Annotated in this window: 190 protein-coding genes, 6 tRNA genes and 1 other RNA gene (1 of these 197 running past the window's edge); 93 read left to right on the top strand and 104 right to left on the bottom strand. The window is 72.0% G+C overall.

Translation table 11 applies throughout. From position 1 onward, the window contains the following. Both ACI2LY_RS18185 and ACI2LY_RS18190 read right to left on the bottom strand, forming a co-directional pair. Window positions 1–386: the beginning of an acyl-CoA dehydrogenase family protein gene (locus ACI2LY_RS18185; RefSeq protein ID WP_404708001.1), read on the bottom strand. Its footprint begins 772 nt before the window's first position; the window shows 386 of its 1,158 coding nt (coding positions 1–386); it begins with the start codon at window positions 384–386; its stop codon lies off the left edge, out of view. A 112-nt stretch (window positions 387–498) separates the two neighbouring features. After that, window positions 499–1,101, bottom strand: a complete 603-nt coding sequence (locus tag ACI2LY_RS18190; RefSeq protein WP_404708002.1) for a TetR/AcrR family transcriptional regulator — start codon at window positions 1,099–1,101, stop codon at window positions 499–501. 86 nt (window positions 1,102–1,187) lie between these two features. On the opposite strand from ACI2LY_RS18190, the gene ACI2LY_RS18195 reads away from it, so the two are divergent. From ACI2LY_RS18195 to ACI2LY_RS18240, 10 genes are all read left to right on the top strand, one after another. Then, window positions 1,188–2,804: a carboxyl transferase domain-containing protein gene (locus ACI2LY_RS18195; protein ID WP_404708003.1), complete on the top strand. Its 1,617-nt coding sequence runs from the start codon at window positions 1,188–1,190 to the stop codon at window positions 2,802–2,804. Between the two features lie 17 nt (window positions 2,805–2,821). After that, window positions 2,822–4,753 carry a biotin carboxylase N-terminal domain-containing protein gene (locus tag ACI2LY_RS18200; protein WP_404708004.1) on the top strand — a complete coding sequence of 644 codons (1,932 nt, stop codon included), beginning with the start codon at window positions 2,822–2,824 and terminating at the stop codon, window positions 4,751–4,753. 11 nt (window positions 4,754–4,764) lie between these two features. Next, entirely contained in the window at window positions 4,765–5,700 is a 936-nt protein-coding gene (locus ACI2LY_RS18205; RefSeq protein ID WP_404708173.1) for a hydroxymethylglutaryl-CoA lyase, read from the top strand. Window positions 5,701–5,705: 5 nt separating this feature from the next. Beyond that, entirely contained in the window at window positions 5,706–6,866 is a 1,161-nt protein-coding gene (locus ACI2LY_RS18210; protein WP_404708005.1) for an acyl-CoA dehydrogenase family protein, read from the top strand. A gap of 118 nt (window positions 6,867–6,984) precedes the next feature. Beyond that, entirely contained in the window at window positions 6,985–8,031 is a 1,047-nt protein-coding gene (locus ACI2LY_RS18215; RefSeq protein WP_404708006.1) for an ABC transporter substrate-binding protein, read from the top strand. A gap of 42 nt (window positions 8,032–8,073) precedes the next feature. Further along, a complete protein-coding gene (locus tag ACI2LY_RS18220) occupies window positions 8,074–8,913 on the top strand; it encodes a siderophore-interacting protein (protein ID WP_404708007.1) in 840 nt (279 codons plus the stop codon). A gap of 131 nt (window positions 8,914–9,044) precedes the next feature. Then, window positions 9,045–10,487, top strand: a complete 1,443-nt coding sequence (desA, locus tag ACI2LY_RS18225) for a lysine decarboxylase DesA (protein ID WP_404708008.1) — start codon at window positions 9,045–9,047, stop codon at window positions 10,485–10,487. After that, the gene (locus tag ACI2LY_RS18230; protein WP_404708009.1) at window positions 10,471–11,745 is read left to right on the top strand and encodes a lysine N(6)-hydroxylase/L-ornithine N(5)-oxygenase family protein; all 1,275 of its coding nucleotides are present in this window, start codon (window positions 10,471–10,473) and stop codon (window positions 11,743–11,745) included. The genes desA and ACI2LY_RS18230 overlap by 17 nt, the downstream gene beginning before the upstream one ends. Beyond that, window positions 11,742–12,272: a GNAT family N-acetyltransferase gene (locus ACI2LY_RS18235; protein WP_404708010.1), complete on the top strand. Its 531-nt coding sequence runs from the start codon at window positions 11,742–11,744 to the stop codon at window positions 12,270–12,272. The genes ACI2LY_RS18230 and ACI2LY_RS18235 overlap by 4 nt, the downstream gene beginning before the upstream one ends. Then, window positions 12,269–14,038, top strand: coding sequence for an IucA/IucC family protein (locus tag ACI2LY_RS18240; RefSeq protein ID WP_404708011.1), 1,770 nt, complete (start codon window positions 12,269–12,271; stop codon window positions 14,036–14,038). Before ACI2LY_RS18235 ends, ACI2LY_RS18240 begins: the two co-directional genes overlap by 4 nt. 71 nt (window positions 14,039–14,109) lie before the next feature. Here the strand turns inward: ACI2LY_RS18240 and ACI2LY_RS18245 are convergent, their stop codons facing one another. Next, the gene (locus ACI2LY_RS18245; protein WP_404708012.1) at window positions 14,110–15,711 is read right to left on the bottom strand and encodes a beta-N-acetylhexosaminidase; all 1,602 of its coding nucleotides are present in this window, start codon (window positions 15,709–15,711) and stop codon (window positions 14,110–14,112) included. Between the two features lie 131 nt (window positions 15,712–15,842). Further along, window positions 15,843–17,414 carry a purple acid phosphatase family protein gene (locus tag ACI2LY_RS18250; protein ID WP_404708174.1) on the bottom strand — a complete coding sequence of 524 codons (1,572 nt, stop codon included), beginning with the start codon at window positions 17,412–17,414 and terminating at the stop codon, window positions 15,843–15,845. A gap of 164 nt (window positions 17,415–17,578) precedes the next feature. Between ACI2LY_RS18250 and ACI2LY_RS18255 the strand changes: the two genes are divergently transcribed. Together ACI2LY_RS18255 and glmS are read left to right on the top strand one after the other, a co-directional pair. Beyond that, window positions 17,579–17,836, top strand: coding sequence for a hypothetical protein (locus ACI2LY_RS18255; RefSeq protein WP_030816599.1), 258 nt, complete (start codon window positions 17,579–17,581; stop codon window positions 17,834–17,836). A 25-nt stretch (window positions 17,837–17,861) separates the two neighbouring features. Continuing rightward, the gene (gene glmS, locus ACI2LY_RS18260) at window positions 17,862–19,679 is read left to right on the top strand and encodes a glutamine--fructose-6-phosphate transaminase (isomerizing) (RefSeq protein ID WP_404708013.1); all 1,818 of its coding nucleotides are present in this window, start codon (window positions 17,862–17,864) and stop codon (window positions 19,677–19,679) included. A 217-nt stretch (window positions 19,680–19,896) separates the two neighbouring features. On the opposite strand, the gene ACI2LY_RS18265 is transcribed toward glmS, so the two are convergent. Beyond that, complete coding sequence (locus tag ACI2LY_RS18265; protein ID WP_388993983.1) at window positions 19,897–20,424, bottom strand: universal stress protein; 528 nt, start codon at window positions 20,422–20,424, stop codon at window positions 19,897–19,899. A gap of 312 nt (window positions 20,425–20,736) precedes the next feature. Between ACI2LY_RS18265 and ACI2LY_RS18270 the strand changes: the two genes are divergently transcribed. From ACI2LY_RS18270 to ACI2LY_RS18290, 5 genes are all read left to right on the top strand, one after another. Then, on the top strand, window positions 20,737–21,006 hold the full coding sequence (locus ACI2LY_RS18270; protein ID WP_404708014.1) for a hypothetical protein: 270 nt from the start codon (window positions 20,737–20,739) through the stop codon (window positions 21,004–21,006). A 387-nt stretch (window positions 21,007–21,393) separates the two neighbouring features. Continuing rightward, window positions 21,394–22,620 carry a GlxA family transcriptional regulator gene (locus ACI2LY_RS18275; RefSeq protein WP_388993989.1) on the top strand — a complete coding sequence of 409 codons (1,227 nt, stop codon included), beginning with the start codon at window positions 21,394–21,396 and terminating at the stop codon, window positions 22,618–22,620. A 105-nt stretch (window positions 22,621–22,725) separates the two neighbouring features. Then, a complete protein-coding gene (gene orn / locus ACI2LY_RS18280) occupies window positions 22,726–23,328 on the top strand; it encodes an oligoribonuclease (RefSeq protein WP_393913681.1) in 603 nt (200 codons plus the stop codon). A 106-nt stretch (window positions 23,329–23,434) separates the two neighbouring features. Next, a tRNA-His gene (locus ACI2LY_RS18285) sits at window positions 23,435–23,507 on the top strand. A gap of 87 nt (window positions 23,508–23,594) precedes the next feature. Continuing rightward, window positions 23,595–23,795, top strand: coding sequence for a hypothetical protein (locus ACI2LY_RS18290; RefSeq protein WP_404708015.1), 201 nt, complete (start codon window positions 23,595–23,597; stop codon window positions 23,793–23,795). Here ACI2LY_RS18290 and ACI2LY_RS18295 read toward each other — a convergent pair. The 3 genes from ACI2LY_RS18295 to ACI2LY_RS18305 are packed head-to-tail and all read right to left on the bottom strand — an operon-like array spanning window position 23,792 to window position 25,386. Continuing rightward, on the bottom strand, window positions 23,792–24,658 hold the full coding sequence (locus tag ACI2LY_RS18295; protein ID WP_404708016.1) for a helix-turn-helix domain-containing protein: 867 nt from the start codon (window positions 24,656–24,658) through the stop codon (window positions 23,792–23,794). The genes ACI2LY_RS18290 and ACI2LY_RS18295 overlap by 4 nt on opposite strands. 28 nt (window positions 24,659–24,686) lie before the next feature. Then, complete coding sequence (locus ACI2LY_RS18300; RefSeq protein WP_404708017.1) at window positions 24,687–25,145, bottom strand: DUF6879 family protein; 459 nt, start codon at window positions 25,143–25,145, stop codon at window positions 24,687–24,689. Between the two features lie 40 nt (window positions 25,146–25,185). Then, the gene (locus ACI2LY_RS18305; protein WP_404708018.1) at window positions 25,186–25,386 is read right to left on the bottom strand and encodes a hypothetical protein; all 201 of its coding nucleotides are present in this window, start codon (window positions 25,384–25,386) and stop codon (window positions 25,186–25,188) included. 188 nt (window positions 25,387–25,574) lie between these two features. Here ACI2LY_RS18305 and ACI2LY_RS18310 point away from each other — a divergent pair, with 188 nt between their 5' ends. The 3 genes from ACI2LY_RS18310 to ACI2LY_RS18320 all read left to right on the top strand — a co-directional run bounded on the left by ACI2LY_RS18310 (window position 25,575) and on the right by ACI2LY_RS18320 (window position 27,815). Then, on the top strand, window positions 25,575–26,303 hold the full coding sequence (locus ACI2LY_RS18310; RefSeq protein WP_404708019.1) for a hypothetical protein: 729 nt from the start codon (window positions 25,575–25,577) through the stop codon (window positions 26,301–26,303). Continuing rightward, window positions 26,300–26,476, top strand: coding sequence for a hypothetical protein (locus ACI2LY_RS18315; protein ID WP_404708020.1), 177 nt, complete (start codon window positions 26,300–26,302; stop codon window positions 26,474–26,476). The genes ACI2LY_RS18310 and ACI2LY_RS18315 overlap by 4 nt, the downstream gene beginning before the upstream one ends. Window positions 26,477–26,678: 202 nt before the next feature. Then, window positions 26,679–27,815, top strand: a complete 1,137-nt coding sequence (locus ACI2LY_RS18320; RefSeq protein WP_404708021.1) for a protein-L-isoaspartate(D-aspartate) O-methyltransferase — start codon at window positions 26,679–26,681, stop codon at window positions 27,813–27,815. Window positions 27,816–27,990: 175 nt separating this feature from the next. Here the strand turns inward: ACI2LY_RS18320 and ACI2LY_RS18325 are convergent, their stop codons facing one another. Next, window positions 27,991–29,049, bottom strand: coding sequence for a LacI family DNA-binding transcriptional regulator (locus ACI2LY_RS18325; protein ID WP_393913689.1), 1,059 nt, complete (start codon window positions 29,047–29,049; stop codon window positions 27,991–27,993). Between the two features lie 298 nt (window positions 29,050–29,347). On the opposite strand from ACI2LY_RS18325, the gene ACI2LY_RS18330 reads away from it, so the two are divergent. The 4 genes from ACI2LY_RS18330 (at window position 29,348) to ACI2LY_RS18345 (ending at window position 34,116) form a co-directional block, all read left to right on the top strand. Further along, entirely contained in the window at window positions 29,348–30,670 is a 1,323-nt protein-coding gene (locus ACI2LY_RS18330; RefSeq protein ID WP_404708022.1) for an ABC transporter substrate-binding protein, read from the top strand. Next, window positions 30,667–31,698, top strand: coding sequence for a carbohydrate ABC transporter permease (locus ACI2LY_RS18335; RefSeq protein WP_404708023.1), 1,032 nt, complete (start codon window positions 30,667–30,669; stop codon window positions 31,696–31,698). The genes ACI2LY_RS18330 and ACI2LY_RS18335 overlap by 4 nt, the downstream gene beginning before the upstream one ends. Continuing rightward, a complete protein-coding gene (locus ACI2LY_RS18340) occupies window positions 31,685–32,569 on the top strand; it encodes a carbohydrate ABC transporter permease (protein WP_404708024.1) in 885 nt (294 codons plus the stop codon). The genes ACI2LY_RS18335 and ACI2LY_RS18340 overlap by 14 nt, the downstream gene beginning before the upstream one ends. Window positions 32,570–32,664: 95 nt before the next feature. Then, on the top strand, window positions 32,665–34,116 hold the full coding sequence (locus ACI2LY_RS18345) for a GH1 family beta-glucosidase (RefSeq protein WP_404708025.1): 1,452 nt from the start codon (window positions 32,665–32,667) through the stop codon (window positions 34,114–34,116). Window positions 34,117–34,178: 62 nt separating this feature from the next. Here ACI2LY_RS18345 and ACI2LY_RS18350 read toward each other — a convergent pair whose 3' ends face one another. The 3 genes from ACI2LY_RS18350 to ACI2LY_RS18360 all read right to left on the bottom strand — a co-directional run bounded on the left by ACI2LY_RS18350 (window position 34,179) and on the right by ACI2LY_RS18360 (window position 37,845). After that, the gene (locus tag ACI2LY_RS18350; RefSeq protein WP_404708026.1) at window positions 34,179–35,618 is read right to left on the bottom strand and encodes a cellulose binding domain-containing protein; all 1,440 of its coding nucleotides are present in this window, start codon (window positions 35,616–35,618) and stop codon (window positions 34,179–34,181) included. Window positions 35,619–35,767: 149 nt separating this feature from the next. Then, window positions 35,768–37,144: a sensor histidine kinase gene (locus ACI2LY_RS18355; protein ID WP_393913695.1), complete on the bottom strand. Its 1,377-nt coding sequence runs from the start codon at window positions 37,142–37,144 to the stop codon at window positions 35,768–35,770. Beyond that, on the bottom strand, window positions 37,141–37,845 hold the full coding sequence (locus ACI2LY_RS18360; RefSeq protein ID WP_393913696.1) for a response regulator transcription factor: 705 nt from the start codon (window positions 37,843–37,845) through the stop codon (window positions 37,141–37,143). The genes ACI2LY_RS18355 and ACI2LY_RS18360 overlap by 4 nt, the downstream gene beginning before the upstream one ends. Window positions 37,846–37,956: 111 nt before the next feature. Between ACI2LY_RS18360 and ACI2LY_RS18365 the strand changes: the two genes are divergently transcribed. Beyond that, window positions 37,957–38,478 carry a hypothetical protein gene (locus ACI2LY_RS18365; protein ID WP_404708027.1) on the top strand — a complete coding sequence of 174 codons (522 nt, stop codon included), beginning with the start codon at window positions 37,957–37,959 and terminating at the stop codon, window positions 38,476–38,478. Next, the gene (locus ACI2LY_RS18370; protein WP_404708028.1) at window positions 38,462–39,187 is read left to right on the top strand and encodes an LLM class flavin-dependent oxidoreductase; all 726 of its coding nucleotides are present in this window, start codon (window positions 38,462–38,464) and stop codon (window positions 39,185–39,187) included. Before ACI2LY_RS18365 ends, ACI2LY_RS18370 begins: the two co-directional genes overlap by 17 nt. 18 nt (window positions 39,188–39,205) lie before the next feature. Here the strand turns inward: ACI2LY_RS18370 and ACI2LY_RS18375 are convergent, their stop codons facing one another. Together ACI2LY_RS18375 and ACI2LY_RS18380 are read right to left on the bottom strand one after the other, a co-directional pair. Next, the gene (locus ACI2LY_RS18375) at window positions 39,206–40,072 is read right to left on the bottom strand and encodes a spermidine synthase (protein ID WP_404708029.1); all 867 of its coding nucleotides are present in this window, start codon (window positions 40,070–40,072) and stop codon (window positions 39,206–39,208) included. A gap of 49 nt (window positions 40,073–40,121) precedes the next feature. Beyond that, a complete protein-coding gene (locus tag ACI2LY_RS18380) occupies window positions 40,122–40,529 on the bottom strand; it encodes a hypothetical protein (protein ID WP_404708030.1) in 408 nt (135 codons plus the stop codon). Window positions 40,530–40,794: 265 nt separating this feature from the next. Here ACI2LY_RS18380 and ACI2LY_RS18385 point away from each other — a divergent pair, with 265 nt between their 5' ends. After that, on the top strand, window positions 40,795–42,222 hold the full coding sequence (locus ACI2LY_RS18385) for a hypothetical protein (RefSeq protein ID WP_404708031.1): 1,428 nt from the start codon (window positions 40,795–40,797) through the stop codon (window positions 42,220–42,222). A gap of 5 nt (window positions 42,223–42,227) precedes the next feature. On the opposite strand, the gene ACI2LY_RS18390 is transcribed toward ACI2LY_RS18385, so the two are convergent. Next, entirely contained in the window at window positions 42,228–42,824 is a 597-nt protein-coding gene (locus ACI2LY_RS18390; protein WP_404708032.1) for a histidine phosphatase family protein, read from the bottom strand. Window positions 42,825–43,039: 215 nt separating this feature from the next. Here ACI2LY_RS18390 and ACI2LY_RS18395 point away from each other — a divergent pair, with 215 nt between their 5' ends. From ACI2LY_RS18395 to ACI2LY_RS18425, 7 genes are all read left to right on the top strand, one after another. After that, entirely contained in the window at window positions 43,040–43,993 is a 954-nt protein-coding gene (locus ACI2LY_RS18395) for a phosphatase PAP2 family protein (RefSeq protein WP_404708033.1), read from the top strand. Beyond that, window positions 43,890–45,083: a hypothetical protein gene (locus ACI2LY_RS18400; RefSeq protein ID WP_404708034.1), complete on the top strand. Its 1,194-nt coding sequence runs from the start codon at window positions 43,890–43,892 to the stop codon at window positions 45,081–45,083. The genes ACI2LY_RS18395 and ACI2LY_RS18400 overlap by 104 nt, the downstream gene beginning before the upstream one ends. Beyond that, entirely contained in the window at window positions 45,074–46,672 is a 1,599-nt protein-coding gene (locus ACI2LY_RS18405; RefSeq protein ID WP_404708035.1) for a hypothetical protein, read from the top strand. Before ACI2LY_RS18400 ends, ACI2LY_RS18405 begins: the two co-directional genes overlap by 10 nt. Beyond that, complete coding sequence (locus ACI2LY_RS18410) at window positions 46,669–48,006, top strand: AAA family ATPase (protein ID WP_404708036.1); 1,338 nt, start codon at window positions 46,669–46,671, stop codon at window positions 48,004–48,006. The genes ACI2LY_RS18405 and ACI2LY_RS18410 overlap by 4 nt, the downstream gene beginning before the upstream one ends. Before the next feature lie 128 nt (window positions 48,007–48,134). Next, window positions 48,135–48,506 (top strand): hypothetical protein, encoded by a 372-nt coding sequence (locus tag ACI2LY_RS18415; RefSeq protein WP_388994029.1) that lies wholly within the window; start codon window positions 48,135–48,137, stop codon window positions 48,504–48,506. A gap of 63 nt (window positions 48,507–48,569) precedes the next feature. Continuing rightward, window positions 48,570–49,202 carry a bifunctional DNA primase/polymerase gene (locus ACI2LY_RS18420; protein WP_404708037.1) on the top strand — a complete coding sequence of 211 codons (633 nt, stop codon included), beginning with the start codon at window positions 48,570–48,572 and terminating at the stop codon, window positions 49,200–49,202. Next, window positions 49,193–49,266, top strand: a tRNA-Lys gene (locus ACI2LY_RS18425). Before ACI2LY_RS18420 ends, ACI2LY_RS18425 begins: the two co-directional genes overlap by 10 nt. 54 nt (window positions 49,267–49,320) lie before the next feature. On the opposite strand, the gene ACI2LY_RS18430 is transcribed toward ACI2LY_RS18425, so the two are convergent. After that, a complete protein-coding gene (locus tag ACI2LY_RS18430) occupies window positions 49,321–50,535 on the bottom strand; it encodes a M6 family metalloprotease domain-containing protein (protein ID WP_404708175.1) in 1,215 nt (404 codons plus the stop codon). Window positions 50,536–50,904: 369 nt separating this feature from the next. Between ACI2LY_RS18430 and ACI2LY_RS18435 the strand changes: the two genes are divergently transcribed. After that, on the top strand, window positions 50,905–52,731 hold the full coding sequence (locus ACI2LY_RS18435) for a putative bifunctional diguanylate cyclase/phosphodiesterase (protein WP_404708038.1): 1,827 nt from the start codon (window positions 50,905–50,907) through the stop codon (window positions 52,729–52,731). Here ACI2LY_RS18435 and ACI2LY_RS18440 read toward each other — a convergent pair. After that, the gene (locus ACI2LY_RS18440; RefSeq protein WP_404708039.1) at window positions 52,710–53,798 is read right to left on the bottom strand and encodes an LLM class flavin-dependent oxidoreductase; all 1,089 of its coding nucleotides are present in this window, start codon (window positions 53,796–53,798) and stop codon (window positions 52,710–52,712) included. The genes ACI2LY_RS18435 and ACI2LY_RS18440 overlap by 22 nt on opposite strands. Window positions 53,799–53,890: 92 nt before the next feature. Then, window positions 53,891–54,622: a decarboxylase gene (locus ACI2LY_RS18445; RefSeq protein ID WP_404708040.1), complete on the bottom strand. Its 732-nt coding sequence runs from the start codon at window positions 54,620–54,622 to the stop codon at window positions 53,891–53,893. Window positions 54,623–54,840: 218 nt separating this feature from the next. Between ACI2LY_RS18445 and ACI2LY_RS18450 the strand changes: the two genes are divergently transcribed. The 7 genes from ACI2LY_RS18450 (at window position 54,841) to ACI2LY_RS18480 (ending at window position 59,967) form a co-directional block, all read left to right on the top strand. Then, window positions 54,841–55,788 carry a D-2-hydroxyacid dehydrogenase gene (locus ACI2LY_RS18450; RefSeq protein WP_404708041.1) on the top strand — a complete coding sequence of 316 codons (948 nt, stop codon included), beginning with the start codon at window positions 54,841–54,843 and terminating at the stop codon, window positions 55,786–55,788. A gap of 64 nt (window positions 55,789–55,852) precedes the next feature. After that, the gene (gene ehuB / locus ACI2LY_RS18455; protein ID WP_404708042.1) at window positions 55,853–56,782 is read left to right on the top strand and encodes an ectoine/hydroxyectoine ABC transporter substrate-binding protein EhuB; all 930 of its coding nucleotides are present in this window, start codon (window positions 55,853–55,855) and stop codon (window positions 56,780–56,782) included. Then, window positions 56,779–57,423, top strand: coding sequence for an ectoine/hydroxyectoine ABC transporter permease subunit EhuC (gene ehuC / locus ACI2LY_RS18460; RefSeq protein WP_404708043.1), 645 nt, complete (start codon window positions 56,779–56,781; stop codon window positions 57,421–57,423). Before ehuB ends, ehuC begins: the two co-directional genes overlap by 4 nt. Beyond that, window positions 57,420–58,070, top strand: a complete 651-nt coding sequence (gene ehuD, locus ACI2LY_RS18465; RefSeq protein ID WP_404708044.1) for an ectoine/hydroxyectoine ABC transporter permease subunit EhuD — start codon at window positions 57,420–57,422, stop codon at window positions 58,068–58,070. Before ehuC ends, ehuD begins: the two co-directional genes overlap by 4 nt. After that, entirely contained in the window at window positions 58,060–58,833 is a 774-nt protein-coding gene (gene ehuA, locus ACI2LY_RS18470) for an ectoine/hydroxyectoine ABC transporter ATP-binding protein EhuA (RefSeq protein ID WP_393596696.1), read from the top strand. Before ehuD ends, ehuA begins: the two co-directional genes overlap by 11 nt. A gap of 217 nt (window positions 58,834–59,050) precedes the next feature. Beyond that, window positions 59,051–59,809 carry an IclR family transcriptional regulator gene (locus ACI2LY_RS18475; RefSeq protein ID WP_404708045.1) on the top strand — a complete coding sequence of 253 codons (759 nt, stop codon included), beginning with the start codon at window positions 59,051–59,053 and terminating at the stop codon, window positions 59,807–59,809. Between the two features lie 84 nt (window positions 59,810–59,893). After that, a tRNA-Lys gene (locus ACI2LY_RS18480) sits at window positions 59,894–59,967 on the top strand. 61 nt (window positions 59,968–60,028) lie between these two features. On the opposite strand, the gene ACI2LY_RS18485 is transcribed toward ACI2LY_RS18480, so the two are convergent. From ACI2LY_RS18485 to ACI2LY_RS18495, 3 genes are all read right to left on the bottom strand, one after another. After that, entirely contained in the window at window positions 60,029–60,643 is a 615-nt protein-coding gene (locus ACI2LY_RS18485; protein WP_404708046.1) for a lytic polysaccharide monooxygenase, read from the bottom strand. A gap of 133 nt (window positions 60,644–60,776) precedes the next feature. Continuing rightward, window positions 60,777–61,901, bottom strand: coding sequence for an SPFH domain-containing protein (locus ACI2LY_RS18490; RefSeq protein ID WP_404708047.1), 1,125 nt, complete (start codon window positions 61,899–61,901; stop codon window positions 60,777–60,779). Window positions 61,902–61,988: 87 nt separating this feature from the next. Next, the gene (locus ACI2LY_RS18495) at window positions 61,989–63,281 is read right to left on the bottom strand and encodes a peptidoglycan-binding protein (RefSeq protein ID WP_404708048.1); all 1,293 of its coding nucleotides are present in this window, start codon (window positions 63,279–63,281) and stop codon (window positions 61,989–61,991) included. Between the two features lie 185 nt (window positions 63,282–63,466). On the opposite strand from ACI2LY_RS18495, the gene ACI2LY_RS18500 reads away from it, so the two are divergent. The 3 genes from ACI2LY_RS18500 to ACI2LY_RS18510 all read left to right on the top strand — a co-directional run bounded on the left by ACI2LY_RS18500 (window position 63,467) and on the right by ACI2LY_RS18510 (window position 67,742). After that, a tRNA-Lys gene (locus ACI2LY_RS18500) sits at window positions 63,467–63,540 on the top strand. A gap of 393 nt (window positions 63,541–63,933) precedes the next feature. Continuing rightward, entirely contained in the window at window positions 63,934–65,811 is a 1,878-nt protein-coding gene (locus tag ACI2LY_RS18505; protein ID WP_404708049.1) for a glycosyltransferase family 2 protein, read from the top strand. Next, complete coding sequence (locus tag ACI2LY_RS18510) at window positions 65,808–67,742, top strand: galactose oxidase-like domain-containing protein (protein ID WP_404708050.1); 1,935 nt, start codon at window positions 65,808–65,810, stop codon at window positions 67,740–67,742. Before ACI2LY_RS18505 ends, ACI2LY_RS18510 begins: the two co-directional genes overlap by 4 nt. Here the strand turns inward: ACI2LY_RS18510 and ACI2LY_RS18515 are convergent. The 6 genes from ACI2LY_RS18515 to ACI2LY_RS18540 form a co-directional block, all read right to left on the bottom strand. Then, window positions 67,739–68,743 carry a glycoside hydrolase family 6 protein gene (locus ACI2LY_RS18515; protein ID WP_404708051.1) on the bottom strand — a complete coding sequence of 335 codons (1,005 nt, stop codon included), beginning with the start codon at window positions 68,741–68,743 and terminating at the stop codon, window positions 67,739–67,741. The two genes, ACI2LY_RS18510 and ACI2LY_RS18515, sit on opposite strands and share 4 nt — an antisense overlap. A gap of 107 nt (window positions 68,744–68,850) precedes the next feature. Further along, complete coding sequence (locus ACI2LY_RS18520) at window positions 68,851–69,510, bottom strand: class F sortase (protein WP_404708052.1); 660 nt, start codon at window positions 69,508–69,510, stop codon at window positions 68,851–68,853. A 12-nt stretch (window positions 69,511–69,522) separates the two neighbouring features. Continuing rightward, window positions 69,523–70,146, bottom strand: a complete 624-nt coding sequence (locus tag ACI2LY_RS18525; RefSeq protein ID WP_404708053.1) for a hypothetical protein — start codon at window positions 70,144–70,146, stop codon at window positions 69,523–69,525. Window positions 70,147–70,263: 117 nt separating this feature from the next. Beyond that, window positions 70,264–71,043 (bottom strand): HAD-IIA family hydrolase, encoded by a 780-nt coding sequence (locus ACI2LY_RS18530; protein ID WP_388994084.1) that lies wholly within the window; start codon window positions 71,041–71,043, stop codon window positions 70,264–70,266. A 133-nt stretch (window positions 71,044–71,176) separates the two neighbouring features. Next, a complete protein-coding gene (locus tag ACI2LY_RS18535; RefSeq protein ID WP_404708054.1) occupies window positions 71,177–72,292 on the bottom strand; it encodes a hypothetical protein in 1,116 nt (371 codons plus the stop codon). Window positions 72,293–72,400: 108 nt separating this feature from the next. Then, a complete protein-coding gene (locus ACI2LY_RS18540; protein ID WP_404708055.1) occupies window positions 72,401–73,531 on the bottom strand; it encodes an ROK family protein in 1,131 nt (376 codons plus the stop codon). A 56-nt stretch (window positions 73,532–73,587) separates the two neighbouring features. Between ACI2LY_RS18540 and ACI2LY_RS18545 the strand changes: the two genes are divergently transcribed. The 3 genes from ACI2LY_RS18545 to ACI2LY_RS18555 all read left to right on the top strand — a co-directional run bounded on the left by ACI2LY_RS18545 (window position 73,588) and on the right by ACI2LY_RS18555 (window position 76,111). Beyond that, on the top strand, window positions 73,588–74,661 hold the full coding sequence (locus tag ACI2LY_RS18545) for a Gfo/Idh/MocA family oxidoreductase (RefSeq protein WP_404708056.1): 1,074 nt from the start codon (window positions 73,588–73,590) through the stop codon (window positions 74,659–74,661). Next, window positions 74,661–75,137, top strand: a complete 477-nt coding sequence (locus ACI2LY_RS18550) for a heme-degrading domain-containing protein (protein ID WP_404708057.1) — start codon at window positions 74,661–74,663, stop codon at window positions 75,135–75,137. The genes ACI2LY_RS18545 and ACI2LY_RS18550 overlap by 1 nt, the downstream gene beginning before the upstream one ends. Window positions 75,138–75,229: 92 nt before the next feature. After that, window positions 75,230–76,111 carry an LLM class F420-dependent oxidoreductase gene (locus tag ACI2LY_RS18555; RefSeq protein ID WP_404708058.1) on the top strand — a complete coding sequence of 294 codons (882 nt, stop codon included), beginning with the start codon at window positions 75,230–75,232 and terminating at the stop codon, window positions 76,109–76,111. A 6-nt stretch (window positions 76,112–76,117) separates the two neighbouring features. Here the strand turns inward: ACI2LY_RS18555 and ACI2LY_RS18560 are convergent, their stop codons facing one another. Next, window positions 76,118–76,816 carry a YidC/Oxa1 family membrane protein insertase gene (locus ACI2LY_RS18560; RefSeq protein ID WP_404708059.1) on the bottom strand — a complete coding sequence of 233 codons (699 nt, stop codon included), beginning with the start codon at window positions 76,814–76,816 and terminating at the stop codon, window positions 76,118–76,120. 118 nt (window positions 76,817–76,934) lie between these two features. After that, window positions 76,935–77,261 (bottom strand): DUF6412 domain-containing protein, encoded by a 327-nt coding sequence (locus ACI2LY_RS18565; protein WP_393913728.1) that lies wholly within the window; start codon window positions 77,259–77,261, stop codon window positions 76,935–76,937. Window positions 77,262–77,433: 172 nt separating this feature from the next. Here ACI2LY_RS18565 and ACI2LY_RS18570 point away from each other — a divergent pair, with 172 nt between their 5' ends. After that, window positions 77,434–78,465, top strand: a complete 1,032-nt coding sequence (locus tag ACI2LY_RS18570; protein ID WP_404708060.1) for an SEC-C domain-containing protein — start codon at window positions 77,434–77,436, stop codon at window positions 78,463–78,465. Between the two features lie 67 nt (window positions 78,466–78,532). Further along, on the top strand, window positions 78,533–79,003 hold the full coding sequence (locus ACI2LY_RS18575; protein ID WP_404708061.1) for a very short patch repair endonuclease: 471 nt from the start codon (window positions 78,533–78,535) through the stop codon (window positions 79,001–79,003). Between the two features lie 9 nt (window positions 79,004–79,012). Here ACI2LY_RS18575 and ACI2LY_RS18580 read toward each other — a convergent pair whose 3' ends face one another. The 3 genes from ACI2LY_RS18580 to ACI2LY_RS18590 all read right to left on the bottom strand — a co-directional run bounded on the left by ACI2LY_RS18580 (window position 79,013) and on the right by ACI2LY_RS18590 (window position 83,503). Continuing rightward, window positions 79,013–80,068 carry a DNA cytosine methyltransferase gene (locus ACI2LY_RS18580; RefSeq protein WP_404708062.1) on the bottom strand — a complete coding sequence of 352 codons (1,056 nt, stop codon included), beginning with the start codon at window positions 80,066–80,068 and terminating at the stop codon, window positions 79,013–79,015. A 476-nt stretch (window positions 80,069–80,544) separates the two neighbouring features. Continuing rightward, window positions 80,545–82,044 (bottom strand): MFS transporter, encoded by a 1,500-nt coding sequence (locus ACI2LY_RS18585; RefSeq protein WP_404708063.1) that lies wholly within the window; start codon window positions 82,042–82,044, stop codon window positions 80,545–80,547. A gap of 112 nt (window positions 82,045–82,156) precedes the next feature. Further along, window positions 82,157–83,503: a DUF445 domain-containing protein gene (locus ACI2LY_RS18590; RefSeq protein WP_404708064.1), complete on the bottom strand. Its 1,347-nt coding sequence runs from the start codon at window positions 83,501–83,503 to the stop codon at window positions 82,157–82,159. Between the two features lie 194 nt (window positions 83,504–83,697). Here ACI2LY_RS18590 and ACI2LY_RS18595 point away from each other — a divergent pair, with 194 nt between their 5' ends. Then, window positions 83,698–85,014 (top strand): SGNH/GDSL hydrolase family protein, encoded by a 1,317-nt coding sequence (locus tag ACI2LY_RS18595; RefSeq protein ID WP_404708065.1) that lies wholly within the window; start codon window positions 83,698–83,700, stop codon window positions 85,012–85,014. Window positions 85,015–85,059: 45 nt separating this feature from the next. Continuing rightward, window positions 85,060–85,662: an RdgB/HAM1 family non-canonical purine NTP pyrophosphatase gene (rdgB, locus tag ACI2LY_RS18600; RefSeq protein WP_404708066.1), complete on the top strand. Its 603-nt coding sequence runs from the start codon at window positions 85,060–85,062 to the stop codon at window positions 85,660–85,662. A 4-nt stretch (window positions 85,663–85,666) separates the two neighbouring features. Here rdgB and ACI2LY_RS18605 read toward each other — a convergent pair. After that, a tRNA-Leu gene (locus ACI2LY_RS18605) sits at window positions 85,667–85,753 on the bottom strand. A 39-nt stretch (window positions 85,754–85,792) separates the two neighbouring features. Further along, window positions 85,793–86,260: a thioredoxin-dependent thiol peroxidase gene (gene bcp, locus ACI2LY_RS18610; RefSeq protein ID WP_388994127.1), complete on the bottom strand. Its 468-nt coding sequence runs from the start codon at window positions 86,258–86,260 to the stop codon at window positions 85,793–85,795. Window positions 86,261–86,353: 93 nt separating this feature from the next. On the opposite strand from bcp, the gene ACI2LY_RS18615 reads away from it, so the two are divergent. Both ACI2LY_RS18615 and ACI2LY_RS18620 read left to right on the top strand, forming a co-directional pair. Continuing rightward, window positions 86,354–86,689 carry a DUF3618 domain-containing protein gene (locus ACI2LY_RS18615; protein WP_393596659.1) on the top strand — a complete coding sequence of 112 codons (336 nt, stop codon included), beginning with the start codon at window positions 86,354–86,356 and terminating at the stop codon, window positions 86,687–86,689. A 150-nt stretch (window positions 86,690–86,839) separates the two neighbouring features. Continuing rightward, window positions 86,840–87,142 carry a co-chaperone GroES gene (locus tag ACI2LY_RS18620; RefSeq protein ID WP_388994505.1) on the top strand — a complete coding sequence of 101 codons (303 nt, stop codon included), beginning with the start codon at window positions 86,840–86,842 and terminating at the stop codon, window positions 87,140–87,142. A gap of 82 nt (window positions 87,143–87,224) precedes the next feature. On the opposite strand, the gene ACI2LY_RS18625 is transcribed toward ACI2LY_RS18620, so the two are convergent. Further along, window positions 87,225–89,594, bottom strand: coding sequence for a transglycosylase domain-containing protein (locus ACI2LY_RS18625; protein ID WP_404708176.1), 2,370 nt, complete (start codon window positions 89,592–89,594; stop codon window positions 87,225–87,227). An 864-nt stretch (window positions 89,595–90,458) separates the two neighbouring features. Between ACI2LY_RS18625 and ACI2LY_RS18630 the strand changes: the two genes are divergently transcribed. Genes ACI2LY_RS18630 through ACI2LY_RS18645 form a run of 4 tightly spaced genes read left to right on the top strand, consistent with a single transcriptional unit; the run spans window position 90,459 to window position 93,797 of the window. Further along, on the top strand, window positions 90,459–91,259 hold the full coding sequence (locus ACI2LY_RS18630; RefSeq protein WP_404708067.1) for an ABC transporter permease: 801 nt from the start codon (window positions 90,459–90,461) through the stop codon (window positions 91,257–91,259). A gap of 49 nt (window positions 91,260–91,308) precedes the next feature. Next, the gene (locus tag ACI2LY_RS18635) at window positions 91,309–92,073 is read left to right on the top strand and encodes an ABC transporter permease (protein ID WP_404708177.1); all 765 of its coding nucleotides are present in this window, start codon (window positions 91,309–91,311) and stop codon (window positions 92,071–92,073) included. 5 nt (window positions 92,074–92,078) lie between these two features. Next, entirely contained in the window at window positions 92,079–93,047 is a 969-nt protein-coding gene (locus ACI2LY_RS18640) for an ATP-binding cassette domain-containing protein (RefSeq protein ID WP_393913739.1), read from the top strand. 9 nt (window positions 93,048–93,056) lie between these two features. Next, on the top strand, window positions 93,057–93,797 hold the full coding sequence (locus ACI2LY_RS18645) for a DUF1707 domain-containing protein (RefSeq protein WP_404708068.1): 741 nt from the start codon (window positions 93,057–93,059) through the stop codon (window positions 93,795–93,797). A gap of 5 nt (window positions 93,798–93,802) precedes the next feature. Here ACI2LY_RS18645 and ACI2LY_RS18650 read toward each other — a convergent pair whose 3' ends face one another. From ACI2LY_RS18650 to ACI2LY_RS18660, 3 genes are all read right to left on the bottom strand, one after another. After that, window positions 93,803–94,201, bottom strand: a complete 399-nt coding sequence (locus ACI2LY_RS18650; RefSeq protein WP_393913741.1) for a hypothetical protein — start codon at window positions 94,199–94,201, stop codon at window positions 93,803–93,805. A 137-nt stretch (window positions 94,202–94,338) separates the two neighbouring features. Beyond that, window positions 94,339–95,076 (bottom strand): ribonuclease PH, encoded by a 738-nt coding sequence (rph, locus tag ACI2LY_RS18655; RefSeq protein ID WP_393913742.1) that lies wholly within the window; start codon window positions 95,074–95,076, stop codon window positions 94,339–94,341. Between the two features lie 90 nt (window positions 95,077–95,166). Beyond that, on the bottom strand, window positions 95,167–95,400 hold the full coding sequence (locus ACI2LY_RS18660; protein ID WP_393596653.1) for a glucose PTS transporter subunit EIIB: 234 nt from the start codon (window positions 95,398–95,400) through the stop codon (window positions 95,167–95,169). Window positions 95,401–95,650: 250 nt separating this feature from the next. Between ACI2LY_RS18660 and ACI2LY_RS18665 the strand changes: the two genes are divergently transcribed. Next, window positions 95,651–96,916, top strand: a complete 1,266-nt coding sequence (locus tag ACI2LY_RS18665; RefSeq protein ID WP_404708069.1) for a PTS transporter subunit EIIC — start codon at window positions 95,651–95,653, stop codon at window positions 96,914–96,916. Between the two features lie 67 nt (window positions 96,917–96,983). Here ACI2LY_RS18665 and ACI2LY_RS18670 read toward each other — a convergent pair whose 3' ends face one another. Further along, a complete protein-coding gene (locus ACI2LY_RS18670; RefSeq protein WP_404708070.1) occupies window positions 96,984–97,736 on the bottom strand; it encodes an MBL fold metallo-hydrolase in 753 nt (250 codons plus the stop codon). 216 nt (window positions 97,737–97,952) lie between these two features. On the opposite strand from ACI2LY_RS18670, the gene ACI2LY_RS18675 reads away from it, so the two are divergent. After that, a complete protein-coding gene (locus ACI2LY_RS18675) occupies window positions 97,953–98,360 on the top strand; it encodes a type II toxin-antitoxin system PemK/MazF family toxin (protein ID WP_404708071.1) in 408 nt (135 codons plus the stop codon). Here ACI2LY_RS18675 and ACI2LY_RS18680 read toward each other — a convergent pair. The 7 genes from ACI2LY_RS18680 to clpS all read right to left on the bottom strand — a co-directional run bounded on the left by ACI2LY_RS18680 (window position 98,357) and on the right by clpS (window position 103,509). Further along, window positions 98,357–98,749, bottom strand: coding sequence for a hypothetical protein (locus ACI2LY_RS18680; protein WP_404708072.1), 393 nt, complete (start codon window positions 98,747–98,749; stop codon window positions 98,357–98,359). The two genes, ACI2LY_RS18675 and ACI2LY_RS18680, sit on opposite strands and share 4 nt — an antisense overlap. Before the next feature lie 95 nt (window positions 98,750–98,844). Beyond that, window positions 98,845–99,795: a PLP-dependent cysteine synthase family protein gene (locus ACI2LY_RS18685; protein ID WP_388994160.1), complete on the bottom strand. Its 951-nt coding sequence runs from the start codon at window positions 99,793–99,795 to the stop codon at window positions 98,845–98,847. Between the two features lie 4 nt (window positions 99,796–99,799). After that, on the bottom strand, window positions 99,800–100,078 hold the full coding sequence (locus ACI2LY_RS18690; protein ID WP_031182605.1) for a MoaD/ThiS family protein: 279 nt from the start codon (window positions 100,076–100,078) through the stop codon (window positions 99,800–99,802). Window positions 100,079–100,240: 162 nt separating this feature from the next. Continuing rightward, on the bottom strand, window positions 100,241–100,663 hold the full coding sequence (locus ACI2LY_RS18695) for a Mov34/MPN/PAD-1 family protein (protein WP_388994165.1): 423 nt from the start codon (window positions 100,661–100,663) through the stop codon (window positions 100,241–100,243). A gap of 144 nt (window positions 100,664–100,807) precedes the next feature. Continuing rightward, on the bottom strand, window positions 100,808–102,226 hold the full coding sequence (locus ACI2LY_RS18700) for an amino acid permease (protein ID WP_404708073.1): 1,419 nt from the start codon (window positions 102,224–102,226) through the stop codon (window positions 100,808–100,810). 346 nt (window positions 102,227–102,572) lie between these two features. Further along, window positions 102,573–103,181 carry a DUF2017 domain-containing protein gene (locus ACI2LY_RS18705; protein WP_388994171.1) on the bottom strand — a complete coding sequence of 203 codons (609 nt, stop codon included), beginning with the start codon at window positions 103,179–103,181 and terminating at the stop codon, window positions 102,573–102,575. 10 nt (window positions 103,182–103,191) lie between these two features. Further along, window positions 103,192–103,509, bottom strand: coding sequence for an ATP-dependent Clp protease adapter ClpS (clpS, locus tag ACI2LY_RS18710; protein ID WP_388994174.1), 318 nt, complete (start codon window positions 103,507–103,509; stop codon window positions 103,192–103,194). A gap of 57 nt (window positions 103,510–103,566) precedes the next feature. Between clpS and ACI2LY_RS18715 the strand changes: the two genes are divergently transcribed. Next, window positions 103,567–104,913: a nicotinate phosphoribosyltransferase gene (locus ACI2LY_RS18715; protein WP_393913749.1), complete on the top strand. Its 1,347-nt coding sequence runs from the start codon at window positions 103,567–103,569 to the stop codon at window positions 104,911–104,913. Window positions 104,914–105,008: 95 nt separating this feature from the next. Continuing rightward, a complete protein-coding gene (locus ACI2LY_RS18720; protein ID WP_404708074.1) occupies window positions 105,009–105,602 on the top strand; it encodes an isochorismatase family protein in 594 nt (197 codons plus the stop codon). Window positions 105,603–105,727: 125 nt separating this feature from the next. Here the strand turns inward: ACI2LY_RS18720 and ACI2LY_RS18725 are convergent, their stop codons facing one another. The 3 genes from ACI2LY_RS18725 to ACI2LY_RS18735 all read right to left on the bottom strand — a co-directional run bounded on the left by ACI2LY_RS18725 (window position 105,728) and on the right by ACI2LY_RS18735 (window position 108,918). Next, window positions 105,728–106,036, bottom strand: coding sequence for a hypothetical protein (locus tag ACI2LY_RS18725; protein WP_404708075.1), 309 nt, complete (start codon window positions 106,034–106,036; stop codon window positions 105,728–105,730). 97 nt (window positions 106,037–106,133) lie between these two features. Next, the gene (locus tag ACI2LY_RS18730) at window positions 106,134–106,439 is read right to left on the bottom strand and encodes a hypothetical protein (protein WP_404708076.1); all 306 of its coding nucleotides are present in this window, start codon (window positions 106,437–106,439) and stop codon (window positions 106,134–106,136) included. Between the two features lie 121 nt (window positions 106,440–106,560). Next, entirely contained in the window at window positions 106,561–108,918 is a 2,358-nt protein-coding gene (locus ACI2LY_RS18735; protein ID WP_404708077.1) for an immune inhibitor A domain-containing protein, read from the bottom strand. 372 nt (window positions 108,919–109,290) lie between these two features. On the opposite strand from ACI2LY_RS18735, the gene ACI2LY_RS18740 reads away from it, so the two are divergent. Further along, complete coding sequence (locus ACI2LY_RS18740) at window positions 109,291–109,581, top strand: hypothetical protein (RefSeq protein WP_404708078.1); 291 nt, start codon at window positions 109,291–109,293, stop codon at window positions 109,579–109,581. An 85-nt stretch (window positions 109,582–109,666) separates the two neighbouring features. On the opposite strand, the gene ACI2LY_RS18745 is transcribed toward ACI2LY_RS18740, so the two are convergent. Both ACI2LY_RS18745 and ACI2LY_RS18750 read right to left on the bottom strand, forming a co-directional pair. Beyond that, entirely contained in the window at window positions 109,667–110,398 is a 732-nt protein-coding gene (locus tag ACI2LY_RS18745; RefSeq protein WP_404708079.1) for an RDD family protein, read from the bottom strand. Window positions 110,399–110,459: 61 nt separating this feature from the next. Next, complete coding sequence (locus tag ACI2LY_RS18750) at window positions 110,460–111,704, bottom strand: RDD family protein (protein ID WP_404708080.1); 1,245 nt, start codon at window positions 111,702–111,704, stop codon at window positions 110,460–110,462. 234 nt (window positions 111,705–111,938) lie between these two features. On the opposite strand from ACI2LY_RS18750, the gene ACI2LY_RS18755 reads away from it, so the two are divergent. Beyond that, window positions 111,939–112,352 (top strand): SsgA family sporulation/cell division regulator, encoded by a 414-nt coding sequence (locus tag ACI2LY_RS18755; RefSeq protein WP_393596637.1) that lies wholly within the window; start codon window positions 111,939–111,941, stop codon window positions 112,350–112,352. An 11-nt stretch (window positions 112,353–112,363) separates the two neighbouring features. Here the strand turns inward: ACI2LY_RS18755 and ACI2LY_RS18760 are convergent, their stop codons facing one another. Continuing rightward, on the bottom strand, window positions 112,364–113,779 hold the full coding sequence (locus ACI2LY_RS18760) for an FAD-binding oxidoreductase (RefSeq protein ID WP_404708178.1): 1,416 nt from the start codon (window positions 113,777–113,779) through the stop codon (window positions 112,364–112,366). A gap of 92 nt (window positions 113,780–113,871) precedes the next feature. Here ACI2LY_RS18760 and ACI2LY_RS18765 point away from each other — a divergent pair, with 92 nt between their 5' ends. After that, window positions 113,872–115,350, top strand: coding sequence for a tetratricopeptide repeat protein (locus ACI2LY_RS18765; RefSeq protein ID WP_404708081.1), 1,479 nt, complete (start codon window positions 113,872–113,874; stop codon window positions 115,348–115,350). Window positions 115,351–115,403: 53 nt separating this feature from the next. Here the strand turns inward: ACI2LY_RS18765 and hppD are convergent, their stop codons facing one another. After that, window positions 115,404–116,549, bottom strand: a complete 1,146-nt coding sequence (hppD, locus tag ACI2LY_RS18770) for a 4-hydroxyphenylpyruvate dioxygenase (protein ID WP_404708082.1) — start codon at window positions 116,547–116,549, stop codon at window positions 115,404–115,406. 123 nt (window positions 116,550–116,672) lie between these two features. Here hppD and ACI2LY_RS18775 point away from each other — a divergent pair, with 123 nt between their 5' ends. After that, the gene (locus ACI2LY_RS18775) at window positions 116,673–117,152 is read left to right on the top strand and encodes an Lrp/AsnC family transcriptional regulator (RefSeq protein ID WP_404708083.1); all 480 of its coding nucleotides are present in this window, start codon (window positions 116,673–116,675) and stop codon (window positions 117,150–117,152) included. On the opposite strand, the gene ACI2LY_RS18780 is transcribed toward ACI2LY_RS18775, so the two are convergent. The 8 genes from ACI2LY_RS18780 to ACI2LY_RS18815 all read right to left on the bottom strand — a co-directional run bounded on the left by ACI2LY_RS18780 (window position 117,149) and on the right by ACI2LY_RS18815 (window position 124,165). Continuing rightward, complete coding sequence (locus ACI2LY_RS18780; RefSeq protein WP_404708084.1) at window positions 117,149–117,940, bottom strand: S16 family serine protease; 792 nt, start codon at window positions 117,938–117,940, stop codon at window positions 117,149–117,151. The two genes, ACI2LY_RS18775 and ACI2LY_RS18780, sit on opposite strands and share 4 nt — an antisense overlap. 48 nt (window positions 117,941–117,988) lie before the next feature. Continuing rightward, window positions 117,989–118,630: an IclR family transcriptional regulator gene (locus tag ACI2LY_RS18785; RefSeq protein ID WP_404708085.1), complete on the bottom strand. Its 642-nt coding sequence runs from the start codon at window positions 118,628–118,630 to the stop codon at window positions 117,989–117,991. Window positions 118,631–118,910: 280 nt separating this feature from the next. Then, complete coding sequence (locus ACI2LY_RS18790) at window positions 118,911–120,704, bottom strand: DEAD/DEAH box helicase (protein WP_404708086.1); 1,794 nt, start codon at window positions 120,702–120,704, stop codon at window positions 118,911–118,913. Window positions 120,705–120,853: 149 nt separating this feature from the next. Continuing rightward, the gene (locus tag ACI2LY_RS18795; RefSeq protein WP_404708087.1) at window positions 120,854–122,260 is read right to left on the bottom strand and encodes an MFS transporter; all 1,407 of its coding nucleotides are present in this window, start codon (window positions 122,258–122,260) and stop codon (window positions 120,854–120,856) included. A 93-nt stretch (window positions 122,261–122,353) separates the two neighbouring features. Continuing rightward, window positions 122,354–122,545: a hypothetical protein gene (locus ACI2LY_RS18800; RefSeq protein ID WP_404708088.1), complete on the bottom strand. Its 192-nt coding sequence runs from the start codon at window positions 122,543–122,545 to the stop codon at window positions 122,354–122,356. A gap of 82 nt (window positions 122,546–122,627) precedes the next feature. Next, a complete protein-coding gene (locus ACI2LY_RS18805; RefSeq protein WP_404708089.1) occupies window positions 122,628–123,458 on the bottom strand; it encodes a helix-turn-helix domain-containing protein in 831 nt (276 codons plus the stop codon). Beyond that, on the bottom strand, window positions 123,448–123,966 hold the full coding sequence (locus tag ACI2LY_RS18810; protein ID WP_404708090.1) for a DUF6879 family protein: 519 nt from the start codon (window positions 123,964–123,966) through the stop codon (window positions 123,448–123,450). Before ACI2LY_RS18810 ends, ACI2LY_RS18805 begins: the two co-directional genes overlap by 11 nt. Beyond that, on the bottom strand, window positions 123,947–124,165 hold the full coding sequence (locus ACI2LY_RS18815) for a hypothetical protein (protein ID WP_404708091.1): 219 nt from the start codon (window positions 124,163–124,165) through the stop codon (window positions 123,947–123,949). Before ACI2LY_RS18815 ends, ACI2LY_RS18810 begins: the two co-directional genes overlap by 20 nt. Before the next feature lie 208 nt (window positions 124,166–124,373). Between ACI2LY_RS18815 and ACI2LY_RS18820 the strand changes: the two genes are divergently transcribed. Next, a tRNA-Cys gene (locus ACI2LY_RS18820) sits at window positions 124,374–124,445 on the top strand. Window positions 124,446–124,953: 508 nt separating this feature from the next. Continuing rightward, on the top strand, window positions 124,954–125,355 hold the full coding sequence (locus ACI2LY_RS18825; protein WP_404708179.1) for a hypothetical protein: 402 nt from the start codon (window positions 124,954–124,956) through the stop codon (window positions 125,353–125,355). Between the two features lie 111 nt (window positions 125,356–125,466). Here the strand turns inward: ACI2LY_RS18825 and ACI2LY_RS18830 are convergent, their stop codons facing one another. The 9 genes from ACI2LY_RS18830 to ACI2LY_RS18870 form a co-directional block, all read right to left on the bottom strand. Beyond that, window positions 125,467–126,210 (bottom strand): hypothetical protein, encoded by a 744-nt coding sequence (locus tag ACI2LY_RS18830; protein WP_404708092.1) that lies wholly within the window; start codon window positions 126,208–126,210, stop codon window positions 125,467–125,469. Window positions 126,211–126,887: 677 nt separating this feature from the next. Continuing rightward, window positions 126,888–127,763 carry a glycosyltransferase family 2 protein gene (locus ACI2LY_RS18835; protein WP_404708093.1) on the bottom strand — a complete coding sequence of 292 codons (876 nt, stop codon included), beginning with the start codon at window positions 127,761–127,763 and terminating at the stop codon, window positions 126,888–126,890. Between the two features lie 50 nt (window positions 127,764–127,813). Beyond that, window positions 127,814–128,935 (bottom strand): SUKH-4 family immunity protein, encoded by a 1,122-nt coding sequence (locus ACI2LY_RS18840; RefSeq protein WP_404708094.1) that lies wholly within the window; start codon window positions 128,933–128,935, stop codon window positions 127,814–127,816. A gap of 204 nt (window positions 128,936–129,139) precedes the next feature. Next, window positions 129,140–131,446 (bottom strand): xanthine dehydrogenase family protein molybdopterin-binding subunit, encoded by a 2,307-nt coding sequence (locus ACI2LY_RS18845; protein ID WP_388994232.1) that lies wholly within the window; start codon window positions 131,444–131,446, stop codon window positions 129,140–129,142. Further along, complete coding sequence (locus ACI2LY_RS18850; RefSeq protein ID WP_404708095.1) at window positions 131,443–132,909, bottom strand: 2Fe-2S iron-sulfur cluster-binding protein; 1,467 nt, start codon at window positions 132,907–132,909, stop codon at window positions 131,443–131,445. Before ACI2LY_RS18850 ends, ACI2LY_RS18845 begins: the two co-directional genes overlap by 4 nt. After that, entirely contained in the window at window positions 132,906–133,799 is an 894-nt protein-coding gene (locus ACI2LY_RS18855; RefSeq protein ID WP_404708096.1) for an FAD binding domain-containing protein, read from the bottom strand. Before ACI2LY_RS18855 ends, ACI2LY_RS18850 begins: the two co-directional genes overlap by 4 nt. Window positions 133,800–134,024: 225 nt before the next feature. Beyond that, window positions 134,025–135,683 carry a beta-N-acetylhexosaminidase gene (locus ACI2LY_RS18860; protein WP_404708180.1) on the bottom strand — a complete coding sequence of 553 codons (1,659 nt, stop codon included), beginning with the start codon at window positions 135,681–135,683 and terminating at the stop codon, window positions 134,025–134,027. A gap of 142 nt (window positions 135,684–135,825) precedes the next feature. After that, window positions 135,826–136,110: a DUF3039 domain-containing protein gene (locus ACI2LY_RS18865; protein ID WP_030810948.1), complete on the bottom strand. Its 285-nt coding sequence runs from the start codon at window positions 136,108–136,110 to the stop codon at window positions 135,826–135,828. Between the two features lie 29 nt (window positions 136,111–136,139). Further along, window positions 136,140–136,715, bottom strand: coding sequence for a YqgE/AlgH family protein (locus ACI2LY_RS18870; RefSeq protein WP_388994241.1), 576 nt, complete (start codon window positions 136,713–136,715; stop codon window positions 136,140–136,142). 247 nt (window positions 136,716–136,962) lie between these two features. On the opposite strand from ACI2LY_RS18870, the gene murA reads away from it, so the two are divergent. After that, window positions 136,963–138,303: a UDP-N-acetylglucosamine 1-carboxyvinyltransferase gene (murA, locus tag ACI2LY_RS18875; RefSeq protein WP_031182632.1), complete on the top strand. Its 1,341-nt coding sequence runs from the start codon at window positions 136,963–136,965 to the stop codon at window positions 138,301–138,303. 65 nt (window positions 138,304–138,368) lie between these two features. Here murA and ACI2LY_RS18880 read toward each other — a convergent pair whose 3' ends face one another. From ACI2LY_RS18880 to ACI2LY_RS18925, 10 genes are all read right to left on the bottom strand, one after another. Further along, window positions 138,369–138,650, bottom strand: a complete 282-nt coding sequence (locus ACI2LY_RS18880) for an HU family DNA-binding protein (protein WP_018549700.1) — start codon at window positions 138,648–138,650, stop codon at window positions 138,369–138,371. A gap of 267 nt (window positions 138,651–138,917) precedes the next feature. Continuing rightward, the gene (locus tag ACI2LY_RS18885; protein WP_404708097.1) at window positions 138,918–140,342 is read right to left on the bottom strand and encodes an NAD-dependent malic enzyme; all 1,425 of its coding nucleotides are present in this window, start codon (window positions 140,340–140,342) and stop codon (window positions 138,918–138,920) included. A gap of 315 nt (window positions 140,343–140,657) precedes the next feature. After that, entirely contained in the window at window positions 140,658–142,973 is a 2,316-nt protein-coding gene (locus tag ACI2LY_RS18890; RefSeq protein WP_404708098.1) for a HelD family protein, read from the bottom strand. Window positions 142,974–143,060: 87 nt separating this feature from the next. Continuing rightward, window positions 143,061–143,882 carry an anti-sigma factor family protein gene (locus ACI2LY_RS18895; protein WP_404708099.1) on the bottom strand — a complete coding sequence of 274 codons (822 nt, stop codon included), beginning with the start codon at window positions 143,880–143,882 and terminating at the stop codon, window positions 143,061–143,063. Next, window positions 143,882–144,475 carry a sigma-70 family RNA polymerase sigma factor gene (locus ACI2LY_RS18900; protein WP_393596616.1) on the bottom strand — a complete coding sequence of 198 codons (594 nt, stop codon included), beginning with the start codon at window positions 144,473–144,475 and terminating at the stop codon, window positions 143,882–143,884. Before ACI2LY_RS18900 ends, ACI2LY_RS18895 begins: the two co-directional genes overlap by 1 nt. Window positions 144,476–144,745: 270 nt before the next feature. Then, window positions 144,746–145,312, bottom strand: coding sequence for a CGNR zinc finger domain-containing protein (locus ACI2LY_RS18905; protein WP_404708100.1), 567 nt, complete (start codon window positions 145,310–145,312; stop codon window positions 144,746–144,748). 97 nt (window positions 145,313–145,409) lie between these two features. Beyond that, window positions 145,410–146,594 carry an acyltransferase gene (locus ACI2LY_RS18910; RefSeq protein WP_404708101.1) on the bottom strand — a complete coding sequence of 395 codons (1,185 nt, stop codon included), beginning with the start codon at window positions 146,592–146,594 and terminating at the stop codon, window positions 145,410–145,412. After that, window positions 146,591–148,738, bottom strand: a complete 2,148-nt coding sequence (locus ACI2LY_RS18915) for a bifunctional polysaccharide deacetylase/glycosyltransferase family 2 protein (RefSeq protein ID WP_404708102.1) — start codon at window positions 148,736–148,738, stop codon at window positions 146,591–146,593. Before ACI2LY_RS18915 ends, ACI2LY_RS18910 begins: the two co-directional genes overlap by 4 nt. A 31-nt stretch (window positions 148,739–148,769) precedes the next feature. Beyond that, window positions 148,770–149,723: a hypothetical protein gene (locus tag ACI2LY_RS18920; RefSeq protein ID WP_404708103.1), complete on the bottom strand. Its 954-nt coding sequence runs from the start codon at window positions 149,721–149,723 to the stop codon at window positions 148,770–148,772. Between the two features lie 202 nt (window positions 149,724–149,925). Further along, complete coding sequence (locus ACI2LY_RS18925; protein ID WP_404708104.1) at window positions 149,926–150,909, bottom strand: LysR family transcriptional regulator; 984 nt, start codon at window positions 150,907–150,909, stop codon at window positions 149,926–149,928. 85 nt (window positions 150,910–150,994) lie between these two features. On the opposite strand from ACI2LY_RS18925, the gene ACI2LY_RS18930 reads away from it, so the two are divergent. Beyond that, a complete protein-coding gene (locus ACI2LY_RS18930) occupies window positions 150,995–152,179 on the top strand; it encodes an MFS transporter (RefSeq protein ID WP_404708105.1) in 1,185 nt (394 codons plus the stop codon). A gap of 74 nt (window positions 152,180–152,253) precedes the next feature. Here ACI2LY_RS18930 and ssrA read toward each other — a convergent pair. The 5 genes from ssrA to ftsE all read right to left on the bottom strand — a co-directional run bounded on the left by ssrA (window position 152,254) and on the right by ftsE (window position 156,242). Then, window positions 152,254–152,622, bottom strand: a transfer-messenger RNA (tmRNA) gene (gene ssrA, locus ACI2LY_RS18935). Window positions 152,623–152,713: 91 nt separating this feature from the next. Further along, the gene (gene smpB, locus ACI2LY_RS18940) at window positions 152,714–153,277 is read right to left on the bottom strand and encodes an SsrA-binding protein SmpB (protein ID WP_388994270.1); all 564 of its coding nucleotides are present in this window, start codon (window positions 153,275–153,277) and stop codon (window positions 152,714–152,716) included. A 76-nt stretch (window positions 153,278–153,353) separates the two neighbouring features. Beyond that, window positions 153,354–154,541: a S41 family peptidase gene (locus tag ACI2LY_RS18945; RefSeq protein ID WP_404708106.1), complete on the bottom strand. Its 1,188-nt coding sequence runs from the start codon at window positions 154,539–154,541 to the stop codon at window positions 153,354–153,356. A 67-nt stretch (window positions 154,542–154,608) separates the two neighbouring features. Continuing rightward, on the bottom strand, window positions 154,609–155,529 hold the full coding sequence (ftsX, locus tag ACI2LY_RS18950) for a permease-like cell division protein FtsX (RefSeq protein WP_030810990.1): 921 nt from the start codon (window positions 155,527–155,529) through the stop codon (window positions 154,609–154,611). A 23-nt stretch (window positions 155,530–155,552) separates the two neighbouring features. Further along, window positions 155,553–156,242: a cell division ATP-binding protein FtsE gene (gene ftsE / locus ACI2LY_RS18955; RefSeq protein ID WP_388994276.1), complete on the bottom strand. Its 690-nt coding sequence runs from the start codon at window positions 156,240–156,242 to the stop codon at window positions 155,553–155,555. Window positions 156,243–156,476: 234 nt separating this feature from the next. Between ftsE and ACI2LY_RS18960 the strand changes: the two genes are divergently transcribed. Next, window positions 156,477–156,671, top strand: coding sequence for a hypothetical protein (locus tag ACI2LY_RS18960; protein ID WP_388994279.1), 195 nt, complete (start codon window positions 156,477–156,479; stop codon window positions 156,669–156,671). 104 nt (window positions 156,672–156,775) lie between these two features. Here the strand turns inward: ACI2LY_RS18960 and ACI2LY_RS18965 are convergent, their stop codons facing one another. The 4 genes from ACI2LY_RS18965 to ACI2LY_RS18980 form a co-directional block, all read right to left on the bottom strand. Next, entirely contained in the window at window positions 156,776–157,621 is an 846-nt protein-coding gene (locus tag ACI2LY_RS18965) for a hypothetical protein (protein ID WP_404708181.1), read from the bottom strand. A gap of 298 nt (window positions 157,622–157,919) precedes the next feature. Further along, a complete protein-coding gene (gene prfB, locus ACI2LY_RS18970; protein ID WP_388994284.1) occupies window positions 157,920–159,026 on the bottom strand; it encodes a peptide chain release factor 2 in 1,107 nt (368 codons plus the stop codon). A 355-nt stretch (window positions 159,027–159,381) separates the two neighbouring features. Further along, a complete protein-coding gene (locus ACI2LY_RS18975) occupies window positions 159,382–160,596 on the bottom strand; it encodes a serine/threonine-protein kinase (RefSeq protein ID WP_404708107.1) in 1,215 nt (404 codons plus the stop codon). A 142-nt stretch (window positions 160,597–160,738) separates the two neighbouring features. Beyond that, complete coding sequence (locus ACI2LY_RS18980; RefSeq protein WP_404708108.1) at window positions 160,739–162,439, bottom strand: serine/threonine-protein kinase; 1,701 nt, start codon at window positions 162,437–162,439, stop codon at window positions 160,739–160,741. A gap of 363 nt (window positions 162,440–162,802) precedes the next feature. Here ACI2LY_RS18980 and ACI2LY_RS18985 point away from each other — a divergent pair, with 363 nt between their 5' ends. From ACI2LY_RS18985 to ACI2LY_RS19015, 7 genes are all read left to right on the top strand, one after another. Continuing rightward, on the top strand, window positions 162,803–165,961 hold the full coding sequence (locus tag ACI2LY_RS18985) for an FHA domain-containing protein (protein WP_404708109.1): 3,159 nt from the start codon (window positions 162,803–162,805) through the stop codon (window positions 165,959–165,961). A gap of 174 nt (window positions 165,962–166,135) precedes the next feature. Next, window positions 166,136–167,512, top strand: coding sequence for an ABC transporter substrate-binding protein (locus ACI2LY_RS18990; RefSeq protein WP_401446256.1), 1,377 nt, complete (start codon window positions 166,136–166,138; stop codon window positions 167,510–167,512). A 7-nt stretch (window positions 167,513–167,519) separates the two neighbouring features. After that, the gene (locus ACI2LY_RS18995; protein WP_404708110.1) at window positions 167,520–168,863 is read left to right on the top strand and encodes a carbohydrate ABC transporter permease; all 1,344 of its coding nucleotides are present in this window, start codon (window positions 167,520–167,522) and stop codon (window positions 168,861–168,863) included. Then, complete coding sequence (locus ACI2LY_RS19000; RefSeq protein ID WP_393913787.1) at window positions 168,860–169,777, top strand: carbohydrate ABC transporter permease; 918 nt, start codon at window positions 168,860–168,862, stop codon at window positions 169,775–169,777. The genes ACI2LY_RS18995 and ACI2LY_RS19000 overlap by 4 nt, the downstream gene beginning before the upstream one ends. 140 nt (window positions 169,778–169,917) lie before the next feature. Next, a complete protein-coding gene (locus tag ACI2LY_RS19005; protein ID WP_404708111.1) occupies window positions 169,918–172,110 on the top strand; it encodes a CDP-glycerol glycerophosphotransferase family protein in 2,193 nt (730 codons plus the stop codon). A gap of 125 nt (window positions 172,111–172,235) precedes the next feature. Further along, complete coding sequence (locus ACI2LY_RS19010) at window positions 172,236–174,437, top strand: CDP-glycerol glycerophosphotransferase family protein (RefSeq protein ID WP_404708112.1); 2,202 nt, start codon at window positions 172,236–172,238, stop codon at window positions 174,435–174,437. 6 nt (window positions 174,438–174,443) lie between these two features. Further along, the gene (locus tag ACI2LY_RS19015; RefSeq protein ID WP_404708113.1) at window positions 174,444–176,660 is read left to right on the top strand and encodes a CDP-glycerol glycerophosphotransferase family protein; all 2,217 of its coding nucleotides are present in this window, start codon (window positions 174,444–174,446) and stop codon (window positions 176,658–176,660) included. A gap of 9 nt (window positions 176,661–176,669) precedes the next feature. On the opposite strand, the gene ACI2LY_RS19020 is transcribed toward ACI2LY_RS19015, so the two are convergent. Then, window positions 176,670–177,083: an organic hydroperoxide resistance protein gene (locus ACI2LY_RS19020; protein WP_404708114.1), complete on the bottom strand. Its 414-nt coding sequence runs from the start codon at window positions 177,081–177,083 to the stop codon at window positions 176,670–176,672. Window positions 177,084–177,212: 129 nt separating this feature from the next. On the opposite strand from ACI2LY_RS19020, the gene ACI2LY_RS19025 reads away from it, so the two are divergent. Beyond that, the gene (locus ACI2LY_RS19025; RefSeq protein ID WP_404708115.1) at window positions 177,213–177,722 is read left to right on the top strand and encodes a MarR family winged helix-turn-helix transcriptional regulator; all 510 of its coding nucleotides are present in this window, start codon (window positions 177,213–177,215) and stop codon (window positions 177,720–177,722) included. On the opposite strand, the gene ACI2LY_RS19030 is transcribed toward ACI2LY_RS19025, so the two are convergent. Next, window positions 177,664–179,256: a hypothetical protein gene (locus ACI2LY_RS19030; protein ID WP_404708116.1), complete on the bottom strand. Its 1,593-nt coding sequence runs from the start codon at window positions 179,254–179,256 to the stop codon at window positions 177,664–177,666. The genes ACI2LY_RS19025 and ACI2LY_RS19030 overlap by 59 nt on opposite strands. Before the next feature lie 130 nt (window positions 179,257–179,386). Between ACI2LY_RS19030 and ACI2LY_RS19035 the strand changes: the two genes are divergently transcribed. Next, entirely contained in the window at window positions 179,387–180,652 is a 1,266-nt protein-coding gene (locus ACI2LY_RS19035; RefSeq protein ID WP_404708117.1) for a glycosyltransferase 87 family protein, read from the top strand. A 25-nt stretch (window positions 180,653–180,677) separates the two neighbouring features. Further along, complete coding sequence (locus ACI2LY_RS19040; protein ID WP_404708118.1) at window positions 180,678–182,270, top strand: glycosyltransferase family 2 protein; 1,593 nt, start codon at window positions 180,678–180,680, stop codon at window positions 182,268–182,270. A gap of 7 nt (window positions 182,271–182,277) precedes the next feature. Here the strand turns inward: ACI2LY_RS19040 and ACI2LY_RS19045 are convergent, their stop codons facing one another. Further along, a complete protein-coding gene (locus ACI2LY_RS19045) occupies window positions 182,278–182,901 on the bottom strand; it encodes a TetR/AcrR family transcriptional regulator (protein ID WP_404708119.1) in 624 nt (207 codons plus the stop codon). 177 nt (window positions 182,902–183,078) lie between these two features. Between ACI2LY_RS19045 and ACI2LY_RS19050 the strand changes: the two genes are divergently transcribed. The 4 genes from ACI2LY_RS19050 to ACI2LY_RS19065 all read left to right on the top strand — a co-directional run bounded on the left by ACI2LY_RS19050 (window position 183,079) and on the right by ACI2LY_RS19065 (window position 188,771). Beyond that, window positions 183,079–183,987 carry an ABC transporter permease gene (locus ACI2LY_RS19050; RefSeq protein WP_404708120.1) on the top strand — a complete coding sequence of 303 codons (909 nt, stop codon included), beginning with the start codon at window positions 183,079–183,081 and terminating at the stop codon, window positions 183,985–183,987. After that, window positions 183,980–184,813, top strand: coding sequence for an ABC transporter ATP-binding protein (locus ACI2LY_RS19055; RefSeq protein WP_404708121.1), 834 nt, complete (start codon window positions 183,980–183,982; stop codon window positions 184,811–184,813). The genes ACI2LY_RS19050 and ACI2LY_RS19055 overlap by 8 nt, the downstream gene beginning before the upstream one ends. A 104-nt stretch (window positions 184,814–184,917) precedes the next feature. Further along, the gene (locus ACI2LY_RS19060; protein ID WP_404708122.1) at window positions 184,918–187,116 is read left to right on the top strand and encodes a CDP-glycerol glycerophosphotransferase family protein; all 2,199 of its coding nucleotides are present in this window, start codon (window positions 184,918–184,920) and stop codon (window positions 187,114–187,116) included. Beyond that, entirely contained in the window at window positions 187,113–188,771 is a 1,659-nt protein-coding gene (locus ACI2LY_RS19065) for a glycosyltransferase family 2 protein (RefSeq protein ID WP_404708123.1), read from the top strand. Before ACI2LY_RS19060 ends, ACI2LY_RS19065 begins: the two co-directional genes overlap by 4 nt. Before the next feature lie 7 nt (window positions 188,772–188,778). Here ACI2LY_RS19065 and ACI2LY_RS19070 read toward each other — a convergent pair whose 3' ends face one another. The 4 genes from ACI2LY_RS19070 to ACI2LY_RS19085 form a co-directional block, all read right to left on the bottom strand. After that, window positions 188,779–190,176 (bottom strand): hypothetical protein, encoded by a 1,398-nt coding sequence (locus tag ACI2LY_RS19070; RefSeq protein WP_404708182.1) that lies wholly within the window; start codon window positions 190,174–190,176, stop codon window positions 188,779–188,781. 255 nt (window positions 190,177–190,431) lie between these two features. Beyond that, entirely contained in the window at window positions 190,432–195,372 is a 4,941-nt protein-coding gene (locus ACI2LY_RS19075; protein ID WP_404708124.1) for an NAD-glutamate dehydrogenase, read from the bottom strand. 459 nt (window positions 195,373–195,831) lie between these two features. Then, on the bottom strand, window positions 195,832–196,500 hold the full coding sequence (locus ACI2LY_RS19080; protein ID WP_393913801.1) for an HAD family hydrolase: 669 nt from the start codon (window positions 196,498–196,500) through the stop codon (window positions 195,832–195,834). A gap of 58 nt (window positions 196,501–196,558) precedes the next feature. Beyond that, entirely contained in the window at window positions 196,559–197,053 is a 495-nt protein-coding gene (locus ACI2LY_RS19085) for a DUF6912 family protein (protein WP_393913802.1), read from the bottom strand. Between the two features lie 300 nt (window positions 197,054–197,353). Between ACI2LY_RS19085 and ACI2LY_RS19090 the strand changes: the two genes are divergently transcribed. Beyond that, window positions 197,354–197,821: an Rv3235 family protein gene (locus ACI2LY_RS19090; RefSeq protein ID WP_404708125.1), complete on the top strand. Its 468-nt coding sequence runs from the start codon at window positions 197,354–197,356 to the stop codon at window positions 197,819–197,821. A gap of 102 nt (window positions 197,822–197,923) precedes the next feature. Here ACI2LY_RS19090 and secA read toward each other — a convergent pair whose 3' ends face one another. After that, the gene (secA, locus tag ACI2LY_RS19095) at window positions 197,924–200,773 is read right to left on the bottom strand and encodes a preprotein translocase subunit SecA (RefSeq protein ID WP_404708126.1); all 2,850 of its coding nucleotides are present in this window, start codon (window positions 200,771–200,773) and stop codon (window positions 197,924–197,926) included. Window positions 200,774–201,026: 253 nt separating this feature from the next. Between secA and ACI2LY_RS19100 the strand changes: the two genes are divergently transcribed. Both ACI2LY_RS19100 and ACI2LY_RS19105 read left to right on the top strand, forming a co-directional pair. Then, on the top strand, window positions 201,027–201,665 hold the full coding sequence (locus ACI2LY_RS19100; protein ID WP_404708127.1) for a GNAT family N-acetyltransferase: 639 nt from the start codon (window positions 201,027–201,029) through the stop codon (window positions 201,663–201,665). Further along, the gene (locus ACI2LY_RS19105; protein WP_404708128.1) at window positions 201,662–202,852 is read left to right on the top strand and encodes a winged helix-turn-helix domain-containing protein; all 1,191 of its coding nucleotides are present in this window, start codon (window positions 201,662–201,664) and stop codon (window positions 202,850–202,852) included. Before ACI2LY_RS19100 ends, ACI2LY_RS19105 begins: the two co-directional genes overlap by 4 nt. 28 nt (window positions 202,853–202,880) lie before the next feature. On the opposite strand, the gene ACI2LY_RS19110 is transcribed toward ACI2LY_RS19105, so the two are convergent. From ACI2LY_RS19110 to mtnA, 7 genes are all read right to left on the bottom strand, one after another. After that, the gene (locus ACI2LY_RS19110; protein ID WP_404708129.1) at window positions 202,881–203,627 is read right to left on the bottom strand and encodes a response regulator; all 747 of its coding nucleotides are present in this window, start codon (window positions 203,625–203,627) and stop codon (window positions 202,881–202,883) included. Window positions 203,628–203,830: 203 nt separating this feature from the next. After that, the gene (gene hpf, locus ACI2LY_RS19115) at window positions 203,831–204,523 is read right to left on the bottom strand and encodes a ribosome hibernation-promoting factor, HPF/YfiA family (RefSeq protein ID WP_388994523.1); all 693 of its coding nucleotides are present in this window, start codon (window positions 204,521–204,523) and stop codon (window positions 203,831–203,833) included. A gap of 326 nt (window positions 204,524–204,849) precedes the next feature. Then, window positions 204,850–205,734: a ComF family protein gene (locus ACI2LY_RS19120; protein WP_404708130.1), complete on the bottom strand. Its 885-nt coding sequence runs from the start codon at window positions 205,732–205,734 to the stop codon at window positions 204,850–204,852. 140 nt (window positions 205,735–205,874) lie between these two features. Next, the gene (locus ACI2LY_RS19125; protein WP_404708131.1) at window positions 205,875–207,764 is read right to left on the bottom strand and encodes an LpqB family beta-propeller domain-containing protein; all 1,890 of its coding nucleotides are present in this window, start codon (window positions 207,762–207,764) and stop codon (window positions 205,875–205,877) included. Continuing rightward, on the bottom strand, window positions 207,754–209,787 hold the full coding sequence (gene mtrB / locus ACI2LY_RS19130) for an MtrAB system histidine kinase MtrB (RefSeq protein ID WP_404708132.1): 2,034 nt from the start codon (window positions 209,785–209,787) through the stop codon (window positions 207,754–207,756). The genes ACI2LY_RS19125 and mtrB overlap by 11 nt, the downstream gene beginning before the upstream one ends. Before the next feature lie 58 nt (window positions 209,788–209,845). Next, entirely contained in the window at window positions 209,846–210,535 is a 690-nt protein-coding gene (gene mtrA / locus ACI2LY_RS19135; protein ID WP_202449105.1) for a two-component system response regulator MtrA, read from the bottom strand. A 153-nt stretch (window positions 210,536–210,688) separates the two neighbouring features. Beyond that, complete coding sequence (mtnA, locus tag ACI2LY_RS19140; RefSeq protein WP_404708133.1) at window positions 210,689–211,834, bottom strand: S-methyl-5-thioribose-1-phosphate isomerase; 1,146 nt, start codon at window positions 211,832–211,834, stop codon at window positions 210,689–210,691. A gap of 140 nt (window positions 211,835–211,974) precedes the next feature. Here mtnA and ACI2LY_RS19145 point away from each other — a divergent pair, with 140 nt between their 5' ends. The 5 genes from ACI2LY_RS19145 to ACI2LY_RS19165 are packed head-to-tail and all read left to right on the top strand — an operon-like array spanning window position 211,975 to window position 217,510. Beyond that, window positions 211,975–213,291 carry a hypothetical protein gene (locus ACI2LY_RS19145; RefSeq protein WP_404708134.1) on the top strand — a complete coding sequence of 439 codons (1,317 nt, stop codon included), beginning with the start codon at window positions 211,975–211,977 and terminating at the stop codon, window positions 213,289–213,291. A gap of 4 nt (window positions 213,292–213,295) precedes the next feature. Further along, window positions 213,296–214,036, top strand: coding sequence for a DUF4129 domain-containing protein (locus tag ACI2LY_RS19150; protein ID WP_404708135.1), 741 nt, complete (start codon window positions 213,296–213,298; stop codon window positions 214,034–214,036). After that, window positions 214,033–215,211, top strand: a complete 1,179-nt coding sequence (locus ACI2LY_RS19155) for a DUF4350 domain-containing protein (protein ID WP_404708136.1) — start codon at window positions 214,033–214,035, stop codon at window positions 215,209–215,211. The genes ACI2LY_RS19150 and ACI2LY_RS19155 overlap by 4 nt, the downstream gene beginning before the upstream one ends. After that, window positions 215,211–216,200 carry an AAA family ATPase gene (locus ACI2LY_RS19160; protein WP_393913830.1) on the top strand — a complete coding sequence of 330 codons (990 nt, stop codon included), beginning with the start codon at window positions 215,211–215,213 and terminating at the stop codon, window positions 216,198–216,200. The genes ACI2LY_RS19155 and ACI2LY_RS19160 overlap by 1 nt, the downstream gene beginning before the upstream one ends. Next, entirely contained in the window at window positions 216,200–217,510 is a 1,311-nt protein-coding gene (locus tag ACI2LY_RS19165) for a DUF58 domain-containing protein (RefSeq protein WP_404708137.1), read from the top strand. The genes ACI2LY_RS19160 and ACI2LY_RS19165 overlap by 1 nt, the downstream gene beginning before the upstream one ends. The last annotated feature ends 138 nt before the right edge of the window (window positions 217,511–217,648 follow it).

The raw sequence follows: 217,648 nt of genomic DNA on the forward strand, positions 1-217,648 counted from the left end.
GGCTCGGTCATCGCGATGGCCCACATCTCCTCACCGGTGACGAACTTCGGCAGGAAACGCTTCTTCTGCTCGTCCGTGGCCAGCATCTTGATGTAGGGGAGGGCGAGCAGCACGTGCACGCCGGAGCCGCCGAACTGGACGCCCGCGCGGGAGGTCTCCTCGTAGAGGACCGCCTCGAACTTGTGGCTGTCCATCCCCGCGCCGCCGAACTCCTCGGGCACGTTGATCCCGAAGATGCCCAGCTCGCCGAGCTTGTAGTAGAAGTCGCGCGGAGCCTGACCGGCGGCGAACCACTCGTCGTAGACCGGCACGACCTCGGACTCGATGAAGTCCCGGAGAGTCTCCCGGAACGCCTCGTGATCCTCGTTGAACACCGTACGGCGCACGCCGCCACCTCCACGTACCTCGGCATGACACAGGGCATGTCTAAGCGCTTGCTCAACCGAAGGTACCGGCGAGTACGGAAAGGAGTCCAGGGGGTGGGGACCGTAACGCTCGTCACGCCTGGGCGTCGGCCGCGGCGAACGCCCCCCGTGCCATCCGGTGCAGCAGTGTCGCCGTCGTCGCTCGGCCCGGGAGGGTGCCTGCTCGGCCGAGGTGGGGGGTGGAGTTGAGGAGGCCGAAGACGGAGTGGACGGCGGAGCGGGCGGCGGGTTCCGTCAGGGTGGGGTGGGCCTCGCGGACGACGCCGACCCAGAGTTCGACGTACTGGCGCTGGAGCTGGCGGACGAGCTTGCGGTCGCTGTCGCGCAGCCGGTCCAGCTCCCGGTCGTGGAGGGTGATCAGGGGGCGGTCGTCCAGGGCGAAGTCGATGTGGCCCTCGATGAGGGAGTCCAGCACGGCGGAGGCGCCCGCCCGGCCGTCCGTCTCCGCCAGGCGGCGCCGGGCGCCGGTGAGGAGCTGGCCGCTGATGCCCACCAGCAGCTCCGCGAGCATCGCGTCCTTGCCGGGGAAGTGCCGATAGAGGCCGGGGCCGCTGATGCCGACCGCCGCCCCTATCTCGTCCACGCCCACGCCGTGGAACCCGCGCTCGGCGAAGAGGCGGGCGGCCTCCTTGAGGATCTGCTGCCGCCGGGTCGGGGCGTCGGTTCTGCTGGCCATGCGGGTCATTGTAGACAGGGAGGTTAGCGGTCGTTAACCTGAAGGAAATGCGTTAACGCTCATTAACAAGGTGAGGGGTTCGCAGGATGCACGAGGCACCGGAGCTGACGAGCGCGGCAGACCCCGCGTCGGAGCCCTGGCGGGCCAATGAACAGGCCCATCTCGCCCTGGGCGAGGAACTGCGCGCCAAGCTGGCGGCCGCGGCCCTCGGCGGCGGCGAGAAGGCGCGCGCCCGGCACACCGCGCGCGGCAAGCTGCTGCCGAGGGACCGGGTGGACGCCCTGCTCGATCCCGGCTCCCCCTTCCTGGAGCTGGCCCCCCTGGCGGCCGACGGGATGTACGACGGACAGGCCCCGGCGGCGGGGGTGATCGCCGGGATCGGCCGGGTCAGCGGCCGCGAGTGCGTGATCGTCGCCAACGACGCGACCGTCAAGGGCGGCACGTACTACCCGATGACCGTGAAGAAGCACCTGCGCGCCCAGGAGGTGGCCCTCGACAACCGCCTGCCCTGCGTCTACCTGGTGGACTCCGGCGGCGCCTTCCTGCCCATGCAGGACGAGGTCTTCCCCGACCGCGACCACTTCGGCCGCATCTTCTACAACCAGGCCCGCATGTCCGCGGCAGGCATCCCGCAGATCGCCGCCGTCCTCGGCTCCTGCACGGCCGGAGGCGCGTACGTCCCGGCGATGAGCGACGAGGCGGTGATCGTCCGCGACCAGGGCACGATCTTCCTCGGCGGCCCCCCGCTGGTGAAGGCCGCCACCGGCGAGGTCGTCACGGCGGAGGAGCTGGGCGGCGGCGAGGTCCACTCCCGCGTCTCCGGCGTCACCGACCACCTCGCGGAGGACGACGCGCACGCGCTGAGGATCGTGCGGAACATCGTCGCCACCCTCCCCGCGCGCAAGGACGCCCCCTGGGAGGTGACCCAGGCCGTCGAGCCCAAGGTCGACCCCTTCGGGCTGTACGGCGCGGTCCCGGTCGACTCCCGCACCCCGTACGACGTCCGCGAGATCATCGCGCGCGTGGTGGACGGCTCGCGGTTCAGCGAGTTCAAGTCCGAGTTCGGCCAGACCCTGGTCACCGGCTTCGCGCGCATCCACGGCCACCCGGTCGGCATCGTCGCCAACAACGGCATCCTGTTCTCCGAGTCCGCCCAGAAGGGCGCCCACTTCATCGAGCTGTGCGACCAGCGCGGCATCCCGCTCGTCTTCCTGCAGAACATCTCCGGCTTCATGGTCGGCAAGGACTACGAGGCGGGCGGCATCGCCAAGCACGGCGCCAAGATGGTCACCGCCGTCGCGTGCACCCGCGTGCCGAAGCTGACGGTCGTCGTCGGCGGCTCGTACGGCGCGGGCAACTACTCGATGTGCGGCCGCGCCTACTCCCCCCGCTTCATGTGGATGTGGCCCGGCGCCAAGATCTCCGTCATGGGCGGCGAACAGGCCGCCTCGGTGCTCGCCACCGTCAAGCGGGACCAGCTGGAGGCGCGCGGCGAGGAGTGGCCCGCCGAGGACGAGGACGCCTTCAAGGCACCGATCCGCGCGCAGTACGAGGGCCAGGGCAGCGCCTACTACGCGACCGCCCGCCTCTGGGACGACGGCGTGATCGACCCGCTCCAGACCCGTCAGGTGCTCGGACTCGCCCTGACCGCCTGTGCCAACGCGCCGCTGGGAGAGCCCCGGTTCGGCGTCTTCCGGATGTGAGAGGGAGGGGAACTTCCGTGTTCGACACAGTGCTGGTCGCCAACCGGGGCGAGATCGCCGTACGGGTCATCCGTACGCTCCGCGCGCTCGGCGTGCGCTCCGTGGCGGTCTTCTCCGACGCCGACGCCGACGCGCGGCACGTCCGGGAGGCCGACACGGCCGTCCGGATCGGCCCGGCCCCGGCCGGGGAGAGCTATCTGTCGGTGGAGCGGCTGCTCGAGGCCGCCGCCCGCACCGGCGCCCAGGCCGTCCACCCCGGCTACGGCTTCCTCGCCGAGAACGCCGGTTTCGCGCGCGCCTGCGAGGAGGCGGGGCTCGTCTTCATCGGGCCCCCGGCGGACGCCATCGCCCTGATGGGCGACAAGATCCGCGCCAAGGAGACGGTGGCGGCGTACGGGGTACCGGTCGTGCCGGGCTCCAGTGGCAGCGGGCTGACGGATGCCGAACTGGCCGACGCGGCGCGGGAGATCGGCACCCCCGTGCTGCTCAAGCCCTCGGCGGGCGGCGGCGGCAAGGGGATGCGTCTGGTGCGGGACGTCTCCGCCCTGGAGGAGGAGATCGCGGCCGCCCGCCGCGAGGCCCGCGCCTCCTTCGGCGACGACACCCTGCTGGTGGAGCGGTGGATCGACCGCCCCCGGCACATCGAGATCCAGGTGCTGGCCGACGGCCACGGCAGCGTGGTCCACCTCGGCGAGCGCGAGTGCTCGCTCCAGCGCCGCCACCAGAAGATCATCGAGGAGGCGCCCAGCGTCCTGCTCGACGAGGCGACCCGCGCCGCGATGGGCGAGGCGGCCGTACAGGCGGCCCGCTCCTGCGGCTACCGGGGCGCGGGCACGGTGGAGTTCATCGTGCCGGGCAACGACCCGTCCTCGTACTACTTCATGGAGATGAACACCCGCCTCCAGGTCGAGCACCCCGTCACCGAGCTGATCACCGGCCTGGACCTGGTCGAGTGGCAGCTTCGGGTGGCGTCCGGCGAGCCGCTGGGCTTCGCGCAGGAGGACGTGACGCTGACCGGGCACGCGGTGGAGGCCCGTATCTGCGCCGAGGACCCCTCCCGCGGCTTCCTCCCTTCCGGCGGAACGGTCCTGCTGCTGGCCGAGCCCCAGGGCGACGGCGTCCGCACCGACTCCGGGCTCAGTGAGGGCACCGAGGTCGGCAGCCTGTACGACCCGATGCTGTCCAAGGTGATCGCCTACGGCCCCGACCGCGCGACCGCCCTGCGCAAGCTCCGCGCCGCCCTCGCGGAGACGGTCACCCTGGGCGTCCCGACCAACGCGGGCTTCCTGCGCCGCCTGCTCGCGCACCCCGCGGTGGTGGCGGGCGAACTGGACACCGGGCTGGTGGAGCGCGCGGTGGACGACCTGATCCCGTCCGGAGTGCCGGAGGAGGTCTACGAGGCTGCGGCCGCCGTACGCCTGGAGGAGCTGCGCCCCACGGGCGACGGCTGGGTGGACCCCTTCTCGGTGCCGGACGGGTGGCGGCTGAGCGGGACCCCGAAACCGGTGTCCTTCCCCCTGCGGGTCGCGGGACTCGAACCCGTCACTCGGGCCGCCCGTGCCGCCGAGGTCACCGATGACCGGGTGACCGTCACCCTGGACGGCGTCCGCCACACCTTCCACCGCGCCGCCGACTGGCTGGGCCGCGACGGCGACGCCTGGCAGGTGCGGGACCACGACCCGGTCGCCGCCTCGCTGAGCCGGTCCGCGCACGCGGGCGCCGACTCGCTGACCGCGCCCATGCCGGGCACGGTGACGGTGGTGAAGGTGGCCGTGGGCGACGTGGTCGAGGCCGGGCAGAGCCTGCTGGTGGTGGAGGCGATGAAGATGGAGCACGTCGTCTCCGCCCCGCACGCGGGCACGGTCGCCGAACTCGACGTGACCCCCGGCAGCACGGTCGCCATGGACCAGGTGCTGGCCGTCATCGCGCCGAAGGAGGAGTCCGAGTGAACGCGCTCCCCATGGTCGTCCCCGAACCCGGACTGCCCGCGCGGGTCCGCATCCACGAGGTGGGCGCGCGGGACGGGCTGCAGAACGAGAAGACGGCCGTACCGACCAAGGTGAAGGCGGAGTTCATCCGTCGGCTGCGCGAGGCGGGCCTGACCACGATCGAGGCGACGAGCTTCGTGCACCCCAAGTGGGTGCCCCAACTGGCCGACGCCGAGGAGCTGTTCCCGCAGCTGTCAGACGTGGACGCCGAACTGCCGGTGCTGGTGCCCAACCAGCGCGGCCTCGACCGGGCCCTCGCGCTCGGGGCGCGCCGGATCGCGGTGTTCGCCAGCGCGACGGAGTCCTTCGCCAAGGCCAACCTCAACCGCACGGTGGACGAGTCGCTGGCCGTGTTCGAGCCGGTGGTGCGGCAGGCCAAGGACGCGGGCGCCCATGTCCGCGGCTATGTGTCGATGTGCTTCGGCGACCCCTGGGAGGGCGCGGTACCGCTCCCTCAAGTGGTCCGGGTGTGTGCGGCCCTGAAGGACATGGGCTGCGACGAGCTGAGCCTCGGCGACACCATCGGCGTCGCCACCCCGGGCCAGGTCCGCGCCCTGCTCACCCTGCTGAACGAGGCGGGCCTGCCCACGGCCGAGCTGGGCGTCCACTTCCACGACACCTACGGCCAGGCGCTCGCCAACACCTACGCGGCGCTCCAGCACGGCGTCACCACGGTCGACGCCTCCGCGGGCGGCCTCGGCGGCTGCCCGTACGCCAAGTCCGCCACCGGCAACCTCGCCACCGAGGACCTGGTGTGGATGCTGCGCGGCCTCGGCATAGAGACCGGCGTCGACCTCGAAGCGCTGACCGCCACCAGCGTCTGGATGGCGGAACAGCTCGGCCGACCGAGCCCCTCCCGCACCGTCCGCGCCCTCGGCACCACGACCCAGCCCGACAAGGACCAGTGATCAGCATGGACCACCGCCTCAGCCCCGAGCTGGAGGAACTCCGCCGCACGGTGGAGGAGTTCGCGCACGACGTCGTGGCGCCGAAGATCGGCGACTTCTACGAGCGGCACGAGTTCCCGTACGAGATCGTCCGCGAGATGGGCCGGATGGGCCTGTTCGGGCTGCCGTTCCCCGAGGAGTACGGCGGGATGGGCGGCGACTATCTGGCGCTGGGCATCGCGCTGGAGGAGCTGGCCCGGGTCGACTCCTCGGTGGCCATCACCCTGGAGGCGGGCGTCTCGCTCGGCGCCATGCCGATCCACCTGTTCGGCACCGAGGAGCAGAAGGCCGAGTGGCTGCCCCGGCTGTGCGCGGGCGAGATCCTGGGCGCGTTCGGGCTGACCGAGCCGGACGGCGGCTCGGACGCGGGCGCGACCCGTACGACGGCCCGCCTCGACCCGGACACCGACGAATGGGTCATCAACGGCACCAAGTGCTTCATCACCAACTCCGGCACCGACATCACCGGCCTGGTGACGGTCACGGCGGTCACCGGCCGCAAGCCGGACGGCAAGCCGCTGATCTCCGCGATCATCGTGCCCTCGGGCACCCCCGGCTTCACGGTGGCCGCCCCCTACTCCAAGGTCGGCTGGAACGCCTCAGACACCCGTGAGCTGTCCTTCCAGGACGTGCGCGTCCCCGCCGCCAACCTGCTCGGCGAACAGGGCCGCGGTTACGCGCAGTTCCTCCGCATCCTGGACGAGGGCCGCATCGCCATCGCCGCGCTGGGCACCGGGCTCGCCCAGGGCTGCGTGGACGAGTCGGTGCGATACGCCAAGGAGCGGCACGCCTTCGGCCGGGCCATCGGCACCAACCAGGCCATCCAGTTCAAGCTGGCCGACATGGAGATGAAGGCGCACACCGCCCGCCTCGCCTGGCGCGACGCGGCGGCCCGCCTGGTGGCGGGCGAACCCTTCAAGAAGGAGGCCGCCATCGCCAAGCTCCACTCCTCCACGGTCGCCGTCGACAACGCCCGCGACGCCACCCAGATCCACGGCGGCTACGGCTTCATGAACGAGTACCCGGTGGCCCGCATGTGGCGCGACTCCAAGATCCTGGAAATCGGCGAGGGCACGAGCGAGGTCCAACGCATGTTGATCGCGCGGGAGTTGGGACTGACCGGCTGACCTCGGAGAACACCCCGACGGGGGCGGACGCCCCAGCCCTGGACAATGAGCAAGGTTAGGCTAACCTTGCTGCGAATTGGTCAGGCGGTGTCCGCCCCGGTCGAAAGCAGTCATATCCATGTCCCACACCCGTGCCACCCACCCCACTCGTCGCGGCATCCTCGCCGCGGGCGGCGTTCTCGGTCTCGGCGTCGCGCTTGCCGCGTGCGGTGACGACAAGGGGAAGAGCGGTGGCTCCGAGGGGCAGGCCAAGCCCGGCAAGTCCGGCGCGTGGAGCTTCAAGGACGACCGCGGCCAGACCGTGAAGCTGGACTCGGTCCCCACGAAGATCGTCGCGTTCACCGGTGTCGCCGCCGCGCTGTTCGACTACGGCGTCGAGGTCAAGGGCGTCTTCGGCCCGACCAAGACCAAGGACGGCAAGGCCGATGTGCAGGCCGGTGACATGGACGTCAGCAAGCTGACCGTCTTCGGCAACGTCTTCAACCAGTTCAACGTCGAGGAGTACGCGGCCTTCGCCCCGCAGGTCCTCATCACCACGACCTTCGACCCCCAGGGCACCCTCTGGTACGTGCCGCTGGAGTCCGCCGCGAAGATAGCCAAGCTGGCCCCCAGCGTCGCCGTCTCGGTCTACGACCGCCCGCTCACCGGCCCCCTCCAGCGCGTGTGGGAGCTGGCCGAGTCCCTCGGCGCCGACATGAAGGCCGCCAAGGTCACCGACGCCAAGAAGCGCTTCGAGGCGGCCGCGGCCCGGCTGCGCAAGGCGGCCAAGTCCCGCCCCGAGATCCGGGTGATGGCCGGTTCCGCCGCGCAGGACGCGTTCTACGTCTCCGGCACCAACCTCTCCGCGGACCTGGAGTACTTCAAGTCCCTCGGCGTGAACTTCATCGAGCCCTCCGAGGCGGCCAAGAAGCCCACCGGCGGCTGGTTCGAGACGCTGAGCTGGGAGAACGTCGACAAGTACCCGGCCGACGTCATCATCATGGACGACCGCTCGGTCGCCCTCCAGCCCGCCGACATCACCAAGGCCACCTGGAAGAAGCTGCCCGCCGTCAAGGCCGGCCAGGTCATCCCCCGCGCCGCCGAGCCGATCCTGTCCTACGACAAGTGCGCGCCGCTGCTGGAGAACCTCGCCAAGGCCATCGAGACGGCCAAGAAGGTCGGCTGACCCCTGCCCGGATAAATCCTTCCTGACGTTCAGGAGCCCCGCATGACGACGGCCGTAGCCGCCCCGTTCCGTTTCTTCGCCCTCCAGGTGGCCCGGACGAGGCGGCTCGGTCCGTCTCTGCTCCGGGTCACCTTCACCGGCCCCGAGCTGACCGAGTTCCACTCGCTCGGCCGCGACCAGTCCCTCTCGCTGTTCCTGCCGCAACCGGGCCAGCGCGAGCCCGCGGTGCCGCTGGAGCTGGGCGACGACTGGTGGCACGGGTGGCGTGAACTCCCGGACGACGTACGGGCGGTGATGCGCTCGTACACCCTGCGGGCGCTGCGCCGGGACCCGGACGAGATCGACATCGACTTCGCCCTGCACGGCACCGAGCCCGGCGCCCCGGTCCCGGCCGGGCCCGCCTCCCGCTGGGCCGCCGGGGCCGTCGCGGGCGACCGGGTGCTGTTGCTCGGCCCGGCGATCGCCGACAACCGGGCCATCCGGTTCCGGCCGCCGGAGGACACCGACCTGATCGTCATGTGGGGCGACGAGACCGCCGTACCGGCCGCGACGGCCGCACTGGAGTCGCTGCCGCCGTCGGCTCGGGTGCGTGCCTGGCTGGAGGTGCCGCACGCCGGGGACATCCAGGACGTGCGCACCGAGGCGGACGCCCGCATCACCTGGCTGGTACGGCGGGAGGGCGCCCCCTCGGCTGTGGAGGCCCTGCGCGCGGCCGAACTGCCCCCGCACACGAACCCGTACGTCTGGCTCGCGGGCGAGGCCGGACAAGTACGGGAGCTGCGGCGGCACTTCGTCGGGGAGCGCGGCACCGACCGGCGGCGGGTGACCTTCGTCGGTTACTGGCGGCGGGGGCTGACGGAGGAACAGCTGCGCGCCGCGTGAGGGGCGGCTCCCCCGGAGTGACGGCCGTCACGGGAGGGGCGTGATCAACGGACTCCGACTTAGGTTAGGCTTACCTAAGTTGAAGCCGCGGAACTTCACGCCCCCTCGTGTTTCCCTCGGAGGACCCCCTCATGCGCTCGCACCTGCTCAATGGCCTCACCGCGGAGTCGTACCGCCGCTCCGTGACCGAAGGAGTAGAGCGGGTGGCGGCCAAACTCGCCACCGCCGCAAGCCCGTTCACCGGTGTCACGGTCGACGACCTCGCTCCCCGCGTCGACTCCGTCGACCTCGACCAGCCGCTCGGCGACACCGCGGCCGCGCTGGACGAGCTGGAGGAGGTCTACCTCCGCGACGCCGTCTACTTCCACCACCCCCGCTACCTCGCGCATCTCAACTGCCCGGTCGTCATCCCGGCCGTGGTCGGCGAGGCCGTGCTCTCCGCGGTCAACTCCTCGCTGGACACCTGGGACCAGTCGGCCGGAGGCACGCTCATCGAGCGGAAACTGATCGACTGGACCAACGCCCGCATCGGCCTCGGACCCGCCGCCGACGGTGTGTTCACCTCCGGCGGCACCCAGTCCAACCTCCAGGCCCTGCTGCTGGCCCGCGAGGAGGCCAAGGCCGAGTCCTACGGGCACCTGCGCGTCTTCACCTCCGAGGTCAGCCACTTCAGCGTGAAGAAGTCCGCCAAACTCCTCGGCCTCGGCCCGGACGCGGTCGTCGTCATCCCGGTCGACCACGACAAGCGGATGCACACCCTCGCGCTCGCCCGCGAGCTGGAGCGCTGCGTCCAGGACGGGCTGGTCCCGATGGCCGTCGTCGCCACCGCGGGCACCACCGACTTCGGCTCCATCGACCCGCTCCCCGAGATCGCCGAACTCTGCGCGCAGTTCGGGACGTGGATGCACGTGGACGCCGCCTACGGCTGCGGACTGCTCACCTCGCTGAAGCACCGCGGCCGCATCGACGGCATCGAGCGCGCCGACTCGGTCACCGTCGACTACCACAAGTCCTTCTTCCAGCCGGTGAGCTCCTCCGCCGTGCTGGTCCGGGACGCGGCCACCCTGCGGCACGCCACCTACCACGCGGACTATCTGAACCCCCGCCGCATGGTGCAGGAGCGCATCCCCAACCAGGTCGACAAGTCCCTCCAGACCACCCGCCGCTTCGACGCCCTCAAACTGTGGATGACGCTGCGCGTGATGGGCGCCGACGGCATCGGCGAACTCTTCGACGAGGTCTGCGAACTGGCCCAGGAGGGCTGGCGACTGCTGGCCGCCGACCCGCGCTACGACGTGGTCGTGGCGCCCTCGCTGTCCACCCTGGTCTTCCGCTACATCCCGGCGGACGTCACCGACCCGGCCGAGATCGACCGCGCCAACCTGTACGCCCGCAAGGCCCTGTTCGCCTCCGGCGACGCCGTGGTCGCGGGCACCAAGGTCGGCGGCCGCCACTACCTGAAGTTCACCCTGCTCAACCCCGAGACCACCGCGGCCGACATCGCCGCCGTCCTCGATCTGATCGCCGGCCACGCCGAGCAGTACCTGGGAGAGTCCCTTGACCGCGCTTCCTGAAGCCAGCCCCGTCCTTGACTTCGTGGGGATCGGCCTCGGCCCCTTCAACCTCGGCCTGGCCTGCCTCACCGAGCCCATCGAGGAACTGAACGGCGTCTTCCTCGACTCCAAGCCCGACTTCGAGTGGCACGCCGGAATGTTCCTGGACGGCGCCCACCTCCAGACGCCGTTCATGTCGGACCTGGTCACCCTGGCCGACCCGACCTCGCCGTACTCCTTCCTCAACTACCTGAAGGAGAAAGGCCGCCTGTACTCGTTCTACATCCGGGAGAACTTCTACCCGCTGCGGGTCGAGTACGACGACTACTGCCGCTGGGCCGCGAACAAGCTGACCAGCGTCCGCTTCAGCACCACGGTCACCGAGGTGACGTGGGAGGACGGGCTCTACGCGGTGCACACCGACACCGGTGACACCTACCGCGCCAAGCACCTGGTCCTCGGCACCGGCACCCCGCCGTACATCCCGGAAGCCTGCGAGGGCCTGGGCGGCGACTTCATCCACAACTCCCGTTACCTCGCCCACAAGGCGGAGCTGCAGAAGAAGCGCTCCATCACCCTGGTCGGCAGCGGGCAGTCGGCCGCCGAGATCTACTACGACCTCCTCAGCGAGATCGACGTCCACGGCTACCGGCTCAACTGGGTCACCCGCTCCCCGCGGTTCTTCCCGCTGGAGTACACCAAGCTCACGCTGGAGATGACCTCCCCGGAGTACATCGACTACTTCCACGCGCTCCCCGAGGACACCCGGTACCGGATCACCGCCCAGCAGAAGGGCCTGTTCAAGGGCATCGACGGCGAGCTGATCAACGCGATCTTCGACCTGCTCTACCAGAAGAACCTCGGCGGCCCGGTCCAGACCCGCCTGCTCACCAACTCCTCGCTGCACAGCGCCTCTTACGACCACGGCACGTACACCCTCTCCCTCCGCCAGGAGGAACAGGGCAAGGACTACGAGCTGGACAGCGAGGGCCTGGTGCTGGCCACCGGCTACCAGTACCGCGAGCCGGAGTTCCTGAAGCCGGTCCGCGACCGCCTGCGCCACGACAGCCACGGCAACTTCGACGTGGCCCGCAACTACGCCATCGACGTCACCGGCCGGGGTGTCTTCCTCCAGAACGCCGGTGTCCACACCCACAGCATCACCAGCCCCGACCTGGGCATGGGTGCCTACCGCAACGCCTACATCATCCGCGAGCTGCTCGGCTCGGAGTACTACCCGGTCGAAAAGACCATCGCTTTCCAGGAGTTCGCCGTATGACCTTCTCGATCCGCCCGCTCGACCCCCTGAAGGACGCGAGCCTGGTGCACGGCTGGGTGACCGATCCCAAGGCCGCGTTCTGGATGATGCAGGACGCGAAGCTGGTGGACGTCGAGCGTGCCTACATGGAGATCGCCGCCGACGAGCACCACCACGCCTTCCTCGGCCTGGACGACGGGGTGCCGGTGTTCCTGATGGAGTCCTACGACCCCGCGCACCGCGAGCTGGCCGGGCTGTACGAGGCCCAGCCGGGCGATGTGGGCATGCACTTCCTGGTGGCGCCCACCGACACCCCCGTGCACGGGTTCACCCGGCGGGTCATCACCGCCGTGATGGCGGAGCTGTTCGCGGACCCGCGCACCCTGCGCGTGGTCGTGGAGCCCGATGTGCGCAACACCGCCGTGCACGCGCTGAACGAGGCCGTCGGGTTCGTGCCCGAGGGCGAGATAGAGAAGCCGGAGAAGCGCGCCTTGCTGAGTTTCTGCACCCGGGAACGGTTCGAGACGGCGACGGGGGTGGCGGCATGACCCTCGCCGACTCCGTGGCCCACCTCTCCCCCGAGCGCTGGGAGAAGGCCAACCGCCTGCTGATCCGCAAGGCGCTCTCCGAGTTCGCGCACGAGCGCCTGCTCACCCCCGAGCCGGAGGGCGAGGAGTACGTCGTCCGCGGCGACGACAAGCTCACCTCGTACCGCTTCTCCGCCGTGCGCCGGGGCCTGGACCACTGGCAGGTGGACGCCGACTCGATCACCCGGCACCGCGAGGGCGAGGAACTCCCGCTCGCCGCACTGGACTTCTTCATCGAGCTGCGGGAGACCCTGGGGCTGAGCGAGGAGATCCTGCCGGTCTACCTGGAGGAGATCTCCTCCACCCTCTCCGGCACCTGCTACAAGCTGACCAAGCCGCGCATCAGCGCGAAGGAGCTGGCGGGCGCCTCGTTCCAGGACATCGAGACCGGGATGACCGAGGGCCACCCCTGCTTCGTGGCCAACAACGGGCGGCTCGGCTTCGGTGTCCAGGAGTATCTGGCGTACGCGCCGGAGACCGCGAGCCCGGTGAAACTGGTCTGGCTGGCCGCGCACCGCTCGCGCGCCGCGTTCACCGCCGGGGCGGGCGTCGAGTACGAGGAGTTCTTCCGGCGCGAGCTGGGCGAGGCCACCCTGGAGCGGTTCCGGGGCGTGCTCACCGAGCAGGGTCTCGACGCGGACGACTATCTGCTGATCCCGGTCCACCCCTGGCAGTGGTGGAACAAGCTGAGCGTGACCTTCGCCGCCGAGGTGGCCCGCCGCAACCTGGTGTGCCTGGGCGAGGGCGACGACGAGTACCTGGCCCAGCAGTCCATCCGGACGTTCTTCAACCGGACACACCCCGAGAAGAACTATGTGAAGACGGCGCTGTCCGTGCTCAACATGGGCTTCATGCGCGGGCTTTCGGCCGCCTACATGGAGGCGACCCCGGCGATCAACGACTGGCTGGCCCGGCTGATCGAGAACGACCCGGTGCTCACCGCGACCGGCCTCACGATCATCCGCGAGCAGGCGGCCGTCGGCTACCGGCACCTGGAGTACGAGCGGGCCACCGACCGCTACTCCCCCTACCGCAAGATGCTGGCCGCCCTGTGGCGCGAGTCCCCGGTGTCCCGCCTCGCCGAGGGCGAGTCGCTGGCGACGATGGCGTCCCTGCTGCACACCGACCACGACGGCGCCTCCTTCGCGGGCGCGCTCATCGAACGCTCCGGCCAGGCACCCACCGACTGGCTGCGCGACTACCTGCGCGCCTACTACGTGCCGCTGCTGCACAGCTTCTACGCCTACGACCTGGTGTTCATGCCGCACGGCGAGAACGTCATCCTGGTGCTGGCGGACGGCAAGGTCCGGCGCGCGGTGTACAAGGACATCGCCGAGGAGATCGCCGTCATGGACCCGGACGCGGCCCTGCCGCCGGAGGTGCGGCGCATCCGGGTGGAGGTGCCCGAGGACAAGAAGCTGCTGTCGATCTTCACGGACGTCTTCGACTGCTTCTTCCGCTTCCTCGCCGCCGACCTGGCCGCCGACGGCGTGCTCACCGAGGACGAGTTCTGGGACACGGTCGCGGAGATCACCCGCGCGTACCAGGAGGCGAACCCGCAGCTGGCGGAGAAGTTCGAGCGGTACGACATGTTCGCGCCGGAGTTCGCGCTGTCCTGCCTGAACCGGCTCCAGCTGCGGAACAACAAGCAGATGGTGGACCTCGCCGACCCGTCCGGCGCGCTCCAGCTCATCGGCACCCTGGAGAACCCGCTCGCCGGGCGCTGAGGGGCCGTGACCAGACCACGGGCACCCCGGAGACGGTCCTCCGGGGTGCCCGTACCCCTGTCACCGTGCCATCAGCCCGTCGGCCAGGGGACCTGCGGCGAGCGGTAGTAGGTGATGCCGAGGGCGTCCCAGCGCGGGGCCTGCGCGGCCAGCCGCACCCGGTAGGCGTCCCAGTCGTGGGTGGTGGCCGGTGACCAGCCCAGCTCCGCCACGCCCGGCAGCCTCGGGAACGCCATGTACTCGAGGTCGGCGGATTTCTTCAGCGTCTCCGACCACAGGGGAGCCTCGACACCCCTGATCGCCGAGGCGGGCGCTCCGTCGAGATAGGCGCCCGGGTCCCAGTCGTAGGACCGCCGCACCTCCACCAGTCCCGCCCAGTCCAGGCCGAGCGGGGTGTCCTGGGTGTACTTCATGTCGAGGTAGACCCGGTCGGCCGGGGACAGGATCAGCCCGGTGCCGTTCCGCGCGGCCTCGGCGACCTGCGCCTTCTCCGCCGCGCTGGTGCCGTCCAGGCCCCAGTACTGGGCGAGGGCGCCCTTCACCGGATGGGCGCCGGTGAGCTGGTGCCACCCGATGGCCGTCTTGCCGTACGTGGCGACGAGCGGCTGCACCCGGTCCATGAACGTCACGTAGTCCGCGTGGCTGGTGGAGTGCGCCTCGTCACCGCCGATGTGCAGATAGCGGCCCGGGGTGAGCGCGGCCAGCTCGCGGATCACGTCGTCCACGAAGTCGTAGGTGACCTCCTTGGACACGCACAGCGAGCTGAAGCCGACCTGGGTGCCGGTGTAGAGCGGGGGCGCCACGCCGTCGCAGTTCAGCTCGGCGTAGGAGGCGAGGGCGGCGTTGGTGTGGCCGGGCATGTCGATCTCGGGGACGACCTCGAGATAGCGGTCGGCCGCGTACCGGACGATCTCCCGGTAGTCGGCCTTGCTGTAGTGGCCGCCCTCGCCGCCGCCGACCTCGGTGGAGCCGCCGTACGTGGCCAGGCGCGGCCAGGAGTCGATGGCGATGCGCCAGCCCTGGTCGTCGCTGAGGTGCAGATGCAGCTCATTGATCTTGTAGAGGGCCAACTGGTCGATGTAGCGCTTGACCTGGGCGACGGTGAGGAAGTGCCGGGAGACGTCCAGCATGGCGCCCCGGTAGGCGTAGCGCGGGCGGTCCACGACGGTACCGCCCGCGATCTGCCAGGGGCCGGGCTGGACGGTCTTCTTCTCGACGGCCGCGGGCAGCAGTTGGCGCAGGGTCTGCACGCCGTGGAAGAGGCCGGCGGGGGCGGCGGCGGTGAGGGTGACGCCCCCGGCTCCGCTGTGCAGCCGGTACCCCTCGGCGCCCAAGTCGCCCTTCTGGAGGCGGAGTCGGATGCCTCCGCCGCCGTGGTCGGTGAGCGGCAGCGGATAGCCGGTGGAGGGCCGCAGGATGCCGGTGAGGTAGGCGCCGATCCGGCGGACCTCGGCGGAGCCGTCCACCCGGACGGCGGTCGCGCGGGTGATGCGGTACGGGGTGCCGCCCGGCTCGACCGAGGCGGGCGCCGGGACCACCCGGTCCAGCGCGGGCGGGGTGGCCGCCTGCGCGGCGGGGGTCGCGGTGAAGGTGAAGACACCGGCCGCCGCGACCAGCAGCAGTGATCCGAGGATTCGGGTCGTTCGGGGAGTGGTGCCGTGGTGCAGTCTCACATGCGCTCCCTTCGGATTTGGTCGAGACCACTCTCCCGTAGATCCGGTGAAACGATCCCGCCCGTCCCGGCCAACCATCCGACGGGGCGGCCCTCAATCGACGGTGAGGACCGCCCGCCCCGCCCGCTCCGCTACTTCGCGCGGCGGGCCACCGTGAAGTGGTCGACGCGCTCGCCGGTCTCGGCGATGCCGGACACGGTCAGCGTGGTGTGCCGACCCCTGGGCGCGGGGGTGACGTCCACGCGCAGGAACGAGTAGTCGAGGTAGCGCACCCGGGACCAGGCGACGGTCTCGGGCTTCTTGCCGTCCTTGAGGTTGACGAAGGAGGAGACGGACTCGACCTCGCGCTCGTGCCCCTCGTAGGTGTCGGGCGCGGTGAAGGCGTACAGGCTGCGCCCGGCCGCGCCCGCGGTGACGTAGACGACGCCCTCGGTCTCGGGGTAGGCGGTGCCGCCGATCGGGAGCTTCTTGGTGACCGTGTCGCCCTTGATCACGTCGGTGCGCTCGTACTGGTGGTTGTGGCCGTTGATGACCAGGTCCACGGTGTACTTCTCGAACAGCGGCACCCACTCCTGGCGCACCCCGCCCTCGGAGGCGTGGGCGGTGGAGGTGCAGTAGGCGCAGTGGTGGAAGAAGACGACCACGAAGTCGACGTCCCGCGCGGCCCGGTACTTCTTGAGCTGCGCCTCCAGCCACCTGGTCTGCGTGCCGCCGGAGATGCCGAGGTTGGCCGGGATCTCGTAGGAGATGTCGTTGGCGTCCAGCGAGATCACGGCGGTGTTGCCGTAGACGAAGGAGTAGACGCCGGGGAGGTTGGCCGCGTCGGGGCCGTTGTCCGGGAGGGACCAGCGGGCCTCCTCGCCGCCGTAGCCGTTGGGCGAGTACCAGGCTTCCATGTCGTGGTTGCCGTAGGCGGGCATCCAGGGGATCTGCTTGGCGACGGACTCGGTCTGGTGCAGGAACTGGTCCCAGGTGCGGGAGTCGAAGCCGGTGTCGGCGGTCTTGCCCGCGCCGGAGGGGTCGCCGTAGGCGATGTCGCCCGCGTGCAGGTGGAAGGCGGGGTTCTGGCCGAGGATCAGGGCGTTGTTGGCGAGGCCGTGGTAGCCGACGCCCTCGTCACCGAAGGCGGTGAAGGTGAAGGGCGCCTTGTGGGCGGGGGCGGTGGTGAAGGTGCCGAGGGTGCCGAGCAGGTGGGGCTCGGCGGGGTCGAAGCCGTGGTGGCCGACGCCGTAGTAGTAGGTCTGGCCGGGGCGCAGGTGGCTGAGCCGCGCGTGCACGTAGTACTGGGTGTGGTCGCCGCTCGCGCCGACCCCGGCCGGGGTGTACAGCGCGCGGACCTCGGCGTCGATCTTGCGGGAGAGGTCCCAGGGGTGGGCGCCGATCCGGATGAAGGGGCGCTTCACCGCGACCGGGACCTGCCAGGAGACGGTGACCTCGGTGCGCGGGTCGTTGCCCCAGGCGAGATGGCGGCCGAAGGGGGCGGCCAGCGCGCCGTCCACGTGCTCGGTGCGGCGCGGCGCCGGGGCCGTCGGGGTCGCGGCGGCGGCCGGGGTCGCGGCGCCGGGTACGAAGGCGCCGCCCGCGACCGTGCCGAGGGTGACGGCGCCGCCCCTGATCAGGGTGCGCCGGGAGAATCTGCTCCGCAGGTACTCGTGCCGCTCGGCCATGCTCATCCGCTCGGCCAGCTTCTCGGGTACGCCCATACGAGGAATGTCCATGGCCAGCAAACTCGTGGGCGGCGGCAACGCGGTCCGGGACGGCGAGTGGACACCGGGCGAACAGCACACCATGAGCACGCCAACAGGCGCTTGCCCGGAATCGGGCACGATTCTTGCGAAACCGGCGTCCGTACCCGAAGATCTACCGGGTGCACGAGGAACTTGTCGATCATTTGACGCGCTCCACCCCGCTCAGCCGGGGCGAGGCGCTGCGAGTGATACAGGACGTGCTCGCCTTCTTCGACGAGACGACCCAGGACTACGTCCGTCGTCGACACCGAGAACTGCAGGCCCAGGGCCTGCAGAACGCGGCGATCTTCGAACGGATCGATGCGGACCTGAAATACCGCGCGGTGGCGCCGCCGGAGCTCACGCTCAGGCAGCTGCGCCGCATGGTCTACGGCTGAGAAGCCAGGGTGAGGGAGCTATTACATGTGCGGAATTGTCGGATACATCGGTAAGCGGGACGTCGCTCCCCTGCTGCTGGAGGGCCTCCAGCGCCTGGAGTACCGGGGTTACGACTCGGCGGGTGTCGTCGTCAGCTCCCCCAAGACGCCTGCCCTGAAGATGGTCAAGGCCAAGGGCCGGGTGCGTGACCTGGAGGCCAAGGTCCCCGCGCGCTTCAAGGGCACCACCGGCATCGCCCACACCCGCTGGGCCACCCACGGCGCCCCCTCCGATGTGAACGCCCACCCGCACATGTCAGCCGACGACAAGGTCGCCGTCGTCCACAACGGCATCATCGACAACGCCTCCGACCTGCGCCGCAAGCTGGAGGCGGACGGTGTCGAGTTCCTCTCCGACACCGACACCGAGGTCCTCGTCCACCTGGTCGCCCGCTCCGGCGCCGAGAAGCTGGAGGACAAGGTCCGCGAGGCGCTGCGCGCCGTCGAGGGCACCTACGGCATCGCCGTGATGCACGCCGACTTCCCCGACCGCATCGTGGTGGCCCGCAACGGCTCCCCGGTCGTCCTCGGCATCGGCGAGAAGGAGATGTTCGTCGCCTCGGACATCGCCGCCCTGGTCACCCACACCCGCCAGATCGTTACCCTGGACGACGGCGAGATGGCCACCCTGAAGGCCGACGACTTCCGCACGTACACCACCGAGGGCACCCGCACCAGCGCCGAGCCCACCACCGTGGAGTGGGAGGCCGCCTCCTACGACATGGGCGGCCACGACACCTACATGCACAAGGAGATCCACGAGCAGGCCGACGCCGTGGACCGCGTGCTGCGCGGCCGCATCGACGACCGCTTCTCCACCGTGCACCTGGGCGGCCTCAACCTGGACGCCCGTGAGGCGCGCCGCATCCGCCGCGTGAAGATCCTCGGCTGCGGCACCTCGTACCACGCGGGCATGATCGGCGCCCAGATGATCGAGGAGCTGGCCCGCATCCCCGCCGACGCCGAACCGGCGTCCGAGTTCCGCTACCGCAACGCGGTCGTCGACCCCGACACCCTGTACGTCGCGGTCTCCCAGTCCGGTGAGACGTACGACGTGCTGGCCGCCGTGCAGGAGCTGAAGCGCAAGGGCGCCCGCGTCCTCGGTGTGGTCAACGTGGTCGGCTCGGCCATCGCCCGCGAGGCCGACGGCGGCATCTACGTGCACGCCGGTCCCGAGGTGTGCGTGGTCTCCACCAAGTGCTTCACCAACACCACGGTCGCCTTCGCGCTGCTCGCCCTGCACCTGGGCCGCACCCGTGACCTGTCGGTGCGCGACGGCAAGCGGATCATCGAGGGCCTGCGCAAGCTGCCCGGCCAGATCGCCGAGATCCTCAAGCAGGAGGAGCAGGTCCGCGAGCTGGCCGAGGAGTACGCGGAGAGCCGCTCGATGCTCTTCATCGGCCGTGTCCGGGGCTACCCGGTCGCCCGCGAGGCGTCCCTGAAGCTCAAGGAGATCACCTACATCCACGCCGAGGCGTACCCCGCCTCCGAGCTGAAGCACGGCCCGCTGGCCCTGATCGAGCCCGCCCTGCCGACGGTCGCCATCGTCCCGGACGACGACCTGCTGGAGAAGAACCGCGCCGCGCTGGAGGAGATCAAGGCCCGCAGCGGCAAGATCCTCGCGGTCGCGCACCAGGAGCAGGAGAAGGCGGACCGGACGATCGTGGTCCCGAAGAACGAGGACGAGCTGGACCCGATCCTCATGGGCATCCCGCTCCAGCTCCTCGCGTACCACGCGGCGAAGGTCCTGGGCCGCGACATCGACAAGCCGCGCAACCTGGCCAAGTCGGTGACGGTGGAGTAGTCCTCCCCCGGACACAGAGAAACGGACCCTCGCGCGAGCCTCGTGGGGGTCCGTTTCTTTGCCGCTGTGCCCGGCCGGTGGCCGTCACCCACCGGTCGACAGCACGACTCACCTGCGGCGTCGGCCGTTGTATGCCCGGCAGGGGGACGGGGAACACCTCTACGCGCGAGTAGCCTCACTGAGCGCGAACCGGTGTGCCACCAGGGGGAGTTGAGGCTCAGGGGATCACGATGACGGGCCGCCGGGCCCGCTTGGTGAGCCGTCCGGCGACCGAGCCGAAGATCCGCCCGGCGATGCCGTGCGTGGAGCCGACGACGATCGCGTCCGCCTCGTACTCCCGCCCGACCTCCTCCAGCTCATGGCAGATGTCGCCGCCGCGCTCCACGAGAATCCACGGCACCTCGCTCAAGTGGTCGGCGCAGGCCAGCTCCAGACCGAGCACCTCGGTGCGGTGGTCCGGGACGTCCACGAAGACGGGCGGCTCGCACCCGGCCCAGACCGTGGTGGGCAGCCGGTTGGCCACATGGACGATGATCAGGCCCGAACCGGAGCGGTGGGCCATGCCGACGGCGTAGGCGAGGGCGCGCTCGCTGGAGGTGGAGCCGTCGAAGCCGACGACCACTCCGTGCCGGAAGGCGGGATCGCAGGATGGGCGTGACTCTTCAGCCGCCAGGGGTTCGGCCGCCGTGGGTTCGGCTACCGGCCGCTTGCGGTCCGCGGGTTCGAAGAATTCGTGACCGGCCATGGCTGTCTCGGCGTCGTGATCCTTGTATGGAGGGGGACATCGTGCGGCGGAGCTGTGTCCGGGAAACGTCTTCCCCTGCCCATACCCCCAAGGGTACGGCGGCACGCCTCCCAGTCGCAGTTCGCGCACACGCTCCGTGAGCGGCCCTCCGGGACGTCCCGAGGGGTTCCAGGGAGCATGCACGAGCGGCGCCCCTTACGCAATGGTCGCTGCCCCGTACAGGCGGTTTGCCGGGACCTGTCGCCGAGGGGGTGACCGTCCGGCCGTCCGCGCGTTGAACCCCCTGAACCGCCGCCCCCAGGGAGCCCGCAGATGCCCGCACCCCGCCCCGTACCGCGCTCCGCGCCCGGCCCGCGCCCCGGCACGGACGCCGCGCGCGAGGTGATCCGCTGGGCGGTCTTCAGCTGCGTACTGGTGCCGGTGGTCCTGCTGTGGTGCGGGACGGCGCCGACGGTAGCCGTGGGGGCGGGGCTGGGACTGGCCGCCGCCACCGGTGCCTGCCGGTCGCTGCTGGTGCGCTCGCTGCGGGAGGCCGCGCGGGGAGTCGCAGATCACACGAGAGCCAGTACACCGGTCGACTGACCGGTTTCCACCCCCTCGAACGTTGGTTTTCAGCCAAGTTCCTAATATCGCTCCGGAGGGGTCCCAACCACCCCTCAACCCCCGTTCCACCTGGACAAACAGGGGTCGCCCGACCCGTCGCACCCTATGCGGTTTAGCCACCCCGCAGAGGCGTACTTCCCTGCACGCCCCACGAGTGCAACCCTTCGTGATCGAATGCTTCACGCCAAGTTGTCATGTCGACAATGCACCGCGTGTGGAACTGGCCACCGGCAGACCGCGGGAGCCAGTAGATTTCGATCTTGATGTCTTACGGCGGGGGACTCGTGCAGGACCGAGGGGAAACGTGCAGGAGCGACAGACCCGAAGCGTAAAGGGAGCCGCGACCACCGAGGGGGGCTTAGCAGTATGAGCCACGACTCCACCGCCGCGCCGGAAGCCACCGTCCGGAAACTCGCCGGGCGACGCCGCAAGGAGATCGTCGCGGTGCTGCTGTTCAGCGGCGGCCCCATCTTCGAGAGTTCCATACCGCTTTCGGTGTTCGGGATCGACCGCCAGGACGCCGGAGTACCGCGGTACCGACTACTGGTGTGCGGGGGCGAGGACGGCCCGCTGCGGACCACGGGGGGCCTGGAACTCACCGCGCCGCATGGCCTGGAGGCGATCTCCCGCGCGGGCACGGTCGTCGTACCGGCCTGGCGCTCGATCACCTCGCCGCCACCGGAGGAGGCGCTCGACGCGCTGCGCCGGGCGCACGAGGAGGGGGCCCGCATCGTCGGCCTGTGCACCGGGGCGTTCGTCCTGGCCGCGGCCGGCCTGCTGGACGGCCGCCCGGCCACCACCCACTGGATGTACGCGCCGACGCTGGCCAAGCGCTATCCGTCGGTGCACGTCGATCCGCGTGAGCTGTTCGTCGACGACGGCGATGTGCTCACCTCGGCCGGTACGGCCGCCGGGATCGACCTGTGTCTGCACATCGTGCGGACGGACCACGGCAACGAGGCCGCCGGTGCGCTGGCCCGCCGCCTGGTGGTACCGCCCCGCCGCAGCGGCGGTCAGGAGCGCTACCTCGATCGGTCTTTACCCGAGGAGATCGGCGCCGACCCGCTGGCCGAGGTCGTCGCCTGGGCGCTGGAACACCTCCACGAGCAGTTCGACGTGGAGACGCTGGCGGCACGCGCCTACATGAGCCGCCGTACGTTCGACCGCAGGTTCCGCTCGCTCACCGGCAGCGCGCCGCTGCAGTGGCTGATCACCCAGCGGGTGCTGCAGGCGCAGCGGCTGCTGGAGACCTCCGACTACTCGGTGGACGAGGTCGCGGGCCGCTGCGGCTTCCGCTCCCCGGTCGCGCTGCGCGGGCACTTCCGCCGCCAGCTGGGCTCGTCCCCGGCGACCTACCGGGCCGCCTACCGGGCCCGCAGGCCGCAGGGTGAGCGGCCGGTCGAGCAGGAGCAGCAGTTCGAGCGGCACGGCGGGCCGCAGGGCCCGGCCGGGTCCGGCCTGCCCGGCCACGGCCCGGTGGCCCCGGTCCCCTCGGTCCTGCACCCGGACCGGGACGGCGGGGTCCCGCTGCAGAGCCGTCGCCACACGGCGGGCGCGGTGAGTCTGCTGCCGGGGCCGCGCGGGGGCGGCTGAGGATCGCGGTGTGAGGGGGTGTGGGAGGGCTCGGCCTTCCCACACCTCCTCCTCCGTGCGTACGCGCGGGTCCAGGTGCCCGTGGGTCCCCTTAAGGTGAGACACATGAACGATCGCATGGTGTGGATCGACTGCGAGATGACCGGCCTCTCGCTGTCCGACGACGCGCTCATCGAGGTGGCCGCCCTCGTCACCGACTCCGAGCTGAACGTGCTCGGCGAAGGGGTGGACATCGTCATCCGCCCGCCGGACTCCGCGCTGGAGACGATGCCGGAGGTGGTGCGCCAGATGCACACCGCGTCCGGGCTGCTGGAGGAGCTGGCCGGGGGCACGACGCTGGCCGACGCCGAGGAGCAGGTGCTCGCGTACATCCGTGAGCACGTCAAGGAGCCGGGCAAGGCCCCGCTGTGCGGCAACTCCGTCGGCACCGACCGCGGCTTCCTGCTGCGCGACATGCCGACGCTGGAGTCCCACCTCCACTACCGCATCGTCGACGTCTCCTCGATCAAGGAACTGGCCCGGCGCTGGTACCCGCGGGCGTACTTCAACAGCCCGGAGAAGAACGGCAACCACCGGGCGCTGGCCGACATCCGCGAGTCCATCGCCGAGCTGCGCTACTACCGCGAGGCCGTCTTCGTCCCGCAGCCCGGCCCGGACTCCGACACCGCGAAGTCCATCGCCGCGAAGTACGTCCTACCGCCTTCGTAGCCCCCTGGGAACGCGTGCACGGAAACGTGTGCGCGAGCACCCCTCGGGACCCTGTAGACTTCTTCTCGGCCGGTCGGGGAAACGACAAGTTCCACCGCCGGTCGTGGTGGGTGTAGCTCAGCTGGTAGAGCACCTGGTTGTGGTCCAGGAAGTCGCGGGTTCAAGTCCCGTCACTCACCCTGATCGACTGTGGGGCCGCTCCGTTTCGACGGACCGGCCCCATAGTCGTTTCCGCGCCGCTACCTCCCTCTGCGACCCTGCGTGTCATGTCCGCACGAAACCGCCACCTCCCCCGCGACCGCGCCTGGCCCCTGACCATGACCGACATCACCGGGCACCTGGGTCCCCTGATGGCCGACATCACGGACGTACGGTTCCTCACGGGGCGCGACAGCGGGGACCATCGTCCTCGGCGCGGCCTGGGTGGCCCCCCTCTCCTGCAATTACGGGTGGACCAGACCTCCTAATCCCGGGGCTGGTCCAGCGCCTCGATGGCACGGCGGACGAGGGTACGGGCAGCGGCGCCGTAGACGGCCATGGAACGGAGCTGTTCGAAGGCCGTCAAGTGGAGGTCGATCTCCGACGGCTGCGTGATCCGTACGCGGGCCGACACCAGCTCGACGCTGACGAGGCGGTCGTCGTAGACGTGGAAAGTCTCGCGCGGCCACTGCTGCCGGGGTGCCGTGTTCGCGGGGATGATGCCGAGCGAGACCTGCGGGAGGGCGCCGGCGGTGAGGAGGTGGCCGAGCTGCGCGGCCATCGCCTCGGTATCGCAGACGCGGTAGTGGAGGACCGGCTCCTCCACGACGAACACGAAATGGCGGCCGGGCTCATGGACGACCCTGCTGCGCTCGACCCGAGCACGGGCGGCGGCCGCGCTGTCGTCCACGGGAACGTGCCGGAACCGCGCGCTGATCCCGAGCACTCCGGCTGCGTACCCCTCCGTCTGCAACAGACCGGGCACGAGCGAAGAGGAGTACACCCGGAAGAGGGCCGTGTCGCGGAAGAGGTGCGGCTCGCTGCCCTGCAGTGCCTTGAGCCCGGCCCGGACCTGGGTGCGCCACTCGGTGTAGAGGGACTCCGCGTGCAGTGACTGGGCGACGAGTCCGTCGGCCTCGTCCGGTATGCCGCAGGCCGCACACCAGGCCCTTATGTCCGGAGCGGTGGGCGCCGTGCGGGCGTTCTCGATCCGGCTCGTCTTGGCGTGGTGCCAGCCGCACCGGTCGGCCAGCTCGACCACCGTCAGCCCGGCGCCCTTGCGCAGGTCGCGCAGCCTGTGGGCGACGACTTCGCGTGCCGCCTGGGCGGCTGACGACGGGGAAACGGGCATGAACTGGCCTGTCCGGGTGCGTGCTGGGTCAGCGGATCTCGTACTGGTCGTGTGGAACGGCTCGTGCCCAGACCGTATCGAAGGCTTCGCTGCACAGCTTCGCCGCCAGGGGGTCGTCGGTGACCTCCCCGCCCGCGGACGCGCCCGACCCGGTGAAGTGGTTCCAGCGGACCACCTGACCGTCGATGACCCAGAAGTCGTTGGCGGGCAGAGGGATCGCACCGGTCCGACGACGTGGCAGCCAGCGCACCTGCTCTCCGGCGGCCACGTTGGTGAAGGTGTTGTCGTACAGGAAGCGGGTGTACTCGCTCACCGGCTCGGACACGATTCGGGCCCGGCGGACGACCACGCCTCGGGCCACGGTGTCCCGCACCAGGTCCAGCCACGGCCGCCACCAGGACGCGCGGTCGGCGGGGTCGTACCGGAATCCCGCGCGCCATTCGGCGAAGGGCCCGCGCTCGTAGTCGACGGCGTAGGAGTCGCGCATCTCCAGATGGACGGCCGAGCGTTGCGCGGACGCGAGGAGGTCAGCGAATACGAATCACGGCCTCGTGCTCAGGGATGCCGACCGCGTGTCCGGGCAACTCCAACGCGGCGCATTCCGCCTGCAGTTCCGGGCTCGGCTTCCACCCCTGGAAGACCAGTTCATTGGCTTCCGGGTCGACCCACACCGTCGGACTCTCGTGGTCTCCCGTGTTCGGGTCGATACCGATGAACACTAATGACACCGCTGCCTCCTTCGCCGGGATGTGCAGAGCTGTGCATCACCATGGTGAGGGCGGAACAGGTCGTCAAGAGTGCCTGGGACGGACATACACGGGAGAGCGAACCTCACGCACAAATATGCACACTCCTCGCCGCGCCGTAAGCCACCTGCCTAACGTCACCGGGACCCACCAACTCCGAGGGAGCTCGTATGCACTACGGCAGCGTCACCCAGCCCGCTACCCTCCCGTCCCGAAGCGATCCCCCCGACGCCGTCCGGGACTGGCTGGCCGGTGCGCACGAGTCCCCCGGGCAGGTACGGCGCGAGTGGGCCCGGTGTGGACTCGCCCTGCTCCCGCTCGGCTCCCGTTTTGATGCCGTCCGCATTCCCGGCGACCTTGTCCACGCCGCCGTAGGGAGCCTGGCGGCGGGCGACGCCTTCGACGGTCCCGTCATCCACGACGTACGAACCCTCGGGCCCACCTACTGGGCCCTGGTCCCCCACCAGGATGACTGGACCGGCGACCCGGATACCCCGCTCCTCAGCCACGGCACGTACCTCGGCGTGCCCGACCTCACCGTCACCGGTCCGCCCGGCTCCTTCTGGGTGACGCCGCCCCGTTACAGGCACCACCTGTGCCGCACCGAAGATGTGTTCGCTCTCATCGCCTCCGGCAGACGGGAGTTGGGGCAGGAACACGTGAACAACGCAGAGGCGCTGCGCGCTCTCGCTCAGGAACTCCCCCCACCCGACACCCTGTCCGACGACCACCTACGGGGCCGCATCTGCGTCTGGTGCGACACGCGGCTCACCGCCGAGACCGCCTACCTCGACTTCGGCCAACTGACCGAACCGCGGTGTTGGTTCCCGCGCGCGTGTCGCCCCTGCACCGACGTGCGGGCAGATCGCGCCCGGACGGGCTTGGAGGGACGGAAGTGAACGCCGAACCCGAGCTGCCGCCTTCGTACATCACCCCCGCCTGCACCCGCTGCGGCCGCTACTTCCAGCCCGGCGAGCCCTACGACGTCATACCCGTCGAGTCCGGCACCGGCGTCGCTCCGGACGCCTACCGTCACCGCGAGCAGTGCGTCCCTGTGCGAAGGCGGCGCTGAAGATCCTCGGCGTTCTTCAAGAAGGGCCGTCCGACGAGCGTCAGTTCCAGGGCTCCTGGCAAAGGTTCTCGCCCAGCAGCTTCGCCGCGGCCACGCAGAGGTCCTGGCCGAAGACGTGGTCGAGAGGGTGGTGTGTCACCCCGGCCGACACCGGGCTGCCGATCGTGCGGGCGCTCGCCGATGAGCTACGAGGAGTCGACTGATGCAGGTGGACTGGAAGCCGTACGCGGCCGGCCTCGCCGCCGAAGCGACCCACCCCGGCTCGCGGTGGTGGGAGCCTCTCAACGCCACTCCCCGGCATGTCTTCGTGCCTCGCTGGTACACCGCGGGTGCGGGCGGCTGGACCTGCGTGGACGGCCCGGCGGACGAGAGGGCCTGGGTGGAGGCCGCCTTCACGGACGCGACGCTCGTCACACGGGTCGGCGCCGTCCATTCCGACGACGTACCGGGCGGCCACCTCGTGACCGGAAGGCCCACGTCCTCGTCCACGTTGCCCGGCCTGGTCGTCTCCATGCTGGAGCACGCTCGCGTCGCACCCGGTGACCGCCTCCTGGACCTGGCCACCGGCTCCGGCTACAGCGCCGCGCTCGCCTGCCACCTCCTCGGTGACGAGCAGGTGACCACCATGGACATCGACTCCTACCTCACCGGGGCCGCGGCGGAACGCCTCGACTACATCGGTCACCGCCCGCAGGTGGTCACCGGTGACGCAGCCGGGCCTCTCCCCGGCGTCTTCGACCGGATCGTCTCCATGGTCTCCATGCCGCGCATTCCGGCGACCTGGCTCCAAGCGCTCCCGACCGGTGGACGCCTAGTCACCACCATCGCGGAGACCGGCCTGATCATCACCGCCGACAAGACCCGGGACGGCGGCGCGACCGGCCGAGTCGAGTGGGACCGGGCGGCGTTCATGGCCACCCGCACCGGCAGCGACTACCCGGGCCTGCTGGACGGCCTGTTCGCCACGGCCAGCGAAGACGAGGGCAAGGTCGGCCTTTCCCCCTTCCCCGTGCTCGACGTGATGCGGGCCTGGGAGGTGCGGTCCATGCTCACCCTGGCCGCACCCGGCATCGAGCACCGCACCGGTACGAGCGACGACGGCAGCCGCATGACGTGGATGCTGCACCCCGATGGTTCCTGGGCGCGGGCCCGGACCGCTCACGGCGAGCGCACCGCAACCGTCCACCAGGGCGGCCCGCGACGCCTCTACGACCTGCTGGACGACATCCGCCGACGGTGGCTGGAGCGCGGCGAACTCCCGGTGCACGGAGCGAAGGTCACCATCACCCCGGAGGGGAACACCACCCTGACCCGCGACGGATGGACGGCCACGTTCTGAACGCGCCGTCCCCAAAGCGCACGCGCACGGGGAAACTGGCTCTGAGGGGCGGGGCGGTCGGATTCGAACCGACGTCCTCCGAGATGATGTCGCGGCGCACTACCTCTGTGCTACGACCCCGCCTTGCCGGTGATCCTAAGCCGGAGTGCGCTGAGGCGACAGGGATTAACGTCCCCTACGACGACTCCCGCCCCACCAACTCCGTAGCCAGCACCGCATGCCGCCGCTCCAACCCCCGCGTCCCCGCCGGTCGCCGGTCCGCGATCTCGGACAGGAGGAGGTCGATCATCGCGCGGCCCATTTCCTCTATGGGCTGGCGGACGCTGGTCAGGGGCGGGTCCATGTGGCGGGCGATGGCGGAGTCGTCGTAGCCGACGAGGGCGACGTCGGAGGGGATGCGGCGGCCCGCTTCGCGGAGGGAGTGGCGGGCGCCGGCCGCGGTGACGTCGGAGGCGGCGAAGACGGCGTCGAGGTCGGGGCGGCGGGACAACAAGGCGGACATGGCGCGGCGGCCGCCTTCCTCGGTGAAGTCGCCGGGCTCCAGGAGGAGTTCGTCGACCTCCAGGCCCGCGTCGCGCAGCGCGTCGCGGTAGCCGTCGACGCGGCGCTGGGCGCCGTAGACGTCGGGGCGGCCGGTGATGTGGGCGATGCGGCGGCGGCCGCGGGCGAGGAGGTGCTCGACGGCGGAGCGGCCGCCGCCATAGTTGTCGGAGTCGACCGAGGTGAGGGTCTCCCCCGCCGACCGGGGGCCGCTGATCACGGCCGGGATCTCCAGGCGGTCCAGGAGGTCGGGCAGCGGGTCGTCGGCGTGCACGGAGACCAGGAGGACGCCGTCGACGCGGTGGGCGGAGAGGTAGTCCGCGAGCCGTTGCCGCTTGCGGTCGCTGCCCGCGAAGATGAGCAGCAACTGCCATTCGGTGTCGGCGAGTTCGGCCCCGACACCGCGCAGCATGTCGGAGAAGTACGGCTCGGCGAAGAAGCGGGTCTCCGGCTCGGGCACGACCAGCGCGATGGAGTCGGTGCGGTTGGCCGCGAGGGCGCGGGCCGCGGTGTTGGGGACGTACCCGAGTTCCGCGACCGCCGCCTGAACGGCCGCGCGGGTGGTGTCACTGACCCGCGGGGAGCCGTTGATCACGCGGGAGACCGTGCCCCGGCCGACCCCGGCCCGCGCGGCCACCTCCTCGAGCGTCGGCCGCCCGCCGCCTCGGCCGCCCCGCACTCCGTGGCTCGTCATGGCCTCCGCCTCTCTCCGCGTACTGGTCCAACAGTGGCCCAAGCCGTCCGCACCAAAACCCGTGGCCGGTTAACAGCCCTATAACTGAACCGCGTTGGCCGTGCGCACTCCCTTGACACCCCGTCCCGAACGGACGACTCTTCAACCCATCACATGTGGGAGCGCTCCCACACTACCTGACACCTACACAACCCGCACGTTCCCCGCCCGAGCCGCAGCGAGTACGAACGGGCCCAGATCCACGCGATTTCCATGCAGTTGGCCGGGGGGTCGGCACGTCAGGCAACAGGAGGACGCAATGCGTACGAGCATCCGCAGGTCGCGCGGCACGGTGGCCATGATGGCCGCGGCCGCGCTGGCCACGGGTCTGCTGGCGGGCTGCGCCAGCGACTCGGACGACGGCTCGTCGGACGCGGGCGGCGGCGACGGCAAGGGCAACATCACGCTGACGGTCGGCACCTTCGGGGTCTTCGGCTACCAGCAGGCCGGTCTGTACGACGAGTACATGAAGCTGCACCCGGACATCAACATCAAGGAGAACGTCACCACTCGTACAGACGTGTACTGGCCGAAGGTGCTCACGCGCCTCCAGGCCGGTTCGGGCGCCGACGACATCCAGGCCATCGAGGTCGGCAACATCACGGAGGCCGTGCAGACGCAGGCCGCCAAGTTCGTCGACATCGGCAAGGACGTCGACAAGTCCCAGTGGCTGGACTGGAAGACCGCACAGGCCACCACCCAGGACGGCAAGGTCATCGGCCTCGGCACCGACATCGGCCCGATGGCGGTCTGCTACCGCAAGGACCTGTTCGCCAAGGCCGGTCTGCCCACCGACCGCACCAAGCTCGCCGAGCAGTGGAAGGGCGACTGGTCCAAGTACGTCGACCTCGGCAAGCAGTACATGAAGAAGGCGCCCAAGGGCACCAAGTACGTCGACTCGGCGGCCTCGGTGTACAACGCCTCCCTCGGCGGTGCCACCGAGCGGAACTACGACAAGGACGGCAAGGTCGTCTGGGACAAGTCCCAGGGTGTGAAGGACGCCTGGGACGACGCGATGAGCGTGGCGACCAGCGACATGTCGGCCAAGCTGAAGCAGTTCGACCCCACCTGGGACAAGGGCTTCGCCAACGGCTCCTTCGCCACGGTGGCCTGCCCCGCCTGGATGCTCGGCTACATCGGTGAGAAGGCCGGCGACTCCGGCAAGGGCAAGTGGGACGTGGCGGCGGCGCCGACCGCGTCCAACTGGGGCGGCTCCTTCCTCGGCGTGCCGACCGCGAGCAAGCACCAGAAGGAGGCCGTCGCGCTGGCCAAGTGGCTGACCGCGCCGGAGCAGCAGGCCAAGGTCTTCGCCAAGCAGGCCAGCTTCCCCTCCACCCCGTCGGCGTACGCGGGCCTGAAGCCGCAGGCGGACACCACCGCGTACTTCTCGGGCGCGCCGCTCACCCAGATCTTCTCCGACGCGGCGAAGACCATCCCGGCCCAGCCGCTGGGCCCGAAGGACAAGCCGATCGACGGCGCGATCAGTGACATCGGCATCCTCCAGGTCGAGCAGAAGGGCAAGTCCCCGGCCCAGGGCTGGGACGCCGCGTCCAAGGAGATCAAGGACGTGCTCGGCCAGTGACCTCCAAAGAGGCTCTCGCGCATCCCGCGTCGAGCGCCGAGACCGCGCCCGGCATCCCGCCGGGCGCGGTCCGGGGCGCTCGGGGTCTCGGTGCGCCGGGCGGCGCCCCCTCCTGGCGCAGCCGGCTGTACCGCTGGGACACCAAGGCGTCGCCGTACGCGTTCGTGACCCCCTTCTTCGTGCTGTTCGGTGTGTTCACACTCGTTCCGCTGCTGTACACGGTCTGGTACTCGCTGCACGACGTGCAGCTGTCCGCGCTGGACCAGCAGAGCTGGGCGGGGCTGGCCAACTACAAGAACCTGCTGTCCTCGGACTTCTTCTGGAACGCGCTGCGGAACACCTTCACCATCGGTGTGATCTCGACCGTCCCGCAGCTGATGGCGGCGCTCTGGCTGGCCCACATGCTCAACTACAAGCTGCGCGGCTCCACCGTGTGGCGCGTGGTGATGCTGACCCCGTACGCGACCTCGGTGGCGGCGGCGACGCTGGTGTTCACGCTGCTGTACTCGTGGGACGGCGGCATGGTGAACTGGATTCTCCACTTCTTCGGGGTGGACGCCATCAACTGGCGTGAATCGGACTGGGGATCGCGGTTCGCGGTGTCGAGCATCGTGATCTGGCGCTGGACCGGCTACAACGCGCTGATCTACCTGGCCGCGATGCAGGCCATCCCGGCGGACCTGTACGAGTCCGCCGCGCTCGACGGCGCCAACCGGCGCCAGCAGTTCTGGCACGTGACGATCCCGCAGCTGCGGCCGACCGTGCTGTTCACGATCGTCGTCTCGACCATCGGCGCCACCCAACTCTTCGGTGAACCGCTGCTGTTCGGCGGGGTCAGCGGGTCCAAGGGCGGCTCGGAACACCAGTACCAGACGCTCGGGCTCTACATGTACGACCAGGGCTGGATCATCGGCAACCTCGGCAAGGCGTCCGCGATCGCGTGGACGATGTTCCTGGTCCTGCTGATCGTCGCCGCCGTCAACCTGCTGCTGACCCGCTGGCTGAGGAGGTCCGATGACCACCGGTGACCTCGTTCTTCCCAAGGCGCGCACCGGCTGGCGCCGGGCCACGGGCGCGGGTAAGCAGTTGCACGCCGGTCCGGTGACGTACGTGGCGCTGACCGTGTTCGCGCTGGTCTCGCTGGCCCCGCTGGTGTGGACGGCGATCGCGGCCTCGCGCACCGACCGGCGGCTCGCCCAGGCCCCGCCGCCGCTGTGGTTCGGCGGCAACCTGTTCAAGAACCTGGAGACCGCCTGGGACCAGGCCGGGCTCGGCGTCGCGATGCTCAACTCGGTGATCGTCGCGGGCACGATCACGGTCAGTACGGTGGTCTTCTCCACCCTGGCCGGTTTCGCCTTCGCCAAGCTGCGGTTCCGGTTCTCGGGCCTGCTGTTGCTGCTGACCATCGGCACGATGATGATCCCGCCGCAGCTCGCCGTCGTCCCGCTGTACCTGTGGATGAGCGACCTCGGCTGGTCCAACCAGCTCCAGACGGTGATCCTGCCGAGCCTGGTGACCGCGTTCGGCACGTTCTTCATGCGGCAGTACCTGGTGCAGGCGCTGCCGACCGAGCTGATCGAGGCGGCGCGGGTGGACGGGGCGAGCAGCCTGCGGATCGTCTGGCACGTGGTGTTCCCGGCGGCCCGGCCCGCGATGGCGGTGCTCGGCCTGCTGACCTTCGTGTTCGCCTGGAACGACTTCCTGTGGCCGATCATCGCCCTGAACCAGCAGAACCCGACCGTGCAGGTCGCCCTGAACGCCCTCGGCACCGGGTATGTACCGGACCAGGCGGTCATCATGGCGGGCGCGCTGCTCGGCACCCTGCCGCTGCTGATCGCGTTCCTGCTGTTCGGCAAGCAGATCGTGGGCGGCATCATGCAGGGCGCGATCAAGGGCTGAGCACCCCCAGGGGGCCGGGTCACCGACGCCCCGGCCCCTCCCCTCTTTCCCCGAGTCTTCCCGACGTCTTCCCGACTCTCGATGGGAGCGCTTCCATGCCCGACCCCTCCTCCACGGTCTCCCCCGTGGCCTCCGAGGTCACCTTCCCGCCGGCCTTCCTCTGGGGGGCGGCGACCTCCGCGTACCAGATCGAGGGGGCGGTGCGCGAGGGCGGCCGTACGCCCTCGATCTGGGACACCTTCAGTCATACGCCCGGCAAGACGGCGGGCGGTGAGACCGGTGACGTGGCCGTCGACCACTACCACCGCTACCGCGACGACGTGGCCCTCATGGCGGACCTCGGGCTCGGCGCGTACCGCTTCTCCGTCTCCTGGTCGCGGGTGCAGCCGACCGGGCGGGGACCGGCGGTGCAGATCGGGCTGGACTTCTACCGGCGGCTGGTGGACGAGCTGCTGGCGAACGGCATCAAGCCCGCCGTCACCCTCTACCACTGGGACCTCCCGCAGGAGCTGGAGGACGCGGGCGGCTGGCCCGAGCGGGACACCGCGCACCGGTTCGCCGAGTACGCGCACCTCGTCGGCGAGGCGCTGGGCGACCGGGTGGAGAACTGGATCACCCTCAACGAGCCCTGGTGCAGCGCCTTCCTGGGCTACGGCTCCGGGGTGCACGCCCCCGGCCGTACCGACCCGGTGGCCTCGCTGAAGGCGGCCCACCATCTCAACCTGGCGCACGGGCTGGGCGCTTCGGCGCTGCGCGCGGCGATGCCCGCCCGCAACCAGGTCGCGGTCAGCCTCAACTCGGCCGTGGTGCGCCCGGTTTCGCAGGACCCGGCGGACCTGGCGGCGGCCCGGCGCATCGACGACCTGGCCAACGGCGTCTTCCACGGCCCGATGCTGCACGGCGCCTACCCCGAGTCCCTGCTCACCGCGACGGCCCCGCTCACCGACTGGTCCTTCGTCCTCGACGGCGACCTCGCCACGGCCAACGCCCCGCTGGACGCGCTCGGCCTGAACTACTACACCCCGGCGCTGGTCTCGGCGGTCACCGACAAGGTCAGCGGCCCGCGCGCGGACGGCCACGGCGCGAGCGCGCACTCCCCCTGGCCCGGCGCCGACGACGTGCTCTTCCACCAGAGCCCCGGCGAGCGCACCGAGATGGGCTGGACCGTCGACCCGACCGGCCTGTACGACCTGCTGATGCGCTACACCCGCGAGGCCCCCGGACTCCCGCTGTACGTCACGGAGAACGGCGCCGCCTACGACGACAAGCCGGACGCGGACGGCCGGGTGCACGACCCCGAGCGCGTCGCCTACCTGCACGCCCACCTCTCGGCGGTCCGCCACGCCCTGCGCGACGGCGCCGATGTGCGCGGGTACTACCTGTGGTCCCTGCTGGACAACTTCGAGTGGTCCTACGGCTACGAGAAGCGGTTCGGCGCGGTCTACGTGGACTACGCGACCCAGGCCCGCACCCCGAAGTCCAGCGCCCGCTGGTACGGCGAGGCGGCCCGCACCGGCGCGCTGCCGTCGGTGGAGTCGGCGGGCTGAGCTTCGGCACATGAGTGAGGCCCGGCGGTCTGGACACCGCCGGGCCTCGCTTTCATGCGCGCCTAGTTGAAGGCGGCGAACGCCTTGGAGAAGGCGAACTTGTCCTGGGTGATCGAGCTGCACGTGGCGTCGGCGGTGGGCTTGGTGCCGCCGTCGCACGCCTTGTCACGGGTGCCGGACCACATGGACAGCGAGCCGATGCCCTTGGACTTGGCGAAGTCGACCAGCTGACCGGCGTCGTCGACCTTGAAGATCTCGGTGGCCACGTCGTTGACGCCGATCATCGGGGTGACGCCGACCGTCTTCCAGGCGTCGTCCTCGGAGAGCGCGAGCACGCCCTTGATCTGGGCCTGGGTGGCGGTCGCCGCCTGGATCGCGTAGTCGCCCATGTCGCCGCTGTACGCCGGGCCGTAGTCCATCGCCATGATGTTGACGCCGTCGACGCGGACGCCGTTGGCCTTGGCGTCGGCCAGCAGGTTCACGCCGTCCTGGGTGAGGCCCTCGGGCATCACGGGGAGGGTGTAGGAGACGTTCAGGTCGGGGTGGGCGGCCTGGAGCTTGGCGATGGCCTGGGCGCGCTTGGTGTTGGCGGCGGTGTTGGGCAGCGCGCCGCCCTCGACGTCGAAGTCGACCTTGGTCAGCTTGAAGGCGTCGACGGCCTTGGCGTAGGCGGCGGCCAGGGCGTCGGCGGAGGAGCAGGTGGTGGCCAGTTCGGAGCCGGAGGCGCCGCCGAAGGAGACCCGGACGTCACCGCCCTTGGCGCGCAGGTCGCCGATCTGGGCGGCCACGCCGTCGGCGGTCAGGTCGCTCACGCCGCCCCACTTGGGGGTGCAGCCGCCGCCGTCGGTGACGAAGGCCAGGTTGAAGTTCTTGACGCCGGTGGCGTCGGCGGTGCCCAGCAGGTCGAAGGCCGGGTAGAGCGAGGTGTCGACGTACGGGGCGAATCCGGCGGCCCCCTTGGTGCCGTTGCCCGCGGCCTTGGTGGGGACCGGGGTCTCCGGCTGGCTGGGGGTGCTCTGGGTGGGCGCGGGGGTCTCGGGCTCGGTGGGGCGGCCGCTGGGCTCGGGGGTGGCGGCGGGGTCGGCGGCGCACTCGGAGCCGTCGATCCGACAGCCGGAGGGGTCACCGGCGCCGTCGACGACGAAGCCGACGGTGACCGACTTGCCCGCGGCCAGCCCGTCGGTGTCCCACTTGGCGGCCTTCACCGTGACGTGCTGTCCGCTCACGCTGGACTCGGCGTTCCACAGCGAGCCGAGCTTGGCACCGGCCGGGAGGTCGAACTCCAGGCTCCAGTCCTTCTTGGCCGCGCCGGTGTCGTTGGTGACGACGTACTGGGCGCTGTACCCGGTCGACCACTCGCTGGTCTTGGTGTACGCGGCGCCGACCCCGGCGGCGTGCGCGACCCCGGTCACCAGGACCGCGCCGCCACCGGCCACGGCGGCCGCGACCACGCCGCCTATCGCCTTGTTCCTGCCACTGATCCTGCGCCGGTGCGTGCTCATGGGCGTGCCTGTCCTTCGTGCGGGGGGTGGGGGGTGGTGGCAGCACGCTATCGATGCGGAATCCGGCAATCTGCTTATCCGGGACGGCGGTTGACAGGCTTAGGGTGCGCTTAAGGAAGGCATCGGGACCGGTTAAAGGTCGAGACCACTCAGCGGCTGGGTATCAGCTTGCGCCGCCTGCGGACGGCGCCCCGGTGGCCGCGTCCGGCGGGCTTGCGGGCGTCCAGCTGGAGCCAGATCCGCACCTCGGTGCCGCCGAGCACGGACGAGCCGATGCGGACGTCACCGCCCGTGGACTCGGCGAGACGGCGCACGATGTCCAGGCCGAGCCCGGTCGAGCCCGCCGCACCGGAACCCCGGCCGCGGGCCATCGCCGCCCGGGGGTCGGATATGCCGGGGCCCGCGTCGGAGACCAGCACGATCACCGCGTCCTCGGCGTGGTGGACGTCGACCGCGAAGGCGGTGCCCTCGGCGGTGTGCCGGAAGACATTGCCGAGCAGGGCGTCCAGGGCGGCCGCCAGGTCGGCGCGGGCCACCGGCACCCGTACCGGCCGCTCGGCACCGGCCACCCGCCACTTGCGGCCCTCGTCCTCGGCGAGCGCGGACCAGAACTCCATGCGCCCGCGCACCACTTCGGCCACGTCACAGCCCGTGCCCGGTCCCACGGCCGCCGTCTGCGGCTTGGCCTCGCGGGCGGTGCGGATGATCGTGTCGACCTCGCCCTCCAGCTGGGCCACGGCGGCGCGGGTCTGGTCGGCGGCGGCCCCGGCGCCCAGCGAGGCGGCGTTCAGCCGGAGCACGGTGAGCGGGGTGCGCAGCCGGTGCGAGAGGTCGGCCGCCAGTTCCCGTTCGTTGGCGAGGAGCTGGACGACCTGGTCGGCCATGGAGTTGAACGCGACGGCCGCGAGCCGCAGTTCGGTCGGCCCCTCCTCGGGGACCCGGGCGCCGAGCTGCCCCTCGCCCAGTTCGTGCGCGCCCTCCACCAGCCGCCGGGCGGGCCGCACCATGCGCACCCCGAGCCGGTCGGCGACCGCGACGGACCCGGCGATCAGCGCGAGCCCCACGGCGGCGAGCACCGCCCAGGCCGTGCCCACGCCGTTGCTCATCGCGGCCTCGGGCACCCACACCTCGACCACCGCGATGGCGCCGGAGCCGAGCGCGACCGGCTGCAGCAGCGCGGAGCCCCCGGTGACCTCGGTGGTGGAGGCGCGGCCCATCCGGCGCACGGCCTCGATGTCCCGGCCCGCGGCCCTGCCCCGGCCGAGGTCGAGGGCGCCCCGGCCGCCGTCGGCGGGCAGGTGCACCGACATCCCGGAGTCGGCCCCGGCCGCCGCGACCACCCGCTCCAGCTCGCCCCGGTCGGTGGTGATGGACAGCGCGGGCGCCACAGCGGCGGCCTCGCGCTCCGCGCCCGCGAAGGCACGGTCGCGGGCCATCTCCTTCACGACCAGGCCGAGCGGGACGGCGAAGGCGACGACGACCATCGTGGTCACCGCCAGGCAGACCTTGACCAGGGCCCATCTCATCGGGGCTCCCCCACGGCGGGCGGCTCCAGCTTGACCCCGACCCCGCGCAGGGTGTGCAGATAGCGGGGCCGGGCCGCCGTCTCGCCCAGCTTGCGTCTGAGCCAGGACAGATGGACGTCGATGGTCTGGTCGTCGCCGTACGACTGCTGCCAGACCTCGGCGAGCAGTTCCTTGCGCGGGACGACCACGCCGGGGCGGCCCGCGAGGAAGGCGAGCAGGTCGAACTCGCGCCGCGTCAGGTCGAGTCGGGCGCCGTCCAGCTCGGCCTGGCGGCGCAGCGGGTCGACGGTGAGGCCGCCGACCCGGATCACCGGGGAGGGCGGTGCCTCGGCGGCGCCGGAGCGGGAGCGGCGCAGCACGGCGGCGATGCGGGCGGAGAGGTGCTCGACCGAGAAGGGCTTGGTCAGGTAGTCGTCCGCGCCGTCGTTGAGCAGGCGGACGATCTCCGTCTCGTCGTCCCGGGCGGTGGCGATGATGACGGGCACGTCGGTGATGCCGCGCAGCATCTTCAGCGCCTCGGAGCCGTCCAGGTCGGGCAGGCCGAGGTCGAGTATGACCACGTCGAACCGGAGATGGGCGACCTCGCGCAGCGCCTCCAGCGCGGTGCCGACGCTGCGCACCACGTGGGCGGCGTCGGTGAGATGCCGGATCAGCGCCGAGCGGACGAACTGATCGTCCTCGACCACGAGCACACTTGCCATGCGCCGCACCGTACGCCATGCGCACCTGCCAAGTGTTGGCCTGTGGACAACTCCCTGTGGACAACTGGGGCCGCCTGCGCGGCGGGTGGCGGCTGAGGCAGTATGGCCCCGATGCGCAGAGGACTCGTACACGTACTGGCGTGGCTGCTGGCCACCGCGGCGGCGACCACGCTGTCCTGGTGGGGCGTGCACACGGTGATGGCGGGCACCGCGTACGACCCCCCGCGCGCCGTACCGATCACCGCGGCCGAGGCGGCGGCCCACGCCTCCACCCGGCCCCCGGCACCCCCCACGCCCACCCCCCGGAGGCCCACACCCACGCCCCGCCGCACCACGCCACCCCCGTCCCCCACCCCGACCCGCACCACCCCCGCGCCCACCCCCACTCCCCCGCCCCCCACCACCCCCTCCGGCGACGTCAAGGCATACGACACGGGCGGCGGGCGAGCGGTGTTCGACCTGGGGCCCGTGAGCGCGACCCTCGTCTCCGCGACACCGGCGACCGGCTGGTCGATGCAGGTCTTCAAGACGGAGACGTGGATTCGCGTCGAGTTCAGCCGCAGCACCGACCGGGTGACGGTCTTCTGCGACTGGCACGACGGACCACCGCACGTGGATGTGCAGACGTACTGAACGGCCCGGTCGCCTGACGGCGGCCGCGCTGGCCACCTCCCGCATCCGCCTGGGCACCCTGCTGACGCCGGTCGCGCGTTACCGTCCGCAGCAACTGGCCCGGCAGGTGGCCACCTTGGACCAGCTCAGCGGTGGCCGGGTGACCTTCGCGGCCGGGCTGGGCGGTCCGGTGAAGGACGAGTACGCCAGCTTCGGCGACACCGCCGAGCCGCCCGTGCTCGCCGAACGGCTGGACGAGGGGCTGGGGTTGCTGGGGCGCTTCTGGTCCGGCGAGCCGGTCAGCCACCAGGGCCCGCACTATGAGGTCCGGGACGTGGCGCTGCTGCCCGCCACCGCCCAGCAGGGCGGTCCGCCGGTGTGGATCGGCGGGTTCTGGCCGAAGCGCGCCCCCATGCGGCGGGCGGCACGGTGGGACGGCGCGGTACCGCTCTTCGAGTCCGCCCTGCACGGTCATGTGCCGCACCTGGCGGAGGTACGCGAGCTGATCGAGTACGTGAACCGGCACCGTCCGGCCGGGGAGGAGCGCCCCTTCGACTTCGTGCTCGGCGGTGCCACGCCCACGGACGCGGCGAAGGTCAGGGACCTGATCGGCCCCCTGCGGGACGCCGGTGCCACCTGGTGGGACGAGCGACAGGACCAGAACGGCCCCGACCTGGACCGCCTCGCGCCGATCATGCGCCGCGTCGAGGCGGGCCCGCCGGTGCTCTGACCGGCGGCAAAGCACCCCTCAGCGGAACACCGACGGCGGCGGAGCCGGGGACGCCACCGCCGAGGTGTCCGTCACCGGGGCCGCGCCGCCCGTGAAGTCCGTGAGCCTGGGCCCGTGTTCGAGGCGGGCCGGGTGGGGGTCGGAGGCGGCGCGGCGGGTCAGCTCGGCCAGCGGGAGCGGGAGGTCGGAGGCGACGAGGATGGCGTTGCCGAAGCGCTTGCCGCGCAGCACCGCCGGGTCGGCGATCAGGGCGAGTTCGGCGAACCGGGCCGCCGCCGTGGCGATCTGGCCGCGCAGGTGGGCGAGCGGCGGGCCGTCGGCCAGGTTGGCGGTGTAGACACCGCCGGGGCGCAGTGCGCGGCGGACCTCGTCCAGGAACTCGGCGGACGTCAGATGGGCCGGGGTGCGGGCGCCGCTGAACACGTCGGCGACGATCAGGTCGGCCCAGCCGTCCGGCACCTTGGCGAGCCCCTCGCGGGCGTCGGCCGGGCGCACCCGTATCCGGGCGCCGGGGTCCAGGGGGAGTTCGCGGCGGACGAGTTGGACCAGGGCCGCGTCACGCTCCACCACCTGCTGGGTCGAGCGGGGCCGGGTCGCGGCGGTGTACCGGGCCAGGGTGAGCGCGCCGCCGCCGAGGTGCACGGCGTGCACGGGCTTGCCGGGCGGGGCGACGAGGTCGATGACATGACCGATGCGGCGCTGGTACTCGAAGGACAGGTGCGCCGGGTCGTCGAGGTCGACGTGCGACTGAGGGGCGCCGTCGATCAGCAGCGACCAGGCCCGCGCCCGGTCCGGATCGGGTATGAGTTCCGCGAGGCCGCCCTCGACGGCCTCCACCACGGCTTCGGCGGCCGCCCTGCGCCGGTTGTCCCTGGACCTGCCCATCGGGCCATTCTCGCAGGTGGCACGGCGGCCCGCCGCACGGCCGGGGGGCTCAGCGGCAGCTGTCGGCGGCCTCGATGAGCCGGGCCGCCTCGCCGAGCGCCCGGCGCAGCACCGCGGGGTCGGTGGCGAGGTCGGCCTCGCCGGGCGGCAGCAGCCAGTCGGAGCCCTGGACGGGCGGCTCCGGGGCCAGCCTGAGGCCGCGCCCCGAGGTCCGGACGCAGGTGCTGCCCGGCACGTCCCAGCTACCGGCCGTACCGGGCGGGACGAGGAAGCCGAGGGTGTCGCGGCCGTCGTCGTGCAGCACCGGGCCCACGCCCTCGGCGGCCTCTCGGCGCAGGATGTCGACGGCCTCCAGGCCCTGGCGGGTCGGTACCGTGACCAGGTCGGGTGCCACGTCGCCGGGTTGCCGTGACCACGAAGGCACCGGACAAGGATCGTTGTTCGGACGGGTCTCCATGCCGGCCTCCAGCACGCTGCCTGTTGCGGTCCGTGAGGTACAACGTGCGACCGCGTCAAGGGCTACGGCACAAGTGCGCCGCAAAGGATGGCAGTTCATGGCGGATCGTGGATGAGATATCCGGTTTGTAGCTAAACACTGCGTGTCGGGCCGGACACAGCGGGTACGTTCTTGCCCCGCCGGACCCACGGTGTCACACGGGCAACCATGCCCGTGCGGGGCCCTGTTCCGGCATGGTTCGACGGTTCGCACGAGAGGACCGGCCATGGCGTCGTCAACCGATACCTCGGCGCAGCCCGACCGGCCGCCCCGCCCCAACACCGCCTTCCGGCAGCTGCGTGGCCGCCGTTCCCCGGCGGAGTTCGCCGCCCTGGTGCGGCGCGCCGCGCGGGAGATCGGCGAGCGGGTGAGCTGTGACGCGCGCTACGTCGGGAGAGTCGAGGCGGGTGAGATCCGCTGTCCCAACTACGCGTACGAGCGGGTGTTCCTGCACCTGTTCCCCGGCCGCACGCTCACCGACCTCGGCTTCGCGCCGCGCTCGGCGGTGCGCGGGCGGGGCGCCCGCCCGGCCGCCGCCCCCGCGGCCCCGGCCGCGCACGAGCACCCCTGCGACCGCGACGCCCCGTACGGCGCCCACCGGCCGTACCCGATCGACCCCCTGAACCACGAGGAGAGCGACGTGCTGCGTCGCGCATTCATGACCGGTACGAGTGCCACGGTGGCGACCGCCGCCGCGCTGGGCCCGCTGGGCATCGCCACGGACGCCTCGGCGGCCCCGCGGCGGCCGGGTTCGTCGGAGGCGGCCGCCGTCGAGGAGGCAGTCCGGCGCATCCGGCTGCTGGACGACAAGCACGGCGCGGACGGCCTGTACCGGCGCGCGGCGGAGCCGCTGCGCGTCGCGTACGCCCTGCTGGACGCGGGCGCGACCCGGCAGACCACCGCCGAGCGGCTCCACTCGGGCGCCGGTGAACTGGCCATCTCGGTGGGCTGGCTGGCCCATGACTCGGGCCGCTTCGACGACGCCCGCTCGCACTACGCGGAGGCGCTGGCGACCGCCCGGATGACCGGGGACGCGGGTCTGGAGGCGCACGCCTTCTGTAACACCGCCTTCCTCGCCCGCGACGCCGGGCGCCCCCGCGAGGCGGTCCGCTCGGCGCAGGCCGCGCAGCGGGCCGCCCGTCCGCTGGGCTCGCCCCGGCTGATGTCGCTGCTCGCGCTGCGCGAGGCGGGCGGCTGGGCGGGGCTCGCGGACCGCACCGGCTGCGAGCAGGCGCTCGTACGGGCGCAGGCGCTGTTCGGGCGCGGCATCTCCGACGCCGACCCGGAGTGGATGAGCTTCTACGGCGAGGCCGAGCTGGCCGGTCTCGAGGCGCAGTGCTGGTCGACGCTGGGCGACTGGCGCCGCGCGTCCCGGCACGCCCGCCGCGCGACCCGGCTCCAGGACCCGCACTTCTCCCGCAACATCGCCCTGTACACGGCCGAACTCGCCGACGACCTGGCCCGCGACGGCCACCCGGACGAGGCGGCGGCGGCCGGTCTGCGGGTCCTGGAGCTCCTCGCGCAGGTCCAGTCGTCCCGCATCCAGACGATGCTGGCGGGCACCGCCCGCGTCCTGCTCCCGCACCGCCGGGCCACGGGGGTCGCGGACTTCCTGGACCGGCACGCCTCGCTGCCGCGGCCCCGGCGGGGGTAGTTCCCCTAGCCCGCCAGGTGTCCCGTGTCGTTCCAGCTCTCGATCGCCGGTTCGCCGTAGGCCCAGCCGAGGGTGGACAGGGAGGTGGGGTTGAGGCGGAGGCGGGCCGCGAAGTCGAGGGGGAGGCCGAGCCAGCGGGCGCCGATGGAGCGCAGGATGTGGCCGTGGGCGAAGATCAGCACGTCGCGGTCGGCGGAGCGGGCCCAGTCCACGACCTCGTCCGCGCGGGCGGTCACCTCGGCGAGGGTCTCGCCCTCGGGGACGCCGTCGCGCCAGATCAGCCAGCCGGGCCGGACGGCCTGGATCTCGGGCGGGGTCATGCCCTCGTAGGCGCCGTAGTCCCACTCCATGAGCGTGTCCCACACCTCGGCGCGGTCGCCGAACCCGGCCAGTTCACAGGTCTCGTGCGCGCGGACCAGCGGGCTGGTGCGCACCTCCACGTCCGCGAAGCCGGCCGGCGGGGTCTGCCGCAGCCGTTCGCCGAGCAGCTTGGCCCCGCGTCGGCCCTCCTCCAGGAGCGGCACGTCGGTCCGGCCCGTGTGCTTGCCGGACAGCGACCAGGCCGTCTGTCCGTGCCGGGCCAGCAGGATGCGCGGTGCCATGAGGAAACCTTTCCGGATGCGGGACGCCGCGTGGACGCCGGGGAAACGCGATATGAGGTCCTCCCATCATCGCGCACCCCGCGCGCGGGCAACCCGGAGGGCGATCCGGGCGTCTTCGAGAGCCGGAACGCCCGCGCGGACGGGCGGGCCGACACCGTAAGGTGTCACGGCGCCCGAGGGGGGTGCCAGGCAGCGTGAAGGGGGAGGGCGATCGGATGCAGCAGACCGAGGCAGCGAACACCGGGGCGGAGCCGCGTACCCGCCCGCGCTGGTGGACCGAGCTGCCGCTGATCCTGCTGGTCTACGGCTGCTACACCGCCGGTCGGCTCCTCGCGCGCGGGGACGTCACCTCCGCGGTGGACCACGGTCTGGCCATCCTCCGCGTCGAGCAGGCGCTGTACCTGAACGCCGAGCACCCGCTGAACCGGCTCTTCACGGCCGAGCCCTGGATCGGGGTACCGGCCGACTTCTGGTATGCCTCGCTGCACTACCTGGTCACGCCCGCGGTCCTGGTCTGGCTGTTCCGGGCCCACGCCGAGCACTACCGGGCGGCCCGCACCTGGCTGATGACGTCCACGTTCATCGGCCTGATCGGCTTCACCCTGCTGCCCACCTGCCCGCCCCGGCTGCTCTCCCCCGCCCACGGCTTCGTGGACACCATGGCGCACTACAGCGCGTACGGCTGGTGGGGCAGCGAGGCCAGTGCCCCGCGCGGCATGGGCGGCATGACCAACCAGTACGCGGCGATGCCGAGCCTGCACGTCGGCTGGGCCCTGTTCTGCGGGGTGATGCTGTGGAAGTGCGGCCGTACCCGCTGGGCCCGGGCGGCCGCGATCGGCTACCCGCTGCTGACCGCGATCGTGGTCATGGGCACCGCCAACCACTACTTCCTGGACGCGGTCGCGGGCGCGGCCGTGATGGGCGCCGGACTGCTGCTGGCCCCGTACGTGACGCGGGCCGCGACGGCCGCGCGGCTGCGGCTGACCGCCTGGGCGGCCCCGCTCACGGCGGCCGGAAACACCGGTCCCGCTCCGATTGTCAGTGACGGATGCCAGACTTCCGCGGGTGAGCGAATTCCACGGCAGCGCGAGTCGCGGCTCGACCCCGCGGCCGGAACCGACGCCTCCCCCAGCGAAGCCGGGGACGGCGCTGCGGCACCGGCTCGCTGAGCTGCGCGGTCCCGACGTCCCGGCCAAGGCGCTGGACGCGCGCGCCCTCGCGGCGCTCGCGGCCAACCCGGGCTGCCGCAGACGCGCGATCCTGGACGGCGCCGGGGTGGACAAGGCCGCGCTCGCGGGCGCGCTGGGCGCCCCCTCGGAGTACGGGCAGTCCCAGTTCGCGCTGATCCGGGGCAACACCTTCGAGGCCCGGGTGAAGGCGGACGGCGGCGCCGAGCTGCTGCGGCTCACCCACACCCTGCTGGACCCGGCCGCCGAACCGCCCGCCGGGGCGTCGGTGCCGGACCTGAGCGCACCGGGCCCCGAGGGCCGTACCGCGCGTACGGCGCTGGCGCTGCGCGAGGCGGTGGAGGCGGGCGGCTGGACGCTGCTGGACCATCCGATGCTGGCCCTGGACGTGGCGGGCTCGCCCGCCTTCCTGGAACCGGACGCGGTCGTGGTGCACCCCGACGGCGGCTGGACGGTCGTGGAGATCAAGTCGTTCCCGATGCTGGACGGCTCGGCCGACCCGGCGAAGGTGGGCGCGGCCGCCCGGCAGGCGGCGGTGTACGTGCTGGCGCTGGAGGATGTCGCGGCCCGGCTGACCCCGCCGCCCGCCGTGCGGCACGAGGTGCTGCTGGTGTGCCCGAAGGACTTCTCCAACCTGGCCACCGCCCGCGCGGTCGACGTACGCGCGCAGCGGGCGGTCACCGCGCGGCAGCTGACCCGGCTGACCCGGGTGGAGACCATCGCGGAGGAGCTGCCCGAGGGCACCTGCTTCGACCCGGACCGCCCGGCGGGTGAGCTGACGGCCGCCGTCGACGCGGTCCCGGCGACCTACGCGCCCGAGTGCCTGTCCTCGTGCGAGCTGGCCTTCCACTGCCGGGAGCGGTCCCGCGCGGCCGACGCGGTGACCCGGCTGGGCCGTCCGCTCCGCGCCGAGCTGGGCGGCCTGGGCACCGTCCAGGAGGTGCTGTCGGCGGCGCGCGGCGAGAGCGGCGACCCGGACGATCCGGTGGTGGCCGCGCTGCGCCGGGCCGCCGCCCTGCGCGCCGAGGCGCTCGCCCGCGCGGCGGACCGGGAGGCCGTGCCGTGTCCCTGATCGCCACCCTGGCCCGCCTGGAGGCGGTCGCCACCGGCCGGGCCCAGCCCGCCGCGACCGTCCGGCACCGTCATCTGTCCGACCGCCCGCTGGTGTTCGTCCCGCTGACCACCGCCGGTGAGACGGGCGCCCCGCTCGGCGCGCTGGTCGGCACCGACCGGGACGCGCCCCGGCTGCTGGTCGTGCCGCAGCCCCGCGACCGCGATCTGCGCTTCGCGTTCCTCGCCGAGCTGGCCGACATCGTGCTGCCGTACCTCGACTCCCGCGCGGAGGCGGTGGAGACGGCCGAGCGCACCGACACCGACCCGGAGACCGGCAAGCGGGTCAAGGTCGAGGTCGATCTGTGCGTGGACGCGCCCCAGCTGATCGTGCCGAGCCGCGCGGGCCTGGACCTGGTGCGGCTGCTGGGCCGCTCGATGCGGTTCCGGCGTACGGCCGAGCAGGAGCCGGAGACGCCGTATCCGGCGCCGCCGCGCGTGCCGTTGCTGGGCCGCTGGCTGACGCACTACGGCGAGCGGTCCCGGGTGCCGGGTTCCTCGCTGCTGCTGGCGCTGACCGACGCGCTGTCCCGGCACTGGGCGACCGGGCAGTCCGTGGTGGAGGACCAGCATCTGGGCGCCCTGCTGGCCTGGATCGACCCGCCCGAGGGCGAGTCCGGCGCGGAGGCGGCGGGCCGGGCGGAGCGCGAGCGGGACGCGGCGGGCCAGCTCCTGTGTCCCCCGGCGGGCCCGGCCACCGACCCGGCGTTCGACAACAAGCTGCTGGCCCCGGCCATCGAGCGGTACGACCGGGCGCGCACCGCGCTGGCCGCCGCCGAGGACGCGCCGGGCGCCGAGGACCTGCTGACCGCCCTCACGGCCGCCGAGCGGGAGATCCGCGACCTGGTCGAGAGCCGTACGAAGCCGACCTGGGACGCGGTGTGGCGTGGGCTCGACCTGCTGCGGACGCTCCCTGAGGGCGCCCATGTCGAGCAGCGGTGGACCCGGGACCGCTGGTCGTTCACCTCGCACCGGGACCGGATCACAGCGGGCGAACCCCCGCAGCCGCGCCGGGACGACGCGGTGACGGCGGCGAACAAGCTGGCCATCCGGGAGCGCGAGCAGGCCCGGCTGGAGGCGCAGGAGGCGCTGGACGACCCGCTGGTGATGGCGGCCCGGCGGCTGGCCGGGGAGGCGCTCGCGGGCGAGGTGACCGAGGTGGTCATGGCGTACAGCGAGGGCAAGCGGCCGAGCCCGCGCCCGCTGGTGACCGTGCGCACCGAGGACCGCCCGCATCTGGGCGAGCGCGCCAAGGTGTACCGCTCGCTGAACGGCAAGCCGCAGACGGCGGAGTTCGCCGGGTACGAGGGCGCGCCGGAGGACGGCGTGCTGGTGCTGCGGATCATGGACAAGATGGGCCGGGGCAAGGAGCCGGAGGCCGGTTCGGTGCCGGAGAAGGGCGACGCGGTGTGCTTCACGCTCTTCGAGCACGAGCAGCGCGGCGGCGCCAAGCTGCCCGACCCGGAGCAGACCCCGTGGACGCACGGCGGGCCGCCCGGTGAGCCCGTCGCGGAGGTCCCGGACGCGGTGACCGAGGAGGACGTGCTGTGACGACCGTGGACTTCGACCCCTCAGCCGCCGCCACCCGCGCCACGGACGCGATCCTCGCCGACACCCTGCACGGCACCGAGCGCGGTGTGGTGGTGGACTCCCCGCCCGGCGCGGGCAAGTCGACGCTGGTGGTCCGGGCCGCGCTGGAGCTGGCCGAGGCGGGCCGTCCGCTGATGGTGGTGGCGCAGACCAACGCCCAGGTGGACGACCTGGTGCTGCGGCTCGCGGAGAAGAACCCCGAGCTGCCGGTGGGCCGCCTGCACAGCAGCGACACCGACGCCTACGACAAGGCGCTGGACCCGCTCCCCAACGTCCGAACCTCGGCGAAGGCGGCCGACCTGGCCGGGATGCCGGTGGTGCTGTCCACGGCCGCGAAGTGGGCGCATGTCTCGGTGGACGAGCCGTGGCGGCACGCGATCGTGGACGAGGCGTACCAGATGCGCTCGGACTCGCTGCTGGCCGTGGCCGGGCTGTTCGAGCGGGCGCTGTTCGTGGGCGATCCGGGCCAGCTGGACCCGTTCTCCACGGTGGGCGGCGACCAGTGGGCGGGCCTGTCCTACGACCCGTCCGCCTCGGCGGTGTCCACGCTGCTCGCGCACAATCCCCGGCTGCCGCAGCACCGGCTGCCGGTGTCCTGGCGGCTGCCCGCGTCGGCGGCGCCGCTGGTGTCGGCCGCGTTCTACCCGTACACGCCGTTCCGCAGCGGGACCGGGCACGGGGAGCGGCGGCTCGCCTTCGCGGTGCCGTCGGACGGCTCGGGCCCGGACCGGGTGATCGACGAGGCGGCGGAGTCCGGCTGGGGGCTGCTGGAGCTGCCCGCCCGGCACACCCCGCGCACCGACCCGGAGGCGGTGCGGGCGGTGGCCCTGGTGGTGCGGCGGCTGCTGGACCGAGGGGGCGCGGCCGTCTCCGAGCGCGCGGAGACGCCGACGCCGCTGACCGCCGACCGGGTCGCCGTGGGCACCGCCCACCGGGACCAGGCGGCGGCGGTCCGCGCGGCCCTGGCCGACCTGGGCGTGGCGGGCGTGACCGTCGACACCGCGAACCGGCTCCAGGGCCGGGAGTACGACGTCACGGTGGTCCTGCACCCGCTCTCCGGCCGCCCCGACGCCACCGCCTTCCACCTGGAGACCGGCCGCCTGTGCGTCCTGGCCTCCCGGCACCGGCACGCGTGCGTCGTGGTGTGCCGCGCCGGGGTGAGCGACCTGCTGGACGAGTACCCGTCCACGGAACCGGTCCAGCTGGGCACCCTGGTGAAGTTCCCGGACGGCTGGGAGGCGAACCACGCGGTCCTGGCGCACCTGGCCGAACACCGCGTCCCGTACCGGCCCTGAGACGGCGGCCCTGACCGTAGGTGCGGGTCTGGCCCTGGGGCGGTCTTGCGTGGGCGCGGGACAATGGACGGTGGTCCGGCCTCAGGCGGGGCCGAACGCAAGCGAACGTACGAGGAGGAGATGAAGACATGGCGGAGCCCTCGCCGCGTCGGAACGAACCGCGGCTACGCCCCGCGCCCCTGCTCTTCGAGCCCGCGGCGGCGGCCGCCGATCCGGAGCACTTCTTCGACCTGGAGTCGATGGACGATCCGCGCGCGCTGCTGACGCGGGCCACCGAGCTGACCCAGGCGTTCCGCGCGGCGGCCGACCGGGCCATGGAGTTCCAGGCCGTGGCGGCGGCCCAGTTGGCCGACCCGCGCCGGTTCGACCGGCTGACGGCGGCGGACATCGCCGAGCGGGCGGAGTGGACCGAGGACTACGCCAAGAAGATGGTGGAGTTCGGCCGGGACCTGCTGCGGGGCGCCGACCCCGAGGGCCACCGGGCGGCCGACCCGCACTAGCGAGGGACCGCCCCGCGCATCTGGCATATGCCAGGCGGGCAAGATACCCCCTCCCGCCCCCTGGTGTCCCCAATTTCCGCAACCCAGGGAAACCGGCCGCTCACCGCCGGTAGACCTGTGTGCATGACCAGTGCACCGGACGTCACCGCCGCCACCGCCGAGGGAGCCGCCTGGCTCGCCTCCGCGGGCACGTATCCGCGCAGCACGCTCGCCTTCTGGGAGGAGCGGCCCGGCGCCCCCGTGGTGCTGCCGTGCGGCACGGTCTTCGACGTGGTGAGCGCGCCCGCGGTGTTCGGGCGCCGGATGCTGGACCGGCTGTGGGAGGAGGGGCCGGGCTGCGGCCCGGTCGCGGTGCACCGGGGCCGGACCCTGCTGTTCGCGGCGCCGGGCACCGCCCAGCGGCTGCCCTCGCTGCTGGCCTGGGAGGAATGGGGACCGCGCACCCACGCCGTCCCGCCGCTGCTGTGCCACGGCACCGGGGACGCGGTGACCGTCCCGGCACTGGAGGGCGACGCCTCCCCGGCCCCGGCGGGCTCCCGCTGGCTGGTCGCCCCGGACACCCGGCATCCCTGGCTCCCCGGCCCCGAGGTGATGCTCTGGGCGGCGGTGCGCGCGGCTCGCATGGCGGCCCGGATATCGATTTTTCCTCCCGCCGACCAGGGTGCTAAGGTCTACGACGTCAGCAGGCGCCGCTAGCTCAGTTGGTTAGAGCAGCTGACTCTTAATCAGCGGGTCCGGGGTTCGAGTCCCTGGCGGCGCACAGACAACGAAGGCCCTCGCGCGAGCGGGGGCCTTTCGCGTACCCCCCGCCCTCTCACCCACCCACCCCCGGCGTGATCCGTACCGTCCACGCCCCGGCGGCCGTGCGCTCCTCGACCTCCACCTTCACCCGGTCCCCCGGCACCGTGAAGCTCTCCCCCAGGGACACCGGCGCGTCGGCCAGCGGCGGATAGACGGAGTTCTCCCAGCACGCCTCGGTGTGCGGATGTGCGTCCACCACCTCGATCGGACCGTCCCCGGACGCGACGCCCGCGCGCACCCGGTAGACGAGGATGCCCTGCTTGCACGCCGTACGGTCGTTGCCCGCCGGGTTCCGGGCCTCGAAGGCGAGGGCGCTGTCCGGGCCGGTGCGCACCACGGCGAGCTTGGTGCCGTTGCCGAGCCCGAAGGCCGGGGCGCCGGACGCGCCGCGCACCGGGACGCCGGGACCGGCCGCGAGCGGCTCCAGGGTGAGCCGGGTCGGGCCCGCGCCCCGGACGCAGGCCACCTGGCGGGGGTCCAGCCAGCCCAGCTTCCACTTGTGCCAGCCGAACAGGTCCGGGGCCTCGCCGAACTGGCTGCCCATCAGGTCCCAGTCGCCGACATGGGTGTCCCAGTCGTCCTTGGAGTCGGTGGGGCGGTGGTAGAGGTCGGGGAGGTCGAAGACGTGCCCGGTCTCGTGGGCCAGCACCAGCCGGTCGGGCGGGTGCTGCTCGAAGACCGTGACGACCCGGCGTACGTCGGTGCCGTCCAGCCGGACGGGCGAGTCGAGGTTGACCACCTTGGTGGCGTCGGAGTCCACGCCGGGCGCGTCCGGGTCGGCGACCAGGTAGACCACGTCGTAGCGGGAGAAGTCCAGCGCCTTGTCGGCCACGGCGAACGCGTCCCGCAGATAGGCGGCGCGGTCCGAGGCGCCCCAGTCCCGCTGTATGCGGTACGCGGTGGACGGGCGCGGCATCCGCAGCCAGCGGTCCAGCGGGTGCGGGCGCAGGGTGAAGCGGCCGTAGGACGCCTGCGCGAAGTAGCTGCTGGTGGCCGGGAAGTGGTCGGCGGTCAGCTCGGCGGGGGTGGTGCGCGGGGCGGCGTCCGGGAACGACAGGAAGACCAGGGCGGCGTCGAGCCGGCCCTCGGGGCGCGGGTAGGCGGAGTTCCAGGTGTCCAGGCCCTCGGAGTGGTGGGCGTCGGAGCGGTGCAGCGCGCAGGGCTCGGGCGAGAAGGCGTCGGCCACCGAGGGGCCGGTGAGGATCGAGGTCGCGGCGAGCGCCGACATCGTGGTGGCCACGGCGGCGGCGCTGCGCAGCTTGGGCACGTCGGGGACCTCCGGTCGCGGTTCGCGGGACACCGCCACCCAGACTGTGTGCTTATGTTGCGCTATGCCCTGTTTACCTGAACCGGAAGGGTGAGTACGCCCGTTTGCGCCCCCGGCGGCCACCCGGCGGCCGACACCCCGAACTACTCACGGAACGTCACAAGTGGTCGTGGGCCTCAAGAACCCGTCCAGGTCCGGGCAGAAACGATCTGTCAGGAGGGCGGGTCGGTCGGGGAGACTGGAGACCGGCTGGAAGGGGCCGGGACCAGCCTCTATGATCGGCACACTTTCCGGCACGGACTGGGATCGAGTGCACTGCGGGAGCGAGCGGTGAGCGGAACGTCCGAAGGGCCGACGCCCGCGGCAGACCTCGACCGGTCAGCCGTGACAGACGGTGACCACATGACCTACCACCGGGTCTTCACGACGGCCCCGCTCCCCATGGCCGTGGTGACCCCCGACGGGCTGGTCGCACACGCCAACACCGCCCTGGGAGCGCTGCTGGGCACGTCCGCCGAGGCGCTGGCCGGACGCCCCGCCGCCGACCTCGTCGACCTGGCCCCCGACCCGCGCACCCGGCACGCCTACCGCGAGGTGCTCGGCGGCCGCCAGGACCGGCTGCGCTGCACCCGGCGCCTCAAACAGCCGGACGGCGACCCCGTCTGGGTGCGCATCACCGTCACCCCGCTGACCGAGGGCACCCCGGGCGCCCTGCTGTCCGTCTCCGACATCAGCGCCCGCCGTGAACTCCAGGCGCGGCTGCGGCACTTGCGGATGCACGATCCGGTGACCCGGCTGCCCAACCGCACCCTGTTCTTCGAACGGCTGTCGGCCGCGCTGGAGGCGGAGCCGGAGGACGGCGCCGACAGCGGCACCGGCACCGGGCGGATCGGCCTGTGCTGTCTGGACCTCGACGGGTTCAAGGCGGTCAACGACACCCTGGGCCACCGCGTCGGCGACCGGCTGCTGGAGGCCGTGGCGAAGCGGCTGACCCATGTGGCGGAGGAGACCGAGGGCGCGCGGGCGGGCGCCCCGCTGGTGGCCCGGCTCGGCGGCGACGAGTTCGCGCTGCTCGTGGAGGACTCCACCGGCACCGAACAGCTCTCCGACCTCGCCGCCTCCGCGCTGCGGGCGCTGGAGGAACCCTTCGACCTGGCGGGCCGCAGGCTGTCGCTGACCGCGTCCATCGGGGTGGTCGAGCGGCACACGGCCGGGACGACGGCCACCGGTCTGATGCAGGCCGCCGACACCACGCTGTACTGGGCGAAGGCCGACGGCAAGGCCCGCTGGACCCTGTTCGACCCCGAGCGCAACGCGCACCGCGTCACCCGTCAGGCCCTGTCCTCCACGCTGCGCCCGGCCATCGAGCGCGGGGAGTTCGCGCTGGAGTACCAGCCGCTGGTCGGCATGGAGGACGGGCGGCTGAGCGGGGTGGAGGCGCTGGTGCGCTGGCACCACCCGCAGTTCGGCATGCTGACGCCGAATCGGTTCATCCAGCTGGCCGAGGAGGACGGCTCGATCGTGCAGCTCGGCCGCTGGGCGCTGGTCACCGCCTGCCGCCAGGCCCGGCAGTGGCAGCTCGCCCATCCGGACGAGCCGCCCATCTTCGTCAGCGTGAACGTGGCCGTGCGCCAGGTGTGGGACTCCGACCTGGTGGCGGACGTGGCGGGCACGCTCCGCGAGACCGGGCTCGCCCCGCAGCTGCTCCAGCTGGAGCTGACCGAGTCGGCCGTGATGGGCTCAGGCGGCCGCCCGATCCAGGCGCTCCAGGCCCTCAGCGACATGGGCGTGCGGATCGCCATCGACGACTTCGGCACCGGGTACTCGAACCTGGCCTACCTCAGCCGCCTCCCGGTCTCGGTGCTGAAGCTGGACGGGTCCTTCGTGCGCGGCTTCCAGTACGAGGGCGGCGACCCGGGCCGGGCCGGTACGACGGCCAACCCGGCCGACGAGGTGATCGTGGAGGCGATGATCCAGCTGGCCCACCGGCTCGGGCTGACCGTCACCGCCGAGTGCGTGGAGACCTCCGCGCAGGCCACCCGGCTGCGCCGGATCGGCTGTGACACCGGGCAGGGCTGGCTGTACTCCCGCCCGGTGCCGCCGGACCGCATCACGGAACTCCTCGGAGTGCAGAGTTACGCGGCGGGCAGGCCGTAGACGTCGGCGATCAGCTCGTAGGAGCGCAGCCGCAGCTCGCCGCGGTGGGCGTGGCTGGTGAGCATCAGCTCGTCGGCGCCGGTGCGCTTCTGGAGGTCGTCCAGGCCCGCGCGGACCTCGTCGGCGGTGCCGTGCACGATGTTGCGGGTGAAGGAGGCCGCGAACTCCTCCTCCATGGGGCTGAATTCGTGCCGGGCGGCGTCCTCGGGGTCGGGGAAGAGGCCGGGACGGCCCATGCGCAGCCGGAGCATGTTGAGCGCGGTCGCGCGGACCTGGCGGCCCGCCTCGGCCTCGTCGTCGGTGGCGAGCGCGGAGACACCGATGAGGGCGTAGGGCTCGGCCAGCACCTCGGAGGGGCGGAACGTCTCCCGGTACAGGTCGAGCGCCGGGATGGTGTTCTGCGCGGAGAAGTGGTGCGCGAAGGCGAAGGGCAGGCCGAGCATTCCGGCCAGCTGGGCGCTGAAGCCGGAGGAGCCGAGCAGCCAGACCACCGGGCGGTGCGCCGACTGCACCCCGCCGGGGGTGCTGCCCTGCACCGGGCCGGGGATGGCGTGGATTCGGGCGTACGGGTGCCCGTCGGGGAAGTCGTCGTCGAGGAACCGGGTCAGCTCGGCGAGCTGCTGCGGGAAGTCGTCGGCGCCCTCGTTCAGGGTGTCGGAGCGGCGCAGCGCGGCCGCCGTCGCCCCGTCCGTGCCCGGCGCCCGGCCGAGGCCCAGGTCGACGCGGCCCGGTGCCATGGCCTCCAGGGTGCCGAACTGCTCGGCGATGACCAGCGGGGCGTGGTTGGGCAGCATGACGCCGCCCGAGCCGAGCCGGATGCGGTCGGTGTGGGCGGCGAGGTTCGCCAGGATGACGGCGGGCGAGGAGGAGGCGACGCCCGGCATCGAGTGGTGCTCGGCGACCCAGTAGCGGTGGAAGCCACGCGCCTCGGTGAAGCGGGCCAGCTCCACGCTGGTGCGCAGCGCGTCGGTGGCGGTGCTCCCAGCTCCCACGGTGACCAGGTCGAGTACGGAGAGGGGGACGGGGGCGGTGCCATGCACGGCACCCCGGATCTCGTCTGCCGGCACGGTGGAAGCCTCCTGTTTACGGCGTGCTCTGTCCTGCGTGCCGTAACAGGAGGCTGTCCCCGCTTATTCCCCCGGCCGGGCCGGGTACCTGGTCAGAGCTGTGCGACGGGCTCCCGGGTGAAGAGGGTGCCGAGGGTGTCGGTGTGCAGCCGACGGTCGGCCAGCCGCAGCCCCTCCCAGACCGAGACCTGGGACGCCGTGAGCACCGGCTTGCCGAGCGCGGCCTCCAGCGCGGACAGGTGGGCGGCGGTGCGCAGCGCGGTGTCGGGCAGCAGTACCGCCTCGGCGTCCGAGGTGTCGGCGGCGCGGGCCAGGGCGAGCAGTTCCGCCTCGCCGCCGTCCACGGCCCGCTCGGCGGTGCGGGTGTCGGGCTCGTCGGTCCCGGTCACCTCCAGTCCGCCGTCGGTGAGGAACGCGCGGAAGAGCGCGGCGGTGTCCGGCGGGTAGGCGTGGGCGACGGCGACCTTGCGGACACCGAGCGCCTGGGCGGCGTGCACGAAGCCCAGCGAGGTGGAGGAGGCGGGGAGTCCGGCCTGCCGGGCCAGTTCCGTCGCCTCGGTGTGCGCGTCCTTCCAGCCGTGGGCGAAGCCGCCCGCCGGGCTCGTCCAGACCACCGCCTCGGCGCCGGTCAGCCGCAGCCCCTCCATGGCCGCGGTGAGCCGTCCGGCGAAGTCCGCGCCGTGCAGCGGGTCGACCGCGTGGGCGTCCTCCCCGGTGCCGGTGTGCACCAGGTCCAGCCGGACCGCACCGGCGAGCAGTTGCTCGACGCGTGGGTAGTCGTCCTCGCCGCGATGGCCCGGGCAGAGGAATCCGATTGCTGTCATGTCGGCCTTTCTCCGTGTTACTCAGGGCTGTTCCCTGCGTCTTCCCCCGCTTCCCGCGAGGGAGCCCCGCGTGGCCCGCACGGCGGTACGGGCACCCCCGCTCCGGGTGCGGCTACCCAGCGGACGCCGGATCGCCCCCTGAAGGGCGCGGCCCGTTGACGGCGCCGGGGGCGCGTGCCAGCGTGGGCGACCGCGCGGGAGACGGGAGGGGCGGACCGATGACCATCCCCACCCTGCTGGTGCTGGACGCCGATCCGCCGCCGCGGCTGGGCCGCCTCACCGGCCGGGCCCGGGTACTGCACACCGACGAGGCGGGCCTGGCCGCGCTGCTGCCCGAGGCGGACGTGCTGCTGGTGTGGGACTTCCGCTCGCGGGTGGTACGCGCCGCCTGGCCCGGCGAGGGGCGGCGCCCGGCCTGGGTGCACACCGCGAGCGCGGGCGTGGACCACCTGCTCTGCCCCGAACTGACCGCCTCCGACACGGTGGTGACCAACGCGCGCGGTGTCTTCGACCAGCCGATGGCCGAGTACGTGGCCGCCCTCGTACTGGCCGCCGCCAAGGACCTCCCCCGCACGGTGGACCTCCAGCGGGACCGCGTCTGGCGGCACCGGGAGACCCGCCGGGTGGCGGGCACCCGTGCCTGTGTGGTCGGCTCCGGGCCGATCGGCCGGGCCATCGCCGCCACCCTCAAGGCGCTCGGGGTGACGCCCGCGCTGGTGGGCCGGGTGCCGCGTACCGGCGTGCACGGCCCGGCCGACCTGGACCGGCTGATCGCCCGCGCGGACTGGGTGATCGCCGCCGCCCCGCTGACCGACCAGACGCGTGGCATGTTCGACGCGCACCGCTTCGGCGTGATGCAGCCCTCGGCGGTCTTCGTCAACGTCGGCCGGGGCGAGCTGGTGGACGAGACGGCGCTCGCCGAGGCGCTGCGCAGACGCTGGATCGCGGGCGCCGCCCTGGACGCCTTCACCACCGAACCCCTGCCCGCCGACAGCCCGTTGTGGGACCTGCCCGGCCTGCTCGTCTCCCCGCACATGAGCGGCGACACGGTCGGCTGGCGCGACGAACTCGGCGCGCAGTTCGTGGACCTGTTCGAACGCTGGGCGGCCGGAGGAGAGCTGGTCAACGTGGTCGACAAGAAGCGCGGTTACGTCCCCGGCCACTGAACTCCCCCTGCGTGGCGGGAAATCGGCGCGCATGACCGGTGCGGGCCTGGGTAGCGGCGCCGCCATGGCTTCTCGACTTGGCAAGGACACGGAAAGAATCCGGCCGCCGGTGCGCCTACGCGAGAGACGGGCGGTGCTGCTGGGCGCGCTGGCACTGGGCGGGGTGGGTGTGCTGGGGGCGTCGGGGTGTACGCGGGTGGCGGCCGCGTCCGGCGAGAAGGGCGGCGATCTGCTGGACCGGCTGCGCGCCCAGGGGGTCGTGCGGCTGGGAATCGCCGGTGAGGTGCCCTTCGGGTTCATCGACCGGGACGGAAAGCTCACCGGGGAGGCGCCCGAACTCGCCAGAGTGATCTTCAAGCGGCTCGGGGTGGAGCGGGTGCAGCCGGTGCCGACCGAGTTCGGCTCGCTCATACCGGGCCTGAACTCCCAGCAGTTCGACGTGGTGGCCGCCGGGATGTACGTCAACGCCGAGCGCTGCCGCCAGGTCATCTTCGCCGACCCGGACTACCAGATGAAGGACGCCTTCATCGTCCGCAAGGGCAACCCCGAGGGCCTGCGCTCCTACCGGGACGTGGTGGACAAGAAGGCGAGGTTCGCCACCGGCGCGGGGTACGCCGAGATCCAGTACGCCGTCGACGCGGGCTACCGGGAGAGCGACATCCTGATCGTGCCGGACCAGGTCGCCGGGCTGAACGCGGTGGAGGCCGGGCGGGTCGACGTGTTCGCCGGTACGGCGCTCACCACCCGCGAGGTGGTCAAGAAGTCCCGGAAGGCGGAGTCCACCGAGCCGTTCGCACCGCTGGTGAAGGGCGAACCACACGTCGACGGGGGCGCGTTCGCGTTCCGGCCGATCGAGACCCGGCTGCGGGACGCCTTCAACACCGAACTGCGCGAGCTGAAGCGCACCGGTGAACTGCTGCGCGTCCTCAGGCCGTTCGGGTTCACCCAGGCCGAGATGACGACACTCACCGCGAAGGAGCTGTGCGGCGGATGACCTCGGGACTGTGGGAACTCGTCCTCCGGGGCGTCTGGACGACCGTCCAACTCCTCGTACTGAGCGGGCTGCTGGCGACGGCGGTGTCCTTCGCCGTCGGCATCGCGCGCAGCCACCGGAGCCGCCTCGTGCGCTTCCTCGCGGGGCTGTACACCGAGGTGTTCCGCGGCACCTCGGCGCTGGTGATGATCTTCTGGGTGTTCTTCGTGCTGCCCATCGCCTTCGGCTGGCAGCTGGTCCCGCTGTGGGCGGGCACGCTGGCGCTCGGCCTGACCTACGGCGCGTACGGGTCGGAGATCGTGCGCGGCGCCCTGAACGCGGTCGACCCGGCCCAGCGGGAGGGTGGGATCGCGCTCGGCTTCACCTCCTGGCAGCGGCTGCGGCTGATCGTGCTGCCGCAGGCGGTGCCGGAGATGATCCCGCCCTTCTCCAACCTGCTGATCGAACTGCTCAAGGGCACCGCGCTGGTGTCGGTGATGGGCATGGGCGACCTCGCCTTCAGCGCCAACCTGGTGCGGCTCGCCCTCCAGCAGAGCGCGGAGATCTACACGTACGTCCTGCTGATCTACTTCGTGATCGCGTTCGGGCTGACCCGGCTGATGCGTTCGCTGGAGAAGCGGCTGAAGGGTGGTGCCGCGTGACGTGGGACTGGAACGCCGTGAGCGACTTCATGCCGTACTTCTGGCGGGGGCTGCTGGTCACGCTCCAGGTGGTGGCGCTCGGTTCGCTGCTGTCGTTCTCGCTGGGGCTGGTGTGGGCGCTGCTGATGCGGGTGCCCTCGCGCTGGGTGCGCTGGCCGGTGGGCGTGGTCACCGAGTTCGTGCGGGACACCCCGCTGCTGGTGCAGCTGTTCTTCCTGTTCTACGTGCTGCCCGAGTGGGGCGTGACCTTCTCGGCGCTGACCACCGGTGTCTTCGCCATCGGGCTGCACTACTCGACGTACACCATGCAGGTCTACCGGGCCGGGATCGAGGCCGTGCCCGTGGGCCAGTGGGAGGCGGCGACCGCGCTGAGCCTGCCCCGGCGGCGGATCTGGACCGCGGTGATCCTGCCGCAGGCCCTGCGCCGGGTGATCCCGGCGCTCGGCAACTACGTGATCTCCATGCTGAAGGACACCCCGCTGCTGATGGTGATCACCGTGCTGGAGATGCTCGGCCGGGCCCGGCTGTTCTCGCAGTCGAACTTCCAGTTCACCGAGCCGCTGACCGTGATCGGCGTGGCCTTCGTCGTCCTGTCCTACCTGGCCTCCCTTCTTCTGCGAGCACTGGAGCGACGACTTGTCCGCTGACATCACCCTGCCGAAGCAGAACCAGTCCGGTGAGCTGATCCGGCTGGAGCGGGTCACCAAGCGCTTCGGCGCGAACACGGTGCTCGACCAGCTGGACTTCGCCGTGGACGCGGGCAGACATGTGACCCTGATCGGCCCCTCCGGGTCGGGCAAGACCACGATCCTGCGGCTGCTGATGACCCTCACCGAGCCGGACGAGGGCACCATCACCGTGGACGGCCAGGCGCTGTTCCCGGCGCCGGAGAAGCAGGTCCGGGAGGTGCGGAAGAAGATCGGGATGGTCTTCCAGCACTTCAACCTGTTCCCGAACATGTCGGTGCTGCGCAACATCACCGAGGCGCCGGTCCAGGTGCTCGGGCTGTCGAAGGACGAGGCGGAGGCGCGGGCCCGCGAACTGCTGGAGCTGGTCGGGCTCTCCGACAAGCTCGACGCGCGGCCCACCCGGCTCTCCGGCGGCCAGCAGCAGCGGGTGGCGATCGCGCGGGCGCTGGCGATGCGGCCGCGGGTGCTGCTGCTGGACGAGGTGACCAGCGCGCTCGACCCGGAACTGGTCGCGGGCGTGCTGGACGTGCTGCGCGACATCGCGCGCGGCACCGACATCACCATGCTCTGCGTGACCCACGAGATGGGCTTCGCGCGGGACATCTCCGACCAGGTGCTGATGTTCGACCAGGGGCGGGTGGTGGAGTCCGGGCCGCCGGAGAAGATCTTCGGCGACCCGGAGCAGGAGCGGACGCGGGAATTCCTCAGCGCGGTGCTGTAGCCGCGGTGTCCGGAGGAGGGTGAAGGCGGGAAGCCGAGGTCCAGGCACTGGATGATGTCTCAGGCATATGCCAGAGGGCCGCCCGCGCAGCTCGGAGGGGCGGCGGCGGCCCTCGGATCTCGTCAACACCCCCTCCCCGCGCGCCGCTCGGCCGCTACCGTGGAAGCGATCCGCCGACCGGATCTCGCGGCCAAGGAAGCGAGCGCAGGGGGAAACCGTGGCGCTGATGCACGAGCCGACCGCCCCGTACCACTCGGCCCAGGACGCGCTGCGCGTACTGGAGTCCGTGGCCCGCCACCCCGCCGGGGTCGCCGGGACCGGGCTGGCCCGCGAGGCCGGTCTGGACTCCGGGCGGCTGACCGCCCTGCTGCGCATGCTGCGCCGCGAGGGGTACGTCGAGCGGACCGCCGACGGCGCCTATGTCACCGGCGACACCCTGCGCCGCCTCACCTCGGCCCACGACCACGAGCGCGCCCTGCGCGAGAAGCTCCAGCACACCCTGGACCGGCTGCGCGACTCGGTCGGCGCGGCCGTCTACATCAGCCGGTACGAGGACGGCGAGGTCCAGGTCACCCAGTACGCGGCCGGACCCAGCGCCCCCGCGGTCAACGAGTGGGTCGACTTCCGCTCCTCCGCGCACGCCACCGCCGTCGGCAAGAGCCTGCTGACCCAGCTGGACCACGACGCCCGGCGCGACCACCTGTCCCGGCACCGGATGGCCCGGCTGACCTCGCGCACGATCACCAGCGACAAGCTGCTGCTGTCCCGGCTGGAGTCCCAGTCGCCCACGGTCCCGGTGCTGGACGTCCAGGAGTACGCGGTCGGCACGGTCTGCGCGGCCGTCCCGATCACCGCCGGGGCGTCCGTGGGCTGCTTGGCCGTCTCCCTGCCGGTGGAGCGGGCGCACCGGCTGCGCCAGGCCGCGGACGCCCTCAACCGGCACGCGGCCCCGGTCCTGCTCTCGCTCACCCTGTAGTCCCGGCGGCGGTCGGAAGCACCCCTCGGGACCAGGTAGTATTTTCTCTGTCGCCGGCCGCGAGAAGCGGAAGGCGAGAGTCATGCGCCGCTAGCTCAGTTGGTTAGAGCAGCTGACTCTTAATCAGCGGGTCCGGGGTTCGAGTCCCTGGCGGCGCACATCTGCCCAGGACGGGTCGGGAAACCGACCCGCCCTGGGCGTTTTCCGGGTTCTCCCGGCTCAGAACGTGACGTCCGAGCAGGCGTAGAAGGCGTTCGTGGTGTCGGCCACGTTCCACACCGCGAGGATCACGTGGTGGCCGGTCAGCCCGCGCGGCAGGGTGCCGCTGTGGCTGAGCGTGGACGGCGGGCGCTGGCCGTTGTACGGCACCGAGAGGAACGGGGTCAGGTTGAGGTCGGACCGGGCGAGAGCGTGGTTCTGGTTCCAGCCCTGCTTGGTGACGTAGTAGGTGAAGTCGCTGGTGGCGTGCATGGCGGTGAACTGCCAGCGGAAGGTGTACGACTGGCCGCCGGTGACCTTGGTGGTGGGCCAGGCGCCGCCGCCCGGGGTGTTCGGGGCGTTGAGCTGGCCGAAGCGGCTGTTGCCGCCACCGCACAGCTGGCCGTCGCCGGGGCCTGCGCCGGGGAAGCCCTTCGGGCCCTCGACGCTCTGCGGCTCCCACTGGATGTCGCCGCAGTTGGCCACGGAGCCGTTCTGGCAGAGCTTCTGCCGACTGACGGGGAGGTCGGTGTAGCCGTGGCCGCTGGCACCGCCGGTGGAGAGTACGAACGCGCCGGCCGTGGCCATGCCGAGCACGGCCGCGGACAACGCTGACAACCTGGTCCTGGTACGCATGCTGCCGCTCCTGGGGAACGTCGTGGGGGAAGGTTCGGGGGAACCGAGCCGAGCCGAGCTGTGCGGTAGGTCCAGACCAAGTACCAGATTATTGCCGGGAGTTGAACGTGTCCATACCATCCGGCGGCACGTGTCAGGCCGGTTCCGCGCGGGCCGAGCAGAACGCCACCGTCAGGTCCCGGACCAGCGCCTTGCGCTCGTAGTCGTCCAGCTCGACCAGCCCGCGCGTGGTGAGCCGGGTGACCGTGTCCTCGACCGAGTCCACCACCGAGCTGAGCATGGTGGCCCGCTGCTGGGCGTCCAGCGCGGCGATCCGGCGCCGGTGCATGGCGGCGGCGACCTCGGGCGCGTACTCCACCCGGACCGGCTGTACGGAGAACACCTCCACCCCGACCGGCGCCACGTCCGCCGCGACCAGCCGGGTCAGCGCGTCCCCGGCCGCGTCGGCCCCGCTGCGCGCCCCGCCGGGCAGCTCCACCGGGACCCGGGCGAGGGCCGACTCCACGCATTCGCGCAGGTAGGTCTCGTGCTCCTCGATGCCGAGCAGCGCACGCGCGGTGTCCCGCACCCGCCACACCACCAGCACCACCACCCGCAGCGACACCCCGTTCGCGTCGGCCGCGGGCACCGCACCGCTGCGCCAGTGCCGCAGCCGCACATCGGCCCGGCGCCGCCGCAGCAGCGGGTTGATCCACAGCAGCCCGGTCCGCCGGACCGTGCCCCGGTAGCGGCCGAACAGGCCCAGCACCCAGGCCCGTCCGGTGCGTCCGCGCGCCAGCCCGCCGAAGCCGAACAGCCCCAGCGTCCCGGCACCCGCGTACGCCGCCCACTGCGCGGGGCCGAGCCCGGCGCCGGGATGCAGGCCGAGCGCCTCCCCGGGCAGCACCCCCGCCCACCAGGTGGTGGCCAGGCATCCGGCGACCCCGCCGAGCCCGGCCACCACCCCGGCCGCGCCGGGCAGCACCCGCGCGGGGCGCTCCTGGAGTTCCGGGTCGGGGCGCAGCTCGGGCCGTCTGCGGACCGGCACCGGACGGCCGAACCGGGGCTGTTCGCCGGTGCCCTGCCGACGGTTCACCACGGCGGGCCGCCGCGCCTCGGCGGCGGGAGCGGGCTCGTCGCGGAAGAGCAGATGGACGGGGATCTCGGTGGTCGCCTCGGTGTGGATCAGCCGGGGCGGCCGGACGGCCGTCCCCGCGCCGCCCGGCAGGCTCTCCGGGTGTTCCTCGGGCTCATGGGTGGGTGATGTGGTCGTGCTCATGGGTGCCTCCAGCCTCCGCGCCAGATGCGTCATGACAAGGGATGCGGGGTCCCGCGCCGACTCGGGACCCAGGGGTGACCGGGCGGCTCAGCCGAACAGGCGGCGCCAGGTCTCGGGGCCCGGATAGCCGTCCGCCGCTCCGCCGCGCCAGCCCCGGGCGCGCTGGAAGGCTTCCACGGCCCGCCGGTCCGCCTCGCTCCAGCGCGGTCCGGGCCCGGTGGCGTAGAACCTGCCGAATCCTTTCTTCACGAGTTGCCGCCCCAGCTGGGTGACATAGGGGTTGTTCGCGCCCGCCCGGAAGTACTGCTTGCCGGGGAAGGCCGGGACGCCGCCGGGGCCCGCCGAGCCGGACGCGATGTCCTTGCCCGCGCCGGTGACCAGCAGCTCCCAGGTGCGCGGGCCGGGCAGTCCGTCGGCGTTGGCGCCGGTCCAGCCCTGGGCCTGCTGGAACGCCTGGGTGGCGCGCCGGTCGGCCTCGCCCCAGACCGGACCGGGTCCCGTCGCGTAGAAGGAGCCGCCGCCCCGGGCGACCAGCATCTCGCCGAGCTGGGTGACGTACTTGTTGTTCGCGCCGGGCCCGAAGTACTTGGTGCCGGGGAAGGGCACCGGGGTGGTCGTCGGCTCGGCGCCCGCCGTCCCCGCGGTCACGCCCTTGTAGCGGTAGGGGACGTACTTGGTGGTGTTGTTCCAGTAGGGGTAGGGCGTGCTCTGGCGGCGGGTGTGCGGGGGCGTCTGCTCGTACGCCGTGTAGGCGGTGTGGGTGTAGTCGGTCCAGCCGCCGAAGAGCACGACGTGCGAGCCGCCCTGGGGGTCGGCGGGGTTATGGAAGAGCAGGATGTCGCCGGGCTGGAGTTCCTCCTTGGTGATCTTCACCGCGAACTGGCCCAGGCTGCCCGTCCACTCGTTGGAGAGCAGCCCCCAGGCCATGGAGACATAGCCCGAGCAGTCCTGGCGGTACCCGTCCGACCAGAACTTGGTCATGCTGTACGGCACCTGCGCGGTGACCCACAGCTTGGCCCGGTTGATGATCGCCGTCCGGGTGGTGGCCGGGGTCCTGGCCTGGGGCCGGGCGGGTGAGCCCGCCGGGCCGTGCAGGGGTGCGGTGCCGCCCTGCGGGGTCGCGGAGTCCCCGTCCGCCGCCGGGGCGCCGGGGCGGTGCGGGGCCGCATGCGGGGGCGGCGCCTGGGTGAGAGCGCCGGCCGCGGGGGCGGCGCCGAGGACGGCGGACGCGGCGGCGGCCACGACCACCGCGCCCCGGGCGGCCGGGCGGCCACCGGTACGGGCGGACGACGGGCGGGGGGCGAGCCGCCGCCACCGGACGCAGCCGAGGCACTCGCAGTCGCTCACCGGATCGAACTCCTCGAACACCGGAGCGGTCATGCGATCTGCCTCACATTCGGGGTGGATATGTCCGCGTGTGTGCACGTTGATCAGTTTCACAACTGTCCGCGTGACGCGCATGTTGACGGTCCGAATGGTGCACACGCCCCCGCCGGGCGCCGTCCGGGCGATCGGAGGTGGCGTGGAGCACCCCGGCGGGTCCTGTAGAGTTTTCACGTCAGCAGGCGCCGCTAGCTCAGTTGGTTAGAGCAGCTGACTCTTAATCAGCGGGTCCGGGGTTCGAGTCCCTGGCGGCGCACAGACAACGAGCAGGCCCCCCGTGTGAACGGGGGGCCTGCTTGCGTTTCCGGTCACCGCAATGAACGGTTTTGACCGGTAAACAGCATGTTTCGCATCTTGCGATCATGCTCGTCGGCGTAGAACCCTGTTGTCCACGATGCCGTGGAAGCACGGCAGTTGGGGGGAAGTGCCGGTCGCGCACCGGCGGGGCGAAGGGGCCCCGTCCGGGTCGGGAGCCCTGGGGGGACCCCGCGCCGCGACCGGAGCATCGCCGTTCCCTGCCCTGCTCACGGTGAGTCAGGGCGTGGTCACGGCGGCATGCCATGAAGCCGCCCGCGACGGCCTGGGGAGGTCCGTCGCGGGCGGAAGGACTGACGAAACACGCGCTGACCCGCGTGTGGGGGGATGACACATGACGGACGCTCCGTCACGGACCGCAAGACCGAGAACCATCGCGCACCGGCCCGGCCGGGCCACGGAGAAGCTGCCGAGATACGACTACGAGCACTACAGCAGGCTGGCCGGACCGCTCACCCAGCCGCCCGCCGACGAGCCCTACACCGTCCGCTACCGCTCGCTGCTCTCGCAGGAGCCGCACCGGCTACGCGCCGCCCTCATGCTGGGCGCCGCCCCGCTGCTCTCGCTCGTCCTGCTGGCCTGGCTGCTCCAGCCGGAGCACTGGACCGAGCGCGACTACCCGGCGTACGGCTTCCTGCCCGCGCTGGACACCGTCATGCTGGTCTCGATCGGCCTGATCGAGTTCTTCCGCTGCATGAACGTGCTGTCCAACGCGCACGCCACCCTCGTCGCCCGCGACCCGGTGCCGGTGGTGCCGGAGGCCGGGACCCGCGTGGCGTTCCTGACCTCCTTCGTGCCCGGCAAGGAGCCGCTGGACATGGTCACCCGGACCCTGGAGGCGGCCGTACGGCTGCGGCACCGGGGCCTGCTGCATGTCTGGCTGCTGGACGAGGGCGACGACCCGGCCGTCAAGGAGGTCTGCGCCCGGCTCGGCGTCCGCCACTTCAGCCGCAAGGGCGTGGCGAAGTGGAACCAGCCCTCGGGCCCGCACCGGGCGAAGACCAAGCACGGCAACTACAACGCCTGGCTGGACGCGCACGGCGACGCCTACGACTTCTTCGCCTCCGTCGACACCGACCACGTCCCGCTCCCCAACTACCTGGAGCGGATGCTCGGTTGGTTCCGCGACCCGGACGTCGGCTTCGTCATCGGCCCGCAGGTGTACGGCAACTACGACACGTTCGTCACCAAGGCGGCCGAGTCGCAGCAGTTCCTCTTCCACGCGCTGATCCAGCGCGCCGGGAACCGCTATGGCGCCCCGATGTTCGTCGGCACCTCCAACGCGGTGCGGATCAGCGCGCTCAAGCAGATCGGCGGGCTGTACGACTCGATCACCGAGGACATGGCGACCGGCTTCGAGATGCACCGCGCCACGAACCCGGCCACCGGCCGCAAGTGGCGCTCGGTGTACACCCCGGACGTGCTCGCGGTGGGCGAGGGCCCGAACGCCTGGACCGACTTCTTCACCCAGCAGCTGCGCTGGTCGCGGGGCACCTACGAGACGATCATCAAGCAGTACGGCAAGGGCCTGTTCACCCTGCCGCCGGGCAAGCTCCTCAACTACACCATGATGATCATCTTCTACCCGATGTCCGCCCTCAACTGGATTCTGGCCGCCCTGAGTTGCGCGCTCTTCCTGGGTCTGGGCGCCTCGGGCGTGAACATCGACCCCACCGTGTGGCTGATGCTGTACGGCAACGCCTCCGCGCTCCAGATCGGCCTGTACATCTGGAACCGGCGGCACAACGTCTCCCCGCACGAGCCGGAGGGGTCCGGCGGGGTCGCGGGCATGATGATGTCGGCGCTGTCGGCGCCGGTGTACGCCCGCTCGCTGCTGGACGCGGTACTGCGCCGCAAGAGCGGGTTCGTGGTGACCCCCAAGGGCGACTCGGCCAGCCCGGACACGCTGTTCGGGACGTTCCGCATCCACTGGTTCTTCATCGCGGTCTTCGCGGGCTCCCTCACCGCGGGCTTCGCGCTGGGCCACGCCCACCCCGCGATGATCACCTGGGCGGTCTTCGCCCTGCTGATCACGGCCTCGCCGATCCTCGTCTGGGGGTGGTCGCTGCGGGGTGAGCGCGTGCCGGGCGCGGCCGCCGGGCCCGTACCGGAACCGTCGGCCGCGCCGCGGGTCCCCGTGCAGCGCACGGCCCGCGACAGCGAGCAGACCCTGCGGATCGCCGTCGGCGGGCCGGGGGGACGTGACGAATGAGGGAGTTCACCGGCCGCCGCCGCGCCCGCCGACTGGGGATGGGCGCGGTGGTGGTCCTCGCGCTGGCCGGGATGAACGGGCCGTGGCTCTACCGCTTCAGCACCGTCCAGTACCACCAGTACAAGATCAACAAGCCGGAGTACAAGGCCGCCAACGGCCACTGGGAGGTCGTGGAGTTCCCCGCGAAGTACCGCCAGGACACCATCCACGCGGCCCTGCTGCGCACCGGGAAGGTGCTGCTGGTGGCGGGGTCGGGCAACAAGCAGGAGAACTTCGACGCCAAGAAGTTCGACACCCGGCTCTGGGACCCGGTCAAGGGCACCATCAAGAAGATCCCCACGCCGAAGGACCTCTTCTGCACGGGCCACACCCAACTGGCCGACGGCAGGCTGCTGATCGCGGGCGGCACCAAGCGGTACGAGAAGCTCAAGGGCGATGTCACCAAGGCGGGCGGTCTGATGATCGTCCACAACGAGAACCCGGACCGCCCGGTCACCCTGCCCGCGGGCACCCGCTTCACCGGGAAGAGCAACGGCCGCACCTTCGTCTCCAAGGACCCGGTGCTGGTCCCGCGTGCCAAGAAGGTCTTCGACCGCGCGGGCCGCTTCCTGCGCAACGACCCCGGTCTCGGCCGGATCTACGTCGAGGCGCAGCGCAGCGGCACGAAGTACGAGACCGGCACCCAGGACAACTACCGGGTGCGCGGGCTCACCGGCGCCGAGGCGCGCAACACGTACGGCATCGCGCAGAAGCTGGCGCTCGACAAGAAGGACTTCCAGGGCATCCGCGACGCCTTCGAGTTCGATCCGGTGGCCGAGCGGTACATCAAGGTCGACCCGATGAACGAGGCCCGCTGGTACCCGACGCTCACCACCCTGTCGGACGGCAAGGTGCTGAGCGTCTCCGGCCTGGACGACATCGGCCAGCTGGTGCCGGGCAAGAACGAGGTCTTCGACCCGGCGACGAGGAAGTGGGCGTACACACCGAAGATCCGGCAGTTCCCGACCTACCCGGCGCTGTTCCTGATGCAGAACGGCAAGGTCTTCTACTCGGGCTCCAACGCGGGGTACGGGCCGGACGACGTGGGGCGCGAGCCCGGCGTCTGGGACGTGGGCAGCAACGAGTTCACCGAGCTGCCGGGGCTGAGCGATCCCGACCGGCTGGAGACCTCGGGCACGGTGCTGCTGCCTCCGGCGCAGGACGAACGGTTCCTGGTGATCGGCGGGGGCGGGGTCGGCGAGTCCGCGCTGTCCAGCAGGAAGACCCGGCTCATCGACCTCAAGGCGCGCGCTCCGCGCTTCGTGGACGGGCCTTCGCTGGAGAAGGGCACCCGGTATCCGCAAGTCTCGGTGCTGCCCGACGACACCGTGCTGGTGTCGGGCGGTTCGGAGGACTACCGGGGGCGCGGCGACTCCGACATCCGCCAAGCCCGGATCTACCACCCGGACAGCGACAGCTTCACCCGGGTCGCCGATCCGCTGGTGGGGCGGAACTACCACTCCGGGTCGATCCTGCTGCCGGACGGGCGGGTGATGTTCTTCGGCTCCGACCCGCTGTACGGGGACCGGGCGAACACCAAGCCGGGCAGCTTCGAGCAGCGGATCGAGATCTACACCCCGCCCTACCTGTACCGGGGCTCCCGGCCCTCGCTGGGCGAGGGGCCGCAGAGCATCGCGCGGGGCGGGTCGGGGACGTTCGTCTCGCAGCACGCGCCGAGCATCCGCAAGGTGCGGCTGATCCGGCCGAGCGCGGCCACGCATGTGACGGACGTGGACCAGCGGTCGATCGCCCTGGACTTCAGCGTCTCGGGCGACCGGATCACCGTGCGGGTACCGGGGAACCGGAACCTGGTGCAGTCGGGCTGGTACATGCTGTTCGTGGACGACGACCAGGGGATGCCGTCCACGGCTCGCTGGGTGCGGGTTCCCTAACTGCCGGAGGTCAGCTTCAGGGCGTACTCCGGCCACCAGGCCCCCGCCTTGGGGCCGCCCTTGCATTCGCCGTCCGACTCCCCTGGGCGTTTCACCCACAGATAGGCGTCGACCAGGGGGTCGGCCGTCCTGGTGGTCGGGGGTTCGCCCAGGGCCCGGCCCGGCGGGTTGCACCAGCGTTCCTCGGGGGCGCCCCCGGTGTACGGGCCGTTGCCGTTGCGGCTGGTGTCGATGACGAAGTGCTTGCCGCCGACCTTGGCGGCCAGCCGCTTGCCGTACGCGAGGGAGTCCTGGGTGGAGTAGAAGTTGGAGACGTTGACGGCGAAGCCGTCGGCGTCCGCCACGCCCGCCGATATCAGCGGCTGGAAGATCTGGTCGGGGTGGCCCCAGCCCGCGTTGCCCGCGTCCAGGTAGACCTTGGTGTTCTTCAGGGACGTGAGCGTGGTGACCGCGCCCCGGAGGAGGTCGTAGCGCTCCTCGTGGAACTCCTCGGGCGTGCAGCCGTCCACCAGGTGGAGCAGGGCGTCCGGTTCGAGGACGACGGTGGCGGGCCGGTCCCCGATGCCGCGCGCGACCCCGCCGATCCAGGCCCGGTACGCGGCTCCGTCGGCCGCTCCTCCGCGCGAGTACTGGCCGCAGTCGCGGTGCGGGATGTCGTAGAGCACCAGCAGGGCGGTACGGCCCGACCTGGCGGCCGCCTCGGTGTAGCCGCGCGCCTCCCTCTCCGGGTTCTCCGGGCCGATCCACTCCCCCACGGGCTGCTCGGCGATCCTCCGTATCCGCGCGGCCTCGGTCTTCTTCCCGGCCTTCTCGTACGCGGCGACCTGGCGGGCGGCGTTGCCGTCGGGGTTGACCCAGTAGGGGTTGGCGGCGGACGCGGGCCGCTGGGTGACCGGCGCTCCCCCGGCGTCGTCCTGGCGGCCTCCCGATGAGCACCCGGCCGTCAGCAGCGCCGCCCCCAGCAGCACCACGGACGCCCGGGTCCCCCAGTTCTCGAACATGCGATCTCCCCCCTGGGCGCACTGATTCCCGAGGGCCAATCGTGGCATACCGGCCGTGCCGGACATGGGCAGACGTGGAAGCCAACGCCCTTGTTCGTCAGGGGTGTTCAGGCTCCGGTGCCGGTGAGGTACGCGGAGACGACGACGTTGGCCGTGTAGGTGCGGCTCGTGCGGTCGTAGGTGCCGCCGCAGGTGATCAGGCGGAGTTCGGCGCGGCCGGGGTGGCGGGTGCCGTAGGCGCGTTCGGCGTCGAAGTGGTCGGCGGGGAGCACCTCGACGTCGTCGATGGTGAACCGGGCGACCTTGCCGTCCGCGCGGACCACCCGGACGGTCTCGCCGGGTTCGAGGGTGCTGAGCCGGTAGAAGACGGCGGGCCGGGTCTCGGTGTCGACATGCCCGACGAGCAGCGCGGTACCGGCCGCGCCGGGCGTGGTCCCGGCGCCGTACCAGCCGACCACCCCCGGCTGGTCGAAGGGCGGCGGGTCGATGCCGCCCCGGCTGTCCAGCCCGCGTGCCACCACCGGTGCCTGGACGGCGAGTTGGGGGATGTCGACGCGTTGCGGGGCGGAGTCGGGCAGCGGGGTCGCCGGGGCGGGCAGGGTGATGCCGCCGAGTCCGGCCACATCGCCGTGCGCGGTGCCGCCGGGGTTCTCCGGCAGCCCGGTCGCGTCCCGCCCCCAGAGCCAGAGTCCGAGCAGCAGCACGGCCCAGGCCACGACCGTGATCAGGCGGCCGGTGGCGGTGGTGTGCCCTCGCTCCTCGGACATTCCGGCTCCCGCTCAGCCGTTCTTCCGGCTCCGCCGCGACCGGAGCGCCCCGACCGTGACCGCCGTACACCCGGCGAGGGCCAGCCCGGTCAGGGCCTGGGCGGCGCCGGGACCGGAGCCGGTGGGGGCCACGGTGGCGAACAGGGTGCTGGTGTCGGCCCCTGCACCGGCCGCCGTACCGCCGCCGCCCGCGTGGACCGGGGCGACGGGGGACGGCCCGGTGTCGGGCCCGTCACCGGAGCCGGGGCCCGAGTCGGAGCCGGAGTCCGCGTCGGGGCGCGTGCCGTGCCCGGACTCGTCGACGCTGATCCGGCCGGTGAACGAGTAGTCGGCGCAGGTGATCCGCACGTCGTAGGCGCCCGCCTTCAGCGAGGTGCGGACGCGGGTCTCCCCGGAGAGGTCGCCCTGTCCGCCGGTCAGCCGGGCGTCCGAGACGAACGCGCTCGAGACCGCCGTGCCCTGCGACGCCGTGCAGCCGCGCACCCGCAGCGACACATCGGTACCGGGGACCGGGATGGCCGGGGCCACGGTGAGCCCACCGGTGCCGTGCGAGTCGCCGTCCGCCGCGTGGGCCACCGGGGTGAACGCGGCGGCGGCGAGAATTCCAGTACAGAGAGTGAGGCGAAGTGAGCCCATCGTGAACCTCCAGATACTGGGAGGTTCCCCCGTCCGGTGCGCTTCCGCATCCGCACAGGGCGTCCGGTTGCTCCGTACGGGTGGGACCGGGTTTGAAGATGCCGGTAAATCCGCAGCTCAGACCAGGTCCACCAGGTCCGCGATGGAGTCGACGACCTTGGACGGACGGAACGGGTAGCGGTCGATCTCGTCCGCCTGGGTGACCCCGGTGAGCACCAGGAAGGTGCGCATCCCGGCCTCCAGTCCCGCGAGGACGTCGGTGTCCATGCGGTCGCCGATCATCGCCGAGGTCTCCGAGTGGGCGCCGAGCACATTGAGCCCGGCGCGCATCATCAGCGGGTTGGGCTTGCCGACGAAGTACGGCTTCTTCTTGGTCGCGGCGGTGATCAGCGCGGCGACCGAGCCGGTGGCGGGCAGCGCGCCCTCGGTGGAGGGGCCGACGTTGTCCGGGTTGGTGGCGATGAACCGGGCGCCGTCGTTGATCAGCCGGACCGCCTTGGTCATGGCCTCGAAGGAGTACGTCCGGGTCTCGCCCAGGATCACGAAGTCGGGGTCGTGGTCGGTGAGGATGTAGCCGACGTCGTGCAGCGCGGTGGTCAGCCCGGCCTCGCCGATGACGTACGCGCTGCCGCCGGGCCGCTGCTCGTCCACGAACTGGGCGGTGGCCATCGCGGAGGTCCAGATGTTCTCCACCGGCACGTCCAGGCCCAGCCTGGTCAGCCGCGCGTGCAGATCGCGGGCGGTATAGATGGAGTTGTTCGTCAGCACCAGGAACGGCCGCTCGGCCTCGCGCAGCTTCTTCAGGAACGCGTCGGCGCCGGGGATGGGCACACCCTCGTGGATCAGCACCCCGTCCATGTCGGTGAGCCATGACTCGATGGGCCTACGGTCTGCCATGCGTACGTCCTCCTGCGAGCGTTGCCGACGGCTGACGGGTCCAGGGTAGTGAGGTGGGAGGGGGTGGGGGGTGCGTGGGGGGTGCGTGGGGGGTGCTGTGCGGCGCGGTGGCGGGTTCGGGTGTCGGGGGAGGTCAGCGGCGTCGGCGGGTGAGGACCAGGGCGGTGGCGCCGAGGGTGACGAGGAGTGCTGCGACGGCCGCGAGGAGGCCGCGGGGGAGGGCCTGGCCGGTGCGGGCGAGTTCGGCGGGCTGCTGGTCGGGGTCCTCGGCGTCGGGGTCCTCGGCGTCGGCGTCGACGGGGGCCAGGGGGGTGGCGGTGGCGGACTGCGTGGCGGACGGCTCCTCGGCGGACGGTTCCTCGGCGGCCGGGGTGACGCCCGCCTCCGTGGTGTCGGGGGCCCGGGAGGGGCTGACCGGGGTGCCGTCGGGGTCGTCCGGGTCGGCGGTGTCGCCGGGCTCGTCGGTACCCACCGGGCGGGCGGGCTCGTCGGTACCGGTCGGACGGGCGGGCTCGCCCGTGCCGGTCGGATGGGCGGGCTCATCCGTGTCGGCTGGACGGGCCGGGCGGCTGGACCCGCTCGGTTCGTCCGGCGGTACGGGGCCCTGCGTGCGGCCGGGGTCGCGCTGCTCGTCCGGGCGGCGGGCGGGCTCCTCGCCGTCGATGTCGAAGACGTAGTCCTCGGACTCCCCCACCCATTCTCCGTCCTGGCCGCGCCGCTGGACCAGGGCCGCCTTGGCGGTGACGTGGTCGGCGAAGGCGTCGGAGGTGATCATCAGGCGGAGCTTGACGGTGACCGTCCTGCCGGGCGCCACCGTGTACCCGGCGAAACCGTCGGCCCCGACCACGCCGACCAGTTCCTGCTGGTCGGTGCTCTCCAGCCGGACCGGGCGGCGCTTGTGGCCGTCGTAGAAATCGAGTTTGGCCTGGGACGGCCGCAGCAGACGCTCGTCGTCGACGAGGACCACGACCGGGTGGACACCGGCGCACGCCTGCGACCCGGAGTTGACGAGGTCGATGTACCAGGTGCCGGGCGCCCCGCCCGCCCGGTAGGTGGCGGGGCCGCCGTGGATACGGGTGTCGAGCGGGAAGGAACCGTCGTCGCCCGCCGTGCACGGGACCACCGCGGCCGCGGGCGCCACGGGCGCGAGCGCGGTGACGGCGACGAGACAGAGCGAGGCGGGCACGGAGGCGGACGCGGAGGCGCGGGACCGGGACAGGCACGACGACAGGGCCAAGGACAATCGCATGAACATATGAACATGCCGGAAAGCCGTCCCCCGCCACCGCACCACTCCGTCCCGCCCCGCATCTCCGCCCGATCAGTGGACCCGGGCTGCGCCAACCGGCAGCCCCGCTCAGCCGCCCGCCCGCCCGAACACCGGCGCCAGCAGCAACTGCGCCGCCCCCGCGGCCACCACCCGCTCCCCGCCCGGCGCCAGCCGTACCGGGACCGTCTCCCCGGGCAGCCCCTCGCGCCGGGCCCGCGCGGCGAGAACCCCGGAGACCCCCTGGACGTAGACCCCCGGCGCCAACGCGATGGTCCGCCCGCCGAGCAGCACCCGGTCGATGTCCAGCAGCCCCGCCAGATTCCCGGCCCCCACCCCCAGCACCCGCGCCGCCTCCGCGGTCTCACCACGGCCGACCGCCGCCAGGCACAGCGCCTCCAGGCACCCCCGGTCCCCGCACTCGCACGGCGGGCCGTCCAGCTGGATGACCTGGTGCCCGAACTCCCCGGCCCCGGTGCGCGCCCCCCGGTGCACACTGCCGCCTATCACCAGACCGGCGCCGAGGCCCGTACCGAGGTGCAGATAGGCGAACGACCCGCGCTCGCCGCCCGCGGCCAGCCCGAGCGCCGCCGCGTTGGTGTCCTTGTCGACCACCACCGGCACGCCGAGCCGCCCGGCGAGCGCGTCCCGCAGCGCGAACCCCTCCCACTCCGGGAACCCGGTCACCCGGTGCAGCACCCCGCCGACGTGGTCCAGCGGGCCCGGCAGCGCGACCCCGACCCCGAGCAGCGTCCCGGCGTCCGCGAGACCGTGGCCCAGCACCTCGGTGACCAGCGCGGTCACCTCGTCCGCGACCAGCGCGAGCACCGTCTCCGCGCCGCCGCCTAGGCCGACCTCGCCGCGCCGCTCCCCCACCACGGTGCCGTTCAGATCGAGCAGCACCACCCGCAGCTCGTCCCGGTCCAGGTGCACGCCCACCGCGTGCCCGGCCTCGGGGACCAGCCGCAGCACGGTGCGCGGCTTGCCGCCGGTGGAGGCCCGGCGTCCGGCCTCGGCGGCGAAGCCGTCCTCCCGCAGCCGCGCGGTGATCTTGCTGACGGCCTGCGGGGTGAGCCCGGTGCGCTCGGCGATCTCGAGCCTGCTGATGCCCTCCGGCCCGGCGCCGCGCAGCAGATCGAGCACGAGCGCGGTGTTGTGCGACCGCACCGCGAGCAGATTCGCCCCCGCCGGGTCGCTCCCCGTCCTGTCAGTCCTGTTCACGGGTCCATTCTCCCTGCCGCTTGCACTTTGGCAACAGCGTTGCGAAAGTAGGAGGCATGACTGGTACACCCCTCCGCGTCGGCCTGATCGGCTACGGCCTCGCCGGCTCCGTCTTCCACGCCCCGCTGATCGCCGCCACGGACGGCCTCGTCCTGGACACGGTCGTCACCTCGAACCCCGAGCGCCAGGAGCAGGCCCGCGCCGAGTTCCCGGACGTCCGCGTCGCCGCCACGCCTGAGGAACTGCTCGAGCGCGCCGGTGAGCTGGACCTGGTCGTCATCGCGTCCCCGAACAAGACGCACGTCCCGCTCGCCACCGCCGCGATCGAGGCGGGTCTGCCGGTCGTCGTGGACAAGCCGATCTCCGGCACCGCCGCCGAGGCCCGCGAGCTGGCCGCCCTCGCCGACGAGCACGGGGTGCTGCTCTCCGTCTTCCAGAACCGCCGCTGGGACAACGACTTCCTGACCCTGCGCAAGCTGGTGGCCGACGGGGACCTGGGCGACGTCTGGCGCTTCGAGTCCCGCTTCGAGCGCTGGCGCCCGCAGCTGAAGGGCGGCTGGCGCGAGTCCGGCGACCCGGCGGAGATCGGCGGTCTGCTCTACGACCTCGGCAGCCATGTCGTCGACCAGGCCCTGGTGCTGTTCGGCCCGGTCACCGAGGTGTACGCCGAGGCGGTCGTCCGCCGGGACGGCGCCGAGACGGACGACGACACCTTCCTCGCCCTGACCCACGTCAGCGGCGTCCGCTCGCACCTCTACGTCTCCGCCGCCACCGCCCAGCTCGGCCCCCGCTTCCGGGTGCTCGGCTCGCGCGCCGGGTTCGTGAAGTACGGCCTGGACCCGCAGGAGGCGGCGCTGCGCGACGGCGACCGCCCCGGCACCGAGGCCGCGTGGGGCGTCGAGGAGGAGTCGCTGTGGGGCCGCCTGGGCGCCGGGGAGTCCCCGGTCACCGGCGGCGGCACCGCCGTGGAGACGCTGCCCGGCGACTACCCCGCCTACTACGCGGCCGTGGCCGCCGCCGTCCGGGGCACCGGCCCCAACCCGGTGACCGCGCTGGAGGCCGCCGAGACCCTCGACGTACTGGAGGCGGCCCGCCGCTCCGCCCGCGACAAGGTGACGGTGACCCTCTGATGACGCAAGCACAGAACGCCCCGAGCGTGGCGGACCTGGAGGCGCAGGAACAGCGCCTGGTCTTCCGTACCTTCACGCACGACGACGCGTGGGCGCTGGGCTCCCTCCTGGTCGAGCTGGGCCGGGAGCGGCAGGCGCCGATCGCCGTCGACATCCACCGCTCCGGCCAGCAGCTCTTCCACGCGGCGCTGCCCGGCTCGACCCCGGACAACGACGCCTGGATCGCCCGCAAGCGCCGGGTCGTGGAGCGCTACGGCTCCGCCTCCTACCTGGTCGGCTCGCGCTTCCGCGCCAAGGGCACCACGTTCGAGGACTCGTCCCGGCTGGACCCCGACCGCTACGCGGCGCACGGCGGCTCCTTCCCGATCACCGTGGCGGGTGTGGGTGTCGTCGGCTCGGTGACCGTCTCCGGTCTGCCGCAGATCGAGGACCACCGCCTGGTGGTCGAGGCCCTGGAGCGCTTCCTCGGGGAGTGATCGCGGCGCGGGACTACCGCGCGGCTCCCTCTGGTTGGCTCTGTCGTGCACGACGATCGACGGCACGACACCCAGCCGGAGGGAACTATCCGATGAGCGACGCGACGAGCAGGAGCATCTCCAAGGCGGAGATCGGCCGGTACGGCGTCTGGAGCGTGGGCCTGCGCAACGAGGACCCGGCCCGGCGCGGCGAGATCGGTGAGGCGGCGGCCGAACTCCAGGAGCTCGGTTACGGCACCGCGTGGCTCGGCGGCTCCAGCGCCCCCGTCAACGCCCTGCCGCTGCTGGAGACGACGGACCGGCTGATCGTCGGCACCAGCATCCAGAGCATCTGGCAGTACAACGCCAAGGCCAGCTCGGCCGGTTACTTCGAGGTGGACGCCCTTCACCCCGGCCGCTTCCTGCTCGGGCTCGGCATGAGCCACGCCAAGCTGGCCGAGCAGTACAACCGCCCCTTCACCGCGCTGGTCTCGTACCTCTACCAGCTGGACGGCGCCGGGGTGCCGCCCGAGCGCCGGGTGCTGGCGGCGCTCGGCCCGAAGACGCTGATGCTCTCCACCGACCGGGCCCTCGGCGCGATCCCGTACCTCACGACCGTCGAACACACCGCCGAGGCCCGCGAGATGATGGGCGAGGAGCCTCTGCTGGCCCCCGAGCTGGGCGTCGTGCTGGAGACGGACCCGGCCCGCGCCCGCGCGCTGGCCCGCGAACACCTGGCCATGTACCTCACGCTCCCCAACTACACCAAGAACTTCCGGCGCATCGGCTTCACCGAGGACGATCTGCGCGACGGCGGCAGCGACCGGCTGATCGACGCGCTGTACGCCTGGGGCGACGACGACCGCGTCCGGGACATGGTGAACTCCTTCCTCGCCGCGGGCGCCGACCATGTCGCCCTCCAGGTCGTGCACGAGGGCTCCCCGGACGAACTGCCCCGCGCGGCCTGGCGGAAGCTGGCGGGCATCCTCTTCTGACCCCGCTCAGGACAGCATGACCCGCTCCACCGTGCTCCAGGTGGTGCTGGTGACGACGTAGAGCGCGGCGGCCAGGGGGACGACGGCGACGGTCACCAGGGTGAGGAAGGACAGGAACGGGGCCACCTTGCCGACCGCGCCGAGCCCCGGCACGGTGTCGCCCGCGGGTACGGGGTTCTCGGCCGCTGTCCGCCTGGCCCGCCGGTAGTTGACGGTGGCGACGGCCGCGACGACGGCGAAGAGGACCAGGTAGACCAGCCCGGCCCCGTCGAAGATCCCGCCGCCCATCGCGTCGGCCCAGCGGCCGCCGAGGGGCGCGGTGAGCAGGTCGTGGCCGAGCAGGGTGTTGGGTCCGTCGCCGATCGTGGCGTTGGAGAAGAGGTGGTAGAGCAGGTAGAACGCCGGGAGTTGGAGCAGTACGGGCAGCAGGCCGGAGAACGGGGACACCTTCGCCTCGGTGTGCAGCTCCAGCATCGCCCGCTGGAGCCGCTCGGGATCGCGGGCGTGCTTCTTGCGCAGCTCGGCGACCTTGGGCTGGAGCGCGGCGCGGGCCCGCTGGCCCCGGGCGGCGGCGCGAGCGAGGGGATGCGTGGCCAGTCGGACCAGCGCGGTGAACAGGACGATCGCGGCGGCGGTCGCGGAGGCGTGGAAGAACGGCTGGAGCAGGTCGGCGAGTTGCTCGACCAGGCGGGCGAAGACGGACATGGGTGACCCTCCGAACGGGGTGGCGTCGTGCCGGGATGTGGCCGTGAGCGGCCGATGGCAGGACGACCCGCGCGGGCGGGGTGGGGGCGGACGGATGGTGCTTCGCGTCGCGGGGGCCCTACGCGCAGGTCGTCGACAGGACCCGGCCGGGCGCCCGTGGCCTGCGGCGCCCCCTCGCGTCGGGGTCGCGCTGCGCCAGGAACGCCGTACGGCGGGCCCGGTCGCGTATCGCGGTACGGACGCGCGTCGGCGGGACGGCGGGGACGCGGCGGGCGGTGAGCACCGAGCAGAGGACGAGGGCGGTGCCCGCGGCGGTGGTCGCGGCGAGCGCGACGGCGGTGGTGAGGCCGCCCGACCCGAGCAGCGCGGCCTGGAGCACCAGCAATTGGACCAGGGCGAACAGCGGCAGCAGGGCGCGCACGACGACGGAACGACCACTCGTCACGACAACACCCCCCGCATGCTCCCCGAACCCCTGATCACGGGCTGTACAGGCCCGTTCACCCCGTACAACGCGCGCGGCCGCGGCCCGGTTCCCGATCTTCGCCGGGAGTTGGAGAAATCTCCTCGTCGGGCGCCCTCCTCGGCTGTCACCCCTCGGCAGTACGGTGTCATCCATGCGCCCCGACACCGCTGCCGAGAACGTCGACCACACCGCCGAAGCGGCACGCCTGGAGCGGACCGCCGGCCTGTACCCCGAGGACGCCGAGGCCCTGCTGCTGCGCGCCGCGGCCCACCTCGAACTGTCCGGCGCCCGCCCCGCGGCGACCGCGCTCTACGACCGCCTGCTGTCCTCCGCCGGTCCCCTGGAGCATCCGCAGCTCGTCCGCGCCCTGAAGGCGGCGAACCTGTGGGAGTACGGCCACGAGGCCGAGGCCCGCGCGATCATCGACGGCATCCGCGCCACGGCTCCGCGGGAGGCGGCGCCCTGGGTGATCGTCGCGGAGGCGCTGGAGTCGCACGACGAACTCCAGGCGGCGCACGACACGTTCCACGAGGGCGCGGTGCTGCTCCTGACGGACGTGCCGGAACCCCCGTACGCCACGCACCCCCTCCTCTTCGGCCGCCACCGCGTCCGCCGCATGCTGGGCCTCCCGCACGACACCTGGGACGCCCTCGCCGACACCCTCCACACCTCGCCGGTCTCCCTGGACGAACTCCACGACCCCAAGCGGGTCTGGTCCCTCGGCTCGGAGAACCCCGCGGAACTGGAGGCCGAACTCTCCCGCCTCCGCGCCGAACTCACCACCGCCCGCGAGGCGTTGTCCCGCCCCTACCCGGTGGCGGTCCTCCACTGGCCGTCCACGGAACTGACGGAACTCGTCGCCGCGTACCCGACCCTCTCGGACGAGTACCCCTCCCACTCCGGCCACCTGGCGACCATAGAAACGTCCCTCACCGAACTAGCCGCCTCCGGCACCCCGAACCTCGGCATCGTCACCGGCACAGTCCCCTCCTACGAAGCCTTCGCCGCCTCAGAGGGCACGTCCCCAGCGGACCCCGCGCTGCTGCCTCAGTACGCGACGACACTGGCGGCCCGGGGGTTGGCTGTGGCTTGGCCGCCGGGGCGGGGGGCGGGGTGTTGGTGCGGTTCAGCACAGTCCTACGAGCAGTGCCACGGCACAACGGAAGCCACCGCGGCCATCTGAACCCCGTCAACGAAGACCAGGTCACCGACGAATCTGAGGTCTGACACAGGCGGGTATCGTGAAAGGCATGGCACGAGGCGAGGCCGTTGACGACGGGAACTGGGTGCCTCCGGTCGGCTCTTGGGCGTCCTCCGCTGCCAGGCGGAGGAATATGCAGGCCATCAGGAGCCGCGATACGACACCGGAGCGCCTGGTCCGGAGCCTCGTGCATGCTCAAGGATTCCGCTACCGGGTCGCGGCAAGACCGCTGCCGAATCTTCGCCGCACGGCGGATTTGGTCTTCCGCCCGGCGAAGCTCGCGGTATTCATCGACGGCTGCTATTGGCACGGCTGCCCGGAGCACTATGTGCCGCCGAAGACCAATTCCGGCTACTGGTCGGAAAAGGTCGCCCGGAATATGGCTCGTGACCGGGATACCGATGACCAGCTCCGCACCGCTGGCTGGACCGTGCTCCGTTTCTGGGAACACGATCCAGCTGAGGAATGCGCGTTGAAGATCGCGGCGACCGTGAGCCGCCTACGCGACGGCAGGGCGTAGGCGCCCTGGTCAGGCTTGCCGCGCCTTCGCGGCGGCTTCGAAGGCGGCGTAGATCTGGCTGCCGACCGCCTGTGCGACCGGGGGCGGGAACGCGTTGCCGACCTGCCGGTACGCCGCGGTCTTCCGGCCGGAGAACTTCCACTCCGCCGGGAAACCCTGGACCAGAGCCGCCTGCGTCACCGTGAGCTTGGGGCCCGCGTCGGCGAAGAGGTCCCTCTCCGCGTCCTTCATCTCATGCGGCTCGTTGGCTACTCCGAGGCCGCACACACCAAGCTCGTGCCAGGCGCGCTTGGCGCGAGTGGGGCCCAGGTCCGCTCCGCCGTGCTTCTTGGAGCCGCCGACGACGGTCGGCGCCACGCCTTCCTGCGCCTTCTCGAACCACCGTTTGAAGGCGTGCTCGGCTCTGACATCGTCCGCCACAGCGTCGTATCGCGCGCGCATGGAGTCATGCAGCGCTTCGCCGACAGTGATCACCCTGGTCCCCACGGGCTTGTGATGCTCGAAGTACCGGGCGTACTCAGGCTTCATCGCTACCAGGATCGCCCGCGGGCGCAGCTGCGGGACGCCGTAGTTCCTGGCCTCCAGGATGTCCCAGTAACACTCCTCGTAGCCCATGGACTCCAGGCGCTTGATGATCTCCTGGCGGTAGTCAGCGAACTTCGGGTCCAGCAGCCCACGCACGTTCTCGATCATCACCGCCTTCGGCTCCAGGTGGTCGATCATGTCGAGCATGGTCGGGAACAGGTCACGCTCGTCGTCCCGCCCCAGCTGTTTGCCCGCAGCGGAGAACGGCGGACACGGCACCCCGCCCGCCAGCAGATCAAGGTCGCCTGGTCTCAGTCCGAGGCGCTCCAGGTCAAACTCGCGCAGGTCGGCCTGGATGACCTCGCAGGCGCCCCACTCCGGGTTGTCCTCCGTGTTGGCCCGCAGTGTCTGGCAGGCGTCCTTGTCGATCTCGATGAGAGCGACATGCCGGAAGCCCGCGTTGTGCAGACCTACCGCCTGCCCGCCGGCGCCGGCACAGATTTCAACCGAGGTGTACTTCAGTTCGTTCGTGCGGGTCATGCCCCCTCCTTACGGCCGTGCAACGGCAGACACACTTCGCAATCCACCATCACTGAGGGTGACAGACCCCACTGACAACGAGACTCCAAGTGTGCAGCACGTCCCGCGCATCGCTGAACCCACACCATGTGCCACACCCAACGCCCATGCGATGCACGCTCCTCCCTGTCTAGGCGGCAGGGTGCTCGTCGATGCCGACCAGGTGCGCGTTAATGTCGGCGCAGGCAGAAGAGTGGACAAGCCCACAAAAGCGCACCAAGGAGACCCCCATGCCCAAGATTCCCAGCGCGGTCATCGCCGCCACCGGGCTCGTCGGCGAATACGGCGTCGCTCGGTGCCAAGAAGGTCGGCGCCTGGCCCTCTGTACTCGGCGTGGCCGGTGCGGTCGCCCTCGCCTCCTGGGCCTTGGCCGACCGCCGGGGCTGAACAGCGCGCCGCCTCCCGGGGTCGTCCGATCACACCTGGAGACCGACCCCCTACCCCACCCCCACCCCCTTCTCCCCCGCCCCCTCCGCCGCCGAGGACGACAACGGCGTAGCCACGTCCTCCAGTGAGCGGCCCTCCGCCCGGACCGCGAGGAGCGCGGCCACCAGGCCCGCCACGCACATCAGCGCCGCGCCGATCTGGAAGGCCAGGACCGTGTCGCCGACGCGGCCCGTGCCGGTGAGGTCGGCGAAGAGGAGGGGGCCGCTGATGCCGCCCGCCGCGGTGCCCAGGGCGTAGAAGAAGGCGATGGACATCGCCCGCGTCTCCATCGGGAAGATCTCCGAGACCGTCAGATAGGCGCTGGACGCGCCCGCCGAGGCGAAGAAGAGGACCGCGCACCAGCAGGCCGTCAGGGTGGTCGCGCTCAGCGCGCCGCGGTCGAAGAGCCAGGCCGTGGCGAAGAGGAGGACACCGGACAGGAGGTACGTCGAGGAGATCATCACCCGGCGGCCCACCGTGTCGAACAGCTTGCCCAGCAGCAGCGGGCCGAAGAAGTTGCCGACCGCGATGACGGCGAAGTAGTAGCCGGTACGGTCCGCCGGGATGTCGTAGAAGCGGGTCAGGATGGCGCCGAAGCCGAAGGTGATCGCGTTGTAGAGGAACGCCTGCCCGATGAAGAGGGAGAAGCCGAGCACCGCCCGCCTGCGGTAGCGGCCGAAGACGGTGCGGGCGATCTCGCGGAACGTCACGCTGCCGCGCCGCCGGATCTCCAGTCGGCCCTCCGGCGCGGGCAGCGGTTCCCCGCGCTCCTCCTCGATCCGCCGTTCGATCCCGGAGACGATCTCCTCCGCCTCCCGGTCCCGCCCGTGGATCAGCAGCCAGCGCGGGCTCTCCGGGACGTGTCGGCGCACCAGCAGGATGACCAGGGCCAGGACCGCGCCGAGGGCGAACGTCAGGCGCCAGCCGATGTTCGCCGGGAAGAAGGCGGTGTCCAGCGCCAGGATGGACAGCAGGGAGCCGCCCACCGCGCCCAGCCAGAAGCTGCCGTTGATCATCAGGTCGACCCGGCCGCGATAGGCCGCCGGGATCAGCTCGTCGATCGCGGAGTTGATCGCCGCGTACTCGCCGCCGATGCCGAAGCCGGTCAGGAACCGGAACAGGAAGAACCACCACGCCTCGGTCGACAGCGAGGTCAGCGCGGTCGCCGCGAGATACACCGCCAGCGTGATCATGAACAGCTTGCGGCGTCCCCAATGGTCCGTCAGGCGGCCCCAGAACAGGGCGCCGACGCACGCACCGGCCACGTACAGCGCGGCCGCGGTGCCCGTGACCTGCCCGGAGCTGATCGACAGGCCGCTGCCGGGCTCGGACAGCCGGGCCGCGATGTTGCCGACGACCGTGACCTCCAGGCCGTCGAGAATCCAGACGGTGCCCAGGCCGATCACGATGGTCCAGTGCCAGCGGGACCACGGCAGGCGGTCCAGCCGGGCCGGGATGTCACTGCTGGTCGTACCGCCGGCCGCCGACGGTGTCCCGGTCGCTGTGCTCATCGGCACCCCTCGCTCATCGGCACCCCTCGTCGTCGAAGGACGAGTTACGGGTGCCCGCGCCGGGCCGGAACAGACCGGCCGGACGGGCAGGCTCACCCCGCCGGAGGAGCGTTCAGCCGCCCAGCGCCCGTGAGACGGTGAAGATCACCAGTCCGGCCAGCGAACCGACCACCGTGCCGTTGATCCGGATGAACTGGAGGTCGCGGCCGATGTGCGCCTCGATCTTGCGGGTGGTGTGCTCCGCGTCCCAGCCCGCCACCGTCTCGGTGATCAGGGAGGTGATCTCGTCGCGGTAGGTCGTCACCACGTGGACGGCCGCGCCCTCCACCCAGCGGTTCACCTTGCCCTGCATCTTCGGCTCGGTCGCCAGCCGCTGCCCGAGCGAGAGCAGCCCCGCCCGCACCCGTAGCCGCAGCTCGCTCTGCTCGTCCTCGGCGGCCGCGACGATCATCGACCGTACGGCGGTCCAGGCGGAGGCGATCAGGTCCTGCACCTCGTCCCGCGCCAGCACCTCGCTCTTGAGCCGCTCCACCCGCGCCCGTGTCTCGGTGTCGGACTGGAGGTCGGAGGCGAAGTCGGTGAGGAAGCGGTCCAGGGCCGCCCGCGCGGGGTGCGCGGGCATCTCCTGCATCTCGGTGACGAAGCGCAGCAGTTCCTTGTAGACGCGGTCGCCGACCTTGCGGTCCACGAAGCGCGGGGTCCAGCCGGGCGCGCCGCCCTCGATGGCCACCATGACATCGATCCGGTGCCGCTCCAGCCACTCGTGGGCGCGGCCCACCACCAGGTCGACCACCCGCCGGTGGCCGCCGTCGGCGACGATCCGGTCCAGCAGCTTGCCCACGGCGGGCCCGATCTCCCGCGCGTCGGCCCGCCGGGTGATCGCCTCCCCCACCACCGCCTGCACGTCCGAGTCGCGCAGCACGGTCAGCGCGCCGCGCAGCGCGGTGGCCAGCTCGGCGGTGACCCGGTCGGCGTTCTCGGGCTGGGCCAGCCAGTCGCCGAGCCTGCTGCCGATGCCGACCGCGGCCAGCCGCTGCCGTACGACGTCCTCGGAGAGGAAGTTCTCCCCGACGAACTCGCCCAGGGAGACGCCCAGCTGGTCCTTCTTGGTGGGGATGATCGCGGTGTGCGGGATGGGCAGGCCGAGCGGATGCCGGAACAGCGCGGTGACCGCGAACCAGTCCGCGAGCGCGCCGACCATCCCGGCCTCGGCGGCCGCCGCCACATATCCCGTCCAGGGGCCCGTCCCCGCGTGCCCGGCCCAGGTGGCCAGGACGTACACGACGGCGACGAACAGCAGCAGTCCGGCCGCCGTGAGCTTCATGCGCCGCACACCGCGCTGCCGCTCCTCGTCGGCCGCCGTGAAGGCGGTCATGGTCCGGTACGACCCGGCCCGTCCGGCAGCCGTCGGCCGGGGGGTGCGGCCCGGCTCCGCCTCTTTCGTTTGCGCGCGTTCCATCTCGCTCCGCCCGATCGGTGATCCCGCACACACATTGTCCCTTCCCCCCGGCGCGCGGAACGGACCACGACTTCCCGGCGTCAGAATGGAACAGGGTTCAGGGCAGGTGCCCGTCAACTCCGGTCGCTGCCATGCCCCATCATGGTGAACCGATCGATGCCCGGCTTCCGCCTCCCGAGGAGAACAACGCCAGCGTGACCAAGCGCCACGGTTATGCCCTGCTCAGTGCGTTCGTCGCACTCGTCGTCGCCTTCTCCGTCACGATGCTCATCAGGTCGGCGGCAGGCGACAGCAGCTCGGGGTCCTCGGCCACGGGCCGGGGCTCCCACGGCTCGTCCGCCGCGACCTGGGTCGGCTCCTGGGCCGCCTCGCCGGTGGGCGCCGAGCCCGGCATCGGGACGAACGGCCTGGCGGGCCACTCGGTGCGCAACGTCGTGCACGCCAACACCGGCGGCACGAGCGCCCGCGTCACCCTCTCCAACCTGTACGGTCGGGCGCCGCTGACCATCACTCACGCCTCGGTGGCCCTCTCGGCGGGCCGGGGGACCGCCGCCGCCCGTGCGGAAACGATGCGGCGCCTGAAGTTCGACGGCGCCTACGCCGTCACCATCCCGGCCGGGCAGCAGGTGCGCAGCGACGCGGTACGGATCGCCGTCCCGCGCGACTCCGACGTCCTGGTCACCACGTACGCCGTCGCCCCGTCCGGCCCGGTCACCTACCACCCGCACGCCCGCCAGATCTCCTACCTCGCGGAGGGTGACCGCACGGAGGAGTCGACGGGTGTCCCGTACACGGAGCAGACCAGCTCCTGGCGGTACCTGACCGCGCTGGACGTGCTCACCGAGGAGGCGCACGGCACGGTCGTGGCGTTCGGCGACTCCATAACCGACGGCATCAGCTCGACCACGGGCGAGAACCACCGCTGGCCCGACGTGCTGGCCTCCCGGCTGCGCTCCGCCGCCGGGCACCGGACCGACGCACCGCGCTACTCCGTCGTCAACGAGGGCATCAGCGGCAACCGGGTGCTCACGGCCGGCCCGGGCAGTCCCCCGCAGAACCCGAGCGGGCTGTCCCGCTTCGGCCGGGACGCGCTCGGCCACGCCAATGTGAAGGTCGTGGTCATCGACCTCGGCGTCAACGACATCCTGCGCGCGAAGGCGCCCGGCGACCGGGACAAGATCCTGGACGGCCTGCGCACCCTGGTCCGGCAGGCACACGCGCGCGGTCTGAAGGTCGTGGGCGCCACCCTGACGCCCTTCGAGGGCCGCAGGGCCTGGACCCCGGCCCGGGAATTGATGCGTCGGCAGATCAACGCGGAGATCCGCTCCGGGCGGGTGTTCGACGCCGTGGTCGACTTCGACAGCGCGCTCAAGGACCCCGCCGCGCCGCAGCGGCTGCTCCCCGCGTACGACTCCGGCGACCACCTGCACCCCAGTGACCTCGGCTACCGCAAGATGGCCGACGTCTTCAACCTGCGGTTGCTCGAGGGCGCCGGACAGGCGGAGCTGTAACCCCTGACGGGCCTGGCGCGAGGGGGTCGGTGAATACTGGCCCCCATGACCCGCTTGATCCTCGCCACCCGTAACGCCGGAAAGATCACCGAGCTGAGGGCCATCCTGGCCGACGCCGGACTGCCGCACGAGCTGATCGGTGCCGACGCCTTCCCCGAGATCCCGGACGTCAAGGAGACCGGCGTCACCTTCGCGGAGAACGCCCTGCTCAAGGCGCACGCGCTCGCCCAGGCCACCGGACTCCCCGCCGTCGCGGACGACTCCGGGCTCTGCGTCGACGTGCTGAACGGCGCCCCCGGCATCTTCTCCGCCCGCTGGGCCGGTCGGCACGGCGACGACGCCGCCAACCTCGATCTGCTGCTCGCCCAGCTCTCCGACATCGCGGACGAGCACCGGGGCGCCCACTTCGCCTGCGCGGCCGCCCTGGCCCTGCCGGACGGCACCGAGCGGGTGGTGGAGGGGCAGCTGCGCGGCACCCTGCGGCAGGCCCCGGCGGGGACCGGCGGCTTCGGCTACGACCCGATCCTGCGGCCGGAGGGCGAGAGCCGTACCTGCGCGGAGCTGAGCGCGGACGAGAAGAACGCGATCAGCCATCGCGGGAAGGCATTCCGTGCCCTGGTCCCGGTGGTGCGGGAGCTGCTGGGCTGAATGCTGGTGCGGCCGGAGGGACTCGAACCCTCACGGGAGTTACCCCACTGGGACCTAAACCCAGCGTGACTGCCAATTCCACCACGGCCGCCTGCTGCTGCCCGGCCATGCTAGCGGCCGGGCGGCGGCTTCAGATGCCCAGATCCTTGATGATCTTCGCCACGTGGCCGGTGGCCTTGACGTTGTACAGGGCGCGCTCGACCTTGCCGTCCTCGTCCACGACGACCGTGGAGCGGATGACGCCGGTGACGGTCTTGCCGTAGAGCTTCTTCTCGCCGAAGGCGCCGTACGCCTCCAGGACCTTCTTGTCCGGGTCGGCGAGGAGGGTGACCTTCAGGTCCTCCTGCTCACGGAACTTGGCCAGCTTCTCCGGCTTGTCGGGCGAGATGCCGATGACGTCGTACCCGGCACCGGCCAGCAGGGCGAGGTTGTCGGTGAAGTCGCATGCCTGCTTGGTGCAGCCGGGGGTAAGCGCCGCGGGGTAGAAGTACACGATGGTCTTGCGGCCCTTGTGGTCCGCCAGGGACACCTCGTTGCCGTCGGCGTCGGGCAGGGTGAAGGCGGGGGCAACGTCCCCGGGCTGAAGTCGCTCGCTCATCCGCAAAGCCTAACCGGGCGCCCCTGCCGTGCGGTGTGGTGAAGAGCTGACAGACTGTTCGGAACAGCACCAGGAGATTTCGGAGGCCGTACGGTGGCGGAGACGTCGGACACCAGAACACCGGCGCAGATCGAGGCGGACATCAAGCGCCGTCGTGAAGTGCTGGCCGAGACGCTCGACGAGATCGGGGTGCGGGTGCACCCGAAGACGATCGTCGGGGATGCCAAGGCGAAGGCCGTCGCGGGCGTCGACCGGGTCTTCGGACGGACGTACGTGCAGGTCAATCGGGTGATGACCGAGGTACGGGACCAGTTCGTGGACGACGACGGCGCGCCCCGGATGGAGCGCGTGGTGCCCGCCGTGCTGATCGTGGCCGGGACGCTCGGACTGATCGTCGCGGGGTCGCGCAAGCGCAGGCACCGCCGCTAGCGGGCACGAGACCTGACGACCGGGTCGTCGCGGCGGGGAGCCGGGGCGGCCCGGAGGCGTGTCCGTGCCGTGCGGGCAGGTAGGTTCGGGGGCGTGAGCGCCAACAGAGACGAGCAGAGCACCCCGCACCACGACAAGCTGCCCATCCGGATGCTGCACGACCGGGTGCTCGTGCGGCAGGAGACCGGTGAGGGCGAGCGCCGTTCGGGCGGCGGCATCCTGATCCCCGCGACGGCGGCGGTCGGGCGGCGGCTGGCCTGGGCCGCGGTGGTCGCGGTCGGGCAGAACGTACGCACCGTGGAGCCCGGCGACCGGGTCCTGTTCGACCCGGAGGACCTGGCCGAGGTCGAGGTCCGGGGCATCGCCTACGTGCTGATGCGCGAGCGGGACCTGCACGCGGTGGCCGCGGACCGGTTCGAGGGGTCGGAGGACTCCACCGGGCTGTATCTCTGAACCCCCGCACTCCCCGAAACCCGCCGAGAACGCGAGAAGGGGCTGACGACCGTCGTCGTCAGCCCCTTCTGCAGTTCCGGTGCTACTGGCGCCGGGCCGTCTGCGGGGCGACGAAGCCGCCGGGCAGGCCGCCGGTGCCGGGGTCGGCGCCGCCGTCCGTGCCGCCCGTACCGGGCTGGCCGCCGGGGCCGCCGCCCGTGGCGCCCCCGTCGGTGGCCCCACCATCGGTGGCCGGACCGCCGCCCACACCGCCGTCCGTGGTGGTGGTGCCGCCCGTGGTCGGGTCGGCGGGCGTGGTGCCCTGGGTCGGGGCGCCGGGGTTGCCGCCGTCGCCCTGGCCGCCGTCGGTCGGCGTGCTGCCCTGGCTCGGGGTACCGGTGGTGCCGCCGTTGTCCTGGCCCGCGTCGGTGCCGGGCGAGGTCGAGGGCCCGGTGCTGGGCGCCACGACATCGGCACCGGCCTGGAGCTCCAGGTCGAACGAGGCGACGGGCTGGCCGCGCAGCGCGGCCTTCGTGTACTGCGCCCAGATCTCGGTGGGCGGACCGCCACCGTTCATCCGGGCCGCGCCGAGGGCTCCGTACAGCGGCTTGTGCTTGGCCGTGACCGGGTCCTGGCCCATCACGGAGACGACCGTGGCGAGCTCGGGGGTGTAGCCCGCGAACCAGGCGGCGGTGTCCTCCTCGGCGGTGCCGGTCTTGCCCGCGGCCGGACGGCCCGCGGCCTGCGCGGCCGTGGCGGTGCCGCCCTCGACCACGCTCTTCAGCACGGAGGTGGTGGTGTCGGCGGCCTCACGGGTGACGGCCTGCTTGGTCTGGCGGCCGGGCAGGTCGACCGGGACGCCGTCCTTGCTGACCTTCTCGATGATCGTGTACGTGCCGTGGCGGCCGTGGTTGGCCAGGGTGGCGTACGCCTCGGTCATCTCCAGCACGCTGGCGGTGGCGGTGCCGAGCGCGATGGACGGGGACGGGTACAGGTCGGGGGTGTCGGCCGGGATGCCGAGGGCGACCGCGGTCTCCTTGACCTTGTCCCCGGTGACGTCGGCGGCCATCTGCGCGTACACCGCGTTGACGGACAGGTCGGTGGCCTTGCGGACGGTGATCTGGGGGCCGTACGACCGCTGGTCCTCGTTCTCCGGCGCGTAGGTGCCGCCGGACCAGCCCTGCACGGGGCGCTTGTTGGTGCCGTCGTAGTACGTGTTGGGCGTGATGCGCTGGCCGCCCTGGGTGGCGGACCCGTTCTGCACCGCGGAGGTGAACACGAACGGCTTGAAGGTGGAGCCGACCTGGAAGTCGCCGCGGGTCGCGCCGTTGGTGTACTGCTGCACGTAGTCCACGCCGCCGTACATCGCGACGATCTTGCCGGTCTTGGGGTCGATCGAGGCGCCGCCCGCGCGGACGTAGGTGTCGGCCTTGCGGTTCTTCTTGTCCAGCTGGGAGATCAGCTGGTCGTCGACGGCCTTGACGAACGCGTCCTGCTTGGGCTTCTGGATGGTGGTCGTGATGCGGTAACCACCCGAGGCGAGCTGCTCCTTGGTGAGGATGTCGTGCCCGGTCAGGTACTCCTTGACGGCCTCGACGAGGTAGCCGCGCTGGCCGGACATGCCGGTGGAGACGGTCTGCTCCTTCGGCATCGGGAACTTCATGCCGGTGCGCTCGGACTGGGCCAGCCAGCCCTTGGAGACCATGCCGTCCAGGACGTAGTTCCAGCGGGCGAGCGCGGCCGCCTTGTTCTCGGGGTGGGCGACGACGTCGTACTCGCTGGGCGCGTTGACCAGCGCGGCGAGGTAGGCGGCGCGGCCCGCGTCGAGGTCGATGGCGTCGCGTCCGTAGTACGCCTGGGCGGCGGCCTGGATGCCGTAGGCGTTGCGGCCGAAGTAGCTGGTGTTGAGGTAGCCCTCGAGGATCTCGCTCTTGGACTTCTCGCGGTCCAGCTTGATCGAGATGAAGAACTCCTTGGCCTTACGGGTGACCGTCTGTTCCTGGGCCAGGTAGTAGTTCTTCACGTACTGCTGGGTGATGGTGGAGCCGGACTGCTTGCCCTTGCCGAGGGCGGTGTTCCAGCCCGCGCGGAGCATCGCCTTGGGGTCGACGGCGGACTCGGTGTAGAAGTCGCGGTCCTCGGCGGCCAGGATGGCGAACTGGGCGGGCTTGGCGATCTGGGCGAGGCCGACGTTCTCGCGGTTGATCTCGCCGTCGCGGGCGAGCTGGGAGCCGTCCGCGTAGAGGTAGACGGTGGCCTGCTTGGTGGCCAGGGCGTTGGCGGCGGGGATCTTCACCATGGAGTAGCCGAGGAACAGCAGTCCGATGATCACCATCGCGCCGAGCACGAGGGTGCCGAGCACCATCCGCCAGGTGGGGAAGATCCGCCGCCAGCCGGAGCGCTTGGGCCGCTTGGGCTTCTTGCCGCCGCCGTCGCCCTCGCCGCCCTCGCCGCCGTCACCGCTGCCGCTCACCTGCGGGGTCGCGGTGGGCTCGGCGGGGGTGCGGGGCAGCACGGTGGTGGCTCCGGCGGCCGCGGCCGGGGTGGCGGGGGCTGCCGGGACCGGCTTGGGAGCGTCGGCGCCCGCCTTGGCGGTGTCGCCGGACCGGGGCGCGCTGACCCGGCGCAGCACCTGCGTGCTCTCCGCGGGCGGGGGCTGGTCGGCCTGGACGCGCCGGAGCACCGTGGTGCTCTCGGCCGCCTGCTCCGGCTTGCCGCCCGCGGTGCGGGGCTTGGCGGACCCGGTCGGCGCGTTGACCCGGCGCAACACCTGGGTGCTCTCCGCGGGCGGGGTCTCCTTGGCGCCGGACTGGGCGGGCACGGCGGCGTCCTTGGCCGGAGTGGCCGCCGAGGGGCCCGTCGGGGCGCCCTTGCCCGCCGTCTTCTCCGCCTTCTCCGTCGCCGCGTCGGGCTTCCCGGCCGGGGCCGAAGGTGCCGCCGGGCGGGGGGTGTTCGGGGTCGCGGAGTCGCGCGCGGGGGCGCTCTCCGGCTGCTGCCCGGCCTTGGCCGCGTCGGGGTCGGCCGGACTCTTCGCCGGTTTCGCCTGCGGTTCCGCTGCTGCGGGCCCCCCAGCCGGCTGAGGTTCTTCTCGCGCCCCGCCCTCGTTCGGCTGCTGCGGCTGCGGCTCGTCGCTCATGTCGTGCACGGACTCCTGTTTCGTCGTACGTTCCCGTACGCCTCGTACGCCTTCTGCGCCCCCTGGTTGAAGACTCTCGCACCTGGTGAACCGTTCCCGGATTCCGGCACGCTTCGGTCACGGAAAACGCGTGGCCGATCGCGGGGCCGGGGGCTAGGCTCCTGCGCTTCGGTTTCGAGCAGTCCGAGGAGGTGGACCGCCGTGGGCGCTGGACGGTTGTACGGGGCCGTCGCGGCAGGTGGGTTCAGACGGTACGCGACCTATCGGGCCGCCACCGCGGCAGGGGTGTTCACCAACACCGTGTTCGGTCTCATCATCGTGTGCACCTACCGTGCCCTGTGGGACGCCCGTCCGCACTTGGGCGGATATGACCAGGCGCAGGCCGTGACCTACGTATGGCTGGGCCAGGCCCTGCTGTCGACGCTGGCGATCGGCGGCGGGGGCGTCGAGGAAGAGCTGATGGAACGCATCCGTACGGGTGACGTCGCGGTGGACCTCTACCGGCCCGCCGATCTCCAACTGTGGTGGCTGGCGGCGGACCTGGGGCGGGCCTCCTTCCAGCTGCTGGGGCGCGGGGTGGTGCCGTTCCTCTTCGGGATGCTCTGCTTCCCGGCCTATCTGCCCTCGGACCTGGGCACCTGGCTGGCCCTGCTGGTGACGGTGGCGCTGGCGATGCTGGTCGGCTTCGGTATCCGCTATCTGCTGGCGCTGAGCACGTTCTGGCTGCTGGACGGTTCGGGGATCACCCGGATCGCCTGGCTGGCGGGGCACTTCTGCTCGGGGATGCTGCTGCCGCTGAACGTCTTCCCGGGCACGCTCGGCGAGGTGGTCCGGGCGCTGCCCTGGTCGGCGCTGCTGCAGGCCCCGGCGGACGTGCTGCTGGGCCGGGCGAACCTCCTGGCCACCTGGCTGTTCCAGGCGGCCTGGGCGGTGGCGCTGCTGGGCGCGGGGCGGCTGCTGCAGTCGGTGGCGACCCGGCGGGTGGTGGTCCAGGGTGGCTGAGTACGGCCGGGTCCGGGAGGGGGTACGGGCCTACGGGCTGATCGCCGGGATGTGGGTGCGGTCCACGATGGCGTACCGGGTGTCGTTCGTGATGACCACCTTCGGGAACTTCGCGGCGACCTTCCTGGACTTCGTCGCGATCATGCTGATGTTCTCCCGCGTGGACGCCCTGGGCGGCTACTCGCTGCCGGAGACGGCGTTCCTGTACGGGCTGTCGGCGGTGGCGTTCGGGCTGGCGGACCTGCTGATCGGCTCGATGGACCGGCTCGGGCGCCGGGTGCGGGACGGCACGCTGGACACGCTGCTCGTGCGTCCGGCGCCGGTGCTGGCGCAGGTCGCGGCGGACCGGTTCGCGCTCCGGCGGCTGGGCCGGGTGACGCAGGGGGTGCTGGTGCTGGGCTGGTCGCTGAGCCGCCTGGACGTGGACTGGACGGCGGCCAAGTTGCTGCTGATGCCGCTGATGATCGCGGGCGGCTGCGGGATCTTCTGCGCGGTCTTCGTGGCGGGGGCGGCGTTCCAGTTCCTGGCGCAGGACGCCTCGGAGGTGCAGAACGCCTTCACCTACGGCGGTACGACGATGCTCCAGTACCCGCCGACGGTGTTCACCGTCGAGCTGGTGCGCGGGGTGACCTTCGTGCTGCCGCTGGCCTTCGTCAACTGGGTGCCCGCCGCCTATGTGCTGGGGCGCCCCTATCCGCTGGGGCTGCCGGGGTGGACGGCGTTCGCCTCCCCGCTGGTGGCGCTGGCCTGCTGTGCGCTCGCCGGGCTGGCCTGGCGGGCGGGACTGCGTTCGTACCGGAGCACGGGGAGCTGAACTGCATGGCGGACGACGGTTTCATCACGCTGGAGAAGGTCGGCAAGGTCTTCGAGGTGCGCAAGAAGGCGGGGTTCCTCAAGCGGGTGCGGCACGAGGTGCGGGCGGTGGACTCGATCTCGTTCACCGTGGCGCGCGGCGAGATGGTCGGCTACATCGGGCCGAACGGCGCGGGCAAGTCGACCACGATCAAGATGCTGACCGGCATCCTCACCCCGACCTCGGGCACGCTGCGGGTCGCCGGGATCGACCCCTCGCGCGAGCGGACCCGGCTGGCGCACCGGATCGGGGTGGTGTTCGGACAGCGGACGACCCTGTGGTGGGACCTGCCGCTGATCGACTCCTACCGGCTGGCGCACCGCATGTACCGCGTCCCGGACGCCCGTTACCGGGAGAACCTGGAGCGCTGCGTGGAACTGCTGGAGCTGGGCGACCTGTTGGACGTCCCCGTACGCCAGCTCTCGCTGGGCCAGCGGATGCGCGGCGACATCGCGGCGGCCCTGCTGCATGACCCGGAGGTGCTGTACCTGGACGAGCCGACGATCGGTCTGGACGTCGTCTCCAAGGCCAAGGTGCGCGGTTTCCTGAAGGAGTTGAACACCGAGCGCGGCACGACGGTCCTGCTCACCACCCATGACCTCCAGGACATCGAGCAGTTGTGCTCGCGGGTGATGGTGATCGACCACGGCCGCCTGGTGTACGACGGTTCGCTGACCGGGCTGCACGCGGCCGGGGACGGCGAACGGACCCTGGTGGTGGACCTGGAGCGGGAACTGCCGCCGATCGAGGCGCCGTCGGCGCGGGTGGTGCGGGTGGAGGGGCCCCGGCAGTGGCTGGCGTTCCCGGCGGGGCAGTCGGCGGCCCCGCTGGTGGCGCACATCGCCGCCGGATACCCGCTGGTGGACCTCTCCGTGCGCGAGCCCGACATCGAGGCGGTCATCGCCAAGATGTACGCGGAGAAGGCCGTCTCGTAGTCTGCTGTCATGACCGACGACGCTGCCCCGGACCGCCGTTCCCCCGGTCCCGTCCCGGACCTCCGCGCCTCCGACGCCGACCGGGAGCGGGTCGCCGAGATCCTCCGTGACGGCCTGGCCGAAGGCCGCCTGGACATGGCGGAGTTCGAGGAGCGGCTCGAGTCGGCGTACCAGGCGCGCACCTACGGCGAGCTGGCCCCGCTGACCCGCGACCTCCCCACGCCCGGGGCCCCCACTCCGCCGGTCTCCTTCACCAAGCGTCCGGTGGACGACGGGAGTTGGGCGTCCCGGATCGTCGGCGGCGAGGGCACGTCGACCGGGGCGGTGGCGGTGCTGTCCGGCTTCCAGCGCAAGGGGCGCTGGACGATGCCGAAGAAGTTCACCTGCTTCGCCTTCATGGGCGGCGGCGAGATCGACCTGCGCGAGGCGTACTTCGCGGACCGCGAGGTCGAGATCAACTGCGTGGCCGTGATGGGCGGTCTGGAGGTGATCGTGCCGCCGGGTGTCGAGGTCGTGGTGCGCGGCATCGGCGTCATGGGCGGCTTCGAGCACCTGGACCGCGACGAGCCCGGCGATCCGGGGGCGCCGCGCGTGATCATCACCGGGTTCGCGTTCTGGGGCGGGGTCGGGGTGGAGCGCAAGCTCACCCGGGCCGAGCGGCAGCGGATGAAGGAGCTGCGCCGCCAGGACCGCCTGGACCGCCGCGAGGCCCGCCACGAACTCCGACGGAGCCGCCGCGACGGGCACTGACCCCGCTACGGGGTGCAGACCTTGGTGAGTTCACCGGCCGCGTCGGTGACCGGGCTGATGTCCGGGGTGTCGTCGCCGTTCTTCACCGCGGTCCGGACGTTCGAGACAGCCGTACTGAGGTCGTCCACCGCCTTGTTGACGTCGGCGTCGTCGGTCCGGTCGCCGATCTGGTCGAGGTTCTTCTCGATGGAGTCCAGGGAGGCGTCGGTCCGCGCCGGGTCGTTCGCCGCGTTCTCCACGGCCTGCTGGAGGTCGGTGACGCTGTCGGCGATGGAGTCGGCGGTCCGCGCACAGTCCAGTGCCTTGCTCACGGCGTCGCAGCCGGTGGTGAGCCCCACGGTGAGCGTGGCGGCCGCTACGGCGGCTATGACGGTGATACGGCCTCGGCGGCGGCTGGCGGCCATGCGGTGTTCCTCCCCTGGTACGGCTGGCCGGGCGCGCGGGATCGAGCCGCGCGCCCGTACCGTCCAAGACGCCGTCCGCCGGGGAGGGGTTGCCCGTACGGCTGCCTGTTTTTTGTGTTCCCTTTACCCGGCCGTTCCTACGCGGGCAGGGTCAGGGCGAGGGCGGCCCGCTGGAACTCGGCGAGTTCGGCGCAGCCGGTGACCCCCAGGTCGAGCAGGGCGTTCAGTTCCTCGCGGGAGAAGGGCTCGGCCTCGGCGGTGCCCTGGATCTCCACGAAGCGGCCGTCGCCGGTGCAGACCACGTTCATGTCGGTCTCGGCGCGCACGTCTTCCTCGTAGCAGAGGTCGAGCAGCGGGACGCCGTCCACGATGCCGACCGAGACGGCGCCGACGGTGCCGGTGAGCGGCTGGCGGTTCGCCTTGATCAGCTTCTTGCGCTGGGCCCAGGCGATCGCGTCGGCGAGGGCGACGTAGGCGCCGGTGATGGCGGCGGTGCGGGTGCCGCCGTCGGCCTGGAGGACGTCGCAGTCCAGGACGATGGTGTTCTCGCCGAGCGCCTTGTAGTCGATGACGGCGCGCAGCGAGCGGCCGATGAGGCGGGAGATCTCGTGCGTGCGCCCGCCGATCTTGCCGCGGACGGACTCGCGGTCGCCGCGGGTGTTGGTGGAGCGGGGCAGCATGGAGTACTCGGCGGTGACCCAGCCCTCGCCACTGCCCTTGCGCCAGCGGGGGACGCCTTCGGTGACGCTGGCGGTGCAGAACACCTTGGTGTCGCCGAAGGAGACGAGGACGGAGCCCTCGGCGTGCTTGCTCCAGCCGCGTTCGATGGTGACGGGGCGGAGCTGTTCGGGGGTGCGGCCGTCGATTCGAGACATGCGGGTGAGCCTATCGGGAGTGACGCGAGGGGCTCCTCCCGTGGTGGGAGAAGCCCCTCGTGCCGGTGAGCCCGCCGGTGGGCGGAAGGCTCACATCATGTCTTCGATCTCCGCGGCGATCGGGTCGGCGTCCGTGCCGATGACGACCTGGATGGCGGTGCCCATCCGCACGACACCGTGCGCGCCGGCGGCCTTCAGGGCGGCGTCGTCGACGAGCGAGGAGTCGTGGACCTCGGTGCGCAGGCGCGTGATGCAGCCCTCGATCTCGTCGATGTTGTCGATGCCGCCGAGCCCGGCGACGATCTTCTCAGCCTTGGTGGCCATGTTCCTTCTCCCTGATCCGAACGCCAAACGTCCGCAGACTGGTCTACACCACCAGGGGGACCCCCACCAAACCGCCCCCCGGCACCGACATGTTCCGCACTCCGTGTAGCCCCGCGATCGCTATTTCACGGGTTCCTTATATCCGTGCCATCGTGCTACAACAGGTCTACACCACAAGTGGTGTAGACCACAGACGCTGCCGTCCCCTTCCATGGTCCCAGGGCGGCGCCCTGCCCATCTGGAGGAAGTTGTGACCACGGCCAGCGCCGCGCCCCCGGCCGAGAACAAGAGGGGCGCCAAGGTGATGGGCGTCCTGCAGCGGATCGGCCGCAGCCTGATGCTGCCGGTCGCGACGCTCCCCGCCGCCGCCCTCCTGGTGCGGCTCGGCAACGGTGACATGCTGGGCGACCCCTCCTTCCCGGCGTTCCTGACCAAGATCGCGTCCTTCATGGCCGCGGGCGGCAACGCGATCCTGGACAACATGCCGCTGCTGTTCGCGGTGGGCATCGCCATCGGCTTCGCCAAGAAGTCGGACGGCTCCACGGCGCTCGCCGCGGTCGTCGGTTACCTCGTCTTCAAGAACGTGCTGGCCACGTTCACCGACAAGAACCTGCCGAAGGTGGCCACCGCCGTCGACGGCAAGGTCGTCATGGTGAACGCCCCGGTGGACGCCAAGGTGCTCGGCGGTGTCGTGATGGGCATCGTGGTCGCGCTGCTCTACCAGCGCTTCTACCGCACCAAGCTGCCCGACTGGGCGGGCTTCTTCGGTGGCCGCCGTCTGGTGCCGATCCTCTCCGCGCTCGCCGGTCTGCTCATCGGCATCGTCTTCGGCTACATCTGGCCGGTGCTCGGCACGGGTCTGCACAGCTTCGGTGAGTGGCTGGTCGGCTCGGGCGCCGTCGGCGCGGGCATCTTCGGTGTCGCCAACCGCGCGCTGATCCCGATCGGCATGCACCACCTCCTGAACTCGTTCCCGTGGTTCCAGGCGGGCGACTACCACGGCAAGAGCGGCGACATCGCGCGCTTCCTCGCCGGTGACCCGCACGCGGGCCAGTTCATGACCGGCTTCTTCCCGATCATGATGTTCGCGCTGCCCGCCGCCTGCCTCGCCATCGTGCACTGCGCCCGCCCCGAGCGCCGCAAGGTCATCGGCGGCATGATGTTCTCCCTCGCGCTGACCTCCTTCGTCACCGGTGTCACCGAGCCGATCGAGTTCACCTTCATGTTCATCGCCCCGGTGCTGTACGCGATCCACGCGGTGCTCACCGGTGTCTCCATGGCACTGACCTGGTCGCTGGGCATGCGGGACGGCTTCGGCTTCTCGGCCGGTGTGGTCGACTTCGGCCTGAACTGGGGCATCGCGTCGAACCCGTTGGGTCTCATCGTGGTCGGCCTGTGCTTCGCGGTCGTCTACTACGTGGTCTTCCGCTTCGCCATCACCAAGTTCAACCTCCCCACGCCGGGCCGCGAGTCCGACGAGGAACTGGCCGAGATCCAGAAGGCCGAGGCCAAGTAACCCGGCCGCCGTACACGCGAAGGCCCCGGAACCTCTCCAGGTTCCGGGGCCTTCGTCGTGCTCGGGGCTACAGCTCGTACGTCATGCCGGGTACCGCCAGCTCCACCCGTCCGGCGAAGGTCTCGCGGGCGTGCGCGAGGTTGACCTCGGGGTCGGTCCACGGGGGGATGTGGGTGAGGACGAGCATGCGGGCGCCCGCGCGGGTGGCGGTCTCTCCGGCCTCGCGGCCGTTGAGGTGCAGGTCGGGGATGTTCTCCTTGCCGTGCGTGAACGCCGCCTCGCACAGGAACAGGTCGGCGTCCCGCGCCAGCTCGTCCAGCGCCCCGCTGACTCCGGTGTCCCCGGAGTACGTCAGGGTCCTGCCGCCGTGCTCGATCCGGATGGCGTACGCCTCGACGGGGTGCCGCACCCGCTCGGTGTGCACCGTGAACGGGCCGATCTCGAACGTGGACGGCTTGACCGTGTGGAAGTCGAAGACCTCGCTCATGGACGACGCCGAGGGCGTGTCGGCGTACGCCGTGGTCAGTCGGTGCTCGGTGCCCTCGGGGCCGTAGACCGGGATCGGCTCGCAGCGGCCGCCCTCGTGCCGGTAGTACCGCGCCACGAAGTACGCGCACATGTCGATGCAGTGATCGGCGTGCAGATGGCTGAGGAAGATGGCGTCGAGGTCGTAGAGACCGATATGGCGCTGCAGCTCGCCGAGGGCGCCGTTGCCCATGTCGAGGAGCAGCCGGAAGCCGTCGGCCTCGACGAGGTAGCTCGAACAGGCCGATTCCGCGGACGGGAACGACCCCGAGCAGCCGACGACGGTGAGCTTCATGGAGCGGAAACCTCCGTTGGCAGAAGCGGGTCGGGAAGCAGCAGGGCAGGGTTGTGCGGTTCGTCGAGCGTAAGGCGCGAAAGCACGGGTCGCTCCTTCGCCAGGGGCCGTTGTGGGCGAACTCACCTGTGCTGTCACCGGTTCGGCTGGACCGGGGGCGCATGGGGATGACTCGAGGGCGCGCGGCGGACGGTGCGCGCCGGTAACGTCCTCCGCATGGACACGACCTGGTGGCTGGCGCTGGTGGCGGTACTCCTGCTGGCCCTGGTCGCCACGCTGGTGGACGGCTGGGGGCGGGGGCACCGGCAGCGCCGCGGCCGCCGACTCCCGCATTCAGCAGGTGAGTTGACGGGCCGTCCGCGCCCCGGTGACATCTGGTGGGCCGAGCCCGTCCCCTGCCTGGTGCTGGCCGTGCGCGACGGTCGGGCCACGGTCGCCCGCATCACCGGCCACGGCGAGGAGGAGCGGCCGGGCCTGATCCCACTGCCGGGTGGCGTCCTCGGCGAGGGGCCCCGCTTCCTCGACCCCGGAGAGCTGCACGAGGTACCCCTAGGGAATCTCCGGCATCGGGTAGGCGAGGTCGACCCGGCCCTGTGGGACCGGGTGCGCCACCTCGCCGGTTAGCGGACCTGGACCGTCACCTTCCACTGCTCGGAAGCGCGGGCCGAGGTCAGTTCGACGGTGCCGGACCGGTCCGCGCGGTACGCGGCGTTCGCGTCGCCCGGCTGGAGGACGAAGCCCGAGTTGATCGCGGTCAGCGCGCCGCCCTCCGCCTGGACCGGCTTCCAGGGGCGGGCCTTGTCGCCGTCGAGGGAGAGCCGCAGCTGACCGCCCTTGGCCAGGCACAGGGTGCGCCCGGAGTCGGCGGCGGTCAGCTGGAGCGCGCTCACACAGTTCTCGTGGGTCGGCTTCGGTGACACGCTTCCGCCCGCGTCGCTCCCTTCGGTCCCGCAGCCCGCCAGCAGCAGGGCCGCCGCGAGCGCGGTGAGGGCGAGGGGTGTCGTACGGCGCATGGGGTCCGCCTCTCCGTCCGGGGCCGGCCGGGACACCGGCACCACTGGTACCGGTGTGACGCACGACCGCCCCGAACGGCTCCACTCGAAAGGAGCTAGGCCCAGAGCTGACCCTGCAGGGTCTCGACGGCCTCTTCCGTGGTGGCCGCCGTGTACACCCCGGTGGAGAGGTACTTCCAGCCGCCGTCGGCGACGACGAAGACGATGTCGGCGCTCTCCCCCGCGTTGACCGCCTTGCGGGCGACGCCGAGCGCCGCGTGCAGCACCGCGCCGGTGGAGACGCCCGCGAAAATGCCCTCCTGCTGGAGGAGTTCACGGGTACGGGCCACCGCGTCCGCCGAGCCGACGGAGAAGCGGGTGGTGAGCACGGAGGCGTCGTACAGCTCGGGTACGAAGCCCTCGTCGAGGTTGCGCAGGCCGTACACCAGGTCGTCGTAGCGCGGCTCGGCGGCGACGATCTTCACGTCGGGCTTCTGCTCGCGCAGGTAGCGGCCGACGCCCATCAGGGTGCCGGTGGTGCCGAGGCCCGCGACGAAGTGGGTGACGGAGGGCAGGTCGGCCAGGATCTCGGGGCCGGTACCGCTGTAGTGGGCGCCCGCGTTGTCGGGGTTCCCGTACTGGTAGAGCATCACCCAGTCGGGGTGCTCGGCGGCCAGCTCCTTGGCGACCCGGACCGCGGTGTTGGAGCCGCCCGCCGCCGGGGACGGAATGATCTCCGCGCCCCACATGCCCAGCAGGTCACGGCGCTCGCGGGAGGTGTTCTCCGGCATCACGCACACCATCCGGTAGCCCTTGAGCTTGGCGGCCATGGCGAGCGAGATACCGGTGTTGCCCGAGGTGGGCTCCAGGATGGTGCAGCCGGGGGTGAGACGGCCGTCCTTCTCCGCCTGCTCGATCATGTGCAGGGCGGGCCGGTCCTTGATGGAGCCGGTCGGATTGCGGTCCTCCAGCTTGGCCCAGATGCGGACGTCGGGGGACGGCGAGAGCCGCGGCAGGCGCACCAGAGGGGTGTTGCCCACCGCGGCCAGCGGGGAGTCGTACCGCATGCGATCAGGCCATGCCGCCGGCCACGGCCGGCAGGATGGTGACGGTGTCGCCGTCCGACAGCTTGGTGTCGATGCCGTCGACGAAGCGGACGTCCTCGTCGTTCAGGTACACGTTGACGAAGCGGCGCAGCTGCCCGCCGTCGACCACGCGGCCCTGGATGCCCGCGTGCCGGGTCTCGAGGTCGGCGAACAGGTCGGCGAGGGTCTCCCCGGTGCCTTCGACCGCCTTCTGGCCGTCGGTGTACTGGCGGAGGATGGTCGGGATGCGGACCTCGATGGCCATGGTTGCGGGCTCCTGTTCGAAGGTGTTCGTCGGGGCTGCGGCTCGGTACGTCAGCAGAAGGCGCGCACCACAGTCAGAACCATGAGCTCATCGTATCGATTCCCGGTCCACCCTCCGGAATCCCGTCCCGGATGATGGACGTTTTCCGACCGGGGAGTGGGATCAGTACGCCTCGACGACCTTGACCTCCTCCTCGGTCACCTCGCCGTCCAGGATGCGGAACGAACGGAACTGGAAGTCGCCGAGGCCGTCGGAGTCCGCCGTGGAGACCAGGACGTAGTGCGCGCCGGGCTCGTTCGCGTAGCCGATGTCGGTGCGGGAGGGGTACGCCTCGGTCGCGGTGTGGGAGTGGTAGATGATCACCGGCTCCTCGTCGCGGTCGTCCAGCTCGCGGTAGAGCTTCAGCAGGTCCTGGGAGTCGAACTCGTAGAACGTGGGCGAGCGCGCGGCGTTCAGCATCGGGATGAAGCGCTCGGGGCGTCCGGCGCCCTCCGGCCCGGCCACCACACCGCACGCCTCGTCGGGGTGGTCCTCGCGGGCGTGGGCGACGATCCGGTCGTACAGGTCCTGGGTGAGGGTCAGCATGCGGGCCAGGATAGGGGGACGGGCCGTCCCGTACCGCAGTGCGGTACGGGACGGCCCGCATGGCGGACGCCTTGAGCGGCGGCCGCCGGGGGTGCCACGAGTACTCCCGGCGGCCAGACGTCCTGGATGGTCCCTTGGTGGGGGCTAGCCCACCTTCTCCAGCGCCGGCTCGTCACGCTCGCCGGTCTGCGGCGTGCGGGACTTCATGATCTTCCAGCCGATCCCGAGCGCGACGGCCCAGACCGCCATCACGTACAGGCAGACGCGGGAGTCGGCATCGTACGCGATCAGGCCGGTGACGAAGAGCAGGAAGGCGATGGCGATGTACGAGCAGACCGAGCCGCCCGGTGCCGGGAAGGACGAGGCGGGCAGCTTGCCCGCGACGACCTTGCGGCGGTAGATGACGTGGCTGATCAGGATCATCAGCCAGGTCCAGATGCCCGCGGCGGTGGCGATCGAGGTGACGTAGCCGAACGCCTTCTCCGGGACGACGTAGTTCAGCACCACGCCGATGCCCATGAACAGCACCGAGACGGTGATGCCGAGCGCCGGGGTCTTGCTGGAGGACAGCTTGGCGAAGACGCGCGGGGCCTCGCCGTTGTCCGCCAGGGTGCGCAGCATGCGGCCCGTGGAGTACATGCCGGAGTTGCAGGAGGACAGGGCGGCGGTGAGGACGACGAAGTTCACGATGCCCGCGCCGGCCGGGATGCCGATCATGGCGAACGCCTTCACGAACGGGCTGACGCCCGGCGCGAACTCGGTCCACTTGACCACGCAGAGGATGACGGTGAGGGCACCGACGTAGAAGAGGGCGATGCGCCAGGGCAGCGTGTTGATCGCCTTGGGCAGCGTCTTCTCCGGGTCCTCCGACTCGCCCGCGGTGACGCCGACCAGCTCGACCGCGAGGTAGGCGAACATGACGCCCTGGAGGGTCATCAGCGAGGAGCCGACACCCTTGGGGAAGAAGCCGTCGAACTGGTACAGGTTCGCCACCGAGGCGGTGTCACCGGCGGCGCTGAAGCCGAAGGTCAGCACGCCGAGGCCGATGACGATCATGCCGATCAGGGCCGTGACCTTGACCATCGAGAACCAGAACTCCAGCTCGCCGAAGAGCTTCACGGAGATCAGGTTGACGCCGAACAGGACCACCAGGAAGACCAGTGCCGTGATCCACCGGGGCACGGACGGGAACCAGTAGTTGACGTAGATCGCGGCGGCCGTCAGCTCGGCCATGCCGGTCACGACCCACATCAGCCAGTACGTCCAGCCGGTGAAGTAACCGAAGAAGTCGCCGAGGAATTCGCGCGAGTACTCGGCGAACGAGCCGGAGACCGGGCGGTAGAGCAGCAGCTCGCCCAGGGCTCGCATGATGAAGAAGATGATCGCGCCCGCGAGCGCGTACATGAGGATGAGGCTGGGGCCCGCCTTGGCGATGTTCGCCCCGGCCCCCAGGAACAGACCGACTCCGACGGCGCCACCAATGGCGATCATCTGGACCTGACGGCTGCCGAGCCCTCGCTCGTAACCCTCTTCAGGGGCTTCGGTGACCTTCTCAGAGGCCATGGTGGTGCGCCTTTCTCCATGCCGACCCGTGGCCTTCTGCGCGGCCTCGGATCGGGTCTCGATCCCCCCGGAACTGATGGAGTGAGCAGGTCAGCGACCCGCTCGTTGCCTGGCCGGCGGTCGCCGGCTCGGTGGCGCACCCGGCCGAACATGGGTGGTGTTCGCCGGGCGATCGTGAAGATTTATCACGGCCGCAATATTGAGCAAAGAGGGGTCCCAGGGCGCTCTGTGGCACACCACACAGGAAGAACCGGACAAAGTGCGCTCAAATGCACCAAAAGTGGCCGCAACGGTAACGCGATCGTTATCCGGAGTTGAGCGTCCTCTGAGAGAACGGAAAAACGCGCTACGGCATCAGGGTCGAGACGAGGGTCTCCTGGAGGCCGCCGAGCCAGAGGTAGGCCAGCACCATGGGCTTGCGCGGGTCCTGGTCCGGGAGGCGGTACAGCGGGTCCGTGTCCTCCTCGTCGGAGATCTCCAGCCGGGAGCCGATGGCCAGGCGCAGGTCGTTCAGCGCGCCGAGCCACTGCCGGGACTGCTCCGGGGAGAGCTTGAGCACCGCCTCGCCGCCCTCGGTCGAGGACGCGATCTGGTCCAGGGTGCGGATCACCGCGAGGGCGTTCTCCCGCTTCCCGGCGCGCAGGTCGTTCTCGGTGTAGCGGCGGAACTCGGCGGAGTGCGCGTGCCGTTCCTCGGCCTCGGCCGGGTCGCCCGGCTCCTGCTCGGGGTCGGTGTAGGCGTCCGGGAACAGCCTGCGCAGCACCGGGTCGGCGGGCGGCTCGCTGGGGCCCTCGGCGAACAGCTCGGCGAGCGGGTCGCCGCCCGCGTCCTCGGCGGGGCCGGGGCCGATCAGCTCCAGGAGCTGGACGGCCAGCGAGCGGATGATGGAGATCTCGACGTCGTCGAGCGCGACGGTCGCGCCGCCGCCGGGGAGCGGTTCGAAGTGTCCGGGCATCTGTGTCGGTTTACTTCCGGTCCTGCTGGAGGGTGGCCCACAGTCCGTAGCCGTGCATCGCCTGCACGTCGCGTTCCATCTCCTCGCGGCTCCCGCTGGAGACGACCGCCCGGCCCTTGTGGTGGACGTCGAGCATGAGCTCGGTGGCCTTGTCCTTCGAGTAGCCGAAGTACGTCTGGAAGACGTAGGTCACATAGCTCATGAGGTTGACCGGATCATTGTGGACGATCGTGATCCAGGGGACGTCCGGCTCGGGTACGGCGAAGACCTCTTCCGCCGATTCGGTGCGTTCGATCTCTACGGGCGCGGGTGACGTCACAACAGCCATGCTGCCACGCACCCCAGAAATCGTCACACTGACGAAATGGGAGTACCATCCGTCGTCATGAACACAGCGGACCTTGGGCTGCCGGTCGAAGTCCCGTCGACGGCGCTCTTCACGGACCAGTACGAGCTGACCATGCTGCAAGCCGCTCTGAAGGCCGGGACGGCCGAACGGCGCAGCGTGTTCGAGGTCTTCACCCGCCGCCTGCCGCACGGCCGCCGTTACGGCGTGGTCGCGGGCACCGGCCGGGTGCTGGACGCGGTGGCGAACTTCCGTTTCGACGCCGGGATGCTGGCCTTCCTCGGCGAGCACGGGATCGTCGACGAGCCGACCCTGAAGTGGCTGGCGGACTACCGCTTCCAGGGCGACATCTGGGGCTACCCGGAGGGCGAGGTCTACTTCCCCGGCTCGCCGCTGCTGCGGGTCGAGGGCAGCTTCGCGGAGTGCGTGCTGCTGGAGACGGTGATCCTCTCCATCCTCAACCACGACTCGGCCATCGCGGCCGCCGCGTCCCGGATGTCCTCCGCCGCGGGCGACCGGCCGCTGATCGAGATGGGCGCCCGCCGCACCCACGAGCTGGCCGCCGTCGCCGCCGCGCGCGCCGCCTACGTGGGCGGCTTCGCCACCACCTCCGACCTCGCGGCGGGCTTCCGCTACGGCATCCCGACCGTGGGCACCTCCGCGCACGCCTTCACCCTGCTGCACGACCAGGAGCGGGACGCCTTCCGCGCCCAGGTCGACGCCCTCGGCGCGGACACCACCCTGCTGGTGGACACCTACGACGTCGCGGAGGCCGTCCGTACGGCGGTGGAGGTGGCCGGGCCCGAGCTGGGCGCGGTGCGCATCGACTCCGGCGACCTGCTGCTGGTCGCGCACCGGGTGCGGCAGCAGCTGGACGAGCTGGGCGCGACCGACACCCGGATCGTGGTCACCTCCGACCTGGACGAGTACGCCATCGCCTCGCTGGCGGCGGCGCCGGTGGACGCGTACGGGGTGGGCACCCAGCTGGTCACCGGGTCCGGGCACCCGACCTGCTCGATGGTCTACAAGCTGGTCGCCCGCGCGGAGTCCGCCGACCCCGCCGCGGAGCTGGTGCCGGTGGCGAAGAAGTCCAGCGGCGGCAAGACGTCCATCGGCGGCCGCAAGTGGGCGGCACGGCGGCTGGACCGGTACGGGGTCGCGGAGGCCGAGGTCGTGGGCACCGGGCCGGTGCCGGACGAGCTGGCCGACCGGCAGCTGCTGGTCGAGCTGGTCAAGGGCGGCGAGGTCGTCGCGCGTGAGCCGCTGGACGCGGCGCGTGAGCGGCACATCGCGGCGCGGGCGAATCTCCCGCTGTCCGCGACCCAGCTCTCGCGCGGGGAACCCGTCCTTCCGACGGAGTACCTGCACCTGCCCTCGGGTAGCTAGAGCAGGACCGCCGTACGCCCCCGCCATGCCCCCTCCCGCAAGAGGCCGGAAGTCTCTAGGCTCGATTCCTTGGACCCCACTCGAAGGACACCACCATGCGCCGCGCATTGATCGTCGTAGATGTGCAGAACGACTTCTGCGAGGGGGGCAGCCTCGCGGTGGCCGGTGGGGCGGACGTGGCCGCCGCGATCACGGAGCTGATCGGGCAGGCGGCCGGTTCCGGCTACCGGCACGTGGTGGCCACCCGTGACCACCACATCGCGCCCGGCGGCCACTTCGCCGACAACCCGGACTACGTCAACTCCTGGCCCGCGCACTGCGTCGCGGGCACGGAGGGGGTGGGCTTCCACCCCAACTTCGCGCCCGCCGTCGCCTCCGGCGCGGTCGACGCGGTCTTCGACAAGGGTGCCTACTCGGCCGCGTACAGCGGTTTCGAGGGCACGGACGAGAACGGGCAGTCCCTCGCGGACTGGCTCCGCGCGCGGGACGTCGAAGAGGTCGACGTGGTCGGCATCGCCACGGACCACTGCGTACGGGCCACCGCCCTGGACGCGGCCTCGGAGGGCTTCCGCACGCACGTCCTGCTGGAGCTGACAGCGGGGGTGGCCCAGGAAACGACAGCCCGCGCCCTGGACTCCCTCCGCGAGGCAGGCGTCCAACTGACCGGCAAGCCGGTGGTGAACGCGTAGTCCCACCCCGCGGCCCCGCTGTGGCTTGTCGCGCAGTTCCCCGCGCCCCTTAGGTGGGTCCAGCATCCGCTCCCTAGGGGCGCGGGGAACTGCGCGAAGGGGCACGACGGGCCCGCACCCGACCACTAACGGTCAAGGATCTCCCGCGCGAGCACCCGGACCCGCTCCCACCCCTCATCCTCGGCGAGAGCCGCAACGCTCCAGTGGTCCGCCGTGCGGTCCGCGCTCATCTCTTCGAAGACCGCGTCGATGGCCCGCAGACCGGGCACGAGCCCGTCCCCGAGCCGCCAGACGTCATCGAACATGAGTGCGATCTCATCGACCCCCACGCCGACCCGCAGCACCCACTCCCGCTGCTCCTCCGCCGAAGCCGCCACCATCGCAAGCCCCTCCCGCACCAGCCTTACCCGCCGCGCGGCATCCTCCTGATCCATCCAAGGATGCTCGCACGGCACCCACCTCAGGGGCGCGGGGAACTGCGCGACAAGCCACAGCGCACCCGCACCCGCACCCGCACCCGCACCCGAAGGGCTACGGCCGAACCGCAGAGGATCGCAGCGCCCGGATGGGACGCCACAGTCCCGCCCCCTCCACCGGGGCCGTGCGCCATATGAGCCCGTCGGGGTGGTGGAGGACGGCGGTGACCTCGTCCGGGGTGGGCGGGGCCGCGTTGCCGCGCAGGAACACGGACCACAGGCCGAGATTCCGCAGCCGGGTCAAAGCCTTCGCACGATTCCCCGCGTGGACGAGAACCCGTACCCCGGCCGAGCCGTGCGGCAGGTTCACCGCCACCACGACCGTCCCGTTCGGCAGCTTGCAGAATCCTCCTGCGGCCATGCGGTCACATCCCCGTTCAGTCAGGTGTCAATAAGCGATCCACAGGACGCACCTAAACACGATCGGCGGCGACCCGCTAGGGGGTCACCGCCGATACGTCTCTGACCTGCGAAGATGCCGCTTACTTCGCCGCGGGCCCGACTTCGAGCTCGATCGTGGAGCCGTCGTCCGCCTGCTTCTTGATCTTGATCTTGGTGTTGGTGTCAGTGACCTTCACGCCACCGGTGGGGTTCGACGGGTCCCAGTAGGTGTTCTTGCGGTCGTTGAAGACCGCCACCCCGTTCTGCGCCTTGATCTTCGTCACCGCGCCCGCCTTGTGCAGGGTGATGCCGTCCGTCGGGTCGAGCGAGAACGGCGAGTCGTACGCCTGCATCCGGTTGCGCAGCAGCGTCCCGTCGGACCACTTCAGCGCCTTCGGGTGCGCGTCGACCGGCAGGATCAGACCGGTGCCCGGGTGCGCGTCGGCGTTGGTGTTGTTGTCCGCCTGGGAGGTGTCCCACTTCCAGATCAACAGGCCGTCCTGGTACGGGTAGTGCTCCACCCAGTCGGGCCGGTCGGTGCCGGTGAAGCCGAAGTTGTACGGGCCGACCTTCAGCGTCTTGTCGTACGACACGTACTGGCGGTTCTCCGCGAGGTAGTACTGCGCGTAGTCCTTGGTGAAGGAGGCGCCGATGCGGGAGAACCCGGTCGCGGCCCAAGCGGCGTCCGCCGACTCGGCGTTGTCGGAGAACAGCGGGGTGCTGTCCGCGGTGACCGTGATCTCGTCGGCCGTGAAGCCCTTCAGCGCCACGCCGCTGTCGGTCTGGTAGCGGAAGCGGAGCTGGATCTTCTTGCCCGCGTAGGCGTCCAGCGAGTACGACAGCTTCTTGTAGCCGTCGACCGTGCCGGTCAGCGCGGGCTTGTCGGAGCCGTCGCGCGGGATCGGCTTGCCGTCCACCGTGCCGTCCAGGGCGGTCCAGTTGGCGCCGTCCGTGGAGACCTCGGTGTAGAGGTAGTCGTAGCCCTTCTCGATCTCGTACCAGCCGTCCAGGCCCAGCGTGGCCGAGGACTTGCCGGTCAGGTCGACCGAACGGGTCAGCGTGTTCTTGAGGCTGTCACCGCTGCCGCTCCACCACTGGGTCGCGCCCTGGGCAGGGGTGACGATCTCGGTCTTGACGGTCTTCTGCGGCAGCGTGACCAACAGGGCCTGCCGGTACTTGGTGTTGTACTCCGCGAGGCCGAGCTTGTGCCAGGAGGAGACGCCCGCCTTGGCGGTGTCGTAGGTCAGCCAGCCGAGCTGGAGCTTGTCCCACGCGTTCATGTCGCCGGGCAGGTCACCGATCGCGTCCTTGCCGGTGCCGAGCCAGGAACCGGAGGACATCAGCGTCCAGAAACCGGTGGAGTTGTCGCCGCCGTCGGTGTCGTACTCGTCCGGCAGACCGAGGTCGTGGCCGTACTCGTGGGCGAAGACGCCGAGTCCGCCGTTCTCCGGCTGGATGGTGTAGTCGCCGACCCAGACGCCGGTGTCGCCGACCGGGGCGCCGCCGAGCTTGTTGCCGGTGGGGCCGGTCGCGCCCGCGTCGGTGCCGAACGCGTACCAGCGGTGCGCCCAGATGGCGTTCTCGCCCTCGGCGCCGCCGCCCGCGGACTCGTCCTCACCGGCGTGCACGATCTGGAAGTGGTCGACGTAGCCGTCCGGCTCGTTGAAGTTTCCGTCGCCGTCGAAGTCGTAGCGGTCCCACTGGTCGTACTTGGCCAGGTCGGCCTTGATGGCGGCGTCGGACTTGCCGGCCGCCTTCTGCCCGGCGACCCAGGACTTCAGGCCGTCGCCGACCACGTTCCACACACTGGTGCAGTTGGTCTGGCCGCAGGCGTTGTTGCCGTAACGGGCCTCGTTGTAGGGGACCTTGACCCAGTCGGAGACCTCGCCGTCGACCGAGTAGCGGCCCGAGGACTGCTTCTCGTAGTACTTCTTCAGCGACTCGGTCTTGACGCCGGTGCCGAAGTAGAGGTCCTGGTAGTGCTTCTGGTTGTAATCCGCCTGCCAGGCCGTGGAGTTGTCCTTCTTGCGGTCCGGCGCGGCGATCTTGTTGTGCAGCGGGCCGGGGGTGCCGCCGACCTTGGGGTCGGTCTGGTCCCCGAACTCCACCAGGATGGTGAAGATCTTGTCGGTCTTCTCCCGGCTCAGCTCGACGTACTTGCTGTCGCCCTTCTTGCTCTTGAGCTCGACGACCTGGGAACCGTTGCGCTCCTTCGCCTCCGCCTTACCGGCGATGAGCTGGTTCAGGGCCTCCTGGCGCTGAGCGTCCTGGGTCTTGCTCAGCGGGCCGTCGAGGTCGTGCTCCCGCTGTCCGGCCGGGGCCGGGTCGTGCCGGTTCTCGGCCGCCGGGCGGGGCGTCGTGCTCGCCTCGGCCACGGCGAACGTGGCGAAGGTGGCGGACGACGCCGCGAGGGCCACGCCTATCGCTGCGGCTCTGAACGTCCAGGGTCTGCTGGTCACTTGAGATCCTCCCCCGCGCCGCGCGCACGGCAGGAGGGTTCCGGACCTTGGAAGATCCGTGCGCGCACGATCAACGCGTGTAGTCAAGTGCCGTAATTTGACTAGAGGTTCAGCAGAAAAGACAGACCTTGACTTGTGCAGGACAAGTGCACTATGCGGAGTTGGCGTCCGCTTTACGAACGCGTGCGCTCCTCGAACGGGCGCGTGCATCCGCCCAGTTGGCGTGGACCATGACTCCGTGCGCCCCCTGTGCACCGCCCCCTGGGGTGAGGTGGGGCTTACCTGGCACAGGACTCGGGCATGCACGCGAATAGAGTCGAAATGGCGCCCCAGCTCACCCCACTACCCCCGTCTTCCGAGGACACGATTGCCATGCCTCGTCCGACCGTCGCACAGCTCGTCTACGGTTCCTGCACCGTGGTCCTCTCCACCGTCGCCATGCTGGCCCTGTCCCAGACCGAATCGGGCCTCGGTGTCGCCGTCATCGCGCTGGCCGCGCTCGCCCTCGGGCTGCTCGTGGCCATGACGGTGCCCCTGCCCGGGCCACGTCCGGCCCGGTCGGCCGCCGCCGGGCAGGCACCGGCCGAGCCCGCGCGGCTGGCCGAGCGCCGCCGCCCCGTCGGCGCCTCGGCGGAGTCGGTACGCGGCCGCGCGGCCTCCTGAGGAGCGGCCGGAACCACACGGCGGAGCGGCGGGCCGGGGACTCCTCCCCCGCCCGCCGCTCCGGTGCGCCGCGCCCCTGCCCGGCTCAGGTGGTGGCGACCACCACCGTCTTCGCCGCCTTGTCGTGCAGGCCCTGCTTGTACGGGCGGTCGAAGTAGCTCCAGCCACCGCAGATCGCGGTCCAGACGCAGGCGCAGCAGAAGGCGAACGGCAGCCACAGCACCAGCGCCCGGATCAGCGAGGACTGCCGGGAGGGGGTGGCGCCGTCGTGCAGGTTGGCCACCCGCATCTTGAACCAGCGCATCCCGAGCGTCTGTCCGGTGCGGGCGATCAGGATGGTGTCGTAGGCGACGTAGAGGACGGCGGCGATGATGGACTGGCCGAGCGACTTGCCGACCTCCATGCGGTCACCGTTCACGTCGTACTGATGCACCCCGAACGCCCAGGTCAGCAGCCATACGGCGATGCCGACGATGATCATGTCGATGATGCGGGCGACGGTGCGCTTGCCGCTGTCCGCGAGCGGGGGCATCCCCGCGAGGGGGTCGCCGGGACGGCCGGGACCACCGGGCCCCTGAGGCCCGCCCCCGTAAGGGCCACCCCCATAGGGGCCGCCACCGCCTCCGTACGGGCCGCCGCCCCCGTAAGGGCCGCCCGAGCCCGAGCCGTAGGGGTCGCCGCCCTGGGGCGGGGGCTGCTGGGCGCCGTACGGACGGTCGTACGGAGAGCCCGGCCCCGGGTCCGACGGGGGCCGCTTCCGCAGCGGGTCGTCGTCGGGGGGCTGCGCTCCGGAGCCGGGGGGCGGTTCACTGCTCATGGCACCGAGTCGACCGCGAACACCCCGCCCCCGCACCCGGCGGGCGGCCGTACGGGGGACGCTATTCGGCCACGAAGGTGTGCGCCGCCTTGTCGTGCCAGCACTGGCGCCACGGCCGGTCGAACAGCCCCCACAGCACCCCGACGACCCCGATGACGAGGACCCCGGGCACGCTGTAGACCAGCCAGCGGCGCAGCGCGGCCCCGAAGGACGGGGGTTCGTGCCCCTCGATGTCCCGCACCTGGATGCCGCAGAGCCGCTTGCCGAGGGTGCGGCCCCAGCGGGCGGTCGGCAGCACCTCGTACACCACCCCGAAGACGAGGAGGACGCCGAACACGATGGCCAGCGAGGTGCCGGTGGTGCCGTCGAGGAGCCAGACGGTGACGGTGCGGCCGGACAGCCGGGCCGCCTCGATCTTGCTCTGCACATGGTCGACGGCGCGCACACCGAGCGGGACCGCGGCGGCCGCCGTCACGGCGCCGATGAACACGTTGTCGATCAGGCGGGCGGCGAAGCGCTTGCCGAGACCGGCCGGGCGGGCCTCGCCCTGGCGCCGCACGGCCGCGAGGAACGGGTCCTCCACCGGCGGCTTCCACGGCACGACGGGCTGCTCCTCACCGGCCCCGGCCAGGTGGTGCACCTGCTGCGCCCAGGAAGCCTGACCGCCACCGGGTCCGGGGGCGAGGGGGCCCTGGGCCTGGGGCGGGAGTACCGGGGAGGGGGCGGGGGCGGCCGACTGCGGGAAGCCGGGCCGGTCCCCGCCGGGCTGTCTGCGGGGGTCGGCCGGGGCGGGCGTCCCCTGCCCCGGCACCGGGGGCGCGACGGCCGCCCGGGCGGCGGCCACGTCGGGGGCGGTGCCGAGCCCCGCCGGTCCTCCCAGAGGCCCCTGAGCCGCGGCCGACGGGGGCGCGGTCCGCCCGGCCGAACCCTGACCGCCCTCCGGGGCGTCCCCCGCCCGCACCCGCCGGAACGTCATCGTCCCGTCGTCCCGCTGAGCCCCCGCGGCCGGGCCCGGAGTCGGGCGCCGGAAGAGGAACGTGTCCGGAGGCGCCTCGCCCTGGACCCGCGGACCGTCGGCGGAGCCGCCCTCCTCGAAGAAATGCGGACCCGTCTCCTCCACCGGGGGCGTGTCGGGGCCGGAGGTTGACGGCGCGGTGAGCGGCTCGCCGTCCGCCGGGGCGGGGCGACTGGTGCCCGGCACCCAGGCGGCGCCGTTCCAGTAGCGGACGTAGCCGGGGATGGACGGGTCCGGGTAGTAGCCCTCACGGGGCCTGTCGTCACCGTGGGCCGGCGTAGGGGCGCTCATGTCCGTCGTCCCGTATCTGCTCGGGGGTGGAAGGGAGCCTCCACATCTATCAGACCCGGGGCGCCCCACACCCCTCTCCGACCGGAGCCGACCCCTTCCGGGCGATGCCGTAGGGGTCCCTGGCCCCGGTTGGAAAAAAATTCCGGGGAACCCGCGTAATGACCGCGCCCCTGCCCCCTCTCTCCTGGCACGGGCCCGTCCGAGCGGCCCCCGGTCAGCCGAAGGAGACAGATCATGGAGCACACGGTGGTGGAGCGGGAACTCGAGCTGAAGCTCATCCTTTCGCCCGAGCGGAGCATCCCGGTCCCGGCCCGGCTCGCCTACCGGTCCGACGACCCCTACGCCGTCCACATCACCTTCCACGTCAACTCCGACTTCCCCGTGCACTGGACGTTCGCCCGGGAACTGCTGGTGGAGGGCGTGTTCCGGCCGTGCGGGCACGGGGACGTGCGGGTGTGGCCGACGAAGGTGAACGGCCGCAGCGCGGTGCTGATGGCGCTCAGCTCGCCGGACGGCGACGCCCTGCTGGAGGCGCCCACCCCGCAGGTGTCCGCCTGGCTGGAGCGGACGCTGCGGGCGGTGCCGCCGGGCGCGGAGGCCGCCCAGCTGGGGATCGACGACGCGCTCGACCAGCTGCTGGCCCGGTGAAGAGCCCAGGCTCAGAAAAGCTTGCCGGGGTTGAGGATGCCGAGCGGGTCGAAGACGTCCTTCACGGCCCGCTGCATCTCCAGCCCCACGGGCCCGAGTTCGCGCGCCAGCCACTCCTTCTTCAGCACGCCCACCCCGTGTTCGCCGGTGATGGTGCCGCCCAGTTCGAGGCCGAGGGCCATGATCTCGTCGAAGGACTCGCGGGCGCGGCGGGACTCGTCCTCGTCGAGGGCGTCGAAGCAGACGGTGGGGTGGGTGTTGCCGTCCCCGGCGTGCGCGCACAGGCCGATGGTGAGGTCGTACTTGGCGGCGATCCGCTCGACGCCCTCCAGCATCGCGCCGAGCTTCGAGCGGGGCACGCACACGTCGTCGATCATCGTGGTGCCCTTGACCGCCTCCAGCGCGACCAGCGACATCCGCCGTGCCTGGAGCAGGAGTTCGGACTCGGCGGCGTCGTCGGCGACGACTACCCCGGTGGCCCCGGCCGCCTCGCACAGGGCGCCGACGGCGGCGAGGTCGGCGGTGGGTTCGGGGGTGTCGAAGGCGGCCAGCAGCAGCGCCTCGGTGGTCTCCGGCAGCCCCATCCGGGCGAAGTCGTTGACCGCCTTGACGGTGGTGCGGTCCATCATCTCCAGCAGCGAGGGCACATGCCCGCCCGCCATGATCGAGCACACCGCGTCGCAGGCTTCGGCGGCCGAAGCGAACTCGGCGGCCAGCACCAGCTGCCGGGGCGGCTTGGGCCGGAGCCCGAGCACGGCGCGGACCACGATGCCGAGCGAGCCCTCGGAGCCGACGAACAGCCGGGTCAGGTCGTACCCGGCGACGCCCTTCGCGGTGCGGCGGCCGGTGGACATCAGGCGGCCGTCGGCGAGGACGACGTCCAGCCCGAGGACGTACTCGGCGGTCACCCCGTACTTGACGCAGCACAGGCCGCCCGAGGCGGTGCCGATGTTGCCGCCGATGGTGCAGGTCTCCCAGCTGGAGGGGTCCGGCGGGTAGTACAGGCCGTGTTCCTCCACCGCGCGGGAGAGCACGGCGTTGACGACGCCCGGTTCGACGACGGCGATCCGGTCGACGGGGCTGATCTCCAGGATGCGGTCCATCTTGGTGAGAGACAGCACGATGCAGCCCTCGGAGGCGTTGGCGCCGCCGGACAGCCCGGTGCGGGCGCCCTGCGGGACGACCGGTACGCGCAGCTCGGTGGCGGTGCGCAGCACGTGCTGGACCTGTTCGACGGTGCGTGGCAGGACCACGGCGGCGGGGGCCCCGGCCGGGCAGAAGCTCGCCATGTCGTGGGCGTAGGAGGCGGTGACGTCGGGATCGGTGAGCACGGCCCCGGCGGGCAGCCCCGCCAGCAGCGCTTTGGTGAGGTTCTCGGCGGCAGTGGTGTCGCCGTCGCGGGGTGCTTCGATACGGCTCATGATCACAGCGTGGCACTCGGGGCCATCGGTGTGAACCCCGCACGCGCCGTGCTTGGGCCGACCGGATGTGGTCGTCATATTGACGCACAGTGAGCGGCATGGCGAAGAGACAGTACGGCGACTCCCGGCCCGGTACGTCCCTGGTGGCCGAGCCCCCGCCGCACCGGCCCCGGAGATGGCTGGGCCGCACGCTGCTCACCCTGGTGGCGGGCGGGGCGGCGGCGAGCGCGGCGCTGACGCTGCTGCCGCGGGAGGCGCCCCAGCGGGCCCCGCACCGGCCCCCGGCACCCGCGCCCGGACCGCAGGCGCGGGCGCTGACGGCGGTCACCGCCGGGCTCCCCGCGGCGCTGCCCGACCTGACGGAGCTGATCACCCGGCAGGAGAACGGGGTACGGGCCCGGCCCGCCGACGCGCACGCCTGGGCGGTGCTGGGCTCGGCCTACGTGGCGCGGGCCGGGCGTACGGCCGACGCGACCGACCTCCCGCGCGCCGAGCGGGCCCTGGACACCTCGCTGAAGGCGAAGGCCGCCGAGAACGCCGAGGCGCTGGCCGGGATGACCGCGCTGGCCAACGCCCGCCGGGACTTCGCGTCGGCCAAGCGGTACGGCGAGCAGGCGCTGAAGCTGACCCCGAAGCGCTGGTCGGCGTATCCCCCGCTGATCGACGCGTACGACGGGCTCGGTGACTACACCGCCGCCCGCAGCACCCTGGACAAGCTGATGGCGCTGCGCACCGCCCCCGCGGACCGGCCGGCGGTGATGGCGCGGGCCTCCGCCGTGTACCGGGACCGGGGCTGGCGCGAGGACGCGGCGGCCCAGCTCACCGACGCGGCCGCAGCCGCCGGTACGCCCGCCGAGCAGGCCGCCTACCGCGCCGGAATGGGCCGGTTGGCGTGGGAGCGCGGCGAACTCCCCGAGGCTCTGCGCCAGTTCACCGAGGCCCTCCGCCTGGACCCGGCCGAGGCGACGGCGGGCGCGGGCAGGGCCCGTACCCTCGCCGCCCAGGGCCGCACCCCCGACGCGCTCGCCGCGTACCGGACGGCCCTCTCGAAGCGCCCGGACGCGGAAGTCACCCTGGAGCTGGCCGAGTTGTACGAGTCGCTGAACCGCACCCAGGACGCCGAGGCGCAGTACACGCTGGTGCGGAAGCGGGCGGAGAGGTCGGCGGCCGACGGGGTCGACGAGGAGCTGGTGCTCGGGCGGCTGGAGGCGGACCACGGGGACCCGCAGGAGGCGGTGACCCGGCTGCGCGCGGAGTACGAGCGGCAGCCCGGTATCGAGGTGGCCGACGCGCTGGGCTGGGCGCTGCACCGGGCGGGCGAGGAGGACGAGGCGCTCAAGTACGCCACCATCGCCACCGACCGGACGAAGGGCGGCGGGGTGCGCAGCTCGCTGCACGCCTTCCACCGGGGCATGATCGAGTACGAGCTGGAGCGGTACGGGTCCGCCCGGCGCCATCTCCAGGACGCGCTGCTGGTCAACCCGGCCTTCTCGCCGCTGTGGGCGCCCGAGGCGCGGGCCGCGCTGACGGACCTGGGCGAGGTGACCGGGGGCCCGCTGCCCGCCGACGTGCTGTGAGCCGGGGGCGCGACCGCTCCTCGCGCCCCCGGCTCAGCCTGTGCGGAGCCGGGTTACAGGTTGCCCCGCTTCTCCTGCTCCCGCTCGATGGCCTCGAAGAGGGCCTTGAAGTTGCCCTTGCCGAAGCCCATCGAGCCGTGCCGCTCGATGAGTTCGAAGAACACCGTCGGCCGGTCCTGGACCGGCTTGGTGAAGATCTGCAGCAGGTAGCCGTCCTCGTCGCGGTCGGCGAGGATCTTCAGCTCGCGCAGGGTCTCGATCGGCACGCGGGTGTCGCCGACCCACTCGCCGAGGGTGTCGTAGTAGGAGTCCGGGGTGTCGAGGAACTGGACCCCGGCCGCGCGCATGGTGCGCACCGTGCGCACGATGTCGTTGGTGGCCAGCGCGATGTGCTGGACGCCGGGGCCGCCGTAGAACTCCAGGTACTCGTCGATCTGGGACTTCTTCTTGCCGACGGCGGGCTCGTTGAGCGGGAACTTCACCTTCAGGGTGCCGTCCGCGACGACCTTCGACATCAGCGCGCTGTACTCGGTGGCGATGTCGTCGCCCACGAACTCCTTCATGTTCGTGAAGCCGAGGACGTTGTTGTAGAACCCGACCCACTCGTCCATCTTGCCGAGTTCGACGTTGCCCACGCAGTGGTCGATGGCCTGGAAGGTGCGGCGGGCGGGCGGCTCGACGATCGGGTCCGCGGCTTCGAAGCCGGGGAGGTACGGGCCGTCGTAGCCGGAGCGCTCGACCAGGGTGTGCCGGGTCTCGCCGTAGGTGGCGATGGCGGCCAGGACGACGGTGCCGTGCTCGTCCTTCACCTCGTGCGGCTCGGCGAGCGGGCGGGCGCCGTGCTCGACGGCGTACGTGAACGCCGCGCGGGCGTCCGGCACCTCGATGGCCAGGTCCACGACGCCGTCGCCGTGCTCGGCGACATGCCGGTCGAGGAACTCGCCCCAGGGGGTGGTGGGCCGGATCACCGAGGTGAACACGAACCGGGCGGCGCCGTTCTCCAGGACGTAACTCGCGGTCTCGCGGCTGCCGTTCTCCGGTCCGGAGTAGGCGACCAGGCGCATGCCGAAGGCGCTGGAGTAGTAGTGCGCGGCCTGCTTGGCGTTGCCCACGGCGAAGACGACCGCGTCCATTCCCTTGACCGGGAAGGGGTCGGCCTGCCGGGCGGTGTCGGGAGTGTGCTGAGTGGTCTGCGTCATGTTCGAAGGGTGGCCCCGCTCTGCAAGGTGCGCAATAGTTCGCGTATTCGCTGGTCACTCTGTTCAGCCTTACGGCGGTACCGGCGGGCTTTCTGCACAGGATGACCATCACCGGAGGGCGTCGTGGCGATCGATCAGCTGGACGGGCAGATCATCGTGCTGCTGGCCGAGGAGCCGCGGATCGGGGTGCTGGAGATGTCCCGGCGGCTCGGGGTGGCGCGCGGCACCGCCCAGGCCCGGCTGGACCGGCTGCGCTCGCGCGGGGTGATCCGGGGCTTCGGGCCGCAGGTGGACCCCTCCGCGCTCGGCTATCCGGTGACCGCGTTCGCCACGCTCCAGATCCGGCAGGGCCAGGGGGCGGACGTACGGGCGTACCTGGACGGGGTGCCGGAGGTGCTGGAGCTGCTCACCACGACCGGCACCGGGGACATGCTGTGCCGGTTGGTCGCCCGGTCCAACGCCGATCTGCAGCGGGTCATCGACCGGGTGGTGGGCTTCGACGGCATCGTGCGGGCGTCCACGGCGATCGTGATGGAGAACCCGGTGCCGCTGCGGATCATCCCGCTGGTGGAGCAGGCGGCGGGGGAATTCGAGGGGGCCTAGCAGCTGGGGATCTTCCCGGTGCCTTTCTCCAGGGCTACGAGGGAGTCCACGGCGCCGTCGAGGTCGGTGACCGGGATCAGGCGCAGGCCCTTGGGGAGGTTGGTGTGGGCGTCGGCGCACTCCGCCTTCGGCACCAGGAAGACGGTGGCGCCGTCGCGCCGGGCGGCCTGCGTCTTCAGGGCCACCCCGCCGACCGCGCCGACCTTGCCTGCCGCGTCGATCGTGCCGGTACCGGCGATGGTCCGGCCGCCGGTGAGGTCGCCGCCGCTGCCGTCGCCGTCCAGCTTGTCGATGATGCCCAGGCTGAACAGCAGGCCCGCGCTGGGCCCGCCGACGTCGGCGAGGCGCAGGGTGACCTTGACGTCGTCGGGGTTCTTGCCCAGGTGGTCCAGCGCCGCGCTGGTCGCCGCGTCCTGCGACTGCCGCATCTGGGCGGTGTTGTGCTTCTCGATCTCCTTGATCGTGTCCCCGGTCGGGTACACGGCGTCGTACGGCATGACCGCGCGGTCATCGCGGAACCAGTTGTCGACCACCTGCCCGAGCGACACCCGCGTCCCCGGCGAGGTCGCCTCGATGGTCGTCATCCGCAGCTGCCCCGAGGTCGTCCGGGACCGCGCCCCCGACACGGTGATCACCGGCGTCCCGTCGTTCTTGCCCAGCACGTTCGCCGTCATCCCCGGCTGCGCCACCGCGAACGGCAGCGGCGCGAACACCGCGACGGCGACCAGCCCCACGACGGGCAGGGCGCAGAGGGCGATGGTCCGGGAACGCGAGAGACGTGAGAGCACGGAGTAAATCTAACGCGCGGCCTCCGCGCCGAGCGGTGCCGGTACGCGCTACCTCAGCGCGTCCGCGACCTCCCGTGCCGCTTCCATCACGCGGCGGCCCACTCGCTCCGGGACCGCGTCGGTCAGCATGACCACGCCCACGCTGCCCTCGACGCCCGTGACACCGAGGAGGGGGGCGGCGGCGCCGCTCGCGCCCGCTTCGAGTTCGCCGTGGGTGAGGGTGTAGCCGGGCTCGGCGGACGGGGAGCGGCGGGCCGCGAGGATGGCCTTGCCCGCGGCGCCGCGTTCCAGGGGGTGACGGAAGCCCGCGCGGTAGGCGACGTGGTAGTCCGTCCAGGTCGGCTCGACCACGGCGACGGCGAGCGCCTCCGTACCGTCGACCAGGGTCAGATGGGCGGTGGCGCCGATGTCCTCGGCCAGGGAGCGCAGCGCGGGCAGGGCCGCCTCGCGTACCAGCGGATGCACCTGGCGGCCGAGCCGCAGCACCCCGAGCCCGACGCGGGCGCGGCCGCCGAGGTCGCGGCGGACGAGCGCGTGCTGCTCCAGCGTGGCCAGCAACCGGTACACCACGGTCCGGTTCACGCCCAGCCTGCCGGACAGCTCGGTGACGGTCAGCCCGTGGTCGGTGTCGGCGAGCAGCTTGAGGACGCGCAGTCCCCGGTCGAGCGTCTGGGAGGTCTCCGCGGTCACGACGCCCCCTCCTTCTGCGGTGAGGTCGGCGCCCCCCGAGCGCGCGCGTCACCGAGCCCCGTCGGCGACGCGTTCCAGAGGCCGCCGATCGGCAGGACGGCCCGGCGGCTGTCGGACCCGTCGCTTCACGGCTGCGCTCCGCGGCGGCGCTGCCACGGGGCGTGTGCGTAGCGGGACAGTAGCGAGCCGGTCCGCTCAGCGGAAGACTCGGTCCAGAATCCGGTCACGACCGGTTGCGGCCTGCCAGTGTTCGTCCGCATACGCGCTCCGGCGCACGCCGTCAGCGCATCCGGGTCGCCCACTCCCCCATCTTGGCGATGCGCTGCTTGAGCTGTCCGGCGGTCGCCTCCGCGCTGGCCGGGCCGCCGCAGACCCGGCGCAGCTCGGTGTGGATCACGCCGTGCGGCTTGCCGCTCTGGTGGACGTAGGCGCTGACCATGGTGTTGAGCTGCTTGCGCAGCTCCATCATCTCCTTGTGGCTGACCACCGGGCGCCGCTCGGCGGGCAGCTCCAGCAGGTCGGCCTCGGTGTCCGGCCGCTTCTTGCTGTGCGCGATCTGCCGGGCCTGCCGCTTCTGCAGCAGCAGCTGCACCTGCTCGGGCTCCAGCAGTCCGGGGATGCCGAGGTAGTCCTGCTCCTCCTCGCTTCCCGGGTGGGCCTGCATGCCGAACTCGGCGCCGTCGTAGAGGACCCGGTCGAAGACGGCCTCGGACTCCAGCGCCTCGAAGGAGAACTGCTCCTGCTCGCCGGTGTCCTCGTCCTCCTGCCGGTTCGCCTCGTCCATCTCCTTCTCGGACTCGGCGTACGGGTCCTCCTCGCCCTGCTTCTTCGGCTTGTCGAGGGCGTGGTCCCGCTCCTTCTCCATCTCGTTGGCGAAGGTCAGCAGGTCGGGGACGGTCGGCAGGAACACGGACGCGGTCTCGCCGCGCCGCCGGGACCGTACGAAACGGCCGACGGCCTGGGCGAAGAACAGCGGGGTGGAGATGGTGGTGGCGTACACGCCGACGGCGAGCCGGGGCACGTCGACGCCCTCGGACACCATGCGCACCGCGACCATCCAGCGGTCGTTGCTCGCGCTGAAGTCGTCGATGCGCTGGGAGGCGCCGGTGTCGTCGGAGAGGACGAGGGTGGCCTTGGTGCCGGTCAGCTCGCGGATCAGCTTGGCGTAGGCGCGGGCGGAGTCCTGGTCGGAGGCGATGACGAGGGCACCGGCGTCGGGGATCGCCTTCCGCACCTCGGTGAGCCGCTGGTCGGCGGCGCGCAGCACGCTCGGCATCCACTCGCCGCGCGGGTCGAGCGCGGTGCGCCACGCCTGGCTGACGGCGTCCTTGGTCATGGGCTCGCCGAGCCGGGCGGCGATCTCGTCGCCCGCCTTGGTGCGCCAGCGCATCTGGCCGCTGTAGCTGAGGAAGATGACGGGGCGCACGACGTGGTCGGCGAGCGCGTTGCCGTAGCCGTAGGTGTAGTCGGCGGCGGAGCGCCGGATGCCGTCGTTGCCCTCCTCGTACGTGACGAAGGGGATCGGGTTGGTGTCCGAGCGGAACGGCGTACCGGTCAGCGTCAGCCGCCGGGTCGCGGGCTCGAACGCCTCCAGGCACGCCTCGCCCCAGGACTTGGAGTCACCGGCGTGGTGGATCTCGTCCAGGATCACCAGCGTCTTGCGCTGCTCGGAGCGGTTGCGGTGCAGCATCGGGCGTACGCCGACACCGGCGTACGTCACCGCGACCCCGTGGTAGTCCTTGCCGACCGGGCCCGCGCTGTACTCCGGGTCGAGCTTGATCCCTATCCGCGCGGCGGCCTCCGCCCACTGCTTCTTCAGGTGCTCGGTCGGCGCGACGACGGTCACCTGCTGCACGACGTGGTGGTGCAGCAGCCAGGAGGCCAGCGTCAGCGCGAAGGTCGTCTTGCCCGCGCCGGGGGTGGCCACGGCGAGGAAGTCACGCGGCTGCTCCTGGATGTACTTGTCCAGCGCCCCCTGCTGCCAGGCACGCAGCTTGCTGGCGGTGCCCCAGGGGGCCCGGCCGGGAAAGGCGGGGGACAGATGGTTCGAGACGGAAGCGGCGGTGGTAGTCACGGTCTCCGGGGGTGGGGGCGTAGGGCAACTCGGCTACGTATGACAACCGGGCCACCCTACCGGCGCCCACGGCTCCGCCGGGCTCGGACGGGGCGGGGGGCGGGGCGGGTGGGACTGAGGTCACAGTGGGGGCTCGGGTGGGCTGCCGGTCAGCTCGACGCCCGTAGTCGCGTCGTCACCCACGCCCCCACCAGGGCGACTCCGGCCATGGGCAGGAAGACCGCGGCGAAGGCGGTGGGGCCGTCGCTGCCGAGGGTGGCGAAGGCCGCGCCCGCCGCGGCGAGGAGGACGACGTTGGAGAGGGCGTCGGAGATCTGGAGGGCGGCGGAGTTGGCCCCGGCCTCGGTGGGGGCGGAGAGCTTGAGCAGGAGGACGCTGGTGGAGGAGATCACCAGGCCCATCCCGAAGCAGCCGAACCCCCACGCGACGGCGACGGTCCACACCGGCACGGCGGGCACGAGCACGGCGGGCGCGGCGGCGATGGCGGCCGCCACCAGCACCATCCCGAAGGTCATCAGCCGCTCCCGGTACGGCTCCATCCGGGCCCGCGACTGCACCCACGACGCCGCCGCCCAGGTCAGCCCGCCCGCGGCCAGCGAGAACCCGGCGAGCGTCGGCGACAGCCCCCGCTGGGTGACGAGCATCAGCGGTACGAAGGACTCCGCCGCGATGAACGACCCCGCCGACAGCCCGCGCAGCAGCACCACGGAGGGCAGCCCGCGCACCGCCCGGTACGTCCCCTTCGGCAGCAGCCGCAGCACGGCGGGCACCAGCAGGGCGGCGCCGAGGAGGCCGGGCACCAGCGAGAGCGGCCGCAGATCCTGGGCGGCGTACTGCACGAGCCCGGCGCCCAGCGAGACGGCGAGCGCCAGCCGGATGCGGCGCCGGTCGAAGGCGGGGGTACCGGCGTCATGCTCCACCGGCCCGCCCGCCCGGCGCCGGATCTGCGGCAGGGCGAGCCCCAGCGGAAGCAGCACGAGCAGCGGGATACCGAGGAAGACCCACCGCCAGCCGAGGTGCTCCGCGACGGCACCGGACGCGAGCGGCCCGACGATGGACGGCACGACCCACGCGGCGGCGAAGCTCGCCATGATCGCGGGCCGCAGCCGCTCGGGGTAGGCCCGGCCGACGACCACGTACACGGCGACGATCACCAGCCCACCGCCGAACCCCTGCACCGCCCGCCCCAGGATGAACACCCACATCACCTGCGCGGTCCCGGCCACCACGAGCCCGCCCGCGAACGCCCCGATCCCGCTGGCCAGCGCCGCGAGCGGCCCCCGCCGGTCCGCCCACTGCCCGGCGAGCACCATCCCGGTGAGGCTGGTGGTGAAGTACCCGGAGAACGCGAACGCGTACAGCGCCACCCCGTCCAGCTCCCGCGCCGCGACCGGCATCACGGTCCCGATCGCCGTCGCCTCGAAGGCGATCAGCAGCACAACAGAAACAATCCCCACACTGAGCGCCCGATGCGCCCGCCCCAGCACACCCCCCTCCTCATCCTCGGGCGGGGCCATACGGGCGACAACACTGTCGGAAGACTCAAGCGCGGCCATACGGGCCAGAGTAAGACCCATAGCCACCGTTGACCCCTGTCGTAAGCCCCACCCGAGCTACGACCTTGGCCGTACGACTGCCTGCCTGCCGATTCACGGGTGCTCCTCCGCCTGATGCCTGCGCAGCCTCACATTGGAGTCGGAGACCGCGCTGTAGTCGCCGCGGGACCGGGCGTTGGTACGGGCCACGCAGATGCCGAGACACGCGCTGCACCCGGGAACCGCCTTCGGCTCGCTCGGGAATTCCGCGAGACTGTCCTCGCGGCATTCCGAATTGTCGGCCATCAGTCCTCCTCGACTCACGAGGCATCCATGATCCGAGGACCGAACGCGTCTCGCGCCCGCTATTCACGTCCCGTACTAAAGATCACCGGTAGCAGGAAGCCCATTCTTGAAGCCGACCTCTGGCGTCCTCTCCGAACAGGGCGTGTCGCTCATAGCGATCGAAAATCTCCCGGTGCTCGGCGATGTCCCGAGCGTCCTGGAAAACTATCCGCCCGGTGAAGTTCTCGACGGTGACCAAGCGATCGTCATAGACGGTGAAGGTGTTCATCGGGCCGCGCGTGATGGGCGTACCGAGAGGCAGCACGCCGATCCGTACGTTCGACAACTGGGACAGCGACGCGAGCCGGTCCAGCTGCACGGCGAGGACCGGCGGCGGAACCACGGCCCACCGGATGGCCTGCTCCGTGAGGAGAAAGGTGAACCTCTTCGAGGAGTCGTACAGCACGGCTTGGCGCTCGATCTTCCTGGCGACCGTGCGGGCCACGTCGCCGGGCACGTGATCGAGGCTGGCGCGGATGTACTCGGGGGTGGCGAGCAGTCCCGTGATCATCGAGGGGAGGAAGTAGCGCAGTTCGACGGCGTCGGCTTCCAGGGCCGCCAGCTCGGCCTGGCGTTTGTCCAGGCCACGGCGCCAGGAGGAACGAACGGCCTGCCACTCGGTGTTCGCGAGGCGCGCCAGCGCCGTCACCTCGGCAACGAGGGCGGGCGGCGCACCCACAGCACGCAGGATCAGCTCCGCGTCGACCAGGGACGGAGTGACCTCCCCCGTCTCCAGCTTGGACACCTTCGACTGGCTGATGTGACAACGCGCTGCGAGGCGAGCCTGCGAGAGGCCCGCCTGCTTCCGCAATGCGCGGAGTGTCTCCGCCAGGTCGGCCTTCGACCGGCCGACCTGTTCCGGTTCAAGTGCCAATGCCCTTCACGTACTCCTCGAAGGGCACCGCCTCGGCGATCGCCACGCGCCTCAGCTCAAGGAAAGGCGTCACGTCACCCCCGTAGACTTGGCGGCCGATCTGCGTACCGTCCGCTTCGTACTGCATGAGCACGACTCTGGCCTGATCGAAAATCCAGAAATCCGGAGCGTCAGCAAGAGGGTTGAGGCGGTCCGTGACGTCAAGAATTCTGACATCCTCGCCAGCAGCGACATTGTGCCGGTAGTGCTCGAACTCGAACTTCAGGTACTCGGTCAGCGGACGCCGAACGACATGAACTCGGCCGACATTACGGCCAGTCGATGCATACCCGTGCAGCCGATCCGCCCACGGCTTCACCGCAGCCGGATCAACGACCCCCGAGTCCGCGAACTCCCGGATGGCCTCGGCCTCCTGAGGCACCGAGTACACGGGCAGCGTCTCCAACCGCCACGCTTCCCGTTCCATGGAGTCGAAGAAGGCCCTCCACTCAGAGCCACCCAAGCGCACGCGCGGCCTCCTGGAACGTCTCCTCCGGGATCTCCACCAGCGCTTCGCCCTCGGGCGGCGCGAACACATCCGAGGCAACCCCCTGAACGATGAACGAACCGGACGCGGTCCGGTACACGTTCGGACAGTCGTCGGACCCGCAGGGCGGCTCGTCCCCATCACCCGCGCCGGTCAGCCGGATCAATGCCTCACGCGCCACGCCATCCCCCTCCGGGCCGTCTACCACTGCCCCGAAGCTACGGCCGCCCGGCCGGAGACGTCCATGACGAGACGCGCATATTCCCGTACCGGGGTAGTCGATCACCCTGGTACGCCCCTCATGAACACCGCATGACAGTCCCATTGCACACCCCCCGCCTCCCTTGCTCCCCTCCCCCACCCCGCCCTACGTTCATTCCACAGCACACGGCCGTGTGCCCGAGTGGCTCAGGGACTCGCCTGCAAAGCGAGTTACGCGGGTTCGATTCCCGCCACGGCCTCCGATGCCTTGATCAGGCAGTAGGACGTAGGGCGGCACCCCTCGCGAGGTGCCGTCCCTTCAGTCGTACTTTTGACTCCCCTCTGAGTTCACCCTTCTTGTGGACACCATCCGGTCCGGTCTGCATGCTGGTCAGCTATGCCGAGCACTCAATCACCGCTACAGCGCATCCGCCCCATCCAATGGTTCTGGCTCACCACTGGCGTAATGGCGACGGCCTTCACGTGCTTTTCAGCCTTCACGTACCCGAGTCCAGCCTGGGAGCGGACTGCAGTGGTAGGCGTCGCTTCTGGCTCGCTCAGCCTTTCGCTCTGGTTCACGTTTCGGTATCGTCGACCCGCTCTCCAGACGGAGAGTCGCGCACGTGTCCGCGAGGCCGAGCAGGATCTAGAACGTGCCCTGCGTGGCACGGCGGGCGACCGGACGTCTACCGCGGATAGTCATGGGATGGACCCGCTCGCCCTCTCCTGTGGGCCCTCACACACGCACTCCTTGAGCATTATCACGACATCGCTCTAGATCAAGCTCAGCGCTCTTTCCGTAACGCACAGATCGCCATGGCACTCGGTTTCGCCTTGCTCGCCGCCTTTGTGGGGGTGGCCCTAAGGTCCAGCACAACAACCGGCAGTGTCGTCGCTGGCGGCCTCGGTGTGATCGCCGCTGGACTCGCCGCCTACGTAAACAGAACGTTCATTCAATCTCAGGAGGCGGCTGCAGGGCATCTGCGGGCATACTTTGACCAGCCCCTGGCCTTATCCCGTTATTTCGCTGCCGAGCGGCTCATAGCGGACGCCCGATTGAATGGAGAGCGCCGCATGGAAATTTTGGCCGTGCTCGTACAGGGGATACTTAACGGCCCATCAAGTGTGGTGGCCGTCGCTGACGCCACACAGCAACCGAATGACGCCTAGCTAGCATACCCGTCATCGCCAGAGCATCTGCACTTCTTGTTCTCGCTACGCATGAACCTCGCACTCCCTCCTGCGCTTCGCAGGAATTCAAGGAAGTCGTGCATCGACGGACTAGTTCACCTCTCCTGGCGCAGGTTCAGAAACTTCCGCGAGTTTTTTTAGGATCGCGCGGCCATCGCGACTCAACTCACGCAATCTCTGACGAGAAACATGCTCAGGCGCGGCATGGGCAATCTGATTCCTCAGCGCCCGGATTTCCTGCAATTGATGGAACACCAATTCGGAAATGACTCTACGCTTCACCAACTCGCTAAGCATCGATGCGACGGGAAGAGAGGCGCGCGATTCCCCGAACTGGCTGCTGTACACAGCCCTAGTAGCCGCCTCCAGTGAAATCCAAAGTCTCAGAAAATTAAACATCTCGTCAGCTGTAGCCTCACCCGTTCGGCGCAGTAGGTGTTCGTTCCCTCCGAAGAATCGCCCCTGCAGCAGGAATGAGAGCCCGGGGACCGACGTGCCGATCAGAAGAGCCGCAAGCAAGGGAAGTGGGTCGAGGCTTTTTCCGCTAGTACCGTAGAAGATACCCAGAATTACGACCCCTACAGCACTGTAGCATGCAGTTGCAGCAAATAGGAGGTGAATTCGCTGCCGCAGCTTACGCTCGATGGAACTCGCTTGCTCTAGGGCCGCAGCTACATCCATTACGCTGACGAGCGTCGGCTCGCTAGATCCCCGATTGGCAATCGCGGCAGCGCGCCAAGAAATTTCCTCACCCAGGTCTTGAACTGCCTCATCAAGGGCAGCCCTAGCGGCAGGCGAGAAGCGCAGTCCCGGCTCCTCTACAGACTCGCTCATCTGAGGTACCCCAGCAATCCGCTAACTACGGCAACGGCCCCGCACGCGAGGAGCCCGATAATTCCCCAAGTATATTGCGTCTGATTTCCGAACCATCCAGCCGCAATTCCGCTCACGGACGCAGTAAGCCATAGCCCTTGCGCAACCATGTCCTTCTTCGGGGGTATCAGGTTCCGCCTCAGGATAATTTCCGCGTCCTGCACATCGCGCACAGTTACCTGGGCTGGTCCGTTGCCGGGGCGACTCATCGACTCAAGGCGTTGCGCCTCCCTCAGCAGTCCTTCGCCGTACTTGACCACGGACGTCTCGAGGGCGTCTCTCGTGGGGCCTAGTAGCCCATCAACCCCGGACACGACCACGCGCAACTCATCCTGCACGGAAGGAGTATAGGGAAGAAGCCACCCATCCCCACACCCCCCGGCACCTGTGAGGTGACTCCTAGTCGTGGGGCTCGGTTCTGGCGCTCTTCCAAGCCCGGGCGCGGCCATCCGGCTGCCTTCATGTGGCGCTGACAAGCTGGGCTTGCGCTTGGAGGTCTTCAACGGTGGGTCGCCCCGACTTGACGCCTTGAAACAAGACTAAACGCCTGCCTCAGGTATTCGTGCCCATTTCCTGCGCGGCCTCCGACCAGCCGGACAAAAGCGGCGACTCTGTGAGCTGCGGCCCCTCGCTGTTATTCAGACGATCGGTGGGCGGCCCGCCAGGGTAAGGCGGGCGATTGTTGTCCAGCGCAGCGGGCTGCGGGGGCCGCAGGGGGTGCGGAGGCCCTCATGGAAGCCGGACACGGTGGCGGTCAAGGAGGCCCGGCTGTGGAGGCGGAGCATGGTCAGCACCGCGAAAGTCGCCAGGTGCACGGGGACCAGCGCGCGGGGCAGGTTGCGGCGGGCCAGCCAGACTCGGTTGCGGGCGTTGAGGTGGTGGAAGGGGGCGTGGCGGGATGGATCGGTCGCCGGGTGGTGGACGACGATGTCGGGGACGTAGCGGCCGGTGCCGCCGTGGTCCCAGAGGCGCCAGGACAGGTCGATGCCCTCGTGGAACAGGAAGAAGTGGCCCGGCCAGCCCCCGGCCTCCTCGAACGCGGCGCGGCGGATCATGACCACACCCTCCGCCATCACCGTCACGGTGCCGGGCCGGGCCGGGTCGGCCGCGCGCAGCCGGGGTACCCAGCGGCGCAGGGTGACGCCGGTGTCCGGGTCGGCGATGCGGGGCTGGACGTAGGCGAGCCCGGCGTCCCGGTCCAACTCAGCTGCTAGACGAACGAGTTCATCGCGCCGTGGCAGATGCGCGTCGTTGTCGAAGAAGAACAGGAACTCGCCCCGGACGTGCGCGGCACCGATGTTGCGGCCCTCCGGGATGCCGACGTTCTCCGGCAGTTCGACGGTGCGAATGCCCGCCGGTACCTGCTCCGGTACGCAGCCGTTGCCGACCACGACCACGTCCAGGTCGACGCCCTCCTGGGCGAGCAGGCAGGACAGGGCGCGGGGGAACTCCACCGGCCGGTCGTTCATGGTCAGCACCACGGCGCCGACGGACAAAGGTGCGCTTGTGCTCATAGCGGGACGACGCTACCGCGCAGGAACAGCGAACGCCTGGTGAATGGCACTCAGAGCACCCCACCCCCCTCCCCCCGCAACAACTCCGTCCAGTAGTGCCAAGACCCCCCACCCGAAACCCCCGTAGGGTCCAGCGCCGCCAGTGTGTCGAGCATCGCCGCCGCCAGCTGGTCGTACGCCCGCGTCGTCAGCTCGCCGGACAAGTGGGTGTCGATGGTGCGTTCGTGGTGGAGGAGCCAGAGGGTGAAGGCCAGGGTCGAGATGTCGGTGTTGAGGGGGTGGAGGGTGGAGTCCGTGTGGGTGAGGATCGCGCCGGTGCGGCCGTCGAGGACGAGGGAGGTGTCCGGGGTGAGGGGGCCGAGGCGGATCAGGTGGTCGGCGTGGGCGGGGAGGTCCACGGACTCCCCCGCGTGGTACTCCGTGAGCGTCGGGAGGAGCAGTTCCGTGTCGACCGCTTCCTCCGGCAGCCCCGTCTCGCGCAGGAAGCGGCGTGTCGGCTCATGGGTGAGCGTCGGCGGGAAGTCGGTCTCCTCGAAGCGGGCCACGCGCCCGTGCCCGAACTCCGCGTCCAGCAACCGCCCCGGCATCTCCAGCGCCAGCCCGGCCGAACCCGGCGCCGCGACCAGGGACAGCGGGCGGATCAGTGCCGCCGCCTTCCAGTACGCCGGGACCGCCCCGTCCGTGCCCTCCTCGAAGAGGGCCAGCAGCCGTCGGGACGCCTCGCCCACCACGCCCGGCCCGCGCTGACCCGCCAGGGAGGCGAACCGGCCGCGCAGGCCCGCCAGTTCCTCGGTGACGGCGGCGAAGCGGAGCATGGTGGTGAGGGAGGGGGCGAACGGCCGCGTGCGTGAAGGGGCGGCGAGGTACGCCGTGGTGAGCTCACCCGTCGCGCCGTCGAGCAGGATCGACTCGCGTTCCAGCCCGGCCGGGTTGAGCAACTCCCCGATGACCAGCCGGTCCCGCAGCTCGTCCGCGAGTCGGCACGGGCCCTCGGTCGCCTCGGCCAGCCTGCGCAGCCCGTGCGTGCGCAGGGGCGCGAAGGTCAGCAGGCCGGTGTCCGGGGGCAGTCCGGGGCCGGTGAGCAGGCCGCGGGTCGGCGCGTGCGTGACCCAGCGGTCCAGCTCGGCCTCGGTCAGCGTGATCGCCGTGACCTCGGCATCGGTCATGCTCATGGCTCGCTCCCCCGCGATCGGACTCGGTACGGCGGGCTCCGCGTGCGGCGGCCGTCCCCCGACTCCAAGAACCCTCGGACTCCAAGAACCCTAGACCGCACCACTGACAACGCCCCGAGCCGGAAGACGCACGGGGACACGACCGCGTTGCCTCAGGGAAGCCAGTTCATCCGAACAGGCGACCTCAGCCGAACAAATCCCAGCTCACCGCGCGTTGACCACCGCGGCCTGCGGCCGGATCGGCAGCCGGTTCACCGGGCGCCCGGTCGCCGCCCGTACCGCCGACGCGATTGCCGCGGGCGAGGTCACCACCGGCACCGCGCTGACCGGCTTCGCGCCGAACGGCGCCACCACGTCCCGCTCCTCGACCAGCTTCACGATCCGGATGTCCGGCGCGTCCAGCGCGGTCGGCAGCGCGTACCCGGTGAGGTCGGGATGGCGGATCAGCCCGCGCGGCGTACGGAGGTTCTCGGTGAGCGCGATGCCCACGCCCTGCGTGACCCCGCCCTCGATCCGCGCCGCCAGCTGCGCGGGGTTGAGCACCCGGCCCACGTCCTGCGCGACCGCCAGCTCCACCACCCGTACCGAGCCCAGCTCCACGTCGACGTCGACCACCGCGCGGATCGCGCAGAAGGCGAGGCCGACGAAGGCGTCACCCTGACCGGCGCCGTCCAGCGGCTCGGTGGGGTGGGGGCGGCACTGGGCGGTGGCCCAGAGCTCCTTGCCCTCCAGCGCCTCGGTGACGGTGGTGGAGAGCACCCCGTCGTACGAGGTGATCTTGCCGTCGGCGATCTGGAGCAGCTCGGTGGACATGCCGAACTGGTGCGCCAGCGGCTGCAGGAGCTGGGTGCGGACCATCTTGGCCGCCCGCTCCACCGCCCCGCCGGACACCCAGGTGTGGCGGCCCCGGCAGCCGGGCCCGGCCGGGGGCTGGTCGGTGTCGACCGGCGCCACGTGCACCTCGTCGATGCCGAGCGTCTCCTGCACGATCTGCCGGGCCAGCGTGGTGAAGCCCTGCCCGGACTCCACCGCCGCGCACAGCACGGTGGCCACGCCGTCGTGGACCCGGACGGTCGCCGTGGACACCTCGTCGGCGCCCTCGGCGCCGAGCATGTGCACCATGCCGAGGCCGTAGCCGACGCCCCGGCGCACCGCGCCCGGCTCGCCCGCGCCCTCGAGGCCGCCGGGCAGCAGCCAGTCCTCCTCCGGGCCGTCCTTGGGCAGCGTCGGCAGCGGGAAGTCCCGTACCGCCGTGAGGAGTTCGGCGACCGGGGCCGGGCAGGTCACGGTCTGGCCGATGGGCAGGACGTCGCCGGTGGCCAGGACGTTGCGCAGCCGCACCTCGGCCGGGTCCAGGCCCAGCTTCTTGGCCAGCTTGTCCATCTGCGCCTCGTAGGCGGCGCACACCTGCATGGCGCCCTCGCCGCGCACATGGCCGGAGGGCGGGTTGTTGGTGCGTACGGCCCAGCCCTCGATGAAGGCGTTCGGCACGACATAGGGGCCGCACGCGAAGGAGACCGCGGCGGCCAGGGCGTCGGCGGAGGTGTCGGCGTAGGCGCCCGCGTCGAGCAGGATCTGCGCCTCGACCTTGACGAGTCTGCCCTCGGCGTCGGCGTGGTGGCGGTAGCGCAGCAGGGTGGGGTGGCGGTGGGCGTGCCCGAGGAAGGACTCCTCGCGGCTCGCGGTCAGCTTCACCGGGCAGCCGGTCTTCAGCGCGAGCAGGCCGAGCGGCAGCTGGAAGCCCTGGTCCTCGCGGTCGGCGGTGGCGCCGGGCACCCCGGTGACGACGATCTTCACCCGGTCGGCGGACAGTCCGAAGCAGGCGGCGGCGGTGTTGCGGTCGCTGTGCGGGTCGGTGGAGGCGAGGTACAGCTCCACCCCGCCGTCCGGGCGCGGTACGGCGAGCCCGGCCTCGGCGCCGATGGGCGCGGGGTCCTGGCGGCCGATGCGGTACAGGCCCTCGACGACGATCTCGCCGGCCGCCTCCGGGTCGCCGTGGCGCAGCGGGATGTGCCGGATCAGGTTGCCGTCCGGGTGCAGCGGCTCGGCCTCGAAGGCGCGCTCGGGGTCGGTGACCGGGTCGAGGGGCTCGTACTCGACGATGACGGCGGCGGCGGCCATCCGCGCGGTGTCGGGGTGGTCGGCGGCGACGGCGGCGAGGGGCTCACCGTGGTGGCGGACGACCTCGGAGGCGAACACCGGCCGGTCCGGGGTGCCCCGGCCGTGCCGGGAGGTGCCGGGCACGTCCTCGTGGGTGATGACGGCCCGGACACCGGGCATGGCCAGCGCGTGCGTGGTGTCGATGGAGACGATGCGCGCGTGCGCGTGCGGGGAGCGCAGCACGGCGGCCCACAGCAGGCCCTCGGCCCACAGGTCGGCCGCGTAGGGGAAGGTGCCCTCGGTCTTGGCGCGGGCGTCGGCGTGGGGCAGGGAGGCGCCCAGGCCGTGCGGCAGCGGTTCGGCCGGGGGGGCTTCCGCCGCCGTGGTCGCGGTGGCGGCTTCGTCGCTCACGCCTGGCCTCCGTCCTGGCCGTGGTGCGGGTCGTGCGGGTCGTGGGGGTTACCGAACGCGCCGAAGGCGCCGGGTGCTTCGAACGCCGAGGGGTTGACGCCGCCGGAGCCGGGGCCCGCCTGGTGCGGGATGCGCGCGGTGTCGGCGTCCGGCTCGAGGTCGGCGCCGAGGCCCGCCTCGCGCTCGTCGACGACCTCGCGGACGGCGTCCAGGACACCCCGGTAGCCGGAGCAGCGGCACAGGTTGCCGCAGAGCGCCTGGCGGGTCTCCAGCTCGGTGGGGGCGGGGTTGCCCTCCAGCAGGTCGTGCAGGGTCATGGCGATGCCGGGTACGCAGAAGCCGCACTGCACGGCGCCGCACCGGGCGAGCGCCCGCTGTACGTCGGAGGGGTGGCCGCCGCTCGCCAGGCCCTCGACGGTACGGACCTCGCTGCCCGCGGCGGTGACCGCCGGGACCAGGCAGGAGGCCACGAGCCGTCCGTCGACCTGGACGTTGCACGCCCCGCACTCGCCCTGCGAGCAGCCGTCCTTGGCGCCCGCGAGGCCGAGCCGTTCGCGCAGCACGTAGAGCAGCGACTCGCCGATCCAGGCGTCGGTGACGGGCCGGTCAGCGCCGTTGACGCGCAGCACGTAGGAGGCGAGGGGGTGTTCGTCCTGGGGCGGCGGCGGGGCCTCGCCCTCGGCCTCCCCGGCGCCCTCGTCCTCTGCCTCGACGGCGGTGTCCGCCCCGTCGGCCGCGACGGGCTCCTCCACGGCCTCCGGGCCCGCCTCGGGCTCCTCGGTCGCGTCCTCGTCCGACGGGCCGTCAGAGACGCCCTCAGGGGCCTCTACGGGGCTCTCGGCGGGCTCGGTGGCCTCCGCGGGCTCGTGCTCGTAACCGCGGTGAGCCTCCTCGGGCTCGTGCGCCGCGTGCTCCGCGTGCTCGATGGGCTCCTGAGGCCCCCAAGCCCCGCCGATGGTGTCGGTGACCCAGGGCGCGGCCGCGCCGCCGGGGAGGACCGGCGGGGCGGCGCCCCACTGCTCGGCCAGCGCGGAGGTGGTGAACTCGCCGGACTCGTCGGGCAGGTCGCCCCCGGCGACCGGCACGGACCACTGCCCGGTGACGTCGTGGCCGGGCGGGGCGGCGGACTCCTCGGCGGTCCAGTGCCCCTGCGCGCCGGGCTGGTAGGTGAACCGGTCGTCGCCGTGCGGCTGCTGGGGCGGGGCGGTGTCCTGGGCGGCCCACTGGTCCCGGGGCACGTCCCAGGAACCCTCGCCCTCCGGCGGGGTCGTTATCCGGGGCGGCACATAGCTGTGGCCCGGCGCGGCCAGCGGGCTGTCACCGGCCAGCAGGGCGTCGATGCCGCCCTCGGGGAGCTGGACGAAGGCGGTGGCGCCGTCGTCGTACTCGCCCTGGGGCAGCGGGTCCCAGCGGCCGCCGCCCTGGGACGTGTCGTCCTCGTGTCCGCGCTGGTCGTCGGTCACGACAGCGCCCTCCCCAGTGCTCGTCGGGCCAGCGCGGCGACGGTGCGCCGCAGGTGCAGTACGGCGGGCGGCAGCGGGACGACCGTGCCGTCCGGCTCCGGCGCCGGGTCGGGGATGCAGGCGGCGGCGACGTACTCGCCGAACGCCTGGAGGGCTTCGGGGACGAGGGCGCGGTCGTTGTCCCAGTCGATGAGCTGCGCGACCCACTGCTCGGCGTCCAGCGGGCGCAGCGGCATCGGCGCTATGGCGCCCACCGCGCACCGCACTCCGCGCCGGGCGGGGTCGAGGACGAGGGCCACGGAGGCGACCGAACGGCCGGGCCCGGTGCGTCCGGTGGCCTTGAGGAAGACCTGGGGGGCGTGCAGCAGCGGAACCCGGACGTAGCCGATGAGTTCGCCGCCGCGCAGCATCTCGACCCCGGCCAGCAGGTGCGAGACGGGGACCTCGCGGCGGGCGCCGTCCGGTCCGGCGACGATCAGCGTGGCCTCCAGCGCGGCCAGCACCGGCAGCGCGTCGCCGGTGGGCGCGGCGGAGGCGACGTTGCCGCCGAGGGTGCCCGCGTTGCGGATGTGCGGCGGTCCGGCGGCGCGCGCGGCGGCGGCGAGCGCCGGGATGAGCGCGGCGAAGTCGGGGCGGCCCATGCGGGCGTGGGTGAGGCCCGCGCCGAGCAGGGCGTGGCCGTCCTGGTACTGCCAGCCGCGGATCTCGCTGATCCGGCCGAGGCCGACCAGCGCGGCGGGCCTGAGCTGCCCGGAGTTGACGGCGGCCATGAGGTCGGTGCCGCCTGCGACGGGGACCGCGGCCGGCATGGCGGTCAGCGCCGCCACCGCCTCGTCCAGCGTCGTGGGCAGCGTGACGGCCTGTCCCGCCTGCGGTGCGTGCGTGGTCAAACCGGCTGCCCCTTCCCGCTGCCCCACCTGGTCGCGCCTGTGCTGCCGTACGGTACGTGCCGACAGGGCGGACGTGGCAACTCTGGCACATCTTCGCAAGGCTCGGACGCGCGGGTCGGCCAAGGGGTGTTGACCCACTCCATCGGGCGGATGGTCCCGTTTACACCCCCATCTGCGGGCGGGTCCCTTTGACCCTCTTCGGTGCCCTCGCGGGCGGTTCTCCCGTTACGTGTCCGAGCGGCCGTTCGAGGGCGTGGGCTCCGCGGGCGGCCCCGTGAACGGCCGTCCCGGCACTCCGGGGCGCCGCTGCCAGGGGTGGGGGCCGCCGGGCGGGCGGTAGGCGACGCCGAGCGCGTCAAGTCGCCGGTAGTGGGCGCCCATCCGGCGCTCGAAGTCCGCGAGGTCCCGCTCGCCGGGCGCGGGCAGCGGGCTCCAGACCACCTCGGCGAACGCGGCGAGCCGGGGGAAGACCTGGTAGTCGACGCGTCCGGCGTCCTCGGTCACCTCGGTCCACACATTGGCCTGGGCGCCCAGCACATGGCGGGTCTCGTCGGCGGTGAGGCCGTCCGGTACGGGCTCGAACCGGTAGACGTCGGCCAGAGTGCGGACGTAGCCGATGGGCACCGGTTCGTCCTCGCCGGGCGCCTGCCGGTGGTCGAGGTAGACGTGCTGCTCGGGGCACATGACCACGTCGTGCCCGGCCCGCGCGGCGATCCGGCCGCCCCGGTGGCCGCGCCAGGAGGAGACGGCCGCGCCGGGCGGCAGCGGGCCGTCGAGGATCTCGTCCCAGCCGACGAGCCTGCGCCCGCGCGCGGCGAGCCAGGCGCCGAAGTGTCCGGCGAACCAGGAGCGCAGCCCGTCCACGTCCGCGAGCCCGAGTTCCGCCGCGCGGGCCCGCGCGGCGGGCGACTTCCGCCACTGGTCCGGCGGGCACTCGTCGCCGCCGAGGTGCACGAACGGCGACGGGAACAGCTCCAGCACCTCTTCGAGCACGCCCTCGTAGAACCGCAGCACGGCCTCGGTGGGGGCGAGCACGTAGGGGGAGATCCCCCAGTCGTCCCGGACGGTGAGGCCGACGGTGTCGACGGCGTCGGTGTTGCCGAGTTCCGGGTAGGCGGCGATGGCGGCCTGGGAGTGGCCGGGGAGATCGATTTCCGGGACGACGGTGATATGCCGTTCGGCGGCGTAGGAGACGATCTCCCGGATGTCGTCCCGGGTGTAGTGGCCGCCGTGCGGTTTCGCCTCCCAGAGCGGGGACGAGCGATGGCCGAATTTGGTCCGCGCGCGCCAGGAGCCGATCTCGGTGAGCCGGGGGTGGCGCTCGATCTGGACGCGCCAGCCCTGATCGTCCGTCAGATGCAGGTGCAGCACGTTGAGTTTGTGCGCGGCCAGCAGATCCAGATAGCGCAGCACGCCTTCCTTGGGCATGAAGTGCCGGGCCACGTCGAGCAGCATGCCGCGCCAGCCGAACCGGGGGGCGTCGGCAATCCGCACCTCGGGCAGCCGCCAGGTGCGGCCGGGCAGCGGGGCGCGCCGGAAGGCGTCGGGGCCGAGCAGCTGCCGTAGCGTCTGGGCGCCCCAGAACAGCCCGGCCGGACCGCCGCCGCGCAGATCGGCGCAGGTGGGCGTCACGTCGAGCCGGTAGCCCTCGGCGCCGAGTTCCGCGGTGACCCGCGGGTCGACGCCGAGCCGTACGACGTTCTCGCGGCGGCCGTCGGCCGGGGCGAGGGCGAAGCCGGTGGCCGCGCCCAGGGTGGCGCGCAGCCAGCGCGCGGTGCCCTCGGCGCCCTCCCCCAGGGCCGCCAGGCCGGTGCCGGGACCGAGCGGGAATCCCTCGCCCGAGCCTTCGTACGCCTCGATCGGCGCCGGAATCACCTCAGGAATCCCACCGGTCACTTCAGCCCCCGAAATACCTCGGCGCACGGCCCGGAATCCGGGTCACGGGGACGCTGCCCCGGCACCCGGTGAAACACGCGCGAAAAACACCGGGAAACGCGCCGGAGGCAATCCCTCGCAGGAGGCGGCGTTACTTCTTGTCCTTGTCCCCGCCCTTGTCGCCACCGCTGCTCATGGACTCGTAGATCTCCTTGCACATGGGGCAGACGGGGTACTTCTTCGGGTCGCGGCCCGGCACCCAGACCTTGCCGCACAGCGCCACGACGGGCGTGCCGTCCAGGGCGCTCGCCATGATCTTGTCCTTCTGGACGTAGTGGGCGAAGCGCTCATGGTCGCCGTCGCCGTGGGACACCTGTGGCGTCGGCTCTACGAGGGTCCCCGTACCAGTCCCGCGCTCGGGCTCAAGAGTGCTCATAGGGCCAAGGGTACTGAAGCTCACAGGCATCAGTTGAGCGATGGGTCGTCCGGATACGTGGCCACCATCGCCAGGTCCCCGCGCTGCCGTCGGAGCACCTCGCGCCACAGCCGTTCGGGGGCCGGGGAGGAGATGTCGCCGGGCTCGGACTCGACCACGTACCAGGCGCCCTGGTCCAGCTCGTCCTGGAGCTGGCCCGGCCCCCAGCCCGCGTACCCGGCGAAGATGCGCAGCGCGCCGAGGGCGGAGGCGACCAGCTCGGGCGGGGTCTCCAGGTCGACCAGGCCGATCGCGCCGTGTACCTGCCGCCAGCCGAGCGGAGCCGCGCTCTCCCCCTCGCCGCCGCCGGGGACCACGGCGATGCCGAGCGCGGAGTCCAGCGAGACGGGGCCGCCCTGGAAGACCACCCCGGGCTCGCCCGTCAGGGCCGCCCAGCCGGCCAGCACATCGCGTACGTCGACCGGGGTGGGGCGGTTGAGGACCACCCCCAGGGAGCCCTCCTCGTCGTGGTCGAGGAGAAGCACCACCGCACGGTCGAAGTTCGGGTCCGCCAGGGCGGGGGTTGCCACGAGCAGCCGCCCTGTGAGCGAGGACACCTCGGTCATGCCAGACATGATCCCGCATCCCGGCCCCGTGTGGGGAGCCGAACGGCACATGAACAGCGAGCACGCCCTCCGGGGAGCCGTGCGGCGCGGTGACCCGACGTGCCCGCGGGGAAACCGTTCGTGTTGTGACACGGCTGGCCGGTCCTCGGGCTTATGGGCGAAGGGTGATCCGCCATTACCCTGTCTCTCCGGCCCCTGCGCAAAGTGATCGGCCGACCCCTGCCCGACTCATCGGAACGCGAGATTCATGACCGTCAACGACGATGTCCTGCTTGTCCACGGCGGAACCCCGCTGGAGGGCGAGATCCGTGTCCGCGGTGCGAAGAACCTCGTGCCGAAGGCCATGGTCGCCGCCCTCCTGGGCAGCGCGCCCAGCCGCCTGCGCAACGTCCCGGACATCCGTGACGTGCGGGTCGTGCGCGGCCTGCTCCAGCTGCACGGTGTGACGGTGCGGCCGGGCGAGGAGCCGGGCGAGCTGATCCTGGACCCGACCTACGTCGAGAGCGCGAACGTCGCCGACATCGACGCCCACGCGGGTTCCAGCCGTATCCCGATCCTGTTCTGCGGCCCGCTGCTGCACCGCCTGGGTCACGCCTTCATCCCCGGTCTCGGCGGCTGCGACATCGGCGGCCGGCCGATCGACTTCCACTTCGACGTGCTCCGCCAGTTCGGCGCGACCATCGAGAAGCGGGCCGACGGCCAGTACCTGGAGGCCCCGCAGCGGCTGCGCGGTACGAAGATCGACCTGCCGTACCCGTCGGTGGGCGCCACCGAGCAGGTGCTGCTGACGGCCGTGCTGGCCGAGGGTGTCACCGAGCTGTCCAACGCGGCTGTGGAGCCCGAGATCGAGGACCTCATCTGCGTGCTGCAGAAGATGGGCGCGATCATCGCCATGGACACCGACCGGACGATCCGCATCACCGGTGTGGACTCGCTCGGCGGCTACAACCACCGCGCCCTCCCGGACCGCCTGGAGGCCGCCTCCTGGGCGTCCGCGGCGCTGGCGACCGGCGGCAACATCTACGTCCGGGGCGCCCAGCAGCGCTCGATGATGACGTTCCTGAACACCTACCGCAAGGTCGGCGGCGCCTTCGAGATCGACGACGAGGGCATCCGCTTCTGGCACCCCGGCGGCCAGCTCAAGTCGATCGCGCTGGAGACGGACGTACACCCCGGTTTCCAGACCGACTGGCAGCAGCCGCTGGTGGTGGCCCTCACCCAGGCCACGGGCCTGTCCATCGTCCACGAGACGGTGTACGAGTCCCGCCTCGGCTTCACCTCGGCGCTGAACCAGATGGGCGCGCACATCCAGCTGTACCGGGAGTGCCTGGGCGGCTCGGACTGCCGCTTCGGCGCGCGGAACTTCCTGCACTCGGCGGTCGTCTCCGGACCGACCAAGCTGCAGGGCGCCGACCTGGTCATCCCCGACCTGCGCGGCGGCTTCTCGTACCTCATCGCGGCCCTTGCCGCCGAGGGCACCTCGCGGGTCCACGGCATCGACCTGATCAACCGCGGCTACGAGAACTTCATGGAGAAGCTCGTGGAACTGGGCGCGAAGGTCGAGCTGCCGGGCAAGGCGCTCGGCTAGCGGCACCCGAGTACGCAGAATGGGCGGCCCCCTTTCGGGGAGCCGCCCACTTTGCGTTATGGGGGTTACTTGCCCTTCGCGGCTTCCTTGAGCTTCGAGCCCGCGGAGACCTTCACGCTGAAGCCGGCCGGGATGTTGATGGGCTCACCGGTCTGCGGGTTGCGCGCGGTACGAGCGGCACGGTGGGTGCGCTCGAAGGTCAGGAAGCCGGGGATGGTGACCTTCTCGTCGCCCTTGGAGACGATGTCGCCGACGACCTCGGCGAACGCGGCCAGCACGGCGTCGGCGTCCTTGCGGGTCACCTCGGCGCGGTCGGCCAGCGCGGCCACCAGCTCACTGCGGTTCATGTTCTTACTCCCGTGTTCTTCTTGCCAATGAGGCGTGAGGTGAGATCGATGCCGATGCGCTCGCGCCCAGAGACGCATCCTGCCCCTACCTGCGGCGGGAAAGCCAATCCGGCACCCGTAGGAGTCATGAGAACACCCTAGGGAGTCACACGAAAAGCGCCTGCCCCGCCGACACCCTAGAGGGCGTCACGACCGGGGAACCGACGACTCGCCGTAGGGGAGGCAGCGCCGGTCCACACAACCTCCCCGACCCTACGGCACGTGCCGCTAGGACGTCGCAGCCGCCGCTCCGGCCGCCTTGGCGGCCTCCCGAACCGCTCCGGCCACCGCGCCCGCGACCTTGTCGTTGAAGACGCTGGGGACGATGTAGTTGGCGTTCAGCTCGTCCTCGGTCACCACGTTGGCGAGGGCCTGCGCGGCGGCGAGCATCATCTCGGTGTTGACGGTGCGGGACTGGGCGTCCAGCAGGCCCCGGAAGACACCGGGGAAGACCAGCACGTTGTTGATCTGGTTGGGGAAGTCCGAGCGGCCGGTGGCCACCACGGCGGCCGTCTGACGGGCCACGGCGGGGTCGACCTCGGGGTCCGGGTTCGCCAGTGCGAAGACGATCGCGCCGTCCGCCATCGCGGCCACGTCGGCGCCGTCGAGGACGTTCGGGGCCGAGACGCCGATGAAGACGTCGGCGCCGCGCACGGCCTCCTTGAGGGTGCCGGTGAGGCCCTCGGGGTTGGTGTTGTCCGCGATCCAGCGCAGCGCGGAGTCCGCCGGGGCGTCGACCAGGTCACCGCGGCCGGAGTGCACCACGCCGTGGATGTCGGCGACGACGGCGTTCTTGACGCCCGCGGCCAGCAGCAGCTTCAGGATGGCCGTACCGGCCGCTCCGGCGCCGGACATGACCACCCGGATGGACTCCATCGTGCGGCCGGTGACGCGCAGCGCGTTGGTCAGCGCGGCGAGCACCACGATGGCGGTGCCGTGCTGGTCGTCGTGGAAGACCGGGATGTCCAGGGCCTCGCGCAGCCGGGCCTCGATCTCGAAGCAGCGGGGCGCGGAGATGTCCTCCAGGTTGATGCCCGCGAAGCCGGGGGCGATGGCCTTGACGATCTCCACGATCGCGTCGGTGTCCTGGGTGTCCAGGCACAGCGGCCAGGCGTCGATCCCGGCGAACCGCTTGAACAGGGCCGCCTTGCCCTCCATGACCGGCAGCGCGGCCTTGGGGCCGATGTTGCCGAGGCCCAGCACGGCGGAGCCGTCCGTCACGACCGCAACGGAGTTGCGCTTGATGGTCAGACGCCGGGCGTCCTCGGGGTTCTCCGCGATCGCCATGCAGACCCTGGCCACACCGGGGGTGTAGATCATCGAGAGGTCGTCACGGTTGCGGATGGGGTGCTTGGACTGCATCTCGATCTTGCCGCCGAGGTGCATCAGGAACGTACGGTCGGAGACCTTGCCGAGCGTGACGCCCTCGATGCCGCGCAGCTCTTCGACGATCTCGTCGGCGTGCGCGGTGGAGCTCGCGGCGATGGTGACGTCGATCCGGAGCTTCTCGTGGCCGGACGCGGTCACGTCGAGGCCGGTGACCGAGCCTCCGGAGGACTCCACGGCGGTGGTGAGCTGCGATACGGCGGTTCCGCTCGCGGGCACCTCCAACCGGACCGTCATCGAGTAGGAGACGCTGGGCGCCGTTGCCATGGCCGACTTCCTCTGCTTTCACCGTGACGCGTGTTGTGCCGTCCGATCGTCGCACCTACCGCCGAGTACGTGGTAGTCGGCTCCGATTGCGGACGTTGTGTTCTCGGACTCGTCGCCCAAGACGAGAGGCCCACGTCACAGGGACGCGGGCCTCTCGCTCACATTCATGACACCGACCCGCCATGCTCGCCTCGCGGCAAGTGGTCGCTCGTAGCGACGATGGTTGGGCCCGGGGGCTTGGATCGGGCCGGTGCCACGACAAGGCTAACAAACGGACCCCGGGGGGCATTCCCCCGTGCACGCGGTTCGGAGAACTCAGTCCCGCAGCAGGTCCGGGACGCGGGCGGCGTCCGGCTCGTCGCGGTCGCCGGAGACGACGGTGAGCTGCTGGGTCGCTCGGGTGAGGGCGACGTACAGCACCCGCAGCCCGGCCGGGGACTCGTCGGCGATCTCGGCCGGGGAGACGACCACGGTCGCGTCGTACTCCAGGCCCTTGGCCTCCAGGCTGCCGAGGGCGACCACGCGGTCCCCGAGCCCGGCGAGCCAGCGGCGGGCCTCCTCGCGCCGGTTCATGGCGACGACGACGCCGACGGTGCCGTCGACCAGGGAGAGCAGCCGCTCGGCCTCCGCGCGGACGGTGTCGGCCAGGGAGTCCCCGGCGACCTCGAAGCGCGGCTGGACGCCGGTGGAGCGTACGGCGCGGGGCGACTCGGCGCCGGGCATGGCGAGGGCGAGGACCTTGGCGGCCAGCTCGGCGATCTCGGCCGGGTTGCGGTAGTTGACGGTCAGCTCGAAGCGGCGCCGGGGGCGGGAGCCCAGGGCCTCGTCGCGGGCCCCGGCCGCCTCGTCCGGGTCGGACCAGGAGGACTGGGCGGGGTCGCCGACGACCGTCCAGGTGGCGTGCCGACCGCGGCGGCCGACCATGCGCCACTGCATCGGGGTGAGGTCCTGGGCCTCGTCCACGATGACGTGCGCGTACTCGGTGCGCTCCTGGGCGAGGCGTTCGGCCCGCTCGCGCTGGGTCTCCTCGCGGACCGGCATCAGCTCGTCCAGGCCGGTGAGCTGGTCCAGCGGGTCGAGTTCGCGCTTCTTGCGGGGGCGGGCGGGGGCGCCCAGGATCGCCTGGAGCTCGTCCAGCATGGCGATGTCGTGCACGGAGAGGCCGTCCCGCTTCAGCGCGCGGGCGACCTTGCGGACCTCGCCGGGGTTGAGCACCCGGCGGGCCCAGCGGCCGAGCCGCCGCTCGTCGGCCATGGCCGCGAGGACGCCCTGCGGGGTCAGCTCGGGCCACCAGGCGTCGAGGAAGGCGATGAAGGAGTCCTCGTCGGCCACGTCCTCGTCGAAGGAGGCGCGCAGCTCGGCGGCCAGCTCGGGGTCGGTGTGCCGGGAGGCGGCGCCGGACTTGGCCCACAGGGCGTCCAGCAGCAGCTTGCGGGCGCGGGGACGGAGCAGGTTGACCGGGGCGGTGCCGCCGAGCGCGGTGCGCCGAACAACCTCCAGTTCCTGGGCCTCCAGTTCGAGGCGGCGCCCGAAGGCCACCACCCGCAGCCGCTCGGGCGGGGTGCCGTCCCCGGCGCCGAGTTCGAGGGCGCCGCGCGCGGCCCGGCGCAGCACCTTCAGCATCCGGTAGGAGCCCTTGGCGCGGGCGACGGCGGGTGAGTCGTGGAGCGTGGCCTCGGCACCGTCGACGAGCGAGCCGATCGCGCGGATGGCGACCTGGCCCTCCTCGCCGAGGGAGGGCAGCACGCCCTCGGTGTAGGCCACCAGCAGCGGGGTCGGCGAGACGATCAGGATGCCCCCCGCGTAGCGTCTGCGGTCCTGGTAGAGCAGATAGGCCGCGCGGTGCAGGGCGACGGCCGTCTTGCCGGTGCCGGGGCCGCCCTCCACGTAGGTGACGGAGGCGGCGGGGGCGCGGATGACCTGGTCCTGCTCGGCCTGGATCGAGGAGACGATGTCCCGCATGGTGTGCCCGCGCGCCTGGCCGAGGGCGGCCATCAGCGCGCCGTCGCCGATGACGGGCAGTTCCCCGCCGTCCAGGGTGGCCTTCAGCTCGGGGCGCATCAGGTCGTCCTCGACGCCGAGGACACGGCGGCCCTTGGAGCGGATGACCCGGCGCCGCACGACCCGGCCGGGGTCGACGGGGGTGGAGCGGTAGAACGGCGCGGCGGCGGGTGCCCGCCAGTCGATGACCAGCGGGGAGTAGTCCTGGTCGAGGACGCCGATCCGCCCGATGTGCAGGGTCTCGGCGATGTCGGCGGTGTTGTCGGGCCGCACGGCGCCCTCGGCGGGCTCCACGGCGGTGTACGCGCCGTCCGGGCCCTTCTTGCCGTCCTTGCCCTGGAGCAGGTCGACACGGCCGAAGAGGAAGTCCTCGAACTCGTTGTTGAGCCGGTTGAGATGGATACCGGCCCGGAAGACCTGCGCGTCCCGCTCGGCCAGCGCCCCCGGTGTCCCCACATGGCCGCGCTGGGCCGCGTCGTGCATCAGGAACTCGGCCTCGTGGATCTTCTCCTCGAGCCGCTGGTACACCCGGTCCAGGTGTTCCTGTTCGACGCTGATCTCTCGGTCCCGTACGGAGTCGTTAGCGCCGTGTACCGAGCCGACCGCGGACTGCTGAACCTGAGCGGCCACCGGGCCCCCTTCTGACGTGCTGGGCAGCCGTCAACCGTACGCGAAGAGGACCCGGCAAAGCTACGCGGGCGTGGTTCTGGACATCCGCTATGCGTCCACTTGGACGAGCTTCTTCCCGTCGAGGGTCATCACGTCGAAGTGGGCGATCTCGTCCGGCTGGAGCGCGGTGCCGCCCCCGATGAACAGGGGGTTGCGGGACTGCTCGGTCTTGCCGTCCGGGAGGCCGTAGCCGTCCTTGGGCACGCTCCAGGAGCCGAGGGTCTGCCGCTCGCCGTTCTTGCCGACCGCGATCAGGGAGCACTTCTGCTCGCCCTTGACACCGCCGAGGCGCAGCACGGCGTCGGTGCCCCAGGTCTTGCCCTGCAGGGCGACGGTCGCCGTGACGCCGGTACCGGCGTCCGCGCCGGTGACCTTGGTGGGCAGCTGGTCGAAGTGGTCCTTGGCGGAGGCGGCCAGCGGGGTCGCGGTCTGACTCGTGCCACCGCCGCTCACCGACATCACGGCCACCGGGCCGCCGATGATCAGCGCGGCCGCGGCCGCGACCAGGTAGAAGCCGCGGCGCCGCTTGCTCGCGCGCCGCTCGGCGACCTCGTCGACCAGCTTCTCGACCAGCCTCGGGCTCGGCCGCGCGGACAGCGACTCCCCGATGACGGGCGTGCTGCCGGTGCCCGGCAGGTCCGCGAGGGCGGCCAGCATGGGCTCCATCCCCGCGAGTTCGTCCAGTTGCTGGGCGCACCACTCGCAGCCCGCGAGATGTGTCTCGAACGCGGTCGCCTCGGTGTCGTCGAGAATGCCGAGGGCGTAGGCGCCGACGGTCTCGTGTTCGTTCGGCACCGGAGATCCCTGCATGGGGCCAGACATACCCGTACCCCCCGCGCCGAATCCTCGCATTCCCCCGTACACGCTCATCACGCCGTCACCCCCCGCTCCTCCAGTGCCAGCTTCATCGATCGCAGGGCGTAGAACACCCGTGAGCGGACCGTGCCGCTGGGTATCCCGAGGGTCTGTGCCGCCTCGTTGACGGTACGCCCCTTGAAGTAGGTCTCGACGAGGACCTCACGGTGGGCCGGGGTCAGGTCGTCGAGCGCGTCCGTCAGCGTCATCAGCCACAGCGCCTTGTCGATCTCGTCCTCCGCGGGGATGACCTCCAGCGGCGACGGATCGACCTCCTGCGGCCGGGCCTGCCGGCTGCGGTGGCCGTCGATGACGATGCGCCGGGCGACCGTCACCAGCCAGGGGCGTACCGAACCGGTCGCCCGATTGAGCTGACCGGCGTTCTTCCAGGCACGGATGAGCGTTTCCTGTACGACGTCCTCGGCGCGCTGCCGGTCACCGGCGACCAACCGGAGGACATAGGCGAGGAGTGGTCCGGCGTGCTCCCGGTACAGGGCACGCATCAACTCCTCGTCGGGTTCCGACGACTGTGAGGGCTGCGAGGACATGCGATGTCGGGCCCTCGATCCAGGTTCATTGGCCACGGCCGCATCCTTGCGCACGCCCACCTCCGGTGTCCGGGGCTTGCCCCCGTCGGTCGCTCGCCCCTTCGTACGGGGCGGGAGGCGCGGTTGTTCAAGGTGAGGTGGTGTTTTTCTCAAGGGCTATGTGACGAGCGGGACATGCGCGCACATTCTCACCGCGCGATCTTTACATTTCCGACACCGTGTCAAGTGCAGCTGGGCTGCCCTGACTTATGGTCAGGCAAACCCGGTGTTGCCCAAATCACACCGCTCAAGTGGATGCTTCTTTCCGGCACTTGGGCCGTACCCGGACGTTCAGGACCGGGCGAGCGCGACCCGCCTGCGATGCCGGGCGACCCGCTCCCGGTTCCCGCAGACCTCGCTGGAGCACCATCGCCTGCGGCGCCCGCGGGAGGTGTCGAGATACAGCAGCGGGCACCCGTCCGCCTCGCACTCGCGCACGGCCGCCCGCGCGAGGGGGTCGGTGAGGAGGTCGACGGTGTCACGGGCGAGGAGGGAGAGAAGGGCGGCGCACCGGAGCGGCTCAGCCAATTCCCTGACCAGACAACCCTTTTCGCCGGGTACAGCACGGATGGCCGGGGGTGCGGCGGCGCGGGCGGCGTGGTTGATCCGGTCGAGCGAGTCACCGGGGTGCGCGGTACGCGCCCGGATCAACCGGTCGGCGTGCAGCCGCAGTTCGAGGAACCGACGGACCCATTCCGCGTCGGCCTGCCGAAGCGAGGTCCCCACGGGCACCAGCCCCGACCCGACGACCCACTCCTCCAACTCCCCTACAGTGCCGATCCGTTCCTCCGGGTGCGCGGTGGCCAGCAGGTCCAGGCAGCTTCGCCCGGCGTCGAATCGTGGCGTACCGGGTGCCATGCGCTTCGGTCACCGCCTAGGCAGGAGGGCGTCTTCTCGCTCCCCTCCACAGTGCTCCTCCCGCTCGGCGGCCGGAACCCCTCGCGTCCCGGCCCGGTCAGGTCGCGCGGTGGCGGCTGGCCGGGCGCGGGCGCCCGTCCGGCCAGAGCTGGGGCTTGCGTCTCGCCGCCAGGTCCTCCGCCCAGCCGAAGGTGAGGACGCAGGCGCAGACCAGGGTCCAGGTGAGGGCGAGGACGGGCCAGGAGCTCTCCAGGAGCCAGGGACAGCCCTCTTCCAGGACGTCGTAGCGCCAGAGCTGGTCCCAGAGGGTGGAGGCGACAAGGATGCAGAGGTTGTGCCAGAGATAGATGGTCACCGCGCGGGAGTTGAGCAGGGTGATCAGCCGGTCGAAGGGGCGCAGCAGCCGGGGCCACTCGGTCCAGGTGGGGCTGATGTGCAGCAGGAGCAGCACGGTGGCCAGCGACCAGAGGGACTGGGCGAACGGGATGTCGTCCAGGTCGTGCCCCGCCCGGAAGCCGTGGGTGAGCGCGTACCAGAGGCCGAGTCCGGCGACGAGCGGGGTGACGGAGGGCACGACGTAGCGCGGGATGCGCTTCAGGACGCCCTGTTGGTGGGCCATGCCCAGAATCCAGCAGGCGCCGAAGGTGCTGAAGTCGGTCAGCGCCGACGGGAGCCGTTCGCCGGGGAGTTGGAGGTGGCCGAACTCGAAGGCGGCGGCGAGTGCGATCGGGGACAGCACTGTGATCCAGGGGATCGCCTTCAGCGCCCTCAGCAGGACCGGGGAGAGCAGGACGAACCACAGGTAGGCGCGGATGTACCAGAGCGGTCCGGCCAGTTCGGCCGCCCAGTCCGGGCCGAGCACCCCGTGGACGCCGGGCAGCGTGCCCGCGTACGGGGGGTCGCTCAGCGGCAGCACCCAGAAGCCCAGGTGGGCGAACCACCAGCCGGGGTGTCCCTCGGCGTCCGGACGCCAGCCCTGGAGCACCATGCCGGACACCCCGAGCGCCCCCAACAGCCAGAGCGGGGGCAGCAGTCGGCGCAGTCGGCCGCGTACGACGTCCACGGCGGGGCGCTTCAGGGAGCGGGCCATCAGGTTGCCCGCGAGGGCGAACATCACGCCCATGGACGGGAAGACGACGGGCAGCCAGGACCAGCCCATCAGGTGGTAGAAGACGACACGGAAGAGGGCGACCGCGCGGAGCAGGTCGAAGTAGCGGTCCCGGACCGGGGCCCGTCGCCGTACCGGCTCGGGGGCCACCTCGGGAGTGAGGGCCGTCGTCATCGCAGCGCTCCTTCCGCCGGGACCGGGGCCGACACCCCGCCCTTGCGGCGGAGCTTCTGCCAGCGCAGTCGGCCGCCGGTGAGGGCGGTGATCCAGGACTGGAGCAGCACGACGTACATCAGCTGCCGGTACAGCAGTTGCTGGAGCGGCAGGGAGATCAGCGGGGTGAGCCGCTCCCGGTCCAGTGCGAAGGCGTAGGCCGCGCAGACGGCCTGGACGGCCAGGACGGCGAACCAGGACGCGATGGTCTTGGCCGTGGGGCCGAAGACCAGGCCGTAGACGAGGAAGATGTCGATCAGCGGGGCGAGCAGCGGCGCGACCACCATGAACAGGGCGACCAGCGGCAGCCCGACCCGGCCGAACCGCCCCGAGGGCCCGCGTTCCAGCACGGCCCGGCGGTGTTTCCAGATGGCCTGCATGGTGCCGTAGGACCAGCGGTAGCGCTGGGACCAGAGCTGTCGCACGGATTCCGGGGCCTCGGTCCAGGCGCGGGCCTTCTCCGCGTAGACCACCCGCCAGCCGTCGCGGTGCAGGGCCATGGTGATGTCGGTGTCCTCGGCGAGGGTGTCGTCGCTCATCCCGCCGACCCGTTCCAGCGCGGTACGGCGGAACGCGCCGACGGCGCCGGGGATGGTCGGCATGCAGCGCAGCACGTCGTACATCCGGCGGTCGAGGTTGAAGCCCATCACATACTCGATGTGCTGCCAGGCCCCGATGAGGGTGTCCTTGTTGCCGACCTTGGCGTTGCCCGCGACGGCGCCGACGCGCGGGTCGGCGAAGGGCTGCACCAGCTCGCGGACGGTGGACGGCTCGAAGACGGTGTCGCCGTCCATCATCACGATCAGGTCGTGACTGGCGTTCGCCAGACCCCGGTTGAGGGCGGCGGGCTTGCCCGCGTTGTGCTGCCGCACGACCCGTACGCCGGGCAGCGCGAGTCCCTCCACGATGCGGGCGGTGCCGTCGGCGGAGCCGTCGTCGATGACGATGACCTCCACCGGATGCTCCCCGCCGACCAGCGAACGCACCGTGTTCTCGATGCACTTGGCCTCGTTGTACGCCGGGACCAGCACGGTCGCCGGTTCGGTGACCGGCGCCGGGCCCCAGCGGAAGCCGCGGCGGCGGGTGCGGCGGGCGTGCGCGGCGGACAGCAGCAGCATCAGCCCGAACCGCCCGAAGACCAGCACACCGATGACGGCGAGGCCCACGACGAGCACGGTGGTGAGGCCGTCGGCCGCCTTGACCAGCGCGATCCACGCCTTGCCGGTCCACAGTCCGAGCCCGGTGACGGGGGTGTCGGCGCTCGGCGCGTCCAGTGCCTCGGTGAGCGTCTGGAAGCGGTAGCCCTCGTGCTGGAGCCGGGGCAGCAGGGTGTCGATCGCCTGGACCGTCTGGCTCCGGTCGCCGCCGGAGTCGTGCATGAGGACGACCGCGCCCTTGCCCTTCGCGGGCGTGGCCCGGCGGATGATCTCCTCGGCGCCGGGCCTGCGCCAGTCCTCGCTGTCCCGGTCGTTGAGCACGATGAGATAGCCGCGCCCGCCGACGTACTCGCTCACCGGCCAGGACCGGTCGTCCATCGCGGAGGCGAAGGAGGAGTACGGGGGCCGGAACAGCGAGCTGCGGATACCGGCCGCGCCCGCGAGGGCCAGCTGCCCCTGGGACAGCTCCCAGTCGACCCGGCGCTTGGACTGGTAGGAGAGGTCGGGGTGGTTGAAGGTGTGCAGGCCGACCTCGTGGCCCTCGTCCACCATGCGCCGGACCAGCTCCGGGTAGCGGGAGGTCATCGTGCCGGTCACGAAGAACGTGGCCCGCGCGTTTTTCCGCTTCAGCGCGTCGAGCACCTGGGGTGTCCAGGTCGGGTCGGGGCCGTCGTCGAAGGTGAGGACGATACGGCGTTCCGGCACCCGGAGGCTGTCGGTGCGCCCGCCGCGGGTGTCGATGACGGGGCCGCCGTCGGTGATCTTCGCGGGCACCCGGTCGCTGGGTGCCTCGGGCCGGACGCGGTGGTCGGCGAGGATCTCGTTGTGGACGTAGCCGTGCAGCATGAGCATGGCCAGCGTGGCGAGCAGCACCAGGAAGGCCAGCAGCGGGCGCAGCGGTAGCCGACGGCGCCGGGGCAGGGCCCGGCGGGCGGTTCGCGGAGTCATCAGGGGTTCTTCCGGTCGAGGACGCGGCGGGTCATCCGGCGGCGGGCCGGGCGGCCGAGCCCTGGGGCTGCGGGCCGCCGTCTGCCGGGGACTCGGTGGCGACCGGGCTGGGCGCGGTGGTGCTCGGCGCCGGGGACGCCTCGGTGGACGCGGTCGCGGTGGGCGTCGGCTTCGGGCTGCCCCCGCCGGGAGCGGGCGGCGCGGACCGGCCCGGTGTCGGGCTCGCCGCGGCGGGCGGCCGGGCCGCCGTGGTGGCCCCGGCGCTGGGACTCGCCCGCCCCGGTACGGGTACGGCGGCCACGGTGACCGGTGCGGTGTCCGGCGCCGCCGGTTCCGTACCGGTGCCGGTGCGGGCGCGCTTGCCGGGCGCGGCCGGGGCCGAGGCGCTGGGCACGGGCGAGGAGTCGACCCGGCTCGCGGGCTTGTCCTCCTTCTGCGGCACCGGCAGCCAGGGCGCGTCGGAGCTGCCGGAGAGCAGGGTGATCCCGATGACGGCGGCGTAGCCCGCGCAGAGGCCCGCGACCAGCAGCCCGAGACGGCGGAAGGTACGGCTGCGGCGGCCGGACTCGTCCACGAACACCGGGCGGTCCGAGGCGTCGGCGGCCTCGGGGCCCGCGGCCCGGACGGAGTCGAGCTGGACGGTCACCTCGTGCGGATCGTGGGCCCCGGAGCCGGGGCCGGACGCGCCGGGCAGCATCGCCGTGCGCTCGGTACCGGACAGGTCGCCCGAGGGGCGGAAGTCGGCCGCCGCGCGCGGGGTCCCGGAGCGCGGCAGCAGGGCCGTCGCGTCGGCCCCGGCGAGGGCGGCCGGACCGCCCCGGAGTATGGCCGCCGCCGCGAGGGCCCCGGCGTCGGACGGGCGTACGACGCGCGGGAACGCGGGGCGTCCGCCACCCGGCGAGGCCGTGCCGTCCCGGCCCAGATCAGCCTCCGCGACGGTTCCGGTTTCCGGAAAAGCCTGAGTAGTACCCCCTGCCACCTGCATGTCTCGTGCCGCCGGGGCCACTTCTGGCCATTCCGGTCGACGGTCTTCCCGCCACTGTTCCATGTGCGCACATCCCCCCACGGGACTGTTCCGGGGTGCGCCGGCGACACCGAGCACGCGCCGGCCGGACCAGGCCCCCACCCGGTCCGAACGCCCCCCTCTACCCCAGTGCTCGGGTCCCCGAATGTAGCGCAAGGTGAGTTCACGTGTGCTCGGAGTGGCGGAAAGGGCCGTTCATCACCTCGACATCCATGGCCGGAATCCATCGGTCACCGGGCGGCGAAAGCCACTTCTCGGCACGGGCCAGCTCGGCCGCCGCCGCCTTCAGCGCGTCCAGCGCGGGATGGACCAGCCCCTTCCGCCACACCAGCGAGACGGGCGAAAGCGGAACCGGATCGACCAGGGGCCGCAGCGCCGCGCCCGACATGGCCGGAAAATCCACCACCGCGAGCACCGGCATCCGGCTCGCCGCCATCACCCGGGCGAACTCCTCGGCGCCGAGAACCACCGGATGGGGTGGCGCCAGCCGGATACCGCGTCCCTCGAAGAGCTGACGGGCCAGCTCGGTCCACTCCCGCGTACCGGGGTTCCCCGCCCCGGCGTACACCGTCTCCCCGGCAAGTACGCCGAGCGGTACCTCGGGCAGCGCGGCCAGCGGGTGGTCCTCGGGCAGCAGGACCGCCATCGGCTCGTAGCGCACGGGCTGTTGGGCGAGGCCGGAGCGCAGCACCGGGTCCAGACCGGCGAAGCGGCCGAAGGAGACGTCCAGCCGCCCGGCGAGCAGGGCGGCCGCCGCCCCGGTGAGGCCGCGCTCGTAGCGAGCCAACAGCTCATGTTCGGCCGCCAGTTCGCGGGCCCGGAGCAGTACCCGGCGGCCGGTGAGGGGGCCTTCGGAGTTGACGTCGACCAGCAGCGGGCGGGCGCTGCTGAAGGCGGCGAGGAGGTCGTCCTGGGCGGCGAGCACCCGCCGGGCGTGCGGCAGCAGCCGCTCGCCGTCCGCGGTGAGCGTGACCTGCCGGGTGGTACGGAGGAACAGCTCGGCGCCCAGCTCCCGTTCGAGCCGCCGCACGTCCCGGCTCAGCGCCTGCTGGGCGACGTAGAGCCGGGCGGCGGCGCGGGTGAAGTGCAGTTCCTCGGCGACGGCGACGAAGGCGCGCAGCAGCCGGGGTTCGATCGCGGGAGGCATGGCGGCGAACTTACAACGCGGGCGCGTGAATCGGCGCGGAACAGGTGTTGGACCGGCGTCCGCCGCACGGGAGAGCGTGAACGGCATGTCCACGCCCACCGCAGCCGCCTACCGCCGTCTCCTCGCCCGTCCGGGCGCCCTCGCCTTCACCGCCGGAAACCTGCTCGCCCGCCTTCCGATCGGCATGGCCGGGGTGAGCGCGGTGGTGATGATCGCCGGTGCGCGGGGCTCGTACGCGCTCGCCGGTGCGGTCAGCGCGACCGGGCTGGTGGCGAGCGGTCTCGCGGGCCCCTGGCTGGCCCGGCTGGTGGACCGGTACGGCCAGGCCAGGGTGGCCCGGCCCGCGACCCTGGTGGCGGTGCTCGGCGCCCTCGCCCTGCTGCTGTGCGTGCGGTACGACGCCCCCGACTGGACGCTGTTCGCCGCGTACGCCACCTGGGCGGCCACCCCCAACGTCGGCGGGCTGTCCCGCGCCCGCTGGGCGCACCTGCTGCGGGACGACCCTGACGCCCGGCACACCGCGAACTCCTTCGAGCAGGCCGCCGACGAACTGTGCTTCATGCTGGGCCCGGCCCTGGCGTCCTTCCTGACCGGCACCCTCTTCCCCGAGGCGGGCACGCTCGCCGGGGCGGTGCTGCTGGCGGCCGGGATGCTCCTGTTCACGGCCCAGCGCGCCACCGAGCCCCCGCCGAGCCCTGCGACGAGGGCGCCCTCCCCGCTGCGCGCCCCCGGCATCCGGCCCCTGCTGGTCTACTTCACGGCGACCGGGGCGGTGTTCGGGTCGATGGAGGTCGTCACCGTGGCGTACGCCGACGCCCAGGGGCAGCGTGCGGTGGCCGGGGTGGTGCTCGCGCTCCAGGCGGCCGGGTCGTGCGCGGCGGGCCTGCTGTACGGGGCCCTGCCGCCGGGCCCGGCCGCGCGGCGGCTCGGGCGGTGCCTGCCCGCGATGGCCGCGCTGATGACGCTGCCCTGGCTCGCCGCCACGACGGGCTCACTGTGGGTGCTGGCGGGGGCCCTGCTGGTCGCGGGCACGGCGACCGCGCCGACGATGGTCACGGCGATGACCCTGGTCCAGGAGCGCACCCCGGACGGCCGTCTGAACGAGGGCATGAGCCTGGTGGTGACGGCGCTGCTCACCGGGATCGCCTGCGGCTCGGCCTCCGGCGGCTGGGCGGCGGACCACCTCGGCGCGGGCACGGCGTACGCGATACCGGCGCTGGCGGCCGCCGCGGCCTGCCTGCTGGGCTGGGCGCTGCGGGGCGCCCGGTGAAAGACGAAGGCCCCGCCGCTGATCGCGACGGGGCCTTTGCCCACATGGGTTCCGGAGACCCGAGGGCCTCCCGATCGTGGAGATGGCGGGAATCGAACCCGCGTCCACCGGTGCAGAAACAGGGCTTCTCCGTGTGCAGTCCGCTTCGATTTTCTCGGCCCCGGAGATCACGCGGACAAGTCTCCGACGGGCTCAGTCACTGTTGGATTTCCCTCTTCACCCCGTGACCGGGATCAAGGTTTAGTTCCCTAGCTGATGCCAGGATCCGGGTCGGGAACAGCCCCGGGCTGACACTTCGCAAGTCGCTACTTAGGCAGCGAGGGCGAAGGAATCGCGCTTGGTGTTGGCGATTATTGGTTGCGACATATGGTTTACGAGATCATTGCCGCTTCCTCGACACGCTTCCCCTGCTTCGACATCCGCTGTCGAAACCGATCATCCCCATGTTGTTTTTTCAATGCCCCCCGCAGGAGGCGGCGCACCCTCGATGGAGTGCTGTGCCATCGTACGTGACCAACGCGGGAGTGTGCCAGCTTATTCCCGGCGGTCGGTCTTGGCGCCGCGCTGCTTGCGCTTGGCGGCCGCGATCGCACGGTCCGACTCGCGCCGGTCCTGCTTCTCGCGCAGGGTCTGCCGCTTGTCGTACTCCTTCTTGCCGCGGGCCAGCGCGATCTCCGCCTTCGCCCGGCCGTCCTTGAAGTACAGGGCGAGGGGCACGATGGTGTGGCCCGTCTCCTGGGACTTCACCTCCAGCTTGTCGATCTCCTCGCGGTGCAGGAGCAGCTTGCGCTTGCGGCGCACGGAGTGGTTGGTCCAGGTGCCCTGGCTGTACTCGGGGATGTGGGCGTTGTGCAGCCACGCCTCGTTCCCGTCGATCTGGACGAAGCCGTCCGCCAGCGAGGCCCGGCCCTGGCGCAGCGACTTCACCTCGGTGCCGGACAGCACGATCCCGGCCTCAAAGGTGTCGATGATCGCGTAGTCGTGCCGCGCCTTCTTGTTCTGGGCGACGAGCTTGCGCTTGCCGTCCTTGGCCTTGGCGGAGGCCGCCCCGCCCTGCTTGGGCTGGGACTCCTTCGGTACGTACATTCCCTTACTCATAGTGCCGCCATTTTCGCACCATGACGGGGGGCGATGGGAAGCGGATTAGGGGTGAGGTCAGGGGCCGGTCAGGGGGCTATCGGGAGTCGCCGAGGCCGGTGAGGACCGTTTCCGCGCGCTTCAGGGCGCTCGGGCCCGGCTCCAGGTCCGGGGTGATGCCCCGGCCGTCGACCGCGTGACCGGAGGGGGTGCGGTAGTGGCCGACGGTCAGCTCGGCCACCGAGCCGTCCGGCAGCGCGGTCGGCATCTGCACCGAGCCCTTGCCGAAGGTGCGGGAGCCGATCACCACGGCCCGGCCCCGGTCCTGGAGGGCGCCGGTCAGCAGCTCGGCCGCGCTCATCGTGCCCCCGTCGACCAGGGTGACCAGCGGGCGGGCGGTGTCGCCGCCGGAGGCCGCGTGCAGGGCGCGCTGGGCGCCGTCCACGTCGTAGGTGGCGACCAGGCCGCCGTCGAGGAAGCAGGAGGCGGTGGCGACGGCCTCGGTGACCAGGCCGCCGGAGTTGCCGCGCAGGTCGAGCACGACCCCGCTGCCCGCCGGGGCGCGCCGCACGGCGGTCCGTACGGCCTTGGCGGAGCCCTTGGTGAAGGCGGACACCCGGACCACGACGACCCCGGCGACCGGGTCACTGACGGTCACCGGGTCGGTGGAGAGCCGGGCCCGGTGCAGGGTCCGGGACCAGGAGTCGGCGCCGCGCTGGATGCCGACGGTGACCGGGGTGCCCGCGGACGCGTCCTCGGCGTCGCCGCGGAGCAGGGAGACCACCTCGGTGACCGGGCGGCCGTCGACCTCGCGGCCGTCCACGCTGCGCAGCCGGTCGCCCTTGCGGATGCCCGCGTCGGCGGCGGGCGAGCCGGACCGCACCCGGCTCACGGTGACCCGGCCGTCGCGGGCGCGCTTCGCCCACAGTCCGACGCCGGTGTACTCGCCGTCCAGGGCGTCGCGGAACTCCTGGTACTCGTCCTCGGAGTAGACGGCGGCCCAGCGGTCCCCGCTGCGGCTGACGGCCTGTTCGGCGGCCTCGGTGGGCGACTCGCCCTTCGCCATGGCCTCGGCGGCCGCCCGGCGCACGTCCTCGGGGCGGGGCTTGCCGGTGGCCCGAATCCCCTCGGCCGACCGGGCGTTGGCGTCGAGGCGGCGGGCCTGCGCGGTGTCCGGCAGGGAGCCCGTGACGGCCCCCGCGGTGATCGCTCCGGCGAACACCAAGGTCAGGGCGGCCCCGCGGCGTTTGCGGCGGGGCTGGCGGAACAGGGCGCGGCCTGACATGGCGGTGAGTCTAGGACAACACGAAGGGCCGTACAGACGGATGCCTGTACGGCCCTCTTGGCATGTGTCACACCTTCAGGTACTTGCGCAACGCGAAGAACGCCGCCAGGGAAGGCATCAGCACACTGGTCGCGAGGATCAGCGGCAGCTTGGTCAACACCGAGTCCCAGCCGATGAAGTTGATGAGCGTCAGCTTGCTCGACAGGGCCATGCCGTGGTCGATGGTGAAGTACCGGCCCAGCACCAGGAACACGCACGCGAGGCTGCCGCCGATGAGTCCGGCGACCGCGGCCTCCATGATGAACGGCGCCTGGATGTAGAAGCCGGAGGCGCCGACCAGCCGCATGATCCCGGTCTCCCGGCGGCGGCTGAACGCCGACACCCGCACGGTGTTGACGATCAGCAGCAGCGCGACGAACAGCATCAGCGCCATCAGGAACAGCGCCGCCCGGTTCATCAGGTTGAGCAGCTGGAAGAGGTTGTCGAGGATGCTCCGCTGGTCCTGCACCGACTGCACACCGGCCCGCCCGTTGAACGCGGTGGCGATCACCTGGTACTTCTGCGGGTCCTTGAGCTTGATCCGGTACGACTCCTGCATCTGGTCCGGCGTCAGCGAGCTGGCCAGCGGGGAGTTACCGAACTGCTCCTTGTAGTGCTTGTAGGCCGTGTCCTGCGACTCGTAGGTGACCTTCTCCACGATGGAGGACATCTTGCCGAGGTCGGCCTGGATCTGCTTCTTCTGGTCCTCGGTGGCCGCGCCCTTGGCGCAGTTGACGTCCGACTGGGCGTCGCTCTTGTTGCAGAGGAAGATCGAGACGTTGACCTTGTCGTACCAGTAGCCCTTCATGGTGCTCACCTGGTCGCTCATCATCAGGGAGCCGCCGAAGAGGGCCAGGGACAGGGCGACGGAGACGATGACGGCGAAGGTCATCGTCAGGTTGCGGCGGAGACCGACACCGATCTCCGACATGACGAACTGGGCGCGCATGGCGTCTGGTCGAGCCTTTCCGCTTAGTGCTGGTAGCCGTAGACGCCGCGGGCCTGGTCGCGCACGAGGCGGCCCTTCTCCAGCTCGATGACGCGCTTGCGCATCTGGTCCACGATGTTCTGGTCGTGCGTCGCCATGATGACGGTGGTGCCCGTCCGGTTGATGCGGTCGAGCAGCTTCATGATGCCGACGGAGGTCTGCGGGTCGAGGTTGCCGGTGGGCTCGTCGGCGATCAGCAGCTTGGGCCGATTGACGAACGCCCTTGCGATGGCCACGCGTTGCTGCTCACCACCGGACAGCTCGCCCGGCATACGGTCCTCCTTGCCGCCGAGCCCGACGAGGTCGAGCACCTGGGGCACGGACTTGCGGATCTCGCCGCGGGACTTGCCGATGACCTCCTGCGCGAAGGCCACGTTCTCCGCGACCGTCTTGTTGGGCAGCAGGCGGAAGTCCTGGAAGACCGTCCCGAGCTGGCGGCGCATCTGCGGCACCTTCCAGTTGGACAGCCGGGCGAGGTCCTTGCCCAGGACGTGCACCTGGCCGTGGCTGCACCGCTCCTCGCGGAGCACGAGCCTGAGGAAGGTCGACTTGCCGGAGCCGGAGGACCCCACGAGGAAGACGAACTCGCCCTTGTCCACCTCCAGGGACACCTCCCTGAGGGCGGGCCGGGTCTGCTTGGGGTAGACCTTGGAGACACTGTCGAATCGGATCACGGATGCACCACGGGTCGCCGGGGGATGATGAGCGTGACCATACGCGAACCGGGAGTGCCTACGCAGGGCCCGGTCGCCGTTGCGACAGACTTGTGCGTTTTTGTACGGCGGCACTTTCCGCTTTCCCGGGCGCCCGCGCTCTTTCGGGGGGAACCTGGCAGAGTGGAGGGGGAACGTTCTCGTTCCCGTCGGCGTTGTACGGGGTTGAGGGCCTGGCACGAGGAGGGCGAGCGCATGACGTACGACCGGTTGGTGTGCGCGAACTGCGCGTCCCCCGTGAGCGAGGGCCGGTGCCCGGTGTGCCGTGCGAGCCGTGAGCGGCTCCAGCAGCAGGCGGGGTTCCTGGGCGGGGTGAGCCCGGCGGCGCTGGTCGCGCTGCTGGTGGTGCTGATCGCGCTGACGGCACTGCTGGCGCACCAGACCGTCTAGGTCCCCCAGGGCGTCTCTCAGGACACGAAGAAGGGCCCGGAGCGGGTGCTCCGGGCCCTTCTCCTGCTCCGCGCTGGTTGCGTGGAGTGACGTTTCGGCTACCCTCAGGCGGCCGCGCCGCCGCCGCGGTTGCCCGCCAGGCGCGGCAGGACGCGGAAGGCGACACCGCCCGCGATCATCGTCGCGGCGCCCACGACCAGGAAGGTGGTCTGGCCCGCACCGGTCTCGGCGAGCTGCTTGCCGTTGCCGGTCTGCTGCGGAGCGGTGTCCGAGCCGGTGTCGGTGAGGGCGGAGGTGCCCTCCTCCTGGGAGACGTTGTCGTTGCCGCCACCGTCGGGGCCGGGGCCACCGGCCGTGGAGCCGCCGGTGACGGAGCCGCCGGTGGAGGCGTCGCCGCCGGTGGTACCGCCGGTGGAGGTGTCACCGCCGGTGGTGGTCGAGCCGCCCGTGGTGGTGGAGCCACCCGTGGTGGTGGAGCCACCCGTGGTCTGGCTGCCGCCCGTGGTGTTGCCGGACGTGGTGTCGCCACCCGTGGTGTTGCCCGAGGTGGTGTTGCCACCCGTGGTGCCGGACGTAGCGCCCGAGGTAGTCCCGGACGTGGTGCCCGAGGTAGTCCCGGACGTGGTGCCCGAGGTGGTGCCGGACGTAGTACCCGAGGTGGTACCGGACGTGGTGCCCGACGTGGTGCCGGACGTAGTACCCGAGGTAGTCCCGGACGTGGTGCCCGAGGTGGTGCCGGACGTGGTGCCGGACGTGTCGTTGCCGCCGATCACGCCGCCGATGAGGCCGCCGTTGGTCTCGCCGCCCGGGTCAGGCTCGGTGCAGGTGCCGATGGTGCACGACGGGTCGGGCTCGGGGCCCGGGTCGGCGGAGGCCACTCCGGCCACCATCAGCGAGGCGCCGGCCGCGATCACCGAGCCGGCGGCTATACGTGCGACGCGCACACGCATCTTCTTCGTCATATGTCTGCTACCCCCAGTAGCTGTTGTCGATGTGGCGGCGCGGTGGGGCTTGCCGTGCTCGACGGAGGCAGCTGACATTCCCCCGGTTCACAAGCGCCCCAGACATGCGCATGCCGCGTTTCACCTTTCCCATTTTTTTAAGCAACGTCAAGGTCGTTGCGGGCGCAATGTCCTATGGGAGGGCGTTTGCCGGGAGTTGGCTGACGTGATTGTGACCTGAAGCCCAGAAACAAGACAACTGCCGCCCCATGGACGGCAGTTGTCAAAGGTTGTCATGTCGACAAACTTACTTCTCCTGCTGCTTGCGCCAGCGAATTCCGGCCTCCAGGAAGCCGTCGATCTCACCGTCGAGCACGGACTGCGGGTTGCCGACCTCGAACTCGGTGCGCAGGTCCTTGACCATCTGGTACGGGTGCAGGACGTACGAACGCATCTGGTTGCCCCACGAGCTGCCGCCGTCGCCCTTGAGGGCGTCCATCTTGGCCCGCTCCTCCTGGCGCTGGCGCTCCAACAGCTTGGCCTGCAGCACGTTCATCGCCGTGGCCTTGTTCTGGATCTGGGAGCGCTCGTTCTGGCAGGAGACCACGATGCCGGTCGGGAGGTGGGTGAGGCGGACCGCGGAGTCCGTCGTGTTCACGCCCTGGCCGCCGGGGCCCGAGGAGCGGTAGACGTCGATGCGCAGGTCCGACTCGTCGATCTCGACGTGGTCGGTCTGCTCCACGACCGGGAGCACCTCGACGCCCGCGAAGGACGTCTGGCGGCGGCCCTGGTTGTCGAAGGGCGAGATGCGCACCAGGCGGTGCGTGCCCTGCTCGACCGAGAGCGTGCCGTACGCGTACGGGATCTGGACGGCGAAGGTGGTCGACTTGATGCCGGCCTCTTCGGCGTACGACGTCTCGTAGATCTCCGTCTTGTAGCCGTGGCGCTCGGCCCAGCGCAGGTACATGCGCTGCAGCTGCTCGGCGAAGTCGGCGGCGTCGACACCGCCCGCCTCGGCGCGGATGTTGACCAGCGCCTCGCGGGAGTCGTACTCGCCGGACAGGAGGGTGCGGACCTCCATCTCGTCCAGCGCCTTCTTCACCGCGACCAGCTCGGACTCGGCCTCGGCGCGGGTGTCCGGGTCGTCCTCCTCCTCGGCCATCTCGAAGAGGACGGCGAGGTCGTCGATCCGGCCGCGCAGCGCCTCCGCCTTCCTGACCTCGGCCTGGAGGTGGGAGAGCTTGCTGGTGATCTTCTGCGCCTCGTCCGGGTTGTCCCAGAGGGACGGCACGGCCGCCTGCTCCTCGAGCACGGCGATGTCTGCCCTCAGCTGGTCGAGGTCCAGGACGGCCTCGATCGACTCCATGGTCGAGGAGAGGGACTTCAGCTCTTCGGATACATCGACGACTGCCACGCCCCCAGCGTAACGGCTCCGCCGGGTGGGGTAGGTCCTCGGCGGTCGGTACCACCGGGGTGCGGGGTGTTACTCGCGGCGTACCAGGGGCTGCGCCCCCGGACCCCCGCTGTCGGCCCTCGAGGGGCCTCGTCCTCAAACGCCGGACGGGCTGAATGTGGCTGACCTGGGCCGCATGGCCCGGCCGGGACGGCTGCCGCCGGTCAATCGCCAGGGGCGCATGGGGCCCTCGAACGCCGGACGGACCGGACATCGCCGACCGGGCCGCGTGCCCCCTCCTTTGTGCCTCGCCTCTTCGCCTACCGAGACGGGTGGGTGGGTGGGAAAGGGGGGTCTGGGGCGGAGCCCCAGGGGGTCAGGGGGTCGACGTGGTCTGGGTGTCCTGGGGTGGGGGGTCGTCGGTGGAGGTGGTCCAGAGGCCGTAGCCGACCGCTGCTGTCAGGAGTACCCCCGCCAGCGTCAGCGTGACTCTGCGGCGCCGGGCCGCTGCGCGATGGCGGGCCGAGCCGGGGCGGGGGGCGCCGGAAGAACGCGGGGCGCGAGCCGTGCCGTGGGCGCCGCCGGCGAGCTCGTCGGGGGCGGGGACGCGCATGGAGGTGTGGGTGTCGCGGTTGGAGTCGGGCTTGGCGCCGGGGACCAGGGAGACAGCGCCCCGGCGGCGGACCGGTTCCTCGGCGGGCAGCGGGGCCGGGGGGCTCTCCGGGGCGGCCTCGGGGTCGGGCTCGTCCACCTCCAGCGGGGGGATGCCCGTGAGGGTCGGCAGCTGTTCGCGCAGCCGGGTGGCGAGTTCGGAGGCGCGCAGCCGGGACGCGGGGCCCTTGGCGAGGCACTGGACGATGAGCTGCCACAGCTCCTCGGGGATGCCGGGCAGCGGGACGACGGTCTCGGTGACGTGTCTCCGTAGGACCGCGCCGGGGTGGCCGCCGCCGAAGGGAGTGAAGCCCGCGAGCAGCTCGTAGAGGACCGTGGCGAGGGCGTAGATGTCGACGGCGGCGCGCGGGGGCAGGCCCTCGACGATCTCGGGGGCGAGGTAGTCGGGGGTGCCGATGATCTTCGTGGCGCGGGTGCGGCGGGGCGAGTCGATGAGCTTGGCCACGCCGAAGTCGGTGAGCAGCGCCGGGTGGGCGCCGCCGGGGCCGAGCGGGCCGCGCATGTCGAGGAGGATGTTCTCGGGCTTGACGTCTCGGTGGACGACGCCCGCGGCGTGCGCGGCGGCGAGCCCGTCCGCGACGTCGGCGACGATCGCCACGGCGGCCTCGGGCGCGAGTCGGCGCTCGCGCTCCAGGCGGGTGCGCAGGTCGGTGCCGCGCACGATGTCCATGACGAGGGCGAGGTCGTTGCCGTCGACCACGAGGTCCCGCACGGTGACGATGTGCGGGTGCTCCAGGCCGAGCAGCGCGGTGCGCTCCTGGACGAAGCGGCCGACCAGTTCCTGGTCGGAGGCGAGGTCCTCGCGCAGCATCTTGATGGCGACGGGCCCGCCCGGTCCCTCGCCCAGCCACACCGTTCCGGCGCTGCCCCGCCCCAGGATCTGGTTGGCGGTGTACCGGCTGCCGATCTTCCGTGCCAAGACTGCTCCTACAGACGCGTGTTGCCCTGGTCGACAAAGCTACGCGCCTGTCGGGGCCGCCTTCACCGCGGAGCCGGAAATCACCCGCTGGGTGTCGACAAGTCCACAGAACCGGCTCCGGGAGCGGCAGTTCGGCCGCCGCTCAGTTGCCGCCCGAGGAACTGTCGAGGTTCTTGAACCAGTCGCTGACGGACCCGACCCAGTCGCTGACCTGGTCCCAGTAGCCCTTGCCCTGGCCGACCCAGGTGTGCAGCGGGGTCAGCTCCCAGATCAGCCAGCTCGCCACGACCAGGATGAGAATCGTGAACAGGCAGCCCTTGAGGCAGCCCAGGCCGGGGATCTTCATCGGGTTGGCGCTGCGCTGCCGGGGCGGGCGGGGCTCGCGCGCGGGCCGCTGCGGCTCCGGCGGGGCGTACCGCTGGGGCTGCGGCGGCGGAGAGTACTGCTGCGGCTGCGGGGTCGAGCGCCGGGGCTGCGGGCGCTGCTGCGGCTCCTGGGGACGCGGCTGCTGGGGCTGGTGCTGCGGGCGGGCGGCCTGCCGCTGGGGGCGGCGGCGCAGCGGGTCCTCGTCGGGGTCGAGGTACTGGACCTGGGTCTGTTCGTTGCGGTCGCGGGCGGCGCGGAGCTGGGTCTGCCAGGGGTGCGGCTGGTCAGGGTCCTGCGGGTTCTGCTGGTTCTGCCCGTAGGGGTCCTGCGGGCCGTACTGGCCCGGTCGGCCCTGGGGCATCGGCGGCATGACCGTGGTGGGGTCGGCGGCGCCGGTGCTCGGGAGGACGGTGGTCGGGTCGGCGGCGCCGTACGGGCCGCCGGTGTGCGGCAGGAAGCTGGTGGCCGCGTTGGGGTCGTAGGCGCCCTGGGCGGCGTTCGGGGGCAGCATCTGGGTGGCCGCGTTGGCGTCGGGGGCGCCGGGCACGCCCGGTACGGGGGCCGGGGCCGGGTCGGGGGCGAGGAGGGCGCCGACGCCCTCGGCCGCGGCGATCTGGGCCGGGCTGGCGTGCACCCCGACGCCCTCGGCGACGACGCGCAGGGCGCGGGCGAGGTTCTCGGCGCTGGGCCGCTGCTCGGGGTTCTTGCGCAGGCAGCGCTCTATCACCGTCCACAGCGGGTCGGGGATCGTGGAGGGGCGGCGCGGCTCGGCGCTGAGGTGCTGGTGCAGGACCTCGAGGGCGGTGGCGCCGGAGAACGGCGGACGGCCGGTGACCAGCTCGTACAGCAGGATTCCGGCGCCGTAGACGTCGACGGCGGAGGTCTGCGGGCGGCCCTCGGCGGACTCCGGGGCGACGTAGGCGGGGGTGCCGACGAACTCGTGGGTGCGCGTCAGGCCGGGTGAGTCGGCCAGCCGGGCGATGCCGAAGTCGGTCAGCATCGGGTACATCTGCCCGTCGTACTGGCGCAGCAGCACGTTGGCGGGCTTCAGGTCGCGGTGGACGACGCCGTCGGCGTGGCTGGCGGCGAGCGCGTCGGCGACCTGGGCGGTGAGCAGGGAGGCGGCGACGGGCGAGAAGGTGCCGTTCTCCCGCAGGTAGCGGTGCAGGTCGGGGCCCTCGACGAGGTCCATGACGAGCGCCAGCAGATCGCCCTCGACGACCAGGTCGCGGACCCGGACGATGTTGGGGTGGGTGAGCCGGAGCAGTACGGAGCGCTCGCGCAGGAAGCGCATCACGATGTCCGGGTCGCTCGCCAGCTCCTCCTTGAGGACCTTGATGGCGACCGTCTCGCCGGGCTGCCCGGCCACGGCCGCCTCGGCGCCCGCCGTCTCCCGCTGGCTCGCGCGCCAGACGGTGCCCGTGGCGCCGCGTCCGAGCGGCTCCTCGAGCAGGTACTTGCTGCCGACTGGCCGCACGTCACGCGCTCCCTGCTAGCTATTGGCTGCTTGCTACCGGTGTTCCGGCGTTCCGACCACTGTAGTGGCCTGTCCCGGAGCCGCCCCCTGAGTACTACGCGCGGCCCGGGGTCCGTGTTCGGTGGAAAGACGCTCACCTCGGGTCCACCGGTTGCCGGTTCCGGTACGTGACCGATCTCAAGTGATCGCCGCCGCGTTACTGGTCAGGCACTTTTGGGGGCAGAGCTGACCAATCAAGATCACTTCGTACCGGGACGCGGGCGGGAGGGCCGCGACAGGTGCGAGGATGCCTGCAGTACTGGCCTACGTGCCCGTGCGGAGTGGGGGACCTCCGCGGCCGGGCAGAAGGGACCGCTGACGGCGATGCAGATCCGGCTGACCGTCGTAGATCCGCTGGGCGCGTCCCCGAGGCGGGGCGGCGCCGCGACGCGCGACGTGCTGGTCACGGCGCCCACGGGTACCGAGCTGGCGTCGGTGGCGCCCGCGCTGGCCTCGGCGGTCACCGGGGAGAGCGGGGCGGGCCGGGACTGCGGCGCCCCCGTGGTCCTGTACGCGGGCACGGACCGCCTGGACCCACGCCGCCACACCCTCGGCGAACCCCCGCTGGTCGACGGCGCGGTGCTCTCGCTGGGCGCCCCCGCGGCCCCGGAGCCGCATCCCGAGCTGGACGACGCCCCGACCCAGCTCCATGTGGTCGCGGGCCCGGACGCGGGCGGGGTCCATCTGCTGCACGGCGGCCGGATAACGGTGGGCCGCTCCGCCGACGCCGACGTCCCCCTGGACGACCCGGACGTGTCCCGGCTGCACTGCGCGGTCAACGTCACCGCCGAGGGCCGGGTCTCGGTGACCGACCTGGACTCCACCAACGGCACCACGCTGGACGGCGCCCGGGTCACCGACCGTCCGCTGCGCTTTCCGGCGGGCGGTCTGCTGCGCCTGGGTGAATCCGCGCTCAGGGTGACCCCGTCAGGGGGCCCGGGGGCGCGGGTGCGCACGGTGCCGGACGGGGAGGGCTGTGTCCGGGTGCCCCTCGGGGACGCCCCGGACGCCTGCCCCTGGGAGACCCCGGACACCGCCCCCGACGCGGCCTCGCCGGACGGCCCGACCAGCCACGTGTACGGCACGGCCGACCGGGTCGGCACGGAACGGATGGAGCGGGCCGCCGTGCCCGAGCAGGGCCGGGCGCCCCGGATCGAGAGCCGGGCCCCGGACCACCTCACCGGCGGATACCGGGAGTACGACACCCACGCAGGCCACCACCCCGACGAGCTGGACTCCCCCACCCGTAAGGGCACCCCCCTCCGGGGCACCGAGATGCCCAGGCGCCGGGGCCTCGGCGCCTGGGCCCGCAAGCTGACCGGCGGCCGGGACGAGCACCTCCCCGCCGACGAGGCGCCGTACGCCGAGGCGGCCCCCGCCGCACTCCCCGAGGCGTTCCGGCGCCCGGAGACCTGGCCGGACCCGGCCGCGCTGCTGCTGACGGCGCTCGGTCCGGGCCCCCGGCTCTGGGAGCGGGGTCCGGGACACCACGAGGCGCTGGCGGTGCGGCTCGGCACCGCCGACCGGACCGCGCCCGACGGCTCGGCGCTCCCCGCCGTGCCGGTGACGGCCGCGCTGCGCGAGGCGGGCGCCCTGGGCCTGGCCGGTCCGCGCCCCCGGCTCGCCGGGCTGGCCCGCGCGGTGCTGGCACAGCTCGCCGCACTGCACTCGCCGGACCTGCTGGAGATCGTGCTGATCAGCGCGGACCGCGCCCGCTCGGTGGAGGAGCGCACCGCCGAGTGGTCCTGGCTGGGCTGGCTGCCGCACGTCCGGCCGGGCCACGGCCAGGACTGCAGGCTGCTGCTGGCCTACGACCGCGAACAGGCGGCGGCCCGTACCGGCGAGCTGCTGCGCCGCGTCGAGTCGCACGCCGACCCCGCGTCCTTCCGGCCCGGCCCGGACGGGCATCCGGGGCCGTACACGGTGGTCGTGGTGGACGGCGACCCCGGCGGCTCGGCGCTGCGGGAGGACGTGGCGCGGCTGGCGGTGAGCGGGCCGCGGGCCGGGGTGCACGTGGTGTGCCTGGCCGAGACCGCGCCCGCCTCCCCCGCCTCGCCGCTGATGGAGACGTACGAGGCGGCCTGCGCCGTGACCCCCACCTTCCGCGAGTGCGGCGCGGTGGCGCTGCTCAGCGGGGACGTGGCCACCGCGCTGCGGCTGATGCGGGTGGCGCCGACCGGCCCGGTGGGTCCGGGCACCCTCGCCGCCGTGGACGCGGTGTCGGCGGCCTGGGCGGAGCGGTTCGCGCGGGCGCTGGCCCCGCTGCGCCCGGACGCCCCGGACGACGACCGGCACGCGCGCGTCGCGGTGCCGCTGCCGCTGTCGGCCCGGCTGCTGGACGAACTCGGGCTGGCCCGCGCCACCCCGGCCTCGCTGATGGCCCGCTGGGCGGACGCGGCCGACGACACGGAGTCGTTGGGCGGCCGGGCCCGCGCGGTGCTGGGCGCCGGTCCGCGTGGCCCGGTCACCGCCGACCTGGTGGCCGACGGCCCGCATCTGCTGGTCGAGGGGCCGCCCGGCAGCGGCCGTACGGAGCTGCTGCGGGCGGTGGTGGCGTCGCTGGCCGCCGCCGAGCGCCCGGACCGGCTCGGCATGGTGCTGATCGACGGCCGGGACGGCGTCGGCACGGCGGCCGGGGTCGGCGAGGGGCTGCGCTCGTGTACCGACATCCCGCATGTGACCACCCATCTGATCGCCAACGACCCGGTGCGGATGCGGGAGTTCGCGCAGTCGCTGAGCGCGGAGCTGAAGCGGCGGACGGAGCTGGTCGGGCTGACCGACTTCGCGCACTGGCACACCGCGCACGAGGTGTCCGGCCGGATGGTCGCCCAGCGCGGCACCGGCGGGCGCGGCACGGGCAACGGCGACCTGGAGACGCCGCCCAGCGCCACGCTGCGGCTGCGGCCCGGCGCCGCCCGGCAGCACACCGAGGCGGCGCCGCCGCTGCCCCGGCTGGTGGTGGTCGTCGACGACCTGGACGCGCTGGTCTCCCCGGCGCTGGGTTCGCCGGGCAGGCCCGCCGCCGGGTCGGTCGTCCGGGCGCTGGAGGCGGTGGCCCGCGAGGGCGAGCGGCTCGGCGTGCACCTGGTGGCCGCGTCCGGCGCGGGCGGCCGTACGGCGGAGACGGAGCCCGCGCGGCGGGCCACGCTGCGGGTGACGTTGGACGCGCCGTCGGGCGGACGCGGGGCGAGCCCGGCCGAGCGAGGCGCGGAGGGCGAACCGGCGCCGGGGCGTGGCGTGTTGGCGTACCCGGACGGTCGGGTCACCGGGGTGCAGGGCGGCCGGGTGACGGGCCGTATCCCGCGCACCGCGACCCAGCGGCCGACCGTGCTGCCGCTGGACTGGCAGCGGATGGGCGATCCCCCCACCCGGCGCCCGGTGCGCGAGCTGGGCAACGGCCCCACCGACCTGGCCCTGCTGGCGAGCGCGGTGGAGCGGGCGGCCCGCCAGGTGTCGGCCGGTCAGGTGCCCTCCCTGCTCTGATCGTTGGCCGCCGGAATTCCCCGTGCCCGGCGCGCATACCTCGATGATCACGAGCCGGTCACAATGCGTGGCCGGACCGTGCGGGTGCTCTTGCCGCGGCGGGGCGGCCCGGCGTACACCGGAGCGCACAAGCAGAGTTCAGGCGTTCAACGGAGAACGACGAACGGGGAAGTGATGCGCAAGCCGAGCGACACCATCCGAGGGCACCGGACGGGCGCCGCCCTCGCCGCGCTGCTGGCGGGGGCCCTGACGCTCACCGCCTGCTCCGGCGGTGACGGGAAGAAGGACGCCGACGAGGGCGGTGGTGGTGCCACCGGCTCCACGGTGACCCTGCCGAAGCTGAACGGCACGGAACTCGAGGTCGCCGCCGTCTGGACCGGCACCGAGCAGGCCAACTTCAAGAAGGTGCTGGCGGAGTTCGAGAAGCGCACGGGCGCGAAGGTGACGTTCGTGCCCGCCCAGGACCCGATCATCAACTTCCTCGGCTCGAAGATCGCGGGCGGGCAGCCGCCGGACGTGGCGCTGCTGCCGCAGCCGGGCGCCATCAAGCAGGCGGTCGAGAAGAAGTGGGCCAAGCCGCTCGGCCCGGACGCCGTGAAGGAGCTGCAGAAGAACTACTCGGCGGGCTGGCAGGACATCGGCAAGGTCGACGGCAAGCCGTACGGCGTCTACTACAAGGCCGCCAACAAGTCGCTGATCTGGTACAACGCACCGGTCCTGGAGAACGCGGGCGCCAAGGAGCCCAAGACCTGGGCCGAGCTGCTGACCGCCGCGCAGGCGGTGTACGACTCCGGGGTCACCCCCTTCTCGGTGGGCGGCGCGGACGGCTGGACGCTGACCGACTGGTTCGAGAACGTCTATCTCTCCCAGGCGGGCCCGGAGAAGTACGACCAGCTCGCCAAGCACGAGATCAAGTGGACCGACCCCTCGGTGAAGCAGGCGCTCACCACGCTCGCCCAGGTCTGGGGCAAGAAGGACTATGTGGCGGGCGGCCCGGACGGCGCGCTGCAGACCGAGTTCCCGGCCTCGGTGACGCAGACCTTCACCGGCGGCGACCAGCCGAAGGCCGCGATGGTCTACGAGGGCGACTTCGCGCAGGTCAACATCGGTGAGACCAAGGCGAAGGTGGGCGCGGACGCCAAGGTGTTCCCGTTCCCGTCGGTCGGCTCGACCGCGCCGGTGGTCTCCGGCGGTGACGCGGCGGTGATCCTGAAGGACTCCAAGGGCGCCCAGGCGCTCGCGACCTTCCTGGCCTCCCCGGACGCGGCGACGGTCCAGGCGAAGCTCGGCGGCTATCTCTCGCCGAACAAGAACGTGCCGCTCTCGGCGTACCCGAACGACACCCAGCGCACCATCGCCAAGGCGCTGATCGCGTCCGGCGACGACTTCCGGTTCGACATGTCCGACCAGGCGCCGCAGGCGTTCGGCGGCACGCCCGGCAAGGGCGAGTGGAAGGACCTCCAGGACTTCCTGAAGAACCCGAAGGACGTCGCGGGCACCCAGGCGAGGCTGGAGAAGGACGCGGCGGCCGCGTACGGGAACGGGGGCTGATCCGGTCATGGCATCGGCAGCGGCGGCCGGCGCCCCCGGGGGCCCGGCCGCGCCGAAGAGCCGCAGGAGCGTGACCGGGACCCGCAAGACGGTGGCGGCGCTGTTCCTGCTGCCCGCCCTGGTGCTGCTCGGCGCGCTCGTGCTCTACCCGATCGGGTACTCGGTCGTCCGCAGTCTCTACGACTCCTCGGGCGACCACTTCGCCGGATTCGACAACTACCAGGCGCTGTTCACCGACGACGGCATCCGCACCGCGCTCAAGAACAACGTGATCTGGGTGGTGTTCGCGCCCACGGTCTCCACCGCGCTGGGCCTGGTCTTCGCGGTGCTGACCGAACGGGTGCGCTGGGGAACGGCGTTCAAGCTGGTCGTCTTCATGCCGATGGCGATCTCGATGCTGGCCGCCGGGATCATCTTCCGGCTGGTGTACGACCAGGACCCGGACAAGGGGGTCGCCAACGCGGTGTGGGTCGGGGTGCACGACTCCTTCGCCCAGGCGTCGGCGTTCCCCAAGGCGCACCCCGGCCGCGAGTCGCCGCTGGTGGGCCAGGGCGGTGGGTTCGTCACCAAGGACCCGGTGAAGGCGGGCACCCCGGTCGCGCTGCCGATGGTCGGCGTGGCTCCGGACCAGTTCCCGGACGACGCGAAGCGGGCCGTCACCGCCCGGCCGGAGCCGGGGAAGGTCACCGGCACGGTCTGGCAGGACTTCACCCGCGGCAAGGGCGTCGGAAAGCTCGGCGCCCCGGACTCGTCCGAGCGCGGGTACGCCGGGATGCGGATCGAGGCCGTGAAGGACGGCAAGGTGGTGGCCTCGGCGAAGGCGGCCGGGGACGGCACCTTCACCCTCCCCGCCTCCGCCGACGGGGCTCAACTCAGGCTCCCGGCGGCCAACTTCAAGGAGGCGTACAACGGCGTCGACTGGCTCGGCCCGGCCCTGGTCACCCCGGCGATCATCGGCTCCTACGTCTGGATGTGGGCGGGCTTCGCCATGGTGCTGATCGCGGCGGGGCTCGCCGGGGTGCCGAGGGAGCTGCTGGAGCAGGCGCGGGTGGACGGTGCCACTGAGTGGCAGGTGTTCCGCAAGGTGACCGTGCCGCTGCTCGCGCCGGTGCTCGCGGTCGTCGCCGTCACGCTGATGATCAACGTGCTGAAGGTGTTCGACCTCGTCTACATCATCGCGCCGGGCTCGTCCCAGGACGACGCGAACGTGCTGGCGCTGGAGCTGTACCGCAAGGGCTTCTCCGAGGGGCGGCCCGGGGTGGCCAGCGCCATCGCGGTGTTCCTGCTGCTGCTGGTGATCCCGGTGATGCTGTTCAACATCCGCAGGCTGCGGCGGGAGGGCGGGCGATGAGCACGCACACCGAGAGCGCGGGACGGGTGCGCGAGCTGCCCGCCGAGGGCACGGTGCGGGGCAGGCGCTCGCTGGGCGCCCGGCTGGTGGAGGGCCTCGGCGGCGGACTGGTCCGCTTCGTCCTGGTCGTGGTGGGCCTGTTCTGGCTGGTGCCGACGATCGGGCTGCTGATCTCCTCGCTGCGCTCCCCGGAGGACATGAACGCGAGCGGCTGGTGGACGGTGTTCACCGAGCCGTCCAAGCTCACCTTCGAGAGCTACGGCAAGCTGCTGGAGAACGGCGACATCACCCACTCGCTGGTCAACACCGTGCTGATCACGGTCCCGGCGACGCTCGGCGTGGTGGTGATCGGCTCGCTGGCGGCCTACGCGTTCGCGTGGATGGAGTTCCCCGGCCGCGACTGGTGGTTCCTCGGCGTGGTCGCGCTGCTGGTGGTGCCGGTGCAGGTGGCGCTGATCCCGATCGCGGAACTCTTCGGCGAGATCGGGCTGTTCGGCTCGATCCTGGGCGTGGTGCTGTTCCACATCGGGTTCGGGCTGCCGTTCGCGGTGTTCCTGCTGCGGAACTTCTTCGCGGAGATCCCGCGCGAGCTGCTGGAGGCGGCCCGGCTGGACGGTGCGGGCGAACTCCGCCTGTTCGCACGGGTGGTGATGCCGCTCGGCGCGCCCGCCATCGCGAGCCTCGGCATCTTCCAGTTCCTGTGGGTGTGGAACGACATGCTGGTGGCGCTGGTGTTCACCAAGTCCGGCTCCCAGCCGGTCACGGTGGCCCTCCAGACGCAGGTACGGCAGTTCGGCAACAACATCGACGTGCTCGCGCCCGGCGCCTTCCTGTCGATGGTGATCCCGCTGGCGGTGTTCTTCGCCTTCCAGCGGCAGTTCGTGTCCGGGGTGATGGCGGGAGCGGTCAAGTAGCCGTTACTGCACAGGTGTTGCCCGGGGGAAGCGGGACGGTTCCCCCGGGCGTCCCCCGTATGCCGTAGGAGCCGTAACCAAGTCCGCCGGACGGCCGTTGCCGGGCAGAAGGCCCGTGCCGACCGACCCATGGATGTGCCTTGCCCAGGTTCAGCGTCATCGTCCCCGCGTACGAGGTGCAGGCGTACCTCGCCGAGTGCCTGGACTCGGTGCTCTCGCAGTCGTACCCGGACCTCGAGCTGATCGCGGTGGACGACCGCTCGCCGGACGGCTGCGGCGCGATCATCGACGAGTACGCGGCCCGCGACCCCCGCGTACGGGCCGTGCACCTTCCGGAGAACGCCGGGCTCGGCAGGGCCCGCAACGCCGGTGCCGAAGAGGCGAGCGGCGACTACCTGCTCTTCCTCGACGGCGACGACACCCTCACCCCGCACGCCCTGCGCGCCGTCGCGGACCGTATCGCGCGCACCGGTGAGCCGGACGTCCTGGTCTTCGACTACGCCCGCACCCACTGGGACGGCACCACCCTGCGCAACCGGCTCGCGGACCGGCTCACCGAGGACGGCCCGGCCCCCTTCACCCTGGCCGGCCGGCCGGGGCTGCTGCGGGTGCTGATGGTGGCGTGGAACAAGGCGTACCGCAGGGAGTTCGTCACCCGCGAGGGCTTCACCTTCCCGCCGGGCTACTACGAGGACACCCCCTGGACCTTCCCGGTGCTGATGACCGCCGGGTCGATCGCCACCCTGGACCGGGTCTGCGTGCACTACCGCCAGCGCCGCCGGGGCAGCATCCTGCGCACCACCAGCCCCCGCCACTTCGACGTGTTCGACCAGTACGACCGGGTCTTCGCCTACCTCGCCGCCAGACCCGAACTGGAGCGCTGGCGGCCGGAGTTGTACGCCCGCATGCTCGACCACCTCACCACGATCGCCACCCGGCGGGACCGTCTCCCGCGCGGCAGCCACCCCGCGTTCCTGCGCCGGGCCCGCGACCACTGCCGCCGCCACCGCGCCCCCGGCACCCCGGTACCGCCCGGCCTGCGCCGCGCCCTGGTCCGGCACGGCCTGCACCGCACCTTCCGCACCCTGCGCCTGGCGGCCGCCCTCCGCCGCCACGCACGTGCCTCGGCCGGACGCGGGACCCAGCGGCTGCGGGCGGCCCTGCTGCGCCTGCACTACCGGGTGCAGCGGCTCCTCCCCCTGCGTACCGACCGCGCCCTCTTCGCCGCCGACCCGGCCCCCGACCACGGCTGCGACCCGAGCGCCCTGGAGGCCGCGTTCCACGCGCACGCCCCGCACATCCGCACCGCCTGGCTCGGCCGCCCCGGCACCGCCGCCCACTTCACCGCGCTGGCCCGCTCCAAGTACCTGGTGCACAACGCCGGTTTCGGGCCCGGCCTGGTCAAGCGCCCCGGCCAGGTCTTCGTGCAGACCCGGCACGGCACCCCGCTCGGCCACACCGGCCTCGACCTCCAGGACCGCCCGGCGCTGGCCCGCGACACCGACTTCGCCGGGCAGCTGCGCGAGGTCGACCAGTGGGACTACGTGCTCTCCGGCAACCGGCACTCCACCCTCGTCTGGGAGCGGGTCCACCCCGGCGACTACACCACGCTGGAGTACGGCAGCCCGCGCAACGACAGCCTCCAGCGCGCCACCCCGGCCGACGTGGCCCGGCTGCGCGCGTCGCTGGGTGTGCCGGAGGGGGCGGTCGCCGTGCTGTACGTGCCCGCGCGCCGCGACCACCGGCGCACCCAGACCCCGCCGCTGGACCCCGGACGACTGCTCGGCCTGCTCGGACCCCGGTTCACCCTGCTGACCCGGGCCCCGCTCGGCGAGCCGGTGGCGGGGGCGGGGACCCGGCTGGTCGACGTCTCCGCGCATCCCGACCTGCCGTCCCTGTGCCTGGCCTCGGACGCGCTGCTCACCGACTTCTCGCCGCTGCTGTTCGACTACGCGGGGCTGGACCGCCCGGTGGTGGTGCACACCGCCGACTGGGACGTCTTCCGCACGGTCCGGGGCGCCTACGTCGACCTGCTCGCCTGCCCGCCCGGCCCGCTCGCCCGCACCGAGGAGGAGGTCGCGGACGTGTTCGCCTCCGGTCACTGGCGCGGGGTGCGCTCCGCCCGGCTGCGGGCCGCGTTCCGCGACCGCTTCTGCCCGTACGACGACGGCGACGCGGGTGAGCGCGTCGTCCGGCATGTGGTGCTGGGGCAGCATTCGGTGCCGCCCGGCGCGCGCGGACGGGCTCGACCGGCCGCCGAGGCCCCGGTCCGGGCGCCGCTCGCGGCCGTGCCGCAACCTTCCGGCCCGCTCCCCGTCACCGGGGACCGCTGAACACCGTTGGACCTTCCGGGAGTCTCCATGCCCCTCGGCACGACGCGGCCCACGCCGACCCGGCCGTCCACCTGGCGTCCCGCCGGGCGGCCGGGCCGCGCCCGCAAGACGACAGAAAGAACAGCATGCCCCGCTTCAGCATCATCGTCCCCTCCCACGGGGTCCCGGGTCGGCTGTCGCAGGCCCTGGACTCGGTCCTCGCCCAGTCCTTCGGCGACCTGGAACTGATCCCGGTCTGCGACTCCCCCGACGTCCCGGCCGCCGCCGTGGCCGCCGGATACGCCGAGCGCGACCGGCGGGTGCGCCCGGTGAACTCACCGCCGTCGGCCGGACCGAGCGGGGCGCGCAACGCCGGGCTGCGGGCCGCGCGCGGCGGGTACGTGCTGTTCCTGGACGGCGACGACCTGCTGCTGCCCGGCGCGCTGGCCGCGCTGGACGAGCGGCTGACCGGGACCGCGGGCGTCGACGTGCTGTACGCCGAGTACGAGCGCGTCCCCTGGTGGGAGGGCGAGCCCGCCAACCCGGCCGCCCCGCTGCTGGCGAAGGCCCCGGGTGGCGCCTTCGCGCCCGGCGCGGCCCCCTGGCTCACCGGTGTCCAGCTCCCGGCCTGGAGCGCGTGCTACCGGCGCACCTTCCTCACCGAGCACGAACTCACCTTCCCCGAAGGTCACTTCACCGACCTCGGCTGGGGCGGTCTGGTCACGGTCGCCGCCGGGCGGATCGCGGTGCTGCGCCGGGCGGTCGTCCGGCACCGGGCCCGCCGCCAGGGCAGCAGGCTGAACGCGCCGGGACCGCACCAGCGCGACCTGCTGGACCAGGTGGACCGGGTGCTGCGCCGGGCCGCCGAGTCCGCGCTCCCCGTGGAGCGGGCCGGAGCCCTGTTCGAGCAGCTCTTCACCCAGGTCCTGAAGACCGCGTCCCGCCCCGAGCGGCTCACCGAGGGCCGCCGGGCGTTCTTCCGCCGCGCCGGACGGCTGTACCGCAGGCACCGCCCGGCCGGACACCGGGCGCCCGGCGGCAGCCTCGGCGTGCAGCACCGGCTGCTGGCGGCGGGCGCGTACACCCCGTTCCGCGCGCTGCGCGGGGTCAACCGGGTGGCCGCCGGGGTACTGCGCAGGCTGCCGAAGCCGCGCATGCTGCGCACCCGGCTGCGCTACGCCCGCGCGCTGCGCCGTCCGCTCGACCCCAACCTGGCGGTGTACTGCGCCTATTGGGGCCGGGGGTACGCCTGCAACCCGGCCGCGATCCACGCGAAGGCCCGCGAACTCGCCCCGCACATCCGCTCGGTGTTCCTGGTGGAGGCCGACCAGGCGCACACGGTCCCGGACGGCGTGGAGTACGCGGTGATCGGTTCGCACCGGTACTGGGAGGTGCTGGCCCGCGCCACGTACCTGATCAACAACGCCAACTTCGCCGAGGGCGTCGTCAAGCGGCCCGGCAGCACGCATCTGCAGACCCAGCACGGCACCCCGCTGAAGAAGATGGGTGTGGACCAGTCGACGTACCCGGTGGTGGCCGCGCGGTCGGGCAGCTTCGCCAAGCTGCTGAGCCGGGTGGACCGCTGGGACTTCAACCTGTCCTCCAACCGGCACTCCACCCAGATGTGGGAGCGCGCCTTCCCCGGCTCCTACGAGCAGTTGGAGTACGGCTACCCGCGCAACGACGTGTACGCGACGGCGACCGCCGACGACGTGGCCCGCGTCCGCTGCGAGCTGGGCGTCCCCGAGGGAGCCACGGCGGTGCTGTACGCGCCCACCCACCGGGACCACGCCACCGGCTTCGAACCCGGCCTGGATCTGGCCGCGTTCTGCGCGGCGGCCGGGGACGACGTGGTGGTGCTGCTGCGCGCCCACTACTTCTACGACCAGGGCACCGCCCGCAGTTCGGACCGGATCATCGACGTCACCGCGCACCGCTCGGCCGAGGACGTGTGCCTGGCGGCGGACGCGCTGATCACGGACTACTCCTCGATCATGTTCGACTACGCCAACCTGGACCGCCCGATCGTGGTGTTCGCGGACGACTGGGAGGTCTACCGCGAGACGCGGGGCGTGTACTTCGACCTGATGGCCGAGGCACCGGGCCCGGTGGCCCGTACGCCCGAGGAGCTGGCGCGGGTGTTCCGCGAGGGCGAGTACCGGGGCGCGGAGTCCGCCGCGCGCCGGGCCGTGTTCCGGGAGCGGTTCTGCGAGTTCGACGACGGGCGCGCGGCCGAGCGGGTCGTGCGCCGGGTGCTGCTCGGTGAGCCGCCCGAGGCGCTGCCGCCGGTGGTGCCGCTCGCGGAGCGTGTGCCCGCCCCCGCCGCCGCGTCCCTCGTGAGGAGCTGATCCGCCGTGCCCCGCTTCAGTGTCATCGTCCCCTGCTTCAAGGTGCAGGGCTTCCTGCGCGAGTGCCTGGACTCGGTGCTCGGGCAGTCCTTCGGCGACCTGGAGGTGATCGCCGTGGACGACCGCTCACCGGACGGCTGCGGCGCGATCCTCGACGAGTACGCCGCCCGCGACCCCCGCGTGAAGGTGCTGCACCTGCCGGAGAACGTCGGGCTCGGCCGGGCCCGCAACGCCGGGATGCCGCACGCCACCGGCGACTACCTGTTCTTCCTCGACAGCGACGACACCCTGACCCCGGGCGCGCTCGCCGCCGTCGCCGACCGGCTGGCGGAGGCGGAGGACCCGGACGTGCTGGTCTTCGACTACGCCCGCACCTACTGGTGGGGCGGCACCCGCCGCAACGTCCTCGCCCATGTCCTGGCGGCCGAGGACGGCACCTTCACGGCGGCCGAGCGGCCGGAGATCCTCGATCTGCTGATGGTGGTGTGGAACAAGGTCTACCGCCGCGACTTCGTGACGGAACACGGCTTCGCGTTCCCGCCGGGCTACTACGAGGACACCCCGTGGACGTTCCCGGTGATGCTGAGCGCCGGGCGGATCGCCACCCTGGACCGGATCTGTCTGCACTACCGCCAGCGCAGGCAGGGCAACATCCTCTCCACCACCAGCCGTAAGCACTTCGACGTGCACGAGCAGTACGAGCGGGTCTTCGCGTTCGTCGAGCGGAACCCGGAGCTGTGGCGGTGGCGGCCGTATCTGCACCGCAAGATGGGCGAGCACTGCCTGGACATCCTGGCCAAGCCGGACCGGCTGCCGCCGGGTGACAAGGCCGAGTTCTTCCGGCGCACGGCGGAGATGTTCCGCACCCACCGGCCGGAGGGCACCCGCGCCGAGGGCGAGACCCGCGTACTGGAGGGCGGCTACGGGGCGTACCTGCTGCGGCGCCGGGCCGCGCAGGCGGGCCGGGAGGCCGGACGGCGCGCGGCACGGCTGCGGACGGCGGCCGGGACCCGGGCCCGGCGCGGCTGGTCGGCGGTGCAGTCGCGCCGCCCGCTCGACCCGGACCTGGTGGTGTACTCGGCGTCCTCGCACCGGGGCATGCTCGGCGACCCGGCGGCCGTGTACCGGGCGGCCGAGCTGATCGCGCCCCGGCTGCGCGGGGTGTGGGTGGTGCGGGACGAGGAGACGGCCGCGACCCTGCCTCCGGGCACCGAGCACGTGCTGCTGGGCTCGCGGCGCTATCTGGAGGTCACCGCGCGGGCCTCGTACTTCGTGAACGACGTCAACTGGCCCGGCGCGCTGGTCAAGCGGCCCGGTGTCACGCACATCCAGACCCATCAGGGCACCCCGTTGAAGCACCTGGGCGCCGATCTGCTGGACAAGCCCGGTGCCCGGCTCGGTTTCGACGTGCCCCGGATGCTGCGCCGGGCGGACCGCTGGGACTACGGCCTGGTCGCCAACCGGCACGCGGAGCTGGTGTGGGAGCGGGCCTTCCCCTGCCACTTCACCTCGGTCCGCACCGGCAGCCCGCGCAACGACGTCCTGGTGGGCGCGGGTACCTCGCGGGGCCGGGAGTTCCGCCGCGGGCACGGCATCCCCGAGGACCACACGGTGGTGCTGTACGCCCCGACCCGGCGTGACTACGTTCGGGGCGGCCATGTGGACCGGATCGACCTGGCGGCGTTCGCGGCGGACCTCGGCGAGGGGCACACGCTGGTGGTGCGGCTGCACCCGTCGCTGGCGAACGGCCCGGCGCGCGGGGCGGGGCTGGCGGAGCTGGCCCGGCGCGGGGTGGTGGTCGACGCGACGGACGAGCCGGACGCGGCGGAGGTGCTGCTCGCCTCGGACGCGCTGGTCACGGACTACTCGTCGATCATGTTCGACTACGCCGTCCTGGACCGCCCGATCGTGGTCCACGCCGACGACTGGGACACCTTCCGGGCGAGCCGGGGCGCCTATATCGACATCACCGCCCGACCGCCGGGCCATGTCACCTACTCACAGGGCGAGTTGACGCGGCTGTTCGAGTCCGGGGCGTGGCGGGACCGGGAGTCGGCGGCGCTGCGGGCCGACTTCCGGGCGCGGTTCTGCGAGTTCGAGGACGGCCGGGCCGCCGAGCGGGTGGTGCGCACCCTGCTGCTCGGCGAGGCGATGCCCGCCACCGGTGCGGCGCGCATCCCCGGCCCGGCCGTGGGAGCCGATCAGCTCACCCGGTCCTCGTGAGGGGCCGGGTCACTCGACGACGAGGGTGACCTCGATGTTGCCGCGGGTGGCGTTGGAGTACGGGCAGACCTGGTGGGCGGTCTCGACCAGCTTGCGGCCGGTCTCCTCGTCCACCGTGTCGGGCAGCTCGACGCGGAGCGTCACCTTGAGGCCGAAGCCCTCGCCCTGCTTGCCGATGCCGACCTCGGCGGTGACGGCGGCGTCGGAGACGTCCACCTTGGCCTGGCGGCCGACCAGGCCGAGGGCGCTGCCGAAGCAGGCGGCGTAACCGGCGGCGAAGAGCTGCTCGGGGTTGCTGCCCTGGCCGTCGCCGCCCAGCTCCGCGGGCATGGCGAGCGGGAGGTCGATGCGGCCGTCGGAGGAGACGGCGCGGCCCTCGCGGCCGTGGGTGGCGGTGGCGACGGCGGTGTAGAGCGCGTCCATGGGGGGACCGGTCCTCTCGAAGAAGTCGGTGGCGGCGGACCGGGGAGGACCGCCGCCCTCGATCCCGAGTCAAGCACACAATTAAATTGTGCACAACCAAATCGCCGCCGTCCGGCTATCCTGGGTGTCATGAGCGCCTCGCCCACCCCGTCGGCCGCCACCGATCTCGCCGCCGACCCGGACTGGCTCCGCCTGGACCGGCAGATCTGCTTCTCCCTGAACGCCGCCTCCCGCGCCTTCAACGGCGTCTACCGGGTGCTGCTCAAGGACCTCGGGCTCACCTATCCGCAGTACCTGGTGATGCTGGTGCTCTGGGAGCGCGGCGGCCTGCCGGTGAAGCAGCTCGGCGAACATCTGCGACTGGACTCCGGCACGCTGTCCCCGCTGCTCAAGCGGCTGGAGGGGGCCGGTCTGGTGCGCCGGGAGCGCAGCGCGAGCGACGAGCGTTCGGTCCGGGTGTCGCTCACCGGCGAGGGCGTCGCGCTGCGCGAACGGGCGCTGGAGGTGCCCCGGCGCATCGCGGCCGCGACCGGCGCGGACCCGGCCGAGATCGGTGAGCTGCGCGAGCGCCTCGACCGGCTCACCGGGGCGCTGGACGCGGCGGTCCGGGAACTGGAACAAGGCCCGGCAGAGCACTGAGCGCGACCCGGCGGACATAGAGCCGCACCCCCGCGTACCCCTCGGCCGACTCCTCGGCGGGCAGGAACTCCTGGGCGAGTACGGCCATCTTGGCCCGCTCGGCGGGGCCGCTCGGGCTCCAGCGCCCGGCCAGCAGATCCCGGTCGGCCACCACCCACACCCGGTCGAGACCGGCCAGCCGCCGCCGCAGTTCGGCCGCGTCGGCCTCCCGTCCGTACAGCGTCCCGGACTCGGGGCCCGGCTCGTCGAGGGCCACGTCGCGCACGCCGGTGAAGGCGCGCGGGTAGGTGAGGGCGGCGTTGCGGGCCTGGGTCGGCAGGAACAGCACCGGCTCGCCGGGGCGCACCTCGCGCGCCACGACCCGTGCCGCGGCGGCCAGGTCGTCCGGGCGGTGGGCCGGGTCGCGGTCCTCGCTCATCAGCGGGAGCTGGAGGCAGAGCGCCAGGGCGGCCAGCGCGGCCCCGGTCAGGGCGAGCACCGGCGGCCGGGGCACCCGCAGCCGCAGCCGGGCACCGGCCCGCGCCACCGTGTCGGCCCCGGCGGCGACCAGCAGGGGGGCGCCGGAGAGGGCGTACAGGACGTAGCGGTCGACGTAGAGCGGGGAGAGCTGGGATGCCAGCATCAGGGCGGCGGGCGGCACCAGGGCGAGCGGCAGGGCCACCCGCGCGCAGGTCGGCCGCCCCGGTGGCGCCGCCAGCCCGGCCAGGCCCAGGACGGCGAGCACCAGGCAGGTCCAGAACACGCCGTCGCCCGGTCCGAGGAACCAGCGCAGCAGGCCCTGCGCGGTCGCCCAGGTCGGCGGGCGCACCCAGGCCAGCTGGGCGGACTGGGCGTGCGAGACCAGGATCATCGGCAGCAGGGTGAGCGCCACGCACCCGGCCGCGCTCCCCCAGCCCCGCCAGGCCCGCGCGCCGACCCGGGTGAGCGCGAGGGACGCCGCGTGGGCGAGGAGCAGCAGCACGGCGAACTCGTGCAGCCAGCAGGTGACCGCGAGGACGGCACCGTAGGCCCGCCACGCGCCGGTGCGCACACCCCGGACGAACAGCAGGGTCGCGCCGGTGGCGCCCGCGGCGACGAGCGCGTACGAGCGGCCCTCCTGGGCGTAGTGCCCGGCCAACGGCGAGACGGCATACAGCAGTCCGGCCCACAGGCCGACGCGCGGTCCGGCGAGGCGGACGCCCAGCTCGCCGACGAGGGCCGCGGTGACGGCCGCCGCGCACACCGAGGGCAGCCGGAGCACTACCTCGTTCGGGTGAAGGGCGAGGACGGCGTGCATCAGCAGGTAGTACAGGCCGTGCACCGCGTCGACGCCGTGCAGGAGCTGCCAGATCTGCGGCACCGAGCGGCGGGCGACCTGGAAGGTGACGGCCTCGTCGCGCCATATCCCGCCCCGGTCCACCCCCCACAGCCCGAGCCCGAGCATCACCAGCGCGGGCAGGCACACGGGCGCGCCCCACCGGACGCGCCAGGGCACCCGGCGGGTCCGCTCCGCGCTCGCGCCGCCCGGCACGACCGCCGTTGTTCCAGCCGCCACGGGCGACTGCGCTTCCATCAGAGGCCCGACGTCCACCACGGCCCGATCTTTCGCGATTAGCCAGTCTTTTCCGATCATTGACGGCGTATCAGCATGGATACACCATCCGCGCGGATTAGGCTCCCACGCGATGAACCGTCTCCGTGTCACCTCCGGTCCGGTCCTCGCCCTCGTCGCCGGCTGGCTGGCCACCCGCGCGCTGATGCTGGGGCTCCTCGCCTTCGGCTCGGCGCACGTGCTGGGCGGCGGCTCGGTGTCGCGCGAGGTGTGGCGGCTGTACTTCCACTGGTACGGCGTCCTGGCGCAGGGCACGTTCCCCACGCACGACACGCTGTGGCAGTACCCGCCGGGCGCGGGGCTGGTGCTGCTGGCGCCGGGGCTGCTGCCGGGGCTGTCGTACTTCCGGGCGTTCGTGCTGCTGACGCTGGTGGCGGACGCCGCCGTCGCGGTGGCGCTGGCCGTCGCCGGGCGGCGCACCGGACGCAGCCTGCGCGGGGCCGCGCTGTGGGTGGGCGGGCTGCCGCTGCTGCTGCATCTGCCGCTGGCCCGCTACGACGTGCAGGTCACCGCGCTCGGTGTCGCCGCCCTGCTGGCGCTCGGCCGGTCGCCGCGCGCGGCCGGGGTGTTCGGGGCGCTCGGCGCGGTGGTGAAGGTGTGGCCCGCGCTGGTGCTGCTCGGCGTGTCACGCGGACGGGCGACCCGCTCGGCGTGGTCCTGGGCGACGGCGGCCGGATGCGCGTCCCTGACGGTGCTGGCACTGCTGTTCGCCAACCCCTTCGGCTTCCTGCGCGAACAGGGCGACCGGGGCGTGCAGATCGAGTCGCTCGGCGGCACGGCGCTCAACCTGGCCCGGCACGCGGGCTGGCCGGGGCGGGTCCGCTACCAGTACGGCTCGATGGAACTGGTAGGCCCGCAGGTGCACACGGTCGCCACCGTCTCGCTCGCGCTGACGGCGGTCGCCTTCGCGGTGCTGGTGGTGTGGCGGCTACGGGCCCGGCACTTCAGCCCGGCGACGCCGTACGACGCGGCGCTCACCGCGGTGCTGCTGTTCACCGTCACCAGCCGGGTCATCAGCCCGCAGTATCTGATCTGGCTGCTGGGGCTGGCCGCCGTCTGCCTGACCTCGCGGCACACCGTGCAGCGCCCGGTGGCCGTGCTGATCCTGGTCTCGACCGGGCTGAGCACCCTGATCTTCCCGGTGAGCTACGGCGCGGTCATCGCCGGGACCTGGCCGGGCTGTCTGCTCACCCTGGCCCGCAACGGGCTGCTGCTGGCGGCCGCCGTGCTGGCCTTCGTCCGGCTGTGGCGGTCCACCCGGTCCCCGGCCAGGGTGCCCGCGACCCGCGCCCTCCCGGACACCGGCCGGGTCCAGGACCGCGCCCTGACCCGTTCCTGACGGCCCGGCACCGACCATGGACCCCATGTCCGAAGTGCTGCCCCAGGTCTCCGTCGTCGTCATCGGCTACGACGACGCCGCCCAGGTGACCGACGCCGTGCGCTCGGCGCTGGACCAGGGCCCCGCCGTGGGCGAGGTGATCGCCGTGGACGACTGCTCCACGGACGACAGCGCCGCCCGCCTGGAGCGGCTCGCGGCCACCGAGCCCCGGCTGCGGGTGATCCGCCACGCCGTCAACAGCGGCGGCTGCGGCACCCCGCGCAACACCGGCATCGACGCGGCGGCGTTGCCGTACGTCATGTTCCTGGACAGCGACGACCTGCTGCCGCCCGGCGCGGTGGACGCGCTGCTGCGGGCGGCGACGGAGACGGGCGCCGAGGTGGCGGCCGGGCTGTGCGTGCGCCGGGAGCTGCCCTCTGGCCGCGAACACCCCTGGCAGCAGTCCCTGTACGCGGAAGCGGCGCTGATCGAGCACCCCGCCGACCGCACGCACCTCGTCCACGACACCCTGTGCGTCAACAAGCTGTACCGCACCAGCTTCCTGCGCGCGCACGGCATCCGCTTCCCCGAAGGCCGCTTCCTCTACGAGGACTTCGTCTTCACCGCCCGCGTCCTGGCCGCCGCCCCGCGGCTCGCCCTCGTCCCGGACCGCGTCTACCTGTGGCACGTACGCCGGGCCGCCGAGCAGCTGTCGCTCTCGCTGGACCGGGAGCGGGTCGACAACTGGCACTCCCGCACCCGGGCGTGCGCGCTGGCGTACGAGATCCTGCTGGGCGCCGGTGAGGCGGAGCTGGCGCGGGCGGCCAGGGCGAAGTTCCTCGACCATGAACTGCGCATATACCTGCGCGAGTTGGGCCTGCGGGACACGGAGTACCGGCGCGCCTGGTGGGCGCACACCCGGGAGTACCTCGCCGGGTACGACGCCGGGGACTGGGAGCGGGACCCCGCCGCGCCCGGCACCCTGCTGGGCCGGTTCGTGCGGGAGTCGCCCGAGCCACGCGACCTGCCCCGGCTGCGCGAGCTGGCCGCCCGCCCGGCCCGCCTGCTGCCGCCCTACGCCCGCACCCCCGAGGGCACCCCCGTCTGGTCGGACGCGTGTCCCGACGTGGCCCTGACCCCGCTGCTGACCTGCCCCACCGAGGCGCTGCCCTGCGCCATGGACGCCGAGCTGCTCCCCCACGCCCGCGCCTCCCGGCTCCGGCTGCGCCTGCACGAGCTGTACGGCCGCCTCGCCGAGGCGGGCCCGCTGGCGGTGACCGCCCGCTGGCACGACCGTACGACCGGCCGTCCGGTCCGGCACATCACGCTGCCCCTGGTCCCCGCACCGGACGGCACGTGGAATGCCGAGGCGGCCGTCGACCTGCACGCCCTGGGTCCGGGCGTCTGGGACCTGTTCCTCACCGTCCACTTCAAGAACGGCGCCCACCGGGACATCACCGCCCACGCCCGCACGGACAGCCCCCACCTGCGCAGACGGGCCCTCCCCAGCCCCCGTCACCTGGTCCTGCTGGCCCACCCCTACGCCACCCACTCCGGCGCCCTGTCGCTGCGCGTGGCGACGGGACCGGCGGGGGCGGCCCGGGTGGCGCGCGGACGGCTGCGCAGGCTGCTGCGCTGAGCGGCGGCTAGAGCGCCTTCAGCGCGCCCGCCGTCGCCTTCGCCAGGTTCGCCAGGTAGCCCTTGGGGAGCTTCGGGCTGCGGATGATCACCGCGCGCCAGTAGAGGGGGCCGGAGATCAGGTCGAGGGCGAGGTCCGGGTCGAGGTCGGCGCTCACCTCGCCCCGCTCCCGCGCCGCCGCCACGATCCGGGAGGCGACCCCGTCCTGCCCGTCCCGCACGGCCTTCTGGAGGGTCTCGGCCATCTCCGGGTTGCGGGCGGCCTCCGCCTGGAGGTCGGGGATGATCTGCGAGGCGACGGGGTGGCGCAGGGCGCGCGACATCACCTCGTACAGCAGCCGGAGGTCGCCCTCCAGGGAGCCGGTGTCCGGGGCCGGGAGGCCGAGGACGGCCATCGCGGAGACCACGTCCAGCACCAGGTGGAGCTTGGAGCGCCAGCGCCGGTACACCGCCGTCTTGCCGACCCCGGCCCGGCGCGCGATGCCCTCGATGGACATCCGCGCGTACCCCACCGCGGCCAGTTCCTCGAAGACGGCCGCGCGGATCGCCTCCGTCACGTCCTCCCGGAGCACGGCCGCCCCGGCCGGGGCACGGCGCGGGCGCGCCGGGGGTTCGTCGGCGTTGGTCGTCATGCGCACCAGCATAGGCGGGACGACGCAACGGTTGCGTTCCGTCGCCGGATGGGCCTACTCTCCCGTTGCGACGATACGGTCCCGTCCCGACGTAAGTAAACGTACGGGAAAGCGTGCGGAAAGGGCGGGCAACGGCCGGACCGCGCTTCCCCCACCACCCGATCGAAAGCAGCGGATGTGAGCCAGGTCCTCGACGCACCGCCCCCGATGCAGATTCCGGCCGACGGCGATCTGGCGGCACTCGCCGCCCGGCACGGCCTGACCGTCAGCGGCGCCCGCCCCTCCGTACCGGCGTACGTCCGGCAGCTCTGGGACCGGCGGCACTTCATCACCGCCTTCGCCACCGCCAAGCTGACCGCGCAGTACAGCCAGGCGAAGCTCGGCCAGCTCTGGCAGGTGATGACCCCGCTGCTGAACGCGGCGGTCTACTACTTCATCTTCGGCGTGCTGCTGGGCACCAAGCGCGGGATCGCCGACTTCGTCCCGTTCCTGGTGACGGGCGTGTTCGTGTGGACGTTCACGCAGAGCTCGATCATGGTCGGCACGCGGGCCATCTCCGGCAACCTCGGCCTGGTGCGGGCGCTGCACTTCCCGCGCGCGGCCCTGCCCATCTCGTTCTGCCTCCAGCAGCTCCAGCAGCTGCTGTTCTCCATGCTGGCGCTGATCGTCATCATCCTCTGCGTGGGCGTGCCGGTGACCGCGTCCTGGCTGCTGGTGCTGCCCGCGCTGGCCCTGCAGTTCGTGTTCAACGCGGGCGTGTCGATGGTGCTGGCCCGGATGGGCGCCAAGACCCCGGACATCGCCCAGCTCATGCCGTTCCTGCTGCGCACCTGGATGTACGTGTCCGGCGTGATGTGGAGCATCGACCAGTTCACCAAGGACCAGCCCCGGCTGGTCGTGCTGCTGCTGGACTACAACCCGGCCGCGCTGTACATCGACCTCATGCGGTTCGCGCTGATCGACAGCTTCACCGCGGACAAGCTGCCCCCGCACGTGTGGCTGGCGGCCGTCGCCTGGGCCGTGGTGGCAGGCGTCGGCGGCTTCATCTACTTCTGGAAGGCTGAGGAGACCTACGGCCGTGGCTGAGCAGACCATCTCCCCCACGGGGACCCCGGGCGGCACGAGCGCCGAGCCGGTCCCCACCGTCGTCGCCGACCACGTCGACATCGTCTACCGGGTGCACGGCACCGGCGCGGGCCGGGGCTCGGCCACCGCCGCCCTCAACCGCATCATGCGCCGCGAGAAGGCGGAGAAGGCGGCCGGGGTGCGCCGGGTGCACGCCGTGAAGAACGTCTCCTTCGTCGCCTACCGCGGCGAGGCCATCGGCCTGATCGGCACCAACGGCTCCGGCAAGTCCACCCTGCTCAAGGCGGTGGCCGGACTGCTCCCGGTGGAGAACGGCCACATCTACACCGACGGCCAGCCCTCCCTGCTGGGCGTGAACGCCGCCCTGATGAGCGACCTCACCGGCGAGCGCAACGTCCACCTCGGCGGTCTCGCCATGGGGATGTCCCGCGAGCAGATCAAGGAGCGCTACCAGGAGATCGTCGACTTCTCCGGCATCAACGAGAAGGGCGACTTCATCACCCTGCCGATGCGCACGTACTCCTCGGGCATGGCGGCCCGGCTGCGGTTCTCCATCGCCGCCGCCAAGGACCACGACGTGCTGCTGATCGACGAGGCGCTGGCGACCGGCGACCGCTCCTTCCAGAAGCGCTCCGAGGCCCGCATCCGCGAGCTGCGCAAGCACGCGGGCACCGTCTTCCTGGTCAGCCACAACAACACCTCCATCCGCGACACCTGCGAGCGGGTGCTGTGGCTGGAGCGCGGCGAGCTGCGCATGGACGGCGCCACCGAGGACGTGCTGAAGGAGTACGAGGCGTTCACGGGCGACAAGGCCAAGAAGAAGTAGGAAAGGGGCTTCCACTTCACGCGTGGATATCCCTTTCAGTCATGTAATGACAGTATGTTATGAAAGGTGACCGCCGGGACGACGAGCCGAAGGAGCCCCTTCAGATGCCCCAACTCAGCGTCATCGTCTACGGACCCAACGCCCAGGGGCATCTGACCGAACTGCTCGACTCCCTGGACGCCCATCCGCTCCCGGACACCGAGGTGATCGTCGCGGCGGTCGGCGACTGGGCGCGGGAGACGGCCGAGGGCCACACCCCGGAGACGGTCACCGTGCCGCTGCCCGAGGGCACCGGGGACGCGGCCGCCCGCTCGGCGGGGGCCGCGCGGGCCTCCGGCCGCTGGCTGCACTTCGTGCACGCCAAGGACGGCCTGCCCGCCGGAGCCCCCCGGCTGCTCGCCGAGCGCACCACCGAACTGGACGAGCGCACCGACGTCGTCCTGCTGGACCACGTCACCACCACCTGGCGCACCACCGCCGTCCCCTCCCGCGACGGCCGCCTGCTCGCCGGGGTGGGCCGCGCCGACGTCACCCTGGACGACTCCCCGAACCTGCTCCGCCTCACCCCGCTGCTCGGCACCCGCGCGGTGCGCGCCGCGTTCTGGCGGGCGCACGAGGAGGAGTTCTCCGGCGGCGACGAGAACTTCACCGCCCAGGCCGCCCTGCTGCGCGCCGACCGCGTGGCCTGCCTCGACCAGACGGCGTACGACGACCGCAGGCTGCGCCCGGAGAGCCTGCCCCCGCGCACCCCGGAGGACCGCTACGCCCTCATCGAGCGCTACGAGCGGCTGCTCGCGCTCACCGAGGGCCGCCGCGCGGTGCGTACCGTGCTGTACGGGCTGATGGTGCGCGACCTGGTGCGGGTCTTCGCCCGCGAGGACCTGCCCGAGCCGGTGGCCCGCGAGTTCTTCCGCCGCGCCTCCGCCGCCGCCGTCCGCTGGCGCCCCGAGGGCCATCAGCGCCCGGCGGGCCTGGAGGGCGTCCGGCACGCCCTGCTCGAAGAGGGCGCGTACACCCGGTACCGGGCGCTGCAGACCGCCAACCGCACCCGGCGCTCGGCCCGGAAGGCGGTGCGCGCCCGCAAGCGGCGGCTCGGGGTGCGGCTGCGTGAGCAGCAGTACCGCAGGGCGCTCACCCGGCCGCTCGACCCGAACCTGGCCGTGTTCGCGGCCTACTGGGACCGGGGCGTCGCCTGCAATCCGGCCGCCATCGCCGCCAAGCTCGCCGAACTCGCCCCGCATATCCACCCGGTGTGGGTGGTGACCAGGGAGAACGCGGCCCTCCTCCCCCACGGCACCGACCACGTGATCCCCGGCACCCGCCGCTACTGGGAGACGCTGGCCACCGCGAAGTACCTGGTCAACAACGTCAACTTTCCCAACGCGGTGGTCAAGCGCCCCGGCGCGGTCCATCTCCAGACCCACCACGGCACCCCGCTCAAGCGCATGGGCCTGGACCAGCGGGAGCACCCGGCCGCCGCGCAGGGGCTGGACTTCGCGGCGCTGCTGTCCCGGATCGACAAGTGGGACTACAGCGTCAGCGCCAACAGCCACACCACCCGGATGTGGGAGCGCGCCTACCCGGCCCGCTACACCTCCCTGGACCACGGCTATCCGCGCAACGACGTCTTCTACACCGCCACCGCCGCGGACGTCCGCGCCGCCCGCGACCGCCTCGGCATCGCCCCCGGCCGTACCGCCGTCCTCTACGCGCCCACCCACCGCGACTACGAGGCCGGGTTCACCCCGCGCCTGGACCTCGCCACCCTCGCCGACCGGCTGGGCGAGGACACCGTGCTGCTGGTGCGCGCCCACTACTTCTACGGCGGTGGCGCCGCCTCCCCGCTGACCGGCCTGCGCCGCACCGGCCGCCTCATCGACGTCTCCGCCTACGACCCGGTCGAGGAACTCTGCCTGGCTGCCGACGTGCTGGTGACGGACTACTCGTCGATCATGTTCGACTACGCCAACCTGGACCGCCCGATCGTCGTGCACGCCGACGACTGGGAGACCTACCGCACCACGCGCGGCGTCTACTTCGACCTGATGGCCGAGGCCCCCGGCCGGGTCGCCCGCACCCAGGAGGAGCTGACCGAGATCCTCACCTCGGGCGCCTGGCGGGACGAGACCTCGGCGAAGGCCCGCACCGCGTTCCGGCGCCGCTTCTGCGAGTTCGACGACGGCCGGGCCGCCGAACGGGTCGTACGGCGGGTGTTCCTCGGCGAACCCGAGGAGGCGCTGCCGCCCGTGCTGCCGCTGGAGGAACGTATCCCCGCCCCGACGCCCGAGGAGCTCCAAGGATGACGACCCCCGACGTCACGGTCACCGTCATCGGCTACAACGACGCGGCCCGGCTGCCCCGCGCGGTGGCCTCCGTGCGCGCGCAGACCCACCGGAACATCGAGATCGTCATCAGCGACGACCACTCGACCGACGACACCCCCGAGGTGGCCCGGCGGCTGGCCGCCGAGGACGGCCGGGTGCGCTATCTGCGGCTGCCGGAGAACAGCGGCGGGTGCAGCGCCCCGCGCAACCGGGCCATCGACATCGCCCGCGCCCCGTACCTGATGTTCCTCGACAGCGACGACGAACTCCCGCCGCGCGCCGTCGAGTCGCTGCTGGCCGCGCACCGGGAGCGCGAGGTCGACTTCACCATGGGCGCGGTGCGCCGGGTCCGGGTGGACAACGGCCGCCGCACCACCTGGATGCCGCACCTGGTCCGCGAGCGCCGCACCCTCGAGGGCATCGCCGCCGACCCCCGGCTCCTCTTCGAGCACCTGTCGACCGGCAAGATGTACGCCCGCGCCTTCCTCGACCGCCACCAGCTGCGCTTCCCCGAGGGCATCCACTACGAGGACCAGCTCTTCTCGGCCCGGGCGTACGGACTCGCGCGGGCCTTCACGATCATCCCGGACCCGGTGTACACCTGGTACATCGAGCCGTACGCGGCCGAGTCCAGCGCCTCCATCTCCAACCAGCGGCACAAGATCTCCAACGTCGCCGACCGGGTGCACGTCCAGCGCCTGATCGACGACTTCCTGGAGGAGAGCGGGCAGGCGGGGCTGCGGGAGGACAAGGACTTCAAGTTCCTCAAGCACGACTTCCGGATGTACGCGGGCGACCTGCCCTACCGCGACGACGCGTGGCTGACCGAGTTCGCCGAGATCATGAACCCCTACCTGGACGGCCTCGCCGAGGGCGCCTACGCCCGGCTGCCCCGCCCGGAGCGGGTGGTGCTGGAGCTGCTGCGCGAGGGCGACCTCGACGGGCTCCGGCTCGCCGCCCGCGGCCTGGGCCACCCGGTGGCACCCCGCGAGACCACCACCGACGCGTCCGGCACGGCCTACTGGGGCGGCACGGTGCCCGCCACCGAGCGGGGGCGCCGCGAACTGGACCTGGCCGACCTGGAACTGGAGACCCGCCCCTTCTCCACCGCCTACTTCCGGCACGAGATCACCGACCTGCGGCCCGGCCCCGGCGCCGCGCTGACCCTGACGGTACGCACCTACGACCCGGGACTGCGGCTCCCGGTGGGCCCGCAGCGGGCCGCGCTGCTGCTCTCCCCCGGCCGACGGCGGCTCACGGTGCCGTTCCGGCTGGACCCGGTCCGGCCCGGCGTCTTCGAGGGCCGTGTCCACCTGGACCTGACGAAGGCCCGGCTCCCCCTCCAGGGCTTCGAGGGGGTACGGCATCCGCAGGTCCGGCTCCAGCAGCAGGGCCTCGCGCACTCGGGGCTGCTGCTGGCCCCGCTGTTCTTCCCGGCCCTGACCGCGCGGGTGGAGTCGGGCGGTGCCGCGCACCGGATCACGGTCGAGCCCGAGGGCCGCAACCCCGGCCGCCTGCAGATCCGCTGGCAGCCGGTGGGGATCACCGCCCGGGTACTGCGGCCGGTGGTGCGCAAGGTGGACCGGCCCCGGGTGCGCAACGCGTTCCGGCTGGTGACGAGCGCGCTGAAGTGAACCCCGCTCAGCCGCGCACCTCGTAGAGCACCTGTCCGGCCGGGCCGGTCGTCACCGGGCGCAGCCATGGCTCGGCGTCGGCGGCCGGGCCGATCACCCAGCGCACCCCGTACCGGCGCGCTATGGCCCGCCGGGTGCCGGAGGAGGTGTCGGCCGCGAAGTACCGCTCCACCGCCGCGTCCCGGCCGCCCTGGTCCGGCAGGAACACGTCCGGGTAGCCGGGCGCCACGGTGTACGGGCCGTACGCGGGGATCTGCCGGGCGGGCACCGTACGGGCCATCACCACCTGGCCGTAGCCGACCCAGGGTGTGATCCAGTGGTAACCGACCCACGGTGGGCGGTACTTGGCGGCGAGCGGGGCGGGCAGCGCGTCACGCGGGACGACGTAGCCGAGCATGCCCGCCTGGCCCCAGGCGCCCACGGCCAGGGCGGCCGCCAGCACGCAGGCCCAGCCGAGCCGGACCGCCCGCCGCCCGGCCGACACCGTCTCCAGCGCGGCCGCGAGCTGGGCCGGGATCAGCGCGGCGGGCGCGGCGCGGCCCCACGAGTAGTGCCCGGTGAGCCCCCCGGCCGCGAACAGCAGCGCGCCCAGGATGAAGAACAGCACCAGCGGGTCCCGGTGGTCGCGCCGCCAGCGCAGGACGAGTGCGACCACCCCGAGCAGCGCCAGCCCGAAGCGGCCGGGCAGGTCGGAGTAGAGCGAGCGGTGGATCGCCTCCAGACCGGCACCGGCGGAGAACAGCGCGAAGAAGTCGTAGTACGGCCACAGCCCCAGCAGGACCACGCCCACGACGAGCGCGGCGCCCGCCCGGAGGAGGATCTGGCGGCCGGGGCGGGCGGCGAGCACCGTGGCGAGCGCGCCGAGGGTGGCCACCACACCGGTGAACTGGTGGCACAGCAGGATCAGCGCCCACAGTGCCCCGAGGCCGAGCCAGCGGACCCAGCCGTCGGGCGCGCGCAGCGTGGTGGTGAGCCACGTCCAGAAGTGGAAGGACAGCCCGAGCGCGAACACGCTGGGGTACGCCACCGTCAGCGCGAGGGAGTTCAGGCCGAGGAAACCGCTCCAGTTGAGCAGGTCCGGGCCCCACAGGAGGACCAGGCACAGGATGGCCAGGGCGGGCGCGGCCCGGTGCGCGCTGAGCGTGCGGACGTACCGCCACACCCCGCTGAACAGCAGCCCGAGCCCGACGAGGGCGCCGATCCGCAGCACCGTGAACACCGACAGCCCGGTGAGCCGGGCCAGGCAGCCCAGCACCAGCATCCACGGCGAGTAGTACGGGCTCGGCGTGTCCGCGTCGACCAGCGGGTTGCCGGGGTCGAGCAGGCTGTGCCGCAGCCGCTGCACGGTCGCCGCGTGCATGCCGAGGTCACCGGCCCAGGGCAGCCGGACCACGGCCAGCAGCATCAGCAGCAGGACGAGCGCGGCGAGGGCGACGGCCACCAGTGACGGGGCCACCGTCGACGGACGGCCGCGCCGCGCGCGGGACCCGGTGAGGTTCGCTGTCACGGGCCAGACCCTATCCGAACCATCCGAATCGGACAGATCACCCGGAGAGTCACCCGGAGAGTCATCCGGAGAGCAACGAGGGCGCCCCGGCCGGGTTCTCCGGTCCGGGGCGCCCTCGGTTCAGGCGGTGGCCTCAGGCGATGCCGCCCGGTGTCACGCGTGGGTGCGCAGCAGCGTCCGCATCGTGCGCATCGCCACCGAGAGGTTGGCGAGGTCGAACGCGTCCGAGCCCCGGATCTCCTCCAGCGTGGCGCGCGCCCGGCTCAGGATGGGCGCGTTCTTCTCCTCCCACGCCTTGAACCGCTGCTCCGGCGTGGAGGTGCCGTTGCCCGCCGCGAGCACGTCCGCGGTGAGGGCGGCGTGGGCCGCGTACAGGTCCTCGCGGATGGAGGCGCGGGCCATCGACTGCCAGCGGTCCGCGCGGGGCAGCTCGATGATGCGGTCCATCAGCTGGGTGATGTGCAGCCGGTCACCGAGGTCGTAGTACACCTCGGCCACGTCCAGCGGCTCCTTGCCCATGCGGTCGGCCACCGAGACGATGTCCAGCGCCGGGAAGGCGGAGGAGAACCCGGCCACGCGGGTGGCGAGTTCGGCCGGGACACCGGCGGCGGACAGCTCGTCGTACACGTGCTGGTACCACTCGAGGTCCGCGCCGCGCAGCAGCTTCGGCATCTGCTGCCAGACCTGCTCGACCCGGTCCGCGAAGAACTCCACGGTCTCGGCGAGCTGGAGCGGCTGCGGCCGGTTGTTCAGCAGCCAGCGGGTGCCCCGCTCGACCAGCCGCCGCGAGTGCAGCCGGATACGGGTCTGCACGGCCGCTTCCACCTGGTTGTCCAGCGCCTCCACGGCGTCCCACACCGGGGACGAGCAGAAGATCGCGCGGGCCGCGGTCTGGGCGCGGACGATCTCCTCCAGCGAGGCGCCGGTCTCCTCGCGCAGCCGGTGCAGATACGTCGTGCCGCCGGTGTTCACCGTGTCGTTGACCAGCACGGTCGTGGTGATCTCACGGCGCAGCGGGTGGCTGTCGACGGCCTCCGCGAACCGCTCGCGCAGCGCGCTCGGGAAGTAGGCGTGCAGCAGACCGCGCAGGTACGCGTCGTCCGGCAGCGAGGTGTGCAGCAGCTCCTCGGCGACCGTGATCTTCGTGTACGCCAGCAGTACCGCGGTCTCCGGGCTGGTGAGGCCCTGGCCCTGGTTCAGCCGCTCGCGGATCTGGCGGTCGGTGGGCAGGAACTCCAGCGCCCGGTTGAGGTGACCCTCGCGCACCAGGTGCCGGATGAACCGGGCCTGCGCGTGCAGCATGTCCTTGGACTGGGCGAGCGCGTTGGCCAGCGCGGTGTTCTGCGCGTAGTTGTTGCGCAGGACGAGCGCGCCGACCTCGTCGGTCATCTCCGCGAGCAGCTTGTTGCGCTGCTTGACGGTCATGTCGCCGTCGGCGACCACGCTGTTCAGCAGGATCTTGATGTTCACCTCGTGGTCGGAGGTGTCCACACCGGCGCTGTTGTCGATGGCGTCGGTGTTGATCCGGCCGCCCTGGAGGGCGAACTCGATCCGGCCGAGCTGGGTCAGGCCCAGGTTGCCGCCCTCGCCGACGACCTTGACGCGCAGGTCGGCGCCGTCGACGCGGATGGCGTCGTTGGCCTTGTCACCGACGTCGGCGTCGGTCTCCGCCGAAGACTTGACGTAGGTGCCGATGCCGCCGTTCCACAGCAGGTCGACCGGCGCCTTCAGGATCGTCTTCATCAGGTCGGCAGGGGTCATCTTGGAGATCTTCTCCTCGATGCCCAGCGCCTCCCGGATGTGGTGGTTCAGCGGGATCGACTTGGCGCTGCGCGGGAAGATCCCGCCGCCCGCCGACAGCAGCGAGGTGTCGTAGTCGGCCCAGCTGGAGCGGGGCAGCTCGAACAGGCGGCGGCGCTCGGCGTAGCCGGTGGCCGCGTCCGGGACCGGGTCGATGAAGATGTGCCGGTGGTCGAAGGCGGCGACCAGGCGGATGTGCTCGGAGAGCAGCATGCCGTTGCCGAACACGTCGCCGGACATGTCACCGATGCCGACGACCGTGAAGTCCTCGGACTGGGTGTCCAGGTCCAGCTCGCGGAAGTGCCGCTTCACGGACTCCCAGGCGCCGCGCGCGGTGATGCCCATGCCCTTGTGGTCGTAGCCCGCGCTGCCGCCGGAGGCGAAGGCGTCCCCGAGCCAGAAGTCGTAGGACTCCGCGACCTCGTTGGCGATGTCGGAGAACGTCGCCGTGCCCTTGTCGGCCGCGACCACCAGGTAGGTGTCGTCGCCGTCGTGCCGCACCACGTCCTGCGGCGGGACGACCTCACCGGCCACCATGTTGTCGGTGATGTCGAGCAGCGCCGAGATGAACGTCTTGTAGCTCTCGATGCCCTCGGTGAGCCACGCGTCCCGGTCGACGGCCGGATCGGGCAGCTGCTTGGCGACGAAGCCGCCCTTGGCGCCGACCGGCACGATGACGGTGTTCTTCACCATCTGCGCCTTGACCAGGCCGAGGATCTCGGTACGGAAGTCCTCACGCCGGTCCGACCAGCGCAGGCCACCGCGCGCGACCTTGCCGAAGCGCAGGTGCACACCCTCGACCCGCGGCGAGTACACCCAGATCTCGTACGCCGGGCGCGGCGCGGGCAGGTCCGGGATGGCCTGCGGGTCGAACTTCATCGACACATAGGCGTGCGGGCCGCCGTCGCGGGCCTCCTGGAAGAAGTTGGTGCGCAGGGTGGCCTTGATGACGGTCAGGAAGGAGCGCAGGATGCGGTCCTCGTCCAGGCTCGCCACCTGGTCCAGCGCGGCGTCCAGCTCCTCCAGCAGGGCGTCGGTGATCTCCAGCCCGGCCTTCTGCCGGTCCGGGGACATCCGGGCCTCGAACAGGGAGACCAGCAGCCGGGTGGTGTGGACGTTGTTGCGGAGGGTGTCCTCCATGTAGTCCTGGCTGAAGGTGGAGCCCGCCTGGCGCAGGTACTTGGCGTAGGCGCGCAGCACCGTCGCCTGACGCCAGGTCAGACCGGCGCTCAGCACGAGGGCGTTGAAGCCGTCGTTCTCCGCCTGGCCGGTCCAGGTCGCGGCGAACGCCTCCTGGAACCGCTCCCGGCCGTCCTCGCCGAGGTGGTCGCCGCCGCCGGTCTGGGGCAGGCGCAGGCCGAAGTCGTAGATCCAGGCGGCGCTGCGGTCGGTGCGGCGCAGCTCGTAGGGACGCTCGTCGACGACCTCGACGCCGAGCCGGTTGAGGACCGGCAGCACGGCGGAGAGGGAGACCGCGTCGCCCTTGCGGTAGATCTTGAACCGGCGCTCGCCGGGGGCGGCGCCGACCGGCTCGTACAGGCTGAGCGAGAAGTCGTTGCCCTTGTCGTTGCTGAGCCGCTCCAGGTGGACCAGGTCGGCGACGGCCGCGCGCGGGGAGTGGTCGGCCTTGTAGCCCTCGGTGAAGGCGTTGCTGTAGCGGCGCAGCAGCTCGGCGGCGCGCTCCTCGCCGCACTCGGCGTTGAGCGCCTCGGCGAAGCCGTCGGACCAGGAGCGGGTGGCCTCGACCAGGCGGGCCTCGATGCGCTCCTTGTCGGCGTCGGACAGCTGGGGCAGCTCGGTGCCGGGCTGGACGCGGACGACGAAGTGCAGCCGGGACAGGATCGACTCGGTGTTCCAGGCGGTGAAGTCGACGCTGGTGCCGCCCAGTTCCTCCTTGAGAATGTCGATGATCCGCAGCCGGACCCCGGTGGTGTACCGGTCGCGCGGCAGGTAGACGAGGGCCGAGTAGTAGCGGCCGTATTCGTCCTGACGCAGGTAGAGCCGGAGCCGTCGGCGTTCCTGGAGGTAGAGGACGCTGGTGGCGATCGACTGGAGCTCGGCGGGCGGCGTCTGGAACAGCTCGTCGCGCGGGTAGGTCTCCAGGATCTGGAGCAGGTCGCGGCCGTCGTGGCTGTTGGGCGAGAACCCGGCGCGCTCCAGCACCTCGGCGACCTTGCGGCGGATCACCGGGACCCGGCGCACCGACTCGGTGTACGCGGCGGAGGAGAACAGCCCGAGGAAGCGGCGCTCACCGACGACGTTGCCGTCCGCGTCGAACTTCTTGACGCCGATGTAGTCCAGGTACGACGGCCGGTGCACGGTGGACCGGCTGTTGGCCTTGGTCAGCACCAGCAGCTTGTGCTCGCGGGCCTTGGCACGGGCGTCGGCCGGGAGCCGCTCGAAGGAGGGGCTGACGGGGTGCTCGTCGTCCTCGGTGTGGTGCGGGTCGGAGCGCAGTATGCCGAGACCGGTGCCCGCCTTGGCGCTCAGGGAGTCGTCCCCGCGCAGCTCGTACTCGCGGTAGCCGAGGAAGGTGAAGTGGTCGGCGGAGAGCCAGCGCAGCAGCTCGCGGGCCTCCTCCACCTCGGCGGCGGGGAGGTCGGCGGGGCGGGGCTCGTCCGTCAGGCCGTCCGCGATCCGGACGGCCGCGTCGCGCATCTTCTCCCAGTCCTCGACGGCCTCGCGCGCGTCGGACAGGACGCGCAGCAGGTCGGCGGAGATCTGCTTGAGGTCGGCGCGGTCGGTCTCGCGGTCGATCTCGACGTGGATCCAGGACTCGACGTGCCCGTCGTGCGGCAGCTCGCCGTGCGGGCCGGTGGGCAGGACCTCGATCAGCTTGCCGGTGAGGTCCCGGCGGACGACGACCTGCGGGTGGATCACGACGTGGATGCCGCGTCCCTGGCGGGTCAGCTCATTGGTCACCGAGTCGACCAGGAAGGGCATGTCGTCGGTGACGACCTCCACCACGGTGTGGCTGCACGTCCACCCGTTCTCCTCGACGGAGGGGGTGTGTACCCGCACGTTGGCCGTGCCCTGGGGGCGCGTCTCGGCGAGGCGGTAGTGCGAGACCGCGGCCCCGAAGACGTCGACCGGGTCGCGGTCGGCGAGGTCTTCCGGGGCGGTGTGCAGGTAGTAGCGCTGGAGGAACGCGAGCACGGCTTCGCTGTCCGGGGTGCCGGGGGTGCCCTCGCTCGTGGTCCCGGTCGGTAGGTGCCCCCCGGCCGGGCTGTTCTCAGCTACCCGGGCGGCCCGATCGAGCAGCTCGGCCTTGGCTTCGTCCAGCTTGGTCTGCATTGTCCTCTGGCTCCTGTCGCGCGCCGTTGCGTGACGTAGAAGGAAGTACGGTCTCTCCCCCTCCGGCATGACGCCACGGCCCGAGGTGTCCGGTCCGTTCCGACGCTATGCCGCGAGGCGAGATGGGCGGAGGGATTTCGGCCATTGTCGACAGACTTGTCGGAGGCGACGCTGCTCTCCGCACCGTCGTGCCGGAGGCCGTCCCCGGGGTCCGGGGCGCCATGGCGCCCGTGTCCCGCCCGAGCGGACCAGCGACCGCCGCCCGGTCACGGAGGTTGTCCGTGCGGCCCGGGCGCGGGGCAGGGACGGTCTCGTCCCCGCGAGCTATCGCGCTGATCACGCCACAAGGCTATCGCTCCCGACGGGGGCCCCGTCATGAGCCGTATGTGTACAAAACCGGGGGGTGAAGTTTGACGTTCTGCACAGCGGCGGCGGGGGGGCTCGATGGCGTATCCGTGGTCAGGCCGCTATTCGGCGGGCCTCGGCGACCGCCTCGGCCAGGCTGTCCACCACCGGGGCGCCGGTCCCGCGCAGGCTGTCGGGGCCGTGCGAGCCGCCCGTGTAGAGCACGGCGTGGGCGCCGACGTGGTGGGCGGCCAGCGCGTCGTCGGCCGCGTCGCCGATGACCACGGTCCGCTCGGGGTCGACCAGGGTGTTCAGCGCCTTGAGGTGGCGGACCATGTGCTCGGCCTTGCTGCCGCCCGAGGGGCCGGTGCGCCCGTCGACGCGCAGGAAGTGCGATTCGATGCCGAAGCCGCGCACCAGCGGGACCAGGTCCTCGTGCCCGTACATGCTCAGCAGGGACTGGCTGTGTCCGGCCGTCCCCCAGTCGGCCAGCAGCTCGGCCGCGCCCTCGGTGAGCCCGCAGCGGGCGCGGTGCTCGAGGTAGTGCCGGTGGAAGGCGCCGTCCATGACCTCCCACTCGAGGTCACTGGGCATCCGCCCGATCAGGCGCTCGTAGAACCTCGGCACGGGGACGCAGTACAGCGCGCGGTACCGCTCGAGCGTGATCGGCTCCAGGCCCAGCTCGGCGAAGGCCGCGTTGGTCGCCCCGATGATCGCGTCGTTGTCGTGGAACAGGGTGCCGTTCCAGTCCCAGACGATGTGCGCGCTCTGCTGATTCCCCATGCCGAAAACCGTACCCGGCACCACTGACAATCACCGGGGGCGAGGGGATCAGCGCAGGTCAGCGGGGTGCGAGCAGGGTGGGGATCTCCTGCGTGGCGAACCACAGCAGCTCGTGGTCCTCGGCGCCGTCCACGGTGGCGCCGGCCGCCTCGTCCCCGCCGTCGGCGGCCTGCAGCGCCCGCGCCGCCGCCGTCACGTCCGCCTCGGCGTCGTCGGCGTCGGCGTGCACCGCCGCGGCCTTGGCGAGCCGGGCCGACGCGGCGACGGTCACCTCGCCGAGGCCGTCCGCGTCCGGGGTGACGACGCCGTCCGCGACGTCGAGCGCGACGACGATCCGGCGCGGGGCCGCGCCGGAGTCACCGGCCAGCAGCCGCAGCGAGGCGTGCGCGGCCTCGCCGAGCGCCGCGTACTCCAGCTCCTCCAGGTCGTCGGTGCCGCACCACTCGCGCAGCGCAGGCGTCACGGCGTAGGCGGCGAACGGTTCCGCTGCCAGCACGCCCGTCTCATGGGCCTCGGCGAGACCGGGGAGGGTCAGGGGTACGTAGACGCGCATGCGGGCCGCTCTTTCCTGCTCAAGGGGGACTCCCGGAGGACCTCCACAATACGTGCGGCCGTCCCCTTTCGAGTCCCCGCCCGACCCCCGTTCGGCGTCCACCCCGCGCACCGGACGTCACCCTGCCGCGTACGCGGTCGCAAGGTTTCCGGGGCCCGCCGTCACCCGGATAAGTGAAGCCCGCGTGGCCCGCGACACCGGCCGGACGTCCTTGCCGGGTCGGTCCCCGCCCCCGTACAAGGTCCCCACCTACTTGAGTTACCGCCCGGTATCCGCCGGGCCGGCCGAACGGGGACTTCCATGAACAAGGTCATGAGCCGCAAGCCGCAGAGCCGGCCGCACCACCGCCCACCGACCCGCCACGACACCCGCCGCCCGGGCACCGCGCCGACCCGCACCCCGGTCAGGGGCCGCACCGCATCGGCGCACCCCCGGCCCACGGACCTGTTCGCGGACCGCCTGCTGGCCGTGCTGAGCGGCCAGCGCCCGGTCCACTGGATGCTCCGGCACACCGCGGGTCCCGCCTACGACGACCTCGTACGCCTCGCCGAACGCACCCCGCTGCGCACCCGGGGCAGCCGCCCGACCGTCCGGGACCTGGGCTGGTTCGTGCCCCGCGACGGCGCCCTGGAGGTCTTCGCCCGCATCGCCGCGGGTGAGCACCTGCGCGCCCTGGCCTTCCGCCTGGAACAGGCCCACGACCTCCGCTGGCGCTGTACCGCCGTCGAGCTGGCCACCCCACCGGGCCGCCGTCCCACGGGGCCCTGAGCGGCGCCTGAGGGGGTCTGGGCCCCGGACACAACTCGGGGCCGGACCCCCACCTGCCTGGGAAGGGTCCGGCCCCGAGTCGTCGCTGAAGCCGCGTGCGCGCTACTTCTTACGGCGTCGGCCGCCCTTGGCCTGGCGGCGGCGCTCCGCGCGGGTCAGACCGTCGGACTCGGACTCGTAGCGCAGGGGCTCCTCGTCCTCGAGGTCGCGCTCGATGACACCGCCCTCGCCGTCCACGGTGGGCGCGGAGAAGTGGAGCTCCCGGCGCTGCGGCACGTCCAGGCCCTTGGCCCGGATCTCCGGACGCGCCCCGGCGGGAACCTGCGCGGGCACAATGTCCTGCGGGCCCTCGCCGACCGGACCGGCCTCGACCGGGACCTCCTCGACCTGCTGCTCGACCTGGACCTCCAGGTTGAACAGATAGCCGACGGACTCCTCCTTGATGCCCTCCATCATGGCGGTGAACATGTCGAAGCCCTCGCGCTGGTACTCCACCAGCGGGTCCTTCTGCGCCATCGCGCGCAGGCCGATCCCCTCCTGGAGGTAGTCCATCTCGTAGAGGTGCTCGCGCCACTTGCGGTCCAGCACCGACAGCACGACCCGGCGCTCCAGCTCACGCATGATCTCGGAGCCGAGCTGCGTCTCGCGCGCCGCGTACTGCTCGTAGATGTCGTCCTTGATGGACTCGGAGATGAACTCCGCGGTCAGACCGGCCCGGTCGCCCGCGGCGTCCTCCAACTCCTCGATGGTGACCTTCACCGGGTAGAGCTGCCGGAAGGCGCCCCACAGACGGTCCAGGTCCCAGTCCTCGGGGAAGCCGTCGGCGGTCTCGGCGGCGATGTACTCGTCGATCGTGTCGTTCATGAAGTGCTGGATCTGCTCCTGGAGGTCCTCGCCCTCCAGGACGCGGCGGCGCTCGCCGTAGATGACCTCGCGCTGCCGGTTGAGCACCTCGTCGTACTTCAGGACGTTCTTGCGCGTCTCGAAGTTCTGGGTCTCGACCTGCGACTGCGCGGACGCGATCGCGCGGGTGACCATCTTGTTCTCGATCGGCACGTCGTCGGGGACGTTGGCCATCGCCATCACGCGCTCGACCATCTGCGCCTTGAACAGACGCATCAGGTCGTCACCGAGCGAGAGGTAGAACCGGGACTCGCCGGGGTCGCCCTGACGGCCGGAACGACCGCGCAGCTGGTTGTCGATACGGCGCGACTCGTGCCGCTCGGTGCCGAGGACGTAGAGGCCGCCGCTGACCTCGACCTCCTCCTTCTCGGCCTTCACCGCCTGCTCGGCCCGGCCCAGCGCGGCGGGCAGCGCGGCCGCCCACTCCTCGATGTGCTCCTCGGGGTCGAGGCCGTGCTGACGCAGCTCCGCCTCGGCGAGGTCCTCGGGGTTGCCGCCGAGCTTGATGTCCGTACCGCGGCCGGCCATGTTGGTGGCCACCGTCACGGCGCCCTTGCGGCCCGCCTGCGCGACGATCGACGCCTCACGCTCGTGGTGCTTGGCGTTCAGCACCTCGTGCTGGATGCCGCGCTTGCTGAGCTGCTGGGAGAGGTACTCCGACTTCTCCACCGAGGTGGTGCCGACCAGGATCGGCTGGCCCTTCTCGTGCTTCTCGGCGATGTCGTCGACGACCGCCTCGAACTTGGCCACCTCGGTGCGGTAGATCAGGTCCGACTGGTCCTTGCGGACCATCGGCCGGTTGGTCGGGATCGGGACGACGCCGAGCTTGTAGATCTGGTGGAACTCGGCGGCCTCGGTCATCGCCGTACCGGTCATGCCGGAGAGGCCGGGGACTTCCTTGCCCTGGTGGTCGTGGCGCTTGTAGAGGCGGAAGAAGTTCTGGAGGGTGATCGTGGCGAGCGTCTGGTTCTCGTCCTTGATGTCCACCCCTTCCTTCGCCTCGATCGCCTGGTGCATGCCCTCGTTGTAACGGCGACCGGCGAGGATACGGCCGGTGTGCTCGTCGACGATCATGACTTCGCCGTCCATGACGACGTAGTCCTTGTCCTTCTTGAACAACTCCTTCGCCTTGATGGCGTTGTTCAGGTACCCGACGAGCGGGGTGTTCACCGACTCGTAGAGGTTCTCGATGCCCAGCCAGTCCTCGACCTTGGAGACACCGGTCTCGTGGATGGCGACGGTGCGCTTCTTCTCGTCGACCTCGTAGTCGCCGGTCTCCTCGATGCCCTTGAGGGGGTTGCCCGCCTCGCCGCGCTTGAGGCGCGTGACCAGCTTGGAGAAGTCGCCGTACCACTTGGTGGCCTGGTCGGCGGGGCCGGAGATGATCAGCGGCGTACGGGCCTCGTCGACGAGGATGGAGTCCACCTCGTCCACGATCGCGAAGTTGTGGCCGCGCTGCACCAGCTCGTCCTGCGACCACGCCATGTTGTCGCGGAGGTAGTCGAAGCCGAACTCGTTGTTCGTGCCGTAGGTAATGTCGCACGCGTACTGCTCGCGGCGCTCGGCCGGCGTCATGTTGGCCAGGATGCAGCCGACTTCCAGGCCGAGGAACTTGTGGACGCGGCCCATCATCTCGGAGTCGCGCTCGGCCAGGTAGTCGTTGACCGTGATCAGGTGGACGCCGTCACCGGAGAGGGCGTTCAGATACGCGGGCAGGGTGCCGACGAGGGTCTTGCCCTCACCGGTCTTCATCTCGGCCACGTAGCCGAGGTGGAGCGCGGCGCCGCCCATGATCTGCACGTCGTAGTGACGCTGGCCGAGGACGCGCTTGGCGGCCTCGCGAACGGTGGCGAACGCCTCGGGGAGCAGGTCGTCCAGGCTCTCGCCGTCCGCGTACCGCTGCTTGTACTCCTCGGTGAGAGCCCGCAGCTCGGCGTCGGAGAGGTCGGCGAAGTCCTCTTCGATGGAGTTGACCTGGTCCGCGATGCGGTGCAGCTTGCGCAGGATCTTGCCTTCGCCTGCACGCATGATCTTCGAGAGGACGGACACGGGGGGTGGTCTCCTTGCCGGTCGGGCCTGGGACGGTCGGTTTCCATGTGACTTGATGAAGCAACGGCCATCGTATGCGAGGACCCCGCCGCGCCGGGAGGCCCGGCGGCGCAGTGGTCCCTTCACTCCGGACAACGTCCGGGGAGCACGGATGGTGCCGCGCCACGCCGATGATTTGCGCGAATGGTGATACGTCGCTCACTCAGGGCGAAATGCGTTGGCACGGTATGTCCGGTCCGCGCACACTCGCCGGATGGACCCCGTCGTTCTGACCACCGAACGCCTGCTGCTGCGCGCCGTCCGCCCGGACGACACCGAGGCGGTGCTCGCGGCGGCCCAGGACCCCGCCATCCAGCGCTGGATCGCCTCCTTCCCCTCGCCCTACCTGCGCGAGCACGCCGAGACGTTCGTCGGCGGCACGGCCCCCGAGGGCTGGGCGGACGACTCGATGTACACCTTCGGCGCCTTCCCGCCCTCGGGAGAACTGGCGGGCATGCTCAGCGTCGTGACGCACGGGCCCGGCCACGGCGAGATCGGCTACTGGGCCGCCAGGGAGCACCGCGGCCGGGGGTACGTCACCGAGGCCGTCTCGGCCGTCGCACGCTGGGCCTTCACGGCGCTCGCGATGGACCGGCTGGAGTGGCGCGCCGAGGTCGGCAACCGCGCCTCCCGCGCGGTGGCCGAACGGGTCGGCTTCACCGTCGAGGGCGTCCTGCGCGCGGGCGTGGACAGCAGGGGTGTGCGACGGGACTCCTGGGTGGGATCGCTGCTCCCCTCGGACCTCGGACTGCCGTCGACGGCGCCCTATCTGCCCGCGCCGGTCCGGCCGTCGGAGGCGAAGGCGCAGGTCGACGGGGACTGTCAGTGCCACCCTCTATCGTCCCCGGCATGACGACCCTGCCGCGCCCCGCTCTCACCCTCACCGCGGACGACGCCCGCCGCCTCGCCCTGCGGGCCCAGGGCTTCCTCGGCGCGCCCGACCGCCGCTCCGGCGCGCGCGGGGTGCTCCGGGCACTCGGCGCGGTCCAGCTCGACACCATCTCCGTACTGGCCCGGTCCCATGAGCTGATCCCGTACGCGCGCCTGGGCGCGGTCGGCCGCAAGGACGTGGAGTCGGCCTACTGGCACACCCCGTCCTCCGGCGCGCCCCACGCCTTCGAGTACTGGTCGCACGCCGCGTGCATCCTCCCGGTCGAGGAGTGGCCGCACTTCGCCTTCCGCCGCCGCGCCTACCGCGACCGCCCGCACTGGAATCACCAGCTGCCCGAGGGCGCCTACGACCAGGTGATCAAGCAGCTGCGCACCGAAGGCCCGCTCACCGCGACCGAGTTGGGCGGCGCGAAGCGCACCAGCGACTGGTGGGACTGGTCCGGCGCCAAGGTCGCCGTGGAGCGCGCACTGATGTACGGCGAGGTGGTCTGCGTGGAGCGCCGCGGCTGGAAGCGGGTCTACGACCTCGCCGAGCGCGCCATCCCGGCGGAGCTGCTGCACGACGACCTGGACGACGCCGAGTGCCTACGCCGCCTGGTCCGGCTGGCCGGTGAGGCGCTGGGCGTGGGCACCCGCGCGGACATCGCCGACTACCACCGTCTCCGGGGCGAGCAGGTCGACGCGGTGATCGCCGAGTCGGGGCTGGTGCCGGTCGAGGTCGAGGGCTGGGGCAGGCCCGCGTGGGCGGACCCGGCCGCGCTGGCGGCGCCCCCGCGCGGACGGCACCGCACCACGCTGCTCTCCCCGTTCGACTCGCTGATCTGGGAACGGGCGCGCACGGAGCGGATCTTCGGCTTCACCCACCGCCTGGAGGCATACGTCCCGAGGCCGAAGCGGGTGTACGGCTACTTCGCCATGCCGGTGCTGTCCGGCGGGCGGCTGATCGGCCGGGTCGACCCCGCGCGCGAGGGCGGCACGCTGGTGGCCAGGCAGGTCACGCTGGACGGCCCGAAGGCGGTGCCGGGCGTGGCGCAGGCCCTGGTGGAGGCGGCGTCCTGGGTGGGCTGCACGGACGTCCGCGTGGAGCGTGTGGACGCCCCCGAACTCCGCGCCCCGCTCACGCTGGAACTCGCCCGCGTCCTCTCCTAGCCACCCTGGGGCGGGCGTTGGGACGCCGCTAGCGGATCTCCAGGATCTTCTCGCGCATCGCGTAGACGACCGCCTCCATCCGGGAGTGCAGCTGCAGCTTCTCCAGGATGTTGCGGACGTGGTTCTTCACGGTGTTCTCGGAGATGAACAACTCCTTGGCGATGTCCCGGTTGTTCATCCCGGTGGCGACGAGCTTGAGCACCTCCAGCTCCCGGTCGGTCAGCCGGGGCGCGGGCACGAGCCGTCGCTCGTCGGTGCGCTGGATCATCGACTTGAACTCGGTGAGGAGCTTGGACGCCATGGAGGGGCTGATCTGCGACTGTCCGTCCGCGACGGCGCGGATGGCGGTGGCCACCTCGTCCGTGGAGATCTCCTTGAGGAGGTAGCCGGTCGCGCCCGCCTTGATGGCGTCGTAGAGGTCGGCCTCCTCGTCGCTGATCGTCAGCATGATGATCTTCGCGCTGGGGGCGACCTCCTTGATGGAGGTGCATGCCTCGATCCCGCCCCGTCTGGGCATCCGCACGTCCATCAGCACGATGTCGGGCAGCAGATCGGCCGCCTTGTCCACCGCCTCGGCGCCGTCGCCCGCCTCGCCGACGACCTGGATGTCCTCCTCGGCGGCGAGCACGATCTCCAGGCCGCGGCGGAAGAGCGCGTGGTCGTCCACCACCAGCACCCGGATCGGCTCGTCGCGTGGAAGGTCCAGGTCCGGGTCCGCGCCGATGACGCCGTCGTCGGCGCCCGCGTCGCGCATCGGTCCGAAGGTGTCCGCCATCGTTCCTCCCCCTGAAGGCCGTGGCCCGTGGTCCCGTGCCATCGCCAACCCAAGGCAGCGGCCCACCGGTTGGGCCGTGCCGGTCATGATTTCATGCTCCGGCGCCCGAACGGTGACGCACCGGGGGCGAAGTGGTCGCACACCGGTGCCCCTGGGGGCGCACGCGCGTCCCAGGGGCACCGTCTCCGCTCCCGCCGGGCAGGTCAGCCGCCCAGCGTGTCACCCGCCGCGGGCGGCTGCGCCTGAGCCACCATCGGGTCCGTGTTCAGATGGATGACGCCGTAGTCGTAGGCGTGTCGCCGGTAGACGACGCTCGGCTCCTTGGTCTCGGAGTCGACGAACAAGTAGAAGTCGTGGCCGACCAGTTCCATCTCGTAGAGGGCCTGGTCAAGGCTCATCGGGGAGGCGACGTGGGTCTTCTCGCGGACCACCAGCGGGCCGTCGCCCTTGACCTCCAGCGAGCCGATCTTCCTGGTGGGCACTCCGTCGGAATCGGCCGTCGGGACGGGCTCACCGTCGGGGTAGAGCGTCGCCACACCGGGGACGACGTCGGGTACTTCCGCGGCCGGGGTGCGTCGTGCGCCCCGGCGCACGACTCGCTTGTCGTGCTGCTTGCGCAGCCGGGCGTCCAGCTTCTCCGCGGCCATGTCGAGGGCCGCGTACGGGTCGCTGGCCGATGCCTCCGCCCGGATCACCGGACCGCGGGAGCGGAGCGTGATCTCCACTCGGTCACAGCGGTCGGCCTGTCGGGGGTTGGGCTCCTTGGACACCTCGACGTCGAGGCTGATCACCTTGCCGTCGAGCTTCTGGATCTTCTCCAGCTTCAGCTTCTCGGCCACGTGCTTGCGGAACCGCTCAGGTACTTCGGTCTTGCGGCCCTTGACGACGATGTCCACGCAGAACTCCGTTCCCGGATCGCTCACGCCCTAGGCGGAGCGTCTCCCTTTCGCACCAGGTCCCGGTGAGTCCCGGAACCTCGGACTCGGTGACTCCCACCTCCTCCTCCCCCATGGGCGAGATCTCCATCCCGTCACGCGCGGGTGATTGTGCAAAACCCACGGCGCGGCAATCGGATATGAGAGGTGTGGCCTGGGCCTTTCCTCACAACCGAACATATCTCGCCCGGACGGATGTCGTCACCCTCTACTGAGGCGTACCTCCGTTCAGGTGAATTACTCCCCTCGCTACCTGCAACGACGCAAGTTCTCGGTCGGTTCCCTGTTTATTCGAAGGAATCACGGGGTGCGGCGATCACCGCTGCCCGGACGGCTTCTCCGGTGATGTTCACCGGCCCCTTTTCCAGTGCCCCATGCACCGACTTTCCTCCCTGTGATCTCGTCCGTGATCTCGGCCCGATCCGTCGTTCCTCCCTACCTTCCCGAGTTGCGCCGCGATACACAGCCCTGTCCTCCTCGCACCGGATTCCGGCCGTCGCGCGCACGGCGCGCGCCGCCTCGGCCAGGCTCGCGCCGGTGGTGATCAGGTCGTCCACGAGCACGACCCGGCCCCCGGCGAGCAGGCGCGCGCCCCCGGTCCGCACCTCCAGCGCGCCCGCCAGGTTCTCCCGGCGGCGCCGCGCGTCCAGCCCCGCCTGGTCGACCACGGGCCGCCGCTGCCGCAGCACGGCGGCCACCCGCGCCGGGGTGCCGGTGCGCCGCAGCCGCCCGGCCGCCACGAGCGCCATCCGCCGCACCGGGTCGTGCCCGCGCCGCCGCACGGCCCAGCGGGCGGAGGGGACGGGCACGAGGATCACCGGCCCGGCGTCCGGCCCCGCCCCGACCCGGCCGGGTTCCGGCCCAAGTTGACCGGGTTCCGGTCCGAGCCCGGCGCGCACGGCTCCCGCCAGAGCCGCGCCCAGTGCCCCGGTGAGCGCCAGCGCGCCCCGTTCCTTGTGCGCGAGGAGGAGTGCCCGCACCTCCCGTGCGTAAGGAGCGGCGGCGTACACCGCCGGAAGCCCCGGTGGCTCGGGCACCGGCCGTACCCGGCGCGGCTCCGCACGCTCCAGCGACGTCCGGCACCGTGCGCAGAGCACCGCCGGTGGTGACCCGCAACCGCCGCACTCGGTCGGCAGCGCCAGGTCGGTGAGGTCCTGCCACCATCCCCGCATGTCCACCACTGTGCCCAGCCTCGGGCGGCCCGGCCACCCCTGTGGACAACGCCCCTGTGGACAACCCCGGCAGGCCCCCGGCGCCGCTCACCCGCACGAGTGAGCGCGGCCGGGAAACCGCAGGTCAGGCAGGTCGACAACTACCCCGGATAGACCGGCGCCGTACCGTCCTTGTCCACCTTCTGCCACTGCGCGCCGGACGGCAGCCGGACGATCCCGTCCTCCGAGCAGGCCACCAGCGGCACCCGGTCGTCCTCGGTGGAGGCGATCGCCTTCACCCGGGAGAGCGCGGCAGGCGCCGGGCCCTCCAGCACCGAGCCGTCCACCTGCACATAGCGCATCTGGTGCACACCGCCCTGCTCGCGGCCGACCACGACGAGGCGGCTGTCACCGGCCCAGGACATCGCGGTGACCAGCTCCATGTCGGGCGCCGCCGGACGAGCGGCGACGACGGCGGGTGCCTCGGCCGAACCGTCCCCGCTCCCGTCCTTCCCACCGGAGCCGTCGTTCCCGTCGGCGCTCACGCTGTCGCCGCCCTCGATCCTGCCGATCAGCAGGGACTGCTTGCCGCCCTCGACCGCCACGACCAGCGCGACCCGCGCCCCGTCCGCGGCCACCCGCACGTCCCGGATCGGGCCGGGCAGCTCCGGCAGCGTCACCGCCACCGGCTTGCCGGTGCCCCGCGGGACGACGTACAGCCGCGGCCGGGCCGGGTTCAGGTCGGCCACCCACAGATCGCCCCGGGCGTCCCAGCCGGGCCGGGTCAGCCGGGTGTCCTCGGTGGGGCCCTGGCTGGTCAGCACGGGCTGCTCCAGCGACGCGTCGGCGGCCAGCGGGGCCACGTACAGCGACTTGCCGTCCGCGCCGACCCCGGCCGCCGTGCGCTCGTCCCGCGAGACGGCGACCGAACGGAACTGCCGGACGCCCTCGCCGAACGCGCCCGGCACCGGGGTGCCACCGGTGCCCGCGCCCGCGGCGGGCAGCCGGATCAGCCGGTGCTTGCCGTCCAGGAAGTAGAGGTAGTCCGGGCTCTGGGCCGAGGCGTGCCAGGCGACGGAGTCCGCACTGCTCTCGGTAAGGTCGCACAGCTGGTCGTCGCCGGGTCCGCGCAGGTCGACCGACTCCAGGGTCGGCGCCAGGTTCCGCAGCGTGAACAGCAGCTGGGTCGCCATCTCCCTGCACCGGGCCCGACCGACGCGGGCCGCCTTGGCGTTCAGCGGCACGGTCAGCCGGTTCTTGTCGTCCGGAGCCAGTCCGGTCGTGCCGTTCCGCAGCTCCGTACCGGTCGGGAAGCTGGACCTGACCACCGGGCCGAGCCAGTGGGTGGGCCCGCTCAGCAGCGACCGCACCAGCTGGGTCATCGGGTCGACCTTGCTGCGCACGAACACCGGGTCGGCGACCGCCACCGGGTCCCCCGACGCCCCGGCCCTGGTGTGGGTGGCGAAGTAGTACTTGTCGACGGACGTGTAGTTGCGCTGAAAATCCGACTTACCCATCACGACACCCTCGGGCGGCGCGTCGATCCGCCACTGCCGGCTCTTGGCGTCCTGCGTCAGATGCACCTTGGCCCGGAAGTCGCCGTGCGCCGGGGCGTACGCCTGCCGCGCGTCCACCGTGGCCACCCGGCTGCCCGCCAGGACGTAGGTGCGTCCCGGGTTCGGTTCCCGGTCGGCCGGTGGTGTCTCGGCGAGGGCGCCGGGGCTGTCCGCGAGAACGGTGGCCGACTCCTCCGGCCGCCAGGCACGCGCCGCCTCGGCGGTCAGGTACTTCCGCGCCGTGTCGTAGTGCGGATCGTCGCTGGTCAGCGCCTCCAGGAAGCCCTGCATGATCTCGTTGGCCGAGGCGCCCTCGGCGGGCGGCACGGCGAAGACCCGTACCCCCGTGTCCTGGCGCGGCGTGGACTCCACGTTGCGCAGATCCCCGCTGTCGGGCATCGAGGCGCAGCCGCCCAGCAGTACGGCCCCGCAGACCGCGTATGTCACCGCGCGCCCCGGCGTACGCCGGGCGCCCCCCTCGCGGTCAGCGACCACGGAACGCCTCCCCTGCCTCTGCCTCTGCCTCGGTCGAGTCCTGTCCGGCCGGTTCCGGGCGAGCCTCCGCTCGCGGGTCGGGCACCTGGGTGCCGGTCCTGTCGTCGGGCCGCCGTGCACCGTTCGCGGGCCGGGGCACGACCCGCGCGCCGCCGTTCCCGTTGCCGGGCAGCGCGGTCGGGTCGGCCACCGCGGCGGCACCCTGACGCGGCGGAAGCGGGGACGCGTTGCCACCGTTCGGCTGCACCGGGACCGTCGCCAGCTTCTCCGCTCCCCCACGCGGTGTCCCGCCGTCGTCCAGACCCCGGTTACGACGCGAGTCCTTGGGCTCCAGCGGTATCGGCGAGCCCCGCAGCGGCTCGTCGGCGGTACGCGGCAGGGTCAGCCGGAACTGCGAACCGCCGCCCGGCTCGCCCCACGCCTGGAGCCAGCCGCCGTGCAGCCGGGCGTCCTCCAGCGCGATCGACAGCCCCAGTCCGGTACCGCCGGTCGTACGCGCGCGTGCCGGGTCCGCCCGCCAGAAACGGCTGAAGACCCGGGTCGCCTCGCCGGGCTTGAGCCCGACACCGTAGTCGCGCACCGCGACGGCGACGGCGCCGCCCGCGCTGGCGAGCTTGACCACGACGTCCTTGCCGTCGCCGTGCTCGACGGCGTTGACGACGAGGTTGCGCAGCACCCGCTCCACCCGCCGGGCGTCCGCCTCGGCGACGACGGGCTGCAGATCGCCGACCACGCGGATACGGCTGCCCTTGCGCTCGGCGAGCGGCTCGGCACCGCCGACGACCCGCCGTACGACCTCTCGCAGGTCGATCGGCTCGGCCTCCAGCGCGGCCGCGCCCGCGTCGAACCGGCTGATCTCCAGCAGGTCCGCGAGCAGCGACTCGAACCGGTCCAGCTGGTCCGCGAGGAGTTCCGCGGACCGCGCGGTCATCGGGTCGAAGTCCACACGGGCGTCGTGGATGACGTCCGCGGCCATCCGTACAGTGGTCAGCGGGGTCCGCAGCTCGTGCGAGACGTCGGAGACGAACCGCCGCTGCATCCGCGAGAGGTCCTCCAGCTGCTGGATCTTGAGCTGGAGGTTCTGCGCCATCTTGTTGAAGGCTTCGCCGAGGCGCGCGATGTCGTCCTCGCCGGTGACCTTCATTCGCTCCTGGAGCCGCCCGGCGGACAGCCGCTCCGCGATCCCGGCCGCCATCCGCACCGGCGTGACGACCTGCCGCACCACGAGCCAGGCGATGGCCCCAAGGAGTACGACGACGAAGAGGCCGGCGGTCGCCAGGGTGCCCTTGACCAGGCTCAGCGACTTCTCCTCCTGCGTGAGGGGGAAGAGGTAGTACAGCTCGTAGGGGTGGCCGTTGGGGTCGTTGACCTGCTTGCCGATGACCAGCGCGGGCTGGGATTCCTTGCCGTTGCTGTAGACGATGCGGGTGTAACTCTGGGCGGCGGCGGTGCTGGTGCTGCTGTTGACCCGGTCGCGCAGGCTCACGGGCACGCTGTCGGCCGGGCTGACGTACCCGGAGCCGCGCGGGCTGCGACCCCCGCCGCTGTCGTCGCCGACGGGCAGCGTGACCACGTCGAAGGCGCCCGAACCGCCGCTGGAGAGCGACTCCACGAGGTCGCTCATCCACTGGATGACGTTCTGGGACTGCTGGCCGTCGGAGCCGTTGACGCCCGTGGTGCCATGGGTGGCGGCCGCGGTCTCGTCGGCGCTCTGCCGGGCCACGGCGAAACCGCCGGTGGCCTGGCTCTGCGACGCCTTCACCTTCGCGTCCAGCAGCCCGTTGCGCACCTGGCCGATGACGACGAAGCCCAGCAGCAGGACGACGCCCAGCGACATCAGCAGGGTCGTGGCGACGACCCGCAGCTGGATGTTGCGCCGCCACAGCCGCATGACGGGCAGCAGCGGACGGCGCACCCAGCGGATGAACAGCCGGACGACCGGACTGCCCTGGACACCGCCGCTCAATAGGGCGGCGGTGAAGAGGCGGCCCCGGCGCGGACTGCCCGCACCGCGGCCGGACACGTGTCCCGGACCGGCGCCGGGCCGGCCGGGAGCCGAAGCGGCGCTGTCCCCGGACACGTCAGCTCGGTCCGGCCTTGTAGCCGACGCCTCGAACGGTCACCACGATCTCCGGCCGCTCCGGGTCCTTCTCGACCTTGGAACGCAGCCGCTGCACATGCACGTTGACCAGCCGGGTGTCGGCGGCGTGCCGGTAGCCCCAGACCTGCTCCAGCAGCACCTCACGGGTGAACACCTGCCACGGCTTGCGCGCGAGCGCGACGAGCAGATCGAACTCCAGCGGGGTCAGCGCGATCGACTGCCCGTTCCGCTTCACGGAGTGCCCGGCCACGTCGATCACCAGGTCACCGATGGTGAGCTGCTCCGGCGCGGGCTCCTCCGACCTCCGCAGCCGCGCCCGGATACGGGCCACCAGCTCCTTCGGCTTGAACGGCTTCACGATGTAGTCGTCCGCGCCGGACTCCAGGCCCACCACGACATCCACGGTGTCGCTCTTGGCGGTGAGCATCACGATGGGCACCCCGGACTCCGCCCTGATCAGGCGGCACACCTCGATGCCGTCCCGACCGGGCAGCATCAGGTCCAGCAGCACCAGATCGGGCTTGGCCTCCCGGAAAGCGGCCAGCGCCTTGTCCCCGTCGGCTACGAAAGACGGCTCAAAACCTTCACCACGCAGCACGATGCCGAGCATCTCGGCCAGTGCGGTGTCGTCGTCGACGACAAGGACTCGTCCCTTCATAAACGACATCATCCCATTCTCATAACGACGACAGAGCCGCAGGTGAGGCACGTCACTGGCCTGTGACGATAGTCGTACCGACCGGTCACTGTCTGCCCCCGGCACACGGGGAAGGGACGGCTGCCGGGGCCGGTCGGACGGGCGGCCCCGGCAGGGGTACGGGTGTCAGCCGGTGGCCGACGCGGTCCGGGCCCCCGTGCACAGGGCCGCCAGCGCCTCGGGGGTCACCGGGGAGACGACGCCTTCCTCGGTGACGATCGCCGTCACCAGTTCGGGCGGGGTCACGTCGAACGCCGGGTTGTACGCCTGCGTACCCAGCGGAGCCAGCGGCACCCCGCCACCCCCGCCCGCCACCGATGCCTGAGGCGTGACGATCTCGGTCACCTCGAAGCCCGGACGCTGCTCGACCTCGATCGACGCGCCGTCCGGGGTCTCCAGGTCCACCGTCGTCACCGGCGCCACCACGATGAACGGCACATGGTGGTAGCGCGCCAGCACCGCCAGCGGGTAACTGCCCACCTTGTTCGCCACCGAGCCGTCGGCCGCGATCCGGTCCGCGCCGATCAGCACCGCGTCCACCTCTCCGGCCGCGAACAGCGAACCGGCCGCGCTGTCGGTGAGCAGCGTGTACGCCATCCCGCTGCGCGCCGCCTCGTACGCCGTCAGCCGCGCCCCCTGCAACAACGGGCGCGTCTCGTCCACCCAGAGCCGCCGCAGCCGCCCCACCCGGTGCGCGGCCAGCGCCACCGCGAACGCGGTCCCCTCCCCGCCCGACACCAGCGAACCGGTGTTGCAGTGGGTCAGGACCCGGTGGCCGCCGCCCGGCATCAGCTCGTCCAGCAGCGCCAGACCGTGCGCGGCCATCCGCGCGCTCGCCTCCGCGTCCTCCTGGTGCAGTGCCCGCGCCGCCGCGAGCGTGGCCGTCGCCGCCGCCGTGGGGTCGCCGGTCGCGGCCAGTTCCTCCCGGTACGCGGCCAGGGCCCGGCGGACCCCGACGGACAGGTTCACTGCGGTGGGCCGGGCGCTCTCCAGCGCGTCGGCGGCCTCGTCCACATCGAAGCCCCGCGCCGCGGCCAGGGCGACGCCGTACGCCCCCGCGACACCGAGCACCGGCGCCCCGCGCACGGCGAGCGAACGGATCGCCTCCACCAGCGCCGACGCGTCCGTGCACACCAGCTCGACTTCCTCGGACGGAAGCCTCGTCTGGTCGAGAAGGATGAGTACGGGCCCTTCGGGCGGTTCCTCCCATCGGATCACCGGTATCCCGGTCGGCCGCTTGTCCTCGCCAGGTCGCGCCTGCTGATCAGCCATGCGGTGAGTCTGCCCCGTATCCGCCGGAGAATTGATGGAGTACGGCGTCCACCGCGCCAGGTCACACCGTGACCCGGCCATGGCACGATGGCTGCCAAGCTGCCGCCGCGACCGCGGACGGGCACCGTGAAGGAGCTTCGATGAGTGACTCGCCGGGCTGGGCTTCGCCCGGACCCGACCCGTCGTCCGAGGAACGGAAGACCGGCGCGGCCGGCGCCGCCGAGCCCACACCCGCCGACCCGCCCGCTCCCACCGAGCCGGGCGCACAGCCGGGCGACGCTCCGCAGGGCCCCGACGCGAAGTGGGCCGAGGGTCAGCCGCCTCCCGGACAGTGGTCGGCGCCCACCGGCGCGCCCGCCCCGGGCCAGGCACCTCCGCCCCCGCCACCGGGCGCGGGCTGGGGCGGACCCGGCGCTCCCGGCGGCCCCGCGGCCTGGGGCAACGGCTGGGGCGGTCTCCCGCCCGCCGCCAAGCCCGGCGTGATCCCGCTGCGCCCGCTCGGCATCGGCGAGATACTCGATGGCGCCATCTCCACCATGCGCGCCTACTGGCGCACCGTCCTCGGGATCTCGCTGACGGTGTCGGTCGTCATCCAGCTGTGCGCGCTCCTCCTCCAGGGCGTCATCCTGAAGGACACGGCCAGCACGCTCAGCGATCCCGACGTGTCCCCGAGCGAGGTGCTGCGCTCCCTCGGCTCGGTCTCCGCCGGTGCGCTGCTCGTCGGCCTGGTCTCCGTGGTCGGCACCATCGTGGCCACCGCGCTGCTGACGACCGTGACCAGCCGCGCCGTCCTCGGCAAGCCGGTGAGCATCGGCGAGGCGTGGCGCGAATCCCGCGGCCAGCTCCTCAAGCTGCTCGGCCTCCTCATGCTGCTGGCCCTCATCACCGGCGTCGTCCTGGTCGCCGGACTGCTGCCGGGTCTCCTCCTGGGGGCCGTCGCGGGCTTCGACGCACCGGCCGTCGCCCTGATCGTCCTGGGCATCCTGGCGGCCGTCATCGTCGTGATCTGGCTGACGATCCGCTTCTCCCTCGCCTCGCCCGCGCTGATGCTGGAGCGGCAGGGCGTCTGGAAGTCGATGACCCGCTCGGCCAAGCTGGTCAAGGGCTCCTGGTGGCGCGTCCTCGGCGTGCAGTTCCTCGCCGGGATCATCGCCAACCTGGTCTCCTGGATGACGGTGATCCCCTTCACCGTCATCGCGTTCGCCGTGAGCGGCGAGAACATGACCTCCCTGGTCGGCACCGGCGCCCAGCCGACCGGCTGGTCGTTCCTGCTCATCACCGGCATCGGCTCGGTGATCGGCGGCATGCTCACCCTGCCGGTCAAGGCCGGTGTCACCGTGCTCCTCTACATCGACCAGCGCATCCGCCGCGAGGCCCTCGACCTCGAACTGGTCCGCGCCGCCGGTGTCCCGGGCCACGCCCCCGGCGCCACGCCCGGCCCGGTGCCGGGGAGCTGATGCGGTGAGCATGACGGGGGGAGTTCTCACGGCGGCGTCGGGATGGCCCGGCGCCGCCCGCCGCATGGCCTTCGCGCTCGGCAGCTCCGGCGACGAGCCGCCCCTGACCGTCCCGCGCGATCCCGCGCGCGAGGCGGCACGCCGTGAACTGGCCAAGCGGATGTACCACGAGAACGACCCCAGCCTGCTCCAACGCGCCCTCAACGCGTTCTGGGAGTGGCTCGGCAGACTCCTCGCCAAGGCCGCCTCGACGGCACCGGGCGGCTCGCTCGGCCTCCTCGTCGTGATCCTGTGCGTCATCGCCGTACTGGCCGCCCTGTGGTGGCGGCTGGGCTCCCCACGCCGCAGCCCCGTCTCGGCCGCCCCGCTGTTCGACGAACGCCCGCGGACCGCCGCCGAACACCGGTCCGCCGCCGAGGCGCACGCCGCCCAGGGCCACTGGAGCCAGGCCGTCCAGGAACGCATGCGCGCCATCGTCCGCGCGCTGGAAGAGCGGGCCCTGCTCGACGTCCGCCCCGGCCGCACCGCCGACGAAGCCGCCGCCGAAGCGGGCCGCACCCTCCCCGGCCACGCGGACGGACTGCGCACCGCCGCCCGCCACTTCGACGACGTCACATACGGCGGCCGCACCGCCGACCAGCAGACGTACCAACGCGTCGCCCTACTCGACAGCGACCTCGAACGCGCCCGCCCCGCCCTGGTGACCAGCGCCGCCGACACCGCCCGTGACGGGAAGACCGGATGACGACGTCGTACGCGCTCACCACCCGTCAGCTGTGGACCCGCACCCGGGGCATCGCCCTCGCCGTCGTCCTTGTGCTGATCGGCGCCGTCGCCCTCGCCGTCGTCCGCTCCCAGACCAAGCACGGCGACCTGGACCCGCGTTCCGCCGATCCCAGCGGCAGCCGCGCCGTCGCCGAACTCCTCGCCGACCGCGGGGTCAGCACCCGCGTGGTCAGCACCCTCGACGCCGCGCGCGCGGCCACCGGCCCCGACACGACCCTCCTGGTCGCCATACCCGACCTGCTGACCCACCGACAGCAGAACCGGCTCGCCACGGCCACGGCATCCTCCGGCGGCCGCACCGTGCTCGTCGCCCCGAGCAGCTGGTCCGTCGAACGCCTCGCCCCCGGCGTCAACGCGAGCCCGGTCAACAGCGTCGACACCACGCTCGACCCCGACTGCACGCTCCCCGAAGCCCGGCGGGCGGGCAGCGCCGAGACCGGCGGCATCCGCTACAGCACCACCGTCCGCGACGCCGAGTCCTGCTACCCCAGCGAGCGGCGCGCCACCCTGCTCCGCGTCCCGGCGGCCTCGGGCGGGGGCGACACCGTCGTCCTGGGCGCGCCCGACATCCTCCTCAACAACCGTCTCGACAAGCAGGGCAACGCCTCGCTCGCCCTGCAACTCCTCGGCTCCCGGCCTCATCTGGTCTGGTACCTCCCCTCGCTCGCCGACTCCTCCGCCGCCGACACCGACGGCCGCGAAAGCCTCTTGGATCTGCTCCCCTCGGGCTGGCTCTGGGCCACCTTCCAACTGTTCGCCGCAGCGCTCGTCGCCGCCTTCTGGCGCGGCCGCCGGTTCGGCCCGCTGGTGCCGGAAAGGCTGCCCGTCGCCATCCGCGCCTCCGAGACGACCGAAGGCCGCGCCCGCCTCTACCGCAAGGCCGACGCCCACGACCACGCCGCCACCGGCCTGCGCTCCACGACCCGCACCCGCCTGGCCCCGCTCGTCGGCGTCCCCGCCGCCCAGGCACACACCCCGGAAGCCCTGCTCCCCGCCCTGTCCGCCCGTCTCCCCGACGGTGGCGAACAGGCCCTGCGTTCCCTCCTCTTCGGAGCGCCGCCCCGCGACGACGCGGCCCTCATCGCACTCACCGACCGACTCGACGCCCTCGAAAGAGAGGTACGCCGTTCATGATGGCCCCGACCACTGACAGCGCCGGGAACACCGAGGACGCGGCCGCCGCCCGTGCCTCCCTGGAGACCCTGCGCACCGAGATCGCCAAAGCCGTGGTCGGCCAGGACCCCGCCGTGACCGGTCTCGTCGTCGCCCTGCTGTGCCGAGGCCACGTCCTCCTCGAAGGAGTCCCCGGAGTCGCCAAGACCCTCCTGGTCCGCACCCTGGCATCGGCACTCGAACTCGATACCAAGCGCGTCCAGTTCACGCCCGACCTGATGCCGAGCGATGTCACCGGCTCCCTCGTCTACGACACCCGCACCGCGGAGTTCTCCTTCCAGCCCGGTCCCGTCTTCACCAACCTCCTTCTCGCGGACGAGATCAACCGCACGCCGCCGAAGACTCAGTCCTCCCTGCTCGAGGCCATGGAGGAACGCCAGGTCACGGTCGATGGCACCCCGCGCCCCCTCCCCGAACCGTTCCTGGTCGCGGCCACCCAGAACCCGGTCGAGTACGAGGGCACCTACCCCCTGCCCGAGGCCCAACTGGACCGCTTCCTGCTCAAGCTGACGATCCCGCTGCCCACCCGTGAGGACGAGATCGACGTCCTCACCCGCCACGCCTCAGGCTTCGACCCCCGCGACCTGCGCGCCGCGGGCGTACGCCCCGTCGCCGGGCCCGCCGACCTGGAGGCCGCCCGCGCCGCCGTGGCCAGGACGACCGTCTCCCCCGAGATCACGGCCTACGTCGTGGATATCTGTCGTGCCACCCGCCAGTCCCCCTCGCTCACCCTGGGCGTCTCTCCCCGAGGCGCCACCGCCCTGCTCAGCACCGCCCGCGCCTGGGCCTGGCTGACGGGCCGTGACTACGTCACCCCTGACGACGTGAAGGCCCTGGCACTGCCCGCCCTGCGGCACCGGGTCCAACTGCGCCCGGAGGCGGAGATGGAGGGTGTGACCGCCGACTCGGTCATCAACTCCGTCCTGGCCCAGGTCCCGGTACCCCGCTGATGCCGCTCACCGGACGCACCGCCCTCATCGCAGCCCTCGGCTCCCTCCCCGTCGGCCTGTTGGAGCCCGGCTGGACGGGAATCCTCGCGGTCAACGGCTCCCTGGCCCTGGCCTGCGCTTGTGACTTCGCGCTCGCGGCGCCCGTACGGCGCCTGGTCCTCACTCGCTCCGGCGACACCTCCACTCGTCTCGGCGAATCCGCCGACATCACCTTGACCGTCACCAACCCCTCCCGCCGCCTGTTGCGAGCACGGCTGCGGGACACCTGGCCACCGAGCAGCTGGGAGCCCGGCACCGAGGTCGAGGGGTCCCGGCACCGCTTGGACATCCCACCCGGTGAACGCCGCCGTGCGACGACCCGGTTGACCCCCACCCGCCGCGGCGACCACCAGGCCGACCGGGTCACGATCCGCTCCTATGGCCCCCTCGGCCTGTTCTCCCGTCAGGGCACCCACCGAGTGCCCTGGACACTACGGGTTTTGCCCCCTTTCACCAGCCGAAAGCATCTCCCGTCGAAACTCGCTCGATTGCGTGAACTCGACGGCCGGACCAGTGTTCTGACACGAGGTGAGGGCACAGAGTTCGACAGCCTCCGGGAGTACGTCCCCGGCGACGACACACGTTCGATCGACTGGCGAGCCACCGCAAGACAGTCCGCGGTAGCCGTGCGCACCTGGCGCCCGGAACGCGACCGGCACATCCTCCTGGTCCTCGACACCGGCCGCACCTCGGCCGGCCGCGTGGACGACGTACCCCGCTTGGACGCCGCCATGGACGCGGCGCTCCTCCTGGCGGTCCTCGCCTCCCGCGCCGGTGACCGCGTGGACCTGCTCGCCTACGACCGGCAGGTACGCGCTCTGGTCCAGGGGAAGTCCGCAGGACAGCTCCTGCCGTCCCTCGTCAACGCCCTGGCCACGCTGGAGCCGGAGCTCGTCGAGACCGACGCACGCGGGCTCACGGCAGCCGCTCTGCGTACGGCACCGCGCCGCTCGCTGATCGTCCTTCTCACCTCGCTCGACGCGGCACCGGTGGAGGAGGGCCTGCTGCCGATGCTCCCGCAGCTCACCCAACGCCACACGGTGCTCGTGGCCTCCGTGGCCGACCCGCACATCGCGCGCATGGCTCGGGGCAGAGGGGACATCGACGCGGTCTACGGTGCCGCGGCGGCGGCCCAGGCCCAGCACGAACGACAGCACACCGCCGAGCAGCTCCGCCGTCATGGAGTGACCGTGGTGGACGCGACGCCGGAGGAACTGGCTCCCGCGTTGGCGGACGCCTATCTGGCACTGAAGGCGGCGGGGCGTCTTTGAGGCAGATATTCGTCATGCTCCCTTCGGAGGGAAAACCTGCCCTGAACGCAGAAAACCCCCGCACCAAATGGTGCGGGGGTTTCCCTAAAAATTGTTCGGCGGCGTCCTACTCTCCCACAGGGTCCCCCCTGCAGTACC

Source organism: Streptomyces sp. NPDC002176 (genome assembly GCF_044903645.1).
GTDB lineage: Bacteria > Actinomycetota > Actinomycetes > Streptomycetales > Streptomycetaceae > Streptomyces.

Coding starts and splice junctions, on each gene's coding strand:
- ACI2LY_RS18190 (WP_404708002.1), bottom strand. CDS start 1,101: ATGGCCAGCAGAACCGACGCCCCGACCCGGCGGCAGCAGATCCTCAAG.
- ACI2LY_RS18195 (WP_404708003.1), top strand. CDS start 1,188: ATGCACGAGGCACCGGAGCTGACGAGCGCGGCAGACCCCGCGTCGGAG.
- ACI2LY_RS18205 (WP_404708173.1), top strand. CDS start 4,765: ATGGTCGTCCCCGAACCCGGACTGCCCGCGCGGGTCCGCATCCACGAG.
- ACI2LY_RS18210 (WP_404708005.1), top strand. CDS start 5,706: ATGGACCACCGCCTCAGCCCCGAGCTGGAGGAACTCCGCCGCACGGTG.
- ACI2LY_RS18215 (WP_404708006.1), top strand. CDS start 6,985: ATGTCCCACACCCGTGCCACCCACCCCACTCGTCGCGGCATCCTCGCC.
- ACI2LY_RS18220 (WP_404708007.1), top strand. CDS start 8,074: ATGACGACGGCCGTAGCCGCCCCGTTCCGTTTCTTCGCCCTCCAGGTG.
- desA (WP_404708008.1), top strand. CDS start 9,045: ATGCGCTCGCACCTGCTCAATGGCCTCACCGCGGAGTCGTACCGCCGC.
- ACI2LY_RS18235 (WP_404708010.1), top strand. CDS start 11,742: ATGACCTTCTCGATCCGCCCGCTCGACCCCCTGAAGGACGCGAGCCTG.
- ACI2LY_RS18240 (WP_404708011.1), top strand. CDS start 12,269: ATGACCCTCGCCGACTCCGTGGCCCACCTCTCCCCCGAGCGCTGGGAG.
- ACI2LY_RS18250 (WP_404708174.1), bottom strand. CDS start 17,414: ATGGGCGTACCCGAGAAGCTGGCCGAGCGGATGAGCATGGCCGAGCGG.
- glmS (WP_404708013.1), top strand. CDS start 17,862: ATGTGCGGAATTGTCGGATACATCGGTAAGCGGGACGTCGCTCCCCTG.
- ACI2LY_RS18265 (WP_388993983.1), bottom strand. CDS start 20,424: ATGGCCGGTCACGAATTCTTCGAACCCGCGGACCGCAAGCGGCCGGTA.
- ACI2LY_RS18270 (WP_404708014.1), top strand. CDS start 20,737: ATGCCCGCACCCCGCCCCGTACCGCGCTCCGCGCCCGGCCCGCGCCCC.
- ACI2LY_RS18275 (WP_388993989.1), top strand. CDS start 21,394: ATGAGCCACGACTCCACCGCCGCGCCGGAAGCCACCGTCCGGAAACTC.
- orn (WP_393913681.1), top strand. CDS start 22,726: ATGAACGATCGCATGGTGTGGATCGACTGCGAGATGACCGGCCTCTCG.
- ACI2LY_RS18290 (WP_404708015.1), top strand. CDS start 23,595: ATGTCCGCACGAAACCGCCACCTCCCCCGCGACCGCGCCTGGCCCCTG.
- ACI2LY_RS18295 (WP_404708016.1), bottom strand. CDS start 24,658: ATGCCCGTTTCCCCGTCGTCAGCCGCCCAGGCGGCACGCGAAGTCGTC.
- ACI2LY_RS18300 (WP_404708017.1), bottom strand. CDS start 25,145: ATGCGCGACTCCTACGCCGTCGACTACGAGCGCGGGCCCTTCGCCGAA.
- ACI2LY_RS18310 (WP_404708019.1), top strand. CDS start 25,575: ATGCACTACGGCAGCGTCACCCAGCCCGCTACCCTCCCGTCCCGAAGC.
- ACI2LY_RS18320 (WP_404708021.1), top strand. CDS start 26,679: ATGCAGGTGGACTGGAAGCCGTACGCGGCCGGCCTCGCCGCCGAAGCG.
- ACI2LY_RS18325 (WP_393913689.1), bottom strand. CDS start 29,049: ATGACGAGCCACGGAGTGCGGGGCGGCCGAGGCGGCGGGCGGCCGACG.
- ACI2LY_RS18330 (WP_404708022.1), top strand. CDS start 29,348: ATGCGTACGAGCATCCGCAGGTCGCGCGGCACGGTGGCCATGATGGCC.
- ACI2LY_RS18340 (WP_404708024.1), top strand. CDS start 31,685: ATGACCACCGGTGACCTCGTTCTTCCCAAGGCGCGCACCGGCTGGCGC.
- ACI2LY_RS18345 (WP_404708025.1), top strand. CDS start 32,665: ATGCCCGACCCCTCCTCCACGGTCTCCCCCGTGGCCTCCGAGGTCACC.
- ACI2LY_RS18350 (WP_404708026.1), bottom strand. CDS start 35,618: ATGAGCACGCACCGGCGCAGGATCAGTGGCAGGAACAAGGCGATAGGC.
- ACI2LY_RS18355 (WP_393913695.1), bottom strand. CDS start 37,144: ATGAGATGGGCCCTGGTCAAGGTCTGCCTGGCGGTGACCACGATGGTC.
- ACI2LY_RS18360 (WP_393913696.1), bottom strand. CDS start 37,845: ATGGCAAGTGTGCTCGTGGTCGAGGACGATCAGTTCGTCCGCTCGGCG.
- ACI2LY_RS18365 (WP_404708027.1), top strand. CDS start 37,957: ATGCGCAGAGGACTCGTACACGTACTGGCGTGGCTGCTGGCCACCGCG.
- ACI2LY_RS18370 (WP_404708028.1), top strand. CDS start 38,462: ATGTGCAGACGTACTGAACGGCCCGGTCGCCTGACGGCGGCCGCGCTG.
- ACI2LY_RS18375 (WP_404708029.1), bottom strand. CDS start 40,072: ATGGGCAGGTCCAGGGACAACCGGCGCAGGGCGGCCGCCGAAGCCGTG.
- ACI2LY_RS18380 (WP_404708030.1), bottom strand. CDS start 40,529: ATGGAGACCCGTCCGAACAACGATCCTTGTCCGGTGCCTTCGTGGTCA.
- ACI2LY_RS18385 (WP_404708031.1), top strand. CDS start 40,795: ATGGCGTCGTCAACCGATACCTCGGCGCAGCCCGACCGGCCGCCCCGC.
- ACI2LY_RS18390 (WP_404708032.1), bottom strand. CDS start 42,824: ATGGCACCGCGCATCCTGCTGGCCCGGCACGGACAGACGGCCTGGTCG.
- ACI2LY_RS18395 (WP_404708033.1), top strand. CDS start 43,040: ATGCAGCAGACCGAGGCAGCGAACACCGGGGCGGAGCCGCGTACCCGC.
- ACI2LY_RS18415 (WP_388994029.1), top strand. CDS start 48,135: ATGGCGGAGCCCTCGCCGCGTCGGAACGAACCGCGGCTACGCCCCGCG.
- ACI2LY_RS18430 (WP_404708175.1), bottom strand. CDS start 50,535: ATGTCGGCGCTCGCCGCGACCTCGATCCTCACCGGCCCCTCGGTGGCC.
- ACI2LY_RS18445 (WP_404708040.1), bottom strand. CDS start 54,622: ATGACAGCAATCGGATTCCTCTGCCCGGGCCATCGCGGCGAGGACGAC.
- ACI2LY_RS18450 (WP_404708041.1), top strand. CDS start 54,841: ATGACCATCCCCACCCTGCTGGTGCTGGACGCCGATCCGCCGCCGCGG.
- ehuB (WP_404708042.1), top strand. CDS start 55,853: ATGGCTTCTCGACTTGGCAAGGACACGGAAAGAATCCGGCCGCCGGTG.
- ehuC (WP_404708043.1), top strand. CDS start 56,779: ATGACCTCGGGACTGTGGGAACTCGTCCTCCGGGGCGTCTGGACGACC.
- ACI2LY_RS18485 (WP_404708046.1), bottom strand. CDS start 60,643: ATGCGTACCAGGACCAGGTTGTCAGCGTTGTCCGCGGCCGTGCTCGGC.
- ACI2LY_RS18490 (WP_404708047.1), bottom strand. CDS start 61,901: ATGAGCACGACCACATCACCCACCCATGAGCCCGAGGAACACCCGGAG.
- ACI2LY_RS18495 (WP_404708048.1), bottom strand. CDS start 63,281: ATGACCGCTCCGGTGTTCGAGGAGTTCGATCCGGTGAGCGACTGCGAG.
- ACI2LY_RS18505 (WP_404708049.1), top strand. CDS start 63,934: ATGACGGACGCTCCGTCACGGACCGCAAGACCGAGAACCATCGCGCAC.
- ACI2LY_RS18510 (WP_404708050.1), top strand. CDS start 65,808: ATGAGGGAGTTCACCGGCCGCCGCCGCGCCCGCCGACTGGGGATGGGC.
- ACI2LY_RS18515 (WP_404708051.1), bottom strand. CDS start 68,743: ATGTTCGAGAACTGGGGGACCCGGGCGTCCGTGGTGCTGCTGGGGGCG.
- ACI2LY_RS18520 (WP_404708052.1), bottom strand. CDS start 69,510: ATGTCCGAGGAGCGAGGGCACACCACCGCCACCGGCCGCCTGATCACG.
- ACI2LY_RS18525 (WP_404708053.1), bottom strand. CDS start 70,146: ATGGGCTCACTTCGCCTCACTCTCTGTACTGGAATTCTCGCCGCCGCC.
- ACI2LY_RS18530 (WP_388994084.1), bottom strand. CDS start 71,043: ATGGCAGACCGTAGGCCCATCGAGTCATGGCTCACCGACATGGACGGG.
- ACI2LY_RS18535 (WP_404708054.1), bottom strand. CDS start 72,292: ATGCGATTGTCCTTGGCCCTGTCGTCGTGCCTGTCCCGGTCCCGCGCC.
- ACI2LY_RS18545 (WP_404708056.1), top strand. CDS start 73,588: ATGACTGGTACACCCCTCCGCGTCGGCCTGATCGGCTACGGCCTCGCC.
- ACI2LY_RS18550 (WP_404708057.1), top strand. CDS start 74,661: ATGACGCAAGCACAGAACGCCCCGAGCGTGGCGGACCTGGAGGCGCAG.
- ACI2LY_RS18555 (WP_404708058.1), top strand. CDS start 75,230: ATGAGCGACGCGACGAGCAGGAGCATCTCCAAGGCGGAGATCGGCCGG.
- ACI2LY_RS18560 (WP_404708059.1), bottom strand. CDS start 76,816: ATGTCCGTCTTCGCCCGCCTGGTCGAGCAACTCGCCGACCTGCTCCAG.
- ACI2LY_RS18570 (WP_404708060.1), top strand. CDS start 77,434: ATGCGCCCCGACACCGCTGCCGAGAACGTCGACCACACCGCCGAAGCG.
- ACI2LY_RS18575 (WP_404708061.1), top strand. CDS start 78,533: ATGGCACGAGGCGAGGCCGTTGACGACGGGAACTGGGTGCCTCCGGTC.
- ACI2LY_RS18580 (WP_404708062.1), bottom strand. CDS start 80,068: ATGACCCGCACGAACGAACTGAAGTACACCTCGGTTGAAATCTGTGCC.
- ACI2LY_RS18585 (WP_404708063.1), bottom strand. CDS start 82,044: ATGAGCACAGCGACCGGGACACCGTCGGCGGCCGGCGGTACGACCAGC.
- ACI2LY_RS18590 (WP_404708064.1), bottom strand. CDS start 83,503: ATGGAACGCGCGCAAACGAAAGAGGCGGAGCCGGGCCGCACCCCCCGG.
- rdgB (WP_404708066.1), top strand. CDS start 85,060: ATGACCCGCTTGATCCTCGCCACCCGTAACGCCGGAAAGATCACCGAG.
- bcp (WP_388994127.1), bottom strand. CDS start 86,260: ATGAGCGAGCGACTTCAGCCCGGGGACGTTGCCCCCGCCTTCACCCTG.
- ACI2LY_RS18620 (WP_388994505.1), top strand. CDS start 86,840: ATGCTGCACGACCGGGTGCTCGTGCGGCAGGAGACCGGTGAGGGCGAG.
- ACI2LY_RS18635 (WP_404708177.1), top strand. CDS start 91,309: ATGTGGGTGCGGTCCACGATGGCGTACCGGGTGTCGTTCGTGATGACC.
- ACI2LY_RS18640 (WP_393913739.1), top strand. CDS start 92,079: ATGGCGGACGACGGTTTCATCACGCTGGAGAAGGTCGGCAAGGTCTTC.
- ACI2LY_RS18645 (WP_404708068.1), top strand. CDS start 93,057: ATGACCGACGACGCTGCCCCGGACCGCCGTTCCCCCGGTCCCGTCCCG.
- ACI2LY_RS18650 (WP_393913741.1), bottom strand. CDS start 94,201: ATGGCCGCCAGCCGCCGCCGAGGCCGTATCACCGTCATAGCCGCCGTA.
- rph (WP_393913742.1), bottom strand. CDS start 95,076: ATGTCTCGAATCGACGGCCGCACCCCCGAACAGCTCCGCCCCGTCACC.
- ACI2LY_RS18660 (WP_393596653.1), bottom strand. CDS start 95,400: ATGGCCACCAAGGCTGAGAAGATCGTCGCCGGGCTCGGCGGCATCGAC.
- ACI2LY_RS18670 (WP_404708070.1), bottom strand. CDS start 97,736: ATGAAGCTCACCGTCGTCGGCTGCTCGGGGTCGTTCCCGTCCGCGGAA.
- ACI2LY_RS18675 (WP_404708071.1), top strand. CDS start 97,953: ATGGACACGACCTGGTGGCTGGCGCTGGTGGCGGTACTCCTGCTGGCC.
- ACI2LY_RS18680 (WP_404708072.1), bottom strand. CDS start 98,749: ATGCGCCGTACGACACCCCTCGCCCTCACCGCGCTCGCGGCGGCCCTG.
- ACI2LY_RS18685 (WP_388994160.1), bottom strand. CDS start 99,795: ATGCGGTACGACTCCCCGCTGGCCGCGGTGGGCAACACCCCTCTGGTG.
- ACI2LY_RS18690 (WP_031182605.1), bottom strand. CDS start 100,078: ATGGCCATCGAGGTCCGCATCCCGACCATCCTCCGCCAGTACACCGAC.
- ACI2LY_RS18695 (WP_388994165.1), bottom strand. CDS start 100,663: ATGCTGACCCTCACCCAGGACCTGTACGACCGGATCGTCGCCCACGCC.
- ACI2LY_RS18700 (WP_404708073.1), bottom strand. CDS start 102,226: ATGGCCTCTGAGAAGGTCACCGAAGCCCCTGAAGAGGGTTACGAGCGA.
- ACI2LY_RS18705 (WP_388994171.1), bottom strand. CDS start 103,181: ATGCCCGGACACTTCGAACCGCTCCCCGGCGGCGGCGCGACCGTCGCG.
- clpS (WP_388994174.1), bottom strand. CDS start 103,509: ATGGCTGTTGTGACGTCACCCGCGCCCGTAGAGATCGAACGCACCGAA.
- ACI2LY_RS18715 (WP_393913749.1), top strand. CDS start 103,567: ATGAACACAGCGGACCTTGGGCTGCCGGTCGAAGTCCCGTCGACGGCG.
- ACI2LY_RS18720 (WP_404708074.1), top strand. CDS start 105,009: ATGCGCCGCGCATTGATCGTCGTAGATGTGCAGAACGACTTCTGCGAG.
- ACI2LY_RS18725 (WP_404708075.1), bottom strand. CDS start 106,036: ATGGATCAGGAGGATGCCGCGCGGCGGGTAAGGCTGGTGCGGGAGGGG.
- ACI2LY_RS18730 (WP_404708076.1), bottom strand. CDS start 106,439: ATGGCCGCAGGAGGATTCTGCAAGCTGCCGAACGGGACGGTCGTGGTG.
- ACI2LY_RS18740 (WP_404708078.1), top strand. CDS start 109,291: ATGCCTCGTCCGACCGTCGCACAGCTCGTCTACGGTTCCTGCACCGTG.
- ACI2LY_RS18745 (WP_404708079.1), bottom strand. CDS start 110,398: ATGAGCAGTGAACCGCCCCCCGGCTCCGGAGCGCAGCCCCCCGACGAC.
- ACI2LY_RS18750 (WP_404708080.1), bottom strand. CDS start 111,704: ATGAGCGCCCCTACGCCGGCCCACGGTGACGACAGGCCCCGTGAGGGC.
- ACI2LY_RS18755 (WP_393596637.1), top strand. CDS start 111,939: ATGGAGCACACGGTGGTGGAGCGGGAACTCGAGCTGAAGCTCATCCTT.
- ACI2LY_RS18765 (WP_404708081.1), top strand. CDS start 113,872: ATGGCGAAGAGACAGTACGGCGACTCCCGGCCCGGTACGTCCCTGGTG.
- hppD (WP_404708082.1), bottom strand. CDS start 116,549: ATGACGCAGACCACTCAGCACACTCCCGACACCGCCCGGCAGGCCGAC.
- ACI2LY_RS18795 (WP_404708087.1), bottom strand. CDS start 122,260: ATGGCCGCGCTTGAGTCTTCCGACAGTGTTGTCGCCCGTATGGCCCCG.
- ACI2LY_RS18800 (WP_404708088.1), bottom strand. CDS start 122,545: ATGGCCGACAATTCGGAATGCCGCGAGGACAGTCTCGCGGAATTCCCG.
- ACI2LY_RS18830 (WP_404708092.1), bottom strand. CDS start 126,210: ATGAGCGAGTCTGTAGAGGAGCCGGGACTGCGCTTCTCGCCTGCCGCT.
- ACI2LY_RS18835 (WP_404708093.1), bottom strand. CDS start 127,763: ATGAGCACAAGCGCACCTTTGTCCGTCGGCGCCGTGGTGCTGACCATG.
- ACI2LY_RS18840 (WP_404708094.1), bottom strand. CDS start 128,935: ATGAGCATGACCGATGCCGAGGTCACGGCGATCACGCTGACCGAGGCC.
- ACI2LY_RS18865 (WP_030810948.1), bottom strand. CDS start 136,110: ATGAGCACTCTTGAGCCCGAGCGCGGGACTGGTACGGGGACCCTCGTA.
- ACI2LY_RS18870 (WP_388994241.1), bottom strand. CDS start 136,715: ATGACCGAGGTGTCCTCGCTCACAGGGCGGCTGCTCGTGGCAACCCCC.
- murA (WP_031182632.1), top strand. CDS start 136,963: ATGACCGTCAACGACGATGTCCTGCTTGTCCACGGCGGAACCCCGCTG.
- ACI2LY_RS18880 (WP_018549700.1), bottom strand. CDS start 138,650: ATGAACCGCAGTGAGCTGGTGGCCGCGCTGGCCGACCGCGCCGAGGTG.
- ACI2LY_RS18885 (WP_404708097.1), bottom strand. CDS start 140,342: ATGGCAACGGCGCCCAGCGTCTCCTACTCGATGACGGTCCGGTTGGAG.
- ACI2LY_RS18895 (WP_404708099.1), bottom strand. CDS start 143,882: ATGAGCGTGTACGGGGGAATGCGAGGATTCGGCGCGGGGGGTACGGGT.
- ACI2LY_RS18905 (WP_404708100.1), bottom strand. CDS start 145,312: ATGGCACCCGGTACGCCACGATTCGACGCCGGGCGAAGCTGCCTGGAC.
- ACI2LY_RS18910 (WP_404708101.1), bottom strand. CDS start 146,594: ATGACGACGGCCCTCACTCCCGAGGTGGCCCCCGAGCCGGTACGGCGA.
- ACI2LY_RS18915 (WP_404708102.1), bottom strand. CDS start 148,738: ATGACTCCGCGAACCGCCCGCCGGGCCCTGCCCCGGCGCCGTCGGCTA.
- ACI2LY_RS18920 (WP_404708103.1), bottom strand. CDS start 149,723: ATGCAGGTGGCAGGGGGTACTACTCAGGCTTTTCCGGAAACCGGAACC.
- ACI2LY_RS18925 (WP_404708104.1), bottom strand. CDS start 150,909: ATGCCTCCCGCGATCGAACCCCGGCTGCTGCGCGCCTTCGTCGCCGTC.
- ACI2LY_RS18930 (WP_404708105.1), top strand. CDS start 150,995: ATGTCCACGCCCACCGCAGCCGCCTACCGCCGTCTCCTCGCCCGTCCG.
- smpB (WP_388994270.1), bottom strand. CDS start 153,277: ATGAGTAAGGGAATGTACGTACCGAAGGAGTCCCAGCCCAAGCAGGGC.
- ACI2LY_RS18945 (WP_404708106.1), bottom strand. CDS start 154,541: ATGTCAGGCCGCGCCCTGTTCCGCCAGCCCCGCCGCAAACGCCGCGGG.
- ftsX (WP_030810990.1), bottom strand. CDS start 155,529: ATGCGCGCCCAGTTCGTCATGTCGGAGATCGGTGTCGGTCTCCGCCGC.
- ACI2LY_RS18960 (WP_388994279.1), top strand. CDS start 156,477: ATGACGTACGACCGGTTGGTGTGCGCGAACTGCGCGTCCCCCGTGAGC.
- ACI2LY_RS18965 (WP_404708181.1), bottom strand. CDS start 157,621: ATGCGTGTGCGCGTCGCACGTATAGCCGCCGGCTCGGTGATCGCGGCC.
- ACI2LY_RS18985 (WP_404708109.1), top strand. CDS start 162,803: ATGCAGATCCGGCTGACCGTCGTAGATCCGCTGGGCGCGTCCCCGAGG.
- ACI2LY_RS18990 (WP_401446256.1), top strand. CDS start 166,136: ATGCGCAAGCCGAGCGACACCATCCGAGGGCACCGGACGGGCGCCGCC.
- ACI2LY_RS18995 (WP_404708110.1), top strand. CDS start 167,520: ATGGCATCGGCAGCGGCGGCCGGCGCCCCCGGGGGCCCGGCCGCGCCG.
- ACI2LY_RS19000 (WP_393913787.1), top strand. CDS start 168,860: ATGAGCACGCACACCGAGAGCGCGGGACGGGTGCGCGAGCTGCCCGCC.
- ACI2LY_RS19010 (WP_404708112.1), top strand. CDS start 172,236: ATGCCCCGCTTCAGCATCATCGTCCCCTCCCACGGGGTCCCGGGTCGG.
- ACI2LY_RS19020 (WP_404708114.1), bottom strand. CDS start 177,083: ATGGACGCGCTCTACACCGCCGTCGCCACCGCCACCCACGGCCGCGAG.
- ACI2LY_RS19025 (WP_404708115.1), top strand. CDS start 177,213: ATGAGCGCCTCGCCCACCCCGTCGGCCGCCACCGATCTCGCCGCCGAC.
- ACI2LY_RS19035 (WP_404708117.1), top strand. CDS start 179,387: ATGAACCGTCTCCGTGTCACCTCCGGTCCGGTCCTCGCCCTCGTCGCC.
- ACI2LY_RS19040 (WP_404708118.1), top strand. CDS start 180,678: ATGTCCGAAGTGCTGCCCCAGGTCTCCGTCGTCGTCATCGGCTACGAC.
- ACI2LY_RS19045 (WP_404708119.1), bottom strand. CDS start 182,901: ATGACGACCAACGCCGACGAACCCCCGGCGCGCCCGCGCCGTGCCCCG.
- ACI2LY_RS19060 (WP_404708122.1), top strand. CDS start 184,918: ATGCCCCAACTCAGCGTCATCGTCTACGGACCCAACGCCCAGGGGCAT.
- ACI2LY_RS19065 (WP_404708123.1), top strand. CDS start 187,113: ATGACGACCCCCGACGTCACGGTCACCGTCATCGGCTACAACGACGCG.
- ACI2LY_RS19070 (WP_404708182.1), bottom strand. CDS start 190,176: ATGCTGCTGGCCGTGGTCCGGCTGCCCTGGGCCGGTGACCTCGGCATG.
- ACI2LY_RS19075 (WP_404708124.1), bottom strand. CDS start 195,372: ATGCAGACCAAGCTGGACGAAGCCAAGGCCGAGCTGCTCGATCGGGCC.
- ACI2LY_RS19080 (WP_393913801.1), bottom strand. CDS start 196,500: ATGGGGAATCAGCAGAGCGCGCACATCGTCTGGGACTGGAACGGCACC.
- ACI2LY_RS19085 (WP_393913802.1), bottom strand. CDS start 197,053: ATGCGCGTCTACGTACCCCTGACCCTCCCCGGTCTCGCCGAGGCCCAT.
- ACI2LY_RS19090 (WP_404708125.1), top strand. CDS start 197,354: ATGAACAAGGTCATGAGCCGCAAGCCGCAGAGCCGGCCGCACCACCGC.
- ACI2LY_RS19100 (WP_404708127.1), top strand. CDS start 201,027: ATGGACCCCGTCGTTCTGACCACCGAACGCCTGCTGCTGCGCGCCGTC.
- ACI2LY_RS19105 (WP_404708128.1), top strand. CDS start 201,662: ATGACGACCCTGCCGCGCCCCGCTCTCACCCTCACCGCGGACGACGCC.
- ACI2LY_RS19110 (WP_404708129.1), bottom strand. CDS start 203,627: ATGGCGGACACCTTCGGACCGATGCGCGACGCGGGCGCCGACGACGGC.
- ACI2LY_RS19120 (WP_404708130.1), bottom strand. CDS start 205,734: ATGCGGGGATGGTGGCAGGACCTCACCGACCTGGCGCTGCCGACCGAG.
- mtrA (WP_202449105.1), bottom strand. CDS start 210,535: ATGATGTCGTTTATGAAGGGACGAGTCCTTGTCGTCGACGACGACACC.
- mtnA (WP_404708133.1), bottom strand. CDS start 211,834: ATGGCTGATCAGCAGGCGCGACCTGGCGAGGACAAGCGGCCGACCGGG.
- ACI2LY_RS19145 (WP_404708134.1), top strand. CDS start 211,975: ATGAGTGACTCGCCGGGCTGGGCTTCGCCCGGACCCGACCCGTCGTCC.
- ACI2LY_RS19155 (WP_404708136.1), top strand. CDS start 214,033: ATGACGACGTCGTACGCGCTCACCACCCGTCAGCTGTGGACCCGCACC.
- ACI2LY_RS19160 (WP_393913830.1), top strand. CDS start 215,211: ATGGCCCCGACCACTGACAGCGCCGGGAACACCGAGGACGCGGCCGCC.
- ACI2LY_RS19165 (WP_404708137.1), top strand. CDS start 216,200: ATGCCGCTCACCGGACGCACCGCCCTCATCGCAGCCCTCGGCTCCCTC.